The sequence below is a fragment of the Bacillus sp. FSL P2-0069 genome (assembly GCF_038593315.1).
Taxonomy (GTDB): Bacteria; Bacillota; Bacilli; order Bacillales; family Bacillaceae; genus Bacillus; species Bacillus safensis.
The window spans coordinates 170952-401637 of the sequence record NZ_CP151984.1 but is presented as its reverse complement, the minus strand read 5'-3'; the positions used below and the strand labels follow the sequence as shown (position 1 = coordinate 401637).

Genomic DNA, 230686 nt, shown 5'->3' with positions numbered 1-230686 from the left:
GCAATGCTTGATACAAGTACAAAATGGATTGACCCGTGCTGGCATGCAGCTCTTTGAACTGCGCAGGATCCACGATGTCTTCTTTGTCTGACACATTCCACAGATGGAGCATGCGCCCGGTCTTTAGTTCATCTGCTTCAAGTGCGGCAACGAGCCTGACGTAATCCCCCTTGATTCTCGGATTTATCTGGTACATCCCTTTGGACAGACGCAAAAATTCATGCCCTTTTCTCACAGAAATATATGGCTGTTTCTTTTGCTCAAATTGTGTGTAAAGCGATTGATACAGCCCTTTTTCATCCTCGAAAACGAGAACATGGTCAGCAAAAGGCTGAGTTGGACCGATATGCTCCTTAGCCCAAATGCGTTTGAAAAACCAGTCTGGGAGTGTTTGTTCATTTTCAGAAGCAAGATCCAGTGCCTGTTCAATGTCACGGAATGCTCCATCTTTTAGTGCTGCGCCTAACTGGGCACGCTGGATTTTCCCACTCTCCGTTTTTGGAAATTGGTCTTTTTTCACCGGAATGATGTGATCAGGCTCTATTCCGATTTTTCGAATGATGGCCTCTCTCATCTGTTGAATTATCGTGATTTGTTCCTCTATTGAATCCCTTTGTGAGACAAAAAAGACAGCAAGCGTGTCATTGCTTGATTCGGGATTATAAATGCCGTACGCAGCGGCAAAGGTGACTTCAACCCCGTCCACCTCTTCAACAACCGCTTCAATTTCGTAATTCAAATAGTTAGCGCCGTTGATAACAATGATGTCTTTTTCTCGACCTGTCAGAACGAGACGCCCTTCATGAATAAAACCTAAATCCCCTGTGTGAAACCAGCCGTTTTCCGCAAAAACTTCTTGGTTGGCTTCTTCATTTTGATAGTAGCCCATCATAATTGTTGGACTCTTCACTTGCAAGCGCCCAACCTGATCTTCTGGCAGCACCTCGTGATGCTCATCTACAATTCGAATCCATACAGAAGGAATCGGCGTGCCGACTTCTGTAAACGTCATTTTGTTCGGATGATCGTGCGTCACATATTCGATCTCACTTGTTAACGAGGTCTGATCAATCGTCAGCTGTCCATCCTGTTCACTGTTCCGCATAAATTTCTTTGACTGAACAATGGCTGAGGATGTTTCTGACATACCGTAAGCAGGTACCATCGCATGACGGCTTAATCCGTGCTGCCCCATGATATGCATGAAGCGCTGCGTGACTTTCGGAACAACCGCTTCGGCTGCATTCATGATATAAGTCAGAGTAGACAGGTCCCAGCACCCCTTACGAATGTCGTCCTCATATTCATTCATCATGGCAAAAGCAAAGTTTGGTGCCCATGTTCTTGTGACACCGTATGTTTCTACCCAATCCAGCCACACCATCGGCCGCTCGATAAATTGATCGATGGATGGACTAATCTGCTGGCAGCCAAGGTAGACGTCATGTACATGAAACATGACAATTCCACCAACATGATCAAGCGGCATCCAGTTAAGCGACACATCCTCATGTGTAAAGCCGTTTACCTGCTCAAAAGCAATAATTCTAGATAAAATGCTTTGATGATGATGACGGATACACTTTGGAACACCCGTACTTCCTGAAGACAGGAGCTGCAGCACAGGCTCATCCGGCTCCGGCTCATAATGCTGTTCATCTGGTTCATACGCCAGCAATGCTTCAATTGTTAAGATAGGCATGGCCTTTGCTTCAAATGTCTCGCGCAGCCCAGCAATGTCCTCAGCACTTGCTTCATTCGTAATAATGAAAGGTTCATTTTGCAGCTGAAACACGCCCTTCAGCTTATTCACACCTTGATTCATTTCATCATAAACAGGAGGCACAGAGACCGGGGTCGGAATGATCCCTCCGAGAATACAGCCCCAGAATACCGTGATAAAATCTTGATGATCTTTCAATTGAAGTAACACTTGATCACCGTTTGTCAGTCCTGCTGCCCTTAAACCGCACAGAACCCGTTCAGCGCTTGTTAGTAATTCAGGATAGGTTTGGGTCAACGTACGCCCGTCTTCTTTCATATAGGTCACCCCGCGGTCTGGTGACATAAAGGCTGATCGAATCAGCACCTCTGTCAGTGTGACAGGTGTGCCTGGTTTTTTGATCACATCTCCGCCATACACAAGTGCGGGCGGCTTCTCATGGACAGATGATGGTTTTGTTTCGCTCGCTTCACTTTTCGAAAGCGGTACATTCCCTTGGGTACGCTGTCGATCAGGAAACAGATCATCTAAGTGATAGGGCGTTCGTTTTTCTGGCTGACTTTCAATGAAAGCAGCCGCTTCCTCTACACCATCTATAGCTTTGGTGCGCTCTTCTATCTTTCTTAATTCCTCTTGATCTATGATTTCAATTGAAAGCAGTGCCTCTTTGTCGACTGCTCCACTTTCTGTCTTTGGCAAAGAAGGTAATAAGACGAGAGCGGCTGGCACTTCATGAGGATGAAGCGGACCTTTCATCAGATCCTCTCTTGTCAGCAAAGGGTCCTTCGCCTGTGCAAATAGCACAAGCGATAGACTGCCTTCTTGATTTTTCTTCGGAATGATTGCACATTCCTTAAGCGGAAAATGAAGCATCATGACTTGCTCTAATGCTTTGAGATCCATTCGTTTTCCGTTGATTCTGACGATATGATTTGCTGCATGTCCTTTTCGTCTACTCACTAACATCGTTTCTTCTCCTCCTACATCCAATCCAAAATCTGAATCTTGTTTTCTTCAGTCCAAACGCCGACATCCCCTGTCGGATAGAGGTATTCGCCAGTTTGATGTTTGAATGGGTGCGGAATTTTATGCGTCTCCATCCAATCGGCAAGCTCCCCGCAAAGTGCTTTGATGTCCTTTGCGCCGATAAAAATATCTCCAGGAAATCCTACCGGCATGAGCTGATGCGCTTCGCTCAGGACATATATTTCCGTTTCACAGGAAGGATCATGCACACCTGAATAGACCTCTTCTTGATCTGGGTACAGCACGCTGACTTGTGCATTTTTCGCCCAATCGGTGATCATCCGCTCTTTTTCTTCATTCGTGACGATCGTGAAGGAAGAGAGGGGTGTCTCCATTTGTTCTGTCATGGCTTCAAGTGTGTGGATCAGCTGCTGCATCAGCGATTGTATTTGCTTTTCTGTATATTGATTGAAGCGGTATGTGACCCGCAGCTCCAGCGTCTCTCCCGGAACTGCCACAAGGGTCAGGTCATAGTTCGTTTCTTCATGACTCGCAATGTCTAAAATGCGTACTCCGTATGGCTCGATAGATTCAATCGGATAGTTTTCAAACACGACAATACTGTTAAACAATGAATCTCCATTCGGGATGTGGGTCAGCTGCTGAATATTCGGCAGTACGGTATATTCGAATTCCCGCATCTGAAAAACTGTTTCCTGCGTATGTGCCAGCAGCTTGGAAATGCTCCACTCTGGCGTGATCGGCAAACGGAGCGGCAATGTGTTTATAAAGAGCCCTGTCATGCTTTCAACCTGTGGTAAATCCGCCGGCCGTCCTGATACTGTCACTCCGAACACGACATCCTCAGATCCTGAATGAAGATGCAAAAGCAGCCCCCATGCTGTCTGAATCAGGGTGCTCATTGTCACCTTCTGCGTGCCTGTCATCTCTTCGAGTTTCTGCTGCATCTCGGGCGTTAGTTTGATACTTAGCTGATCAACACCTGCTTCTTGATCCGAAGCATGCCCGCCGTCTCCTGGAAGCGGTGTAGCCTCCTCTACTCCTGACATATAACCTTTCCAGAACTCTAGCGCCTTCTCTTGATCCTGCTTTTGCAGCCACTCGATAAAATCTTTATATGGACGTACAGCAGGAAGATCCACCTCCCGTTCATCCACAAGAGAGCGATACAAAGAAAAGGATTCTTCAATAAAACTGAACAAGCTCCAGCCATCAATTAAAATATGATGAAAGCTAAAAACAAACGTGCATGTGTTTTCATCACGATGGAATAAAGCAATACGAATCAGCGGTTCATCCGTATTTTCTAGTTTGAAATCCTTTGACCGATCTGTTTGCAAATATTGCTGAATGGCTTCCTTCTGATCCGTTTCACTCAGGTGGCGCACATCGTGCTGAGTGAGCTGAATACTTCCTTCTAATTGAATCAACTGAACAGGCTCCTTTAGCCCTTCCCAAGCAAATGTTGTCCGCAAAATCGAATGACGCTCTACTAGCAGATTCCATGCCTTTTCATAGGCTGCGCCGTCCGTTAAGCCTTCGAGTGTCATATGCACTTGACCAAAATACGCCTGTGACGCTTGATCTAATAATGCATGAAACAGCATCCCTTGCTGCATTGGAGATAGTGGATACACATCCACTACACCATCTGGAAGCTCATCGATTTGCTTTTGCGTCAGCTGAACCATTGGAAAATCAGATGGCGTAAAGCCGCCTTTTGTCTCTACACAATGCGTCAGAATATCCTTCATTTTTTCTTTGAACCGTTCAGGTAACAGGCGCACCTCTTCATACTGAAGCAGTTCACGATGGATCATAAAATTCATCTGAAGCTGACCGTTCACAACATATCCGTACACATCGATCAAATGCTGTCTTTCTGCTTTTGGATCATGTACAAGTCCATTTCGTTCATCTGCTAAATAAAGATGTGCTTCACCGTATATTTGATCTAACTGTCCAAGATAATTAAAGCTCATCTGCGGCGCTGCCTTTTTGAGTAAACGAGATGCTGTCATGTATTGAAGCAAGCCATAGCCGATTCCCTTTTGCGGCACAGCTCTTAAGGTTTCTTTAACATCTTTGATTTGTCTCTCAATATCGGTTTGAATAAAAGGAATAAAAATAGGATAAGAGCTTGTAAACCATCCGACTGTTCGTGACAAATCCATCTGTTCAAATAAATCCTCGCGTCCGTGCCCTTCTAACGTTATGAGCAGCGGCTTTCCAACGGCTTGCGTGAGTCCGGATAAGAGTAAATCGTTTACCTCTGTTCGGTACGCTTGTGATGCCTGCCTTAGTAAAATATCTGTTTGATCCTTCGTCAATTGAATAGACAAAATCTCTGCATGTTCTTCTATATTGAAAAGTGCAGGTGTTTGAAAAGGAGAACCCTCTTCCTCTTGGCTCGTGAACTTTTGCCAAAAAGGAACCTGCTCTTGTAATTGATCGGTTTGTGCGTATTCATAAAGAGCATCTGCCCACTGCTGATAGGACGCAGTTTTCTTTGCAAGCGCGATTTCCTGCCCTGCCGCAAGCTGCTTCAGTCCATTTAATAGGTCTTCCTGTATGATGCGCCATGAGATTCCATCCATCACAAGATGATGGGCAGCGATAAAGAGTTCAGACGTACCATCACTTGTGTGAAAAAGAATGGCTTTGATTACTTCTCCCCGCTCTAATGACAACGTTTCTTGACAAGCGGCGGTCTCCATGCGGATTTGTTCCAGCGCTTCCTCATGAGAAACACTCGTCAAATCAAAAAAGGTGACACAAGGGGTGATGCCAGGCGCACGAATGGTTTGAATCCATGATCCATCTGCTGTTTTTGTATACATCGCTCTCAGCATATCGTGATGATCGACAATTTTTGAGAGAACCTGTGTCAGCTGCTTTAGCTGTATAGATTGCTTGAATTCCATATGCGCTGATAAATTCCAATAGTCTTGGTTTGTCATTGATTGCTCAAAGAACCATGATTGGATTGGAAGCAGACGAACATCTCCTGTGACAGGCGACTGATCATAGAACGCAGCAGCATCTGACCTTTTCATAGCAAGTGCCAGCTGTGAAATCGTCTGTTTTTCAAATACATCTCTCGGCTGAATGACATAGCCTTCCTGTGCTAAGCGCGCCACCATTTGTATGACAATAATCGAATCTCCGCCAAGCTCAAAGTAGTTATCATGTACGCCAATCGAAGGCGTACCGAGCAGCTGAGTCCACACTTTTTCCAGTACGCGTTCTTCCTCACTGAGTGCGCTGTCAGCCGGTTTCTCCACTTTTTCCTGTTTCCACTCTGGCGGCGGGAGACGTTTTTGGTCTACCTTGCCATTTGCCGTGAGCGGGAGTTCCTCCAGCTCTATTAATAGGCTTGGCACCATATAATCTGGCAGTATTTCTTTTAATTGATAACGAATGTCTTGCGTGGTCATGCTGCCCTTTTGGACAAAATAACCGATCAATCGCTTGTGACCACTCTCATGCTGATGTGGAATGACCGCACATTCTATGATGTCTTCAAAGCGCAGCATGGCGGCTTCAATTTCTCCGCATTCGACGCGGTGTCCGCGAATTTTTACTTGATGATCGATTCTTCCAAGGCAGTCGATGATGCCGTTTGGCAGCCAGCGGCCCATATCGCCTGTTTTATATAAACGCGCTCCTTCTTGGAAAGGATGCGGGATAAATGATTGCGATGTTTTTTCTTCATCTCCAAGGTATCCGAGTGCAAGCCCTGTACCGCCTACGTAGATCTCTCCAATGACACCTTGCGGAACCGGCTGCAGCTGGTCGTCTAGTACATAGGCCTGTGAATACGCAATTGGCTGACCGATAGGAACCGAAGTCTGCCCCTCATCCACTGCCCGAATGTGATGCACACAGGAGAACGTCGTATTCTCAGTTGGTCCATAGCCGTTTAATAGGCCTTCAGGCAGATACGGCAGCGCTTTACGGATATGAGCAGCTGACAAAGCATCACCACCGACCAATAATGCATCGAATCCAGATAAAGCTTCTGGATGTTCCTCTGTTAATCGGTTAAACAGCGGCACTGTCAGAAATCCTGTTGTGATCTTGTAAGATGTCAGCGTATCAGCCAGTGTATCCATTGATAAGATCGTATTTCGATCGGTCAGTATCAGCCTTCCGCCGTTGAGCAGGGCTCCCCATATTTCATACGTAAAGGCATCAAAGGAGAAGCTCGCGATTTGCAAAATACGCGTTTGTTCATCAAGGGTGACATAATCTGTTTCACATACAAGCCGGATGACCGCTTGATGCGGAATTAAAACCCCTTTTGGCTGACCGGTTGATCCTGATGTGTAATTGATATAAGCGAGTCCATCAGGTTTTAAAGCAGCAGACTTGAGTTCTGCCTCTGATAAAAACTCTTCATACCCCTGATCAAGACAAATGAGCTCGGTTTGACTGATCGAGACTTGTTTCAGCCATTCATTTTTTGTCAGTAACAGCTGAATACCTGTATCCCTCAGCATATAATCAATGCGTGCATCTGGATATTCAGGATCAATTGGGACGTAGGCCCCGCCTGATTTCACAATCGCCAGCACCCCAAAAATCATTTCAGGCGACCTGTCAATTAGAAGCCCTACTGGTTCATGCGGCTTCACTCCTCGCTGCTGCAGATAAGCAGCAAGCCGATCGACTTTCTCTTGTAACTCCTGATACGTCCACTGTTTTTCCCCAGATTCGAGGGCGATCGCATGAGGTGTCTTTTTCACCTGCGCTTCAAACCGTTCTGTGATGAGAAGCGGGCCTGCTGGTTGTTCTGTGCTGCCGCTCCATTCATAGAGCAGCTGATCCCTCTCTTTCTCTGGCAGGTAATCCATTTGTCTGATTGGCTGTGCTGGATTTTCACAAATACACGCAAGCAGCTGCTCGTAGTAACGAAGGAACCGTTCCATCGTGTCGTCAGAAAATAAGTCTGCATCATACTCCAGTTTTAATTGAAGACCCTCCGCTCCTTCAAAAACAAACAGGGATAGATCGAATTTGGCCGTATCATTATCTTCAATGGCTAAAACGGATGTCGCCTCACCCATCGGAGAAGCTTCAAGGGGCAGGTTTTGCAGAACAAACATGACCTGAAACAGCGGCTGCCTGCCAGCCTCACGTACAATATTCAGCTCATCTACCACCATCTCAAACGGCACATCCTGATGCGCATAGGCGCCCATTGTTGTTTCCTTCACTCGCTCTAATAGCTCTGTGAAAGCCGGATTGCCGCTATGATCAATCCGAAGTGCCAGTGTATTCACGAAAAATCCGATGAGCTGCTCCATCTCCGTCCGATTTCTCCCGGCAATGACGGATCCAATGACAAACTCATCCTGTGAAGACAATCGATGCAGCAAGGTAGAGAAAGCCGAAAGTAATGTCATATAAAGGGTGCTGTCTGTTTTCTGAGAAAGAGCAGCCAGCTGGTCAGACAGCGGCTTCGACAAGCGGTATTTTTTCGTTTTTCCCCTATAGGATTGAACGGCCGGACGCGTGTAGTCATACGGCAGCATCAACTCTTCCACAGGTACCGCAAATTGCTCCTTCCAATAGGAAAGCTGCTTCTGAAGCGTTTCTCCCGTCAAATACTCCTTCTGCCAAAGTGCGTAATCTGCATATTGAATCGGCAACGGTGAGAGATCAGGCTCCCTCCCTTCGATCATCGCTGTATACCACTCGGACAGCTCCTTTGCGGCAATGCCAATCGACCAGCCATCTGACACGATGTGGTGAATGGACATCAGCAGCAAATGATCTGTGTCTGACAGCCGAATTAGTTTCGCGCGAAAAAGTGCATCATGCTCTAAGCGGAAAGGTGTGCCCGCTTCTTTTTTCGCCCACTCAGCCGCTTTTTGTTCTTTTTCTTCCTGTGATGAAAGATCTGATATATCGACAACCTCAAGCGCTGGAAGAGTCATATGCTCATGTATGATCTGTACCGGTTCATCGCCGTTCATTGCAAAGGATGTTCTGAGTGATTCATGCCTTTGCACCATTTGCTGCAGGCTGCGCTGAAGCACCTTTACATCTAAAGGTCCATTCATCCGAAAGGAAATCGTATTATTGTATAATGGCAGATCAGGCTGTAATTGATAGAGAAACCACTGTCTTTGCTGAGCATAGGACATCGGAAGCTCCTGACCCTTTTCTATTTTCCGTATCGGAACCGCTTCATCGGCTTTGGCATGTGAATCAATCCAGTCGGCTAACTCTCCAAGTCTCGTATGCTCAAAAAGAACAGCGAGCGGCACGTCAAATCCCGTTTTTTGTCTAACAGCAGACAGCATTTGCGTTGCCTTGAGCGAATGACCTCCGAGTAAAAAGAAATGATCACCACAGCTGATGTTTGAGACATTAAGCAGTTCGGACCAAATATGTGCCAAAAATTTCTCCGTCTTAGTTTGAGGTGCTCTGTCCTCTGAACCCTGTCCACTTTCTTCTATTAATTCATTGAAATGCACTTCGTCCGGCATCCCATCCTCTGTTTCTTTCCAGTATTCTTCAGGATATAGATGGACGGAATATTCACCAGAGAGACGAGACTGTATACACGTATAAATGGATTGATACAGCCTTTCTTCAAAAGCCTTTGTTTGATCGGTTTTGAAAAAGACATATACGGCCTGCTCTGTTTGTATTTCCCCTTGTATCATCTCTTGAATTTCCTGCTTCGACCGATCCAGCCCGATATAAATGAGAGGAGCATCTGTCATCAAGCATGCCAGCATTGTTTGAATGCCCGCCCGTTTTGGAATCGGGAAATAACCTCTTTCTTTTAGCATGCCTTTGATCATTGAGCCTTCACTCATTCCGGTCTCATCCCACATGCTAAAGCTAAAGCAATATGGCTTTACAGTAGATGTCAGCCTCTGATAATGAGCAAATTGTTCAACGAACTCATTGGCCGCGCAATAAGCGCCAACGGTCATCCCGCCCTTTAACGTTCGAGCTGACGAGCTGGAAAGGAATAAGACATTGTGCCGTTTAGAGGCTGCTTCATGAAGCGAAATCGTGCCATATACCTTCGCTTCGTACATCGCATGTAATGAAACAGACGTCATGTCACGAAGCAGCTCTTCTTGAATGATGCCAGCGAAATGAATAACGCCATGCAGCCTTTTGCCTAAAGCCGTCTCCTGTTTTGAAATCAGGGTTTCAATGGCTTTTGCGTCAGTAATGTCTACTTTTTCATAAAGAACTGTGCCGCCGCGCTTTTCCGTTAGATTCTCAAGTGAAATCAATACGTCATGCTGCTCCGCAGATAAAGCCTCTCGCGCCTTTCTTCCAACCAGCACAAGATGCGCTTGATAGGATGTCAGCAGGTGCTCACTCAGCATTCGTCCAATGCCGCCAAGCCCGCCTGTCATCACATAAAGCCCGGAAGATTCAAATGGCGGTTTCTTCACCCTTTGTTCTTTTTCTAGATGAAGCGGTGTTAAAAGAGGAGTATAACGAACACCTTCGCGATAAGCAGCGATATGATGGCTTGTGTCATGTGTAAGCTCTGTCATGATCGATGATGCATGAGAACGGCCAGCATCGGGTTCTGTCAGAGAAAAATCAAGACACCGCACCTTGATAAATGGCCATTCATGCTGAACAGCTGTCATCAGTCCTGCTGTCGTTGCTTTCTCCACATCATGTGTTTGATCTTCCGGCAAGTTCATCGCATGAGCAGAGACAAGGGTGATCTCTACCGGCTCCTCATAGGCAGCGATCGCTTTTGTTACATATAAGGCACTCATGCTGCCAGTTTTCTGTGCTTCTTTTGCCAACGCTGCATGAAGTGTGTCTTCTTGAGTTGTGTAGTTCCAAAGGTGAATGATTTGTTTCACCGAAACGCCATACGAACGGAGTGTCTCAAAGAGTTGTTCGTAGTCAGACGGCCGATTCGGGTGGATGATGAAGTGTGTATGTGTGAGTTGTGTGAATGCTTGACCCGGTTCAACCGTAATATACGTTTGTTCATTGCTTGAAAGGGATTTTAATTGATCTGCCAGCCCTAATGTGTCTGCAAAGATCACCATGTTCCCTGCTGTTTGTTTTTCAGCTTCATGAAGCGGAGCAGGTGTCCACTCCTTTTGTAAACTCCAATCAGGCAAGGTGTGTTCATTTTCAAGTCTAATGTCCAGCTCCTTGATGATTTCATCAAATTCGCCTTCCTGCCATCGCCTCTTAAGCTGTGCCCTTTCTATTTTTCCAGAGCTTGTTTTCGGAAAGGCATGCTTCTGGACAGGAATCACGCGCGATGCAGACAGCCCCATTTTTGTCGCAATATGGGATTTAATATCCTGACTTGCCCTCATAATATAAGAAGGTTCATACAGCTTCGGTGTAAAAAAGAGAATCAGCTCGTCGGATGCAGATGCTTCCATCCGGGCGGAACAGGCCGCTACAAAGCTCGTTTCGACGCCGGGTACTTCCTCTGCAATGACTTCTATTTCATAGTTGTGATAATTTTTCCCGTTGATGATGATCATGTCTTTTTCTCTTCCGGTTAATGTCAGCCTTCCTTCGTGCAGAAAACCTAAATCCCCCGTGTGAAACCAGCCGTCTGTTTGAAAGACTTCTTGATTCGCTTCGTCATTCTTGTAATAGCCCTTCATTGTCGTCGGCCCTTTAATTTGCACACTGCCAATATGATCTTCGGGAAGAAGCTCATGCTGATGATTCACGATACGAATCGTGATACCCGGAATCGGTCTTCCCAGCTCTGTAAAGCTGACGGTTCCTGTCTCACGTGCCTCCGCTGGTCTTAGCTGCTCTGTGAGTGATGTTTCCTCAAAGGTTAGAACCCCGCTGCTTTCATCTCCCCGCTCTATCGCAAAAGAGAAGACAACGGCTGAAGAGATTTCAGACATGCCGAATGCCGGTCTAATGACATCTCCCTTTAAGCCGTGCGGAGCCAGCAAGTGTAAAAATCGGTGAATTGTCTTCGGTACGACCGCTTCTGCCCCATTGATCATACAAGTCATAGCAGAAAGATCCCAAGATCCTGACGAAATGTCTTTCTCATAATCATTGATCATCGCAAATGCGAAGTTAGGCGCCCATGTTTTCGTTGCACGGTAGCGGTCCATCCAGTCAAGCCAGCGCAGCGGCTGAGCGATAAAATCATCTGTTCTTGCCCGAACCTGCTCACAGCCCGTGTACACATTGACTAGGTGAAACATCACAATACCGCCAATATGATCTAAAGGCATCCAGTCTAACGACACATCCTCTTGTGTAAACCCATTGGCTGCCACTGTTCCTTTGACATTCGCCAGCACGCTTCGATGAGAATGTTCTACGCATTTGGGCATCCCTGTACTTCCAGACGTTAAGATAAAAAAGACTGAATCATCCGGTGACGCGGGATAAGTTTCTATATCTCTTTCTAAAGAAAGCATCGGCTCAACGGCTGCAACACGTAACTTGTCTGTATGCCACAATAAAGCTAAGCCTTGCACCTCATCAATCAGCGAGTCATCTGTTAAAATGAGCGGATGCTCCAGCAGGTGCCACGCATGATGAAGTTTCTTCACGGAGGCATTCATTTCCCGATAGGTCGGTGCAGCGGACACTAGTGTTGGAACAAATCCGCCTAACACACACGCCCAAAAGGCTGTTACCATCGCATGATTGGATGAAAACTGAAAGAACACAGGATCACCCGGTTCAAGTCCTAATGCCCTCAAACCTGTCAGAACCCGCTCAGCGTCCTCCTTTAACTGCGCGTAGGATTGCGTGAGTTCATTCTCACTATTGACGATATAAGTCAGACCATTTGTCGTTTTTGCCGCCTCTGTTAAGGCGTCCTGTAAGGTTTGGGCTCCTGCGTTAACATCTAGATCCCCTCCATAGGAAAGGGCGGGCGGCATGTCCGCTAAAGCAGGGGAAGCCGTTTGCGTCTGTATCGATTCAGCTGCGGCCTCCTGCTCCATGTGATTGTCGAGAAATAAATGAGAGAGGTGATATGGCCGCGGTCGAATGGTTTTTTCACGAGAAAAAACAGCGAAGCGTTCGATTTCGTTGGTTTGTAAAATGGTTCTCTGTACATCTTGTAAAATCGTATCCATTGTTTCATGTACATTTGGTTCGTTCATAATTGATGGTTTCATATGAGTTCCTTTCCTTTTTTGACAGGCAGGGCTGCCAATATGCACCCCTGCCTGCACTAAAGTTTACAAAACGGCTTCTCTATTTTTTTGATTAATTATCTTTTGGATCAGCTGGGCATTTTGGGCTGCACATTCTTTGTTTTTGAACATGTCAGCGTGCTCACCGTAGCCTTGATAATAGCGATAAGCACCGGTCGTCGCTTCTTCCCAATGATCCATCCAATCTGGAATCTCAATTTGCTCTTCTGATTGGATGAAATCAATATCTGCTTGTATCTTTCCTTGATTCACCCCCTTAACAAATGTTTCATAATAGGCCCTCGTTTTTTGAGCAAGCGCTTCTTGAACGAGCTCTCCTTGGGCAAGTTCACTTTGCTTTGATTGATGGACAATCGCTGCGATATCGTCATCGATGGATCGTCCTTCTAAATCACTTTCTCCAATTTTCTTATAGGAATCGATCATGATGACCTTTTCCACCGTCCGTCCTGCTTGTTCAAGCGATTGAACGAGCTCAAAGGCCAGATAGCAGCCGCCAGAGTAGCCCATCAAAGTCAGCGGTCCTTCAGGCTGAAGGTGCTGGATATGATGAACGTATTGCGTCATGCGGTGATCAGCTTCAATAAAGTCAAAGGCGATCAAACGAACGCTATCAAGCGTTTTGGCGGCTTCCTGATAGATAAAGCCGTAGCCAGGTAATGGCGGAAGAGCAAAGACTGTTGAAGTTTGAGATTCATTGAATACAAGATAGCCGGCAGCTTCATGATCCTGCTGTTGAATATAACGGCTGATGGCTTCAATTGTCGGCGTCTCAAACAGCAAGTGAATAGGCACCTGAACATCGAATTCCTTCGACACCTTTGATAAAAGCGACATCGCTTTTAAAGAATGTCCGCCAATCTCAAAGAAATGGTCATCTGTACTGATATCATCTCGTTCAAGCACTTCACGCCACATGACAAGCAGCTTTTGTTCTACCTCATTGGCCGGAAGCTTCACATGGCGGTTTCCTTGAGGCGCCTCTGGCTTTGGCAGCTGACGTTTATCAACTTTTCCATTTGGTGTCAGCGGCATTTTCTCAAGTCTGATCAGCTCATGAGGCTGCATGTATGCCGGAAGTTTCTCCTTCAGCCCTGACTTGATCACATCCACTTTGTCCTTCCACTCATCCTCACACGTCATATAGGCGAGCAGTCTTGTATGCTGCGACGAGCCATGCTGATCCGTTATAAGGGCAGCTTGCTTTACGCCTGGATGCATGAGAAGGTGGGCTTCAATTTCTGTCAGCTCAATTCGGTGTCCGCGAATTTTCACCTGATCGTCCACTCTGCCTGCATACTCAATCAGACCGTCTGCTCGAAAATAAGCCAAATCACCCGTACGATACAGCCTTTCTCCCGCAGCAAATGGATGTGTGATAAAGGCTTCTTTTGTCAGATCAGGACGGTTCAAATATCCCTTCGCAAGTCCTTTGCCGCTGAGACAAAGTTCTCCGACCATTCCAATCGGCTGAAGCTGTCCTTGCTGGCTCAATATATAAGCACCCGTTTGGTTAATCGGCTTTCCGATTGGAATAGAATAAGCTTCGATCGGCGGAGCTTCATCTACAGGATAATAGGTGGCGAAAACCGTTGATTCAGTTGGGCCGTAGACATTGATTAGTCTGCCTTTCCCCATGACATCAAAGGCTTTTCTCACATGCTGTACAGATGCACGTTCCCCTCCGAACAGCACCTTGCGCACACTGCGCATCCAATCAGTTTCTTCATCAATAAGAAGATTAAATAAAGCAGTTGGAACAAACATGACAGAAATGCTTTCTCTTTTAATCAGCTCCGTCAGTTCGTGCATATCTAAAATGGTGTCTTTTTTCGGCAGGACAAGCTTTGCTCCGTTTAAAAGCGCACCATATACATCAAAGGTAAAGCCATCAAATACGCTGTTGGATAGCGACAGCAGTGTATCTGTTTCTGAAATGGTTAAGTAGTTCGTATTTTTGACCACCCGGGCAATATTGGAATGGGTGGTCATGATGCCTTTTGGCTGACCTGTTGTGCCTGATGTATACATGATATATGCCGTATCGTGTAAACCTGCTTCCAGCGGCAGATTCTCTGAGCTCATTAGTGAAATCTCCTGATCATCTGCAAACAGATACGTGCCATCAAACGCGAGTCCCTTCGCCTGACCAATAAAGGATGAGTGAGTCAGAAGATGCGTTACTCCGCTGTCTTTAAGCATGTATTGAATGCGGCTTTCTGGATAATCAGGATCGATTGGCACATAGGCTGCGCCTGCTTTTAAAACAGCAAGCAGACTGACAATGAGATCAGGCGTTCGATCGGCTAAAATGGCGATGACCGTTTGATGTTCGGCTCCATTTTTTTGCAAATGCCTTGCCAATCGATTGGCCTGTTCATTCAGCTCGGCATATGTCATCGTCTGCTCTTCTGCTGATAGCGCCACTGCATTTGGCTGTTTGCGGACATTATGCTCAAACCATTTCGATAAATACAGCTGGTCATGCTCAAGCTCAGGTGCATTCCATTCCTCAAGAATCAGCTGTTTTTCCTGTTTTGTGACGAGTGGGAGTGTATGAACCGATTGATCGGGATGCTTGACCGCCTCATTGATCAATAGGCTGAGCTGTTCCTTTAACTTATGAACAAATTGAGGATCAAACGCTCTTTGGTTAAAGGCAAGCTTCAATAGTAATTCTTCTCCAGGCGATGCGAGCAGATTGAGATCATAGTTTGATTTTTCATAGACATTCATGTCCTCCACCGTGAACCCTAACCGTGCCTCTTGCTCGTCCTTCTTTGCGGCTGGAACATTTTCAAACACAACAATATGATCAATGAGCTGCTGCTGACCTGTCTTTGCTTGAATATCATAAATCGGAATATATTGGTGCGGCTCGGCTGCAAGAGACTGCTGCTGTGTTTCTGACAGGAGCGCACGAAATGTCATGTGATCTGTCAGCTGAATTCTTCTTGGGATGACATTGATGAACAACCCAACCATCCTGTCAACGCCAGCCAAATCTGCCGGACGTCCTGACACAACTGTTCCAAACAGCACATCATTTGACCGCTGATACCTGCTCAGCAGAACCGACCAGACTGATTGAAGCGCACTGCTTAACGTCGCATTTTGCTGCAGCGCTAACTCTGATAAAGCGGCCGTTTCTTCTTTGCTCATGGACCATTCAATTTCGCCTAATTCATGTTCATTCGTCTGTTTCCGCTGCTCTTTAAAGGTCGATTGTCCATCAAACCCCGCTAATGATTGCTGCCAATATTGAAGTGATGCTTGCTTATCTTGTTTTTCCAGCCACTTTATATATTCTTTATATGGTTTGACCGGCGCTAACTTGTAAGGGATGTCATGTAAAAGTGCATGATAAATCGCAAATAACTCCTGCACCACAAGTCCAAAGCACCAGCCATCCAGAAGGATATGATGATAGCTCCATATCCAGCGATAGCTGGCAGGGCCCGTTTGGAAAACAGACGCCCGCATGAGAGAATCCTTCGAGAGGTCAAATCCTCTCAGCTGATCCTGTTGTTTGAATTTATCTATACGTTCAAGCTGTTCGTCTTCAGAAAGATCTTGCAAGTCCACAACATCAAGTGTAAAAGGACGTTCTTTTAGTACAACTTGGACAGGGCGCTTTACTTTTTCGTGGAGAAACACGGTACGAAAAATATCGTACCGCTCCACGATGATATTCATGCTTTTCTCAAGTAAGTCATAACGCAGTGTGCCCTTAACGTTCATATCCATTTGCTCTACATAAAAGCCCTTTTCTTGATGATGGAGGGTATGAAACAGCATTCCTTCTTGCATCGGTGACAGATAATACATGTCTTGAACTTGATCCCTTTTAAATTGACTCATCTATTTCATCCTCCCTTCCTTTTTTATGATTCATCTCGTGTTGTTAAGTCAATTTCTCCTCAAGCATGTCAAAAATGTCGTCCATTTCATCCATTTCAAGGTCAGCCGCAGAGAAGTCACTTGGCGTAAATTCCCGTTCTTGCTGCGCTAAGCAATGAGTGATGATGGATTGAATTTTCCCCTTCAACAATGCCATGAACTGCTGTATCGTCTGTTCTTCATATTCACTTGCACAATAGGAACAAGATAAAATGAATCGATTTTGTTGAACAAGACCACTAAGGTTCAGCTTATAAACAGCTTCCGAATCAGGGCTTGCTTGTCGTCCCATATCATAAGTCGACGGCCCAAAGAGTTCTGTCGTCACTTCCTGATCAATCTGTCCAAGATAGTTCAAGCTGATTTCAGGATGTACGTGCTGCCCTGACGGTTCAGCGGCTGTCATGTATTTTAAGATCCCATAGCCGATTCCTTTATTTGGCACACGCCGCAGCATTTCTTTCGTTCCTTTAATAGCATCAGCTATGGTCTGATCCGGCTTCGCTTCAAGAACAACTGGATACATACTCGTAAACCAGCCAATTGTGCGAGAGACATCCAGCCCTGATAAAATATCCTCTCTACCATGACCTTCAAGCTGCACATGTACATGGGACTCACCTGTCCACTCTTGAACAGCAAGACCGAGAGCACATAAAAGAATATCGTTCATTTCCGTTGTGTACGGCAGATGAATATCGGTCAAAAGACGCTCAGTTTCTGTTTCTGTCAGCTGCATTTGAACTGATTTGGTTTCGGCAACTTTTCTTTTCGTCACTTCATGATCCACAGGTAATGCGGTTAATGGTTTGCTTTCAATTTCTGCCCAATACTCCTGCTGACTTTTTAAAGGCTGTGACTGTGCATAACGTTCAATGGCCTCTGCCCATTCTTTAAAGGAATGAGTTTTCAGCGGCAGGACAAGCTTTTGTCCCTGAACTGCCTGCTGATATAGAGACATAAAGTCCTCTAGTAAAATCCGGCATGAGACACCGTCAATGACTAAATGGTGTGTCACGATGAGTAAATGATCGCCATCTTCTGCATGGAAACAAATCACTTTCATTAACGGACCTGTTTCGAGGTTCAGCTGACGCTGATACTCATTGGCATATGTGGAAACAGCTTTTTTCACGTCGTGCTCTTTTGAGACATCATGAGAAATAATCTCCAGCGGTTCCGTGAGCTCCCGCTGGTTGTATTGCAGGATGCCGCCATGATCCTGCTTGTATACCATACGCAGTGCATCATGATGTGAAAGCAGTTTTTTCATGACTTGTTCTGTAATGGAAAGGTCAAATCCATTTGGTGCATGAAGCATCATCGAGAGATTCCAATGGTGCTGATCGCTGAATGCTCGTTCAAAGAACCAGCGTTGAATCGGTGTTAAAATGACTTCTCCTTCGACAGGTGATTGGTCGGCTGTGAGAAGATCGGCTTCCTCGATATATGGGCGCAGCTCCGCAATCGTTGGGTACTGGAATAGAAGTTTCATATCGAGTTTCCAGCCCGCTTGCGTGAGTCTGCTTGCCATTTGGATGCCTTTAATGGAATCTCCACCAAGGAAGAAGAAGTGATCGTGGATGCCGACTTGGCTGACGCCAAGGACATCTTCCCAAATGCCGCAAAGCAGGGTTTCCACTTCGTCTCTTGGTGCTTCGTATACCGTTTGATTCGCTTCGATATCAGGAGCTGGCAATGCTTTGAGATCGACCTTTCCATTGGCCGTCATTGGAAATTGGTCTAGTTTTATGATCCATGATGGCACCATGTATTCTGGTAACGTGCGTTTTAGGCTTTCTTTAAAGTTCTCTGTATCTGTATCGTTCTTCGTGATTACGTAAGCGGCAAGGGCGTCGTGATCACCCGCATCTTTGACCGTTGTCACGACGGCTTCTTTGACCGAATCCAGCGTCAGGAGCTGCGCTTCAATTTCTGACAGTTCAATCCGGAAGCCGCGGATATTGACCTGATGGTCTATTCTGCCGAGATAGATCAGCTCGCCGTCCTCTGTCCATTTCACTAAATCGCCTGTGCGGTACATGCGCTCGCCTGGATAAAATGGATCTGGGACAAATCGTTTGTCGGTTTCATTTGGAAGATTCCAGTAGCCTCTTGCCAGTCCTTTTCCTGCAATCACGAGCTCACCTGGTACGCCTGGCGGCGACAGGTCGTATAAAGAACCCATGATGTAAAAACGTGTATTGGCAATGGCTGTTCCTATCGGAATCGTGCCTTGTTCTGGATCGATCATTCCGCTTGTCGCTACGACTGTATTTTCAGTTGGACCGTAGTTATTCACTAGTTTGTATGGGACTGGCTTTACCTGTTTCAGCTTGTCTCCACCTGTCAGTAAGTAGCGCAGAGAATGGTTGTCCATTGACATAAACTGCTCGCATAACTGCGTTGGCAGGAAGGCAATGATGATCCCTTTTTCATTGAAATATGCGTTGAGCTTGATCATATCAAGACGAATCGCTTCGTCGATGATATGCAGTTCTGCGCCAGCGATCCACGTCGGGAACATCTCCCAAATGGAAGCGTCAAAGCCAAAGCCGGCATATTTCGCAGTTCGATCCTCGTGCGTCACTTGGAACGCATCATTGTGCCAGAACGCAAGATTCACAAGAGACTGGTGCTCGACCATGACACCCTTCGGCTGTCCCGTCGTCCCAGACGTGTAAATCATATAAGCGAGATCTGTTGGTTTGATATGAACCTGAATTTCGTGAGCTTCTCCTTCTACCGCATCTTCTATGAACAGCAATTGACCTGTAAAGGAAGATGGTGCAGTAAGTCCTTTTTGCATTAGAAGTACCTCTGCCCCGCAGTCTTCCAGCATGTAGGCAATACGCTGCGCTGGATAATCTGCATCAATCGGAACAAATGCCGCACCTGCCTTGAGGACACCAAGGACAGCGGCTGTCATATCAAGAGATGGGCGGGTGAGAATACCGACGCGGTCTCCTGGTTTTGTGCCGTTTGCGATAAGTCTTGAAGCGACTGTATTCGCCCGATGGTTCAGCTCATCATACGTCCAGCTCGTTCCGCAGAAGGTTGCCGCTTTTTGGTGCGGTGCTTCAAGCGCCTTAGCCTCAATCAGGGCATGAACGGTTTTATCTAACGGGACGTCTAGGTCTGGTCCTGACCATTCATTGATCATCTCTCGTTTTTCCTCTTCAGTTATGAGAGATAGCGCTGAAATTGGCTGATTCAGCTTAGCCAGCATATCGTCTATGATTTTTTCAATATACATGCTCCAGCGCTGAATGGTGCTCTTTTTAAACAGGGCCGCCGCATACTCAAAGCGCAAGCCCACTTGGTCATTTTCTTCAAATACACCAAGCGTTATATCAAATTTTGCATGAACGGTATCTTGCTGCTTTTGCGACAGCTTGAGTCCATTCAAATTCGGTAACGTCAGGTCACGGTCATCTGTTGTCAGCATGACACTAAACAATGGATTGCGGCTCGTGTCTTTCGGAAGATCTAACTGAGCCACCAATTCCTCAAACGGGAATTCTTGATGTTCATAGGCTGACAGGCTGCGATCTTTCATTTTTTCAAGCAGCTGCGCTGTCGTTTCTTCTGGCTGCACTTCGTTTCGAAGAGCCAGTGTATTGACAAACATGCCTGGAACCCGCTCGATTGAAGCATGCGTACGTCCTGCGGTCACTGCGCCTATGACGATATCTGTCTGCCCAGTTAACTTGGAAAGGAAAATAGCAAATGCCGTTTGCATCACCATGTTCAAGCTCACACCTTTTTCCGCCATGAGCGTTTTGATGGACTGCACCTTTTCAGCAGGCAACCATCTATCGACTCGCCCTCCTTCAAATGACTGAACTTGAGGACGCGGAAAATCAAGGGGCAGTGATAAGTCTTCCGGCGGCTGTGCATATTGCTCCAACCAATACTGCCGCTGTTTCTCAAGCAGCGCCTGCTGCTTTTCTTCCTGCTGCCATACCGCAAAATCCTTGTAATGCAGCTGAACTGGCGGTAACGTCTTTTTCTCATACAGCTCTGCGAGTTCTTGAATGAGCAGGCTGCGTGTGACACCATCTGCAATGATATGGTGCATATCCATCATGAATACATATTTCTCATCAGAAAGCTTCGCCACTTTTGCCCTCATTAATGGTGCTTGATGTAATGAGAATGGTGTAATGAATGAATCGATGACAGACTGCTCCTGATCGCCCTCTATTTCATCAACCTCTAATGTAAACGGCACTTGGCGATAGACTTTTTGAACGGGTACGCCGTCAATTTCTACAAAGGCTGTCCGGAGTGATTCATGTCTGTCGATCAAGGCTTGAAGCGCTGCTTCCAGCTGCTTCACATCAAGGCTACCTTCCATCATTAACACGGCTGGCATATGATAAGTGACTGCTTCTGGATGCAGCTGCTGCAGGACATACATCCGTTTTTGAGCAGAAGAAACGGGATAGAAATCTTGCTTTTCCGCTGGCTGAATGGATGTCACCACCGAAGAATCCGTTTCTTCCAAGTAGGCTGCCATCGCCCGTATGGTTGGTTTTTCAAAAAGGACTTTGAGCGGCACATGCTTGTTCAGCTTTGCTTGCACCTTCGAAATGAGCACCATGCCCTTGAGGGAATGACCTCCCAATTCAAAGAAATGGTCAAGAACGCCCATTTGTTCCACCCCAAGAACTTCTGACCAAATGTCACACAGCATCTGCTCAAGTTCCGTTTCTGGTGCCACATGCGCCGTACGGTTCATATGCACCTCATGCGGAAGCGGCAGAGACTTCGCATCCACCTTTCCGTTTTGGGTGAGTGGAATGTGATCGACTTTCACAAAGTACGTTGGAATCATATAATCCGGCAGTGTCTCCGCAAGATTTTCTCTAAACGTCAGTGTTCCAATGTGTTCAGGCGCTGTGTAATAGAGTGCAAGCTCCGGCAAACGGGACAGGTGCAGGACTTTTACATAGACTTCTTGAATAGATGCCAGAGCACGTGCGGCATGCTCAATTTCCTGTTTCTCAATGCGATAGCCGCGGATTTTCACTTGATCGTCGACTCGTCCAAGAAACTCAATATCTCCATTTGCATGCTGTCTGACTAAATCCCCTGTGCGATACATTCTCTCTTGAGGATCATATGGATTTTCAACAAAACGTTCTGCTGTTAATTCAGGCTGATTCAAATATCCTCTCGACACGCCTTCTCCAGATATATAAAGCTCTCCCGGCGCGCCATAAGGGACAAGCCGCTGCTGCTGATTGCATACGAGCGCTCTTGTGTGAGCAATTGGCTGTCCGATCAAAGATCGTTCCTTCAAAGCGTCCAGCTCTTGCGGTGTGATCAGCTTGGTCACTGTACCAATGGTTGTCTCAGTCGGACCATAATGGTTCATTACTGCCACGCATGGATGCTGCATCATAAATGTTTCAACATCCTCAGGGATCACCGGTTCTCCTCCAAGTACCACCAGGCGTAAAGCATTAAATGAATGTTCCTTAGAATCTGCCATCATATGAAATAAGGATGGTGTCATTTTGATATAAGTCAGCTCTTGTTCATCAATCAACCGCATCAGACGTACAGGCTCTGTATACACGTCTTCACGAGGAACATAGAGTGTCCCCCCTGCTTTTAAAACAGGGAAAATGCTTGTGTAACCAAGATCATATGCATAAGAAGAAAGCAGTGCCGTCCGATCACATTCCTGCAATGTCACCTCATTTATCAGCCAGCTGACATAGTGTGATAGATTACGATGCGTGAGCTGTACACCCTTCGGCTTCCCTGTTGTCCCAGATGTGTAAATGACATAAGCAAGCTGATCAACCGATACTTCCGGCAATTCTATTGGATGGCTTTGATGCACTGCTTGTTCAACCTGCACCACTTGAATCGACTTATGATTTTGATAGGAATCTGCTAGAGACTCATTTGTCACGATGACTTGTGCACCTGAATCCTCTAATGTGTAGCGGATTCGTTCAGCCGGAAAGGCCGGATCAATCGGGACAAACGCTCCTCCTGCTTTCATCACACCAAGCATGGAGACGATGACATAGACAGAGCGGTCAAGGATCAGTGCCACAGTTTGTTCCGTCTCGACGCCTCGTTTTTTAAGCTCACAGCTAAGTGCATATGACATATCCTCAAGCTCGCGGTAGGTGAGTTTTCTTTGATCATCCATGACGGCGATAGCATCCGGTGTTTCCTTCGCCTGACGTGAAAATTGGACATGGAATGGCTCATGACGATTCGTCTGTCCTTCGGTTTTTTTCTCCAGACGCTCTATTTGTTCATGCTGATCCAGTATATGGAGCAAGCCGATCTGTTCCTCTGGATGACGAACCGCCTCCCGAATAATCGCCAGAAGATGAGTTCCGAATCGGCGGACGGTCTCTTCTTTAAATAATGCCGCTGCATAGTCAAAGCTCAGCTTTAATGCTCCCTCGCGTTCAAATGCTTCTAAAGATAGATCAAATTTGACCGAGTGATGCTGAATGGCATAAGGCGAAATGTGCAGATCGCCGAGCTTTAGCGCCGGTACCTCCATGTTCTGCATGTTAAATGACACACTAAAAAGCGGGCTCCGAGTTGTATCACGGTCTAATGGAAGATGTGCAATTAACTCTTCGAGCGGATAGCTTTGATGTGCAAAAGCATCAACACTTGTTTCTTTTATTTCTTCAAGCAGCTGTAAAAATGTTTTGGTTTGTTCTGGTTTTCCGCGCATCGCAATGGTGTTGATAAACATCCCCGGCATGTCCTGAATATCAGGGTGTGTCCGTCCAGCAACAGGCGAACCCACAATGATATCTTCCTGCCCGCTATAGGAGGCAAGCAGCACCTGAAAGGCGGATAACAAGAACATATACATGGTCGTATCAGTTTTCTGAAGCAGTTCATGAATGCGCTGAGTCGTTGCTTGATCACAGCCAAACATGAATCGTTCTCCAGTAAAATCACGTTCTGCTGGACGAGGATAATCAGTTGGCAGCTCTAAAACCGGTAAATCTCCTTCAAATTGCTTCAGCCAATACGCTTCATGCTCCTTCTGTTTCTCCGTTTCTTCTTCACTTAGCTGCCAGACAGCGTAATCCTTATAATGAAGGGCTCGCTCAGCAAGAGCTTCCCCATCGTAGGCCTTCGCCAAATCTTGAATGAATGTCTTCATGGAGCTGCCATCTGTAATGAGATGATGTGCTTCCAAGACGAGAAGATGACGATGCTCACTGACTTTCAGCAGCTGAGCTCGCAAAAGGGGTGCTGCTGTTAAATCAAATGGCGATTGACGTTCAGTAAGAAATGCCTCCGCCTCTTCTTCCTTGATGTGATGAACAGGAAGGTCAAATTCAGTCCATTCATGCACCCTTTGGACAATGTCTTCCCCGTTCATATGAAAGCTCGTTCTTAAGATTTCATGTGTTTGGATTAACTGATTAAATGCTGATTTGAGCCGCTGATATTCGAGTGTTCCTTCAAGCGTTAAGACGATCGGAATATGATAATTCGTGCTGTCAGGTTCAAGTGTCTGCAAAATATATAAACGGCGCTGAGCTGGTGATACCGGATATTCGTCCGCCTGCTCTGCTGGCAAAATAGGATGTCCGGCTTCTTCTTGACCATCCTGATCGATGTAAGCCGCTAATGAACGAATCGTCGGCTTCTCGAAAATCACTTGAATCGGCACTTCCTTTTGAAGCACTTCTTGAACCTTTGCAGACATCATCATCGCTTTAAGCGAGTGCCCGCCAGCCATAAAGAAATGCTCGTCTACCCCAACCGTTTTCCCAAGAAGCTCCTCCCAAATGTCAGCGAGTGCCTTTTCTGTCTCAGTCTCAGGCAGAATGATTTTGATTTCCTCGCGATGCACTTCGTCAGGCTTAGGTAAAGCTTTTCGATCTACCTTCCCGTTCGATGTCAGTGCAAAGGTATCCAGCTTCATCACATGGTGCGGCACCATATAAGCTGGCAGTTTTTGATTGAATACATCTCGTACCTCTTCTTCTGTCAGTGATCCTGTGAAGTAAGCGATGATTTCCTTTTCATCTGAAGAAAGCTGCTGAACAAGTACAACTGCTTCATCTATCCCCGCTTCTTGGTGAAGCACTGATTCAATTTCACCAAGCTCTATACGGAAGCCACGAATTTTCACCTGATCATCGGCACGGCCGAGGAATTCAATCTGACCATCTGCACCATATCTAGCCAAGTCCCCCGTTCGATACATCCGTCCTGACGGCTTAAAAGGATCTGCCATGAATACTTGATCAGTCAAATCTGGACGTTTGATGTACCCTCTTGAAACACCATCTCCGCCCACATACAGCTCTCCTGGCGCTCCAATCGGCTGCAGTCTTTGATAGTCATCTAAAATATAAGTTGACGTATGATTGATCGGCTGACCAATTGGGATCGGACCCGTTTCATCTCCTCTTACTTCGTAAATGGTCGAGATGGTTGTATTTTCAGTTGGGCCATAGACATTCAGCAAGGTAATTGACGGATGCTGCTTTTTCACAAGCTCCGCACTTTTCACATTGATCACATCACCGCCGGTGAATAATGTTTTTAACCCTTTGAACATTTGCGGCCGCTGCTGAGCGAGCTGATTAAATAAACCAGTCGTTAAAAAGAGCGCTGTGATCTGATGTGTTTGGATAAATTGTTCAAACCGGTGAATATCCAATAAAGTATCACGGTCAACAGGATAAAGCGTCGCCCCATTCAGAAGCGTAGTGAAGATTTCAAGGGTAATCGCATCAAAGCTGACAGCTCCTGTATGCGCCATACGATCCGACGTGTTCAAGCCTATTTTTTCCTGAGAGCATGCTAACCTCACAATATGCTGATGCTCAATTTGAACTCCTTTTGGCCGTCCAGTTGATCCCGATGTGAACATGATATATGCCAAATGAGATGGAGACGTCTCGACTGATAACTCCGCTTGTGAGTGATGAGACAAGCCGGTCACACAAACAGCTTTGATGCTTTCATCAACTGGCGGCTGGCTGTCAGCATAGAGCAAAATGGATACACCGCTGTCTTCAAGCATCCAACGGATTCTCTCCTCAGGCTGAGCAGGATCAATCGGTACATAAGCAGCCCCTGCATGTAAAATGGCCAAAATAGAGATCACCGCATCTGCTGACCGGTTCATATATACCGCCACAGCATCCCCCGGCTGAACGCCTTTTTTAACAAGACTGCTGGCTAAACGACGGATTTCCTGTCCAAGCTCTTCGTATGTGAATGTTCGCTCGCCTTCGACTAATGCCGGATGGTCAGGCTGCGCCTTGATACGTTCATCGAGCAGCTCAGGAATGGACAGATGCTTCGGATAATCTCGCTCCGTCTGGTTCCATGCTTCAATTTGCTGCTTTTCTTCTTCTGTAATACATGTCACTTCATGAAGACGTACGTCAGGATTGTGAATGATTTGCTTCATGAGGTTGCTCAGATGTTTGGATATGTTTTCAATGACCTTTTCTTCAAAAGCCATCGCATTGTATTTGAATGTCAATGTCCACGTTTCACCAGGATAGACAAGGACATTGAGATCGAAATTCGTTTGTTCAAATCCGTCCTTTACATCAATGGCAAAACCGAGACGTGCAGACATGGTGTCACCAGACAGCTCTTGATCTAAAGGATAGTTTTCAAATCCAACCAAATGATCAAAGAGCTTTCCTCCAGCAGCTGTTTTCTGCTGAATGTCATAAAGCGGCATAAAATCATAGTTTTCCGCTTCCAATGCATGCTGCTGAACCGTTTGAAACAGCTGTTTAAAGGTCTGCTCCTGATCCAATGTCACCCGAACAGGTATCGTATTGATAAACAGCCCTGCCATCCGCTCAATCCCAGACACACTTGGAGGTCTGCCTGATACGACTGTTCCAAATGTGACATCATCTGCTGCATGATAGGTGCCTAAAAGAACGGACCAGACAGCCTGAAAAAGGTTCGGTGCTGTCACTTGGCATTGTCTTGCCGCATCTTGAATGGCTTGTACCGTTTGAGCGTCCCATGTAAACGTCCATTCCCGATGATCATATTGTCCGTTCGCTTCTTTTTGCTGCAGCAGCCCTTGGTGCTGAACAGCACCATCCAGCCGCTCCTTCCAATAGTCTTCCGCTTCTTGTTTGTTTTGTTTTCCAAGCCACTGGATATAGTCCGCATAAGGCTTACCTTGTGAGCGATCCGGTGTTCGGCCGTTCCGATAAGATTCATAGTAATGAAACAGTTTTTTCATCAACACACCCATGGACCAACCATCCATAATAATGTGATGGTTGCTCCAAATCAGGTGCCAGTTTTTTTCATTTAATTGAAAAACAGCGACTTTCAACAACAGATCATTCGTTAAGTGGAATCCTTGCTTTCTCACTTGCTTTTTATATTGATCCAATACCTTTTTCTGCTCTTGATGATTCAGATGAGATAGATCTTCTCTATACACATCTAAATGACGTTCAGCCAGTACAACCTGACGAGGCTTTTGTAATTGCTGATAAACAAAGGCTGTACGCAGAATGTCATATGTCCGTACGAGTTCATTGAGACTCTTTTCAAAAAGATCGAGATCAAAATCTCCGCTTATTCCAAGCTCAAGCTGTGTGAAATAAGAGGAGGAATTAGGGTCTAGCATGGCATGATACAGCATGCCCTCTTGCATTGGTGTTAAAGGATATACCTTTTGAATTTTCTGCTTGCTCATAAGTCCACCTCTTCATTTTTGCTTAAAATAGATCCATTAGCTTTTCAAGTTCGTCCATGGTGAGATCCTCATCCCCCACATCACTAGGTGTGATCTGACTCTCATCCTGTGATAGACAATGTGAGATCAGTGCCTTCACATTCTTTTCTAAGAGTTCCTTGAACTGTTCGATCGTACGTTCTTCGAATTCAAGGTGATGATAGGAAATCGTCACATGGAGCATTGCTTGTTCTACGAAACCAACAATATCCAGCGCATGAGGTTTCTCAGATTCAGGGCTCAGCGATTGTCCTGCATGCCATGGAGAACGCCTCAATTCACCGCCGCCGATCTGTTCATCAAACTGACCAAGATAGTTAAAGCTGATATCTGGTGTGACTTGAAAATCGATATCGTCCTTCATCTTGTCAGGCGTTAAGTATTTTAAAACGCCATAGCCGATGCCCTTGTTCGGAATGTGTCTGAGTTCCTCTTTTAAATACTTGATCTGATAAGAAAGATCGTCTGCATGCGACATATCCAATAACACAGGATACATACTAGTAAACCAGCCGATGGTCCGTGATATATTGACTGCAGGAAGGATGTCCTCTCTCCCGTGTCCTTCAAGATGAATAAAGTGCCTGTCTTCACCTGTCCACTCTTTCATGGACAACCCTAATGCCGTCAGCAAAATATCATTGATTTCTGTTTGATAGGCTTCATGTACATCCGTCAACAGACTGCGTGTTTCCTCTTCAGACAATGCAAAACGAATGGTCTGTGTATGAAGCATTCGTTGATCCTCCGTGACATGATCCTTTTGAAGTGGAGGAACGGAATGCGCAAGCACCTTTTTCCAATAATCTCTTTCCGATAGCAGCTCATCTGACACAGCGTATTCAGTCAGCTTTTGGGCATATTCTTGGAAGGAGTGTGTTTTTTCAGGAAGGGTAAGAGTTTCCCCGCGCTTCGACTGTTCATAAAGAGCCATGAAATCTTCAAGGAAAATGCGCCATGACACACCATCAATGACAAGATGGTGTACAGCCAGCAATAAATGATCCCCTTGATCCGTTCGGAAAATGGCAGGTCTCACTAAAGGCCCGTCTGCTAGCGGTATACTCGCCTGCACTTCATTTGCCAGCTTTTCTACCTGCCTGATTTGCTGCGACAGCTCTCCTTTTACTTCCACCACGTCAATTGCCACATTGTTTTCCTCGATTCCTCGATGACGCTGGATGACGCGCCCTTCTTCGAGCGGATACACCATTCGCAATGCATCATGATGAATCATGAGCTGCTCTAGTACTTGCTGAACGTTTTTCTCATTTAAACCATTTGGCGCATGAAGCATCATCGATTGGTTCCAATGGTGCTGATTCGTAAAGTTTCGTTCAAAGAACCAGCGTTGAATCGGTGTTAAAATGACTTCTCCTTCGACAGGTGATTGGTCAGCTGTCATTTGATCAGCTTCCTCGATATATGGGCGCAGCTCCGCAATCGTTGGGTACTGGAATAAAAGTTTCATATCGAGCTTCCAGCCCGCTTGCGTGAGTCTGCTTGCCATTTGGATGCCTTTAATGGAATCTCCGCCAAGGAAGAAGAAGTGATCGTGAATGCCGACTCGGCTGACGCCAAGGACATCTTCCCAAATGCCGCAAAGCAGTGTTTCCACTTCGTCTCTTGGTGCTTCGTATACCGTTTGATTCGCTTCGATATCAGGTGCTGGCAATGCTTTGAGATCGACTTTTCCATTGGCCGTCATTGGAAATTGGTCTAGTTTTATGATCCATGATGGCACCATGTATTCTGGTAACGTGCGTTTTAGGCTTTCTTTTAAGTTCTCTGTATCTGTATCGTTCTTCGTGATCACGTAAGCGGTAAGGGCGTCCTGATCACCCGCATCTTTGACCGTTGTCACGACGGCTTCTTTGACCGAATCCAGCGTCAGGAGCTGCGCTTCAATTTCTGACAGTTCAATCCGGAAGCCGCGGATATTGACCTGATGGTCTATTCTGCCGAGATAGATCAGCTCGCCATCCTCTGTCCATTTCACTAGATCGCCTGTGCGGTACATGCGCTCGCCTGGATAAAATGGATCTGGGACAAATCGTTTGTCGGTTTCTTCCGGAAGATTCCAGTAGCCTCTTGCCAGTCCTTTTCCTGCAATGACGAGCTCACCGGGTACGCCTGGCGGCGACAGGTCGTATAAAGAACCCATGATGTAAAAACGTGTATTGGCAATCGCTGTTCCAATCGGAATCGTGCCTTGTTCTGGATCGATGACTCCGCTTGTCGCTACGACTGTATTTTCAGTCGGACCGTAGTTATTCACTAGTTTGTATGGGACTGGCTTTACCTGTTTCAGCTTATCTCCGCCTGTTAGTAAATAACGCAGAGAATGGTTGTCCATTGACATAAACTGCTCGCATAGCTGGGTCGGCAAGAAGGCAATGGTGATGCCTTTTTCATTGAAATAAGCATTGAGCTTGATCATATCGAGGCGAATCGCTTCGTCGATAATGTGCAGCTCTGCGCCGGCGATCCACGTCGGGAACATCTCCCAAATGGAGGCGTCAAAGCCAAAGCCGGCATATTTCGCAGTTCGATCGTCTTTCGTCACTTGGAACGCATCATTGTGCCAGAATGCAAGATTCACAAGGGACTGGTGCTCAACCATGACACCCTTCGGCTGTCCCGTCGTCCCAGAGGTGTAAATCATATAAGCGAGATCCGTTGGTTTGATATGAACCTGAATCTCGTGAGCTTCTCCTTCTACCGCATCTTCTATGAACAACACATGACCTGTAAATGAAGATGGTGCAGTGAGTCCTTTTTGCATTAGAAGTACCTCTGCCCCGCAGTCTTCCAGCATATAGGCAATACGCTGCGCTGGATAGTCTGCATCAATTGGAACGAATGCCGCACCTGCCTTGAGAACGCCAAGGACAGCGGCTGTCATGTCAAGAGAAGGGCGGGTGAGAATGCCGACGCGGTCGCCTGGTTTTGTGCCGTTTGTGATGAGTCTTGAAGCGACTACATTCGCCCGATGGTTCAGCTCATCATACGTCCAGCTCGTTCCGCAGAAGACCGCTGCTTTTTGGTGCGGTGCTTCAAGCGCCTTAGCCTTAATCAGGGCATGAACGGTTTGATCTGACGGGACGTCTAGAACAGGACCTGACCATTCGTTCAACTGTTTTTGCTGCTGCTGTGGTGACAATAATCGCATTTGATCTAACGATTGATCTGGTGCTGACACCATTTGTTCCAGCAAATGAAGGAAATATTCTTTCCACTTTTCAATTGACGTCTTTTGAAAGATAGAACAATTAAAATCAAACACCAGCTCAATTTGATCTGCGGATTCGTTTCCAGTTAAGGTCAAATCAAATTTGGCGATCTTCTCTTCGAATGGCTGTGGAACAATGTGAAGCCCATCCATTGATAAATCACGAATATCCGCATTTTCCATTGAGAATACCACGTCAAAAATTGGATGGCGGCTTGTATCTCGAACCGTTTGCACCTGATCTACCAATTCTTCAAATGGGTACAGCTGATGCTCGTTTGCCTCTAACACAAGCTGATGAACATTTGACGCAAATTCAGCAGCTGTCTGATGTCCTGCTGGTCTTGTTCTAAGTGCCAGCGTGTTCACAAACATGCCGATCACAGATTGAATATCAGGATGGGTTCTGCCAACAACCGGAGAGCCAATGATGATATCCTCTTGTCTTGAAAGCTTGCTTAAAAGAATACTGTAGCTAGCAAGCAGGACTGTATAGGTCGTACTGTTGAGCGCTCTAACGAGTTCGTCCAATTTCGCTTTAAGCGAACCTTCGATTGTCAATGAGACACGATCTCCTGCGAATGTTTGCACTTTTGGCCTTGGTAAGTCTTCCGGCAGTGCCAGTACAGGCAGTTCCCCTTGTAATTGATCCAGCCAGAATGACTCTTCAGCTGCTTTTTGCGCAGCAGATGCCTCACTTTTTGACCAAACTGCATAATCCTTATATTGAACAGGTAATTCCTCTAGTTTGTCTCCTCGATACAGGGCTGATAGCTCCTCAATTAAAATGCCAACAGACGCACCATCTGAAATGATATGATGCATGTCAATCAGTAAATAATGGACATTTACGGAGACAGAAACCAGCCCTATTCTGAGTAAAGGCGCTTTTTCTACATCAAATGGCCTGATAAAGTCATTCATTAATTCCTGTATGTCCCGGCCATTCTGTTCAATTTTTTCAATGTCTACAGAGACATTTGTTTCAATCCGTTGAACAGGTTCATTCTGAACAAAATCAAAACTCGTTCGGAAAGCTTCATGACGTTGGACTAGCTGATCAATTGCCTTTTCAAATCGTTTTTCATCAAAGGCTCCTTCTAGCTTTAAGGCAGCCGGCATATGATAGCTTTGCTCCGCATCAGTCATTTTCTCCAAAACAAACAGTCTTTTCTGAGCAGATGTCACTGGATAATAGGACGCCTCTTTGGCAACTTCTACTCGCTTGATCTCCGTTTGATCCGCTTGATCAACCGCAAGGGCGAACGCTTCTAATGTTGGGGATTCAAATAAAGACTTCAATGTGAGCTCCACCTGCATCTCTTCATATAGCCTGTTCAGCATTTTCATGCCGCGCAGCGAATGACCTCCGCATTCAAAGAAATGATCATGCCTGCCGATTCGCGGCACTTCAAGAACTTCCTCCCAAATGTTCGCCAGCAGACGCTCTGTATCTGTTTGAGGAGAGGTGTATTCATTTGCCCCCTGCTCACTGAGATCAGGTGCTGGCAGCGCCCGCCTATCGACCTTGCCATTATTCGTCAAAGGAAGCTCGTCTAATTGCATGAAAAATGCCGGCATCATATATACAGGCAGTTCACGCCCTGCTTGCTCGCGCAAATCAGATAATGAAACAGATCCTTCTGCTGTGAAATACGCACATAAGGTGTCATTCGAAGCAGCAATGACGACAGCTTCCTTCACCTGAGGATGCTGCAGCAGCTGGTGTTCAATTTCACCAAGCTCGATACGCTGTCCGCGAATCTTCACTTGATGATCGATCCGTCCAATGAATTCAATATTTCCATTCGGCAGCCAGCGTGCAAGATCGCCCGTTTTATACATGGCCTCTCCAGGACGGAAAGGATTGTTGACAAACTTTTCGCTTGTTAGTTCTGGCTGCTTATAATATCCTTTCACCAGTCCATCACCAGCGACACATAGCTCTCCCGCCACACCCGGCGGCTGAACATGTCCAAACTCATCTACAATATAAACAGCCGTTTGACTCACTGGCTTTCCGATTGGGATGGATAACGCCTGCTTCTCAATATGATTCACAGGATAATATGTGGTGAAAATTGTGCTCTCAGAAGGTCCGTACATATGAACAAGCTTGTCTTTCCCAACTGTCTCAAGTGCAGTCACTACATGAGGCACAGAAGCACGTTCTCCGCCAAACAGCACTTTTCTTACGTTTTTCAGGCTGTCTTTTTTCATGTCGATGAGTAAGTGAAAAAGAGCTGTTGTGATCATTAAAATACTGACTTTTTCCTTCTCAATCGCACCAGAAAGCTCATTCATGTTTAAAATATGATCCTTTGGCAGAACAATGAGTTTCGCTCCGTTTAATAATGCACCAAACACATCAAACATAAAGGCATCAAATACATAGTTTGAGAGGCTCATCACCGTGTCTTCAGGATGAATGGTGAGATAATTCGATTGCTTCACCGTTCTCAAAATGTTCCGGTGTGTCACCATATTTCCTTTAGGCTTACCGGTTGTACCTGATGTATAGGTCAAATTCGCCAAGTCCTCAGGTAAAATATGAGCATCTATAGGGCTGTCTGACTGCTGAGCAATCGCTTGATCTTCTGTTTCTATGATGGTTCCCTCAAATGCAGTGAGCACTGAGCGATGGCGCAGCACTTGATGTGTCAGTAAGAATTGCGCACCGCTGTCTGTTAAAAAGTGCTTCACGCGCTCATCAGGGAAATCGGGGTCAATTGGTACATAGACACCGCCAGCCTTAAGCACAGCCAAAACAGAGAGCACCATTTCATGGGAACGTTCAAAGAATAAGGCCGCTTTCATCCCTTTTTCAAAACCATTTTCACGCAAATAATGAGCAAGCTGATTCACTCGGTCATTCAGCTCTTGATAAGAAAGAACCACATCTTCACATTGCAATGCAGGCTGATGACCATGCTGCTGCACCTGTTTTTCAAACTGCGTCACAATGGTTTCTTCTGCTGGATAAGGCGAAGGTAACGGATTCCACCTATTTAACTGAGCTTCTGCTTCTTGTTCAGACAGTAATCGATAGGATTGAATAGCTTCCTGCGGTGCTTGAACCATCTGCTCCAGCAGATAAACATAATGTTTCATCATCTGCTCTGCCGTACTTCGTTTAAATAGCGCCGTACTGAAATCAAGTACAAAGGATAAACCTTGATCGGACTCCATCGCTTGCAGTGTTAAATCAAATTTCGCAATATGAAAATTGGTTTCTTCAACCTCGACCAGCATGTCTCCAATATGCTGGGCTGCTCCATGATCTGGCGCGAGTGTAAAGACGGTGTCAAACAATGGATGACGGCTAAAATCTCTTGGCACATTCAGCTTTTCAAGCAGCCGTTCAAATGGATATTGCTGATGCTCAAATGCCTGCATTGTCTTTTTCTTTACTTGCTCAATCAGCTGAGACATGGTTCCATTCGGATCTACCTCAGACCGCAAAGCAAGTGTCTGGACAAACATACCGATCATGTCATTCAAATCTGTATGCACACGCCCTGCCGCCGGTGTGCCGACCACAAATTCCTTTTGACCTGTATATTTGGCAAGCAATGTATAGTAAGCAGAAAGCAAGACCGTATACAGTGTCGTGTGATGGTTTGCTGCAAGCTCCTGTAATTGATTCTTTAACGCTTCATCTATTTCTTTGATGACACGATCACCTGCGAAAGACTGGACAGCTGGACGCTGATAATCAGTCAGCAGCTGTAAAGCCGGAATATCACCCGAAAATTCTTGCAGCCAAAATGCCTCTTCTTTTTGAAAGCCTTGGTGCTGTTGCCAAACAGCATAATCTTGATATTGAAGCTTCAATGGTGCTTTAACCGATCCCTCGTAAGCATCTGACAGCTCACGCAGCATCAAATCGATCGAAAGACCATCTGAAATCAAATGATGCATATCGAAAAAGAGCAAATGCTCCTGATCATGCAATGACTGCAAACCAATTCGAAGAAGCGGTGCACACTCAAGATCAAAAGGTCTGACAAATTGCTGCATGTTTTCTTCCATCGTACCGCCTGTCAGCTGTTCTATTTGAAAGGACACTGATGAAACGATCCGCTGACGAGGAACACCTTTTATCGTATGAAAAGAAGTGCGCAGCATATCGTGACGTGAAATCAGCCTGTCAAAGGCTTCAGTCAGCTTCTCAAGCTGCAGAGTTCCTTTTAACCTCACAACAGCAGGCATATGATATGCAGTGCTTTGCTCCAATTGACTCACCATATAGACTCGCTGCTGTGGAGGTGACAATGGATAATGATCAGCAGCCGGCGCTTTTGGTATCACCGTTTCAGAAGACCTTTCTGCTTGCTCAATATAAGCAGCTAGAGCAGCAATTGTCTGCTGTTCAAATAAAACGGAGAGCGGCACCTCCACTTGAAAGTCTCGCTGAACCTGTGTAAGTACGGTCATTGCTTTGAGCGAATGCCCGCCTCGATCGAAGAAAGAATCATACACACCGATCTTCTCTTGATCTAGAATGTCTTCCCACAAATGAACAAGCTTCGTTTCTATATCGTTTCTAGGTGCCGTATAAACAGCATGTACCGCTCTATCACCTTTTAATGCAGCAAGTGCACGACGGTCGACTTTGCCGCTGACTGTGAGCGGAAAAGCATCGAGCTCTTTGAAATAAAGAGGCATCATGTACGCTGGAAGCTGATGTTTGATAGCCGTTTGCAGCATGTCAACAGACACACCTTCATGACGAGCTTGATAATAAGCACTTAACGCCTTTTCTCCATCCGCTTCGCCAACCACTAGCACGACAGCCTTATCAACTCCATCTACCTGCTCCATCACAGCTTCAATCTCGCCTGTTTCAATCCGGTAACCCCTTATTTTCACTTGATCGTCCATTCTGCCAAGATAATCAATCGTGCCATCCGGAAGCCATCTGACTAGATCCCCCGTTCGATACATCCGCTCATGCGGAGAAAACGGGTCTGCTGTGAATACCTTCTCCGTCAATTCAGGCTGATTCACATAGCCTCGCCCAACACCTATACCGGCAATGCACAGTTCTCCTGCTGCCCCATGCAGCTGCAATTGATCATGTTCATTTAAAATATAAATGCGATGATGACCAAGCGGTTTTCCAATCGACACATAGCGCTGTTCAGTTGATTCGCTCAACTCACTGAGATCTAGACGATGCACCGCCGCATCCACACACGTCTCAGTTGGACCATACACATTCCACAGAGTAAAATCAGGCTGACTCATACGAACTGCTTCGATGAGTGAACGTGCTGCTTTCGCAGGCAGCGCTTCTCCCCCAATCAACATGTGCGTCAATGACAGCCCGTCCAAATCCGCAGCAAGTAAAAGCTGCACATGCGCCGGTGTTCCATCTGCCGCTTCAATTTGATGTTTTCTATAATAAGCCGCTAGCTGCATGCCATTTCTCGTCGTTTCTCGCGGGATGATATGAAGCGTATGTCCAAATAAAAGGGCAGCAAAGATTTGTTTGACCGATGCATCGAAATGGAATGGGGCTAGAAGCGCCATTTGTAGCTCATTCGCCCCTTGATACATCTCATGATGCAAAGCATGGACCAAATGATGAAGCTGAAGATGCTCAATCATGACGCCCTTCGGCTTTCCAGTCGTACCCGATGTATAAATCATGTAGACTAAATCATCCGGCGCCGTCTGATCTACAAGCTCAGGCAGCCGTCCATCATCTAATAATATTTGCTGCAGCACGATCAATTTTTCCGAGAGGGCTGGGTACTCTTGAATGAACGATTCCTCTGTTAACACAATAGAAGCACCTGAATCCTCCACAATAAATTGAATGCGCTCCTCAGGTAATGCCGGATCAATTGGTACATATGCCCCACCAGCCTTTAGTATGCCGAAGACTGCTGCCATGGCATCTGTCTTCCGCTCCATCAAAACAGCAACAGGCACATCACGTGAGATACCTTTCATTTGTAAAAAACGTGCCAGCTTTTCTGCCTGTTGTTGCAGCTCTCCATAAGTAATTGTTCCATCTTCTGCTACAACGGCTGTCCGGTCTGCATATTTGTTGGCTGTCTCATCAAACAGGTGATGAACCGGTTTTGCTGCTGGCCTTTCAAACGATTCTCCTTCAGATAATTGCAGCAGCTCCTTTTGTTCACCTGCTGAAAGTAAAGGCAGTGTCCCAATCAGCTGATCAGGCTGAGAGACGGCCGCTTCTAGTAATATCAAGAATCGATCAAACATCTTACTCATTTCTTCTTCTGTGAATACATCTGTACGGTAATCCAAATCAATGGTCAATGTATCAGTATCCCAGCGGTCTTTCACATGTATTGAAATATCATTCATTCCGCTCCCGCTAAAAATCGGTTCAGTAATGAACGACAGATTCTCTTTTTTCTGCCACTGCATCACCTGATACTCTAAAGAAATATCAAAAAGGCGTCCTGTAAAGCCTTCTCTTTCCCGCAAATCATTCATGAGCAAATTGTAAGGGTACTTTTGGTGTCGCAAGATCTTCATTTGATCTGCCATGACCTTCTTTACGAAATCAAGAAACGATTGCGATCCTTGAACAGATGCACGCATTGGAATCGTGGATACAAACATCCCAATCATCTTTTTTTCTTTGGCATTCGTCCGGTTGCCCATAAAGGTTCCAAGAACGACATCCTCCATACCGCTAAAGCGATGTAAGTAAATATAGACAGTGGACATAAACATCGAAAGCATACTGACTTTCTGTTCTTCACAAAAAACACGAAGCTTCTCCTTTAAAGAATCTGGAACATCCCCTGAAAATCGCTCCGCATGCAAACTCATCTCGTATCCCTTATGCGGTTTTAAAGATGCGAAGTCTGGAATATGAGCAAATTGCTCATTCCAAAAAGCTTGGTCTTTTTGAAAACGTTTAGAAGATTCATAGGTCTGCTCACTCATGATGTGATCAACGAAGGAAATCTCCTCAACTGGCGAGATGTCTACTCCTTGCAGCATGTTATGATATAAATCAATAATGCGATTTCCCATTAGAATGATGGAAATACCATCCGCGACAATATGATGTGCTTTACAGAACAGCCAGCACTCTTGATCACTGATTTGAAACACCGTAAATTCAATCAAAGGGCTGTCAATCAATGGCATTGGCTCACGAATCTGCTCGTTTGCCCAAACCCTTACTTCCTCTTCACTCCAGCCCTTTTCCATGCGAATCGGCTGTTTTTCATAAGGTTTGATATATTGAACAGGCTCCTCCTCTTCATCTCGATACACGAGCCTCAGCCGAAGAGAGTCAGTTTGTCGAATGTACGCTTGAAGCACATCGACGACCAAAGAAGGATCGAGACCAGATGCTGATCTCAACCTGGCGAATCCACCCAAATTAGAAATACTTGTACCTGGATAAAATCTTTCCGTGTAGAATACTCGCTTTTGCGCATGTGTTAAGGGGTAATAAACTGTATTCATTCTCATCCTCCGCCTCTTCTATGTTTTCTCCACCAATTTCACCCTGCACCCTCTATATCAAAAGAACCAAGTCTATTTCATTAAAATAGACGGTTAAACCGAAAAGGAGCCCACCCCGAATAAAACGGAGGGACTCCCATTTTCATTCGGTAGCCTGCCGACCTTAGCAAAAAAAGAATCATTTACCTTAGGACATGGCTTTGCGTCTCTATGTTTCCATAGATTTGCCTTTTTCTTCTTTTCTTTTAGATATTTTCTATTTACGTCCACTTTATATGAAAATATTGTTTTTTTCACCGAAAAATGGGTGTAAAGATTCATGCGTTATACCGAAGGGATCCTGTGAGAATTGACGATATTTACCGAAAATAACTAATAATAGTTGCGTTCAACCGAAAATAATCGACTAAATACCGCAAAAATTTCATATTTTCCCTTAAATTTTGAAAATATGACCGAAAATGTAGGATAGAGGTCTCCTTGCGTTCCCCGCAAATTCTTAAATCTTAAGAACTATATTCCCTAAAAAAATGAATTTTTTTACTGTAAAAACAACAAAAAAAAGAGCTGTCATTTCAAATGACAACTCCTTGTTTCTTCATTATATTTACATCACCTTAGACAGACCAATCGTTTTTTCAATAATGAGCAGCGCAATGATAGAAATGATAATAAATATGACAGATATCGCATTGACACTTGGATCAAAGGTCTGCTCAATGTAATTAAAGGTCCTGACAGGAATTGTAATGGTTTGAGGAGAGGAAACGAACAAACTGATCGATATTTCCCCAAATGACGTCACAGCTGAAAACACCCCTCCTGCAATGATTCCCGGCTTAATCAAAGGTAATGTGACTCGAAAAAACGTGCGAATGGGTCCTGCGCCGAGATTCATTGAAGCCAGCTCAAGCCGCGGATCTAAATTCGAAACACTCACGCCTACCGTTCGAACCACATAGGGAAAACCAATGATGACGTGACCAATGACGAGCGCCCACAAAGACCCTGTAAAACCCATAGCCGTAAACAAGTAAAGCATTGCAATCCCTAACACCACCTGAGGAATCATGAGAGGTGACAGAATGAAAGCTTGGACAGCCTCCTTTCCCTTAAAGGAAAGCCTTGCTAAAGCATACGAAGCCATTGTCCCTAAAAGAACCGTGAGAGGCGTCACGATGAACAGCAGAATCACACTGATCCGAAGAGATTCCATCCATTCTGGATTTGACACGACCTCATGAAACCAGCGCACAGAGAACGAAGTCGGTGGAAATTCAGGAAAGGCATTTGGACTAAAAGCAGATAGGACGATCACAAGAACAGGTATGGTTAAAAAAAGATAAACCAATGACCCAGCAGTCCAAATCAGGATGGAAAGCAAGCGGTCACCTATTGACTTTTTACGCATGCATCCTCGCCTCCCAACGCTTCAATAAATAGCTTAATAGACTGACTACCACAAGCACACAAACCAATAATGTAAAGGACATAGCTGCAGCAAGAGGCAGATTATACACCTGCATGACCTGCTGATAAATTGACAGCGGCAGCAGCGGCTGCATCCGTCCGCCGACTAACAGCGGGGTGATATAACTTCCTGCTGCCAATGAGAAGACGATGATCGCGCCAGTCACCATGCCTGGAATGGTCAGTGGTAAGGTGACATGAAAAAAGGTTCGAATCCGGCCAGCTCCAAGACTCATAGAAGCCGGTCTTAAGTGACGATCCATATCGGTTAAGCTTGTTGCGATCGGCAGTACTGCAAATGGCAGCATGACTTGGACATAGGCAATAATGACCGCATTCATATTCCACAGCATCGAGAGCGGCTTCTCAATCACCTGTAAATCTAGTAACATGCCATTGATCAGACCATTTTGCGAAAGAAGAACAATCCATGCAAATGTCCGAATCACAACACTTGTCAAAAGCGGCGACACAAGTAGGATATAGAAAAATGCCCGCAAACGCGGATTAGGTGCTTTGACGAGCACGTATGCTGCGGGGTATGCCATCAATAAACAAATCACCGTTGTCTGCAAAGCCACCCACACAGTACTTCCAATCGCCTTTACATATGCATCTGTCGTGAACACATGCATATATTGAGAAAAGCTATACGTTTGTAATGTATTCATCATCGAATCGACATCGCGAAAACTGAGAACTAGCATCATCACCAGAGGAGCTAGTAAAAATACTACAAGAAACAAACAGGCTGGCAGCAGCATAAACCAATGAAATCGTTGATTCTTTTTCTTGATTCGCATCACGTATGCACCTTCGAATCTAAGAAAACGATATCTTCAGGCTGCCAATGGATATGGACGGTTTCTCCAACTTCAGGCAGCTCGGGAAATGCCGCATCAGAAGCATGGACAATGATTTCACCATTATCAAGCCCCACAACCAAACGTAATGAATGCCCAATATAACTCACATCTGACAGCACGCCTGATACATGGTTCGGCTTTACTTCCTCCCGCTCCGAAGAGATGCTGATTCTTTCAGGACGCAGCATAAGCAGTTGCTTTTCCCTCTTCTCTTGATGTGCCGCAGCCTGCAGCTGAAGAGGCTGACCGTTTGAATAGGTTACATGCGGAACTGTAAATGCCGCATCAGCTTCATTGTACACGGCCTCAAAGATGTTCACCTGTCCGATGAATTCAGCTACAAATCGATTGTTTGGCTGGCGGTACACCTCTAAAGGCGTCCCAATCTGCTGAATTCTTCCCTCTCCTAAAATTCCAACCCGATCAGAAAGGCTTAAGGCCTCCTCTTGATCATGTGTCACAAGAATGGTTGTTATCCCGACATTCCTTTGAATATTTCGCAGCTCTGTCTGCATGTTTTTTCTTAGTTTGGCATCTAGGTTGCTGAGCGGTTCATCAAGAAGGAGAACAGACGGCTGAATCGCCAGCGCTCTTGCAATCGCTACCCGCTGCTGCTGACCACCGCTTAATTGGTGGGGCATCCGTTTCGCAAATGCCTCTAATTGAACAAGAGACAAGCTTTCCATCACCTTCTCTTTAATTTCCGCCTTCTTTTTCTTTTGAACCTTTAGCCCGTACGCCACATTATCAAATACAGTCAGATGTGGAAAAAGTGCATAGCTTTGAAAGACCATACCTGTTTTTCTTTGGTAAGGCGGCAAAGCTGTCACATCCTGATCGCCAATATAGACGACGCCTTTTGTTGGTTCTAAAAAACCGCCAATGATGTTTAATAATGTTGATTTTCCGCAGCCGCTAGGACCAAGAAGGGAGAAAAACTCTCCCTCATTCACCGTAAGACTGACATCGTTGAGAGCAATCTGCTCACCGAAGTGCTGACTGATGTGTTCTAAATGAATTCCACTCATGCGATCACCTATTTTCCTCCGCCTAATACTTCGTTCCATCGGTTTGTCCAATTGCCAAGCTCAGAGGTCGCTGTTTCATAATCTACCCAAGTCAGCTTGCTGTAATAATTTTCTCCAACTTTCACTTTCCCCTTAATCTTGTCATCGTATTTCACATCAGAATTCGACATGCCATAATAAGATTTTTCCGAGAAAGCCTCCTGAGCTTCTTTTCCACTTAAGTAGTTTAATAGTTTGTACGCCGCTTCTTCATGCGGACTTCCCTTCGTTAAAGCCCAGCTCGCAACAGCTGCAACAGCACCTTCTTTCGGATATGAGAAACCAATATCCATGCCTTCTTCTTCAAGTGCAAATACTCGCCCGTCCCAATATGGAACAGCCGCAACATCCCCACGTTCTAACAAGGTTTGAATCGATCCTGGGTTATCTGGAAAAGCAGCAACATGACCTTTTAACTGCGCGAGACTTTTAAATGCTTTATCAATATCCTTAGGATTTGATTCTGTCCCGCCTTGCGCATGAACAAGTGCAGAGAAAAATTGCAAACCGGCTGAATAAGTCGGAGATGAAATGGCTACCTTCCCTTTCAGCTGACTGCTCCATAGGTCAGTCCAGCTGTTTGGTTCCTGCTTGACGAGGTCTTTTCTATAAGCAATACCAAGCTGCCCCATACTAAAGCCTGCTGCATATTGTTTTCCATTCACAGTAAGCTTCTTTTGGACAGAACGGTAAAGCTTTTTGACGTTCGGCGCTTGATCTTCATCAATAGGCGCAAGAACGTTTGCCGCGATACCTCTTTGAATCGTATCAGGCTGTAAGATTAGTAAGTCATATGGTGGATTTTTCCCATTTGACGCTTTTAATTTTGTAAACCATTCAGAATCCGCCCCAGAGACGGTTTGCACTTTAATTCCTGTATCTTTTTCAAACTTTTCGAGGATTGGTTTGATATTCTTTTCCCAATCGCCTCCATATACGCCAACAATCACAGTCTGCTGCTGTTTGCCTTGATCCTTTCCATTTCCACCACAAGCGGTCAGCAGTACAACGATTGATAGGATGCCTGCAAAAATAGCGATTAATCTTCTTTTCATGATTCATTTCCCCCTTTTTGTCCATTCATTTGACGAAGTGCTTGAGTAATATCTTCCTTTGTTAACGGCTCATTTCTATGACTGAAATGTTGATGAACTGCATGTTTATAGTGCGTACGTTCATTAGCCGGATAGGAACGAAGCTGAACGGCAAGCTCACTGCTGGCTTCGTCCGTCCATACTTTCTCATAAGCTGCTCTTTGTTCTCCGAAATCCCACACGTCAGTAGATGGAGAATGATTAACCTTTTCACGCACCCTGCTCGTCTGCTCCTCATCAATCTTCCATTCATTTTGGTCTAAATATACTTTCACACCATATTGCTGCAGCGCTCTTTCTTCACTTAATAGACCTGCTTCCACTTCCTGAAGGACTTTTTCTTTCTTCCTAGCAAATGGATTCCCCCAGCCGCCTCCACTTGGTGAAATCAATTGAACGATATCGCCTTTATCAAGTCGCAAGACATCTATTTTGGGCTGGTCTTGTTTCTCACCATTAGCTGTGATCAGCTTGACCTCACCAACCGATCCTGCTCGGCCGCCCATTAATCCCCAAGGCTGAAACTTCATCCGTTCCATTCCTCGTGCTGTCACCATCGATTCAGGCTTTATCATTTCAAATTCCAAACCAATCGCATGTCCGCCTCGATTTTCACCAGCTCCACCTGTATTCGGCAGAAGCTCATATCGGTGAACATGAATATCAATATGCTGTTCCAAACTCTCAATTGGGGTATTCTTCAAAAAGCCTGACGAATGATCAATACCGTCCACTCCATCAGTACCATTTTGAGCACCTCCGCCTCCGCCTAATGGTTCGACAACGGACATTTTCCTGCCACCCGTTTGATCATCAGGTACAGAGAGAACCACAATGGCAGATTGACCTGCACCTGCTGCCGGCACTGCTTCAGGCAGCAGCTTACCAATGGCGCCTAGCACGACATTGTACAGCCTCATCGTAATCGAATGCCGAATTCCGACAGAGGCAGGGTATTCTGGGTGCACCAGCGTTCCTTTAGGAGAGACCACGTCAATTGGATACGTTATTCCACCATTAATCGGTATAAAAGGATCCTTACTAATGATGTAATTAATCAACCCTTGATAAAGAAAGGAATGCTTCTGACCATTGGTGACAAGGTTAAAGGCTGTTTTTACTTGCGGATCACACTCAGAAAAATCGAGCGTCAGCCGTTTCCCTTTGATCGTTAGCTTGATTTTCAACCGAATAGGGACGTCTGAGATCATATCATCATCTAAATAATCAGCAAATTCACTCGTTCCATCCGGTATAGCTTCAATGACCTTTCCAGCACGATCCTCGGCTTGCTTCAGCAAGTCTATCATTCCTTGTTTCACTTCGTTTTTTCCGAATTTCTCAATCATTTCTTTTAACCGAATATCTGCTGTATTCACTGCAGCAATCATCGCATTGATATCACCATCATTTAGATGACTAGCGCGGCTGTTAGCTCTTAAAAAGGTACGTACGACCTGATTCTCTTTTCCGCCTTCATAAATTTTTACTGGCGGAATTCTTAATCCTTCTTGATGAACATCCGTTGCTGTCGGTGAAATACTCGAAGGCACAAGTCCACCCACATCACTGACATGAACAAAAGACCAAGCATAGCTTACGATTTCATCATCTACAAAAATCGGCTTAATGATATGGACATCTGGCAGGTGAGTCGCCAAACCATCTGTCGTATAAGGATCATTAGTGATGATAATGTCTCCTGGCTGCATCGGCCCGCTTTCTTCAATCGCCTTTTTTAGACTCAGCCCTAAAAAGATCGTCACACCCACTGTCTTCGGATAAACAAAGAAATCTCCAGAAGGCGTGGCTAATGCTGTCGCAAAGTCAGCAGATTCTTTGACGAAGGTCGTAAATGACGTTCGTTCAATGACATGTCCCATGCCTGATGCAATCGCATTAAAATAACTGCGCATCATCTCAAGCTTTGCTGGATCAGTTCTCATGTAAAGCTGCCTCCTTTGAAATCACTAAGTTACCTGATGGATCAATGCTGCCTGCCCAGTTTGGCAAAATTAATGTTGTTGTATCATCCTGCTCAATAACGGCTGGTCCATTAACAATAGAACCTACTGACAGAGTATCCCGGTTATAAACCGATGCTTCGTATTCTTTTTCCTCTATAAAGATTCGTCTATATTCATATGGTTTCAAAGACTGTCCGCTGCTTTCATGAACAGGTGAAAAAGGCAGAGGAGGCGTCTCGCCTATGACTCGAACGCGTAAATGAGTAAACTCGATGTTTGCCTGATCATCCCTATGACCATATTGTCGTTGATGCAGTTTGTGAAAGGCTTCAATGAGTTGGTGGATGTCTTGTTCTTGTTTTAGCCAATCAATCGATAATGGCAATTCAATCTCAAATGCCTGTCCTTGATAACGTGCGTCTGCTAATAATAGAATGGATGTCTGATTGATATGCTGAATGTCCTGCTGGCTGACCCAATCAGCCGCTTTTCGCGACAGCTTCTCATAATCTTGTTTTAGTTGGTTGATCGAATAGTCTTGTAAGCATATTTTCTTCGACAGCACCGCATCATGAATAAAGTCAGCGGTCAGAGCACCTAATGCACATAATGTACCCGGACTCGGAGGAACAACCACATTTTTCGCATGAATTTCTCTCGCAAGAAAATTCGCCACAACCGGCCCTGCTCCGCCAAACGCCAGCAAACTAAAATCTCTAGGGTCAAATCCTTGCTGCTCCATCACATTGCTTAATTCTGTGTACATATTGGCTACGGCTACTTGAATGAGCTGGTCAGCAGCCTCTTCAACCGTTTTGTTGAGCTGATCAGCAATTGGCTGAAAGGCCTTTTTCGCCGCAGACAACTGTAATTGTAAATGTCCTCCGGCAAAACGTTCTTGATTGAGATAACCGCATATAAGAAACGCATCAGTTAAAGCTGCTTTTTCTCCCTTTCCATACGAAGCTGGTCCCGGATTCGAGCCAACTGATTCTGGCCCCGCTTTTAGAAGTCCGCCCTGATCAATCCATGCTACCGAACCTCCCCCTGCTCCTATTGAATACATCGCAACAGATGGGAGAATAATTGGAAAGCCTGAAAGCTGATTCGATTGCGCCATTGTAGGCTGTCCATTTTGAATAATCGAGATATCTGCACTCGTCCCCCCGACATCAAAAGTGATCAGGTTGGGTTCACTAGCTGATGCTGCAATTCTCGCCGCACCGATGACACCAGCTGCCGGACCAGAAAAGAGAGTCTTAACAGGCGAGGTTGCCGCACTTTCTGCATCCATTAAACCACCATTTGATTGTGTAATGTATGGAGAAATTGGTACACCTTCTTCCTTCAAACGACTTTTCAGTGTTTGTAAATACTGTTTCACCTTTGGTTGAATGTACAAATTAACAACAGACATCACTGTACGCTCGTATTCCCTCATTTGAGGCCATAATTCAGATGAAGTAAGGACTTCTAACTGTGGATAATGATGATTGATATAGGCTTTTGCCTGTAATTCATGAACTGGGTTTTGATAACTATGTAAAAAAGAAATGACGATACCTGCTAGATTTTTAGATATAACATGCTGGACTGCATCATCTAACTGCTGCAGATGGAGAGGGTTTTTGATCGTACCATCGTGTATCAACCTTTCAGAGATTGGATATACATGCTTCCGAGGTATCAATGGTTCTGGCAAACGAGAATTGAAGTCATAAGGAATGGGTAGTCGTAAACGTTGAAGTGACAATATATCTTGAAATCCTTCTGTCAAAAAAAGGGCTAAATCTGCTCCTTTTCGCTGCAATAATGTATTAAGACCGATTGTCATTCCGTGAACGAGGTATTGGATGTTGGATAAATCAACACCTCTTTTTTTTAGAAGATTTAACCCATTGATAATACCTTGGGCTGGGTCATCAGTCACTGTGGGTGTCTTGAGTTCAGTCAGCTCCCCTGTTGCTTCATTTATCAATGATAAATCAGTAAATGTTCCGCCTATGTCTATTCCGAGCCGGTATGAGACATCCGCCATTTGTACTTCCCTCCTACAATGTAATTAGAATCATATTTTGATAAATTACGACATTTTTTGATATTTGACTCCATATTATTAAAGCAGATCGGTCTAGTCAATTTTATTTTTTTGAAATTTCTGTGTGTTAAATTCTTGAAATTAGCTCAAAAAGCAGTGATAAAGCCATTTTGGATGAGCATAATCGTTTTATGATCTACAAAATTAAAATTTTTATGAATTTCTACAAAAATGAAAAACAAGAAATCAAGTAAAATCTGTTTTTTGAATTTTAAAAGGCGTTTTTTCAAAACCAGGAGAAATTGGCAAGTAATTCTGCTATACTTCTGTTTACAAAATACGCAAACAAGAAAGAGAGCCAGCACCTATGAAACTTCTTAAAATGATTCTCTTGCTTTTATTGATTGTTATTGGTGTAGCAACAGGCTATATCCAGCTGGAGCAAGGGAAACAAGAGACAGCGAATTCATCTTATGACAAAACGATTCATTTTCCATCAGACCGCTATCCCGAAACAGCCAAGCACATAGAAGAAGCCATTGATGAAGGTCATTCATCCATTTGTACAATTGACCGTAAACATAGTGATGAGCAGAGGGATCGATCATTACATGGCGTTCCAACAAAGCGCGGGTATGATCGTGACGAATGGCCAATGGCAATGTGCAAAGAAGGAGGCACAGGAGCTTCTGTCAAATATGTACGCCCTTCTGATAATAGAGGCGCAGGCTCGTGGGTAAGTCATCAATTATCGGATGATCCTGACGGCACAAGAATTCAATTTATCATTGATTAGCAGCCTTTCCCTTTTCTATATTAAAAAAATTTTCACATGACTGCATGCAGGTATTTTAAACACTTTTTTCATGCCGATAATCCTTAAGGAGGGATATCCTACCTTATACCTAAAGGAGTTAAAAAGCATGAAGAAAAAGGGAAAACTGAGGCTTGGCGCCAAAATTTTGCTGATCTTTTTAAGTGTCCTCATCATCTTTTCCGCAGTTGTTGGTTATGTGGTGAATCGCGAGATGACAGAAAACATCAAGCAAATGGCAACTGAAAAAGCAAAAGGTGATTTAAAACTAGGCTACGCCTACCTGAATGAAAAAGTAGAAGGCTCGTGGCAGATTAAAGAGAACAAGCTATTCAAAGGAAATACGCAAATCAATGATCATGACACATTGGTTGACCAATTAGCCGAATATACCGGTGATACCATCACGATTTTTCAAGGAAATACCCGCGTTGCTACGAATGTCATGTTAAACGGGAAACGAGCTGTAGGTACAGAAGTCTCTCCTGAAGTGAAGACCACTGTTTTAGATAAAGGAGAAAACTATTACGGCACTGCAAATGTTGCCGGGAAAGACTATCAAACGGCTTATATGCCGATCAAAAATGAAGCAGGCGAAACAATTGGTATTTTTTATACTGGCGCCAATCAAAGCATGATTTCACAAATGCTTCAGTCATTCTATATACAATTTGTCATCGTCCTTTTGTTAAGTCTGATCGTTTCGGTCATCATTATTTCTATTTTCACTAAACGGATTCAGGCACGCCTCAAGCATATGGCTTCTGCCATTAAGAGTGCAGGCGAAGGTGATTTAACCATCAATGTGACGGATACTGCTGGTGATGAATTGTCTGATCTGGCTGGCCATTTCAATAAGATGCGTGAAAAACTAAATCAAACCATTCTAAATGTCATGAACACGTCTGAATTAGTGGCCACATCCTCTGAGCAGCTGTCAGCTAGCGCAGAAGAAACGAGTGCAGCATCAGAAAAAATCACATACACGATTCAAGAAGTGGCACAATCTTCAGAAGAACAGTCCACTCAAATGACAGCTAGTGAGCACAAAATGATTCAAGTATCAAACGAGCTGGCAAACATCACTGAAAATGCAGGACAAATGGCTTCAAGAAGTCACTCCGCACAAGAAGTGGCCCAAAAAGGTGTACACAATATCGGTGAAGTTCATTCACAAATGACGTCTATTGCCAAATCAATTGAAGAAAATGGTACAGCGATTCAAGCATTGGAAACACGTTCAGCTGAAATTGATCATATTTCCAAAGTCATTACAGATATCGCCAGCCAGACAAACCTGCTAGCTCTTAATGCAGCAATTGAAGCAGCACGGGCAGGTGAGCATGGAAAAGGATTTGCTGTTGTCGCAGACGAAGTGAGAAAGCTTGCAGAAGAATCTCAAGCATCATCAAACATGATTTCCCATCTCATTTCTGAAATACAAAAAGAGATGACTCATTCGACGAATGCCATCAAACGAGTAAGAGAGGAAGCGGCTCATGGGGCTGTACTTATCTCTCATACAGAGGAATCATTTCATGATATCCAGCAGTCGATGAGAGAAATGGCGAATGGCATTAAGCATTTATCAAGTGCATCACAAAAAATCGCAGCTTATACAAACGATGCGAAACAGTCTTTTGTGTCTATTACAGAAGGCGTGAAACGAACGAGTGAACATTCACAGCAAGTAGCCGGTTTAACAGAAGAACAATTTGCTGCAATGGAAGAAGTAACAGCTTCATCAGAAGCGCTTGCCCATTTAGCAGGAGATTTAAAAGCAATGGTCTCGCAATTTCACATCTAGATCCCACACCAAATAGCGCAAGACGGCGACAATCGTCTTGCTGCCTAACTTTCTCCTCAAGAATCACTCTTTAACCATTCACGTTCCAACGAAAATCCATAAATAAAGGAGTTTTTTATATGAATCACTTAAATCAAGCCTATTCCCTATCTATCTCCTACCACCAAATCACGGTATACACCGGAAGCGAAACACCACCTGTTATTGATTGGACAGATGAGGACATTCTTCAAGGATTTGCAACAGGAGATCAAGGAGTTTCCTTTGAAGGAATCAATAATGGAAAGGCGTCTATTATTGTGACATTAAATAGCGATGAGCCCCAAGTCTCGGTTGATAGAGCCATAACAGTTCCCTTTACGCTTACAAGTGACCAAGTTTATATCACAAGCGTCATGGCCCATGTGCTGTCTTTCTCCATTCCAAAAGGAAACTACCAGCTTACCTGCTACACCTCACAGCAGCCTGATCAAGACGTTTATTATGTAAATTTCCAAACAGTGTAGATTACGACTGATCGTATAGATCAAGCCACTGTTCCGCATAGTCTACCGATTCTCTCATGGGCAGTAAATATGAACTGGCAAGTCCAACTTGATTGTGCTGATGGATGCCTCCTGATTGCAGAAAATCACGGCCAATCTGTTCAAATAGTTCTTCTCTTGTGATGATATCTTGGTACTCTTTCCATACCCTCCACCCATTCTCTAAAATAGGGGCCCCTCTTGTCATGAGGTCCTGTTGAGGGATTCGGTATTCAGCTAGATGAAAAGCTGTCATGCTCTCAAATGATGCGCCAAGCAGCAGCACTTGAGCATGAAGATCATACATGCGGCCAAGAGGCGACTGCTCTCCTAATCCAAAGGAAAGTGCATGGTGTTGCAGAATTTCATGTTTTCTTTTCCCCCAGGCGGTGAATGAAAAATGGGGATGATTGCTTCTCGCCACGCCTGGGTATTTCCAAAATGTTTCCGCCACCTTTCCCATTGCTGCTGGTGTCGTGTAAGCTGGGTCAAATGCGGGCATTGTTTCTTTGATCGATTTCCACCATGAATAAGGAACAGGCGGATCGATCCAATCGGCGGGATCAGAAAGCTCTAACGTTTGTGCCGGCATAATCAGTGTCCCTTCTTCTGTTAAGGTTTCCATCAATGCTTGTATGACGGCTACAGCGCCTCCATTTACCCAGCCGATTGATGATAAAGATGAATGAACACATAAAATCATGCCCTTTTTCACACCAAGTTGAACCAAGTCTGCTTTGATTCTTTCCTTTGTCATCGGTTCAGCTTGATTTTCGATTAATTTTTGCATCGTTCCTTTTCCTCCTGCGTCTCTTCTATTACTGATGAATGAGACGTTTAACCGCAATAGACAGTTTGTAATTTGCGTAATTCGTCAGCTCCGTTAAAAACTGATCAAGTTCATCATGACTGGAGAAATGACCTTCAGCCATATAACAGCCTTCACCACTTATTTTGAACAAATTCTTGATTTCTTCCTTTTTATAAAGAAACGACAGAAGTGGTTCATGATGATGACTACGGGTATACAGCTGCAAAAAGGTTTGAATCGTCTTTTGTGTCTGCCAATCAATTGAAATGGTATATGCTTCAATCACGCCTTCTTCTTCTAGCTTTAACACCCGATTTGCAACAGCTTGGCCGGTTAAATGAACTTTTTCACCTAGAGCTTTCATCGTTAATCGGCTGTTCTTTGATAGTTCTTTTAAAATACTCATATCTGTTTGGTCTAGCATTGGCTCACCTCTTTCAAAAATCAAGCCCTTCCGATGAAAGACTTTCATGATCCTCTGTCACATAGAACTCTTTTAATATACTGTAAACTTAATGAGAAAAAAAGGAGGCCTTTTTATGAAAATTACACTCATTCGCAATGCTACTTTATACCTTCACTATGGTCATTCAACTTTTTTAATCGATCCCTTTTTAGCAGCAAAAGGAACATATCCACCGTTCCCTCATACAGCCAATCAACATTTGAACAATCCTATTGTGGAGCTTCCTGTAAATATAGATTTAGACAGTCTGTTACACCCAGATGCTGTCTTACTCACTCATTTACATGTGGACCACTTTGACGACGAGGCCAAAGGAAAATTAGCTCAAGATGGGCCAATTTATACTCAATCAGAGAAGGATCGAAAAGAAGTTGAAGAAGCTGGATTTCAGCATGTCACATGCATTGAAGATGAAATGGACATTTGCGGCGTTCATATTAAACGTACAGGCGGACAGCATGGGACGGGAGAAACGGCGAAGCGGATGGGTCAGGTGAGCGGTTTTGTTTTCTCTCACCCTGATGAACCTACCCTTTATATTGCAGGTGATACCGTTTGGTGTGATGAACCGAAAGAGGTTGTGAATACATGCAAGCCAGACGTCATTGTGGTCAATAGCGGGGCTGCTCAATTTTTAGAAGGCGATCCGATTACAATGACCAAGGAAGAGATTCTAGACGTTCACCGTTCTCAGCCAAAAGCTCAAATTGTCGCCTGTCATCTTGAAGCTGTGAATCATTGCTTGTTAACAAGAGCTGCTTTAGAGGCTTACATTCAAGAGCATCATGCAGATCAAGCCATTTCTGTCCCTCAAGATGGGGAAAGTCTCACCTTCTGATCAACAATAAAAAACCGGCACTTCGCTGCCGGTTTCATCATTATCATGGGCGATGGTGCTGTGGTTTTTTCAGCAATGGAACAAATCCGTTCTTTTTCAAATGAGTGTAATGCTCATCCATTCGTTTCGTGATGTGTGTGCCTTGTTCCTTTGTTAACACGCCGTACTGTACATATTTCTCAATGACTTCTTTTCGCTTAGAAAGAATTTGCTGCTCAAGGATTTCAATTTGTTTTTGTTGTTCTGCTGTTAATTTCACTTGATGTGTCACCGGGCGCTTTTCCATTTGAGGTGTTTCTCCATGAGCCGTTTCTATATGAAAACCAAATAACAGCATCATCGACAAGATGATCAAACTACTTATTTTTTTCATCATTGTTGTTCCCTCCTTTATTCGCCTTTATTTTGCGCTCACTTTCCTTTTTTATACATTATATCAACACGCAAATTGCTTATAATATTCTTACTTTTTCACTTTTCTTCTGAAAACGTTGTCCTTACAGAAAAAGCGTGCTATGTTTTGTTTTGTATAAAAAATAGAGGAGGATTCTTAAATGAGTCGTTTTTATCATAAAAAACCTATATGGATCATGCTTGTTGTATCTGCTTTCATCCTTATCATGTCTGCTTGCAGTCAATCAGGCTCATCTCAATCCGGGGACACAAAGTGGGATGAGATTAAAAAGAAAGGGAAAATCGTGGTTGCAACTTCAGGCACCCTTTATCCAACTTCTTATCATGATACTTCTAATGGCAAGGATCAATTAACTGGCTATGAAGTAGAAGTCGTCAAAGAAGCGTTTAAACGTCTTGATGTGAAAGTGGAATTTAAAGAAATGGGCTATGATGGGATGCTGAGCGCCATTAATTCTGGTCAAGTGGATGCTGCTGCAAATGATATCGACATCACAGATGACAGAAAAGACAAGTTTGCCTTTTCTACCCCTTATAAATATTCCTACGGAACGGCTATCGTACGGAAAGATGATTTATCTGGCATTAAAACTTTAAAAGATTTAAAAGGAAAGAAAGCAGCAGGGGCTGCCACAACGATTTACATGGATGTCGCTCGTAAGTACGGTGCAAAGGAAGTCATTTATGATAATGCGACAAACGAGCAATACTTAAAGGATGTTGCAAACGGCCGTACTGATGTCATTCTAAATGATTATTACTTGCAGACACTGGCTCTTGCTGCATTTCCTAAATTAAATATTACGATTCACCCTGACTTGAAGTACATGCCGAATGAACAAGGTTTTGTTATGAAGAAGGACAACAAAGAGCTTCAAAAAGAATTGAATCGTGTATTAGGCGACATGAAAAAAGACGGAACAATGAAAAAGATTTCTGAGAAATTCTTTAATCATGCAGACGTCTCTAAGAAAATTGATGCTGATGTCGAAGATGTCGACATTTCCAAATAAGGAGCCGCAATCGTGGGAGATATTCATTTAGAATATATATTTAATCCTGCACTGGCAAAGGCGTCATTTCCATTTGTTATGAAAGGCATCTGGCTGACGCTGCTCATTTCCTTTGCGAGCATGTTTTTTGGTACCATTCTTGGCTTTTTTATCGCTCTTGCCAGAATGGCGAATTCTTGGATTCTTCGGCTGCCTGCACGGCTGTATATCTCATTCATGCGAGGCGTGCCCATTCTTGTGATTTTGTTTATTCTCTATTTTGGGTTCCCCTATATCGGCATAGAGTTCACAGCGGTCACTGCCGCCATTATTGGGTTCAGCTTTAATAGTGCTGCCTATATTGCAGAAATTAACCGGGCAGCCCTCTCCTCTGTTCCAAGTGGACAGGTGGAAGCCGCTAAATCATTAGGTCTCAGCTATTGGCAAACGATGCGTGGTGTCATTTTGCCTCAATCCGTCCGCATCGCCCTGCCGCCATTGACCAATGTCATGCTCGATTTGATCAAAGCTTCCTCACTGGCAGCGATGATTACTGTACCAGAGCTCTTCCAGCAAGCAAAAATTGTAGGCGGACGAGAATTCGATTATATGACCATGTATATTTTGGTCGCACTCATTTACTGGGGCATTTGCAGTGTCGTCTCATTGCTTCAGGACTTTTTAGAAAAACGCTATGCGAAATATCTGTAGCAAAAAAAGAGCAGATCTCATGGATCTGCTCTTTTTCAGCGTGATAGAAAACCCTTTGCAGCCCTAGGAAGGGCGAGCACCGGAGCGCAGACCTGACACCGAATGCGAGGGTTTGTCTACACGATAATTAATGAATGAGCCATAACCATACATATAACCCGAGTAAAGTGAGAATCAAGGTTGGGATGGTCAGGATGATTCCGGCTTTCATGTACGCTCCCCAAGAGATATGGACGCCTTTTTTCTTTAAGACATGAAGCCACAGCAATGTCGCCAATGAGCCGATTGGGGTCATTTTCGGTCCAAGGTTGGAGCCGATGACATTGGCATAAATCAGTCCGTCTCTCATGACACCTGCTGTATCTGTATGTCCAATGGCAATCGCATCAATTAAAACGGTCGGCAGATTGTTCATCACAGAGGACAGCACTGCGGCAAGCACGCCCATAAACATCGTTCCTGCAAGCAAGCCATGTGAAGCCCCTTGCTGGATCCATGCCGCCAATATTTCTGTAAGACCGACATTTTTCAGTCCATATACGACGACATACATACCGATCGAGAAAAACACAATGGACCACGGCGCTTCTTTGATCACCCGCTTTGTCGCCACTTGCGGACTTCTTCTCGCCAGCCACAAGAAAGCAAGGGCAATTCCGCCTACGATGATGGACACTGGAATACCGATCAGCTCCCCTGCAAAATAACCCACAAGCAGACAGCCGAGCACATACCAAGACAAACGGAACATACGGATATCTCGAATAGCTGATGCCGGTTCCTTTGCCTGAGACAGATCGTAGGTTTTTGGAATAAGCTTTCGGTAAAACACATACAGAACCAGCATGCTCGCTCCAAGCGACACAAGGTTTGGCACGAACATATTCGCTGTATATTCTAGAAAACCAATATGAAAATAGTCGGCTGATACGATATTGACCAGGTTACTAATGACAAATGGCAAAGAAGTTGTATCTGCAATAAAGCCGCTTGCCATCACAAAAGGAAGCACCATGCGTTCATCCAGCTTCAACGCTCTCACCACAGATAAAACGATTGGGGTCAAAATCAGTGCCGCTCCATCGTTGGCAAAAAAAGCAGCCACAACAGCGCCTAGCAATGTTAAATAAATAAACATGCGGACACCATTGCCTCTTGCAGCTTTTGCCATATGCAGTGCAGCCCATTCAAAAAAGCCGATCTCATCTAAAATTAACGATATGATAATAATGCCAATAAAGGCAAATGTGGCGTTCCATACAATTTGCGTGACTTCCCACACATCGCCCAGATGAACGACGCCAAAGGCAAGTGCAAGAATGGCGCCTCCACACGCTGACCATCCTATGGTGACACGTCCTGGCTGCCAAATGACAAGGACGAGGGTCATGATGAAAATCAAAATGGCTAAGGTGACTGATCCCAAAGGTGGCCCCCCTTTCACTTTTCTCATAAAATCTTTATCTATCATACAACGAAATGCATCAGTTGTATGCCATTTTCGCATGTCACATGAAAATCCGCAGGTGATCCCGTGGACCTGCGGATTCCATCATCATTATTGATCTTTTTTCATCAGCATCAATTCAATAAATAACTCACATCTCTGGCTAAAATGACTTAAGTCGATCGAAGTCATGTCAAAAATTTGTTTCATTCGATAGTTTAATGTATTTTGATGAATAAACAACTGCTCCGCCGCTGGCTTTAGTTTGCAGTTATTCAATAAGTAGACTTCCAGCGTTTTTAAAAATGAAGTTTGACTCTCGCGGTCTTTTTCCTTCAAGCGTAACAAATCTGGATTGAAGTCGTTTTTCTTTTTTTGATGGCTGTAAATGGAATCTAAAAACCGGAAGACCCCTAAATTCTCATAATCATATGGAATCAGTTCTTGTCCTCCGACAATTTTTACTGCCTTGACGACCTCTATCGCTTCAAATCGGCTTGTACTCATTTTCATGACATCACGATACTCTCTTCCCATCCCGATATACAAAGGGGAAGGATGTGCATGCGTTTTTGATTGCAGATATGCGATGACATCAGCCGCAGTCGCTTTCGGTGAGTGCCGGTCTGACAGGCTGCCTAATATAACGACAATATCTGCTTGAACCGAATAGACGTGATTCACCTTATCCTCTAGCTGCAAATACGTTCGAATGACATCCTTCACATCTTCTGCCGTCTCACTTTTGTTATCGGCAGCGTGCACGACCATGACAGTAAATACGGCTGGCAGTGGAATGCTTAAGTTCTCAGCCTCCCATTTCAGCTCTTCTTCTGTATAAAAATGATCATCCATGACCTTTTTGAAAAACTCTTCAATCTTGCCTTCCTTTTTCTCAAGCTGTTTCTTATTCTTATAAATCACTTTTCCAACCTGAAAGGAAGCTTCGTGTAAAAATTGCAGCTCCTCCTGAGAGAGGGAGTCCTCAATGTCCTGCACCCAAATAAAGCCTACTACCTCTTGTTTATGATTGGCGCTCACAGCCACCCGCCGATTAAATCCGAGCTCGTCATGGCCGCTCACATAAAAAGGCTTTGACTCCTTGTGAAGCCGCTCAATTACCCCTGTTTTCTTTAACCAATCGACCACAGACCCCGGACATTCCTTGGAGAAAATCGTTTGCTGATTGACTGGGTCAAACTGCTGAATGCTGTAAGAATTATAAGCAAGGAGCTGACACTCTGTGCTTTCTAAAATGACTGGTTTTTTTAAATATCCGCTAATAAATGCAATTAATTTATCGACATCAAAAAATGTATGAAGCTTTTCTAATATCTCTTCCATCCCGATTGCTCCCTGATTAAGTGATACATTTATCATACTTCTTTCCAGTCAGATTTGTATAGAAACAAGTCGCAGGCAGGCAAAAAAAGCATGAACCCGTCAGTGCAGGTTCATGCTTTTTCCATATTAAAACATTTCACTAATCGTTTTTGCCTGCATGTGCAGAGCTAGGTAATCTGGACCGCCTGCTTTTGAATCCGTTCCTGACATTTTGAATCCGCCGAATGGGTGGTAACCAACGATGGCACCTGTGCAGTTACGGTTAAAGTAAAGGTTCCCTACATGGAACTCCTGCTTCGCACGGTTGATGTGATCACGATTATTCGTAATGACAGCACCTGTTAAACCGTATTCTGTGTTGTTGGCTACCTCAAGTGCCTCATCAAAGCTAGAGACTTTCGAGAAAGCCAAGACTGGTCCAAAGATTTCTTCTTGCATTAAACGGGAAGTTGGCTCAAGATCTGCAAAAATGGTCGGGTGGATAAAGTATCCTTCCGAATCATCACTCGTTCCGCCAGTGACTAAGCGGCCTTCCTGTTTGCCAACCTCGATATAATCCGTGATCTTGTCAAAGGACGCTTGATCAATGACAGGCCCCATATAAACATCCGCAGAAAGTGGATTGGCTGTTGTTTTCGTTTCTGTGATTTCCTTCACTCTCTCAACCACTTGGTCATACAGCTTCTCGTGAACGACAGCCCGAGAACCAGCTGAACATTTCTGACCTGAAAACCCGAAGGCTGATGTGAAAATGGCATTAGCCGCTAATTCAACATCTGCATCCTCATCAACAACCACTGTATCCTTACCGCCCATTTCAGCAATGACACGTTTTAAATGCTGCTGGCCTGGCTGCACTTTTGCCGCGCGTTCAAAGATACGTGTCCCTACTTCTCTTGATCCAGTGAATGTAATCAGGCTTGTTTTCGGATGATCTACTAAGTAATCCCCGACCTCTGCTCCGCTTCCTGGTACAAAGTTGACAACACCCTTTGGAAGACCGGCTTGCTCAAGCTCCTCCACAAAACGGGCTGCAATGACAGGCGTCGCACTCGCTGGTTTTAAAACAACTGTATTCCCAGTGACGATTGGGGCTACTGTTGTTCCTGCCATGATCGCAAACAAGAAGTTCCACGGCGGAATCACGAGCGTCACGCCAGTTGGTGTGTATACATATTGATTGCGTTCGCCTTCGCGGCTGTTCACTGGTTTGCCTTTCGCCAGCTCCAGCATTTGACGGGCATAATATTCTAGGAAGTCAATCGCTTCTGCTGTATCTGCATCCGCTTCATTCCAAGGCTTACCTGCTTCTTTGACAAGAAGGGCTGAATACTCATGCTTTTTACGGCGAATGCTTGCCGCAGCTCTGAATAATACGCCAGCTCTTTCTTCTGGAGATGTGTAGCGCCATGTTTCGAATGCTTTCGCTGCTGCTTGAACCGCTTGTTCTGCCTCTTCCTTCCCGGCCTTTGATACGGTTCCAACCACTTCATCCTTTTTCGCTGGATTGATCGAAACAATCTTGTCTTTCGTTTCGATTCTTTCTCCATTAATCACGAGCGGATAGGTTTGACCAAGTGATTCTGTTACTTTAGCTAATGCTTGTTCAAACGCTTTGCGGTTTTCTTCCTGGCTAAAATCCGTGAATGGTTCATGTTTGTAAGGTGTTGTCATTTTTGTCACGCTCCCGTTTCAAATTATTTTCTCGTCATCCCTTTTAGAGCAAAGGCAATGTTTGCCGGCCGTTCTGCAAGACGTCTCATGTAGTAGCCATACCACTCTCGTCCATACGGAGTATAGACCCTCATTTGATAGCCTTCTTTCACAAGTGCCTGCTGCGTTTCTGTTCTCATGCCGTACAGCATTTGAAATTCGAACTGACTTGTCTGTATATTGTGTTTTTTCACAATATTTTTCGTGAACTCAATCATTCGATCGTCATGTGTCGCAATGGCTGTATAGTTTCCTGAGAGCAATTGCTTTTCGATCAGCTTTTGATAATTCTGATCGACGTCTTTTTTGTTTGGATACGCCACTTCGGCAGATTCCTTATAGGCACCCTTTACAAGTCTTAAAAATGGCTGCAGCTTATTTAGGTCATCAAGATCCTTTTCTGTTCTGTACAAATACGCCTGCAAGACCGTACTGACATACTCATATTGAGATTTCATCTCTTTAAAAATGTCCAGCGTTTTTTGACAGCGCTGTTCATCCTCCATATCGATTGTCACCATGATACGGTGCTTCTCTGCCGTATCTAAAATACGTTTCATATTGCGATACACAAGGTCATCGTCAATATCCAGGCCAAGTGATGTCATTTTGAGTGACACGTGGGAATTGAGTCCCGCCTCTGCAATCCGCTGAATGGTTTGAATACACTCAGTCGTCCGTTCATTGGCAATCTCTGCCTTTGTGACAAACTCACCAAGGTGATCAACTGTCACAGCCATTCCTTGGTCATTTAATCGTTTGATGACAGGGATGGCACTCTCAAAGTCCTTCCCTCCGATGATTTTCTTAGATGCAACAGCACTTCCCCAATTACGAGCAATATGGTTCAAGAGACTGCTCTTTGACAAAAACAAGAAGAAATTTCTTGTGACCGACTCCATAAAGGGCACCTCCCACTCTTTGTAAGCTATGTCTTTATTGTAAAGCTCATAAGCTGTCCGCTACAATATTTGAAGATGACAAAAATTCTGACTTTTTTTGTGGTTTTATCACAATAAGAGATAAAAAAGAGCCTGCCGCGATCCGGCTGACTCTTCCCTGCTTACGCCCACACCTCATCAAGGGTAGACTGCAGCAGCTCATTTAATTCTTGCAACAGGCTGTCTTTCGGCTGATTGTAGCTTTTCACCAATTCATCAAATCGCGCGAGCTCTTTGTCGATAAATGGATGGACATAAGCGAGGCGGTTCTCTACATCCATTTCTTCGCCGTCCATTTTACGTTTGAGCAGCTCATGGATTTCCGCTAAAAGCGGACCTTCCTCCACTAGTTCCTCGAGCAGTTTATGAAAGTCCATCGGCGGAACCGTCCTGTATCGTTCAATCCACTGACAGGCAAGCAGCGGACGAAGCACATAGAAATACTTCTTGATTCGCACCTGCTCTCCTCGTAAATGCCGGCTTTCATTCCGCTCCGCCATATTGAGGTAATGATACATCAATGCGGCAGGATAAAACGCTCGATCCTTTAATTCTCTTAGCTGCTTTGCCAAAGAGAAGGATTCAGCATAGATGATGTCAGACGACAGCCATTCCATGATGGACGGATTCGATTTATTGAATAAGCGAAGTGCCTTTCTAAGCTCCCAGCCGCTGATATCAAGCACATCATCAATCGGCCGTTCAATGACATCACGATGTTCTTCCATTGCCCAATACCATTCTTTTCGAGGAACATATAAAAAACGAACATCGTAATCACTATCAGTCGAGGGGAATCCCCATGCTCTGCTGCCTGATTCGACCGCGAGGCAAATTTTCACGTCATACGTTTCTTCGATGATTTTCAGCTCTTCCTTGATTCTCTCTCTCATCATCCATCAACTCTTTCTATAGAAATCTGCATGACTTCTTCACGTTTTGGTAAAATACGAATAAGACATATATGAAAAAGGAGTTGGATCTCATGTCTATATCTCGCATCATGAAATGGATCACCGGAATTTTTGAAGCCTGTCTTGCCATCCCTGTCATCGGAGGACTATTTATTATTAGCAATGGCTATTCACCGCTCATGGTCATGCTTATTCTGCATATTATCACACTCGTCTTATCGAAGCGAGACCAAGGACCAATGATTGGCAGCATCATTGGGATTATCACATCCTGCCTCGCCTGGATTCCGATACTTGGATTCATCCTTCATATCATCACAGCTCTTGCCCTTATTATCACCGCGTTAGTACCTGATGAAAAAACGAGACAAAATACGAGTTATTAAAAAAGAGGCCCTCATAGAGCGGCCTCTTTGTTCTTTTATTTGAGCAAGTGCTTTTGTAAGAAGGAGAGCTTCTCTGTTTGAAAAGCCGGGATAAACTCGTGTCCAAAATAGCGGTATACCTTAAGGTCTTTATCTGTTTCTAAATGGTTGTATGCCGCAAACACAGTAGATGGCGGGGTAATTTTGTCAATCAGACCGATCGCCATCAATGTTGGCTGTTTGACCCATCCAGCTAAATTGATTAAGTCAAAATAGCTTAATGTCTCAAATGCCTTTTCTTCCGCTTCCGGGTCACTATTTCTCCGAAAGTACGAATTGATTTCTAAATAAGGCTGCTCCAATGCCGCATCCACTGCACGCTCAAAGTTTGATAAATAAGGGTAATCTGCCGCGACGACCTTCGGAATATCTGAAAGGGCTGCAGCTGCTACCGCTAATGCGCCTCCCTGGCTCCCGCCAATTACGCCGATCCGGTGTTTATCCACTTCAGGGAAGGACTGAATGACTTCGAGTGCACGAACCGCATCTAAATAAACACCGCGATAATAGTAGGTCTCTTTTGATAAAATGCCTTTTGTCATCCACCCCAAAGCGTGACCGCCTGGTGTCACTGTCTGATCTTCACTGCCGCCTTGACCGCGGACGAGCATACCAAATGTGGCATAGCCGTGGAGCGCCCAGTTGACGATGTCGTGAATGCCGCCGTCATAGCTGGCATTATAGCCATGAAAACGAACGAGCGCTGGATGCGGGCCAGTTTGATCAGGTACAGCATAAAAGCCTTCAATTTTAGAATGTCCAAAGCTTTGATACGTCAGGCGGTACACCTTGACGCCTTTCACTGGATAGTCATAAGGTTCAAGTATTGGCTTTGCCTCCACTTGGCGCAGTTCTTCGAGTGATTTCTTCCAAAAATCTGAGAAATCAGGACGTGCTGTTTTCTTTGGTTTATATTTTTTTAGCTCTTCAAGTGGCAAATCGAACAATTGCATATCCGAGTATCCCCCTTTGTTTTATTCATTATATGTATCATAACACCGATTTCTTGAGTAAGAAAGCCATTTAACAAAACCTTCTGACATTTCTATTGGCAAAGATGATGGAAACCTTTATGATAAAGAAACTGGCCTTGAAGACTAAAATAAACCATTACATACATTCTTGATTTTCACATGACATATAGCAAATAAAGGAGGAACTCGTATGAAAATCGCCCTTGTCCAAATGAACGTACAAATTGGAGAACCAGAAGTGAATTTTAAAAAAGCAGCAGCGTTTTTAGAAGAAGCGGTCCGCGAGCAGCCTGATTTGATCATTTTACCCGAAATGTGGAATACCGGCTACGCCCTTGAGCAAGCCGAGCAGCTTGCGGATGTAAACGGTGAACGCACAAAACAGCTCTTTTCCTCCTTTGCACGGAAGCATCAAGTGTATCTCATCGCAGGCAGTGTATTAAATAAGCGGACAGAAGATGAAAATATCACCAACACGATGTATGTCTTTAACCGCCAAGGGGAGCTTTTGTTAGATTATGATAAAATTCATTTATTCCGCTTAATGGATGAGCATAACTATTTAACCGCTGGTGATCAGCTTGGTTTATTTGACTATGGGGAAGATGTGACGATTGGTGCAATGATTTGCTATGACCTCCGTTTCCCGCAGCTTTCCAGAACACTTGTGAACAAAGGAGCGAAGGTGCTCGTCAATACGGCGCAATGGCCGTCAGCAAGAGTGGACCATTGGCGCAGCCTGCTCATCGCAAGAGCGATTGAAAACCAGTCATTTATGATTGCTGTTAACAGAACAGGCACAAGCAGAGACACGGCATTCCCTGGACACTCTATGGTGATTGATCCACTCGGCCGCATCCTGCTTGAAACAAACGATGACGAAGATATTTATTATGCGGAAATTGATCTTCAGCTAGTGGATGAAGTCAGACAGCAAATTCCGGTTATGACGGATCAGCGTCTCGACTTATATTAAAAAGCAGGGTGCTCCCCTGCTTTCAGCGTGTAGACAAACCCTCGCATTCGGTGTCAGGTCTGCGCTCCGGTGCTCACGAATGTCAAATTCGCTCCGCTCCGGTGCTCGCCCTTCCTAGACTTCAAAGGTTTTCTATCACGCTGAAAAGAAGATAAAGGGCTAAAATCAAGATCATTTTAGCCCTTTGTCACCAATCTTAAAGCAGGGTGCTCCCCTGCTTTTTGCGTTTAATTAAACGTTTGTTTAAGCCTTCCCTTCATTCTGATAAAGGTCCATGAAGGCTTGAGCGGCTTTCGTTAAATACCTTTCTTCCACATATGCAAACACAAGTGTGCGGGTTGGGCATGAATCAATGTGTAAATAAATGACCCCGTTCCTATCCTCTTGCGCCACCATTTTCGGCACAACGGTCACACCTAGTTCGTTTTTGACCAATGCCTGTGCTGTTTGAATATGACTTGTTTCAAAAGCCGCTTTTGGCTGGAAACCGTGATGACGGCACAGCTCCATGACCACTTGCCGAAAACCGTATCCCTCTTTCAGCATAATAAATGGGGTACCTTCAAGAAGCTGAAAGGGAACGATTTCGTGACCGGACTCTTTTTGCCCTGCTTGCTTGATAATCTCGTTCAATTCCTCTGATAACCATGGCTGAGCAGCTTGCGGAACTGCAAGAAGGAGCGGCTCTGTCAGCATTTGTTTCGTTTTCAATGATTCATGCTCGACAGGCATAGATAAAATAGCCAAATCCAGTTTTCCAGCCAATAGACGTTTTTCGAGCTCACGAGGAGACTCTTCTATCAGTTGAACGTGAACATGAGGATACGTTTGACAAAAAGTTTTTAATAAACCGGGCAAGACATAGCCCCCAGTCACTGCTGGCGCTCCAATGTTCAGCTCTTTCCCGATTTCATAAGCTGCCTCTCCTATTTCACGCAGCAAATCATCTCTTTCCTTCAAAATATTCTCAGCCCTTTTAATGAATCGTCTCCCTTGAGGTGTGGGCGTTACTTGTCCATACTTTCGAATAAATAGCGGTGTGTCTAATTCCTCTTCCAGCTTCTTCATTTGCTGGCTTAAAGAAGGCTGTGCAATATGAAGTTGATCCGCTGCTTTTGTAAAACTTTGCTGCCGGTACACTTCCATGACATATTCCATCATTCGTATATCCACTTTCATCACCTCATAGGTTTTAACTATCCATGTCATATCTTTTATGTCTTAGACAAATAACAGAAGGAATTCTACGATAAAGAGACCACAAAGGGGGAAAAGAAATGAATCCATATGCTAAAGCCGAGAACCAATTTTCACAAAATGCCGAGAACTATCGAGATTCACCTATATTTGCGGCCGGAGAAGAGCTGGAATGGATGAAAACAACTGCAAATGCGAAGGGACATGAGCATTTACTTGATATTGGCTGCGCGGCAGGACATACCGTTTTTTCCTTTTCAGACGTTATCTCTAAAGGGGTCGGCATTGATGTCACGCAAAAAATGATCGAGATTGCAGCAGCACTTGCGGAAGAACGCCGCCTGAACCACATTACTTTTGAGCAGGCAGCCGCAGAAGCATTGCCCTTCTCTGATGAATCATTTGATTTAGTGACGTGCCGATTTGCTGCTCACCACTTTCCAAACCTTCAGGCAGCCATGTCTGAAATCAGCCGAGTCTTAAAAAAAGGCGGCCAATTTCTGCTCGTCGATCATTATGCACCTGAAAACCCTGCACAGGATTCATTTATTAATCACTTAAATAGACTGAGAGACCCTTCTCATGTGCGGGAAAGCTCGTTATCAGAATGGAAAGAGCTTTTCGATGACAACCAATTGACTCAGAAAGAGATTCGTTACTGGGACCTGCATATTGATTATAAGGACTGGATTATACGTGGACGCACGCCAGAGAATATTCAAAAGGAGATCGTTTCCCACCTTCAAGCCGCAGACCCTGACACAAAGCAGCTGTTTCAGCTTCAATTCGATGCACAGCATCAGCCCATTTCCTTCTGTTTAAAAGCTGCAATGATTCAGGGAATCAAGAATTGACCTTATAGAAAAAGTCTACCATTGTCGGTAGACTTTTTTAATCTTCACTGTCTCACAGGTATTGCTTTTCATGTTCGTGACACGTCTCTCCTTACGACAAGGAGTGCTAGATCATGTTTGTATTATATGATAAATGAACGAAGATAGGTGAGGCATTTTAGATCCTCTGAATAAAAAAAGAACCTACCCTCTTTGGAATAAGTTCTTCACTGCACGCGTAACTTACGGCGCAATATCCTCTAATACTTTCTCGCGCGTTTCTATCATTTTAAAAGCAAGAATTGCTCCCACTACCGTCACACTTGCAAAAAGAATAAAAATAGTTGAAACACCGCTTACCTCTAAAATAAAACCTATCATAATAGGAGCGATCGCTGAGGCCAGCCTAAGCCACGCTGTAGCAAATGCCGTTCCAATCACCCTCATACGTGTCGGATAAATTTCAGGTGTATATAGATAAAGAAGTACTGTAATTGTCCCCATCATTCCGTAAGCAGCAGACCCTAAATAGATGACGCTTTCTGGTGAAGTCGCTCCGCTGATCCATAAAGCCGTTAATAAAACACCTGTTAATACAAATGCAATGGTTGCCCAGCGCTTTCGACCTACTTTATCAATTAAAAACGCACAAGCGAATACCCCTATGGTCTGTAAAATATTTGTGAGAGATGCTGCCCTTAATGAATCTCCGACTGGCAAATGGTAAACCGTATTATAAAGACTCGGTAACCAGTTATTTAAACCATTCGATACAAAGTAGGCAGAAAACCATAGTCCCCATACGACCAATGTTCTTTTACGGTAAAAAGTTGAAAATAGCTCTTTCCAGTCGCCTTTTTCAGTACTGCTGGATACTTGATTTGCGACAGGCATTCGTTTGTCAGTACTAGCTTCAATTTCTTCAATAATTCTTTCGGCTTCATCTAACCTGCCTTTCGAAATAAGCCACCTTGGCGATTCACGCAGCATGAAAAAGAATACAAAGACGATTAAACCTCCAATGCCTCCAATCAAGAACATCCATTTCCACCCAAAGCTAGGTACGACGAATGCGCCAATTTGTGCTGAAATCATTAATCCTAATGGAAAAATCATCTCATAAAGCATAAAAAAACGACCTCTTCCTTGGGCTCGGGACAACTCATTAATATATGAGGCTGCTACCGGCACCTCTCCTCCGACTCCAATCCCTTGTATAAAACGGAAAATAAAAAGGGCCATAAAATTACCTGAAAATACACATGCGATACTCATAATAGACATGAGGAACACCGTCCACTTTGCACTAAATACACGGCCGCGCCTTTCTGCTAACCATCCAAAGAAAATAGCACCAATCGCTTGTCCTATATAACCAGACCCAATAAGAAGACCAATCTGTGCAGGTGATAAATTCCACATGCCGATGAGAACCGGGAGAACAAACGCTAAAGATAGTGCATCAAAAGCATCAAAAAAGGTAGCAGATCCCATAATGATCCGAGGTTTTAAATGCCACCTCGAAAAAGGCACACTTTCCATCCTGGTCAATAGTTGTGAAGCTCTATCAACAACTTGCTCATCACGAGAATTTGAATTTCCGCTGAGTTCTAACGTCATGGTATCTCCTCCTTATTAGAGGAAATGATGCAAAAGTACATGCCGAAGAGCGCTGAAGAAATCGCTTACATTTTAAATCAAGCTGAAATTCTGCAGCGTTCATACGAGTTTTCAGCATCTATCACATCTTTTTTGGCGTTCCCGTGGTGCCCCGATCTATATAATACATAGGGAAAATATGCTCCATCGCCTCTAACTGTTCTCCTTCCAACAACTGTGTTAGTAAAGAAACAGCTTTTCTTCCCATTCCAACTAAATCAACATGAACAGAAGATAAAGAAGGGGTTAGAAAACTTGCAATGGGCACATCATCGGCACCAACGACAGACAAATCATGAGGTATTGACACATTTGCGTTTTCTGCCGCTTTCATGACCCCTATCGCCAAAAAATCTGAAGAGCAAACAACTCCAGTCATGTGCTGGTTTCCTTGGAGAAATTGAGAAACCACTTCTACTACTTTTCCCCCATCAAATTCATCTAACTCAAACACAAGCTCTTTGTTCATTGTTAATCCTAAACGTTTCAGTGTGCGCTCATACCCCTTGTAGTACCTCACGCTATGCATCGAACTCATTGGACCATTGACCAGCCCAATGGTTCGATGACCTTTATCAAATAAGGCCGTTACAGATTGACAAACACCTTCTTCATCATCTGGCCTGACACATGGAAATGGTGAATCCTCTAAGTAACTTCCGACAACGATAATGGGAATAGCCAAACTTTTTAGCCAATCCATGCTCAATTCTTCATTTCTTGGAGAAAATAAAATGGCACCATCTACAGCCTGCGTCTCAAGTAACCGCTGCTGCTGAACAGATGTAAATGACATCAGCATATTGAATTCGGTCTCATCTAATTCCTTCGCTATTCCATCTAAAATCGTTGAAAAAAATGGATTATTCAAAATATATGAACCGCGGGGAACCACTACAGCAATATTCCCAGTCTTTCTTTTCACGAGCCCTCTCGCTCCTAAATTAGGGCGGTAGCCTAACTCATCAATCACTTGTTTGATTCTTTCAGCCGTTTGAGCACCTACTCCTGGTTTACCACTTAATACTCGGGAAACAGAGGCTATAGACACTCCTGCTTTCAATGCTACATCTTTAATACTTACTGACACATTTCATACCTCCGGGAGTCTGTTGTTTTATACCTTATTATAACCTGACTCACCTTCATCATGAAATCAATGGTCTGTTATCTACTGACGTTTTCCTTAAGCAAACCAACACTTTGAAGGCCCTGGCGAATCTCTTCTTTTTCCTTTTGAGTTAAAGGTAATACCGGCTTTCTAGCAAGCGAACTGCTGATCAAGCCTCTCTGGAACATCGCTTCCTTCATTCGCAGATGAGAGGTAGATGAAGGTTCATCCATTTTATATACAGCATGCTTTAATTCAAAGATTCTATCGTACACTTTATTAGCTGCTGCAAGGTCTTGTTCTTCCACACATTTCACAAGTTCAGCGATTAAATCTGGTACAAAACAGCCGAAACCGACAAGCGCTCCATCAATCCCTTGAACTAATGTTGGCAATAAATATTCATCGTGACATGTGAGCAGCGATACATCTGGTGCATGCTTTTTCAGTGCGCGCACATCGACTTCATATTGTGCCATGTCTCTTTGACCAATTTTGAATGAGACAACATTTTCAATTTCCGACATTTCTAGTAATTGATTCGTTGTATATGAGGTTTTTGTCCACGTTGGATATTGATGAACGATGATTGAAATGTCAATCGCTTCTGCAACATCTTTAAAGAATTGGACAGGTGATTCAGGCTGCATACCGAATCTCAGCCATGAATGCGGCGGCATGAGAAGGATACCTTCTCCGCCAGCTTCTTGAACTGCTTTTGCATGCTGGATTGCTTCAATTGTCCCTTCAGCTGAAACCCCTGAAATGACAGGTACTTCCCCTTTTAATTCGTCGGCTGCAATACGCACAGCCTCAGCTCGTTCATGTGGCAGCAGGGTCATAATCTCGCCCGTATGTCCATTGACAACGATCCCGTTAATCCCTTCGTGCTCCGCCACCCAGCGAACAAACTTACGAAATGCAGGTTCATCAATTGAATAGTCATCTTTAAAAGGAATTAAGACAGCCGGGAATACACCGCTCCATTTTTCTTTATTCTTCATCAACAAATTCCTCCCCATTCGATTATAGTAAACGTTTACGGTAAGCGTTTACGTAAACAATCATAGAACGTTCTCACGGAAGATGTCAACATTATTTTTTAAATATTATAATAATTCAAAAAACTCTTATTAAAATTTATATACTATTTTACTTTTCCGAAAAAGAAAATGATCTAGATCAAAAACCTCATCCTCATGAACTGATCAAAGGAGGATCACCGCTTTTTCCAAACGGCCGCACACCAAAAAAAGGATAAATACATTTTGGTTGTCAAAGCATCATCCTATGTACGAAGGAAAAGAATTCAATAGAAAAAAGTCTACCCTAAACGGTAGACTTTTTTTATTTCGAATATAAATCCCAGCCAAGCTTGAGTGTGTCCACAATATAATTGGCGACTTCCTCAGCCTCTAAATGATCTGTTTCCACTCTTGAATTATGAAGAGAATAAATCTCCCGGCGCTCCTCAAACAGCTCTTTCATCTCATCAAGCGTCCGGTTGTGAAGAACAGGGCGGTTTTCAATTAAAATATCAAGCCGCTGCTTCCAATTCTCCCACGATAGATCAAGGAAAAGAACGGTACAATGCTTCAAGCAGGCGCGTTTGATTTCTTCCTGTTTGAATGCACCGCCTCCAAGGGAGACGATCTTGAGCTGTGTATGTTCACATAAATCGACGATATAATCCTTTTCAGCCTGCCTGAAGAATGCTTCTCCTTTTTGCTGAAACATCTCTGGAATCGTCATGTTGTACTTTTTCTCAATCTCCTGATCGACATCAATAAAATCTCTATATAGCTTTTTGGCAACCAGCTGCCCAATGGTTGTTTTCCCAACACCCATAAAGCCAATGAGGACAATATTCCGCTGTCTTACAGGAATTTCTCTATTGATTTTCATGGTCGTGACACGTCCTCCCTACGACAAGGAATGCTACATAATATTTCTATTATATGATAAATGGAGCGCGAAAAGATAGGCAATCTTAAAAATTGTCGTAGCCGAGCTGTTCAGAAAGCCTCTGTGCCTGTTCTTTCACTTTTTGCTGCAGCTTAGGAATGACTTCTTCAGTAAACCGATGGGTTGGACCAGATATGGATAAACAAGCCTTCACTTCCCCATGAATGTTAAAGACTGGTGCCGCTACTGCCGCAGATCCTACCTCCCGTTCATCGATACTGCAAGAAGTATACGTGTCAAGAATATGTTTACGTTCCTCTTGCCAGTCATCTCTCTTCACATGATCAGCCTCAGACGCTAATACTTTTTGTTGAAATTCTTCACTTTGAAATGCCAATAATACCTTTCCGCCTGCACCTGCGTACAATGGCAGCTTCTCACCAATCTTGACAAGATGGCGAATCGATTGCAGCCCTTCCGCTTGTTCGATACAAACCCTGCTTGTTGAATCCAGCACATACAGGTTGACGGTTTCCTTTGTTTCATCACGAAGTAAGTACATGAGTGGTTTAGCCAGTTCTCTCAATTTAATGGACTTTCCTGCAATGTATCCGAGGAGATAAAGCCTTTGACCCAATCGGTATTTCATTGTTTCTTGATTCTTCTCCACAAAATGATTCATTTCAAGCGCCTTGAGCAGTCTCGTTGTCGTAGACATTGCTAAATTCATCTCTTTTGAAATATCCGTTAGCGTCAGCTCTTGACGTTCTTCACTAAAACAATACAGAATATCCAAAGCACGCTGAACTGTACGCAGTCCTGATTCTTCTTTTGACTTTTTATCAGCCATGTTCATTTTCTCCTTTTCCCCTTTGATTTCTTATCGACATCAACGATCGATTTTGCTATAATCCATTTTAAACGTTCCACTAAAAGAAAACAAATTCCACCAGTCGGAATAAAATCACTTGAAGATATTTGATGGAGGAGATATTTGAATGTACCTGCTCGTTTTTACACTTCTTATCAGTCTATATATTGTTCATCAACTATTTCCTGCTCACATACTCTCCTATTTTGTTGGTCTGCTGGCCGCTGCTTCGCTCACCATTTCTTTTAAGAAAGCAAGCGGGCTTTATTTGAAAACAGGTGCTGTATTTCTCATCATTGGGTTGTTCTTATTCTTCTTATCCGGCCAGCCATTGCACACGTTTTTTCTTCACTTTCATTCCATGCTGGGCTTGCTTTCTCTCTTTTTCATGCTGCCTTTTATTCATTCTCTCATACATGTTGGACATTTCGATACACAATTAAATAAACTGCTCACACTGCATACAACGAGCTCAAACCAGCTTTATCGCAAGAGTTCATTTGTCACTCATATTCTCGGCATGTTTTTAAATATCGCGACGATTCCTTTACTATATACATCGCTCAAACCGTCGCTCGAATCTCTAAAAGAACAAGTGAAACAACATCTTTATACACGCAACCTCTTGAGGTCATATGCATTATGTTTAAGCTGGAGTCCTGTTGAAGTGCTGGTAAGCGTCACCATTGATGCAACCAAACTAAAATATTATCAAATTGCACCTATTACTTTTGGTTTAATGGTCGTCGTGCTGGCGATAGATTGGATGCTTTTTTCTCGTCAAAGCAAACGATTACCAAACATCATTCAGTCTTCAGAAACAAACACCAATCCTCATCGAATTAAGCGAAAAACCCTTCAGCTCGCTTTCATGCTGCTAGGTTTTATGACAGTCGTCTCACTTGTCGATGCATGGATTGGGAAAGGCTATTTATTCGCTGTAGTACTGACGATTATTCCATTTGCTCTATTATTCTCTTCTATTATCAAAAAAAGAAAACAATATATCGCTGTCTCTGTGCCTCATTGGAAAGAAAGAACCCGTCAGCTCTCCAACTATATGTGTCTATTTTTAAGTGCAGGCTTCTTTGTCGATATGCTCCTTGCGACAAACAGTATGCAGCCGATTCAAGCATTTATTGTCAGTATATCAGACCATGCCATTTGGGTTTATTGTGTCATTGGGTTGTATTTTCTGATCACCGCCCTTTGCGGTTTTCACCCGCTTGTCTCGCTTGCTTTGTTAGTCAGCATGATGGCACCAGTCATCCATGAACTGCCTGCTCTTCCGATCGCAATCATGCTGATCGTTGCTGGCACATCAACTGTTATGTTTAGCCCTTTTAATGTTTCTGTCTCCTTATTGGCTGATTTGATGAAGGTCAACCCTTACCGTATCACTCGCTGGAATATATGGTTTGCCAGCCTTTATATCAGCATGGGCATCGCATGTGCAGCGATCATCACCGTTATCTTTTATACATAAAAAAGAGAACTCACCCTTGAGTTCTCTTTTGCTTTCTCACTATGGTTTTAATTTGAATACGTTCAATTTTACCTACGATAAAGATGTACGACAATGCCCCGCCTAAAGCGACTAAACTGACGAATAAAATTCCTCCATTGTAAGAGCCTGTCGCCGACACGATGAATCCGATAATCAGCGGAGTGATGATCCCAGCTAAATTAGCAAAAAAGTTAAATACGCCGCCAGCCAGCCCAACCATTTCCCGCGGTGCCACCTCAGACAGCATCGTCCAAGAGATATTAGACAGTCCTTGCGCAAATGAAGCGATGGATAAAATGGTCAGCACAAGCGGGATATTTGTTGTAAAGTTTGCTAAAACAATGGTACTCGTCATCAGCAAGCCAACCACTACTGGCAGCTTTCTCGCTACATTCACTGATACGCCCTTTTTGAGCAGCCAATCAGACACATAACCTCCAAACAAGACCCCAAAGAATGCAGCAATGTAAGGAAGAGAAGCAGCAAAACCTACCTTGAGAAACGCCATATTTTTCGCCTCTGCCAAATAGGTCGGAAACCACGTTAAAAAGAAAAAAAGGGTAGACGCAACAGAGAATTGCCCAATATAAAGCCCGATCAATTTACGATATTTTAGAAGGGCGGCAAAGTCCGCCCATTTCAGCTTCTCCTGTGATGCGACTGTCAGCCCATCGCCTTGCCGGATTAATTCTAACTCATCTTCATTTATCTTCGGATGCTCTTTCGGTTCGTGATAATACTTGTACCAAAAGAAAGCAAATATGATACCGAGCGCACCTGCCGTAATAAAGACGGTTCTCCAATCGAAAGTCGTCATGATCCAAAATAGAAGAGGTGTCGCAAAGGCAAGACCCACATACTCTCCAGCAGTATAAACACCTGTTGCAAAAGCCCGTTCCCTCCTTGGAAACCATGTGGTAACAATACGGTTATTTGCAGGAAAAGCGGGAGATTCTGTAATCCCAATAAACAAACGGCAGCCGAATAAAAAGGCAAAGCTGTTCGCAAACGCCTGTAAGCCTGTGAAAATAGACCAAGTAACGAGTGATATCCCATACGTTACCTTTGAGCCAAATTTATCGAGAATAAAACCGCCTGGTATTTGCATCGCTGTATATGTCCAGCTAAATGCCGAAAAAATCAAGCCTAATAAGGCAGGATTTAATTGCAATGAAGATTGAATCGCAGGAGCAACAATGGATACACTGGCTCGATCAATATAATTAATAGCGGTAATAAAAAACAACAGAATCAATATGCCAAAACGGGCTTTCGTTGGTTTCACATATGCGGGCTGCAATTCATTCCCCTTCAGTTCTGAATGCACTTTCATAACCATCCTCCTTTGTTTCCGCAGCGTGCGGTTCGGTTGAGCGTATTAAATTACCCCTTTTTCTTCTAACTGCTTACACTCTTCTTCTGTTAAGCCAAGCATATTTGTTAAAATCTCATAATTATGTTCGCCTAAATCAGGTGCAATGTGACGGATACTTCCAGGTGTTTTTTCAAACTTCGGAATGATCCCAGGCACCTTCACTTTTCCAAGACGAGGGTGATGCACCTCGACGATATTCTCTCGTGCTTTAAATTGTGGATGCTCAAAAATATCTCGAATACTTAAGATTGGGCTCACAGGTACGCCATGTGTATCTAAAATTTCTAATACGTCATCCCTTGTTTTCGACGCGATCCATTGCGAAACGATCGCATCCATTTCTTTGTTATGCTTCAGCCTGGATGCATTGACCGCAAATTTTTCATTCTCTAGTAAATCTAATCGATTCATCGCCTCTGCCAATCGATTGAAGGTCGAATCTGTACTCGTCACAAGAACCAAATAATGACCATCCTTTGTCTCATAGGTACCGGCAGGGCTTGAATGTCCGCTCAGCCCCGGTGAACGCTCACGCACCTTCCCAAGCTTGTCATATTCTGCAACCAAAAACTCTAACATACGAAACACAGATTCATAGAGGGCCAAATCCACCATTTGCCCAGTTCCTTCTGGATGTGTATCCCTGTAATACATCGCTGTCACAGTAGCAAACGCCACATAGATGCCAGCAATATAATCAGTGAGAGAAAAGGAAGGGCTGACTGGATGCCGGTCTGGAAACCCTTGAATATATGTAAAGCCGCTAAACGCCGTCGCTGGTGTTCCAAATCCGGCTTTGTCCTTAAACGGGCCCGTTTGACCATAACCCGATACACGAATCATAATTAAACGAGGGTTGATTTCTTTTAACACATCGTACCCAACGCCCCATTTTTCCAGTGTTCCAGGGCGGAAATTTTCAATCAGCACATCGACCTGACCAGCAAGTTTTTTAAAAATGTCCTTTGCTTCGTCTTTGTGCAGATCCAGTGTAAGGGATTTCTTATTCCGTGAGAGACCTGACCATCTAAGTGGTTCCCCATCTGCAAAAGGGCCGACGTGCCGCAGCGTATCGCCTTTGCCAGGAATCTCGACCTTGATGACCTCTGCACCAAAATCCCCTAGAAGCACCGCGCCATAGGGTGCAGCAATCATCGTAGAGACGTCTAATATTTTTATTCCTTCGAGCGGTGTATTCATATTCATTGCTTGACTCCCTTTCATTCAAGTGATGAAGGGCTAAAATCATTCCTAATTTTAGCCCTTTTCATCTTTCTGATTGACCCGGAAAGCCCTGATGATCCAAAAGGAGGGCTTACCGGTGCAGGTTTTTAATCCTTCGGAAGCTGCCCTTGCGGTGTGTAGAGCCAAATGAGCCATAAAGGTTCATCTCCTGTATTGACATGCTGGTGCGGAACACCGTCTGGAATGAACATGAAATCATTTTGTTTAAAGGACTGTCTTTCTCCATCACAAATGACTTCGCCAGATCCTTTAATCACATAATCAAATTCCTCTGAACCCGGGTGATTGTGCACTGAACTTGCTTCCCCCGGTTCAAAAATGGTGAGACCCGCCATCATATGCTCTGATCCAACAGTATCTGGTGTAATGGTTTGAAATACCTTTCGAATCATTTGCTCCTCTGGACGATCTAAGCCTAACCATAATGGGTTCCCATCTTGAAACGGATTCAATACTTTAATTTTCATTGTTAATTCCTCCCTCGTTCTGTTTAATTCACGCTGACATGTGAGCGCTTTGAATTTGGTGAATAAATGTCATTAATATTCCAATGTCCATCCGTAGGAACAGGATCATTTTTCATTGCTACATCAATAACGCAAGGCTCCTGAGAAGCAATGGCTTCAGCTAAAGCTTCTTTGAATTCAGAAGCAGAGGTGATTTTAATCCCCTTCATCCCATAACCTCTCGCAACGGCAGCAAAATCCGGTGAATAGCTTTCTCCACCTTTTCTGAAAACAGTGCCGTACGTCGTTTCATAGTGCGCCATTTGCAAACCGGCTATTGTTCCAAATGCACTGTTATTCATCACAATCCACACAACAGGAATGTTCTCTTCAACTGCTGTTGCAAGAACGGATGGATTTTGACCGAAGCCGCCGTCTCCAACGAGTGACACAACAACACGGTCAGGCTGGGCAATCTTTGCCCCAAGTGCGGCAGGTGCTCCAAATCCCATCGTTGCAAAGCCGCCTGGCGTTAAAATGGTACCTGGCGTGAGCACAGGAAATTGCTGTCCGACCCCATTTTTGTTCCAGCCAACATCCGTTGTAATAAAGGCATCTGGCGGCAATACTTCCCGTACTTCCTGCAAAATACGCTGCGGCTTCATTGGGAAGGATTCATCTTGAACATTCGTCAGATTGCCCGCCTGAAACTCCTTACGATATGCCGCAATTTCCTTTTTCAATTCAGGTCGATCCAGCCCTTTTGGGAGTCTTTCTCTCGCCACTCGATTGAGTACAGTCAAGGCTTGCTTAAGATCGGCTACTGCTCCAATTTCAACAGGATAGTTACGTCCAATTTCATTCGGGTCAATGTCAATATGAATGAGCTTGGTTGATGGGAAGCGGAACGTATAATCTGATTCCCACGAGCTCGCATCAGCTTCAGCAAAACGGGTGCCTAAAGCCAATATATAATCTGCTTCTTTGCACTGATCATTGATAAATTTTGTCCCCCAAAACCCTGTCATTCCAAGAGTCATTGGATGATCATCCGGCATGGCTCCTTTCCCCATCAAAGAATGGGCGACAGGGATACTCAGATGGTCAGAAAATGCCTTTAATTCTTCAGCTGCATCAGCTAATATAATGCCTCCCCCTACATATAAGAGCGGTCTTTCTGTCTGCAGCAATCGATCCAATATCCGATTGGCCGTTTGATCATCAATAGAAGGTTTTTCAATGGTGTGTGTATGATGGTTGATTTGTTCAAACAAGGACACATCTAGGTCCTTTGAGAAAACATCCATTGGAACAGAAATAAGCACCGGGCCAGGACGGCCGCTTTCAGCTAACTGAAATGCTTTTGATAAAATCTCTGGAAATAATTCTGGAATATCGACTCGCCATGCTCTTTTCACAAACGGTCGGTAAATTTCGTATTGAGAGGCATCGGAATGAAGATTGATCTCTTGATGTGGGTGCTTTCCGTAATAATGACTTGGGACATCTCCTGCAATGACAACCATTGGAATGGAATCAAGTGCTGCATTCGCTACCCCTGTTGCCGCATTGGTGAGTCCGGGTCCTAGATGACTGAGAACAACAGCCGTCTGTTTCTTTGCCCGCGCATAACCATCAGCTGCATGTGCCGCTATCTGTTCATGCCTGACATTTACAAATTGAATCGAGCTTTTTTCAAGCGCTGATAAAAAAGCAATATTCGTATGACCGCAGAGACCGAAAATATGCTCGACTCCCCGATTTTCTAAGTACTGAATAACCTGTGTAGAAATATTCTTCTTCATGTTTCTCTCCTCTCACGGTGCAGCTATGAATCTGCTACTCACTTATTCTTTGAAAACACAATAGATAGAACATTGTTCAAATCCTGTATCGCCACTTGCCCGGGAGCTGAGCTTTCTTTCCCTACAGCAAAGGTCATGACAGATCCAAAAAGTCCGCCAATCATTCTTGTAAAAGCCCCGTATTCCCCCATTGCCATTGAAATAACGGGAATTGACAGCTGCTTTTTCGCATGGCTGGTCGCCGAGAGCAGTGTTAATGCATCGTCATAGGAATACGGCATCACTGCGATCTTTGCAATGTCGGCGCCGACTGATTCTGCATTGACGAATAGCTGCACGAGACGATCTACCTCAGGGGTACGCTGGAAATCGTGATACGACACAATCAAGGTGATCCCATTTCTTTTAGCCGCCTGACTGACTTGCTGTATATGTGTCACATCATGCATCAATTCATAATCAACGGCGTCCACAAGCTGAGTGGAACAAAGCTCGGCAAGCAGAGAAACCTTCTCAGATTCTGAGAGTGATATACTTTCGCCGCCCTCCTTTTCAGAGCGAATCGTGAATAAAAATGGGATACCCTTTGCCTTTTCTACCATTCCCTTAAGGGTTTCTATCACTTGTTCCTTGTCATGAAGGTGATGAAAAAAATCCGCCCGCCACTCTATCACATCAGGATTTTTCTCAGTTAACACCTCGACCTCATGAAATAATTCTTCCTTTGTTTGTCCGATGAGCGGCGTACAAATCATTGGCTGACCGCCTGCCTGCACACTTTTTACCTTTTGCTGAAATGCATTCACATCCAAACGCCCCTTTCACAGACCCTGTGGAAGCACGACCATTTTGGTTTCGGTCATCTCCTCAATGGCGAAACGCGGACCTTCTCTTCCAAGGCCACTTCGCTTAATCCCGCCATAAGGCCAATGATCCAGTCTAAAATTCGATGTCCCATTGATGACAACCCCGCCAGTTTCAAGCTCTTTTGCTGCGTGTAATGCCACATCCAGCTGATTCGTAAAGATCCCTGCCTGCAAACCATATCGGCTATCATTTGCTTCTTTAATTGCCTCCTCCAGCTCCTCATAAGGGAGAATGCTGACAACTGGGCCGAACACTTCCTCACAGACGACCTTGGCCTGTTTCGGAGGGTTTAGCAAAATAGCCGGTGTGATGCTCGCTCCATTTCTTTTCCCCCCGCATAAAAGGTGGGCACCCATGCTCTCTGCCTCTTGTATCCATGCCTCAACACGCTGCGCGGCCTGTACATCGACCATACAGCCGATATCACTCTCGCTGGACAGCGGATCTCCAACGACAAGCTGCTCTACTTTTTGTTTTAATACCTCAGTAAACGACGGCATCATTTCCTGATGGACATAAATTCTTTGAACAGAAATACAGCTTTGACCGGAATTACTAAAGCCTGTTTTGGCACACATGGATGCGGCTTGTTCAATATCTGCATCGTGATGAACAATCGTCGCGCCATTCCCTCCGAGTTCGAGCAGGACCTTTTTCAATCCCGCAGAGGTTGTAATGTGTTCGCCTCCGGCAGCCCCGCCGGTAAAAGAGATGAGATTCGTTCTTTCATCAGTGACTAACTGTTTCCCGGCCTCGACCCCGCCAATCACAAGCTGCAAACCAGCATGAGGAAATCCTGCTTCGAGAAGGAGTTTGACAAACGCTGTGGCAACAGCTGATGTTTGCGGTGCGGGCTTCAAAATGATGACATTCCCTCCCGCAAAGGCCGGACCGACTTTGTGACAAATTAAGTTGAGCGGTGCATTAAAAGGGGTAATCGCCAGCACAACTCCGACTGGTACTTTAAATGTCATGGCCATTGCTCCCTGTCCGCGTGATGATACATTGCCAGGAATGGTCTCACCTATTAATCGATTCGCTTCTTCCGCAGACTGCGCCAGCGTCTCAATTGATCGCGAAACTTCATCTCTTGTATTTTTAAGCGGTTTGCCTAATTCCAGCGAAATCAGTTTTTCAAAATGGTCTTTTTGTTCTTCAAGCAAGGTGGCTGCTTTTGTTAGAAGCTTTGAGCGTTCGATTGCCGATATTTCCGCTATTTGTTTTTTAGCCTGCTGCGCACTAGAAAGTGCCTGTTCTATGTCTTCTGATGAGGCGAGATAGGATGTTCCGATCCTTTCTCCTGAGTAAGGATTGATGATATCTGTTTTGACACGACCTGTATCCAGCCACTCGCCGTTTATATATGACAACGCTTTTAAACCACTCAAATTTTTTCTCCCTCCTTCAAGTGCCGCGTTCCATGTCCTGCATAACGAACCAATCTTTCTTCATTCGGACAAGGTCCTTTCACGAGGGCTCCCTTTGTGAGCTCCTCATATGCATGCGCCACGATGCCCATTCCTCTGGATAAGGAAAAAATGCCTTTTGCTGCTTCTGCTGGAATGTTTAATTCACATTGGATGGCAGCAGATACACCATCTATATTCATCGTGATTTTCTTCCCTTTCAGTTGTTCAAGCTCATGTCTAATCGCTTCGGCCAACCGTAAATATGTGCCGCTGATAAGACCTTGCTGGACATATGTGTGACTCAGCTCATATAGTCGTCTCACCCTCGGATCATCATCATGAAGCTGATGGCCGATTCCCGGGATTTTTTCCTTGCGATTTAACCATGTTTGACACACTTGCTTTGCCGCAGAATGTATATCCTTTTGATCATCGTAGACCGCTTTGGCCTCGTATAACATACGCATGGCCTTCTCTCCGGCTCCGCCATGAATGTCACCTAATAGATTCACCCCTGTTGCAACAGAGGAATTAAACGAAATGCCGCAAGTCACCGCCATTCTAGCTGCTGCAATAGATGGCGCTCTTGGTCCATGGTCCGCACCTGCGACAAGAACACTTTCAAAAAGAGCTGCTTTTGAATCATCCAATAATTCACCAACAAGCAGTAAATAGAGCATTTGTGGATACGACAATTCACCAATCAGTTCTTCAATCGGATACCCTCGTAGTTCAATTGAATTTTTTTGAATATGACTAATCTCAGTCTCCCACCATGCGCCTCCCTCTTTGTAAATTTCCAGTGCACTTCGATTTTTCATTGTGTGAATCATTCCTTTAGCTTCTTATTTGGAGGTGAATCACCCCTTTATTCCATTCAGTGGAATCTAATTTCACTTTTCGGAATGTGGTTTCATTGTAAGCGCATTCTTTTTGTTCGTCAATTATTTTTTCTGAAAATACTGTCAATAGAAGTGAAATTAAGTGAATCGAACTAATTATGTCTGCTTTTTTTGATCAAAAAAAGCGATATTTAGTTAAATGGACTTAAGTATATCGTTCTACTAATTTAATGAACTTTTGGTTATTTTGTCAAATCCACTTGAAATTCGACATAAAAAAACCTCTCCATCATCGGAGAGGTTTCTTTTTATTTCCACCAGTCATCAAACATGGAAGCGGGTACTTGGCGTTTATGCTCTGATTGAACATAACGCTTTTCAATCGCTTCTGCTGCTTGATCTGAGACTGATTTTCCTTCTAAGTAATCATCAATTTCATTGTACGTAATGCCGAGTTCTGTTTCATCCGTTTGCTGAGGTTTATCATCCAGCAGATCGGCTGTTGGTTTCTTTAAATACAGGCGTTCCGGTGCTTCTAGCGCTTCTAAAAGCGTCCGTCCTTGGCGTTTTGTCAAACCTGTGAGCGGGAGAACATCTGCACCGCCATCACCATACTTCGTGAAGAAGCCAGTTACTGCTTCAGCTGCATGATCTGTACCGATGACAAGCAATCCTTCCTCACCACCGACAGCATATTGCGCGATCATTCTCATGCGAGCTTTGACATTTCCTTTATTAAAGTCAGACAATGGGCCGCCCGTTTCCTTTTGATATTGATCACTGAATGCTGACACGGCAGGTGCAATATCATATTTCCACGACTTGTCTGGCTGAATAAATGATAGGGCGAGCTGTGCATCATCTTCATCCTGCTGCACACCATGCGGAAGGCGTACCGCAATAAAGACCGCATCCTCTTTTCCTTCTTGACGAAGCTCACTGACAGCAAGCTGTGCAAGACGTCCAGCAAGCGTTGAATCCTGCCCGCCGCTAATACCGAGAACAAATCCTTTTGCCCCGGTTTTTTTCAAGTACTCTTTTAGAAATCCAACCCGTTTTTCGATCTCCTGCTTTGGGTCAATTGAGGGCTGCACATGCAACTCTTGGCTGATCTTTTTCTGCAAACTCATACACTTTTCCTCCTAAGCATCCTCTACATGAAGAGAACAGGTTTTACTCCCAATTCATTGATTTAATAACGTTTTTTGAATCTTCATTATACCATGTTTTCATCAAGAACATTTTGTTAGACGTTCCCCTATTTCTTAGATAATCAAACATTCACAAGTGAAAAAGACCATGTCTTTTTTGACTGGTCCTTTTCTTTTTTAATCGATTTCTACCCGTATGGATGTACAGCTTGATCCATTACACTTCCCAATATCAGCAGGACATGCAGACACGGCCACAATGAGGTCCATTTCAGCCCGCAGGCGAATGTAGTCACCGGGCAGCGATTTTGGCAGCTCGACAGACAGCTTTCCTTTTTCATCAATGACTGTATTCATAAAGGCGTTAAAAGGATAGTACATATCCTCCTTTGGAATTCCAAAGGGCTCAAAGGCAGTCCGCAAATTGTCGTAGCATGTATGCATGACCTCTAAGTGCGTCCGGCCGTATAAAAGCTGATACATCTCTTGCCGGCAGGCGGGCATGTATAAATCATGGCATTCTACTGTATCTTCAATGATCGTAAACATCGGTTTATATAAATTAGAATAAAGCTTATCGCCTTTTTTCACTTTAGACGAGAACAAACTGTCCATCGTCGCACCTTGGTCAAATTTTTCATAAAAATCTTTTTCATGATAGGCCATCACATCTGCTACTTGCTGGCCTTCGACATCAACCACTCGCATACATTGGCCTTTTCCTAAACGAAAACCGAGTCTACCCTTTGGTAAAATGACGTGTTCTCCGTTCATCACATGCACTCCTTTCCATGATAGTATGCCCAAAATGTCCCCTTGATCATGTATAAAAAAAAGACGCGGTCACAAGCTAATGTCATTGAAATAGAAAGGTGTTGCACTTGCATTGAAAGAAGAACAATCTTTATCTTGGTGGCAGCTTTCTCTCATCGGAGTCGGCTGTACAATTGGCACTGGGTTCTTCCTTGGTTCCAGCATCGCCATTACAAAATCCGGTTATTCCGTCTGCATCTCTTTTTTGCTTGCTGCAGTCGGAACATATCTCGTCTTTAAACATTTAGCTGCGATGACAGCTGATAATCCTGATAAAGGGTCATTTTGTTCCTATGCTCGTAAAGCATACGGACGCTGGGCAGGGTTTAGCAATGGCTGGGTGTATTGGTTTGCAGAAATGCTGATTACAGGAAGTCAGTTAACCGCCATTTCTCTGTTTACCCGCCACTGGTTTCCTTCTGTTCCGCTTTGGGTGTTTTCTGCGATTTATTCCGCTCTTGCCCTGCTCGTGATTATCATTGGGCTTTCTTCTTTTCAAAAGACAGAAAATGTTCTTGCGGTACTGAAAACTGCGGCGATTTTTCTATTTATGATTCTTGCGGTGCTTGTATTATTCGGCATTTTGACAGAACATAAACCGACCCTTCATCTGCCTAACAAGGATCACGAATGGATGCCTCTTGGTCCGCTTGGTCTTTGGAATGGATTGATTTACGCATTTTATGCATTTGGGGGAATTGAAGTCATGGGGCTGATGGCGGTTCATTTAAAGGACCCGAAGGATGCGGCAAAAGCTGGACGTGTCATGCTGATCATTCTAGCAGTCATCTATATCGTCTCAATCGGACTTGCTCTCTTGCTTGTCCCAGTGACAGCCTTTAATGAGAACAGCAGTCCATTTATTACTTCATTAGAGCCGTTTCATTTATCGATCTTTCTTCATATCTTTAATGGCATTTTCATTATTGCTGGTTTTTCGACACTGGTTGCCTCTCTCTATGCGGTCACAACGCTGCTCGGCACAATGTCAGAGCATCAGGATGCACCTGCTTGTTTTAAACAAAAAGATCCATCGCATGTGAGATGGTCTTCGATTATCTTAACTGCTGCTGGCTTAATTGTCTCAATTTTGCTTGCACTCTTTTTGTCCAAACACATCTACGAGCATCTCACAACAGCAGCCGGTCTTACCCTGCTGTACACATGGATTTTTATTCTGTTCTCAAGTAAAAAGCTATCCAAGCCATCCACTCGCCAAACGTGCGAAATGATTCTTGCGCTGCTCTTAATTGGAGCCGCTGTATCAGGCACATTAACAGAGGCAAGCGGACGACCTGGCTTTTTTATCAGCCTTGGGATCATTGCAGTGATTGCCATCATGGTGCTATTTATGAGGAAAAAGTGGAAGCAGGATCAGACCGCATCATAATTTCATCATGTTTTTTAATGCAGTAAATGGACATTTGGCGGAGGCTGGTTTCTCCGCCTCTTCATCTGGGAGAAAGTATTGCTTCCATTCATGATTGGTCGGATCCCCGTACCATTTTAATGATGGATGAACACTGACCTCATCATATGCTTTGAGCCGCTTGCGAACGAGCTGGCTCATTTTTTGTCCAAACTTGGTCGATCCATTCATTTTCTCAAACACCCACCTAGGCTGAAATGCCATCAAGAGATAAGGGAAGTGGCGGCTTTTTCTGAGCTTATGAGCAGGTGTGGAACACAAAATAAAATACGCCTCACCATGGAAGCAATACTCCCACTCATGATGATGAGTATCTAATGGGATCTCCTCAGGCCACGGTTCTTCATCTTTATGATGCAGCCGCTTAAGCAGCGACCAAAACTGCTGCTCAAACTCTTCAAGCGAACTTTCCTGTAAGTCCTGCGGTGTTTCAAAAAAACAGATAAATGAAGCATATTGACCGGTTTCTTTCGCACAGCCTTGATATTCTCTCAGCAGCTGGGCTAATTCATCAACCGCTTCCTCTTTCCTAGGGTCACCGACAAACCCATAGCGTAAATGATCGAGAAAAAATCCCTGTCTTCCGGGTACACATGGGAATGTATCGGCTTCATCTCCTACCATCTTGCCAAATTGTGTGAAAGCATCCTGCTTCCATTCTTCTAGTGATCGTAGATTTTGATCAAGGCAACTTTTTGCATACAGCTGGGCCATTTCTTTACACCTCGTTTTAGCGTCTTCTCCATAGCCTATGAGGTGCAAATGGCTGTGGTGACTGTCCTTCCACGACTTTCCTAGCGCATGACAAAATGGGGTTTCTATTCAAATTGAGCAGGTATTTGTTTCTTTAATTCTATTATGTATGATCAGACTAGTGTAAGTTAATAGAGAGCCTTTCGCCATACCTACGATCGATTATTCATCAAAAAAACGGAATCCAGCACCCAATAAATAAGGGCTGCGCAGAAGCTAAACAGATAGACTTTATAGCTCATGAACACAACAAGCCCATAATCAATCCATAAAGCCAAAGCCGAACAAACCAGCCATGCCGCAATAAAATAAATCAGTAAGTCACGGCTTCGAAACCTCTTAGGATGCCGGTGTAAAACAAACTGAATCGGTGCAGCAAAAATGACATAAGCGGACAAAATGAACAGACTGGTCATCTCCACATAACTAAAGCCCACTTCAGGCGGCATGAATAAAAACGTATAAACGAATGTTGCTGTGATGACTGATAAAATCAACATACACACATAGTTGAATACTGGCAAAAACATACGCATAGCAGAAGCTCCTTCAAACCATTTAATATTCCACCATTATTCAAGAATGTGTTATGTCTGTCAATCCTTACAAAAAAACAGACTGAATATGTCAGTCTGTTTTTCTACCCAATCAACGCCATGATCCCCTGATACCCAAAATAGGCGCCGAAACCAAGTAAAGATAGACCTGCAAGAACAGATAAGCCATGTAAAACACGTTCACTTAAATAACGCCTAAACGAACTAGCAAGCAGCGCCATACTGAAATCCCAGATCAGCATGCCGATAAAAATAGCCATACTGTACATGAGCATTTGGGAAGCTCCATACTTTTCGATCGTATTGGCTAAGATGCTGCCATAGATGCCAAGCCAAAACAAAATACTGAGCGGATTAGAAAGAGAAATGAAAAATCCGGTCATAAACGATTTGCCAATTGATGTGTTTTCGCTGTCTTTTTTCGGACTCTCCTGCAAATTGATTTTACGCAGACTTTCAATGCCGGTATAGGTCAAAACGAAAAAGCCGAACAGCCACAAAAAGGTTTTTACAAGAGGTGCAGTCAAAAGCTGGGCGACACCAAAATAGATGAGAAGCATATAGACAATATCCGCAGCCATAGCCCCTACACCAAAAATCCACGCATGCCAAAATCCACTTTTAATCCCTCTGTCGATTTGGGCTGCATTGACTGGCCCAACAGGCGCTGAAAGTGACAACCCTAAAAAGATATAACCAAAAAACACCGCCACATAGACGTCCTCCTTTTGATGCTGACTTGTACATGTTATTCAAACTTTCTGCGTTTTAGTACAAGTCCTTTGTCATCATTTCAGGCGGATGCTTAGCGGTCTGCTTTCAGTGCCGACTGCTGCGCGTGTATTGTTTCTTTTTTCTTAGAACGATTCATTTGAATCGTAGCTGCAAACAGAAGAACAGCTAAGAAGGCAAATACAAAGACGGCACTTGCCGCTCCTGCCCATTCCAGACTAAATCCAATCAAAAAGGACAAGCAGGCTCCGCCTAAGCTTGCGGCTGCAATAAAATAACTCGTCGCCTCATCGATGGCATTTTCAATCATTAAGGCAGATGCTGTCAGTGCGATTGGGAACATGCCCGCTGCGCAAAGGCCGATGAAAAAGATGAGAATCAACTGCGCGGTGATGTGGGTTGTCAGAGCGAATATCACAAGCAGCAGAATCATCAGAGATGCGCTTAGCTTTAAAAAACGCAGCGGATGCAGCTGATCGGCTTTTCTCGCAATTACGGTTCTGCCAATGACGATCGCTGTCCAGAAAGTAGAGACCGCAAAGAGGCCCCAATTTTCTCCCCCTTTTTCCAGCATGATCGACGGCAAAAAATTCGCAAAGTTCGTTTCAATCCCTGCGTAGAAAAAGGCAAAGCAAATCATGATCACCACAATCATTCGATTATTTCGATCAACAAGCAAGGACGGTTTCCTCGTCCCTTCTGTGGAAGGAGCATTCATCTGTCCGTGAGGCAGTTTGTTCATAAAAACAAGCCAAAGCATAAGGAAAAATGTCAGCGCACCCACCTGAAATAAAAACACATACTGCCATGTCTGTTCTGTGACAGTCAGCAGAATCACTAGCGGGAATAACAGCGCACCTAATCCAAAAAAGACCTCCATGATACTGATTCGCTTTGCACTATTTGCCATCGAAATGACATATGCACCAGCTGTTGTCTCAAGACTGCCTGCGCCGCTCCCAAGAAAAAAACCTGCCAGCACAAGCGTTGTCCAGCCTGGCACCAATAGCCCCAGCAGAAGTGAGCCGATCATCAGCAAAAGACCCATGGTCAGCACAGCGCCATAGCCTTTTTTTCTCACTAGAATGGGGGATAACAGAACGCCTGTCAAAAAACCAATAAACTGAAAAAAAATTAAAGATGATAATTCCCCGGGGCCTTTATCGTAACTCGACAGCAAATAAGGCGTTAAGCTGCCAAAAAACACATGAATGGTCCCAATAAAAAAATAAAAGACACAGCCAAAATAAAATACCTTTTTCATCTTTTCACTTCCTCTAAAAAGGAGCGGAGTCATCACATCCTCCGCTCCACCTCTTTAATATGCCTGGGCAGAGACGACTGCCTCTTCCCTCTCAAAGCATGTATTGAGCGCAGCCTGCGCGCGATAACCATCTTCAAAATCAGCGACCTTCATATGAGATGGGTATGGATCAGTATTCACCCAATGCATCAGCTGATCGCGGAATGTATCGGACCATCCGTAAAATTCATTTGGCGGATCTGTCAGCAAAGTTTGCGGCATTTGATGACGCTCCACACACAATCCATCACTGATTTCATATTCGTTTTTCATGTTCGTATGGTATTTGAATACCTTGTCATGTCCAACGACTTCTACACTAAATCCACATTCCTCAGGCTGCGTGCTTTTGGATGTCACCAAATGAAAGAACACTTGATTCTCCATCTGCCCGAAAATTTCGGTATGATCATCCACCTGAACCTTTTTCTCTTCTTTTTCCTTTACATGTGTCAGCATCTTGGTGTTAAGTGATTCTTTCTTCATTTCACTGCCAAATAAGTACCACAGCATATCAATCAAATGAATGCCAAGATCCCCTAGTGCACCGCTCGTACGCAGACTTTCGCCGCTGTCTCTCCATGAAAATGTCTTTCTTCTGAGGGCACTGTTTTTCTTAAAATGAGTTCTAACAGTTAAAATGCGTCCTAATTCACCGTTAGCAATCAAGTTTTTCAATATATTCACAAAGGATAAATAACGATAGTTAAAGCCCATACTGGCTTGAACTTGGAACTGTTTGGCTGTCTCCACCATTTCCTTCGCTTCCTTCAGCGACACAGCCATCGGTTTTTCACATAAAATCGGCTGTCCTGCTCTTAGCGACTGAAGGGCATGGTCCTTGTGACAAAAATTAGGAGATGCAATAATCAATCCATCAGATGCATCTGCCAGTGTCTCGATACTTGAATACACACGTCCGCCGTACTGTTTAATGAATCCCTGTGCGACCGACTCATGCAAATCATAGACACCGGATAATTCTGCACCTTTGATCGTTGATAATGCTCTTGCATGTGCTTTTGCAATATTCCCTGCTCCAACAATTCCAATTTTCTTCATGAATGTGCCTCCTCATGTTTATACATCACTGTTTTCAGTGTTTCATAGATTCCTTTTGCATACCCATGATGACAAATTTGGTGATGGTGCCGTTTGGCTTCGGCTGTCGCATTTTGGACAAGGAAACCGTGTGTGACGGATTGAAGCATCCGCAAATCGTTCCCACTATCACCAAAGGCAAAGCCTTGATCTTTCGATAAATCATATTGGTTCAGCATAAAACGTACAATTTCATCCTTCCCTGTTCCGACTGGTAAAAAATCAACATCATAGCAATCCGCAGGATCTCCTGCAAGCGGGTTGCATTTGTTGATGTTGACCGCCACGCCTCGCTCTTTAGCCAGTGTTTGGATAAATGATAGATGATGAAGATCCGTCCGCTCATCCTGCTCCTGATAATAGAAATTCTTCTTATACCCTGAGCTGCCCAGCTGCGTTTGCGGCCTAAGGGAAATTCCCTTTTCTCGGATAGTTTTTAGGATGTCTTCGATTTTTTCATCTGAAAAGCCCTGCGCATCCAGCCGCTTCATCCACTCTGCATCTGGCTGTCCAAAATGAGCATCCGATGTATATACAATCTCAGTCCCTAAGTTCGACGCAATGAAATGCGGGAATTGATGAAAACCGCCCTTTTCCATTTTGCTCGTGACAGAATCGAGACTGCTTCCCGTCACCCAGCCCAGCAAGAGCTGTCCTGTTTCACTCTTTTCTGCTACAAAGGCTTCCAGCCGCTTGATATCCTCTCTCTGCTCCTCTGTCATTCCGTGAGAATAATACGTTTCATCAAAATCACAGAAGACGATCCACTGCGGATTCTTCGGCTGATTCAGCAGTTTTTTATTGAATGGAAGACTTGATAACATGTTGAACCCCCTCGATGACCTTCTCCTGATCTTGCAGCGGCATTCCTGGATAAAGCGGCAAGTGAAGTAATTGCTGTGCTGCTTTTTCCGTGTGTGGAAGTGTCGTTTGTCTATATTTTTGAGAAACAAGATTTGTTTGATGCTGATGCGATAGAACCGGGTAATAGACATCTGTCTCTATGCCCATTTCCAGCAATTTCGCTGCCAGTTCATCGCGGTCTCCCTTCAGCACTCTAATCGGGAATAGATGCCATACATGATCATCTGTCAGCGTCGGGAGCTTCATATATCCTTCATCCTCAACCGTTTGCAGCTGGTCAATGTATCGCTTGGCTAAGTAAAAACGTTTGAAATTTTGCAGTCCTAAATACTTCATTCGTTCGAGTCCAATCGCTGCCTGCAAATTATCAATTTTCGAATTAAAGCCGTAGTCACTGCGTTTGACATTTTTCTTTCCAGCTTCAAAGCCGTGATAGCTGATCTCCATGCATTTTTCCGCTAAGGCCTCATCATTTGTAGCGATGGCTCCTGCCTTTCCGCAGACCCCAAGGTTTTTGTATGGATTAAAGCTGAGAACAAGTCCATCTCCATAAGCGCCAAGGCCGCTGCTGCCAATCGCCTGACAGCCGTCTTCAATGATTTTCAGCCCATGCTGTTTCGCAATCGCCGAAATCTCCTTCATATCCGCTTGCTTTCCATATAAATGAACCGGTAGAATGCATACCGTTTTATCTGTGATATGCTTCTCTATTTCACTCGGTGAGAGGCAGTAGGTTTCAGGATCAATATCGGCATATACCGGAACAGCCCCAATGGCAAGCACTGCATTTTCTGTTGCAGCAAAGCTATTGGCCGGCAAAATCACCTCGTCTCCTGGATGGACGCCTGCTGATATGAGACTGATCATCAATGCATCTGTTCCACTTGACGTGGCAATGACATATTTTTTCCCTAAGTACTCAGCAATCGCCTTTTCAAATGTCGGAATATATGGCCCTGAAGTAAAACGGCCAGAGCTCAATACTTCCTTCAGCACCTGCATAATATCATCGATTTCATCTTCTGAAATCAGTTTGTCAACTGGCAGAAACGGTATCTTTTTTTCCTTATTTTGTTTATAATGGAAGAGAATTTTTTCCAAACCTGTGCGCTCTATATCTTGCTCAAGGAACGTCACCAGCTTTTCATTTGCTAGATGCTTTTCAACTGAATCGGCCTTAACTTGAACACCTTGATTGATCATATCCAGCAAAGGAAGATAATCCTTGCTTTTACCTGATATCTTCGTCAATATTTGCATTCCATTCCCTCCAATTAATCAATTCCTTTTGTTAATATTTAACTTGTTTCACATTGTAAATGATGTTATCGATTTCAGAACAATAACTTTGTGTAAAGGATTTGTTAATATGTGTACAATTTATGAAATTGCCAAACGCTGCGGGGTTTCAACCACCACCGTTTCCAGAGTGCTAAACCATCACCCATATGTGTCAGAAGAAAAGCGGCAGCTCATTTTACAGGTGATGAAAGAAATGGAATATACACCGAGTTCAGCAGCCCGCACACTAAGGTCACATCAGACAAAAACCATTGCTGTGTCTGTTCCAGCTGTGGACCATCCTTTTTTTGCACAATTGATTAAAGGCATTTCAAAGGAAGCACTGGATCAAGGATATAAAGCCATCGTGCTCCAGACGTTTTATCAAGAAGCATTAGAGCTTGAAGGGCTTCAATTATTAAAAAGAAAAGAAGTCGATGGGGTTATATTGGGTGCGTTAGAAAATACGTGGGAGAAAATTGAGCCATTTTTAACGAACGGCCCCATTGTCATGGCAAATGAATATCACCAAACAGCAAACATCCCGATTATTGGATACGATGAACGGGAAGCCGCCTATAAAGCGGTGGACTATTTGATTCGGTCGGGGCGAAAATCGATTGGGTTTTGCTTTGATACAGAAAGCAGTGAAGCGCAGAAACAAAGGAAACAGGGCTATCTTGATGCACTCTCTGCTCACGGTTTGCCGCTGCAAGATGATTGGCTCTTTGGAGAGGCTTTTACCATTGAAGACGGCTTTCGCTTAATGGAGGTCATCCATCACATGAAGGAAGCGCCTGATGCCATTTTCACCGGCAATGATCAAGTCGCAGCAGGACTCATTAAACAGGCTATTTCATACGGCTATCAAATCCCCGGGGATCTAGCGGTCATCGGCTATGACAACCAAGACATTTGTGAGGTGACAGCTCCAACGATCACCACAATTGACATACCGATCGTAGAGCTTGGCCAGCGATCTGTACAGCAAATGATCGCGCTCCTGCAAGACCAAAAACCATTACAGCGCGAACATATCCAGTTGCCTACCCGGCTCGTGACAAGAGAATCTACATAAAGAAAAAGACTGAGAGAGATCTCAGTCTTTTTTAATCTATCAACCTATACAAATTGAGCAAGAATGAATGTCCATATACATACAATACCTAGCAGAATGAAACTGTACTTCACGGTCTTTTTGAAGAGCTCAGATTCTTTCCCTGTTTCTCCAACAGCTGCTGTAGCGATAGCGATAGATTGTGGAGAAATTAATTTCGCCATCACACCACCGGTCGTATTCGCCCCAATTAACAAACCTGCTTGTGAGCCGATTTGAGAAGCAGTGACCGCTTGAAGGTTACCGAATAAGGCGTTGTTACTCACGACAGATCCCGTAATAAACACGCCGATCCAGCCAAGCACCGGACTGACAAGCGGGAACAAATCGCCTGTTTTGGCAAGAGCAAGTCCAATGGCTGAACTTAGTCCAGCAAAGTTTGCCAGGTTGGCAAAGCCCATGACAAAACAAATAGTAAGAACAGGAACCCAAAGCTCTTTCACCGCTGCTTTTAAGCAGACAGCGCCTTCTGTTAATGTAATATGTCTGCTAAACAGCCCTGTCAGCATGACCGCAATCAGAATGGCAGTACCCGTTGCACTGATGACATCAATTTTAAAGATCGCATCAATTGGTGTTTCCATTTGGGCAATTGGTGGTAATTTCACAATTTGCTGATGTAAAAAGGGCATTTTCACTAAAATGGTCGTCCAGTTAAGCGGTCCTCCTACAGCAAACAATGCTTTAAATGCCGGCAGACTCCATACCGTAATAACAGCAGTTAAAATATAGAACGGAGACCATGCTTTCAGTATTTCAACGCCGCGATACGTTTGTTTCTGTTCAATATCTGGCGCTCCTTCTTCACGATAAATGTGTTTTGGCTGCCATTTCCGAAGAAATAAAGCTAAAACTCCCATACTTGCCAAGGCAGAAATAATATTGGCAAGCTCAGGTCCCATCGTCACCATTGTGACAGCTTGCAAAATGGCATAGGTTCCACTCACAACCAGCAAGGCTGGCAGCGTTTCTTTGATTCCTTTGAATCCATCTACAATCAGAATGAGGAGGAACGGAATACAGAATGAAATAAACGGGATCGTATATACAAGGGTTTGAGATAACGCAAGCGGCGTCATATTGCCCATTTGCGCCCCTGTAATCACTGGAATGCCTACAGCACCAAATGCACCAGACGCAGCATTGGCAATTAAGCAGAGCATCGCAGCTTTCAGCGGTTTAAACCCAAGCTCTGTTAAGAGAGCGGCACTGATCGCAATCGGTACACCAAACCCAGCAGCTCCTTCTAAAAATGCATTAAAGCTAAAACCAATTAATAAGAGCTGAAGACGTTGATCTTGAGAAATTCCTGCAATACTAGATCGAATGACATCGAACTTACCAGATTTCACGGCAATTTTATAGAGCCATACCGCCATGATGACGATATATCCAATCGGCCACAGCCCATTAGATATACCGAGCAGCACAGCAGATAATGCTTTTTCAACTGGCATATGAAAGAAGAAAACAGCTGTTACAAAACTGACGATTAAGGTAAAACAAGCGGCTAAAACACCTTTTAGCTTAAAAACGGTTAATGCAAGAAGGAAAAACAAGATTGGGAGCATTGCCACCAATGCACTGACGAATTCATTACCAAACGGATCATATATTTGCTGCCACATAGTGATTCATCCTTTTCTGCTCAGATAGGTTGCTTTTGATTGATTAAAAATGAGGAGCCAAAATCTCTTTTAACACATTCACACTGTGTGCAAATTTTTCTTTCTCCGTGTCGTTCAGTGTGAGCTCCATTACTTCTGTTGCGCCATTTCGATTCACAAGGGCAGGTACACCAATGTAGACATCTTCTGCTCCGTACTCTCCATCTAAGTAAGTGCTGACAGTTAAAATGCTGTTTTCATTGTGCAGGATCGCTCTTGTAATGCGGGCTAAACTCATTGCTACACCGTAATAAGTGGCGCCTTTTTTCTCAATGATTTGGTAAGCGGCATGACGGACATTTTCCATGATTTCATCTAAGTCTTCTTGTTTGTATTGATCATTTCTCTTCATTAATTCTGTAATCGGCACACTTCCAATATTTGCATGACTCCAAACAGCAAGCTCTGTATCTCCATGCTCGCCAATGATGTACGCATGCACGTTGTGTGCCGCTGCGTCAAAGTACTCACTGAGCATGTATCTAAATCTTGCCGTATCAAGCGTCGTACCACTGCCAATCACTCGTTCTTTTGGAAGACCACTGAATTTCCAAGTCGCATATGTCAAAATATCGACTGGGTTTGTGGCCACTAAGAAAATACCGTCGAATCCACTTTTCATCACGTTTTCTACAATGCCTTTAAATATATTTAAATTTTTCTCAACAAGGTCAAGTCTTGTTTCACCTGGCTTTTGGTTTGCACCAGCACAGATACAGACGATATCTGCATCCTTACAATCCTCATAATCTCCATACCATGTATTCACAGGATGCGGCGCAAATGCTTTTCCGTGGTTTAAATCCATCACGTCACCCATTGCTTTGTCTTGATTCAAATCGATGACAACCAATTCATCTGTGATTGCTTGATTTATTAATGTAAAGGCATAACTGCTGCCGACGAAACCTGCTCCAATAAGGGCTACTTTGTTTACTTTTTCGTTTGTCATTTATCTCATCCTCCTGAGTAAAACTAGGCTGTTTTTCTTATGTGAAGTATTTCACATTCTTATTGTGCAACATTTCACAAACTTTTGCAAGGGGGCTGCTCAAAAAAAATATGTAGCGAATTTGTGAACACATTTATTGTGCTTTCAAAGCGCCCGCTCCATACATATTTCCACAAGAAAAAAGCTGCCAAACGCTCGTCGGCAGCTTCCTACATATTTAATAAGGTCCCCAGTTGATCATGACCCCGATACAAATAAATACAAGACCGATGACAAACCAAATGAGGGCAAGCGGCACCATAAAACGCAGCCACTTTACATAAGGAATACCACTTGCAGCAAGCACAGCCATCAACACACCGGAAGTCGGATTGATACAGTTGACCACCCCTTCACCAAGCATTACCGCTTCTACAGCGACCTGTCTTGTGATGCCCATTAAATCAGCGAGCGGCGCAAGAATTGGGATAAAGACAACGGCTTCTCCTGATCCTGATGAAATCAAAAAGTGAAGAAGCGCACTCGCAATATACATCCCGATCGCACCAGCGATGGGACTAAAGCCTGTCAGCATACTCGCCAAGCCATTGACCACTGTATCAAGCAGCTTCCCGTTTTCTAAAATGACCGAAATACAGCGTGCCATCCCAACAATAAGTGCGCCGTATACAAGGCTTTGGCACCCGATAATAAACGTTTTCGCAATATCATTGGCAGCTAATCCGCCGAGCAGTCCAGCGACGATAGCCATAAAAATGAACACACCCGCCATTTCCTTATCGGTCCAGCCAAGCTGAAGTGCGCCATATAAGAAACCTCCAAGTGACAATCCGCACACCGCTAAAATCAGCTTATGTCTGCCAGTAAATGCAGGCTTGTCCACAGATTCCGCATCGGCTCCGCCAAGCCCCTTAGCAGGAAACCATTGATCGCCAAGAATGCTTCCCTTTTCTTTATTCTTCAGACGTCTTGTATATAAATAGATGTACACAATACTAGAAATAAGAAAACAAAGATAAATAATGACACGCAGGCCGATGCCGGAAAAGATCGGCAGCTCTGCAATTGTTTGTGATAAACCTAATGGAGATGGAGATAAAATCGTTGCGTTAAACCCTGCATAACAGCCGATGTATATGACAGCGGCTCCTGCTACAGCATCCCATTTCAAGGATCGTGCCACAATGATGCCGATTGGAATAAACCCAATGACAGAATTCACGACAATTCCGGTCGTTCCAAGGACTGAAAATAATCCCCCAACAATACAAATAAACAATAATTGCTTCGTTTGAAACCGGCTGATGACATGGTGAATCATCCCGTTAATAGCACCTGTCTTCTCCAAAATGGCAATGGTTCCGCCCGTAAATAGAATCAGAAAAATAATAGAAGAGGACCCTACCATTCCTTCTTGTATCGCTGTGAAAAAGCCAACTGGACTCACTGGTGATTGATCAATACGGTGATAGCTGCCAGGAACGGCTGTTGTGATCTCCCCAGATGTCTTTCGGTCAAACTCACCCGCTGGTACAAAATACGTTGCTATTGTACAAATCAGTGCAATCATAAATAAGAGAACATACGCATCTGGCATTTGAAGTTTTCGTTTTTGTTTCTCTGGTGTTGATACTGTCGCTGTTTTCATGTGTCAAAACCCCTTTGTCCCGATCGGAATTTCACTTAATTTTCAGAATAATCAAATGATGTGTTATATTATAAACACTGTTGATATTTAAGAGCAATATTATTTCATTAAAATAATGTTTTGGCAGATTATCTGTCAGCAAGGAGGCTTCTCATGACAACTTTGACAAACGAAATGAAACAAACCGTGACAGACATCTTTGAACACTTGCATGCCCACCCAGAAATCAGCTGGGAAGAAACAGAAACGACCGCTTATATTGAAGATATATTGAAAAAATTGGGCTGCAAAACTCAAACATTTGACGACTGTACAGGGGTGATCGGTGAAATTGGAGAAGGCGCACCAGTGGTCGCTGTGAGAGCTGATATTGATGCACTTTGGCAGGAAGTAGATGGTGAGTTTAAAGCCAATCATTCATGTGGCCACGATGCACACATGACAATGGCTCTTGGCACCTTCATGGCATTAAAGGAAAAAGAACGACCGAACGGCACGATCCGTTTCATCTTTCAGCCTGCTGAGGAAAGAGGCGGCGGTGCGCTGAAAATGATTGAAAAAGGTGTGCTCGCAGATGTCGATTACTTATATGGCGTACATGTGCGCCCAATTCAAGAAACATTAAACGGACGCTGCGCGCCTGCTATTTTGCACGGATCAAGTAATCATTACGTCGGCACCATTATTGGCGAGGAAGCGCACGGTGCACGTCCACACCTTGGCATCAACGTAATAGAAGTGGCTTCTACCCTTGTGCAGAGACTCGCGCATATCCATGTCGATCCAAGAGTCGCGCATTCTGTCAAAATGACCAATCTACATGCTGGCGGGGGCAGCTCAAACATCATCCCAGGCAAAGCTTCTTTTACATTAGATGTAAGGGCGCAAACAAACGAAGTGATGGATGAACTAGAAAAAGAAATTGAAAGAGCCGTTCATTCTGTAGCGGATGCCTTTGGCGCTTCCATTACACTTTCAACAGACCATCGTCTGCCTGCCGCCACCTTAAATGAGGAAGCTGTCCAGATCATGTCTCATGCAATTGAACAGGTTTTAGGTAAAGAGCAGCTTGATCCCCCGATTGTCACAACAGGTGGAGAGGACTTTCACTTTTATGCAGCAAAGCTTCGGCATATCAAATCCACGATGCTCGGTTTAGGCTGTGATTTAAAGCCTGGTCTTCATCATCCGTATATGACCTTCGACCGCTCGGCAATCTTTACCGGCATTGAGATTTTGACCGAAGCTGTCTATCAAACACTCCAGCAGCATTCATCATAAATGAAAAAGCCACCCGCCTTCTCATTAAGCGGGTGGTCTGCTTTATATTATGCATTCAGATCTGCCATGGCGGGAACGTTGATTTCTTTTACGCAAGATACCCTTGATAAATGAATCACACATCTCGCAAGCTCCACAATATCCTGGACAGGGATTCTCGTTTCATCATATAGAGTGATGGCCTTTTCGGCTCCATCCTCATACGGAACCTCCGCCGCCAGCTCCCCTGGATTGATACAGGTGACGGATATTTTATCTTTCCTCACATGCTCTCTCAGTGCATTCACAATTCCACGCAGGCCAAATTTAGATGCAACAAACGAGACCTGCGGCAGGTTTGTATGGTCGAGTCCGGCCGTTGAGCCAATCACGATGATTTTCCCATTCTCTGATTTCCTTAGGTGCGGAAGCAGTGCCTGGATGTATGTAATGGTTGAGGTGACATTCACATTGATTAAATGTGCAATATCCTCTGGCTGATCGTGATCAAAGGAATAATCGTCTTCAAAGCCTCGTTTTTCCCATAAACCGACGTTATAGATGAGTACATCAATCGTCTTGTTCTCCAGTGCTTCGAGCATATAAGAGATATGCGTTTGGCTTGATAAGTCGATTTTCAGCCAAATTCTATGTACACCGTCATCTATGCTCAAACTGCTTGGTTCACTTCGCGATACAATCCAAACTGTATCTCCACTTGAAGGGAGACCCTTTACAAAAGCATCTCCTAATCCTTGACTTGCACCGAATATGATATAGTTTTTACTCATAGCTCCTCCTTCTAGGAAACACAAACTGTAAGCGTTTTATATCTATATCATACAGATTCTAAGAGACCGGCGCCCCTTTTATGCTTGTCTTCACTTATTGATTGGCGCGGCTACTGGATTTCCCTTAATTCGACTGGTAATGCACGTGCCTCTATAAAGCATTTGATCATTTCTGTAAAAAGTTCTTTCTTCTCAAAAGTAAATGTATGTCCAATACCGGGAACAACGACGCCTGTTGCCTTCGGATGTGAATTCGTTATTTTTTTTGCTGACCGTTTCATGATGCCTTTTTCTTTTTCTCCCACTGTAACAAGAATGCGTGCCTTCGCTTGCTGAAACGTGTCTGGGAGCTTGTAATGGAGGTTTTCTTGAAACATCGTAAGAAGGGTTTTCTTTTGCAGATGTTTCGATTCCGCTGCATAATGATGCAGTACATGTTGCGAGAGCCCCATCTTTTCAGCTTGGAGCTGGATAAACCAATCTTTCTTTAATAATGGATACGTCAGTGGCAAGAGGGGTCTCACCATGAAATGGAGCCATGGCAAAGGCATCACAAGGGCACTATTGATGACGGCTATGTCTACGATATCCGGCTCTCTTGATAACACATCAACGGCAATCTGCGCACCTAAAGAAAATCCAATCAGAATCACTTGACGGCCATTCGCATTTTCCTTGATCCATGAGATGACTTCACGGGTGCTTTCATTCATTGAAAATATCTGTTCTTTTGCTCTTGTCCCGTGTCCAATGAGATCAGGAGCAAAGCATTCATACGTGTCCTTCAATATTTCAACCTGCTCCTGCCACATCCAGCTGCTTACTCCTCCACCATGCAGAAAAATCATGATTGATTTATCCATCGTCCGACAACTCCATCCTTCTATATAAGAAAAAAGCAGCCGCTTTTTGAGCAGACTGCTTTTTCAACATGCTCCCTTCTATTATAAGGGAACCACTATATCATTGACTATTTTTTCAAATCCTCAATGGAGTTTACGTTCTTCATATATGTTGGAACAACTAGCCCCATTCGAAGACCTTTCATACTTGTACCAAGGTCATCATATTTTCCTTTAAACTTCGCTGCATACGTTTTATGCGTATTTGGCAGCCAAGCGGATAATGATGCATCCGCACTTCCGGTTGCAATTGCTGTCCACATCGGACCTGCTTCAACCTGAGTCAAAGTTACTTTAAACCCAAGTTCACGCAATACTTCTGCTGCAACATTGGTACTTGCAATCTCACTATCCCATGCAACGTAGGCAAGATTGACTTTTCCACCATTCGACTTTTTCACGCCTTTTGTCCATTTCGCTACTTGGTCTTTATGTTTTTTCACATATTTTAAGGCGGCATCCTTTGGTTTCACACCATCTTGGATATCAATCATGACTTCGCCCATGTCATCTTGAGACCATTTAAACTGACTAAGCATTTTGGCTGCTTCCGGCTGATCCTTCGCAAAGCCTTTACGTGAAATCGTATGAATTTCTTCCGCTTCACCGTAAGATTTTTTTGGATCATCTAAATATTTTAAATCATAGCGGGAAAACATCCAGTGTGGATTCCAGCCAGTGATGATGATTGGCTTTTTACGGTCGTAAGATTTTTTGAGCGTTGCCGTCATGGCTGCACTTGATGCAGACACAACCGTCCAATCCTCTAAGCCGTAATCCTTTTTCGCTTGATCTGTCAGTGCCATAATCCCTGAACCAGGATCGATTCCGATAATGGTTTTATTCACCTGCTGAGCAGCACTCGCATTTGAATCTGTCTGCGCACCGCAAGCGGCTAGTAAAAAGACAAGCAGGGCAGTCATCCCAATGTAGAGAGACTTTTTCCACATTAAGCATTCCCCCTGGATTTTTTCGTTTTAATGTTTTGGGTAATACGGTCAAGTGTAATCGCCACAATCACAATGGCAATACCTGCTTCAAAACCAATACCTGTTTTCAGCTGCGTTACCGCACTGTATACTTCTGAACCAAGTCCTGGTGCACCTACCATTGCCGCAATGACGACCATTGATAGAGCCAGCATGATACTTTGGTTAATACCAGCTAAGATGGTTTTTGTTGCAAGTGGAAGCTGAACTTTGAATAAACGCTGGAATGTCGTTGAACCAAATGCTTCGGTAGCTTCAATTAAATCAGCCGGTACTTGTTTAATACCGAGAATGGTCATACGAATCGTTGGCGGCATGGAGAAAATAACCGATGCCACAACCCCAGGAACAACCCCAATATTAAAGAAGAAGATCGCTGGTAATAGATAAACGAATGCAGGCATTGTCTGCATTAAATCTAAAATAGGTGTCACAATTTTACGCACAGTTTCCTTCTGTGATGCCCAAATACCGATCGGAACCCCGATCACAATGGAAATGACCACAGCGGTCAAAACGAGTGCAAGTGTTTGAAGCATTGGATGCCAGTAGCCTAAATAGTCGATCAGTAAAAATCCAATAAGTGTGAAAAGAGCAACTCCTCTTGTACTGATCCACCAAGCAATGCCGGCAAAGATAAGGGTTAAAATAATGGATGGAATGACGCCAAGTGCTGCCACAATCCCATTTACTGTTCCTGCTAATCCATTTGTGATGCCATCAAAGAAACCACCAAACGTTAATGTTAACCAGTCAACAAATTGATCGATATATTCCGCAAACGGAATTCTAGGTAAATCACTCATACTAAACATCTTATTCTACCTCCTGTGCAGAAGGCTCTTGTGCTTTAATTTCCTCTAGCTTGTTAGAAGACATGTTGATATACTCATCATTTCCTGATAATGCACCAATCAATGCACCTCTGACCACAATGCCCTTCATTCTGTTTTTCTCATCAACAACGGCAATCGGAATGTTCGCATCAGATACCGCATCAAAGATCTCTGTCAAATACGTAGATTCCAACACTGTCGTAAATTCTTTATCGAGAACCGTTTCAAGTGACGCTCCCGTTTCTGCTGCCTTTTTCGCTGCTTGGGCAGAAATGACACCTAATAAATGCTTTTTCTTATCTACTGCATAGATAGACGAAATCCCAAGATTTTTCATGAGCGTAAGCGCAACACGTGCCCCTTTATCGATCTGAACTGTTTCTGCACGTTTCATAATATGACCAGCGGTTAATACTTTAGAAAGGTCAACATCTTCAACGAAGCGTTCAACATATTCATTCGATGGGTTCATCAGAATTTCTTCTGGTGTTCCGATTTGAACGATATTTCCGTCCTTCATGAGTACAATGCGGTCACCAATACGAAGCGCCTCATCTAAATCATGGGTAATGAAAATGATCGTTTTTCCTACAGATGTATGAAGCTCAAGCAATTCATCCTGCATATCTTTACGAATTAATGGATCTAGTGCGCTGAATGCTTCATCCATTAATAAAATGTCAGGGTCATTTGCTAACGCACGTGCCAATCCAACACGCTGCTGCATACCACCACTTAATTGATTTGGATATTGCTCTTCAAAGCCTTCAAGTCCAACAAGCTTTAAAGATTCAAGCGCTTTTGGTCTGCGCTCTTCTTTATCGACACCTTGCAATTCAAGACCATACTCAGTGTTCTCAAGAATTGTACGGTGCGGGAACAATGCGAAGTTTTGGAAAACCATGCTGATCTTTTTCCGTCTGACTTCACGCAATTGATCCTTTGACATATTTGTTATCATATCCCCATCAATATATATTTCACCGGAGGTTGGTTCGATTAACCTGTTTAGCATCCGCACAAGTGTGGACTTTCCGCTCCCTGATAGCCCCATGATGACAAATATCTCGCCGTCATAAACATCAAAATTTGCTCGATTGACACCAACTGTTGCGCCGGTCTCTTTTAGGATCTCTCTTTTTGTTTTCCCTTTTTCAAGCATTTGAGATGCTTTTTTAGCATTTTTACCGAAAATTTTAGATACATTATTTATCTTGATTTTGATATTTCTCTCTTCAGAATTCATATTTTCCCTCCAAATTAGCATCTTTATAACCGTAACATAAGCGTTATGATGCGAACAATCTTTAGAATTCGCTTATTTCCCCACAATATGTATGAATTCCATATAGAGGTCTGGTCATTAGAGTTTATACGCCGTATTACTCGTAAATCCTATAGAATGCTTCATAAACTACATATTTTACGGGGTATTTCCTCTCATCAGACAATATTTTACTGGAAATTCCTGATTGTGCTAAAAAATAAGTCGAATCCTCTTCATAGCGGTTTTTTGAATCTTGGGCGAACCATTCCCCTTAACAGGATTTACCCGAAAATGGTCACATAAAAACCTTTTTCCTCAAATTTTATTTAAATTCATAAAAAAACTGCCTGCAACTTTAGTTACAGACAGCTTGTTTTTTTAGGACTCTAGGGCAGCCCGCTTAATATTATCTTGAAGCTCAAGCATACGTTTTGTCCCATCTTCGCGTAATCGCTTGTTCTCTTCTTCGATCTGTTTCGTCTCTTTCATCCCTTGTACAATTGTATTAAAGGAAGATTCGATCGTTTCAATGTCGATGCTTGGACGGCCAGATAATTTGGCAATCTCTACACTTTGACTTGAAATGTTTTCAGCATTTCGTTTCAGCATTTCATTTGTTCTTCTATCCAGCTCACTCATAGAATCAGCCACAAGCTTTTGTCTCTTCGCTGTAACAGCTTGAATGATCCCATTTTTGAAAATTGGAATCGTGATGATGAAGGCAGAGTTGATTTTACCGATTAATTTCGTATTCCCACGCTGAAGCAAACGGATTTGCGGTGCCGTTTGAAGCGCCACCATTCGTGCCATATCAAGGTCATACACACGCTCTTCAAGCGCTTGAATGCCATTACGAAGCGTATCAAGCTCCATTTGTGCCAGCTGGTTTCCACTAGCTGCTTTTTCTTCATATGAAGGAACCAATTGCTTTAATTCTTCGATTTTCATTTGACCGGCTACGACATACTTTTCCAGCTCCAAATAGTATTGAATGTTATGCTCATACATTTCTTCAAGCGTCACAGTCGATTTGGTCATTTCATCTTTATATTTACTAATTTCCACATTAATTTTTTCAATTTCTGCACCGAGCGTTTGATATTTACTAAAAATCTTTTCGATCATGCTGCCGCCGCGCTTAAAGATTTTTGACAACAAACCACCCTTCGGTTCGTCAAAATCATTTTTATCAAAGCGATCCATAATCTTCCCAAGCTGCGTCAGCATTGTTCCTGAGTCAGTAACGCTTGTTGAACGCATCATTGAAAGGATACGATCAGAGAACTTAGAGATTTCAACGGCCGGCTGTTTCCCGTATTCAAGCAGTTCCAGCTGATTTTTCGCATCGATCTGTCTCGCAATATTTTGCACTTCTGGTTCATTTCGAAGCTGAACGCGAATATCGTCTGCCTTCTCAATCGTGATTTCCTCTTTATCAATTGAAATGATGTCATTTCCGTTTGTATTTGTCATAAGCTTTGATCTCCTTATCGGTTTTTAATGGATTGAAATAACTTTCTAACGATGGACGGCTCTTTAAACTCCTGGTTCATGACCATCTCATCAAGCCAATGGGTATCAAATAATTGGTCATCGATATACCGTTCGATACACTGATATCCCGCCGGATGATATACGAAAAGATCCACACCCATTTCATTTAGGAAAATCAGGGCGGCCGCATCAGAACGAGTCAGCTCTCCATTATATTCCGTATGGTATAAAATCACTTTCGGTACGGTTTGTGCATAATCAAAGGTTTGAATCAGTTCAATGAGATCCTGGCTTAAATGCAGAACCTGCTTGAATAAATAAATACGGACATCTAATTCGGTTTCATTGCCTTCTTTTAACAGCTTCGGATGCTGACAGATTCGAAATATCGCCTCTGCTATCGCACGTTGCGTGCCCTCATATAGATGAGAAAACTGCCACACATTGCTTTTCATTAATAAGTCAGGATCAATCTCTCCATTAGAAGAAAGTGCATGCTGATAATGAAATTGATAATTCGAAGTCACTTCTTTCGTAAAAGGAAAATGGCGAATGGTCTTCGTCTCTTTCCCCTCCATTAACGTGTGAATGCGATCCCAGTATTCACGCTTGTCTCGTGTGACACCCATCATTTTCGCAAAAAGATTCGGAATCTGTATCGTGTCCCGGTCTGCTTTAAAATTCGGGCGGATAAAGGATCGTTCCTTTGCAATTAAAAACAGCTCATCATACGTGGTCTTCAGTGTAATAGAATGAGGAGTATGATCTCTGAATTGCCACGGCTTATACAGCATTGAATCTTCCGTGTGAAGCACCTCTTCAAGCTCTCTTGTCGAGCGGTACGCCACCGTTGATTTCCTCTCAGGCTTTTCAGTAGGGAACGGCTCAAGCTTTGAAGTCCCCGGGTACTGATCAATAAAAGTCAGCTTTTCTTCTGGATCTAATTCGCGGAACGAATCCTTGCCTTCTGGATGAAATAGCACAACATCACAGCCAATCAGCATGACGTAGTAAAGAAAATAAAGCTGACTTTTATTCGCCTCTCCATACCAAATGACAGCCGGCATTTTTTCTTCGATATTGACTTCCTTTAGCCATGGACCTAAATGGTTATTTGAAAACTTCACGACATCCAGCAGGACCCGGCGGAAATCAGGATGCTGAAATCCACCCTCGTGCAGCTGCTTGAAATGCTCAAATACCTTGATCAATGAAAGACGGATATGCCGGTTCATCACAGGGTTTGGATGGCGTACAATCAGCTGTTCACCATCTAAAAAAGCAACAAAGCGATTCACGGACAATCCCTTTTCTTCTTGGTTAATCAAATGAATACGCTGCAGCGCTTGAAAATGCTCCGGCTCAATATGACGATTGAGTGTTTCACTTAAAATATGCATGCCGTCTGTTTCGTATAATTCATGTAAATAAATAAAATAATCGGTTGCATCATGCGGAGTTCCAAGGACCCGGGCGGCGAGACGCGGCAAGGACAACGTATGCTCGTCCTTTATATAACCGTCTCTTTCAGGGAGCGGCTTTTTCAGCACGTTTTTCCAGGCTTCCTGCTCCGCCCGTGTATGGGTGACATTGATTTCTTTATAACTCACGCCGCTCCTTCCTTTCTCCTATATTTTCTCGAAAGCTACTACTATCATATCATTCAGCCTTCTACTTCTGCTATCGAATCGAAGGCTTTTTTGCGTTCATCATCTGATCGATGACAGAAGCGGTGATTTCATCCGCTGCGGCCATGCCAGATGCTGCTGTCGGCTCAAGTGATGGGTCAAAGCCGAGAACTTCTCCATGCCTTGGGGCAAAGCCCATATCTGATTGACGAATGAGCCCTGCATCTAACAGAGAATCACCCGCACCATAGACGTATTCAAGCTGCAGCCTGTCCTTTAGAAAAGCAACAGCATCCCACTTATTAAGCGGCTGTGGAATAAAATAAAGCTTCCGTCCCTGAAGAGAAACCTGCCAGCCTCTCTCCTCGCCCCACAGCTTCAATTCAGCAAGCGGAATGTGAGATAGATACTCCTCTTTCATAATTAAATAAAGAAATCTTCCCTCTGCTGTACGGGTACGCTTCACCCATGCCGCAACTGGAAGTTCCGAGATCGCCCTCAGCATCTCTCTGACTGGCATACACTCCCTAAGTCTCTCATCAACAATGGCCTGCCAATCCTCAAGCGGCTTGCCATGATGAAGAATACAGCCTCCATTTGTTGTCACGGCATACTCCGGTTTAAGCTCTTGCTCAAAGAAGGTGATTCGTTCATACTGTGCGGTTGTTCTTGTCGTCACTGGAATGAACCAGCCTGATTGATGAATCGTCTGCAAAGATTTTTTCGTTTTAACAGACATATAGGAAAGCGGCCGTTCGTCCAGCACCTCAACTAAATCATACTCTCCTTCATACGCATACTGGTCAAGCACTCGATGTGAGTAAATCAGCGTCCTGTCTAAATCACTGGCAAATGCAAATGTCTTCATGACGTTTGCTCCAGCGGACGAATTAACCCGCAGCACGTGTAAGACATATTGGCATATTCAATGACAGGAACACCTCTGTCCTCTGCCAAAAGCAAGATATGCTTCAGCTTCTCCTGAGATCCAGGCTGAATCAAGATTTTCCAAGGGATTCTTCTAAGCAGCACACGGGTCGTCTCACCAACTCCCGGCTTAATCAAATGGGTATTTTCAATTTGAAACTCCTGACCGATTGCTTCAATGGATGCCATTCCCCGCCAATCTGCCGGCGTCCCTTGCGAGAGTATGGTTTCTGCTTTCTCTTGTACATTTGGTCCGAGGCTTGAAAATGCTTCTTCAATTGTATCCACATATAGATTGGACACATCCTCATCAAGCAGCTCTTTATAATACTTTGCCCCATGGAAATCATCGGCATTGATCCAGCGGTTGTTTAATACCGTACGACTGACAAGCCCTGATACTGTCGAATTCAAGCAGGCACTTGGAATGAGAAAGTCCTCCCTCGTTCCGTATACATGTGTACAATAGCCGGGGTCTGCCAGCACAGCCAGCTCACTCGAGAGACGTACACCATACTTTTTTTCAAAATCAAGAACAGCTTTTTGGAGCTCTTTCGAAATCGCCCCTTTTCCAGTCCAACCATCGATAAAAGCAATTTCAAAACCTGGATGTTCTTTCAGCATATAATGCAGTGCATTCTCGTCTATTCCGCGGTCGCGAATAATAGAGATGCTGTAATGAGGCAGATCGACACCATACGTCTTTCGAATATATCGTTTGATCAGCACCCCGATCGGTGTCCCCGCACGCGCCAGACTGCAAAGCACGGTTTGGAAGCCTCGCTTCTTCACAATCTGTTCTGCTACAACAGCTACTGCTTCTGCTACCTTTTCCTTACTTTCTTCAAGAGATTGATAGAATAAAGTCATATAAGATGCCGTTGGTTTGTACTCAATTGGCAGCATTTCTGAATAATGCGCACCGCTCTGAATCGAACGCTCCCGCTCTTCTGTACTTTTCTCCATCTCAATAGAGGATAAATCTTTGAGTAAGAAGGTTACATCCTGCTCTGGATAGCTCCCCATCTTTGTATACACATTAGCCATTCACCTTCACCTCGTCTGATAAAGTCACAATATGCACATGCTTCACATGCCGCTCAGCAAATAAGTGAACAAGCGGAAGCAATGCCTCCTGAGAGACCTTTTTCTCAAAAAAGAGAAATACATCATCATATTCACCTTTTGGAATGTTGTACACGTAGTGCTGAATTCGGGCATCCTCTGGATTCATAAAGGTAAACCCATTTTGGACAGCGTATCCATCCTTTTCGACTGGGTGAATAGGGCTTCTCGTTGTTGAATGAAAGAGAACGCCTTCCCCCATGTGTGCAGACAGTCTCATCGGCACATACATCAGCTCACCTGTCCCTAAGCAGAGTGTTTGTTTTCCTTTGCGTTCCTGCCGCAGCCTCAATCCCGCTTCAGCAGCTGCTTGGTCGAGCGCTTCCGTATCTGCTGCGTTTAAACCAAAACGACCCGTTTCATGTATATATGGCGAATGACCAGCCGAATTTGCTGCATGAGAAAGTGAATAGGACACTTGCTTAAAGAAAGGTTGAAGAGAGTGAAAAGAGAGACTTGGCTGCTTCTCTTGCTCCGCAATCTCATACGAATAAGCTGGTTCATCGAGCGTTTTGCCTCGAAAAATCATCTGCCCTTTTAATAAAGACAATGATGTGATGTGAATTCCAAGCTCCTCTTCAAGCTGGCACATGGCTATCTCATGCTCCTCCGTCCGCCAGTCCAAAATGGAAAGAATGGTATAAGAATGCCTTGGGTACTTTGCATGAAGGTCACGAATGATGTTGATATTGGTACGGCCTGTTGTGACTTCATCATCTACTAACACGATGGGGCGGTCTGTGCGAAGGAATGCTTCGTCTGCATAACAAAGCTGATCTGTTGCATGCGAATGTTCTTCTTCAAATACCAATGACGGGTCAAGATCCAGCAGCTGTTCACGTGTCGTATGAATGTATGATGCGCCTTCTATCACATCATACACACCATGTCCAAGGGCTGTTGCCGTTTCCGCAAAGCCGATGACGACAGGCTCATTGCCTGCTGAAAGCTTTTCTTCTTTGAGTGTTTCATAGGCTGCCGTTAACACCGTGTGATCATCCGTCTTGAGTGCCTCTACAAGAAGATCTTGGTGCGGGGGCGTCTTTCCCGTTTGCTCTTTGGCATATGCCATCGCTAAAAGACCCGAGACAAGGAGCGGTTTTACTGGATGAACAGGAATATGCTTTCCAAGCACCTTACTCACGAATAAAAAGGCTCTTTTTTTGTTCACCCTTGCTGCCATCTCAAAAAGATGCTCTTTTTCAAGCTGGAGCGCACCTTCTTTGAGGTCAAGCTCAACCTCCATATGTTCCAAGATGTTCAGCGTATGCCGCTTCTGATTCTGTAAGTATGTCGATATAGCTTCTATTTTCATGAAACACCCCGTAAATGTCTGACTTAATTAAAATGTGCTCTGCCCACCTGTAATGCGGCTTTGTTTCATTCATCTTATTAGAGAAAGCACTCTTCATCACGCCAACTGTGCCGTCGGCATGTTCCAGAATGCTTAATGCATCCAAGTACTCTTCCTTTGTCACAACGTACATGCTTTGCACTGGCTTGAGATGTGTTGGATGGATCACTGTCTTTCCATGTATGCCGTTGGCTACATCGAGTCTTGTCTCTTTGAGTAAACCTTGTACGTCATCGAATTCAGATAAGGACAGCTCACCGCCCTTAGAAAGCGCACGGATAAATGGTTTTTGTTCCTTTCGTGCAGGACCAAAATGCTCCCATACAGCACCTGATACAACAAAGGAACGGCCAAAATAATTGATAATATCTGTGATCAAATCAGCAATCAATCTGATTTCATAGATGGTGGTGTCGCGATCACGGCGAATGCCATATAAGCCGCAAAGATCCGTTGCCCCAATACGAATATTCAAAATATATTCTTCATCATTCAGCATGATCTGCTTTAACTTAGACAGCACCGTATATCTCGTTTCTTTTTCTAATAAATCGGGTGTTTCCAAAATGGGCATACCGTACAGCGTGGTCTTCGTTTGTGCGGACGCCTGTTTCAAGCTGTCCAAATAATCCTTCGCATTATGAATAGAACACTTTGGAAATACAAAACCCGTCAATAAACGAAGAGATGGACCAAGCAAATCTGCCATTTTCAGCAGCTGCTTCGGCGAACGAACCCGAATAAATAAAAACGGCATTTGTTCAGCCATTTCAGGTGTATGCGTTAATTTGTCCGACAGTTTGGCGAGTTGTACCACTAGATTCTGTTCAGCCATTTCCACTTCTTGATCACCGATGGCATCCTCTAAACAAAATACAACAGAGCAAAGCGCTTCATATTTCTGCGACAGCAGCATGTCTGCTATATCCTGTCTAGTCGCAGGCATATACAAAGTAGCACCTAATGCATGCGCAAGTACGTGCCTTGGCGTCATCAAATGCATCGCCCCCGGCCGTTTGAAAAAAATATCGTGCTGCCTCGCCTCTGATAAAAACTGAAAATACCGCATGCTGTGCCACCTCCTGTTGTTGAGAGAAAATCGAACAAATGACTTGATGATTCAAAAAAGGATGGAGCCGCTAATCAACTCCATTCCTTTTTGATCGTCCTATTCTTCTTTTGAAGCCGCAGCTTCGTTTGTCACTTCTTGATGTTTCTTCTTATTGATTTTATGAACGATAAACGTTCCGATAAATGCTAGGATAATAATCGCAAAGAATACAAGATGCGGGATTTCAATGTGAGCAGCACTCAAGCCCATTTTGATCGCAATGATCCCGATGAGAATAAACGCAGTATTCTCGAGCTCTGGGATACGATCAATGAGAACAAGGAATAACTGCGCGACTGTACGCATCATGAGAATTCCAAGCATTCCGCCTAATAGTAGAATCCATACTTCCTCAGATACAGCGAATGCTGCAAGAATACTATCAACCGAGAAGGCAAGGTCCATAATTTCAACAGAAATAACAGTTGCCCAGAACACACCAAAGACTCGAATCAACCAGCCTTCTTTTTTCAGTTCCTTCGCTTCATCATCGCCGTCACCTAACCAGAAGTGCTTAATAACAAGCCATGCTAAGTAAGCAGCTCCGAGGACCTTAATCCACCAGAACTTAATAAGCAGCATCCCTACGCCAATGAATAGAAAACGGAAGAAATAAGCGCCAATTAATCCGTAGGTTAATGCCTTTTTACGCTGCTTTTCTGGTAGATGTTTCACCATCACAGCTAATACAAGTGCGTTATCTGCTGATAACAATCCTTCAAGCACGACAAGAGTCCCAATAAGCCCCCAAGAGACAGGGTCTGTTAATACCTCTGCCCACATATGCCAATCAAAAAACGAGGCATAAGTATCCAACATATGTTTCAAAATGTCCAACTGGTTTTCCTCCTATAAGTGTAGAAGCATCAGCAGGCTTTCGCCTGCTGCTATTCTTGATCGCTGTTTCTTTCTCACTTAGGAAAAGGCCCTCATATGAGCTTTTGACAGCATCTCTTGAACTGATTTGTTTCTCTTATTTACACTTCTAACCCATAATTTTGACAAAGAGCTGCAAGTCCGCCAGAGAATCCGCTTCCGATCGCGTTAAACTTCCAATCACTTCCGTGTCGGTACAATTCACATACCACAACAGCTGTTTCAATTGAGAAGTCTTCGCCTAAATCGAAGCGAATCAATTCTTCCCCGCCCTCTTCATTTACAACACGAACAAATGCATTAGAGACTTGTCCAAAATTCTGGCTGCGCGCCTCTGCATCATGGATCGTAACTGTAATTCCGATACGATCAATGTTAGCAGGAATTTTCGAGAAATCAACGAGAATTTGCTCGTCATCTCCATCTCCTTCACCCGTACGGTTATCACCTGTATGAGTGACACTGCCGCTCGGATGCTGAAGGTTATTATAGAACACAAAATCTGTATCTTGCTGACAACGATTGTTTGCATCTACCAAGAAAGCCGAAGCGTCCAAATCAAATTCGGCTCCGCCAGAATATTTATTCGTATCCCAGCCAAGACCGATCATCACTTTCGTCAGCCCTGGGTTGGTTTTGGTTAAATCGACACGTTGTCCTTTTGAAAGCTGAATCGCCATATTCGTATCTCTCCTGTCTTTGAAAATAGGAAACTATTGCGTTATCCGATATCTAAGCCAAAGTCCGTTGCAATGCGGGCAAGACCGCCTTGATAGCCTGATCCGACAGCTGAGAATTTCCATTCCCCGCCATGACGGTATAATTCACCTACAATAATGGCTGTCTCAATTGAGAAATCCTCTGCCAAATCGTAGCGAATGAGTTCTTCATTCGATGCTGCATTTAAAATACGTACATATGCGTTAGACACTTGTCCGAAATTTTGACTGCGCGCTTCTGCATCATGAATTGTAATGACAAATGAAATCTTTTCAACACTTGCCGGTACAGCTGCAAGGTCAACATTGACCTGCTCGTCATCTCCGTCCCCTTCACCAGTGCGGTTATCGCCTGTATGTACGACACTTCCACCTCCGCCAGTTGTTTGGTTGTAAAAGACAAAGTCAGATGGAGAGCTTGCTTTACCTGCCGCATCTAAAAGGAATACACTTGCGTCTAGATCAAAGTCATGTCCGCCGTCATACTTATTGACGTCCCAGCCAAGACCGACGACTACTTTTGTTAAACCTGGATTCGTTTTTGTTAAATCAATTTTTTGACCTTTCGCTAAAGAAATTCCCACTAGGAACCTCTCCCTTCTGTTTAAATATAGTTTCTCGTAATATCTGCAAGCTTCGCATCATTTGTACCATTTCCAAGCGCCGCAAACTTCCACTCATTCTCGTGACGATAAAGCTCTCCGACGATTAATGATGTTTTTCCTGCATAATCATCTTTTAAATTATATTTCACTAATTCTTGATTGTTTGAACGATCAACGATGCGAATGTAAGCATTTTGAATCATACCAAAGTGTTGGTTTCTTCTAAGGGCATCATAAATGTTCACGACAAACACCAATTTATTCACATTACCCGGCACCTTGCTCAAGTTGACGAGGACTTGTTCATCATCTCCGTCTCCTTCACCAGTCAGGTTGTCACCTGTATGTTCAACACTACCGCATTTGCTCTTTAGGTTGCCAAAATAAATCAAATCTTTATTTTCCGTAAACTTATCATTTTTCAGCATGAGCACTGAAGCATCACAATCAACATCAGCGCCGCCTCCGCCGCCAAACAGCTTTCCTAAAAATCCGCCGCCTTGTGATACAGGGTCCCAGCCAAGTCCAACAAGAATATTCGTCAGCCCTGTTTTCCCTTTTGTTAAATCAATACGTTGACCTTTTTCTAATGTAATCGCCAAATCAATCACTCCTCCAGCATAATAAAAATCTATTTATTAAGCGATGGACCCTATTAAAATCATCATACATGAAAATTCGACAAAATTCATGAAATGACATTGGAGCCTCTTACTCTTTTTTCTATTTACTAGTATATACGATCTATGTTCAAGATAGGTTTCAAACACTTTATATTTTTTTAACGAAAGATGCACATTGGAAATGGTTCATGTCGTTAATGAAGTGTTTCATGTGAAACATTGTCGAAAGTTCCCGATGAACAGCTCTTGCTGATAAGGAGTGTATTGATGTGGTTTCATATGTTGATATAGAAAAGATAAAAGCAAAGGATAAACCCTTTCGTTTCCTTCCACCTATGGATTTCTTTATACTTATATTCAGCATGTTGATGAAAGGATGTTGATGATGCCATCACTTCATATATTAGATCAAGTCGCCATTCCTAAAGGTCAGTCTGCTCAGGAGACATTGATTCATACAACGCAGCTGGCTCAGCTGGCTGAAACGCTTGGGTATGAGCGCTATTGGTTCGCTGAACACCACAGCACAAGAGGGCTCGCTAGTACAGCGCCTGAAATATTAATGGCTCATATTGCGGCTCATACAACGACCTTGCGTACCGGATCTGGCGGTATTTTACTTCCTCAGTACAGTCCTTTTAAAGTAGCAGAGGTCACGCGGCAGCTTGAAGCCCTTTATCCTGGACGGATTGAGATTGGTGTCGGCAAATCTCCAGGCGGGATCGAAAGGACGAGGCTCGCTTTGACAGACGGCGTGCCTAAAGATCTGTCTCAGTTTGACCGCCAGCTGAAGGATCTTCTTTTTTACTTATCAGACAGCCTGCCTTCTGGTCATCCGCATACAGGCGTGAAAGCTGCTCCGCTTGTTGATACTCATCCGCCGGTTTGGCTGCTTGGGCTGGGAGAAAATAGTGCCATGCAGGCGGCGGAGCTTGGAATCAACTATATTTTCGGCCACTTTATCCATCCTGCACGCGGCACACAAGCATTTGAGACGTATCGATCACACTTTTCTCCATCTGTCTTTTCTAGTCAGCCACAATCTATGTTTGCCGTCTTTGTCATCTGCGGTGAAACAGATGAAGAAGCAGACAGGATCGCCAGCAGTACAGATTTATGGCTGCTTCGTGTTGAAAAGGGACTGGACAGCCGCGTTCCTTCTATAGAAGAAGCAAGCGCCTATCACTACACCACACAGGAAAAGAAAAAAGTGCTGCAAAACCGCCAGCGGATGATTGTCGGCTCGAAGAAAACGGTGAAAGAACAATTACAGACCTTGATGGACCGCTATCAAACGGATGACATCATGATTCTGAACAATTCCTTTGATCCGATCGAAAAACAACGTTCCTTCAAGCGAATAGCAGAATTATTTTGAAGCCAGCTTTCCAGGCTTCTTTTTTACATTGTCATAAAAAATGGGAAATGTAACATCAAGATGTCAAAATCCTTCCTTCTGTCATCTGATCGCAAATGTGTCTTCTAATCGTTAGCGAACTGTAAACGCATAAGAGGTGTACCTTTTATATAGTAGAGGTACATATTCAATGAACGGTTTACAACGCTGAGAAAGAAGGAGATGACAGACATGAAAAAGAGACTCGATTGGGTTGATGCAGCTAAAGGAATTGGCATTCTGCTCGTGGTCATGGCGCATGTGCCCATTCCAGATTCGCTCAAGCAATTCATTTACTCTTTTCATATGCCGCTTTTCTTTTTACTATCAGGCATGATGTTTCGATCATCCTCATCCCCTGCTCTGTCATTTATTCAGAAAAAAGCCAAAAGTTTACTCTTGCCCTATCTCTATTTCTCCATCATTACGTATGTATTTTGGTTCTCCGTTACCCGTTTTTTCGCATTCAAGGGACAAACGGATATTGATCCTTTCGTTCCGTTTACAGGTATTTTCATATCCAATGCAGATGAAGCAAGACTCACACATAACCCAGCGATTTGGTTTTTAACGACGCTCTTTTTAGTGGAAATTTTATTTTTCTTTATGCATCGTCTTTCTAAAGGAAAAACCGCTGCCGTGATCTTGCTGACTGTTCTTTGCGGAGGTGCTGGATATGCCTCTACCTTGCTTTTAGATCAAAGTCTTCCTTGGAACGCCAATGTCGCCTTGACGGCTGTTGTGTTTTATTCGATTGGATTTTTAGCAAAGCAATGGTTTGTGGAATTAAAAACAGATCCAACCCTTCTTTTATGTACAGGTCTGCTTGTGCTGACGGCTTACATGCAAAGCTTTAATTCACGGATCGATATGCGCGTCAACGACTACGGTGATCTCTTTATTTTCTACGCATGTGCTCTGCTCGGTTCGGCTGCCGTGATTTATTTAAGCTTTAAATTGAAAACATCCCCTATTTTGACGTATCTAGGACGTAATTCTATTGTCATTCTTGTCTTGCAGTTTGCCGGTATCGATATCATGAAAGCATTTGTTTTTTATGGACTCGGTATCAATATTGCTGATACAGCACAGCTCTCTTGGACACTTTTTTATACGATTGGCACATTGCTGCTCATGGTGCCATGTATCTCCTTCCTGAGCAAATACCCGGTGCTGCTCGGCAAACCGGCCAAAGCCGCTCAACGCTACGAACAAAAAACATCCGCCGGATGAACAGGCGGATGTTTTTTGGATTAATCATTGATTTGAGAAGGATAAAGTGTCATTCCACCATCTACAAATAAGGTGGTGCCTGTGATATACGCCGCTTCCTTAGAAACGAGGAATGCAGCAGCGGCCCCAATCTCCTTCGGTTCACCAAAAGTTCTCATCGGAATTTTCTCAAGCTGCTTTTGTTTTTTCAATTCATCCTGTAAATCATCATTCGATTCGGTTGCCATGGTACCCGGCGCAATCGCGTTGATTCGAATACCTGCTTCGGCATAATCAAGAGCCAGCGTCTTCGTCATCATATTCATTCCGCCCTTTGAAGTGGAATAATGAACATTGAACGGGCGCGGAATTTCCTGATGGACACTGGAAATATTTAAAATAGATCCTTTGATGTCATGCTCCATCATATAGGCGAGCGCAGCCTTTGCGCCTAAAAATGCACCTGTTATGTTGACATCGATGACGTTTTGCCATTGCTCCAGCGTCATCTCATGCGGCAGCGCTTCTTCGCCGTTGAAGCCTGAATTATTGACGAATACATCTACTGTACCGAAATGCTCCAGTGCTGTATCCATGATGGCTTGGATGCCTTCCTCTTTGGAGACATCTGCGTGTACTTTCACCGCCCCACCTCCGTGCTTCTGAATGGCTTGTACGGTCTCTTCAGCTCCATCTTCATCGCCTTTATAGTTCACAACCACATTCATTTCCTCTTGTCCAAACCGCAATGCGATCGCTTGTCCAATTCCTTTTGAAGAACCTGTGACAATGGCTGTTTTCCCTTTTAAATCTTGATACATCTTCATTTCCTCCATTCACGTGCTTCATCTTGCTGATACACAATGGTTACCCATTTTGGAAAAAACAAAAACACAACCCTCTGCATTTGTACTCTAAGAGGGTTGTGCGTTTCATCAAGCTAAAAGGTGTTATAAACATTTTCACACGTTTCGGCGGTTGGCTGATAAAAGCAATGCGACTTATACCTTGCCACAAACGGCTGATTGTACCAAGTCGCCGGACAATCGCCAGGCGGTTTAAAATACCAAAGGCTGAATTTTGCCGGCCAAAAACGTTCTCCGTTAATATTTCTCCGCGCAAGTGTTTTTTCCGTTTCTCGTGCTCGCTGATAGAAGTAACCATGCGTGACCGCTTCAAATGCATGCTCCTGATAAATCATTTGTGGAATCGTACGCAGCCCTTTAAAGTCAGAGCAGTTGGCACGCAAACGATTGATGCCCACGTTTCCTACGAGCAGCATCCCTCGCCTCCCTTCACCTTCTGCCTCCGCTCTCAGCAGTCTGGCCATTAAATCAATATCAGAGCTTGTCGCTCTTACCACTGCCATACATCCACCTCCAGTTCGTTTCTCTTTTATTTTATGTAGCGTTTCTGTGTAGATGACTGCCATTTTGACATGAAAAAGCACGTTCAGTGTCGGCAGCCTGTCTAAATTTGCTGGACATGTGTCTCGCTGCCAACAACACTCAAACCAAGTGACCATATACATAACAGGAAGAAATATTCATTACTATATACTCATTTACAAGTCATAAAAATCCTTCTAATTGCGACATCATCTTCAAAAACAGTCATTTGAACCTATTCAATAATCCGACTCAAAACCTTAAAATATAAAATGTTGAGTTTCTACAGGAGATATCAAATAATAAATTACAAGTTTCTCCTCTCAACTTAGTGTCATTTTTACTACTTGAAGCCAATCAACCTCGGAAACGCACTGAGGTATTGACAGTACTTTCGCTTCATTCTACAGTAAAAAACATACAGTATTTTTCTTTTTGTGCAAAAAGAATGATATGAACTACAGCTTTTCAATGAAATTCACCATAAACCCGAGGAGGAAAACACGCCATGTTTAAAAAGAAATTATCCCTGTTTCTTCTGATCTTGTGTGTAACTGTTGTCGCTGCTGCTTGTAGTGGTGGAAAAGACAAAACAGCTGCGAAAGAAAACGATACCAAAAAATCTCTTGATGCAGCAGAGGTAAAGGTAGAAAGTGCTGAGTACACATTACCACCTCAATACGATACATCTGTACAGGATGATCAGTATGTACTAAAAGTGAATGTATCTGTAAAAAATATCAGCAAAGAGCCTCTCAATGTTGATAAAAGCAACTTCACGCTTTACCAAGATGACGCACAGGTATCTACGATCTCTCCAGATGACTACAACGAAGTATTATCTTCAAGCTCTTTAAATGCAGACAAAGTCACAAAAGGCGGTCTTTTCTTTGTTGTTGATAAAGAAAAAGACTATCAGCTTGTGTACACAGAGCCAGGCAGTGGTTCTAAAAAAGATGACAAAACACTAGAGTTCGATATTAAAGGTAAAGACTTAATGAAAAAAGCAGATACACTTCAAGCATCTGCAAAAGCTCTTTCTTCTTATATTGATGTGATGATTTTTGGTAAGAAAAACGACGATTTTGAAAAACTAACAGGTGATAACAAATCAACTGTTGTGAACGAATTTGATAAATCATTCAAGCAAGGCTATATCACTTCTTCTGGTATTTCTTCTAGCTCAGCGAAGGACGAAAACCTCGATAAGCTTTTAAAAGCAGTGAAAGAAACATTAGCTGAAAAATCAAAAGTATCAACAAAAACAAAAGCGATCAGTGGTGATAAAGCTGTCGTGACTGTGACTCTGACACCAATCGATGCAAGTCCGCTTGTCGATCGTTTGAAAGAGAAAGCAACTGAGTTCTACAGCAAAAACCGTTCAGCTTCTTATGATGAAGCGCAAAAATACTTACTATCGATTTACCCAGATGAGTTTAAAAAATTAGGACCATCATCTTCTGAAGAAACAGTAGAAGTCAACATGAAGAAAAATGATATCGACCAATGGAAACTTGATTTGAACGATTACAAAACAAGCTCATTAGTTGAGAAATTCATCAAGAACTAAAGGAAAACCCCCGATCCCGGGGGTTTTTTCTTAATTTATTTCGGTTGTTTCCTATATTTGATTCCGAAATACAGAGAAGAAAGCAAGAAAATCGCCAGCCACACCCACTGAATATCCACCATAAATATAGTAATGGCTGCTAATATAGTGAGATCGGGCTTTTTTCATATCGCGAATATTTTATAAAGATGAATTCCTCTTTTCAGCTTCATATTCTTTAATGATCTCAATTGGATCAACCGCATCTTCCTCTTGTACGTATTCCTCTACATAAGGAGTTGTTAATTTTTCAAACCTTTGCTCATCGTCTATTAAAGCAATATAGACATCATATCCCTCATAATCAGAAGGGAATAACGTTGCAGTAGAACTACCGGTTTCTAAAGCCTTGTCTATTGCATTTCTTAATTCTAATAAACCTACCCTGTTTCCCAAAATAAAGGCTTCAAAATGGTGTGTTTGCTGAGCATATATATTACATAGTCCTAACACATCATCGTCATCTGTTTGATAAGACCTACCCGAACTTCTTTATTTGGCAAAATTAGGATAATTATATCATTTCCTCTTCCATCATGCTATCGCGAGCCTCTTTTATATGAATCTCTGAATATAAAAAAACTTGCAGAACATATCTGCAAGTTTTTCTTTATTTCGCAAGCATCCATTTCTCTTTCATAAACAAGCTTCTGACGATGACAAACAGGATGACGACTGCCAAGGCTGAGGAGCCGAGTGTCAGGGCGATGGACATTGGATCGATGATACCAAACATCAATTGCTTACACAGCGCATGAATATTGAGGAATGGGATGGCAAAGTAATACGTATCTAGCTGCGTAGCACCCGCTCTCATGGTAAAGAACATTGGGAGCACACCTAGTGTAATGATCATGGACATGTACGACTGCGCTTCTTTGACTGAGCCCGACATCACACTGAGCAGCAATTCAATCATGGATACCATGAAGGAGAAGATGATAAGCGCCGCAAACATGACGCCGATAATGCTCCACATTTGATCACCAAAGTTCAGAGCTTGCTTCAGCTTTTCTGTAAAGAGCAAAGTGGATAGAAGCAGCATCCCGATCGCCACAATCCCACTTAAAATACCGAACATAGAGACAGCGAGCCATTTTCCGATGAGAATCTGGAGTCTGCTGGCCGGTGTCAGGAATAAGGCTTCAATTGATTTTCGGTCTTTTTCACCTGCTACAATATCAAGCGCTGCCGGCAAAGCTCCTGAGATCACGGAGGTCACCAAAATCATTGGAAGGAGAATCGACAACAGCATAGCGGTCACTCCATTTTCCCCTTCATCACCTGCTTCTACATCAACGGACTGCACTTCAAACGGATGTATAACGGACGTATCGATTTGATCCGCTGCTAAGCGCTTCTCGACCACCTGGTTTTGATACTGCTCCAGCAATGATTGCAGCATTTGAACGGTGATCACTGAATCATCATCTGTCGTATATCCATGAATTTTAATGGCGAATGGCTTTTGATGCTTGAGCATATCACCTGCTTCTTTCGGCATTTCCAGGTAAGCATTTGCCTCCCCATCCTTGACGGCTTGCTGCGGATCATCAAATGTTTCAAGGTTTAGGTTTTTGACCTCTTTGATCATTTGGTTCATTTCGGCTGGAAGCTGTTCATTGATGGCGACTGTATAGGCTTTATCCCCTGGATCTGCAATCATGCTTTCATAAAAGAACACCAGCCCAAGCATCGTCAAAAGAGGAATCAGCACGGTTAAGAGTAACGTTTTTCTGTCCCTTAGCGCATCTGTCATTTCTTTCAAAAAGACGGTTTTCCACATTATGAAATCCCCCTAGCGAGCTTCGACATAAAGATATAGTTCAAGTCTTCACTTTGTTCCTGTGCATATAATTCTGGAAGTGTCCCTTTGTACACAAGCTCTCCTTGATGAATCATCATCACACTGTCGCAAAGCTGGCTGACTTCTTCCATGATGTGGCTTGAAAAGAGGATCGTTTTATTTTGCTGCTTGAGCTGATGGATAAAATCTCTGAAAATATTACTCGACGTGATATCTAAGCCTGTTGTCGGCTCATCAAATAAGATAATGTCAGGATCATGAATTAACGTTCTGGCAATCGCCACCTTTTGTTTCATCCCTCTTGAGAATCCTTTCACCTTGCGATCCATATATTGTCTCATTCCAAAACGCTTTGCCAAATCCTCTATTCTTGCTTTGATTTCATGCTGATCTAAGCCATATAATTTGCCAAAGTATTCAAGGTTTTCTCTTGCCGTCAAACGGTCGTAAAGCCCCGTCTCTCCGCCAAACAAGACACCAATTCGTTTTTTCACTTCTGTTGCTTCTTTCACTGTATCAAAGCCTGCAACAGTGACTGTTCCGTGTGTAGGCTCTAATAATGTGGCTACGGCGCGCAATAATGTCGTTTTTCCTGCACCATTTTCTCCTAAGATGCCAACGACTTCCCCTTCCTTCACGGAGAACGTCATATGTTTCATCGCTTTCACGACTTTTTTCTTATCTTTAAACCAGCAGCTGCAATCGCCGAGAGTAATCATTTGGTTCGCCCCTTTCAACTTTCTAAGTCTATGATAGAAAAAATAATGCCTGCCTGATATAAAAATGTCGCGAAACGTCCTTTTTCTGTCTTGAAATGATCTATTTCAAAAAAACAAATGGTAAAATAGACAAATAATAAGAAGAGTCATAGGTGATTTTTATGATAAAAGTAGGCCTCGTCGATGATTACCGAGTAGATTTAGAAAAGCTGCACGCCATTGTAGGCAGGATGGAGGCTGTGGACATTGTCTTTGTCACGCAGTCAGCAGAGGATGCATATGAGAAGGTCAAAAAAGGAGACATTGATCTGTTGTTCGCTGACATTGAAATGCCTGGAATGTCCGGCTATGAACTAGCGGACCTCATTCACTCTCACGCACTGAATGTCGATGTGGTCTTTGTTACAGGAAACAGTGGATATGCGGTCCATGCGTTTGATTTGAATGTACATGATTATATTATGAAGCCCTACCAAGCTGATCGAATTGCGAAATGCTTAGAGCGTTATATGTCCACCAAGCAGGAGAAAAGCATTCATGGACGGCTTCTCATTAAACAGCAGTCAGATATTCATGTGCTGCAGAAAAAAGATGTCATTTTTGTTGAACGAACGGGCCGCTCAACAACTATCGTGACAACGACAGGAGATATTCAGACCTATCAGACATTAAACGAGTTAAAGGGCGATCTGGCTGAAAAGGATTTTATCCGCTCCCACCGATCGTTTATCATCAATATTCATTACATTAAGAATTTCTCGGCGTATGCTAAAAATTCGTATATCGTGTCTTTTGAAGGTACAGATAAAAAAGCCATGATGACCAAGCAGCAATTAGAATTCTTTAAGAAATACTATTTTTAAGGAGAACGAACGTGAACGCTTTCTATCTTGGATTTCGCATTTATGCCCTCATATGGTTAGGTCTTGCGTTTCATGCAGCTGCTGAAGCCTTTCTGCCGTTACCATCCATTGTGTTGTGGCTTCTTACCTTTTGCGCGATGTGTGTTTATACATTTTTCATGTACAAAAGATTTTTGCCTCATACGAGTGGTGATGTGATATTAGGCGCTTTTATACTCATCACCTGCGCAGGTCTTTTGCTGTTTGTAACGCAACCGAATGGGCTGACCTATCTTTTGGCGCTCATCATGATGGTGACAGTTGATATCCTCTCATTGAAGGTGATGCAGACAGAAAAACAGTTAAATGGACGGCTTCAAGAGCTCATAAAAGCAGAATCAAGAACCAACGAATTACTTCTTGAGATGCGCAGTAAACATCATGAAACAGCCAGACATTTAAATGCCTTTTCTTCGTCGAACGACGAGCGTGAGATCAAAGATTTGATTCAGCAATACGTCAAACATTTCCCATGGATGAAAGGCGAAAATGCTTATTTGGCCTCTACCCTACACTCCTTTTTGGAGCGGGCTGAGAAAGAGGACATTGCACTTTCACTAGACCTTCAAGCACCCTTTTCATCGCTTCCCTTTTCAAAGGCGGATCAGGTTAGTTTTACTGGCAACCTGCTTGATAATGCCCTAGATGCAGCGATTGAAGCGAAGCAAGCCGGAAAAGAGGGCAGCATCTCGGTCACGACCTCTATTCGGAGCGGATTATTTTTAATCCATTGTGAAAACAGCACAAAAGGTATGGAAAAACACGTGCTAGATCATTTATTCAAAACTTTTGGCCGTTCGACAAAAGGCGGCGATCATCAAGGCATGGGGACGTATATCATTCAACAGCTTGTTGAAAAGGCAGACGGTACACTTGATTTCACTTACCGTTCTCCAAATTTGCGGCTCGTCATCAAAATCCCTCTCACCATGTCATAAAAAAAAGGTGCATAGCTGCACCTTTTTTAGTGTTAAGAGAAGATTTTATCAATTTGATTGATTTCCTCTTCTGTTAATTGAACATCGTTTGTTTTTAGGTTTTGCAGCACTTGGTCTGCTCGTTTTGCCCCTGGAATAATAGCATCAATGCCATCCTGCGCTAAGAGCCAAGCGAGTGCGACGTGTGCTGTTTCTGCATTCTTTGATTGAGCAATGGCTTTTAGCTTGTCTACTTTTTCGAGATTTGAAAGGAATGCATCGCCTTGGAAAAGCGGGTCCTTTGCTCGAATATCATCAAATGTCGCATCCTTTGTAAATTTCCCGGTCAACAAGCCTGATGCCAATGGGAAATAAGGAATAAAGGAGATCCCATGCTCGACGCAGTATGGAAGAAGATCCTGCTCTGCCTGACGTTTCAGCAGAGAATACTCCGATTGAAGCACATCTAAGTAGCCATCTCGATTAAAGGCTTGAAGCTGTTCAAAATCAAGGTTTGATGCACCGATTGCCCTGATTTTTCCTTCATCCTTCAATTCCTTTAATGTACCTGCTACTTCTTCGAGCGGCGTACGCCCGTCCGGGAAATGCATATAGTACAAGTCAATATAATCAGTTTGCAGCCGTTTCAGGCTATTTTCGACCTGCCCTCTTAAGAAATCACGGCTGTTATCAAGTTCAATTTGGCCGTTTACTTCTTTATGAGCCCCTTTTGTCGCAAGGACAAGCTTTTCTCTACCGCCTCTTTTGGCAATGATCTCACCGATTAATTCCTCTGAACGGCCCAGCCCATAAATAAAAGCAGAATCTAGGAAATTGACACCTTGATCAAGAGCCGTCTCCACAAGCTCCCGTCCAGCATCCTCACTTAGATTCGGGAATAAATTATGCCCGCCTACTGCATTCGTACCAAGCCCTATCGGATTTACCTGCAAATCAGTTCGTCCAAGCGTTACCTTTTTCAAAAGCTCATCTCCCTTATCTACATAATCATCCTTATTTTCCCACGAATCATTTCCAACATTCAAGTATACCGCTCTCTAAAAATCAACCTGCAGGTGGACGCTGCGAAAATAGCAGATGCGTATGATGAAGATAGACTAAAACGAAAAGGAGATCTTCTCATGACCATTCAAATTGTCATCATTATGATTATTCTGCTTTTAAGAACAGGCAAGGAAAAAGAAATCCGCCCCATCAGGCTTCTCATAGGACCACTCATTTTATTAGGCACACTCTCTTATTCCTTTACCCAGCATATTGAAATTACAGCGATGAGCCTGCTTGCAATGATTGTCTTTGCACTCACAGGTTTTGCAATCGGGCTATGGAGAGGTAAACTATACAAAGTAACATATGATCAACAGTCGGGGCGTATCACCGCCGCCAGCTCACTCTACGGAACACTTTTTTTCATCGGAATCATCCTTATCCGGATGACAGTAGGTTCAATTGTACAGGATGGCGGTCATTCCCTGATTATTTTCGCAAATGGCCTGACATTCCTTCCAATCGGCAGTATGATCGGATTACGTTTTATTCTTTTAAAAAAATATATGAACATCAAGGCATCTGCTGCTATTAACTGACAGACAGGAGTTTTTGATATGAACCTTCAGCAGCCGCTCAAGCTTTTAGGTCAAATAAGGCGAAAATTTGTATTAGGCCTTGTATTGATCTATATGTATATTCAAATGTATGAGCCCCTTTCAATAGGCGAATTGGTGTTTCGAACCTTCGTCTATTTGGTATTTCTCCTTTGTCTTTTTCCAAAAAGCAAGCTGTCACCTAAAAAGCAATTTTCTATGCTCTTCTTAATGTGGATTCTGACACATCTCTTGTGGCTGGTGACAGGTCAGATTCAAGACAGTATTGGGCTGACCTTTTTTATGATTGGCTTTATCGCTTTTCGTTTTTCAGAGGCGCATCACCCCTATCTATTTGCCATCATCTTTTTCACTAGTGGGATCAGCTATTATGTAAACGATTTTTCTTGGAACATGGTGATCACTCTCCCGCTATTCCAGCTGCTTGTGTATACACTTGTTTTGATTTCTAGAATGCGGCGGCGTGAACAGGAATTAAAGGAAGAACACTTCGGAGAATTGCAATTGGTTCACAAGGAATTATCAGAAGCCCATGAACAATTGAAAAAGGCGCATATGGAGCTTGAAGAAGCGACCGTTCAATCTCTCCAATTTGCAGTGCTGGAGGAGCGAAGCAGAATTGCACGTGACCTGCATGACAGCATCGGACACCAATTAACCTCGATGATTGTCCAGCTGCAGTCTTTGCCCTACCGTTTAAAGCAGGAAGAACCAGAGCAGATGACGCAGACGTTTCAGGAGCTGATCAATATTTCTAAAAATTGTCTCACCGAGGTTCGTTCTGTGGTTCATCATATGGCGTCAGATGATGCAGGTCTCGGACTTGCCGGACTTCGCAGCCTCATCAAGCAAGGAGAGATATCGGGTGAGCTTGACATTCACTTTCATACAGAGCAGCTTACGTATAAAAAATGGCCGCTCTCCGTATCTGAACTGCTTTACCGCATTTTACAAGAAGCCATCACCAATACAATTCGCCATGCCAAGGCGACCGCGATGACCATTACGCTATATAACCACCAGCATGAGCTGATGATGAACATTGAAGACGATGGATATTTGACCAGCGAAAAAGATCTTTCATTTGGCTTTGGGCTGTCAGGCATGAAGGCACGGTGTGACGCAGCAGGCGGTTCCCTCAAGACGTCCATACGCGAGCCGCACGGCTTCTGTATTCATATTCAAATTCCTATCAAGGAGGACTCCAAGGCATGACAAACCCTATTAAGATTGGCATTATTGATGATCAGCCGCTGATCCGCCAAGGATTTCGTTATATTGCAAGCGCTCAAGAGGATATTAACGTCATATGGGAGGCGTCAGACGGTCAGGAGGCGGTTACGCTTTGCTCGACCAACACTCCAGACGTACTGCTGATGGATGTACAAATGCCTGGAATGGATGGCATCACAGCAACAGAGCACATTTTAAAAAAGCATCCAGATGTAAAAGTTGTGATTCTCACGACCTTTGATACGGAAGAATACGTCTTTGACGGAATTCGTGCAGGGGCAGTCGGTTATTTGCTAAAGGATACAATGCCTGAGGAATTAATTGAGGCCATCCGCACCGCCTTTGCTGGTGAATCTGTCTTTCGAACGGCAGCCTCTGAGCACATGATGGCACGAGCTCTTCAGCAGGCAAATGATACACATCACACTCATCTGCTTCACGAATCATTCACAGAACGTGAACGCGATGTATTACAGCAAATGGCCTATGGCTTAAAGAATGAAGACATTGCTGATCAATTATTTATCAGCAAAAGTACGGTAAAAACGCATGTGCATCGTATTTTACAAAAGCTCAATGCACAAGACCGTACACAGGCTGTCGTCTTCGCCATCCGGCACCGCCTCGTGAAATAAAAACTACCTTCACTTCAAGATTTTTATACAAAAAACATTTAAAACCTAAAATAAATCTATAAATCAATACTTATTAACTAGTATATTATGCTTATTTAATTCCTTATTTTATAGGTGATTGTGTTAAAAATGATCAAAAATAGGGACTAAAACCTATTCCTCATCATGAATGAATTTCGATAGAATGAATAGTGCAAATCGTCATTAGGATATTTTCCCCTTTAACACCCGAATATACCATTCTATCTGTTTCTTTTTTCTTAGTCAGATAGCGGGAATGAAATGACGAAAGAAAAGCAAAGGAGCATCAACTGTGAATCTTAAAAAAATAAGTGCACTCCTCATGATTTCATTCGTGATGATCATCTCTGCAGCCTGCCAGAGCTCAGCCAAATCAACCGACGCTGATCAAAAGTCAACGAAAACAGCAGAGGTAAAAGTTAATAGCTACGAATATACGTTACCAGAAGACTCAACAACTACCCTGAGAGACAATGAATTGGTACTAAAAGTCAATCTGACGATCACAAATAAAGGTGACAAAGCCCTTTCATTATATAACTCTGACTTCTCCCTTTATCAGGACGATGCCAAAGTATCTGATTTAAAATTCTACGGCAGCAAAGACCGTCTTGACCTTGGTTCATTGAACAAAGGCAAGTCACTTTCAGGAGCACTTTATTTCCTAGTAGACAAAGGGAAAAAATATCAGTTTGTCTATCAGGACAGCATCAAGAAAAACAGTGATTCCATCCAAATCGACCTAGATGGAAACAAAATACTCGATTCAGCAAAAAAGCTGGATAACCCAGCAAAAGCGTTATCCGCTTATACCGATATTATTGTTTTTGATAAAAAGAACGATGAATTCGCAGATTTAACGGGTGACAACCAATCGGATGTCGTCAATAAATACCATGAGATGTTTGTAAAAGACTTCAAAAGAAGTGCAGGAATATACGGAAATGAAGTGAGTGACCGAGATATTCTGTCGATGTACAAACGCATTCAAAACACCATGAAGGATAAAGCCAAAGTAGAAACAAGTGTGAAAACCATCTCTGATGACGAAGCAAAAGTTGTCGCTCAAGTAACAGGCATTGATGCTTCTAACTTAAAAGACAAGCTAGACAAGCAAAGAGACGAGTTTTACAACGGAAAAATCCGTTCAAAAGAAGAATTGTATAAAAAAAGCTTAAACATGTACGCATCTGAATTCGAAAAACTTCCTCCCGTTTCCAGCCCAGCTGAATATGAAGTGAAAATGAAACGTAATGGGGAGGGTCAATGGAAAATTGACCTCAATGATTATAATACAGAGCAGTACATGAGTGGTTTTATTAAAACGAGATAATCTAAAAAAGACGCTGGCCTCTGAAGGAGCCGCGTCTTTTTTTAGATTATACTGTCGCCTCTTGCTCTTCTTTCACCGCTTTTTCGATATCTTTAAAACGGCTCGATACAGTCGACGCACTAATACCATACTTTTTCGCTACTTGTGCTTGAGATAGCGGGGCATCGCTTGCAAGTGAATGAATGTAGTATTCGATTCCGGCAGCAAATGACGCTGCTTTACGGATCACAGGTGATTTCTGATCACAGTAGGCTTTCCAAACCGTTAAAGCACCATCTGTCAGGCTTTGGTCACCGTGCTCCTTCATTCCGTCTTCAATCAGCTTAGCTGTTTCCAGCTGGACGTCACTTGCCCAGTCCATACGATCTGCTGATAGACCTGCATCGCCTTCTGTTTGAGCAGGTGTCTCTGATTCTTCTACTTCTTGCTTCGCAAACATACACTTCAGCACATCAGGAAATGATTCTCTCATAAATGTGCTGCGCGCTCCTCCATTTGCTTCATATGCGTCAACAAGCTGGCGGACCTGAAGAAGAAGAGTATCTGTAAACTCTTTCGCAAACATCGTATATTGAATGAAAAACTCTGCCTTTTCTTCAAATTGAACAGGAAAACCAAGCACGAGACTTCCCTTTTCAGGCAGTACCGTTTGATCAGGTTTTACATCTACTTCAACCTTCTCCGCTGTTATCATATTCTCAAAGTAAAGAGACTCGTCCGTTTTTTCATTTAATAAAAGCAATGATGGCTCCATGTCTGTCCAAGACTGGACCACTTGTCTTGTTTTCGGACGGGTAATATCCTCTGCCTTCTTCGTCAGGAATTCTTGGAAAATGGTCTCTTTCTGATCAGTTAATGGACGGAAGAAGATGCCCCATACACTCAAATGGAAAACTGAGATTTGTTGCGTTTCTTTATCCATATCTGCAAGGAAAGAAAACTCATTAATGAATTGATTGATCGCTCTTTGATGCTTAGAAAAAGCATAATTCATTAAATCCTTTTGGACTTGTACAGCTTCCTTAAACACAAGCTCAGACGTTTGTTCTCCGCCTGATTTTTGACCACAGCAATGTTTATATTTTTTTCCGCTTCCGCAAGGGCAGAGCGCATTTCGTTTAATTTTTCCCAAAATAAAACCTCCGACATTCTAGTCTAACCTCACTATTTTAACAAACGATTGCACAGGAGGGTTTCATTTTCAAGAAAAAAGAAAAATCAGAATGATCAGTTAAATTATAAAAACACCTGAAGATCACGATAGATCATAGGATAGACAGACTTCCTCTGTTTATTTTCTCCAATCATACCAACAGATTTTCCTCAGCTCATTCCTTCGAATAACTGCTTTGCCTCAAAATAAAAGATTTGTACGAATTTCTTTGTATTGACTCTGCCCGTCGATCCTGCGGGAGAAGATGCCTTCTGCATTTCTTTCATTCTTTGGCTGACATCGGTAAAATCGAAAAACTTCGACGCGTAGTGCTCAAACTTAGGATTTGAGAAATCTGTTAATCCTAGTGAGGCAAAATGATTCAAGGAATGATGAATAGCTCGTCTAATCCGCTGCTCCGCCGCTTTCACTTCCCGCATCACCTCTACATCGGTTGCATCATGAGCCAGTTTTCTTTCTGCTGTTTTGATAAACAGCTGCTTTAGCGGCGGGAAATTGACCTCATGAGAATTGGCTGACTGTGTTTCATGTAAGTAGATGAGTATCTCCAGTAAATCTTTAGAGCCGCTCTCGCCGACAATTCCCAGCTCAGATAAGAGGAACTCCCCAGCTTCTTTCATCGTCCTTCTCTTCGCCTCAGCGCCCGCACCTTGAGAAATCACAGGCTCTAATGGCAGCACGTGGCGAAGAGAGGCTTGTATATCGTAAATCGATTTTTCCAGCTTGATACGCTCCATGACTTTTCGAATCACACTGACGATTTCAATGCGATTGACAGGCTTATGGATATAATATTCAATCCCTAGTTCATAGGCTTCTGCCATCATCTCTTTCGCCTCTACTTGGGAAATCATAATGACCTTGCCTTTGAATTCAGGGTGGATATGGCGGATGGTTTGAATGCCATCTCTAGCAGGCATTAAAAGATCAATCAAAAGGATGTCTACTTTCTTGAGGTTCAGTGAATGTGCCTCTAATCCAACTCCGTCACCCGCTTCATCTACGACCTCTCCCAAATCCTCATCCTCAATGATTTGACCTAAAATCGAGCGTATTGCACGATCATCATCTGCAATGAAGAATCGCATACACTCACCCTCTCTGTATTAAATTTTGTATAGGAAGGACAAGCAGAAATGCTGTACCTTTTGTTTCTTTTGGTTCGATTTGAATATGACCGCCAAGCTCTTGTACCAGCTCTCTCACATAGGATAAGCCAATCCCAGTAGACGGTGTTCCAAATGCATCAAATTTGGAGGTATACCCTGGATCAAACACAATCTCTCTCATTTTTTTAGGAATCCCTGGTCCATCATCTTCAATCCGAATCTCTATTTTATCATGACTTCCTTTCAATTCGAGTGAGATCATCCCGGTATCTTTTATTGCTTCGACTGCATTGGCCATTAAATTATTAATCAGCGATAAGAAAATAAACACATGATAATCATGCAGATGAATGCCCTTAATATCAGATGTAAAGGAGATGTTTTTCCCAAGAGATAGAGCATACTTCTCTTGAATGCGGATCACAATTTGAACGAGCTCTTCCGCCTTCATATAGTCTTGCATATTTTCCTTCGAAATCAGCTTTGAAAGCCCAGCATAAATACGCTGATTATCCTTTTTCACTTCATGAATTTCTCCTGCAAGCTTTAACAGCTCCTGACTCAATTTTTTCCCTGCTTCGTGTTCATGCAGCAGACGGTAAAGCCGGTATGATTCCTGTGTAATATGCTCTGTATGTTTTAACGTTTTCTTTAAATGCACCGTTTCTTCGTATAAATTCGAAATGACCATCATCATATGCTCATTTTGTTTCATGATCTGCTTTTCTCTTGATTGCGCCTCATACAGCTTCATCATATTAAAAAAACTGATCACCACAAAGCTGTGAGCAAACGCAATGAGGAACATATCGCTCAGCTTTGATAAGGTCATCGTTGTATCAAACACTAAAAATTGTACAAACAGCTCGACAAAATCAGCAACTAATTCGATCATCAAACCGATGATCCCAATGAAAATAGAGCGCTGTTTAAAGCGTCCCGTACGGACGGCAAAAAACAGGAAAGCATAAGTGAAATAGAAAAAGAAGCTTGGGAATTGCTGATAAAATGAAGAAGCTAGATCAGCATTCTGCTGAATCAAATCTAAGCCTACCCGAAAAAGCACAATAGCTGCGCCTGTTAAAAATCCCGGCAATAGCGGTCTAGATTTTCTTAAGAGTAATAAGCAAAAGAAAAACGCAGGTGCGCCAAAGCTGATGCGAAACGTCTCATTCACAGGATAAAACTTCAGCTCTCCTGCAAGCGGCACAATGACCATCATAAAAATTAAAATGAATGCGTCCTTTTTGACAAGCTGATTTAAACTCAAATGACTGACATCCCTTCCCCTGTTTGCATAGCCACAGTATACAAGGAGTCTCTTTTCTCCACAATGTACAAAAAAATAATTTTCACTTCTCCTTTTATCCTCAAAACCCTTTTTTATGACTATTCTCCGGGGCAGCAAGGTGACCTTTCAGCTATTCAGTGTTTTGAGCATTGACGACAATAATCGACAGACTGATTTTTATTTGTAAGTTTTTCTGTAGATTTACGTCAGATTGTGTAGTTTCCAAGATAAATTGAATGAACAATTTTAGTGAAACTATATGTAAGCGTTTTCTGAATTTTCACTAAAAACCCTTTTTGTTTTTCCGCCGACAATGCCTTCATTTGTACATATATTTAGGTGTAAAGGAGTGGTGCAAGCAGCGCATGACAAGTTCTTTGAAGATGTGTAACATGTTTTCGTGCCTATTTGATCGCATTTTTTGTCATCCGTCAATTCAATAGGGTACTTTTTGATTTTTGATTGGAGGAATCGTATGAAAACAGCAATTTCTAAAAATACACAACACGCATGCCAGTCTTCTGTTGATCAATGGGCAGAAGAAATACGTCCGTATTACACAAACGGGCAGAATGCTGGCTACATTCCAGCACTTGGAAAAGTGAATTCCTCTCAACTTGGTATCAGCGTGATAGGCCCAGATGGATCATCTGTACGATATGGTGATTGGGACGTTCCCTTTACCCTACAAAGTATCTCAAAAGTCATCAGCTTTATAGCTGCCTGTTTAGGAAGAGGCGTACCTTACGTCTTGGATCGGGTAGATGTAGAGCCAACTGGTGATGCATTTAATTCCATCTACCGTCTTGAGATGCACAAACCAGGGAAGCCCTTTAATCCAATGATTAATGCTGGAGCTATTACCGTATCCTCCATCCTTCCCGGAAAGACTTCTACAGAAAAGCTAGCATATATTTTCGATTTAATCGAAAACTTAATAGGTAAGCGTCCTTCTGTTAATGAAGAGGTTTATCAATCAGAATGGGCAACTGCACACCGAAATCGGGCACTTGCTTATTATTTAAAAGAAACCAATTATTTAGAATCGGATGTCGAGGACACGTTAGAAGTGTATTTAAAGCAATGTTCCATCGAGGTCACAACAGAGGACATCGCCTTGATTGGACTGATTATATCAAGTGATGGCTACCATCCCTTTAAACAAGTCCAAGTCATCCCAAAGGATATCGCCAGACTAACAAAGGCATTGATGCTGACATGCGGCATGTATAATGCGTCTGGGAATTTTGCTGCTTTCGTAGGCGTTCCAGCCAAAAGTGGCGTGTCTGGAGGCATTATGGCTTGCGTTCCGCCAAGCGCAAGAAGAGAGTTCCCGTTTCAGACAGGCTGTGGAATTGGCATTTACGGTCCCGCCATTGACGATTGCGGAAATAGTATTACCGGTGTCATGATGCTGAAAAAGCTCGCCAAAGAGTGGGATCTCAGTATTTTTTAAAAAGAACAGTGATGAATTCGAAGAGGTGATGTTATGAACGAAAAAGCTTTGCTATCTTATTTAACACATACAAATGATTTTATTTGGACTTATATTGTGATTGCTCTGTTACTTGGTGTTGGGGTGTACTTCACATATAGAACACGCTTCCTGCAAGTAAGAATGATCAAAGAAATGCTGCGTGTCCTGAAGGAAGGAAGAAAAGAAAAAGAGGGAATATCACCGTTCCAAGCATTTGCCATCAGTATGGCAGCACGTGTAGGGACAGGGAATATCACAGGGATTGCTATCGCTATTGCCATTGGCGGCCCTGGTGCCATCTTTTGGATGTGGATCGTAGCCATTATCGGTTCTGCTTCAAGTTTCGTTGAAAGTACACTAGCTCAAGTATATAAAGTAAAAGACAAAACAGGTTTCCGCGGTGGACCTGCTTATTACATGGAAAAAGGGTTAAACAAGCGCTGGATGGGGATTTTATTTGCGATCCTGATTACGATTTCTTTTGGAATCGTCTTTAATGCGGTTCAATCAAATACGATCACTGTCGCTTTTAAAAACTCCTTCGGTTTAGACCGTTTAACCGTCGGTATTGTGATGGCTGTCATTTTTGCAGCGATCATTTTCAAAGGCATCCAAGCGATCGCAAAGGCTTCTGAATACATTGTCGTTGTGCTTGCAGTAGCTTACATTGGAATTGCGTTCTTTGTTATTGTCACAAATATCACGGAACTTCCTGGTGTCATCAGCACGATTGTGAAACACGCCTTCGGGTTTGAACAGTTCGCTGGGGGTACGCTAGGCGGTGCTTTATTACAAGGGATTAAACGCGGTCTCTTCTCAAATGAAGCTGGTATGGGTAGTGCACCTAACGCAGCAGCAACGGCTGTCACAAGCCACCCTGTTAAACAAGGATTAATCCAAGCATTCGGCGTGTTAACAGATACGTTAATTATTTGTACAAGCACTGCCTTCCTTGTTCTGTTTTCTGATGCGTATAAAACAACAAACCTGCAAGGAATTGAATTAACACAGGCTTCTCTTAGTCAGCATATTGGACCATGGGCCTCTGGCTTCCTTGCCATCATGATTTTCCTATTCGCGTTTAGTACATTGATCGGTAACTATTACTATGGGGAAACGAACATTGAATTCCTTGGAGCGAACAAAATTTGGCTTAACATCTATCGAATTGCCGTTATTGGAATGGTTCTGTTCGGTGCGGTTGCCACTGTTCCTCTCGTTTGGGGTCTAGCCGATCTCTTCATGGGACTCATGGTCATCGTCAACCTCATCGCCATTACCATGCTGTCTAAGGTCGCCTTCGCAGCACTGAAGGACTACACGAGACAGAAAAAAGAAGGCAAAGATCCTGTTTTCTATAAAAATGCCGTTCCAAACAATGAGAAAATTGAATGCTGGGACGACGAACCTGCTGCATTGAAAAAGAATCAAATCGGATAAATCAAAAAAGCTCTGGTCAACTGATCAGAGCTTTTTTCTTTATGTCAAAAATTCAAGTATGAGTTTGTTGACAACCTCTGGTTTCTCATGATTGATCCAATGAGAGGCATCATCGACAAAGATCAGCTGGCCATTTGGACAGATCTTTATCGTTTCCTTCGCCAGCTTTCTGCTTAAAAATTTGTCCTCCATCCCCCAGATCATGCGAACAGGAACGAGAATTCGTTTGGAAATTGGCTTTTCAAAGCCGCCTTTTTTGATGGCTCGATACCAATTCAGCATTGAGGTCAAGGCGCCTGGCTGCGTCCAAGCGAGCTTGTAGCTTGAGACATCTTCCTTCGTGAACAAATGCGGTCTTGCCGTCAGCCCAATGGCTTCATCCAGCTTTTGAAAATGATTTTCTTGAAGTGCTGCCTCTGGAGCATTCGGAAGCTGAAAAAAAGCGATATAGGAGCTTTTCTTCCACTGCGGCGGATAAAAAGGAAGAACCTTCATCATCACCCGCGGATGCGGCATATTGACAATGATTAATTTCTCGACATATTGAGAACGGGTTGAAGCCAAATGCCAAGCAACAGCTCCGCCCCAGTCATGTCCGCCGACAATCGCCTTTTGGTTCCGGCTCAGCGTCTTGATCAAACCCACAATATCATCTCTCAGTTTATCTAATACGTAGGATTCGACTCCTTCTGGCTTGTCACTTAGATGGTAGCCTCTTTGATCAGGAACAACAACCCGATAGCCTGCCTCAGCCAAGGGGATGATTTGATTTTTCCAGCCGTACCAAAACTCAGGAAACCCGTGGAGCAGCACAAGCAGCGGGCCATTTTCCGGTCCAGCCATTGCTGTATGAAGTGTTACACCATTTGTTTGGATTGATTGAAACTCAATTTGTTCCATTCCTTTGCCACCCTTCTCCTGTCCTTTTATTCTTCCAACATAGCATATTTTCCATTTTTCAGAAAATAAAAACACTCACAAAAAAACCTTCACACTGGTGAAGGTACAGATTGTTGACAAAGGGCTAAAATGATCTTGAATTTAGCCCTTTGTCTTCTTTTCAGCGTGATAGAAAACCTTTGCAGTCTAGGAAGGGCAAGTACCGGAGCGAATTGGACATTCGTGAGCATCGGAGCGCAGACCTGACACCGAATGCGAGGGTTTGTCTACACGCTGAAACTTCACACTCGTGAAGGTCTTCGTCTATTTCATATAATTCAGAACCCAGATCAACCCATTTTTCCGGTCCTGTACTTGTCCGTGAAGTGCGCCAAAGAAGGTATCCTGTAATTCGACCAGTACATCTCCATCAGCTTCCAGCGCTTCATAGACAGCCTTTAGTTCTTCTTCATTGTCGAACTGCATGATCAATCTGAGATTCTCTGGCTTTGGCGTGCGTCCAAATGCATCTGAAAAATGAAGCAGTGATTCCCCAAGATGCAATTCAGCATGCAGGACACGGTCCTGGTGTTCATTTAAGATCTGAATATCCCCACCAAAAATCCCTTGATAATATTGAAGAGATTCTTTCACATCTTCTACAACAATATAAGGACTAACACTAATCATATCCCTCATCCTCCTCTTGTTCCGTCCATTATCTCTTTTATAGCTTATCCCAAATCGTATGAAAAAAGGCACAAATCGTCAACGGATTTGCACCTTTTTCTCATGAAGATTTCGCTAATTCACTGTGTTTGTTTGAATACGCTGCATACATGACGACACCGATTAACAGCCAAACCCCAAAGTAAAGCCATGTCCGGCCTGGTAAGTTGAGCATAAGGAACAAGCAGCAGCCCATTGATATAATCGGCAAAACCGGCACAAAAGGAACCCTGAAGCCCCTCTCAAGCTGCTGATGTGTCTTTCTCAAAATAAGCACAGATAAACTGACCATGGCAAACGTTAATAACGCACCGATATTCGCTAAGTTGGACAGATCCTTCAAATCAATAAAGCCTGAAATAACAGCTGTCATTCCGCCAATCATCCATATGCTAGCAACAGGCGTATCACTTTTGTTTGTTTTTGAAAACACTTTAGGCAAAAGTCCGTCTCGGCCCATCGCATAGGCAATTCGAGTTGCCGCATAATTATTGGCGAAAATCACAGCCATCAATCCAATGACCGCACCAACCGAAATAATACCAGCCACACTATTTTGATGTACACTTTGCAGAACATATGACATAGCCTCTGTGACATTCAGCTGTGTATAGTGCACCATGCCTGTCATGACCAAACAAACGACAATGTAAATGATCGTACAAATAAGTAATGACCCTATGATCCCAATTGGCAGGTTCCGCTGCGGATTTTTCACCTCTTCTGCTGAAGCAGAAATTGCATCAAACCCTAAAAAGGCAAAAAACACAGCAGCAGCACCGGCAATGACACCTTCTGCGCCAAACGGCATAAACGGCTGCCAATTGGATGGCTGTACATAAAAGCCGCCTACTACAATGAAAAGAACAATAATCCCGAGTTTCACAAACACCATGATATTATTAAATTTTTTACTTTCCTTCGTTCCTCTAGATAAGATCCACGCAATCAGTAAAGCAATGATAATCGCCGGCAGATTCATATATCCGCCTTGCTCCGGCCCCGCTAAAAATTGATGCGGAATCGAAATTCCAAATCCCTCGAGCAGGCTGTTGAAATAACTCGACCAGCCGCTGGCAACAGCTGAAGCAGTCAGCATATAGACGGATAATAAGGTCCATCCCATTAAATGGCCTACAAGCTCGCCCATGGTCGTATATGAATAAATGTATGCACTGCCGAATACAGGAAGCGCTGAAGCCATTTCTGCATAACAAAGTGCTGCCAAACTGCACACAATGGCTGCAATCGCAAAGGAGAAAATGACAGCTGGTCCTGCATCCTTAGCCGCTGTAATTCCAGTTAACACCATAACCCCTGTACCAATCACTGCCCCTATACCAAGAAGCGTGAGATCGAGCCCGCCCAGCGTTTTCTTTACCTTTTGCTGTCTGCTCTGTTCCAACAAATCGTGAATGTGTTTCTTACGAAGAATATGTCGCAAACCCTTTCCCTCCAAAACGTTAGAAAAACAAAAAATCATTCAAATTTCATTATAGCAGAATAGGTACTAAGCATTCACAACCAATTCACGTAAATCTTTCTTCATGATTTTACCAAGCTTGTTTTTTGGCAGCTCACTGATGAAATGAATGGATGGCACTTTGTAATCTGCCAAACGTTCCTGACAATAGTTCACCACATCTTCTTCGCAGAAATCGGCGGATTCGTCTTTTACGATATATGCACTTGGCACTTCACCATATAATTCATCCGGCACCCCGATGACAGCTGATTCAATCACACCTGGAATTTGTTCAATGACTTCTTCTACTTGATCAGGATAGATATTATCTCCACCGTATAAAATCACATCTTTGTATCTGCCTGTGATAAATAGAAACCCGTCTTTATCTAGATAGCCTGCATCTCCCATATGGAACCAGCCATCTTTGAGCACCTTCGCAGTAGCATCAGGCTGATGATAATAGCCTAAGAAATAAAATGGGCTTCTCATGACGACTTCGCCAATTTCTCCAGCTGGCAGTGTTTCATCAGTCTCAGGATGAACGATTTTCACTTCTACATCTGGATCCACTTTACCAGCAGAGCCCATTTTATCCTCGCCCATCGCAGGATGCCACGCACTGACAACCCATGCTTCCGTGCTTCCGTAGCCATGCATCATCTGAATGCCTGCTTCTTTGTAGTCCTTAATCAAACGGACCGGCACCTTCGTACCGCCAGAAATCGCAATTTCAAAGGATGAAAGGTCATACGAACCGCGTTTCATTTCTTCCAGCATGTACGTATAAGCTGATGGGAAAGCCATCATGAACGTTATTCTTTCTTTTTCGATCGTTTCTAAAATGCGCTTCGGTGTTGCATCATGTAAGAAAACTAGCGTATACCCCTCAATGGCAGCGGCGATCAGATGATTAATTGAACTCATATGATAGAGAGGGTGACTCGCCAAGTACCGTTTCCCTTTCAAGTCAAATCCTCGATTCCCGCGTCTTGTTAAAAATTGATAGATTCGTCCATGTCCGACCATACAGCCTTTTGGATTCCCCGTTGTCCCAGAGGTAAATAAGATCATCGCTAGATCCTCTTCTGTTACCTCTTCCGCAAGATCACTGCCAGCATTTGAAGCCAATATGTCTTCAAACAGCTGCGTTGTTTTCGCATTTACACCAGATTCCACCATGAGACAGTTGTCTAAAGACACATTCACCGCAGCAATCATGTCACGGAATTCTCGGTCAAAAAATAAAGCCTTTGGCTCTGCTTTTTTCAAAATACCTTCCAGCTCAAAAGAAGTAAGCTGCCAGCTAAGCGGAACTGCGACTGCACCTGCTTTAATGGCTGCCAGCATAATCGTTGAAAAGTGATGATGGTTTTGACAAATAAAGCAAACGCGGTCACCTTTTCGAATTCCTTTTTGATGTAAGTAATGAGCAAGCTGGTCGATGCGTTTTGCATATTCTTCAAATGTATAAGACACCCCTCCGCCAGTTACCGCCTCAATTTGTGAAGAGCGTTCCATTCTGTCGTTGAGTAATGCCTGTAAAGTATTCAATATCTTCATCTCCAAACGTTTGATTTCCAATAGCCAATTTCCAGCGAATTGGGTTGGCAGATTTTATCTCATTCACATTCTAAAATAAAAACAGCTGAAAGTAAAATCATTTCATTTTGGAATTGTTCTTTATATTAATTGATAATATAGGTAATTTTATAGCCGTCTTCCATTTTGGTTTAAATCATGTTGATTATTATGATAAGATAGACCTAGTAATTGATCGGAAATGCGAATGCAATAGGAAAAGAGGTATGGAGAATGCAACATTTCGAGCTAGAGGCAAGTTTGTTAGACCATGCACTGACAAAGTATTTAAAAGCGACGAAACAAATAGATGAAGAAAATATTCCGAAAAACGTCACGAATGTTAAAGGGTTTATTTTACGTATCATCTACCGCCATCAATCATGTACTGTGAAAAATATTCTGCAGGAAGTTTCATTATCTCCCTCTGCAACAACAACCGCTCTCAATCACTTAGAAGACGAAGGGCTGATCATCCGCTCTCGAAATAATAATGACCGCCGTACTGTGTGGATTGAACTCTCTGAATCGGGTGAACAAATTGCTAAACAAATGATCGACAATCGCCAGCTGCTTGTGAATCAATTGTTCAACCACCTTTCAGAGGAAGATAAAAAAACATTTTTTGAATTAATCGAAAAAATGATGGACGAGCACACATTAAAGGCTTAGGAATACTCCTAAGCTTTTAGATTTTTGACAAAGGGCTAAAAGCTCTTTGTCTTCTTTTTTCAGCGTGATAGAAAACCTTTGCAGCCCTAGGAAGGGCGAGTACCGGAGCGGAGCGAATTGAACATTCGTGAGCACCGGCACGCAGACCTGACACCGAATGCGAGGGTTTGTCTACACGCTGAGGCTTAGGAATACTCCTAAGCCTTCTTTTTTTATGGCTTTAAAACGACCTTTATACAATCATCCTGTTTGTCATTGAAGATGTGGTACGCATGAGCAGCTTCATCTAATGGCAATTTGTGAGTAATAATCGCTCTAGGATCAATTTCACCGCTTGTCACTTTTTGATAGAGCTTTGACATGTATCCTCTCGCCGGGGCTTGGCCCATTTTCAGGGTGACGTTTCTTGCGAAAAAAGCGCCTAATGGAAACATGTTGTACAGGCCGCCGTACACACCCGTCATCTGCACTGTTCCACATTTGCGAACGGCTTTTGTGGCAATTTGAATGGGTCCGATCGTTCCGCCTTGCAGCTTGAGTTTTTGCTCAATTTTTTCAAGCGGCGACTTCTTTCCGTCCATTCCCACACAATCAATCACAACATCGGCTCCGCCCTTGGTGAGCTCCTTTAACGTTTCTCCCATGTCGGGATCTTCTGTAAAATCAAAGACCTCCACGCCGCTCATTCGTTTTGCATGCCGCAGGCGGTAATCAATGTAATCGACGGCAATCACACGTTCTGCCCCTTTTTGCCAAGCAAATTGCTGCGCCATTAACCCAACAGGACCACAGCCTAGCACGATGACCGTATCGCCTTTTTTCACACCTGCGTGCTCTACGCTCCAATAGGCGGTTGGCAGGACATCTGATAAGAAGAGCAATTGTTCATCCTCCAGCTCACAATCCTCTGGAATCTTAAACGGGGTGTAGTTGCCAAAAGGTACGCGTAAATACTCTGCCTGTCCTCCGGGATAATTCCCATATTTCTCACTATAGCCAAAAAGCCCACCCGAATCGTAGTGCGGGTTTGAGTTGTCACATTGGCTTTCTAAGTGATGATCGCAATATTGGCATTTACCACATGCAACAGTAAATGGAATGACGACACGGTCTCCCTTTTTTACGGCTGTGACATCCGGGCCAACTTCCTCCACAACCCCCATTGGTTCATGCCCAATTACATAGCCGATTGGAAGCGGGAAATTCCCCTGATACAAATGTAAATCTGATCCACAAATTGCTGTTGATGTAATACGTATGATCACATCTTCCCGATCTTGAATCGACGGTGCATCTACTTTCTTCACTGCAATGCTATTTTTCCCTTGATAAGTAACAGCTCTCACATGCACTTCCTCCTTTAGCTCAAATCATCTTTACATAGCTTCACCTTGAATGAATGGTTCATTCATCAAATGAGCAATTTATGTGGAGGAGGCAAAAAACAAAAAAAGCCTGTCGATTGTTTCGACAGACTCATGATGTTGTGTAACGCGTTACACAGTTAATCTTTTTCGACAAAAAACAAATCATATTGAGTTGAAGTCTCCCGATCGAACATGAAGTTCCCTTCTTGAATAAAATAAGGACATATACTTGGGCTTGGAGATTCTTCAAACTGTTCATACACCTGCTCAATTTCTCCTGGAAGCAGCAAAACCAACATTTTATTTGAATGAGACACAAATTCATAAGAGTGAATCGTATCCGGCGGGATATAGGCAAAGTCACCCGGCATCAAGCAAATATCCTCTCCGTTCAAATGAAGGTTCATCTTCCCTTCAACACAATAGATTGCTTCTGTATGAACTTGATGATAATGCGGCGGGAAATATTTCTCCTTCGCTCCTTCAACCACAAAATGACTGAATCCGCCTCCTGTTGTTTCTACTGTTGCAATCAGCTCATGAATTTGGCCATCAATGATGTATTGCTTCCCTTCACCAGCCTCTAATACATAAGGCTGTACCTCGTGAGGAAGCTGACTATGAAATAAAACGGAGGGCCTCGTTGTATTAGACAGTTCTCTGATTCCATGCATCAGGATGATATCGCTTTCTTTTTCAGCCTGCTGAAAACTGGCTGCATCAAAAGCATGATGTGTCATAGACCATTCATTCTGAAAAAGCCTCTTTCCAATTTGCTGATAGACATCTGTCATTTTTCCGCCCAGCGTATATGAAATAAATCTTGTTTTATGACTATGCATTCTGTAGCCATGAATCGTTTTGGGCGGGATATGAATATAATCAAAGGCTGTGGCCATGTATTTTTTACCGTCCAGCATCACTTCAAGCTTTCCTTCCAGCACAAAAATAGTTTCAAATAAGTGCTCATGACAGTGCAGCGGGAAATAAGCTCCTTTCCCCCCTGTGATTAAGGCAAGCTCAAACAGCTGATTCGTTTGATTTGCTTCTGCCAGCATATGAACAAGCTGATTCTCCAGCCCATACAGCTTTCCGGAACCAGACACGGTATAAAAAGAGGTACCTTCGGATTGCTTCATCGATTGCGGTTGCTCCGACATCCCATCACTCCTCGTGACAAATTGACTATCTATATTATATAGACCAATTGATATAATAGATAGACAATATGCGAGAGATTTTACTCATCTCGCATAAATAAATGTCTAAGGTAACTTTTTACGTGTTCTAAAGGGGTCGTTTGTTTGAGTGCAGTGGTCATCGATAAACCCCCGATGACCATTGAGTGAAGGAGAGAAGCCAGCTCATCCGCTTTGTTTTCTTCATACCCGCTGTTCATTAGCTTTTCTTTTACAAGCTCCTGCCAGCGGATCATTTCTTGTTTGCATGCAGCATGAAGCTGCGCGTTTTCAGGCTTGGACTCTGCCGCCAGCAAGACAATTGGAATCCCTCTTTCACTTTCTTTCTCCATAAATCCTCGAATGATCTTTGTCATAAAACGATCGATGGCGATATATGGGTCATCCGAATAGGCAAAGCCTTCTTCAATTTGATTAATGACCTTTTGACTAATGTGTTCAACAGATGCAATAGCCAGCTCTTCTTTTCCATTTGGAAAGTAATAATAAAGAGAGCCTTTAGGTGTGCCGCTCTCTCTGATAATTTGATTCAATCCTGTCGCATGGTATCCCTGTTTACGTAAAAGAAGTGCTGCCGTTTGAATGATTTTGTCCTTCGTACTCACGTGTGACACTCTTTTCCCTCCATAGACCAAAGTCGCTTATCATGCGTTATCGATTTAATTGACTAGTTCCTTTCCAAATCGAGGATGTCTCCATTTCCGCCGCAAGCCTGAGCAGCCAGTCCTCTTTTCCTTTAGGTGCTGTCACCTGTACCCCTAAAGGCATGCCCGCGCTAGTCAGATGAACAGGAACACTCATTGATGGCTGACCTGTTAAGTTGGCAAGCTGTGTAAATGGGGTGTAGGTCAAGCTCTTGAGGAACATGTCATAAATAAGATCCTGCTGTGCTTGCATTGAAAGGGATGACACACGTAAAAGTGCGGCTGTTTCCTGATCTGAATGCATAAGCTCACCTACCTTTGGAGCTGAATAGGCAGTAGCTGGTGTCACATAGAGATCGTAGGTTTGATGAAATGATGCCATTTGTGCAGCAGCCCGATCCCACGCATCAAGACTTTCTGTATAAGCAGCAGCGGTCACATTCTTGCCAGCCTCCGCCAGCACCCATGCCACGATGTCCGTTTCCTCCGGCTTTACTGGACGCCCTAACGAACGAGCCAAGGAAGTGAATAACGCAGACATTTCTCCGCTGTTCATCACGTAATATTGCTGCATGAGATGAACCCCATCAATTTCTGGCTTGGCTTCTTCTACTTGATGACCCTGCTCACTCAACCATTTCACTGTTTGCTGAACCGCCCGCTTCGCCTCCTCACTGACCTTCGTGCCAACTGGAGATTCTACGCTGTAAGCAATTCGCATAGAAGATGTACGTTTCGCCAGATCCTCTTGGTAACTGCCATCGTATAACGGAGTTTGGAAAGCAGCTTCAGGTTGAATGACTTGAAGTAGATCAAGAAGGGCTGCACTGTCCCGTACTGTTTTTGTGAGTGTAAAGTCGATGGAAGCCCCTTGCCACTGCCTTCCTGCGCCTGGGCCTACCGGCGTTCTTCCCCGCGTAGGCTTAAGGCCGAACAAACCGGTAAAGGATGCTGGGATCCGGATGGAACCACCGCCATCACTTGCTCCGCCAGCAGGTACAATGCCGCTTGCAACAGCTGCTGCTGTCCCGCCGCTTGAGCCGCCCGGAGAATAGTCCGTATTCCAAGGATTTCTCGTTGGACCATGTAAAGCAGGCTCCGTCACATTTCTTAAACCGAATTCCGGTGTATTTGTATGTCCGATCATGAGAAAACCAGCCTGCTTCAACCGATCAACAAAGTGCGAATCCGAATTTGCTTTTACATCCTTTAACAGCAAAGCTCCTGCTGTCAGCGATTCATTTTTAATCCCTTGCGATATATTTTTCAGCACAAACGGAACACCAGCAAATGGCTGATACTCATGTAACTCCTTGATGTCTTTTAAAACTTGTTCTTGTCTCGTCCGTATCACAGCGTTTAGTTCTGGATTGACCTCATTCAATCTATCAAATGCAGCCTGCATAAGCTCCTCGGGCTTTACCTGCTTATTCTGCACAAGTGCTGCCAAGCCAGCCGCATCATACGTCATATACTCTTTTACGTTCATCAGCATGTCCTTCTTTCTCTTATCATGATGTCTCTATTGTCTACTAGAATTCTATGAATTTCAATTTCAGGTTACTTGTAAAAATAACTTTCTGAACAAGACGACAATTCTACTATCCCATCCCTCTGCTTTCTCCGATATAATAGAGAAAAAAAGACCGAGATCATCGGATGAGAGGAGCCACGCATTGAAAAGGAAATTACTTATCGTCATTGCGTTTCTTCTTGCGTTGACAACTGCTTTGCCCTTCCATTCGCAGGCAGCTGCACCGCCAAAAGAAACAGATGTCATCATCGTCTATAAAAATCAAAAAGGAAAACAAACAGCGATTGAGGAAAGTGAGAAAGTGAACGCACAGTACATACATCTTCCCGCTGTCGCTGTGACAGCAGATGAACAAGCGGTCACCTCACTCAAAAAAGACCCAAACATCGCTTACGTCTCAAAAAACGTAAAGGTTAAACTCGCGGCTTCTACTGTGAAGAAAACAGCCGCTGCTACTAATCAGGATGCATTGGTACAAAAATCTTACAATCTGCAAAAACTAAATATCAAGCAAGCAATAAAAGAAGGCGTCACTGGTAAAAATGTAAAAGTAGCCGTTTTAGATACTGGCATTTTCTCACACGAGGATTTAAAGGTATCCGGCGGTAAATCATTCGTGAACTACACATCCTCTTATAAAGATGATGAAGGACATGGCACACATGTCGCCGGCACGATTGGTGCGCTTAATAACGATTATGGAACAGTCGGCGTTGCTTCTGGTGTGAAGCTGTATGCTGTGAAAGTGTTAGATAAAAAGGGAGAAGGCGACCTGTATAGTCTGCTTCGAGGCATCGATTGGGCGATTACCAACAAGATGGACATTATTAATTTAAGTTTAGGCTTTGAAGACAATATCCCCATCTTGCGTTCAGCAGTAGATGAAGCCTATAAAAAAGGACTGCTCGTGGTTGCTGCAAGCGGAAATGATGGAAAAAAGAATCATATTAGCTACCCTGCCGCTTACAATAGTGTCATTGCCGTTTCTGCAACGACTGACAAAGACAAACTTGCGTCTATCTCGAATACAGGGAAAGGGATTGAATTTTCTGCCCCTGGCGAGAACGTCATCAGTACCTATTTGAAAAATGAATATTGGTATGCAACGGGGACATCACAAGCTGCACCGCATGTCACAGGAATGCTGGCACTGTTAAAGCAGCTTCATCCGAAGAAAACAAATGCACAGCTTCGCACTTTATTGCGCAGCTATACAGTGGATCTTGGTGCAAAAGGGAAGGATCCGCAATTCGGCTATGGCCGCGTGCAATATGTGACGCAATCCACCTTTTTAAAGGCTGCGGCAAGTGCTGTCAAAAAAGCCGAAACATCTAAAAAGCAGGCAGAGGTCAATCAAGCCAAAACGAGAATTGGCCGGCTCACTGCAAGCAAGCAAAAAACAGCACTCACAGAACGGGTGAAGAAAGTCCAAGCAACCATTGATATCCGCTCGGCACGTGCAAAGGTCAAAGCAGCCGAAAAAAACAAAACACAGAGCGCTATTAAAAGTGCTCAAACGGCCATCAAAAAACTAAACAAAGGCAAAGAAAAAACAAGCCTGCAAAACCGGCTTGACAAAGTCAAAAAACAAGTCGCTTATCAAAAGAAAGTGACAGATGCTAAACAAAAGGTCAAAAAAGCAGAAGCCAAACGAACAAAGAAAACAAAAGCAGCGGCTCAAAGCGCTGTCAAACAGCTAAAAGCCTCCAAAACAAAAACCAATTTACAAAAACGATTAAACCGTATTAAGGTTTAACAGAAAAAACGATTCCTTTCAGCGAGGAATCGTTTTTTTCTATTTCAACATTGGCTCAAACAAGCTGTGATGATAATTCCCTTCGGCATCTGCCCTCACTTGATCGAGAATGCTTTCTAACGAAGCCGTCACGCCTTCTAATGCCCGCCGTACTGCGCCGTTCTCAAAATCCGTTAAACTCTCCGGCAATTCATCTTCATCCAGCACAAAGACATCACCATTCGGAAGAACGAGAAGATCAATAATGAGGTCTTCAAACATGACCAGCTGCCCGTTGAACTGTGTATCTCCCACCATATTCAAATAAGATCCTAGTTCCTTTCCTTGATCATCTCTCCAGAAATATATGTTATAAGGACGATCCTTCCAATAATAGGCGGTCGTATAGCTCCCTTTTGGAATGGTCAGAAAACCAGCACCTGCCCTCATCGTAAATGGGTCTTCAATCTTGTGAAACAGCACAGCCTGCTGTCCCTGTGCATCTAACAGCTGACAGGTATGTTCCACAACTTTCTGATCGTATTTGATTTTTCTCTCGATGACTTCATCCCAACGATCCGCATGCAGCGAAAACAACATGTCACAACTCCCTCTAAACATCTCGTTTCTTTCCAGTATACACCGATTTTTTCTGAAGAAATAAAGGATTGCCTCATTTACTTATGGAAGCCCTATGAAGAGGTGAAAGAAATGAACGGAATCACGATTCTTGAAAACTTTACACAGCTTGGACAAATCATCCTCATGATTTGCGGCTATGTCCTTTATTGGCAGCTGGTGAAAACGAAGAAAGAACGAAAGCTGTCTCCTTATGAGCGCATGTTAAAATTCTTTGTCATGTTCGGTTTAATATCCTGGGGGGTATCATATTGGGCGCTGGCACTGTGGGCGTAAATTGAAAAAAGGAAGAGCTGCCCGTGCAGGACTTGCTCTTCCTTTTATTACGCGTGATTTGATGAACCTGCCGGCTGTTCTTTCTTGATCACATATTGATAGCTCTTGACATGTGTCCCATTTTGGTTCACAAATTCTTTATCAAGCGCACGCTCAAAGCCCATTCGTTCATATAAGCGAATGGCGGCCTGCATTTTATCAGATGTATGAAGATACAGGACATTTTCGCCCCATGATTGCGTCAGTTCAATACTTTTACGCAGCAATGACTCTGCAATGCCTTTTCCCCTCACATCGGGATCTACTCCTAAAAACCGGACGATGGCTGATGTAATGCCCATTTCGGGTTTATCATACGCTTGCTCTGATGAGCGGAACATTTGAAGCGTCCCTACGACTTTGCCGCCAAGCTCCGCCACAAGCATCAGCTCCATGTTCGGATTATCTACAGCTGCTGCAAGCGCGGCAGAATAATTTTGCCAGCCTTCCTCTGTAAATTGAGGTTCATACTGTGCATAGGATTTGATCAGCACGCGTGTGATAGCCTCATGATCTTCTTTGACTGCTTGACGAATGATCAGCTCTTGCTGCTTCATGTCAGCACCTCCTGCTCTCTATTAGTGGATATACGTATCATGCAATCACTGCATGCGATCACCTTACTCTTTTCTCTACTCATTCAATGTAAAGAGTCTCATTCGAAAGATCAATCATTTTGCACGAAATCATCTTTGAAAAATTTTCATTGAAAAGGAACGCTTGATTCATTATGCTGTGTTGAGGAAGTATACGAGGAGTGTTGTCATCATATGAGTTCTTTATCTTATCCCCAAGAATCGAAAAAAAATCGATTTCTCCTTGCCGCATTGCTCGGATCTTTAACCGCCCTTGCTCCGCTGGCAATGGATATGTATTTACCTGCTTTACCTAATATCGCCCGTGACTTTGAAGCAAGCACGGCGTTGTCTCAATTAAGTCTGATGGCTTGTCTCATTGGACTGGCGCTTGGCCAGCTGATTGCAGGCCCGATCAGCGATACGATCGGCAGAAGAAAACCGCTGATGATTGGCTTGACCATCTTTATTGCGGCATCCCTTCTTTGTACAGTGGTCACATCGATTTGGACGTTCATTCTTCTTAGATTGATTCAAGGACTTGCTGGATCAGCAGGCATTGTCATTGCACGAGCCATCGTACGAGATCATTATGAAGGATCAGAAATGACGAAATTCTTTGCATTGCTGATGTTAGTCAATGGGGTTGCTCCGGCAGCGGCACCTATCGTGGGCGGACAAATGTTACGGTTCACGACGTGGCAGGGTGTGTTTGTTCTTCTAGGAATCCTCGGAGCGCTAATGCTCCTAAGATCAATGTTTTCATTGAAAGAAAGCTTACCTGCGGAACGCAGACAGACTGGGGGCTTCAAACAGATCCTAGGTGCGATGAAAATTCTAGCGAGCGATCGTCTCTTTGTTGGATATGCCCTATCACAAGGTCTAGTCTTCGCAGCGATGTTTGCCTATATTTCTGGTTCACCGTTTGTGCTTCAAGATATTTTCAACCTTTCTCCACAAGGATTTAGTGCGGCCTTTGCGGTAAATAGTCTTGGGATCATCACGGCTGGACAAGTATTTGCCCGAGTTGCTGCGAAAATTGGTGAAGAGAAAGTCCTTCGCATTGGATTGCTGACAGCTGCATTAGGTGGAGTCACTTTATTTTTCATGATCTCAATTGATGCAGGATTGTACGGTATACTGATTCCGCTGTTTTTTGTTGTCTCAAGCGTTGGAATTGTCGGCACCTCTGCCCCGTCTCTTGCGATGCAGCATCACGGAGCGCATGCAGGAAGTGCAGCTGCACTGATCGGTGTGGCGCAAATGCTGCTAGGCGCCTGCATGACACCTCTTGTCGGACTAGCCGGAAGCCAAACAGCCTTTCCAATGGGTCTGATCATTATGCTTTGTGATCTAGGCGCACTTTGCTGTTATTTCTTCTTTGTGGCCCGAGCGAAAAAAAGACCCGCATAAGCGGGTTTTTTCATTTATTATGGCTTGCTCCAATTGATGGTGCGGAACACGTTGCTCTGGTTATTGTTGTGATATGCATCTAAATCAAAGCCTGATAGTCCAAAACCAATTGTCATGACAATTCCTCCGGCAACGGTGAAGATGATCCCCCATTTGATGCATTGCTTTTTTAAATCATTCAAGTTCATACTCTCACAACCTTCTTTTTAAACATTCCCATGAATGCCTTAGTGGTTTGAATAGTCATTTGCACAAATAGCTTTGTCAAATACGCCGTGGCTATGCCGCTTAATAATCCGACACCTAATAGAAGAATACCAACGCCAACCTGCGTCACCACCACATGCAAACCGTCCTGAAAAATAAATGGAGAACCAATGATGCTCCAAAAACCGCCGAGCAGACCAGTAAGCGTCAATGCACCTGTCACGAGTGGAATGCACCAAATCACCATATACACAGAAAGAATCAGCAGGAAGACTGTTGCTAGAATACTGCCCCATAACGGAAAGCCTAAAATGAGAATGGAGAGTCTTGTGGCTTTTTCTCCAAACGTCGGCACCTGAACGGTTTTTATACCTTGTTCCTTCATAATCCCTTCAGCGATCATAGCAGGCTGTCCGACTTGCTGAACCGCTTCCTCTTCACTGTAGCCATCTTCCTGATAATCCTCAATCATTTCATCGTAGTATTCGATAAACCGATCACTATCTTTGTCGCCTAGAAGATGCAGATGCTTCTTTAGGCTGCTCAAAAATTCTTTTTTATTCATTGCCCTGTCCTCCAGAAATAAAGTCGTAAATCGCCATCACCTGATCCCATTCCTCTAAAAACTGCGCCATATGCTCCCGCCCGCTTTCTGTCATACGGTAGTATTTTCTTAATCGACTGTTATGTTCCTGGGAATAGGTCTCCACATAATTGTTTTGCTCTAAACGTTTTAAAATCGGATATAATGTCGATTCTGAAATCTCAATACAATGGGACATATCTTTAATGATTTGATAACCATAGGAATCGCCTTTCTTTAATACCGCCAGTACACAAAATTCCAGTAATCCTTTTTTTAATTGTGCATTCATGTTTACAACTCCTAACTATTTATACTATACATTACATAGTATTGTGTGACAAGAGGTATGGAGAATAAAAAAAGACCCTTTTTAGGGTCTTTTCATTTTTATATATTCACAAATCCTTCTCCGAACACATCGCGTACGTCATGGACAACAACGAATGCGTCTCGATCTATTTTCTTAATAATTTTCTTAAGGCGCATGAGCTCCTGCTTTTGAATGACCGCGTAAAGAATTTCCTTCGATTCCTTTGAATAATGACCGCGTCCGTTTAAAATCGTTACGCCTCGATCTAAGGTGTGATTGATTTCTTCCGCAATATCATCTTTGCATGAAGAAATAATCGTCACTGCCTTTTTCGTGTTAAGTCCTTCTATCACGAAATCCATCACCTTTGTCGCCACGTACAGCATCACAATGGTAAACATTAATTTTTCCGCACCAATAATAAAATAGGAAGCAAATACAACGATCAGATCAAAGAACAAAATGGCATAGCTCACGTTCCAGTCTAAATACTTGTTGGCAATTCTTCCGAGAATGGCAGAACCCGCCGTTGTTCCACCTGCTCTGAGCACAAGACCAATCCCAATTCCGATGATAATTCCTGCAAAAATCGCTCCAATGATCAACTCATGTACATTCACGACCCATGTTGTGGTCAGGTGTAAAAATAGGGAGTTACTTGCAACGGCAACCACCGTATAAATCGTGGTCTTTTTGTCCAAGTATTTATATCCCACAAGTAATAAGATCGCATTCAACACAAGGTTCGTCAGCCACGGTGCTATTTCAAACAAATAATAAAAAATGATGGACAGCCCCGTGACACCGCCTTCACCAAATTCAAGCGGAATGACAAACATGTTCACTGCTGCGGCAAATAAAAAAGAACCAACTAGAATCATCGCTATATCTTTTACACATTTTTTCAATTTCTTCTTTCCTCCTTTTTTAAGCATATAAAAAACCCTCTTTCTGCACGAAAGAAGACAGTCGTTGGACAACATAAAAATCAAAAGACGGCGCCTTTTGACGAAGCTTTCTGAAATCAATCTTTCCATAATATATATCTCTTTTTAGAGGCTGTCAATGACTTGGTTTTCTATTATTTTGACTGCATTTTTATACATCAAAACCCGCATGTTTTCTGGGTTTTTCCGCCCTACGATGCTTTTTCCTCTCCTTGACAAAAACACTTTAGTCATTTAAACTACTGCCTCATATCATATCCATCATTTCCGATCTAAAAAGGAGGCTGTTTGATTCCAATGAATCCTATTCAAAGCCGTTTACAGGCTCACGCACCTTTGATTTTAGACGGTGCATTAGCAACAGAGCTTGAACGAAAGGGCTGTAACTTAAACGATCGTTTATGGTCAGCCAAAATACTTATTGAACAGCCACAATTGATTCAGCAAGTACACTTGGACTACTTCCAAGCAGGTGCTGACTGCGCAACAACCGCCAGCTACCAAACAACGATTGAAGGCTTTGCTGAAAAAGGCTATACAAAAGAAGAAGCGATTGAACTCATGAAACGCTCTGTCACTCTAGCGAAAGAGGCACGCGATCTTTTTTGGCAGGATGAAGCGCGTCGTGAAGGACGGACAAAACCATTTGTCGCTGGATCTGTGGGGCCATTCGGCGCTTATTTGTCTGATGGTTCAGAATATAAAGGAAATTACAGACTCTCAGAGCAGGCTCTCATTGATTTTCACAGACCAAGAATTCAGGCATTAGTAGAAGCGGGTGCAGATATTCTTGCATGCGAAACGATTCCTTGTCTGATTGAAGCAACTGCCATTGCAAAGCTGCTGCAAGATGAATTCAGCGGGACATCTGCTTGGATTACATTCAGTGCAAAGGATGGCCTGCACATTAGTGAAGGTGATTCCATACGAGATTGTGTACAGGCGCTTGAGCCTTATGAACAAATCGCTGCTGTCGGCGTGAACTGTACGCCGCCGCAATTTATTACTTCTCTCATTCAAGAAATGAAAAAGGGAACGAGCAAACCGATTGTGGTTTATCCAAACTCAGGTGAAATATATGATCCTGAAGAAAAGGTATGGAGCGGAGATACGTCACATCTTACTTTTGGGGAATATGCACATCAATGGTACAAAGACGGCGCGCATATCATCGGCGGCTGCTGCCGGACGACCCCAGAAGATATCAATGACATCTTAAAACGAACCACATCATAGCATCATGAATCATCACACATACTTCTAAGCAAAAGGGCGGGAAGACATGGAACAAGCAAAAGATCAGTCACAACAATATCAACGAAAAATGACGAGCCGGCACCTGTTCATGCTTTCTCTAGGCGGCGTCATTGGAACAGGGCTCTTTTTAAGCTCTGGGTATACCATCAATCAGGCCGGACCTGCGGGGACCATTCTTGCCTATCTTGTCGGGGCTTTAATTGTCTACCTCGTGATGCTTTGTTTAGGCGAGCTGTCTGTCGCAATGCCGGTCACAGGGGCTTTTCATACGTATGCAACAAAATATATTGGACCTGGTACAGGCTATACGGTCGCTTGGCTATACTGGCTGACATGGACAGTGGCACTCGGTTCGGAATTTACAGCGGCAGGACTATTAATGCAGCGCTGGTTTCCAGACACTTCGGTTTGGATGTGGAGTGGCGTTTTTGCTCTTCTCATCTTTTTACTGAATGCATTTACGGTCAAGTTTTTTGCAGAATCAGAGTTTTGGTTTTCCAGTATTAAAGTGATGGCTATTATTCTCTTTATTATTCTTGGCGGAGCTGCAATGTTTGGTTTGATCCCATTAAAGGGCGGTGAGGCCGCTCCGTTCTTTTCTAATTTCACTGGGGAAGGCGGACTTTTCCCAAACGGCTTTTTACCGATTTTAATGACGATGCTTGCGGTCAATTTTGCTTTTTCAGGTACAGAGTTGATTGGGATTGCTGCGGGTGAAAGCGTCAATCCTGACGAGACCATTCCAAGAGCAATTCGCACAACCGTCCTGCGTCTCGTCCTGTTTTTCGTTGGAACGATCGTTGTGTTGGCTGGCTTGATTCCAGTAGAAGAAGCCGGGGTGATCAAAAGCCCATTTGTCGTGGTATTTGATCGTATCGGGATTCCTTATGCCGCAGATTTCATGAATTTTGTCATCCTGACCGCGATCTTATCTGCCGCAAACTCAGGATTATACGCATCATCTCGTATGCTTTGGTCGCTTTCTGAGGAACGGACACTTCCTAAAAAACTGGCGAAGCTGACGTCAAAAGGCATTCCTTTGAATGCACTCATTTTAAGTATGATCGGTGGTATTCTTTCTTTGCTATCGAGCGTGATCGCACCAGAAACGGTATATCTTGTCCTAGTGTCAATCTCTGGACTGGCCGTTGTGGTTGTATGGATGGGGATTGCTGCCTCACAGTTTATGTTCCGGAGAAGATTTTTAGAGGAAGGCGGACAGCTTCATGATTTATCCTTTCGAACACCGCTCTATCCAGTAGTTCCGATTGCAGCCTTCCTCCTATGTCTTGCATCTGTCATTGGCATTGCCTTTGATCCAAATCAGCGGATTGCCCTCATCTGCGGCATTCCTTTCATTGCGCTCTGCTATGCTGCCTATTACGTGACAGCTTGGATTCAGAAAAAACGAGAAAAACCTGGTGTATAAACATCAGGTTAAAGCTCAAAGCTGAACGTTCAAGGATCAAAGCTCAAGATTAAAAGGTAAACGCTCGATCGAATCTGGAAATAACGGCTGATGAGTGTTTGTTTATCGACTCTTTCGGCTGCCGCCCAGCAGGTTTGCTAACAAAAAGAAAAGGATGTCACTTGATGACATCCTTTTTTTCTATGAGATTAGTAACGTGATGTATACGCCAAATGGTACACACTTGTGACATTTGAAGATAGTTTGATGTCGTTTGACGTGAACGTCACTGGAACGATATCGTAGTAATGTGTTGACCAGCCTGCATTATTGTATGATTGGTAGCCTGCACCTGCAGGAACTTGAAACGTCAGCGAAAACTGTCCATTCTCATCTGTTGTGCCTGTCGCTGTTTGAGCATATGATTTGATGGCTGCTTCAAAATAAAGCTTGATCGGCTGATTAGGCATGAGGTTTCCGCTTGCATCTTTTAGTGTCCCTTTAAACGTAGCTGGATAATAAGAACCCACGCGATATTTACTGCCATAACCGTAATTCACTATTCCACTATCGGCTGCTGTGACACTTGTTACTTCTACTGATGCTGGTACTGCACCTGTTTCTTCAGCATGTGCAAAGGTTGGGAATACGAGAAGTAATGATAGAACGAAAGCAAACATGATTTTTTTCATCGATAAATCCTCCTTTTTTTTCCTACTATTTTACTATCGACATTAATTGGTATTTTTCCAGTTAAAAACAAAAAAACTTCCCTTTTTTTAGAAAGGGAAGTCCTTTTTTTATTTTTTCACAACCACTTTTACCGATTTGCTCTCTCTTTTTCTCACATCTGATGCGGTCACATATAAAACCGTTTTGGCTTTTTGTGGTTTTATTTGGGCAGTAAATGCGCCCTTGCTATTGGTTTTGACTGTTTTGATGACTTTCTTTGATTTGTTTTTCACTTTAATGGTCAAACCTGCACCCGCAGTCCCTTTGACCGCTTTACTTTTGACGGTTACTTTGCTCACTTTCGGCTTAGCTGGTGCTTTGCCTTTTTTCACGACGGTTTTGAGCGTCGTTGCGGCCTTTCCTTTTGACATTTTAATGTGAAGGACCTTGTTTTTGTTCTGATGCTTAATCTTCACACTAAAGGTTCCTTTTTTGCCTGCTGTGCCTTTTCCAAGCAGCGTTTTGCCTCTATACACAGAAATAGCAGCACCGGCTTTTGCTTTACCTGTCACCTTTTGATGCTGATCCTCCACTTTGCTCACAGATGCATTCAATTCGACAGCACTTAATGCAGCAAATGCATTCAGTCTGCCGTGTCCTGTCATCCAATCGACACCTGGGATTTTCGGATCGACAATTGGCTCCTCGTTTTCATCATAGAAAACGTCGTCTTTTCCATCAATAGATTTAAATGAGATGTCATCTGCTGTACTTTGCAAAAGATTTCTCACTTGATTTGGCTTTAAGGATGGATTTTTAGAAAGCAGTAACCCTGCTGCTGCTGCCACATATGGTGTCGCCATTGATGTCCCGCTCAGGTATGAGACATTCCCATCAGGCATGAGGCTCGGAATATCTGACCCTGGTGCTGACATGCTCAGTCCTTTGCCATAGCTTGAGAACTCAGCGGCAATATCCATACGGTTGCTTGCGCCAACCGCCATTGCGTATTTTGATGTCGCAGGGTAGCCCATTTCTGGTACGCCATCATTTCCACTTGCCACGACGACTAGTACATTTCTTTGAGCAGCATAATTCATGGCATATTCAATCACTCTGCTGTAGTAGCCGCCAAGGCTCATGTTGATCACCTTTGCGCCTTTGTCCACTGCATGCTTGATCCCAAGTGCAATATGCTCTGTATCGCCAAAGCCATAGGCATCCAGCACCTTCACCGGAATGATGCCCGTATGTTGATTGAGACCTGCCATTGAGTAATGATTATCGGATTTTGCGGCAATGATGCCTACCACATGCGTACCGTGTCCATTGTCATCAATAGCATCTTTGTTTCGTCCAATGAGATTCGCACCTAAGTCTGTACGAACAGTCCCGTTTAAATCTGTCAAACGACTGTCTACACCTGTATCCACAACAGCAATTAATGTTTGCTTCATTTTGCTTGTGCCAATCAGTGTATTCATTTGTTCAAATTTGACGTCAGCGCCTTTTTTCCCGCTGTTTTGCGCACTGTTTTTCAGCGGCCACTGATAACCATACTGCGCGTCGTTGCTTAGCGCACGATACGTTTGAACAGGCTCTGCAAATTCAACATTCGGCATGCTGGAAAGCTTTCTTGCCGTGCTTTTGATGACCGCTTTGCCTGCTTTTAGTGTCTTTCCAGCTGATTCTTGCCCTGCTGGCACATCATAGACATACATTCCTTTGAATAAAGGACTAACTGACTGTGATGTCACACGGTTTTCTTGGATGCCGTAGCTTTTCATCTTCTTTTTCGCAGATTGAAGTGTTTGGCCATCCTTTAATTTAAAAATGATCTTATTCGTTTTAACCTTCTCTTCTTTTACAAGCTTTTGTTTCTCTAATACATAACCAACTGACTTTCCTTCAAGCTGATCGATGCCAATTTTTTGACTGACGGCTTCTAATTCCTTTTTTAAATATGCCGGACTTGCTTCTTTGAGCATATCAAAAAGGGAGCCGATCGCCTGTTGTTCTTTTTCTGTTACAATATGACCACTAAATGCACCATTTTTCTCTACGTCACTTAGCAGTGTTTTTAATGTGAGCAGATGGTTGTAAACCTTTTGCTGCTCTTTTTGATGTTTGATGAGCTTTGATTTGAGAAAAGGCTTTGTCTTTTGGAGCAGACGCGAAAGCTTCCGACCTTCTGCCGTTTCATTGAATCGTTTATCTTCGATTGTACGAATCGATTGAAGAATTTCACGCCCGTACTTTTTCTCAATAATGATGATTTCAGGCTCATCTTCTTCAGGAAAAACAGGTTCAGAAGGCGGAAGATTAGCTCCTTTATATCCGATTGTATATGCCGCATCCTCTTCCTCATCACGGCTGTCTTCCTCTGACCCTAAATAGAGCACTTTGACATAATAGGGACCTGACCATGCATGCGGGAAGTTGATCTCTGTCTCTCCGCTCGCTGTGTCCACGCGATATCTTGAATATGTGTCATCCTTCATCGCTCTGTCCTTGCTTGGATAGACCGATACGGACAGCACTTGTTTACTTTTCACAGAAATTTGCATGTGTGTATGTTTTGCCACCTCTTGTGCAGATGGCGTGATTTCATACCACGACTCTTCCTTTTCATTCTGTAATGTACCTGAGATGACTTCACCATTTTTTAACCCAATGGCTTCATTGACACTTGTTCCTTGAGTGGCAGCTGCTGCCTCGTATCCAGGTAATGCTGCCATACATAGAATGATGGCCATGAGTACGATCACACAGGATTTGACCTGCTTTTTGAACATGAAAAGACCCCCTTATCTTTTATGATACCTTGGAAGAATATCACAGAAATACATTTAGTAGAATCTGTTTTTTACATAATTAAACTCGTTTTAAGCTAGGATTTGAGATATTCAGTCAGCAAGACGGATAGCTTCATAAACTTTTTGCCATTTCAAACGGAAAATGATGCTATTTAACCATGCTGAAAAGTACATTACAATCAACTTGTAAGCGCTTAACAAACAAGAGAGAAGGGATCAGCTTGTTCCAAAAAGATCATGTTTTCACACAAGTAAACGGACGATCAAAGAATGAGATTTTACAATACATTTCCGAGAAAGCTGAAGACCTTCAGATTACAAACAATCAGGCGGGGCTATTAGCAGATTTGTTGACACGCGAAGACGAAGTCTCAACAGGACTTCAGCAAGGCTTTGCCATTCCACATACAAAAAGCTCCGCTGTACAAACGGCTTCACTTCTTTTTTTAGAACTTGAACAACCCATTGAATGGGGAAGCTTCGACGATTTGCCCACAAGCTATTTATTTACACTGCTCGTTCCACTAGAAGAAGCAAATGTCACACATCTGAAATTACTGTCAGGTATTGCGACCAGTCTAATGGAACCTACTTTTATCGAAAAGATTCAACCAGGTCAAACAGCTGATTACTATTACGACGTCATTGAACAACAATTGAAAGAGGGGATTACACAATGAAAATTGTCGGTGTCACTTCATGTCCAGCAGGGTTAGCTCATACTCCAATGGCAGCCAAAGCGTTAGAAAATGCAGGTAAACAGCTCGGACACGAGATCAAAATCGAACAGCAGGGGATTATGGGACAGGTGAACGGCATTACAGCAGAGGAAGCACAGCAGGCAGACCTCTGCATCATTGCCTCAAATCAGCATATCAACGATGCGGAACGCTTCTCAGGCATTCCCACTGTACGTGTCGAAATCGGACGTGCCCTAAAAAATGCCGAGCAAATTATCACTAAAGCTGTAGCACTTGTTGAAAAGAAAAAGTCTGAATCTCAATAAACATGAGCAATGCCATATAGAAAGGAGCAAAGAAAATGAAAGCAAAATTAAAAGTCATTGAAGGCCATCTCATGACCGGTATTTCTTATATTCTTCCTGTAATCATCGGTGCCTCACTTATCGTTGGTTTAGCAAAACTGGTCGGGTTAGGGTTTGGTGTTTCAGATTTAAACACCTATAAGGATGCTGGCGGCATACTGCACGGTGCCTATTTAATGGAGCAGGTCGGCTGGACAGGCATTGGCTTAATGAACGTTCTGCTCGCTGGATTTATCGCCTATTCCATTGCGGATAAATCAGGTCTTGCAGCCGGTTTTATCGGCGGTGCTCTCTCCAGCTCAACCAATGCTGGTTTTATTGGTGCCGTCATTGCAGGCTTCTTCGCAGGATATGTTGCTCTTTTTGTGAAAAGAAAAATTCAAATTCAAGGCTCTGCAGCTGGGCTCGTCCCTCTGCTCATCCTGCCGCTTATTACCGTTGGCTTAACCGGACTTCTTATGTCAGTTCTTCTGGGCGGCCCATTAGGCGCTTTGAACACAGCATTAATTGAATGGATCAAAGGTATGGTCGCTGATGGAACAAGCACACTCGCACTCGCTCTCATTTTAGGTGCGATGATTGGCTTCGATCTTGGCGGTCCGGTGAATAAATCAGCGTGGATGGCTGGTAACGCCCTCTTTCTATCAGGTGTCTACCTCCCTGCCATTCTCGTCAATATTGCGATTGTCATTCCACCGCTTGGATACGGGCTTGCGACATTGATTCGAAAACGCAACTTCTCCCCAACCTTTAGAGAAGCCGGGCGTGGCGGCCTTGTCATGGGCATTATCGGTATTACGGAAGGGGCAATCCCTTTTACCCTCGTCAATCCTTTGAAATTGATTCCGCTCAATGTTGTCGCATGTGCTGTTGGAAGCGGGGTCGCTGCATTATTAGGAGTTCATGACATCATGCCGCCAATTGGCGGGCTATACGGCTTCTTCTCAGTTGGAAACTGGTGGGCTTATTTAATCGGAGCTCTAACTGGCGCACTCGTCATCGGTATTGGCGCCAACCTACTTGTGAATTTCTCTGAGAAAAAAGAGCCAAAAACGCCGGAACATGATCAGAAGCAGAAAGAAGAAGACGATTTTGACCTTGTGCTAGAAGGATAATTTGAACGAAGAAAGGTGTCGTTGATCAATGACTGTCAATGTACATGTGATTCCACATACTCACTGGGACCGGGAATGGTATTTCACTACCTCCCGCTCCCGTATTTACTTAATGAAAAGCGTAATGGACATTTTAGACACCCTTGAAACAGATGAAAGGTTCCATTACTTCATGCTCGATGCCCAGGCTTCCTTATTAGATGATTATCTGAAATGGCGGCCAGAGGATGAAAATCGAATCAAAAAGCTTGTCACAGCGAAACGTCTCATCGTCGGCCCATGGTATACCCAAACCGACCAGCTCGTCATTTCAGGTGAATCGATTGTGCGGAACCTGCAATATGGGATTGAACGCTGTCAGCAGTTCGGCCACGTGATGAAAGTCGGCTATGTCCCTGACTCCTTCGGTCAATCCGCACAAATGCCTCAAATTTATCGCGGCTTCGGCATTGTCGATACAGCATTTTGGCGCGGCGTTTCTGACCATATGACGAACCATACTGAATTCAATTGGCGCGGTGCTGACGGCAGTGAAGTCTTTGCTGTGAATCTGCCATTCGGCTACTACTACGGTGGAAATATCCCTGAGAAGGATGAGGACTTACAAGCCTTTTTATCTGAAAAAATCGGTGCGCTGCAAGAAAAGGCCACCACAAAGAATGTCTATTTCCCGAATGGCTTTGACCAAGCACCGATCCGCAAAAACCTGCCTGATTTATTAGAAAAAGCCAATAAACTTGACGAACATCACTATGAAATCAGCAGTTTAGAAGATTATATTGCAGCCGTGAAAAAAGAGCGGACATCTTTTGAGACATTACACGGAGAGCTCATTCATGCGAAGCATATGCGGATTCATAAATCTATTTTTTCAACACGAGCGGATTTAAAAATCTTAAACAATCAAATTGAAAACTATCTCGTGAATGTGATGGAGCCCATCCTAACGATCAGCTATTCTCTCGGACACGACTATCCGCATGATACGGTTCGCGATATTTGGTACCTCATGTTTGAAAATGCAGCGCATGACAGCATTGGCGGCTGTAATAGCGACACAACGAATCAAGACGTCTTCTTCCGCTACAAACAGGCAAAGGAAATCGCTGAGAATCTTGTGGACTTGCACATGCGTCTCATCGCTATTCGACTGCAAACAGAGCAAGAAATCACATTTACGTTGTTCAATACCCTGCCTTCAAAGCGTTCTGAAGTCATTGAAGTCGAAACCTTTATCACGGAACGTCCATTTACGTTAAAGGATGCTAATGGAAGAACGCTTCAGTACACAGTGAAAAGCAAAACCGATGTCACAGATTATGTGCTGGCACAGCAAATTTCTCTTAACCCAAGTAAAGAAGTGTACATGCCAAAGCAAGTATGGAAAGCTGTGCTGCTGATCGAAGCCCTCGACTTCCCGTCAGTTGGTTATACACAGGTCAGCATGGTCTTCGATGAATCAAGCGAATCGGCATGGGAACAAACTGAAGGACACGTGATTGAAAATATGTATTACCGCATTGCGGCAAATGACAACGGATCACTGGACATCACAGATAAACAAACTGGCCGGACATTCTCTGAGCAAATGATCTTTGAAGACAACGGAGATGATGGGGATTCCTACAACTATTCACCCCCTCGTGAGGACCTGTATGTGTCATCCAAGGATCTTTCATCAGCAGACATCTCAGTGGCTAAAAGCGGCCTGCAGCAAGAGCTGACCATCAAGCTTCAGCTCACTGTCCCTTACGACCTAGAGGAGCGCTCTAAGCAATTGGCTGCGACTTCACTTCCGATCACAGCGAAGGTAGCATTAAACAAAGACGATGCTGTCATCCGTTTTCATGTAGATGTGGACAACCATGCGTTAGATCATCGCCTGCGCGTTCTTTTTGACACAGGTATCGCATCAAACGTATCACTGAGCGATCAACAGTTTGGTACAATCGAACGCCCAACAGAGCTGTCGCAAGAGCTAGAATGGTGGAACAATGAACATTGGGAAGAAAAACCGATCACCATTGAACCGATGCAATCCTTTGTCGCACTTCGTGATGAAGCATATGGTGCCGCTCTGTTGACCGACTGCGTGAGAGAATATCAGATCACAGGAGAAGGCTATACAACGATTGCATATACGCTCTTCCGCTGTTTCGGAAAAATGGGGAAAGAAAACCTTCTTTACCGTCCAGGACGCGCCTCTGGGGAAAAAATTGTTGATACACCTGACGCTCAGCTGCAAGGTGCACTGTCATTCTCATTTGGAATGCACTATAGCAAGGACGCAGTCAGCGAGGGACACTTGGCACAGCTTGCCAAACGGTACACCACCCCTGTTCAATGCTACGAGCGGGCAGACTTTTTAAACGGTCGTTTAATTTTCTCTTTCCGAGATGAAAAAGAAGACTTACAATCTACTTATAGCCTGCTTGACATCGAGACAGATGGAGCCATTCTAAGCGCTCTGAAAAAAGAAGAGCATGGAACAGGCATTGTCATTCGTCTCTTCAATCCATATTTAACGCGTCAAACAGCCGCTTCAATCAATAGTTCATCTCTACAACACGGAGAAACAGCGAATTTAGGAGAAACACCTGAAGGACATATACTCAAAGCACAACATGGATCATTACACATTGAACCGCTTACACCTTGTCAGGTACAAACCTACATTGTAAAGAAAAAATGAACATGTAGGGGCGGGATCCATTGGATTCCGCCCCTCTTTAATGGAGGGCATTGATCATGCGAATTGGAGGCATTGAAGCAGGCGGAACGAAATTTGTCTGCGGCTACGGAACAACAGACGGAACGATTGAACACATGACTTCCTTTGCAACAGGGAATCCAGATGAAACATGCCGGCAAGTGATCGATTACTTTACAAAGCATCGTGTCGATGCCATTGGAATTGGGGCATTCGGGCCTGTCGATGTGAAAGAGCAAAGCCCAAGCTACGGGACGATTTTAGACACACCAAAAACAGCCTGGCGCCAATTCCCTTTCCTCTCTACCATAAAACAAGCCCTCGGGCTCCCGATGAAGCTTGATACCGATGTAAACTGTGCAGCACTCGGAGAAGCCCGTTTTTCAACTGAAGCAGAAAAGCCTGCCTCCTTGGTCTATATTACTGTTGGGACTGGAATAGGCGGCGGTGCCTATATTGAACATCGCCTCATTCATGGTTTGCTGCATCCAGAAATGGGTCATATCACCGTTCAGCGGCATCCTCATGACACATACGGAGGCTGCTGTCCTATACATCATGATTGTTTAGAGGGACTGGCATCTGGACCTGCCATAGAAGGACGCTATCATACACTGGCACAAATGCTGCCAGAGGATCATCCAGCCTGGTCACTTCATGCTTACTATCTCGGGCAGATGACTGCTAACCTGCTGCTCACCCTTTCACCAGAACGCATCATTCTAGGTGGAGGCGTGATGAAACAGCCGGCTATGCTGCCGCTTATCCTTGATGAAACAGACAAACGGCTTCACGGCTATTTGCAGCTGCCAAAGCCTTTACATGAAATTATCACAAAACCATCCTTTGATGGATTATCTGGTTTAATGGGCGCCATTGCTCTTGGAACTGATGCCTTACAGGCGCAAGGAGCCGCGCAATGATGATGACGGCAGATCCTCGAACCTATCAGCTGATTCAGCGGCTATTTGAAACGAAGGGGTTCGTGAAGCTGGAGGAGCTCACTGCCTCTTTTCGCTTATCTGACCGCTCTATCCGCAATTTAATCAAGGAAGCAAATGAGTATTTAAAGGAAACTGGGGCCATGATTAAAACGATTCGCGGGAAGGGATATACTCTTTTAACGAGTGACCAAGACGCTTTCTTACTTTGGCTTCATCAGCAAAAGCTTCCTGCCCGCTCTCTTGTCCCCGTCATGCCAGAAGAGCGTGTACGATTTATGATGAGAAAGCTGCTGCTTCAATCAGATTACTTAAAAATTGACCAGCTGGCTGAAGAACTGTTTATCAGCCGCATGACGGTCAGCAGTGATTTAAAAAAAGGACGAGAGCTGTTAGCCCGTTACGGCATGACCCTTGTATCAAAGCCTGGATTTGGCTTAAAGATTGAAGGAGATGAGCTGCAAAAAAGAACGTGCTATGCAGACTTACTTCTTGAGGAAGAGCCTGCACTCTCTCATATCACCGAGCGGGAGCAGCTCCATTTTCCTGATATTTCTCTTGAAACCATTCGATCGATTGTGTTGACGAACCTGCATCAAGAATCATTGCTCATTAAAGACATTGCCTTAAAAAATTTAGTCATTCACTTAGCCATTGCGATTCAGCAAACACGAAAAAACCAGCGGATATCCGCTAGTACTGCCCGTACACAAAGATCACCCGTTTTGATGAGAATTGCACAAAAAATCATACAGCAGGTGAGTGACACTTTTTGCGTGACCTTATCAGAGGATGAAACAGATTACTTAGTCATGCATCTATTGGCGAATCAAACGTGGAAAGAAGCCGCCCAGCATCAGACGACAGTGGAAGTTCAGCAGGCGGTTACAGTCTTTCTACAGCACATTGAAAAAATAAGCGGTCATCGTTTTGCTGATGACAGCATCCTACAGCAAGACTTGATGCTTCATATGAAGCCGTTATTAAATCGCATCCAATATGGCGTATCATTACAAAATCCGCTTTTGCATGAGATCAAAACGTCCTATCCTTACCCGTTTGATTTGGCTGTCAGCGGGCTGAATGCATTACAGCTGGTACGGACGCCAAATGAAGATGAAGCGGCATATGTTGCCCTGCATATCGCTGCTTCATTTGAAAGAAGTCAGCTCGACACCTCGCAAAAAAAGAAAGCGATTATCGTGTGCGGGTCTGGACTAGGGACGGCCAGACTGCTTGAAATTAAATTGAAGGCAGCCTTTCAGCACGAGCTTGACATTGTTGAGCTCTATTCCTATCAGGATTATCTCATGAGCTCCTCTTTGCCGTGTGACGTCATCATCACAACCGTGCCTCTCACATCAAAGGGGAAACCAGTCATTCAGGTCAGCGCCTTTTTTGAACATCATGATATACAGCGTGTAAATGAAGTCATTCATTTATTAAATGGACACGGGGCACCCTCAAAAGAGCTGATGGCGTTTTTTCAAGAGCGATTGACTTTCATGAATGCTGATCTAAGCAGCAAGGATGAGGTATTAGATATATTATGCAGCCATTTAGAGGCGCATCAGCTAGTATCGTCTTCTTTTCGGCCCTCGGTGCTTGAGCGGGAGCAAATGTCGTCTACCTATCTTGGCAGCGGCATTGCAATGCCGCACCCGCTCATCACAAATGAAGGCACTTCCTCTGTAGCCATCGCACACTTAAAACAGCCGATTGACTGGCAGGGAGACCAAGTATCAATTGTCTTTTTATTAGCGATTCATAAGGATGACGCTGCCTGTATGAACCAATTCTTTGAACAGGCCGTCGATTTACTAGACAATCCAGACCGCATTCGCGCCCTCAAGCAAGCCAACACATTTGATGAGCTGATGGATGCGTTGTTTCAATAAGATCAAACAAAAGGCCGCCCAGTTCATGAGGCGGCCTTTTTATTTAGATATATATCATTAATCGTAGATGACATTTTTTCCTTCTTCACTTAATTTTTTTAAGGAGCTCAGCATATGATTGATTTCTTCATCGGAATGTCTTTCCCAAGAACCTAATTCTGCGACTATTTTCAACGGAGATTTCGATCGATAAGAACGTGTTGGGTTGCCGGGAAATCTTTTATCAGTCACATTTGGATCATTTTCAAACTCGCCTAACGGTTCTACAATATAAATTCTTTCTTTCGCATCAGACCTAGCTAATTCAGCACCCCATTTGGCCGCGTTTAGTGTTCCGGTGAAATAAATATGGTTCGATTTTTTATCCTGATAATTGGATAAATGCAGCGGTTCAAGCAGATCTCCAATCTTCAATTCCGCTTTTGTCCCATGAAAAAATGGCCCGGGATCTAACACCTTTTGCTTGTCATTCATACAGCCACACCCCTTATCGTTTTTGACTTGCGTATAACAGTATACGGCTAGATATGGGCGAGAAACAGTCTATAAATTTCATTAAATTCGGGGTATAATAATAGTAGAGAGTAAGATGTGAACAGACATAAGTACTGTAAATAAAAACGGAAATTTCGCATTCACACCAACAATGACGAAAACAAGAATACCTTCCACAGCTGACAGCGTCACAATCAATCCATGGTTCATTGGATATTCCTTCGCAATTAATTTCTGTCCTATATAATTCAAACCATAAAAAATCAAAAACAATGTGAAGAACATAAAAAAAATCGTCATCATATAAACAGCCCCTTTCTGATAATGGATTTTTATCCAATTTTTACAATATATCATCAGACTATCATGTTAGAACAACTCGAACAATATGATCTTTCCAATAAAATGAACGAAAAAAAGCCAGCCACCCGCATAAGGTGATTGGCTTTTTTATCGTTATTTCCCGATGTTGTCTCCATTTTGCTGAATCAAGGTTTCATACCAATAAGAGCTCTTTTTGCGAATTCTTTTGAGGTCTTTTAGGTCAAATTCGTCGCGATTGACGTAGATGAACCCGTAGCGCTTGGAGCATCCTTGGTGTGTGCTGATTAAGTCGATGGCTGACCACGGGCAGTATCCGAATACCTCGACGCCGTCTGTGATCGCCCATTTGATTTGCTCGATATGTTTTTCTAGATAATCAATTCGATAATCATCCTGAATTGATCCATCTTCTTCTAACTTGTCGAATGCACCCAATCCGTTTTCCGTGATAATAAGCGGCAGCTGATAGCGGTCATAAATCTCCCGCATTGTTGAACGGAAGCCGACAGGGTCAATCTCCCAGCCAAACGCATTTTTGCTTAAGAATGGGTTGTTGCCGCCTTTGTAGACGCCATCTTCACCTGATTTCAAATGCTGATCTCCGCCGCGTGCAAATTCGTCGTTGCCGTCTCCTTTACTCGCTTCAACTGTTTGTGAGGTGTAGTAGTTAAAGGCAATGAAGTCTGGCTTCGCGCTTTTCAAAATATCCATATCTCCCTCTTCGATGACAGGAAGAATGTCTTTTTCTTTCATGTACGCCCAAGCAAGGTTGTTATAACGCCCGAACACCGCCATATCAAGATAAAGCCAGTTGCGGATCGCATTGTAATTCGCCGCAGCAAGCACATCTTCAGGCTTTGGAGAAGCCGGATAAATGAGCGCAATGTTTGGCGCTGGACCAATTTTCGCTTCAGGCAGCATTTGATGACAAAGCGTCATGGCTTTTGCCTGTGCAACGAGCATATGATGATTCTGCTGATACAGTTCTTTTTTCGGATTTTCTAAATTTGGATCAAGTGTACCGAGCGCTGATCCATGTAAGATCATCATGTTTTGTTCATTAATGGTCAGCCAATAGTTTACCTTCTGACCATACTCCTTGAATAGCACCTCTGCATAGCGTTCAAACGCATCTACTGTCCCGCGGTTAGACCATCCGCCCTTTACTTGAAGCGCATGAGGCAGATCAAAATGATACATTGTCACGATTGGTTCAATGCCATAGCGGCGCAATTCATCGATGAGTGAATGATAGAATTCAATCCCCTTTTGATTGATCTCCCCATCTCCATCTGGAATGATCCGTGTCCACGCAATGGAAAAGCGATAAGCCTTCAAGCCCATTTCCGCAAACATCTTCACATCCTCTTTATAACGGTGATAGTGATCGCTTGCCACTTTAAAATCCGTTGTCCCTTCAGGATAACTTGCTCTCATGTCAATGACAGAAGGCCCCTTGCCATCCTCGTTCCACGCACCCTCTACCTGATAGGCGGAAGTAGATCCGCCCCAGAAAAAGTCTTTTGGAAATGATGCTAGTGTTGAATATCTCATGATTTCTTCCTCCTTTTGATTAAACTAGATGTAAAAATGATTGGCCTGGTGTGATTTGTTTCTCTTCCGTTTCAATGATATCGCTAAACTCACCTGAATTGGTAATAATAACGGGTGTTGTGACTGACAGGCCTGAAGCTTGGATGGCTTCTATGTCAAACTCAGCAAGCAGTTCGCCTTCTGTGATGGTTTGCCCCTGAACAACCTTCGGGGTAAAATGCTTTCCGCCTAATTGTACGGTATCCAGTCCGATGTGAATGAGTACCTCTGCTCCGCTTTCAGAGGTTAGACCATACGCATGTCCAGTTGGGAACACCGTTGTCACAACTCCTGATACTGGTGCAAACAGCTTTCCTTCTGATGGAATGATGGCTGCGCCCTTTCCTAATGCACCAGATGAGAATGCTTTATCCTGCACTTCCTCCAGCTTGATGACCTCGCCCTTTAAAGGACTTTTCACATGAGCTGCTTTGACCCCATGTTCGTTTTCAATTACCGGTGCAGAAGCGGCTGCCGGCGTTTCATCTTCATCTACTGGATCTTTAAATCCAATCAAATAGGTTAGGATGATCGAAAGGACGAACGAGACCGAGATTCCGATGATGAACCCTGTAAATCCTTGACCGTAGAAAATCGGCAGTGTCAGTAAACTTGGAAGGCCTGACGCAATTGCAATACTTTGTGAATAACCGATAATCGCACCGCCGACCCCAGCAGAGATAACGGCTGCAATAAATGGTTTTTTCAAACGAAGTGTGACCCCGTATACAGCTGGCTCTGTGATCCCAAACACAGCAGAAACTGCTGTTGATCCAGCCAGTGATTTCAGTTTTTTATTCTTTGTTTTCAGCATAACACCGATGGAAGCACCGGCTTGTGAAAATACAGCTGGCGCAGTGGCCGGCTTGATATGATCTTTCCCATGGACTGCGATATTATTTAAAATCACTGGCACAAGTCCCCAATGGATACCGAAGATGACAAGAATCTGCCAAGCCATCGCAATTAAAGCACCTGCAAGTGTAGGACTAAAGGAGAAGACTTTCAGCAAAACAGCTGCAATGCCATTTCCTGCATACACACCAAATGGTCCAAATACGATGAGTGTCAGCGGAACAACCGTGACAAGCAAAATCAGTGGAGTAATAAAGTTTTTGACACTTTCATGAATGACTTTATTAAAGAAACGTTCGATATATCCCATGACAAACACTGCCAAAATGATTGGGATGACCGTAGATGTATAAGACATTAAGACGACTGGAATCCCGAAGAATGTCACATCTCCGCCGCCTTTTGACAATTCTTGAATGGTTGGGTAAATCAGTGCACCTGCTATCGTCACAGCGACAAACGGATTCGCTTTAAACTTCCTAGCAGAAGTGAATGCGAGCAATAATGGCAGGAAGTAGAACAAGCTGTCAGATGCAGCAAATAAAATTTGATACGACGTATCTTCAGGAGATAACCATTTCGCATTGATACAGATGCCTAAGAGACCTTTTAAAATACCTGCACCCGCCATGACACCGAGAAGTGGTGTGAAAATCCCCGATACAATGTCGACGAATTTCCCGAAAAGGCTTGTGCTCTCTTCACCTGATTTTACAGATGAAGCAGCGGAATCCTCTAATAGATTCGTAAACTCTCCAATTTCTCGATATACCTCTGGTACGGTATTGCCAATGACCACTTGAAATTGGCCGCCGCTTTCCATAACGGTAACGACGCCATTTAATTTTTCAATGGCCGCTTTATCTGCTTTTGATCTGTCATTTAAGGTGAAACGAAGCCTTGTGGCGCAATGCACCAATGAATGAACGTTTTTCTCTGTGCCAATGTGTTTGATAATGTCTTCTGCTAACTGACGATAGCTCATGCAAAAACCCCCTTTTTTTCAAAAAAATACGTTTTTGGGCAAAATAAAAACCTAAACGGGCACCAAAAATAGTCGCAGCTTGCTGTTGCGCTTTTTCAGTGAACGTTTAGGTTTTGCCTGCCGAACAGTCACAATCCTCTAAGACGATCATTGTGAAACCGTATTCTTTTATGTTTATGAGCAAATAGTACCACTCACCTTTTCTCATGTCAACGCTTTCTTTTAAAATCTATCTTTATTTTTCTCGTTTGATCAGTCGATTCAAATGAATTGATAGATACAGCATCTCCTCTGATGTGAGATCCCGGTGATAGGTTTGATAGACATATTCTGCGATTTTCTTTGCGCAATCGTATGCTTTCGGATATTTCACTTTGATGAGCTGATATAAGTCCTGATCTTCGCTGACAAGGAGTGTTTCATTGATCAGACGCTGGACGAAAAAGCGCAAATGCGTGAGAAAACGATAGAAGTTGAGTGAGTCCTCATCAAATTCCATGTTGAGGTGATATTTCACAATGGTGAGAATGGCATTGACTTCCTTTGTGATATTGACCGTCGTATTCATATCCTCATTGAGCTCTGCGTTAATGATATGCATGGCAATAAAACCCGCTTCATCCTCAGGCAGTTCAATATGAAGACGCTCTTCAATCATCTCAAGACAGTCCTTTGCCACAAGAAATTCATCTTTGTATAAGCGTTTAATCTCCCAAATAAGCGAATTCTCAATCAGATGATTTTTCTTCAGCCGTTCGATGGCGTAATGAATATGGTCTGCCAGCGATACATGCAGACTTTCGTTTAATCTTCGGTTCAGCTTTGTATGTGCATATTGGATCATTTCCTCGGTCACCTTGACCACATCATACGGAACCTCTTGAAGCAGCATTTTCATCCGCTCGTGAACGGAATGATCCTCCAAGCGGAAGACTTTATCAATCAACGATTCGTCCACCGGGTCCCCGGGACGTCGCTGGAAAGCGATGCCTCTCCCCATGACAACGATTTCTTTTCCATGTTCATCTATGACACTAATGACATTATTGTTTAGAACCTTTTGAATCTGCATTTCCAAACACCTCCGTCTATGACCAACAACTTTACTCAAAATATGCTCTCATCTTAACACAATTGTCAAATCACTTGGTGCTTTTATCTGACTTTTGCAATAGATTTCACCATGATTCTACCCTTTCATAGATGGTCTGTTCCTTCAATTGCCTGCATACAATACTCCTGAGGAGGTGACCTTCTGTGAAATCTTTTTTCTGGTCTGCATCATTTTTATTCTTGCTCATGTTTACCCTCATCATTCTAGGCATCGTGTTCTGGCTGAGTGGACAAGGCTTAGGCCAGCTTTGGAGATATGTGCTCATTTCACTTGTCACAGCGGCCGTTTTGCGCGGCGTCACCACTTGGCTGAAACGGCATGTGATGCATCATTCAGCCAAATAAAAACGGCTGCCCGGAATGTTCAGGCAGCCGTTTCTTTATTCTTTGGTTGCTGCAGCTTCTTTCTGAGAAGCACGCAGCTCATCATTGATTTTTTTCGCATCCTCTAAAAACTCTGTTTCATATCCACTTTTGAGTGCCCACATATAAAATAGCAGAGCTACCACCGTAATCAGTGCCATGTCCCAGCCATAATGAATGATGTTATAACCGCCGAATTTATCACTGCCAAGACAGGAAATCGTCATCATCACAAGCAGGTACACAACCATCCAAGCACCCGCCTTAAAGTTGCGGCCGAAGCCTTTCCACTTCGCTTTTGCTTGATAGTAAAAATAGATAGGAAGACCAATGAGAATAATGAACAGCACCTGACCTGTTAACGGCCATCTTGCCCAATACAGCGTCAATGAGGCAAAGACAAAACCGAGAGGAGCAATGATGCTAAGTCCTTTTATTCGGAGCGGTCGATATAAATCTGTCCCTGTCTTTCTCAGCGTCATGACGGTCACTGGTCCAGTCAGATAAGAAATGAGTGTAGCGACCGAGATAATTTCAGCAAGTACACCCCAGCCTCTAAATAAAAACAGAAAGATAAACGATACGGCTAAGTTAAAAAACATTGCTGGACGAGGCACGCCGTAAATAGGGTGCAGACGGCCAAGCACACTTGGCATGTATTTGTTTTTTTCCATTCCATAAATCATACGAGACGTCGTTGCGGTATACGTAATTCCTGTACCAGAAGGCGACACAAACGCATCCGCATATAAAATCAGAACAAGCCAGTTAATACCAAGCGCAATGGCAAGGTCCGCAAATGGCGAGTTGAAATTCAAATAACCCCATCCATTCACGATCATAGATGGATCAACAGCACCGATAAAGGCGACTTGTAAAAGGACATAAATCACAGTCGCAATGAAAATCGATCCGACAATGGCAATTGGAATCGACCGGCCTGGATTTTTTGCCTCACCGGCCATGTTAATCGGGCTTTGGAAGCCATTGAAAGCAAACACAATCCCAGATGTCGCAACAGCTGTCAGCACACTCGCCCAGCCATTAGGGGCAATACTTGTTCCAGAAGTAAAATTCTCACTATGAAAACCTACGAATAAGAGCGCACCAATTGTTAATCCTGGAATGACAATTTTAAACACGGTAATGAATGTATTTGCTTTTGAAAATAACCCAACTGTCCAATAATTAAGCAGAAAGTAAATCACAAGCAGCACACTGGCAACCATAAGACCTTCTGTCGTCAATACCCCTTTTGTAACCAAATGAGATGTCCACTTTGCCCACTCCCAAGGCCATGAGCTCATGTACTGGACGGAAGCAACCGCCTCCACTGGTATCACCGAGACAATGGCGATCCAGTTCGCCCAAGCTGCAATAAACCCAATAAAAGATCCGTGTGAATATTGCGTATATTTCACCATTCCGCCTGCCTCTGGAAACATCGATCCGAGTTCACTATAAGACAAAGCGATAAATAAAATCACAACCATCCCAATCAACCAGGATAAAATAGCAGCAGGGCCGGCGATTTGAGCCGCACGCCAAGCACCGAAGAGCCATCCTGAACCAATGATTGAGCCAAGACCTACCATCATTAAAGCGAAAGTTCCCATCCTACGATGCAAATGATTCATGTTCATAACACCTTTCGATTAAAATACAGAGCATGTGTCAAGCAAGCGTCTTTCTTTCAAAGCAGCTCACTTTTCATTTTACTGGCAAATATTTCTTCTAATAAACATTTACCCTTGTTCATTTTTTCGCCTGTTATATTATCTCTCAATTCTTCATTTTCTGAAATAGTCGAACATGCTTATTTCAAAAGAAAGCGCTTTTTTACCTGTTCAATCTATTAGACTGAATAACTACCTTTACCCTTATTTTGAAAAAAACAAAACAAAAAAGATAGAGGAAATGACTTCCTCTCCCTTCTAACCCACGCCATGTAAAGAAAAAAAGGATAAAGGGGGGTTCCCTCTATCCTTGTGAAATCGCTTGTTCTTTTTCAATAACAGCTAGTCTTTCTTGAACTTCTTCTTCAGATAAATTGTGCTGTTTCACATACAGGTTCCGTTCGCTTGTGCGGCATTCATGACTGCAGCTGCGCATATACTTATGCTCACTCTCTTCAGTGGCAATCATCTTACGGTTACATGCAGGGTTCGCACAGTTCACATAACGCTCGCAAGGCTCACCAGTGAAGAAATCTTTTCCGACAACCACATGCTCTGTTTGATTCACTGGTACTGTTAAGCGATTATCAAACACATAGCATTGACCGTCCCATAGCTTCCCTTGTACTTCTGGGTCTTTTCCGTAAGTGACAATTCCGCCGTCAAGCTGAGAGACATCTTCAAAGCCTTCACGCTTTAACCAGCCTGAAAACTTCTCACAGCGTACGCCGCCTGTGCAATAAGTCAGGATTTTTTTGCCTTCAAGAATCTCTTTATTGTCACGAATCCACTCAGGTAATTCACGGAATGTCTCAATATCAGGACGAACTGCCCCTCTGAAGTGACCAACATCAAACTCGTAATCATTACGCGCATCAATCACAACAGTATCAGGTGATTGCATTTGCTCGTAAAATTCAACCGGGCTAAGATGTTTCCCCGTTAATTCCAACGGATTCACATCATCCTCAAGGCTGAGGTTCACTAGTTCATTCCGATGACGGACGTGCATTTTTTTAAACGCATGACCATCTGCTTCGTCAATTTTGATCGGCATAGACGCAAAGCGCGGATCTTCTTTTAACGCTTGCATGTACTTGTCCGTTTGCTCAATAGTTCCAGAAACCGTTCCGTTCAAGCCTTCTGCTGATACGAGGATACGGCCTAACAAACCAAGCTCCTTACAGAATGCTAAATGCTCTGCTGTAAACGTCTCTGGGTCCTCAATGGGGACATATTGATAGTAAAGTAAAACGCGATATTGTTTTTCCATCTATATAAACACCTCTTAAATTTAATCAAAACATACCATTCTTTATCATACAGGAAATACATACCTAAAGGCAATGTCGGCGGCTCAATTCCATAAAACGGAAGGGCCTTTCTTCTCATATATTTGACTATTTGACAGAACTTTCTGTAAAATGAGATGATTTATGAACAATATGATGTGTAAAGGAGCAATGATCCATGATCCAGCCAGAAGATATTGTCAGAAGCGGCCCTAACCAATTTATTTCTCAAAAGGGAATCTATCATGAACTTGAATCCCTTGTTTCTCCTTTTCAGTCACCTGCTGTAGTGACAGGATATGATTCATACCAAGCTTTTTCACAATACACAAAGCTGCCGTCCGAGTGGCCTTTCATTCAGCACAAAGGATACAGTTCACCTAATGCGGTCACACAGATCGCAGAAGAGCTTAACGGGTCAGATGTGATCATCGGCATCGGGGGCGGAACGATTTTAGATACCGCAAAATCAGTTGCAGACGTTCTTCAAATCGAAGTCATCATGGTGCCAACGATTCCCGGCACATGTGCTGCGTCTACACCTCTCAGCGTCATTTATGATGACAAAGGAAACTTCATGAGAGTTGATTATCATAAACGATCCAGCTACCTCACCTTAATTGATCATACTTTTTTGCTTTCCTCTCCTCTTTCCTATCTTCAAAGCGGAATTGGTGATACGCTGGCAAAATGGTATGAAGCAGAAGCGATTATTCGTAACACAAAAGGCGCCTTGCCGCTCATGGTACATGCAGCACTAAAGCAGGCGGTATATGTTCGAGACATTCTTCTTTCTCATAGTGAAGAAGCTGTCAACAGCTTAAAAACAGGTCAGCTTTCCCAAGCATTCGCGGATGTGACAGATACGATTATTACGTTAGCAGGAACAGTCGGCGGCTATGGGGGACGCTATGGAAGAATGGCAGGAGCCCATGCCGTTCATAATGGATTGACATTTATTGAAGAAACGCATCATGTGTTACATGGACAAAAAGTAGCTTATGGCATCCTCGTCCAGCTTGCCGCAGAAAACCGAATGTCCGAGGTTGAGGAATTACTTGAACTCTACCAAACACTCGGATTACCTAGAAATATGCGCGATCTTGGTATGACAACTCAACTGGAAGAAGCGGCACTTACGGTAGCAAACCATGCGGCACGTAAAGATGAAACCTTTTGTTTGATTGGAGACTATTCTAAAGAACAGATTGTTGACGCCATTCAAATCATTGAGACCTATCACCCCCAAAAATCTGTCTAAAGATGGAAATAAAAAAGCACAGGCATCGCACCTGTGCTTTTCCTTCGATTAAAAATCAAAGTTATCTGGATCTGGACCCGTGCGCTCATCTTCATTGAGCTGATCAATGACACCCATCTCACGTGCGGACAGCTCGAAATCAAAAACTTGTGTGTTTTCGATGATTCGGCTCTTCGTCACAGATTTTGGAATGGTGATAATGCCATGCTGCAAGTCCCAGCGAAGAATCACTTGCGCTACTGACTTATCATGTTTTTTCGCGATATCCTGGAGAACAGGATGGTTTAGAAGCTTCCCGCTGCCTAATGGCGACCACGCCTCTACATGAATTCCTTTCGATTTGCAGTAGTCTTGTAAAGGCTCCTGCGTCAGCTTTGGATGCAGCTCGATTTGATTCACCATTGGCACAACTTCTGCCTCTTCCAATAAATCCTCTAAATGATGCTGATGGAAATTACACACTCCGATCGCTCGAACGCGTCCATCCTTATATAGTTTCTCTAGCGCTTTCCATGTTTCTTTATATTTGCCTTCAACTGGCCAATGAATTAAATAAAGATCTAATACATCTAATCCCAGCTTGTTCATACTTGTTTCAAAGGCTTCGAGTGTTGATTCATAGCCTTGATCATTATTCCAGACCTTTGTCGTAATGAATAGATCATCGCGCGAGATACCTGATTGCTGAATGGCTTTGCCTACCCCTTCTTCATTTTGATAGGCGGCTGCTGTATCAATGCTGCGGTAGCCCGCTTCAAGAGCGTCTTTGACGGCATTTACAGCCTCATCCCCATCTTTTACCTGCCATACACCAAAGCCTAGCTTCGGCATTTTTACTCCGTTTGCTAATGTGACTGTATCTGTTAATCCACTCATCAAACAAACCTCCGCTTCCTTTTTACTTACCAAGCACTATACCCGAATTTTCGATTGATCATGCATGACATTCTGGCTGAGCTATTTGATATATTTTCCTATATCAACTTGATTGGTGTCAACGATTTGATATTCGCTGGTTTGATCTTTTGTTTTAGAAAAATCATATGTTTCTAAAAATGTTTGATCGTAAAAAGTCAGACCATATGTTTCCTTCTCATTCTCATACACTCTGATCCAATAAGACTCTTTTGAAGTTTTTTTAGTTTCATTCGTTTTCTTTAATTTCATACCCGAAAATTCCTTGAGTAACTTTTGAATATCCGCTTTCTTTTCCACCATAACACGCTCATTATCATGCTCAATTTGAATCGAAGTCACCTTGTTTTGATCAATTGAGGCCACATCATCAAAAGAGTATGTTTTTGCATTGATTAGAAAATAAATACCAATTCCTAATAAAATAATGACGACTAAACCAATCATCCACTTTTTCAACCTAACTCCTCCTTCTATTCACACCACACTTATAAAAACAGTGAAGTCCAATCATCCTCCTCAGAAAATACCTGAATTCCGTGCTGTTTAAGCAAGGCGGATGTCACTCCATCTCCAGCTTTTGTCCCCCCGTTAAAATCTCCGCGATAAATCATCCGGCTGCCGCAGGAGGGGCTGTACTCTTTTAACACAACCGCCGTCGCTTTCAAAGACTGAACCTGTTCCAGCGCGGCCTTCGCACCTTTTACATACATCTCCGTGACATCATTTCCATGTACATCAATCACGGAGGCGAGGCCCTGTAATACATCATGTCCGTCTCCGCCAATGATTTCCGCGGGAGGTCTTGGCGTGGAAAGGCCGCCAAGCAGCTCAGGACAAACTGTGACTGCCTTTCCCTCCTCAACAAGCTCCTCAATTCGCTGATCTAATCGATGGCTGCCATTATAACGAACCTTCAATCCAGCAAGACAAGCACTGACGACAATCATGTATGTTCCTCACTTTTTTTGCTGACTTTAAAATAAATACATACAGGCAAGAAACATATCGTATTCACCAAAAAGGGCAGAGCACAATACAAAGCAGCAGCCCAAATCGGTTCTCCAGCTCCTGCAATACCAAAAAAATAAACAAATAATAGCACGCTGACAAACAATCCCACAAATGGCATGATGAATACGTATTTTTTATAATTTTCTATCATTTCTTTCTCCAATGAGCTCCCTCCCTTTCATCATGGCTTCAAACAACATCAATATATGTTAATTTTACCATAAAAAACCGAAACCATCTCCTTTTTACGATGGTTTCGGTTTTTTATCTATATCTTTTCTTTCCAAGCTTTTAAGAAGCGTTCAATTACTTGTAATTCATCCTCATGAAACTGCTGAAGAAATTCTAAATAGGACGTGACTGCTTTTTCATGCAGCTCATCATGAAGCGCTGCCAATTGCTTGCCTTCCTCTGTCAAAGAATAATAGACAGATTTCTTATCACCCTGCCGGTGGCAATAGTCCACCATGCCTTTTTCAATTAGTTTTTTCACAGCCTTTGTAATAGCTGGCTTTGATAGTTTTAGTTGTTGAGATAGAAATGTATTGTTTGATTCGTTTGGATTGGCTTGAATCATCGATAAAATGTGAAGCTGTGTGAGTGTCCATTCTTGTTTGAGTGTATCAGTCGTGGTAATCAGTGGATCTGTTGGATCATTCCGTCTCTTTTCCCTATGCATAATCAGATCTTGAATCGCTTTTAATACAATCTGCTCTTTTGTTTCCATCTGAACCTCCACTCTTAACTGGTTAATAAAATGGTACTAATAATGAAGAAAGGAGTCAAAAGAAATGTGGTTGTTAGTAAAATAATAGGTCATCAGACCTTAAAATTGTATATGTACTTTTATACTAGATTCCCCTCATCCTGTCACATGCTATAATCATGGGGATGTCATCCAAATTATCATAATGAAAAGGTGAGCTAAATGAAACCTGAACAACTAATGGCCATTCGCCAATTAGAAGAAAAGATACATCTGTTTTCCTCTGCTGTGAACGGAACCTTCCTTGCATCGGACGATTTCGTTCTATCCAATACTCAAATATCGACTGACACGTTCAATTTGCTCTTACCGACATCAGCTCAAATTCAAGATCCGAAAAAGGTGAAAGCTGCCATTGAACACATGCGGTCACAGAAACTCATCTTCAGCACATGGGTCGATCACCGTTTACTCCATCCTGATTGGGCTGATTTATTAAAGGAATATCACCTTCAAGAGGTCGAACGCAATACCATCATGATGCTTGAGCATACAGGTGACATTGATCCAGTCACATCCTCATCACTTACAATCAAGGAAGTACTTGATGAGCAGACACTATTTGATTACACACATATCTTTATTGAACTATTCAAAGGATCGACTGAGGCCGCCGCCTTAGAAGATTATTTCCAGCGTTTTTCGATTAAAAAATTACACTCAAAAGCTCGCATGTTCGTGGGATATGAACACCATAAGCCGGTCACAACAGGCTTATTATTCGAGACAAACGACAGCTACGGTATTTATGATGTCATAACAAGGGCAGAACACCGCGGCAAAGGACTTGGCAGTGACATGTTTCATTACCTTTTGACCAAGACAGAGAATAAACAAAAATGTGTCATCTTACAAGCATCAGCAGACGGCAAAAATATTTATCAACGTGCCGGCTTCCAACCAATCGGTGAAATGGCCGTCTTTGAATAGAAAGGTACTTTTCTTGTGAATTTGAAATGAACATAAAAAAGCTGCCTAAAGATAGGCAGCTATTCAGCATGATGCTGACGATCCATATAAAGCGGCGGTCTCTTCAGCGAAATCACCGCACAGCTAAAGGCAATCAGTACAAACACAGCACCGAATTTAGCCAGATCAACAGATGAACCGGTCATCGTAAACATGACTCCGCCAACCGCTGATCCAATCGAAATGCCGATTTGCAAGGCAGATGTATTTAAGCTCTGCTGAATATCAGACGTGACAGGATCTGTTTGAATCAAATAACTCTGCAAAGCAGGCGTCAGTGCCCAGCTGAGCGCTCCCCAAAGGACAACCATGACCATAAAGAGCGCGAACACCCCCGCTGTATAAGGAAGGATAAACATGACGATCGCAAACGCCATAGTCACAAGCAAAATGGCTTTTCCTGAACCCAGTTTGTCACTGAGCCAGCCGCCAAACCCATTCCCGCCTATAGACGCAAGTCCGAAGATCAAATAACAAATACTAATCCAAAACGGGGTCATATGCAGAACTTCCATCAGAAATGGAGTGAAATAAGAATAAAGCATATAATGGCCTGCAAGCATAAACAAACTGATCAAGTGTGCACTAAAAATTTTCGGATGCCCTAAAGAACGAATCTGTTCTCTAAGAGGCGTCACTTTTTCAACAGGCATTTTTTCCAATAGAAAATAGATCAGCACCATCGATATGGCAGAAAGAATACTGATTCCTAAAAACATCACTCTCCAGCCAAAGCTCTCTGTAATAAAAATACCGATCGGTACACCGAGAACAAGTGAGGAGCTAATACCAATAAAAATCAGCCCTAATGCTTTCGCACGATGTGCTGGTTCCACCAATTTGGCAGTGATCGTCAAAGACAACACCACCACAAGCGCTGTACTCATCGCAATCAACACCCTAGATATCATGACAAGGGCAAAGGTCGAACTAAAATAAGTGAACACATTTCCTATTGTAAACACCAATAACGCGATTAAGTAAAGGCGCTTTCGTTCGATTTTGGCTGTCGCAGTCAGCAGCACGGGTGCTGAAATGGCATACACAATCGCAAATACCGTAATGAGCTGTCCGGCTGTTGCAAGAGACACATTCAAATCCTCTGCAAGACTTGGCAGAATGCCACCAACCACAAGCTCAACTAATCCAACCGCAAAAGTAGAAACGGCTAATAAATATACTCTCCAGTTCATGTCTAACATCCCTTCTGTATATCATCGCTTTCACTTTTGATACAGGGTGCAGACAAACAAAAAAACCCTGATTACAAAAAAGGAAAGCGCGCTTTTGTAATCAGGATTTATCGGATCCTGGTAGAAACCCTCAAACCATATTATTGAGGTTATACAAGTCTATTTTTTTCTTCACATATATTAGCACAGCCTTACATAACTCGCAAGCTGTAAAAATAGAAAAATACTGCCATTCCGTTACCTAAACAAAAGGCGCTGTAAAAGGAATCAGAACAGCTTGCTTTCTCCCCCATTTACAGGTAAACTGATGAAAAATCAACGAACAAGGATCAACGTAGATCTGGAATAGTAGCTTGAATCGATCTTTAACAGAGAGGGAACGGTGCTGAGAAGTTCCTACTGACATCTTCAAGTGAACCTGCCGATTTAGTTCTGTTTCATACAGCGGTTCATACCGTTATCATGATTGAGTGTAAAGCTGTGCTTTAAATTAGGGTGGTACCACCAGGAATGGTCCCTAACTTAAAGTACAGCTTTTTTGTTTTAAAAAAGGAGGAACCTGCAATGTCAAAAAAACAATTTGTTGAGAAAATTACAAGCATGGAAGACGACTTTGCCCAGTGGTATACAGATGTTGTCACAAAGGCGCGGCTCGTCGATTATTCAAGCGTAAGAGGCAGTATGATCATTCAGCCGTACGGCTTTAAAATCTGGGAGAATATTCGCGACGAACTTGACCGCCAGATTAAAGAAACGGGTCATGAGAATGTCTATATGCCTCTCTTTATCCCAGAGAGCCTGCTGCAGCAGGAAAAAGATCATATCGAAGGCTTTGCTCCTGAAGTGGCGTGGGTCACACATGGCGGTGAATCCGAATTACAAGAAAGGCTCTGCGTCAGACCAACCTCTGAAGTGCTGTTCGCTGAGCATTACAAAAACATTATTCATTCCTACCGCGATTTACCAAAGCTATATAACCAATGGGCCAATGTCGTCCGATGGGAAAAAACAACACGTCCCTTCCTTAGAACCCTTGAATTCCTATGGCAGGAGGGACACACGTGCCATGAGACTGAGCAAGAAGCAATTGAAGAAACAGAAAGAATGCTTCACACTTACGCTTCTCTTTGCGAAGATCTCCTTGCCATTCCTGTCATTAAAGGGAGAAAAACAGAGAAGGAAAAATTCGCCGGCGCTCGCTTCACCTATACGGTTGAAAGCTTGATGCATGACGGAAAAGCGCTTCAAACGGCCACTTCTCATTTCTTCGGGAACGGATTTGCCAAAGCATTTGGCATCGAATTCTTAAACCGTGAAGGAAAACTAGAGCATGTCCAGCAAACCTCTTGGGGTTTCACAACAAGAATTATCGGCGCTATGATCATGGTGCATGGCGATGACAGAGGGCTCGTCCTCCCGCCAAATATTGCGCCAACCCAAGTGCGTATCGTGCCAATCGCTTCTCATAAAGAAGGGGTACTGGATCATGCCTACGAATTGAAGGATCGCCTCGCCCGCATCGCACGTGCTGACATCGATGCAAGCGATAAACAGCCAGGCTGGAAATTCAACGAATGTGAAATGCAGGGTATTCCGCTACGTGTAGAAGTAGGACCAAAGGACATCGAAAAAGGACAAGTAATGCTCGCACGACGAGACACTGGTGAAAAGCAAGCTGTCACGTTAGATGCACTTGAACAAACCATCACAGCAACGCTTGAAGACATCCAGCGGACGATGTACGAAAAAGCGAAAGAACGATTACATGAAAAGACATCACACGCCCACACAATCGAAGATATCGAGCAAATTCTTGCGGCAGAAAACCGATTGATTAAAGCCATGTGGTGCGGTGATGAAGCCTGTGAAAACGACATTAAAGAAAGAACAGGTGCGACCTCACGCTGTATTCCATTCGAACAGGAAACCATTTCTGACACATGTGTCTGCTGCGGAAAACCTGCATCTGATATGGTGTTCTGGGCGAAAGCCTATTAAGAATATAAACAATAAGAAGCATCTCTCATGATGCTTCTTTTTTTGTTAAAAAGACCCAAACACCCATTGACCTCACCTGCACGATCCCCTATAATTCTTATTAATATAATCGGTTTTTAAGACTTTAACTGGAGTGGTGATATATGAAACGCTGGCCCTCATTCTTTGCCGAACGCTGCCCTAAATGTAGAACAGCATTAGAAGTCTCAAAGTCCAATGCCCTGCAAGGCAAAGTCGTGAAAACATGTCCCAACCTTCATTATCAAAAAGAGTATCACCCCGCACTAGAAACGTATATCGAGCACGATGACGTCAAATAAAAAAGACCAACATGTTTGCTCTGTTGGTCTTTTCTTTATAAAATATCCAGCCAAATTTTGACCGCTATCGCTGTAATCATTACAGCAAGTGCCCATTGCAAGTAGACGGCGTTGATTTTCTGACCGACCTTCGCACCAATCGGAGCTGCCACCAAACTTGCCGCCATCAGCACAATCGCAGGAAGAAGCATGACCTGACCCGTCAATACCTTTCCAGTCGATGCGCCTATCGCAGAAAGAAACGTAATCGCAAGTGACGATGCAATCGTCATCCGTACAGGAATTTTTAAAATAGACAGCATCACAGGCACTAAAATAAATGCGCCGCCTGCACCTAATACCCCGGAAACACTGCCAATCACAAAGGCAATAGCTGATGCCAGCCCTTTATGAAAAGTAACTTCTCCCTCTGCGTCTGCACGCTGTCCTTTTTTCGGAATCAACATGAGAATAACCGCCACAATGGCGAGTAATCCATAGATAAGGTTCATTCCTTTTTCCGGCATAAAATGTGATACATAACTGCCTAATAAGCTGCCCGCCAATATACTGCTTCCCATATATAAAATCAGCGAGCGATGTAAAAATCCGCTTTTCCGATAAGCGAGTACACCACCCAGCGTCGAAAAAAGCACTTGAATGGCGCCAATCCCTGATACCTCGTGTGCTGATAGTGCCATCACACCAAAAAGAGGCGGGATATAAAGCAGCATGGGATAGTTGATCACAGATCCCCCAATCCCCACCATTCCTGATAAGAAGGAACCAATACATCCGATGATAAAAAGTGTAATCAATAACGCAAAATCCACGCTGGTCTCCTCCTTTGCAAAAGGAAAAGGGGATCTTCAGCAGATACCCCTACATCCTTTAGGACCCTTTTCTCACCCAGAACTTCAGCACGTGACCTTCTTCTGTCTGCGCGATCAATTCATGTCCGCTTGACTTCGCCCATGCGGCCAAGTCAGCTTTAGCCCCTTTATCTGTTGCATGTATTTCTAAAACTTGACCTTTCGCCAAGTCGTTCATTTTTTTCTTCGTTCGAATAATCGGCATTGGGCATGCAAGCCCTGTTACGTCTAATAGTTGATCAGATGTCATTTGATCGTTCCTCTTTTCTTATTTTATTGGACATTACCGAATCGCACAACGGTTTGGACCAATTTCCATTTCCCGCTGCTCTTCATCGTCTGGAGTCAATTTCCCCATATTGGTATACCGGATGTCTTGATAGGCATTTGGCTGTGCAGGAAGATTCTTCGTGACCATTTGTCTAAATGCATCTTCGTCTTTAATGTTCAGTCCATGATTTTCTTCAAATAGAACGCCAAGTTCCTTCCAAACGCTTCCGTCTTCATTCACTTCTTCCATGATCATGAAATGCGCAGGTAAAACAATTAATTCTTTCGAAAGCGCCATATATCGGTCATAAAGTGTTTCTCTCAAATCACCTACCCAGTCCTCCGCCAGTCCAGCGAGATCAGGTCTTCCGATGGAATCAACGAACAAAATATCACCTGAAAGAAGAAATTGATTGTCTACGATAAAAGATGTTGAGCCGATCGTATGTCCCGGGGAATAAATGGGTTGAATGTCGATGGAAGCTGTTCCAATCGTTATCCGCTGTCCTTCTTCAAGATGTTTGTACTCAAAGGTTACCTCTTCTGCATCTTTTGGTGGCAGCCAGTAAGCAGCTCCTGTCTGATCAGCTAGTTTTTTCCCACCAGAAATATGGTCCGCATGAAGGTGAGTATCCAGCACATGCGCCACCGAAACATCATGCTTTTTCGCAAAATCGATATAGACCTCCGTCATTCGAGCAGCATCCACAACCGCAGCTTCTCCATTGGACATGATCATATAGGACAGACACCCTTTGCCCATCCGTACAAATTGATACAGCTCTCCACCGCCGCTTAAATCACCAATCTTCACTGGCTCGACATGCTCACTCCATGCCTTCATACCACCTTGTAAATAACTGACCGTTCTGCCCGCCTCTGACAGCATCTCCGCCACCATAATAGAGGAGCCCTCTTTGGCACACACAACGAGCACTTCTCGGTCTGTTGGTACTTTCTCGACCATATCCTCTACGCCATCAAGAAGCTCAAAGTAAGGCACATTGATATAATCAACGGCTTTTCCTTCAATCTTCCAGTCCTGTACATCTGATTCGTTTCGTACATCTAACAAAAAGATGGGCTCTTTGTTGATAATCTTTTTTGTTAACTGTTCTGCTGTCATTTCTTTTACAGACATCGTTTTATTCAGCTCCTATTTTTCAATCTCTCCTGTCCAGCTGTTCATGCCTGGCACTATATTCACTAATTGTTGAAATCCTTTTTCTTTTAACTTTTGCGCGGCTAATTCACTTCTTCTGCCTGAATGACAGATGAGGTAAATAAGCGTATCCTGGCTCAATTCTTCTGCACGGTGTTCGACTTCTCCAAGAGGGATGTGAACAGCTCCTGGAATATGCCCCGCCTCGTATTCATCCAGTTCTCGTACATCTAAAATAAACAAAGATTGATCTTCTTTTACCTTCTGTTGGAACGTATTCAAAGGCATTTCCGAAATCATTGACTCCCCTTCTTTCTCTTGCACTCCACCTTTACGTATCAAATGATGAAGCACCTGTCCTTCTACTTTTGTTCCTAAAAATTCGTGGCCGGCACTCTTTGACCATGCCGCTAGATCCGCTGCTGATCCTTTATCGGTAGCTTGCACCTCAAGCACGTCTCCTGGTAATAGCTCATTCATTTGTTTTTTTGTTTTCACAATCGGCATCGGACATGCCAATCCTTTTGCATCTAAAATGACAGTTGGTTGCTGCACGTGATGTCCTCCTTCATATAGGGGTGGGGGTATATTTTATACATACTTAATGCCAAGCATTCATGCCACCCTTGATATTCATAATTTGTGTAAATCCTTGCTTCTTCAATATTTTAGCTGCCTGCATACTTCTCATCCCGCTTTGGCATATCACATAGACCTCTTTGTCTTTCGCAAGCTGATTTGCTCGTTCTTTTAGCTGAGGTAATGGGATGTTGCGAAATCCTTTAATATGGTCTGTTTGAAATTCTACAGGAGACCGAACGTCAATCAGTTGTTGATGCTGTCTACGCAATTGAGGTTTCATATCGGCTGCATCAATTTGTTTTACACCCTTTACAGGAAGAAAACGGCTCACCAGCAAACCAATGACGATGATGATCAAAAGTGTTTGAATCATGTGTTAACACCTCACTAGATAAATAAATTCACATTCCCAATTTCAGCCTCAGCTAAATACGCCGCCACACCAGCATATTGAATATCATCTAATAATTCTTTCTCCTGCAATCCTAAAAGGTCCATCGTCATTGTACATGCCACGAGGTTAATCTCCTGTTCCTTCGCCATATCAATAAGCTGCGGCAAAGTCATGGCATTGTGCTTTTTGATCACGTGCTTAATCATCTTTGGGCCCATTCCAGCAAAATTCATCTTTGAAATGCCCATTCGATCAGCCCCGCGCGGCATCATCTTGCCAAACATTTTTTCTAAAAAACCTTTTTTCATTGGCACCATCTCATCCTTGCGCAAGGCATTCAGCCCCCAAAACGTATGAAAAATCGTCACCTCATGATCATAGGCCGCTGCACCATTGGCGATAATATAAGCCGCCATCGCTTTATCATAGTCTCCACTAAATAGCACAATCGTCGTGCGTTTTTTCTGTTCTTCCATTCTGCTCCTCCTTTTTCAATTACCCTTGGGGGTATATATAAAATAAAAAATATATACATATACCGGTAAGGGTATATTATAACAAGTAAAAAAATCCGTCAACCTCCAAAGGCTGATGAATTTCTTACCGGCTTTTCACCAATAGCTCAACCGCTTCTTTCACAAGACCCTCCGTATCCTTGCCTTGTTCAAGACTTTCACGGACACATTGTTCAAGATTTGTACTCACAATCACACCCATTGCACGATCAATGGCATTGCGTGATGCAGACAGCTGCGTCACCACCTCGCGGCAATCCTTTCCCTGCTCCATCATCGCAAGAACCCCTTTAATCTGCCCCTCAATCCGGCGAAGACGATTCTTCATCTGCTGATTATATTCCATTCGCAAGTACCCCTTTCTATTGAATTCCTATGAACAGATAGTATACCCTAAGAGGTATTTAGTCAAACGACTTGTCCTTCTCTTTTGTAGAGAACGTATGTGAAAATAATTGCACATTCCACCATTTATTGATAAAAAGAAAATAATCAACGAACGAGAAATCATTGAAAGAAAAGAGGGAAACTTATGACTTTACAGCATTATATTGGATCAAACAAAGAACTGCCGCTTGGGACCATTGGTCAAAATCCTACCTATAAACCACTCTCTGAACTCAATATCAAATTGTTTGATCAAAAACAAAAAAAGCACAAAACCTATCAAAAAGAAGATCCTTTGATAGAAGTATTCGAAACAGAAGAGGATTTCGAAGGCATTCACATTGATAATTTAGATCCTTTCTATGAAACGGTAAGAAACAAATTCACGCATCCTTTTGTTTATGAATTAGACATCATTCATTCTCTTCGTGCACTTTTTAAATTCATTGAAAAAGAGCTTTCAAAAGGAGAAACCATCGAAATCTATTCTTGTCTAAATGAACTCGAAACGAAAGAAAAGGATGATCGATTGGATGTAGAAATTGACCTAAGCAAAAAACGGTTTGGAAAACATATCTATTTTAAAGACATCAATGAACTGATTGATATGTTTGAGTTAGAAAACTTACAATATGTGTTGGTGAAGAAATAGACCTCCTGCGGTAAAAGTATAGAGAAAAGGAGACACTATCATGAACTTGACATGTGAATCTAAAAATTTTGATGATTATTTATGTGAACTAGCTGAAGTTGATTATTCTCATCCTCTTATTCGAGCAAAATCAAATGAACTTTTCAACCCTTTGCAGACAGAAATAGAAAAAGCAAAAGCAGCCTCTGAGTTTGTTCGAGATGAAATTCCCCATACATGGGATATCCAATCCAAACGAGTGACTTGTCATGCATCTGAGGTATTAACTTATAAAGAGGGAATTTGCTATGCAAAGTCCAACCTATTAGCTGCTCTATTGCGCTCACAAGGAATACCCACAGGTTTCTGTTACCAGCGGTTAATGTTGTTCGATACGCCAGATAAAGGATATTGTATTCACGCATTAAATGCTGTATTTTTTCATTCACTTAATAAATGGATTCGATTAGACTCTCGCGGCAACAAAACAGGAATTGATGCTCAATTCTCACTTGATCATGAAAGATTAGCTTTTCATACTCAACAAGAATTAGATGAAGTCGACTATCCTTTGATATATGTTAAACCACATCCAAAAACAATGAGCGTTTTAAAAGAACATACAGATGCTATTGAGATGTATAAACACCATTTACCAGAAACGTTATAGGCTTGGGGGGCAAATAGACTTCGACAAAGCCAAACGTGAAAATAAACCAGTGCTTATCAGCATCGGTTATGCCCACTTGTCGCTGACGGCATAGGATCTATTTTATATTTAATGGCCATAATAACTTCATCCAAATGAAACCTAGCCTTCAATTAAACGTTTCAACTTAAGCTCCGTATCAGTATCCTCAACTGGAGTATAGACACTGCATCTTAAATCAGTATCCCCATACACTTGTAATGAAGTGAGGTTAAACAACATTTTACCTGCCTTAGCATGACGAAATTCAATTAATACTTCAGGCGCATAGCTGATCTCATTTTCATTCCAAATTTTACGAAACTCAGGATATGCCTGCTCCATTTCTTCTATAAATTGCTCATACCAGTCATCAGCTACATACTGTCCATAATACGTTCTAAATATGGCAATATATCCTCTAACAAAATGCTCCCAATTCACGGCTAGACTTTTAAATTCCTTTCTTGCGAATAGTAAGCGTATGATATTCCTTTCTGACGGGATGATTTGTTCAAAGTCCAAAAATACATTAGCTGCTGCTTGATTCCACCCAACAATTTGACTTCTTCTATCAGATATAATCGTTGGGCAATAACGAAGCTCCTGCAACATTTTCACTAAAGCCGGACTGATTTCCTTCTCATTCTCAATGATAAAGGATTGTTTCACTCCTTCCTCTAACGCTAAAGCGTACAAATATCTCCTTTCATCGTTATTTAATTGTAATGCTCGAGAAATCGCATCTAATACCGAAGTAGATACTTTTATATCTCTGCCTTGCTCTAACCATGTATACCAAGTAAGACTCACACCGGCTAGTTGAGCCACTTCTTCTCTTCTTAGTCCTGGTGTTCTTCTGCGGGTTCCTACAGGTAAACCAACCATTTGAGGAGTGATTTTCGAACGTTGATTCTTTAGAAATTCTGATAAAGCTTGAAGTCTAGTTTCAGGTTTCATGAAGATCTCCCTTTAAAATATTATTAATTATACTAGGATAAACAACAACTTGTAATAGGATAACACAATGGCTAAAGTTAATAAAAACAAGGAGGGAATGATCATGAAAAGAGTTGTCATTACTGGAATGGGAGTTATTTCTCCACTGGGAAATGATGTGAATAGCTTTTGGAATCAACTAATAAAAGGACAATCGGGAATATCTCTCATTGATTCTTTTGATACAACTGATTATAAAACAAAAATAGCTGGAATCGTTCGTGATTTCGATGCAGATAAAATATTGGGAAGAAAAGAAGCAAAACGATTAGATCGTTTTAGTCAGTTTGCCTTAGCAGCAGCCGAACAAGCATTAGAAAATTCACAATTACAGTTAGATCAAGTTGATCTTGAACGTTTAGGCGTATATGTTGGTTCAGGAATCGGGGGAATCCAATCGCTTGTTGATCAAGTGAATGTATTAGATAAACGAGGCCCCTCAAGAGTAAGCCCCAGCCTTGTCCCCATGATGATTTAAAATGCGGCTGCGGCCCAAATCAGCATAAGATTAGGGGCACAAGGGCCATCATTGTCACCAGTCACAGCTTGTTCTATTGGGAACACCTCTATTGGTGAAGCTTTCAATGCGATCCGAAATGATGATGCAGATATTATATTTGCCGGTGGAGCAGAAGCTGCCATCTCACAAATATCTTTGGCCAGTTTTGGAAACGCACATGCACTATCTACTAGAAACCAAGAGCCAAGCCTAGCCAGCCGTCCATTCGATACAGATAGAGATGGTTTTGTGATGAGTGAAGGCGCAGGTATCTTAGTATTAGAATCATTAGAAAACGCGATTCTTAGAGATGCACCGATATTATGTGAAGTAGTGGGATACGGAGCTAGTTCAGATGCTCATCATATGGTAGCATCACACCCAGAAGGTAAGGGTGCCTACTTAGCCATGAAAAAAGCATTGAGAAGTGCAAACATATCAACAGATGAAATTGATGTTATTAGTGCTCATGCAACAAGTACACAAGTAGGTGATCGTTCAGAAGTTCTAGCGATTAAAAAATTATTTGGTGATCGTTCAGGTGAAATTCCAACAACGGCAAACAAGTCAATGACTGGGCACATGTTTGGTGCTGCCGGCGGAGTAGAAGCCATTGCTTTAGTGGAAAGTTTGAGACGAGGAATGATTCCGCCAACTATTAATGTAGAGAATCAAGATCCAGACTGCAACTTAGATGTTGTATTAGAAGCGAGAGAGCTTTCATTGAAATATGGGCTATCCAATTCTTTTGGTTTTGGAGGACATAATTCAGCCATCTTGTTAAAGCATTACGATTGATGTAGCTATCAAGGGTTTATAGCCCTTGATTTTTTTCATTTTGGGAATACCTCACAGACAAATGATGACGGGCAACAGCAATCTGATATATTAAATAGAGAAAAGAGAATACTAAAAAACATTTAGAAAGGAAGGTGATCCCATGCCAAACAACCAAACACCCAACCCGCTCATCCATGAAAAATCACCGTATCTCCTTCAGCACGCTCACAACCCAGTACACTGGTACCCGTGGGGGCAAGAAGCGTTCGATAAAGCCAAACGTGAAAATAAACCTGTGCTTGTCAGCATTGGCTACGCCACTTGCCATTGGTGCCACGTCATGGCACACGAAAGCTTTGAAGATCAACAAGTCGCTGACATCTTAAATGAGCATTTTATTTCAATCAAAGTCGATCGTGAGGAGCGTCCAGACATCGACTCTATGTATATGTCTGTTTGTCAGATGATGACGGGGCAAGGCGGCTGGCCGCTCAACGTGTTTGTCACGCCGGATCAAAAGCCTTTTTATGCGGGGACGTATTTTCCAAAAAGAAGTGCGTACGGGCGTCCTGGCTTCATCGAGGCACTCACACAATTGCTGGATGCGTACCATAACGACCGAGATCATATTGAATCATTGGCAGAGAAAGCGACAAATAATCTGCGGATTAAAGCAGCAGGGCAGACAGAAAATACGCTGTCTCAAGAGGCAATTCACAAAGCCTATTATCAGCTCATAAACAGCTTTGATACACTGTATGGCGGATTCGCCTCCGCCCCGAAATTTCCTGCACCTCATATGCTCTCATTTCTGATGCGCTATTACGAATGGACGGGGCAGGAGAATGCGCTATATGCGGTCACGAAAACGTTAGATGGGATGGCAAATGGCGGTATATACGACCATATTGGGTCGGGCTTTTCTCGTTATTCGACGGATGAAAAATGGCTGGTGCCTCATTTTGAAAAGATGCTGTATGATAACGCCTTGCTGCTGGAAGCTTACACAGAAGCGTATCAGCTCACCTCAAAACCTGAGTATGAAAAGCTTGTCCGACGTCTGATTCAATTTATTAAACAAGATATGATGAATCCAGGCGGCTCCTTTCATTCAGCGATAGACGCAGATTCCGAAGGGAAAGAAGGACAATATTACGTCTGGTCAAAGGATGAGATCATCACCCATTTAGGAGAGGAACTTGGCGCTTTATTTTGCGAAGTCTATCACATCACAGAAGAGGGGAATTTTGAAGGGGAAAACATCCCTCATACCATTTCCACCTCTTTTGAGGACATCAAAACCTCTTTTTCAATTGATGACCATACACTTCATTCCAAGCTGCAAGAAGCCCGACACATTTTACAATCAGTCAGACAGCAGCGACCTGCGCCGCTTGTAGATGACAAAGTGCTCACATCTTGGAATGCGCTGATGATCGCAGCCCTCGCCAAAGCAGGAAGGGTCTTTGATGCAGAGGAAGCGATTCTTATGGCGCAGCAGGCGATGTCTTTTCTAGAAACACATCTTGTTCAACATGAGCGGCTTATGGTCCGCTATAGAGAAGGTGACGTGAAGCATCTCGGCTTTATCGAGGATTATGCGCATATGCTAAAAGCGTATATGTCTTTATATGAAGCGACCTTTGAATTAGATTGGCTGGAAAAAGCCACAGCCATTGCGGAGAACATGTTTGAGCTGTTTTGGGACAAGGAAAAAGGGGGCTTTTTCTTCTCAGGATCAGACGCGGAAGCGCTCCTCGTTCGAGAAAAAGAAGTGTACGACGGTGCCATGCCTTCTGGTAACAGCACCGCACTCCACCAGCTTCTGAAGCTAAGCATAATGACTGGACGTCAAGACTGGCTGAAAACATTAGAACAGATGTTCAAAGCCTTTTATGTCGATGTCTCTTCCTACCCAAGCGGACACACAGCGTTTCTGCAAGGGCTCTTGAGTCAATATGCGGCAAAAAGAGAAATCATCATTCTTGGGAAAAACGGCGACCCTCAAAAAGAACAGCTTTTACAGGCGCTTCAAAAACGCTTCGTGCCATTTGATATCATATTGACTGCCGAAACAGGGAAAGAATTAGCGAAGCTCGCGCCCTTTACAAAAGATTACAAAACAATCGATAGCAAAACCACCGTGTATATTTGTGAAAACTACAGCTGCCGCCAGCCAATCACCAATATCGACGAAGTGATGGAACAATTATTCCACAATTGAGTTTGTCATGAGATGACTATCAGAAGACAAAATGAGGACAAACAGATAAAAAACATGTCAATTCGCTAACAAATCGTCTGTACGGTTTTATTTTTCCTAAAAAACGGTTAGAATGCGCACTAGACGTTCTCATACCGAAGGGAGAGAAAATGATGAAAAAGGTATCATACACACTCATCGCTTGTTTGTTATCTGTTGGACTTGCAGCCTGCTCGTCAAACGATGCCAAACAAGATAAGCAAAACGATGCAGCCAAAAACAAGGAAACAACACAGGCTGATCAAAAAGAACAGCAAAAGCAAATGGAAGAAATGCAAAAGAAATTAGACGCACAAAAAATCGATGATCAAAAGGTCGTTGCGACCGTCAACAAAGACAAAATCACAGGCAGTGAATACAATAGCGCCTTATCTACTATCCAAGGCCAGCTTCAGCAGTCCGGGCAAGACCCAACTTCTAAAGAAGGCGAGAAAGCAGTCAAGAAACAAACCATTGATGCGCTCGTAGGCCAAGAGCTCATCCTGCAAGATGCTGAGAAGAAGGGCTTCAAAGCCTCTGACAAAGAAGTAGATAAGCAGCTAAAGGAAGAAAAGAAACAGTTTAAAGACAACGCTCAATTCGAAGAAGCACTGAAAAAGAGCGGACTTACATTGGATCAGCTGAAAAGCGACATTGCCGACAGCATCAAATACAGCCAATATGTCGATAAAGAAATCAAATCAGCCTCCGTCTCTGAGAAAGACGTCAAAGCGTACTATGATCAATACGCAGACCAAATGAAAAAACAAAAGCAAAAAGCACCAGAATACAAAGAGGTTAAATCACAAATTAAAAAACAGCTAGAATCTCAAGAAAAGCAAAAAGAAGTCCAAAAAGAAATTGAAAAACTAAAGAAATCTGCGAAAATTAATGTTTCTCTATAACCGCTAAGAAAAAATCCGCCATTGTGCGGATTTTTTTGTTACTTCATGAACTATTTTTCCAAATTTATGACAAAAGCCTCATCATAAACGTCTCTTCCATCCGATATGATGAGAGTACAAAAGAAAGCGCTAACAATTCTTTTGTCTCTGAAAAGGTACAGGATCAAAAGCCATTCTCGTACTTTTGCTTCAGTCAATCGGACATCTACAAAAGGAGGATCATTATGTTCAAATGGTTTAAACCTGCTCCGCATATCGACAGGCTTGATGATGCCAAAACAGACGAGACGTATAAGCGGCTGCGGCTGCAAGTCTTTCTAGGCATCTTTATCGGGTATGCGGGCTACTATTTGCTGCGCAAAAATTTCGCTTTTGCTATTCCATATCTACAGGAAGAGGGGTTCACAAAAAGTGAATTAGGCTTTGTACTCGCAGCCGTATCCATTGCTTATGGCTTTAGTAAATTCATCATGGGGATGATCTCAGACCGCTGTAACCCCAGATACTTTTTAGCTGCCGGACTCTTTTTATCAGCTCTTATCAATATCCTATTTGTCTCATTTCCATGGGTCACATCCAGTGTATGGATCATGTTTTTATTCATGTTCTTAAACGGCTGGTTTCAAGGCATGGGGTGGCCGCCATGCGGACGTACGATGGCGCACTGGTTTTCGGTTAGTGAACGTGGTACGAAAATGTCCATTTGGAACGTCGCTCACAATATCGGCGGGGGGATTCTTGCACCGCTTATCACATTAGGGATTGTACTGTTTGCGACGTGGAAAAGCATCTTTTTCTTCCCTGCCATCATTGCCATTATCGTCTCCTTCGTGATCATTCTTCTTGTACGGGATACCCCGCAATCCACTGGTCTTCCGCCAATCGAGGAATATCGAAATGACTATCCGGCACAAAACTATGAGGATCAAGAAAAAGAATTAACAGTGAAAGAAATTTTATTTAAATATGTACTCAACAATAAATTCCTATGGTATATCGCCATTGCCAACGTCTTTGTGTACTTCGTCCGTTACGGTGTCGTGGACTGGGCGCCGACCTACTTAACAGAAGCAAAAGGCTTTTCACCAGAGCATTCACGCTGGTCTTATTTTCTTTATGAATATGCAGGCATTCCCGGTACATTATTGTGCGGCTGGATTAGTGACCGGTTCTTCAGAAGCCGCCGCGCACCAGCAGGCGTCATCTTTATGGCCGGGGTGTTAATTGCCGTTCTTGTTTACTGGCTAAATCCTGCAGGCAATCCAATGGTCGATAACATTGCCCTTATCAGCATCGGCTTTTTGATTTACGGACCTGTCATGCTCATTGGACTTCAAGCCATTGATCTCGCTCCGAAAAAAGCGGCTGGCACTGCAGCCGGACTGACAGGCTTCTTCGGCTACATTGGCGGCTCTGCCTTTGCCAATGCCATGATGGGTGTCGTCGTGGATCACTATGACTGGACAGGAGGCTTCATTTTACTGGTTGGTTCTTGTGTGCTTGCGATTGTTTTTCTCGCTATGACATGGAATACAGGAAAGCGCGTAGAGCAAGCTTAATGAAAATCACATAAAAGATTCATATCCGCCCAACATGCTCTTTACATCTATTTCTTATGATGGAGGCAGTTACCGTAAAAGGAGGATAAAATATGAAGAAAAGTAGATTACTTGCTTTCGTGTTGCTCTCTTTTGCTTTACTGTCTTTTGCGTGGGTGCCGGCCACCGTATCGGCACATGAAAACCTTTTATCTCCAGATCGCATCTTAACCGTTGCACACCGCGGAGCATCAGGGTATGCACCAGAGCATACCCTGGCTTCCTACAAGCTCGCCAAAAAAATGAATGCAGATTACCTCGAACTCGACCTTCAAATGACAAAGGATGGACATCTCATCGTGATGCATGATGAAACCGTTGACCGAACCACAAACGGAACAGGCTGGGTCAAAGACCTCACACTTGCCGAAATCAAACAGCTTGATGCTGGTACCTGGTTTAACGAAGCCAATCCCGACAGACAAAATGCCAACTATATCGGACAGAGAGTCCTTACATTAGATGAGGTGCTGCGCTATTTCGGAAAACGAGAGAATTATTATATTGAAACAAAAAAACCAGACCTTTATCCGCAAATGGAAGAAAAACTATTGGCCGCCTTAAAGAAACATCATCTTCTTGGGAAACACACAAGAAAAGGGCAGGTTATCATACAATCCTTTAGTCAGGACAGCCTGATAAAGCTGCAGAAATTAGCTCCACGCCTGCCAAAAGTACAGCTATTAGACAGAAACCAAATGACATCCATCACAGACGATCAGCTCGACTTTATCAAAACGTACGCCGTGGGTGTTGGACCGAATTTCAGAGCATTAACACCTGAAAACGTCCAGCAGGTCAGAAGCCACGGACTCCTCCTTCATCCATATACAGTCAACAGCGAAGCAGACATGATCCGTCTACTGCAATACGGCGTCACCGGCCTTTTCACCAACTATCCAGATGTCTTTAACCGTGTAAAAGCTTCACTCTAAATAAAAAAAGCCTTGCGGTCCATCACGCAAGGCTTTTGATTATTTCACCGTTTGATCAGAAGAAGCTGTTTCAATCGGCTTTCGTTTTCCAATTCCAAATACAAAAAAGCTAAGTGCCACTAAAATCAAGAATCCAATTGCTACAATAAGAGAAATACGCGTATCCTGATTAATGAGCATAAACACAAGAACCATCAATAAAAATCCGATTGTAAGATAGTTAGAAAACGGTGCTAGCGGCATCTTGAACGGGTGCTGATCAAGTGCTGCCCCCTTTGCCTTTCTGAAGCCAATATGACTAATCAAAATGACAAACCAAGGCACCATCCCAGGAAGGACGCTCGCACTATACACATAGACGAAAATGTTTGGCGGAGAAACATAATTCAGGACCACTCCTATCGCTAAACCAATCAGCACAGCGAATGTCCCAAAATACGGTACACCGTTCTTCGAAATTTTCGTAAAGAAAGCAGGCGCCTGCCCATTCACTCCTAATGTATAAAGCATACGTCCCGCACTGAAAATACCACTATTACAGCCGGACATCGCTGCTGTAATGACAACAAAGTTAATAATACCAGCTGCTGCTGTAATCCCGATCTTCGCAAACGTCGCCACAAATGGACTGCCAAGGGTATTCAACTGATCCCAAGGATACACAGTCACAATGACAAAGATCGCACCGATATAGAAAATCAAAATACGCCAGATGATACTTTTGATGGCATTTGTCAGCGTCTTTTGAGGATTTTGCGCCTCACCGGCTGTAATCCCAATCAGCTCGACACCTTGATAAGCAGCAATGACTAGAGACAACGCAAACAGGAATCCGCTAAACCCACCTGTAAAGAACCCGCCATGCGCCCAAAGGTTAGACAGCCCAATAGGAGTTCCGCCATTTCCAAATCCGAAGAAAATAATGCCTAAACCTGCAATAATCATCAAGATAATTGTCACAATTTTGATCATCGCAAACCAAAATTCAAATTCACCGAACGACTTAACCGAAATCAAGTTGGCTGCTCCTAAAATGATCATCGCAATTAACCCTGGAATCCACGCAGGCAGCTCTGGGAACCAATATTTCATATAAGCCCCAACCGCAATAATTTCAGACATTCCGACAATGACCCACTGGAACCAGTTACTCCAAGCCGTCATATACCCTGCAAGCGGATGAATATATTGATGCCCGAATGTAGCAAATGACCCTGTACTCGGCTCAAGATATAACATTTCTCCCATCGCACGCATAATAAAAAAGATAAAAATACCACACACTGCGTACGCTAGAAGAACCGATGGACCTGTCCACTGAATGGCCTTCGCTGACCCCATAAATAAGCCAACACCGATTGTGCCGCCAAGAGCGATCATTTGAATATGGCGGGCACTTAACCCTCTCTTTAATTCCTTTTGAGCCACTTTTCTTCCCCCTCATCAACAAAACAACATAAAAAATAAAAATCAGAATTTTCATTCTGATTGAGAAACATCAATCTTTCGATGTATATTATCATAATAAATCTACCCTTAAAAAACAATTGTTTTTTTGAGGAAAACACTATTAACAAAATATTCTGACATAAAATTAAGTTCAAATTTTTTTATATTGATATAATCAATAACCAGAAAAATCTTCAAAAAAAGACCGCTCACACGGTCTTCTAAGCTCAAACTGTAAATTTATAGGAACATCAGCAATTGCTTTCCTAAAACACTTTCCTCTGATAAATCACAGTAGAAAGTCCCCAAGACAGCAAGTAGAAGAGCATAATCAGCACAGCTGACCCCGTATATAAAACAGGGATCGATAAATTCATAATAAAATCAGTGATCCCACTAAATTGCTCTGCCAAATAGAGAACAACAGGCGGTCCCATAGCAGATAATACGATAAAGCCAATGATCACTGCCGTTGTGATATAACCAGGCTTTAAGATATAAAACAATGGAAACGTACACGCCGCGAACAATAAAAACAACCCGCTGCCAATCGCAATATCTGACAGCGAAAACAGCTTCCCAAAAACAAATAATGCAGCACTTGTCAGCACGATCGCAATACTCATATAGAAAATGGCGCCAAGATAACGTGATGCGATAATTTCTTTACGTGTATAGGGCAAGGAGTTTAATAGAATATTCGTTTCTGCCTTTTCATCATACGCATATGTGTTAAATGGAATGAAGACACTAGCGACTAGAAACGTCAATACTGGATGGACATCCATGAAAATAAAAAATAAGATAAACGGAATAAAAATAAGTAACTGCTTCTTTTGCAAAATCACATCACGCTTAATTAAATGAAACATGCGCAACACCGCCTTTCAAATAAAACATGATATCCTCAAGCGACGCCGGTTCAATCACAACAGCATCCCCAAAAATAAGTTTCACCTCATCAACACGATCGGTTAATGCTTCAAATCCGGCTGCTGTACGCTGGATATGGACAAAGGCCTTTTCTGTGTCTCGATCCAACAACTCCAGGCTCCCTTTCACAAGCGCATAACTTTCTGCCACTTCATGAATCGAATGTTGAAAGACCAATCTTCCATTTTGTATAAACGCAATATAATCCGCAATCCGGTCTAAATCAGTCGTCACATGCGTCGAGAAAAAGATCGTCTTATTTCCATCAATCATCAATTCTTGTAACGTGCTGAGCAGCTCTCTTCTAAAAACCGGATCTAAACCAGCAGTTGGTTCATCCATGATAATCAGCTCTGCATGATGTGACAGCGCAATCGCTAGTGAAGCCTTCATCTGCATCCCTTTTGAAAATGTTTTAATCGCTTTATTCAGCGGCAGACCAAACTGTTCAATATATTGATCAAAAAGCCGGTCATCCCAGCGTTTATAGGCTGGTGCCACAATCCGTTTGATGTCCTTTAAATTCAGCCCTGGAAAAAAAACATTGGCATCGTAAACAAATCCGATTCGTTCCTTAATTTCTTTTTCATGAGTATGATAATCCAATCCAAAGACCTTTATGTCACCTGAATCGGGTTTTAACAAATTCATGATCATTTTAATGGTGGTCGACTTACCCGCTCCATTCTCTCCAATAAACCCTGTGACAAAGCCTTTCTTGACCTGTAAATCAATATCCTGAACGGAAAAATCCTTGAATCGTTTCGATACTCCTTTGAATTCAATCACATGCTCCACTCATCTCACTCCTCATATAAGAACTTTAATAACTGCTGCAATTCATTAAAAGATAAGCCTAATTCTTTCCCGTTTGTGACTACTGCTCCAAGCTGTTCCTCGATCACCTTCAACTTCTTCTCTCTCATCACTTCTAGGTTTTGTTCCGCAACAAAAGATCCCTTGCCTACAATCGAATAAATAAATCCCGCCTTCTCTAACTCTTCATACGCTCGCTTTGTTGTAATCACGCTAATTTGTAGATCCTTCGCCAGTTTTCGAATAGACGGCAGCGCTGCACCTTCCGCAAGCTCACCCGTTAAAATCATCGATTTGATTTGATTCGTAATTTGCTCATAGATAGGCTCCTTAGAATGGTTTGAAATCGTAATTTGCATATAAAAACCTCTTTTTTCAGATAGTTGAAACAAAATATTGTATATACACTATATATACATTATATACACACTAAAAGAATATTCAAGCATTTTAAAAAGTGTTCTCCTCATTTTTTTAAAATAAAAAACCGCACAGCCCTTAAGCCATGCGGTTCTTTAACAAAATGCTTTATTTCCAATATACCCATTTTCCCATAAGCCACTCCACAGGACCTCTTCTCCATTTTTTCAAATAGAGATAGCTGATGAACAGCTGTGCTGTGTACAGTCCGACAGCAAGCAGCAGCCCAAACATTGACCCCAATTGTCCAAATAGACCAAGTCCATAAGAATAGAAAATCGTTGTACAAATAATCGACTGCGCCAAATAGTTTGAGAGAGACAAACGGCCAAGCCCTGCAAGCAGGCGTTTGAAACCTTGGGCTGCCTTCGAATAGTAGAAAACAATAAAGGCTTGAATATACCCAATCGTCAGCACATAGGCACCCAGCGTAATCACCAATTCACTCCAAGGAGCATCAATGAACGTCGCACATTTTAAAACGAACCCGATGATAATCATCCAAACCCAGCCTTTACGATAAGCCATTCCTCGATCTTCTTCTGTCAAATGACCCTTTTTCCCGATCGCCATGCCAAGCAGTGCAAACGGGCCAACCATGATCGTACCGAAAAGAAACCCTAATATCGGCATAAGCGTAATGGTCACGATCGCCAGAATCATGGTCACAATCATCATATCGTCTTCAACCGTAATCCGGCTGAGCAAAATATCCCCATAATCACCTTTTGCATACACATCGGTTAATAAATCATCAGTTCCATAAACAAATTTCATCATGTATGGCAAAACGACTAATGACAACGCACCTAACACACCCGACCAAATAAGCATTGTTTTAATCCGGCTGCTCAAAAACATCATCAAGAAAAACGTACAAGCTCCATAATAAAGAAGAATGTCACCGTTCCAAATAAAGATGTAATGCAGCATCCCAAGCACAATCAAACCAAAACCACGGCGAACGACAATGGCATTCGTATTTAATCCCTTGGCCTTCGTCGATTCAATCAGCTTGATAAAAGAATACCCAAACAAAAAGGAAAAGATCGGATAAAAAGACCCTTGGAACAAAATTTCCGTCACATATACACCGAATTCCTGTCCCCAAAAACTCGAATCAAACATTTTCTCAAAATCATAATCATATTGGAAATTAAGCATATTCACAATCAAAATACCTAATAAACTAAAACCACGTAAACTATCAATTAACTCAACCCTAGATCCCTTCAAGACGACAGCTCCTTCGGACAATATAAAGATAAAGCATATTTATCCTACCACACTTTTAAAAAAATGGTTTCCATCCCCATGAGAAAATTTGCGTTTTAAGGTAAATTTAATAAAAAAACCTAGAATCTATATTCTAGGTATCATACTAAATACTTATGACTTATGACTTTCTTCTTCCCGCAGCACACGCTTCAAATAAAACAAAATTCCCAAACCGAATAAAATCAACGCTATTTCCCAGTCTGCAGAAATCGGCAACCATTTCAGCATCATTAAAATCAGCAAAACCGTCCCAACACCTGCGAAAAAAATGACGTTTCTTTTTAATTCTTTGTTTGATTGAAACAACACTCTCTCCTCCACTGTTTATCCAATTGAATGTTTTTCTAACTTTTTCAATATTCTTTCCCAGCCGGTATCTCCCATTTTTCGATCTATTAACTGCCCCTCTTGATCAAAGAGGCAAAAGCTAGGTAATCCTTGAATCTTATACTTTGAAACAATCTCATAATCTTGATCCAATACAATAGGAGCGTTCATATTCTTTTCCTCTGCATACTCTGAAACAACATCTGCCGATTTTTCCTCTTCTGTATATGGAACATGGACACAGGTTAAATGAATACCCAGCTCATTCACACGTTGTAGGATATGATTGGTTAATTCTTCACAATGAGGACAATTGACTGACCAAAAATAAAGAAGCTGATGCTGTCCCTTAGGTACACTCCTTTGATCTGAAGGGTAAATCCAAGGAAGATTCTCAGGCCAGTTGAGTTTCTGCGTTCCCACTATACATCCCCCTTATCTTTTAGCTGAAAGGCGATGATTTTTCCTAATGCTTCCTCAGCAGCAAAAGGAGTGACGCTGCCTGTTGGATTTTCTTGTTCTTGTTTTAAGCACTCGTACATGTTTTTTTCAATTTTTGATGGATCAATCCAAGAGATACACCATGATGCCCAGAAACAAGTAGGTCCCTCATAACGTTTAGCCAGTGCCAGAAGAAATGGCAAGCTAGGTTGCCCAATCCTCATGAGTGACATGGCAGCGGCCATTCTTGTATCTTCTTCGTCACTTTCTAATAGCCGAGCTAGCGGTTCTGCTGCGTCCCCCGCATCTGCTCCAAATTCACCAAGTACAGCTGCTGCAATGTTCCGCAGAGAGCCTTTTTCTTTTAAAGCCTCAACAAGGACGGGCACTGCATCTTTTCCATATTTTCTTAAATCACCTATTGCTTGAACGATCGTTACTTCATTTGTATTGGCCAATTGTTGAACTGATTGAGACAGCTTATTTTCTGGTTTCATTTACAATCAACTCCTCTTTTTAATGAACCGCACGGTATCGATAACAAAGCACATAAAATCCAGCCCCAGCCACTAGGGATACAATTGTAGTCAACAAGCCATTAGTGATGAGATGAATACTAATCATGACCATCGCACTGATCACAGACGCAAATAGCAATGATCGATAATAGGCAGCCAAAGCAAAACTCATTTCTCGTCTCAGAGGCTGCATAAAGGCAAAGAGCCGTATGGCCAAAAACCATATATAAACTCCTCCACCAAATAAGGTCCAATACAATACATCCTGAATTTCAGCCAAATAAAGAGAAATCAAGTAGAACGCATACAGCCAAAAAGTTTGAAACACCTCTAACAGAATGATTTTTTGATATAAAACACCTGGAAAAAGGTAGAGCACTCCTGTTTGTGCGTGTCTTACAATCCCTGCATAATATGAACTAAAAAGAACGGATGCCGCAATGACGATCAAGAATAGATTCAGCCAATCTGAAAAATAAGTAAAGACGACATAGTAAGTACCAATTAACAGCATAGTAGATAGTACATGGAAAATCATATACTTTTTTATCAGCAATAATTCAATCCAAAGAAAAGCCCAAATGCCCGTTAATGCCGGAAGTCCCCACCATGTCCTGCTCTTTTTTTGAACGATTGGACTTGATTGAATATGTTTCCCCTCAAATTCCTCCCAAAATACTGCTTCCTTGACTAAAGACTCCTTCATCTCTAAACGATGACTAGCCTTGTACATCATCATGAAAGATAGAAACATCACTCCAATAAAAATGAAGACAGAAAGAATGGAGAACTCTTCGATCATACGTCCAGATTGAAACATCAAAGAATCAGCAAAGTTCATCAATGAGGGCTGTTTCATCATTAATTGATTTAAAACAAGCAGTGCATAGCTGAAAAACATCAATACAAAGCCGAGTAAGAGCAGTCGCTTATATATTCTAATGGTTCTAGCACAAGACACCGCAATCATCCAAGTTTCGACCAAACATAACAGCCCTGTCAGGATAAGTGATTTGCCAAGCAGAAACGGGTACTGCTGCGTCATAAAAAACAGAAGAAGGTCCGCAGTCAAAGCAGAGATAATGAGAAGAGCCCCTCGCCAGAAAATGTGATACATCCACACACTGATAACAACCGTCCATAGAGAAGCGCCATTTCCATATAACCAAATGATATCGTTCATCTGACTAGGCAGCCGATTTGTAAACAAGCCAAACCCCGTATAAAGAACAAACAAACAGATAATGATCCATCCAGCTGTACCCGTATTCCAATCACCCATACTTGAAACTGCACTTAGCTGAAAACCAATTGCCGCTATGAAAAGAAGTAAGATCAGAAAAGGCATTTTCTTTTCTTGATTTTTACTGATCAAGCGCCTTTGAGATTTCATCCATAAAAGGGAGAGTGTGTTATTCACTTGACCACTCCCCCAGAAGTTGAATGACTTCTGCCCTCCACTCAACCTGTTCTTCCTTTATTTGAGGAACATCCATACTCTTCATGATGGCACCGTCTCGAATCAATACCACCCTGCTGGCTGTATCGAGAACGAACTCCAGACTATGAGTCGACACAAAGACCGACCCACCTTGACTGCTTTTTTGTCTCAGCCAATTAGACAGCCACTGTTTAGACGGAATATCTAACCCGACAGTCGGTTCATCTAATATAAAAAGGGAGGCATCTTGAACAATGGCTCCTGCTAAGACGACACGCTGCTTTTGGCCTCTTGACAGCCTTCCGCACAGTTCATTCATCTTTTTTTCCATATTTACTTCTTTCAACGCTCCATATACCTTTTCCTTGATCTGTTTTAAGCCTTTATGATATCCACGTGCACGGAATTGAACATGTTCAGCAGCCGTTAGGTCTGGATACAAATAGGGGTGATCAGGAATAAGCGCGACTTGTTTTTGAACATGGGCATGACCAGGCGGGAAACCCTCTATGAGAATTTCCCCTCCATCTGGTTTATATAGACCCGTTAAACATCGAATCGTTGTCGTCTTCCCGGCACCATTAGGCCCAAGCAGTGCCACAACCTCACCTGCTTCGATGGAAAACGACAAATCCTCTATCCCATCACCATTGCTATATCGTTTGCTTACATTCTGAACCTCCATGAATGGCATCAAATCTCTCCCTTTGATTAGAGTGATGTATGCTGAGGCTTCTTGGTATGTATATATCTTTGAAGTTTAAATTGCCATAAGGGCATACAAACGAGCACTAAATTGTGAACAAAATGTGCCGCCAGTACACTAATAAATCCATAATTCACAAAAAGAAAACCAAGGAAGCACCCAAAAACAAAAAGATGCGTCCAGCGAATCCATCTTGGATCATATCCTGTCACCTGATGCATAATTGCCCACAGTAAAGATGATATTAAAATGGACAATATCATACTCCCACTTAACCAAAATATTAAAGAAATTATTAAGAGTCGGTAAATGACTTCTTCTCCAATTGAACTTTGCAGGCTCATATTAAGCCCTTGTCTTAAGGTAAAGCCGGATAAGAACATACTCCTATTTGATAATTCTGGTGATATACGTAATCGATTCATTCTCTCTAACAAATAAAAAACAAGTGATGTGATACCTAAACTAATTATTCCGGCGCTAAGACCGATAAATATCTGGACAATGCTTTGATCTAGAAATTTTAGTCCTAATTCATTCACAAGAGCACCTCCTGCCAATGAACATATAAATACTACAAATCCTGTCAATAATCCTGCAAACAAAGTAGATAGTATGCCAAGTAATTGAACAGTATGAACACTCATCCTAGCATCGTAAGCATTTACTATCGTTAGTTGTATATCCTCCTTTATTGTGAGAGATTGCACTAGTACAATAATCAAACCCAGTATAAGACTTAATGTGATTTGAATTTGGACATTCATTAAGACTAAAACTAATATAGCAATGATCATCGCAGCGGCAGACCCTAACATACCTGAGATGCCAAAAGTAGACTCAACTTGTTCATCTCTTATTACTTTGTTCATTTGATCTGTTAGAATCTCTGTATCTGTGCCGATATAAGTGATCACACCAGATTGCATTTCAACTGTTACCTTAAGTCGAATATCTTCCTTTTCAGCAAGATACCAATACGTTTTGATTTCACGAAAATCCTCTTCTTTTGAACCTGAACCAGTTGGTTTGGTCTTAGCCCATAATCCCTTTGAAGAATAAGTTAATTGTTCTTTTAATCCTTCTAATGATATTTGAGCACCTTTATGAGGTAATGAAGTTTGCCTTACATCGGCGTAAAAAAAAGTAACTTCGCGTTTTGCGTTTACTCCTATGACGAATGATTGATTTTGATGAACAAAGCGAACACGCCATGACTCTACCAAGCCCATTTCGTGAAGTATACGTCGATTTTTATTCAGTAAACCTAGATGATGTAGTTTATTCACGGTTTCATGGTCATACCAATAGACTGAATAAACATCCCATTCTTCTACATCCACGCCTACAAATTCTTTAATAAAGTCGATACTGACTTTTCTTGCCTCACTTTTATCTAAAAGATTTGATTCTATAGTTGATACTCTATACTTCATGAATAGGACAAGTCCTATCACTCCTAGAGCTGTCCACATAATGATAGTAAAACTATTCATGTACAGCTCCTGCTTTCATCTCATTTTCAAATGGAAGGTCTGGTTCTGAAAGTTCAACTTTCCCAATACATTTACAGTTTTTTGCTTCACATTTCAATTTCATTAGACGTGCTGGTGAGCCAATATCAGAAAATGAATCTGTTAGAATATGACCTAAAGAGATATCCTCTAATTGACAAGGTGTCACATACCCATCTGCCCTGATATACCAGGCCAGATAACCAGGCGTACAAAAATCAGTTGTAAAAGAACTTTCTTCGTGTTCCCAGTCTATTATATTCAGGTGTTGATCCCATTTATGACGTGCCTGCTGTAATTGACTTTGAACACGCTGTTCAAATGACTTCTCCAGTGCTTTAAAGTTCTTTGTAGCACGCCCAACGGATAAAGTCTTTCCAGCACGAAAAATGGCAGCATTTACTCTTGCACAATGATCTATAACCTCTGTAACTTGATCAACGTTTATTTCATTGATCGTCATTGCCACAATTACGGGGACATTCATTTCTGCTAAATGTTTGATCGTTTCCATACTCTCTTGAAAAGCACCTTTTCTTCCTCTTAATGAATCATGAGTTTCGCTCGTACCGTCAATACTAATTTGTACAGTTACATTGCCCAAATGACTAAGAAGTTCTACTTCTTCATTTCTCCAGTTTAGTCCATTACTAAACACATTTACATTCGTAAATAATGAGCTGGCAGCCATTACAATCTCTTTAAAACCTTTGATTAACTTTGCTTCACCCCCAGTTAAAGTAACATCAGCTACTCCCTGGGCTGCTAACTTTTGCATTACCTCGATCCATTGTGAACATGTTAACTCATTGGGATAAGGCTTCCCCGAACTGGCATAGCAGAATGAACAACCTAAGTTACAGGCATTGGTTAATTGCAGAGTACAGCTAATAGGTAAATAGGATTGTAGCGATCCAGAAAATTGAATTGGCTGATCCAATAACCCCTGTGTCCAAGCCTCTGTAAAAGGATGGGCACTCAACTCTTCACGCAACTGATCAGCCGTCAGCTCTTCTTTTTTAACGATCTCCCAAATTCGAGCAGTTTTACTTAAATCTTTATTCTTAGATAATAGAAATGCAAGTTGAGCGCCTCTCCCACTCAATCTAAAATAATACATCGATTTTCTATCTATCATGACGGCCCCATGAGGCTGTAAATGGATGCCTAATTCAGGTAACTCATATTCTGCAATTTGATTATTCGACATAAAAAACACCCCTTTTTATAGAATAAGGAGTTAGCAATGTATGCATAACTCCCTATGTTACTCATTAAAGAGCTCGCATTGCAGGATGTGGAAGTGCACAAACACGCGTCATTGGTATACTCTTCGAGGCCCAGCACCCCATACATCCAGCAGCCTTTACAATCGAAGTACCCCCTGGACGCTTAAGGCTTTTTTTACTCACAGATTCCCATTCTTTTTGGTTTCGTGTCATAAGTAAAACCTCCTCTTAAATTTTGCATAGTGTCAATAGACCCATCTCCTATGCACCCTGATATTACCATATGAAAAATGTCGAAGTAAGGGGAATTGTGTAAAATATTCTAAAATTATACTTAAAAGTAATTTTAATATAGATGGTAATTAAAAAAAGATTGGATTTGATTATCCAATCTTTTTTCGCATTTTCTATTTTAGTGATTTCTGAACTAACCTATTCCATCTACAAACCATATTCAAACTAATCGTTCACCCTATACCATCTCCTGACACGCCCAAGCATCCACCTCTACCTTTAAAGCAGGAGAAGCCAATGCCACCACATAAATCATTGTCATACAAGGCAGATGATCGCCTAAAAACTGCCCCATAATTTGTTTCCTGCTCTCAGCATCGAACTCTCCAACGAGATAAAATACTAGTTTCGTTAAATCTTCCACAGCCATATCTGCCGCTTCTATATTTCGTTTCACATTCTCTAACGCTAATTCGAGCTGCTCCAACGGGCTCTCGGGAATTGTTCCATCCACCTCCATCCCCACTTGACCTGATAAGGTTAACCACCGCTGTGGCCCTGTTGTCTCTATTTGATGGGTATATGGTGCAACTGGCGGGTGAATGGTCTCAGGATTACGTGATATTCTCATGAATAAAAACCTCTTTTCTGAAAATACAGTCAATTTTTATCATCATATCAAACTTTCAACCGTATTCAGATTTTTATACTCATAGTAAACTTTCAGAAACAATCGCAACAGCCTGCTATAACTCTTGTTTTCTAAAAGGAAACCATCCGATGAGAAAAAAGAAAACAATTAATACCGATACACCTAGAAAACTTGTAAGTGCCTGATCCGAATAAGTCCCCTTATGAATCATCTCTTCGGCTGCACTTGTCACGCCTTTAGGTGCAAACTTCCCTAATGTCTCTTCATAAAATGAAGGGACAGTAAACAGAATAAGGTTGATCAAAAGCGACACACCGCCAGCTGTGACAGAACGTTGAAAGAACGCCGAAGCACAAATGGTCGATACCACAATCAGCAATAAATTTGGATAATAAAGAAGTGTTCCTTTTAACACATTGACCCAATCCACATGCCCAAATTGAATGTCCACATAATAAACAGAGGCAAGCACCGCCACCACCAAACTAAACAAAGTCAAACAGGCATAGGCGCATATTTTCGAGACATAATAACTCGTTCGACTGATCGGTTTCACCATAATCATCGCAGTCACTCCAGAGGCACGCTCTCCAGCGATCGTCCCCATCACGATCATAATCAGGATAAACACACCTAGCGAATCAAATTTACTCAATGCACTCGCCAAAGCCTCTCCTGCACTTGGCTCTGGTATATAAAATGTAGACCCTTCAGGTAAATTAGCTGATTTCGATAGAAGATCTGGCAGCATTTTGAGCGTAATAGGCTGCGTAATCATTAAAATTGTAAAAATGATTGGCACAAACAACATTTTATAACTAGTGAATAACTCCCTAAATTCCTTTTTCAACATCATCATGCATTCACAACCTTCATGAAAATATCTTCAAGCGTCAGCTTAGATAGTCGATAATGGAGGAGAACACCGCCAGATTCAGTGATAAGACGAGGCAGCTCCTTCAATGCTATTTGTTGATCGTTCACTCGCACCTGATAAGCATCTCCTGTCTCAAAGCATTCCTCCACCCAATCCCGCTCTTTTAACAAAGCCAATAATTTCGTATCCTGTTGTTCTAATTGAAATTCAATCACTGGCTGGATATAGTCTTCTTTGATCTGTTTCATGGAAGAAGACATCTCAATTTTGCCACTGTTGATCATAATAATATGATCTGCCACACGTTCAATGTCATCTAAAATATGGGTTGACATAAAGATCAACATCTCTTGTTTCAGATGCTCAATTAATGTCAGTACGTCTTTTCTCCCCATGGGATCAAGTGCAGACACAGGTTCATCCAAGATGAGAACCTTCGGGCTGTTGATAAGCGCCTGCGCAATGGCAAGCCTCTGCTTCATGCCTCCGCTATAGCTGCCAATGGCACGATCCTTCGCCTCATACACCCGGCAAAGCTTCAACAGCTCCTCTGTTTTGGAACGAATGATTTTTTTCTCTAAGTGAAATAACCCGCCAACCCAATGCATCCACTCCTGCCCCGTCATATCCTGATAAAATGCAGGATGCTGCGGACAATACCCAATCACATGACTGATTTGGTCCATCTCCTTTGCGACATCCAAACCAGCCACCTTCACGACCCCAGAAGTAGGACGAGCAAGCCCCGTCAAAATCCGGATCGTCGTTGTCTTCCCCGCTCCATTGGCTCCTAAAAAACCAACACATCCAACCTCCCCAACAGAAAAAGAAACCTCTTTTAACACTTCATGCCGTCCATACGATTTCGTCAGCCCGTGACACTCCAACATATTCAAGCGAATCCCCCCTACTAAGATTGTTTACGACCAAAAATGAAATACGCAATAGGACCGGCACTCGCCACAAACACAATCACCAAAGCCCAAACCCACTTCACCTCTCCTCTGATCCTCGATGGATCTCTTTTCAGCAAATCAAACAAACCAATCACCATCAAAATCGCTTGCAGCAAAATAAGAGGTAATATCATCTTCATATCCATCCACGCCACTCCCTTTTCAAACGCCAATTTGTTTTGGTAACACTTCTTTTGACGACATGAAGAGAGGATTCGTTCAAACAGATTTTATTTTTATCGATCGAATGATCTATTAGATATAAAAAAGCCCAGTGAAGGTTATTTCACTGGGCTTGCTTGTTATTCTCATGATGTACCTCGCAAAATCTTTTCCATCTTCTTTCCTTTCGCTAACTCATCAATCAGCTTATCTAGATAACGAATGTTCTTCATGGTTTCTTCCTCAATGTCCTCTACCCGTACACCACAGATGACTCCTTTGATTAAACTGCGGGAAGGATGGAGCTCAGGAACCTCAGCAAAGAAGGTTTCAATGTCTATCTGTTTGTCTACCTGTTCCTGCAGCTCTTCTGGACTGTACCCTGTTAACCAACAAATAATCGTATCGACTTCAGCCTTCGTTCGTCCCTTTCTCTCTGCCTTTGCGATATAGAGAGGATAGACTTTTGCAAAGCTCATTGTGTAGATTGTAGGTTTGGTCATGTGTCTGCTCTCTTTCTTTGTTAAATATTAACCTGTCATGCTTTCTCAAGGGCATATGCTAAAGCAATAAAAAGGTATTTAAATGGAAATGTCGAATTAAAGCAGTACAAGTGTTGGTGCTCACTTAGCTTTATACAAGTTTGAAATACTTGCAAAATTCCTTGTTGCCACCCTTTTGATAAAAACGAATAGTATGGATAAATCGTGTTGTCAGAAGTATTTCTACTGAATAATACGTCCCTAGCCTTTCTACTAAAACAGAAAATAGCACTCTCGGTAAAAACGACTACCAAATAGCTCTTCTTATGTATATTTACAATCAAGATTCCAACTATAAAAATGGTAACATGTAATGGCTGGATATAACTATTCATTTGGAGATGGATTTGGTTAAATTGCTAGCATTTAATTACCTCTAAATATTAAAGATCCGTTTTTTTAATAATCGTATTTATAAGTTGGACATTGTTGATTTATTAAAAGTAAGTAAATTCTCAAGGAGGAAAAACCATGATAAACTTTGTAGAGAAATGTTTAAAAATGCCTCATTCGATTCAAGTTGGTTATTATGAAGTTGATAATGCAAAGATTTTTGTAGCTATTTATGAAAATGGTGATAAATATTTTGATTTTACTCAAGAAACATTTGTACGAGAAAATTTGAATAAGTTAACAAAAGAAAAATTTATTGAGTTACCTCGCGCAATTGTTAACGAATCAAAATTTAATATAGGGGATACGGTACTTACTGGCTCTGTATTAGATGATGGAAGACGTGTGATTAAAGATACAAGTTTATTCAGTGCTTTAGATCGCACGCGTAAAGGAGAAACAAGAATTGAAGGATTCCCACCAATTATAGGGTCTAAATCTTTAGCTAATTTATTGATGGAAATTAACCCTAATTATTTAGAACAAATAATGCCTTTTGAAGTAGCACAATTTAATGGAACAACTGGAAAATGGTATAACGCACACACTATTACGATAATCTGTGATTTATACATGGAAGCTGAAAAACAAGACTTAATTTCAACTAATCAAAAGCATGTATTAGAAAAAGCTAAGATTCTTTTACGTGCCTTAGCTAAAGTTGGAATTACAGCCTTAATTGATGAGGCTACAAATTATCAAGAAGTCCGTGGTAAAGATGAATTACAAATTCTATTAGAACAGTTCATTGCAGAAGAATTACGGCCTTATTCAAGAGAATTCCGAAGTGAGTATTTTGAACAAATTTTCCGTCTTTATAATTTGCCTTATGATCCCACAACATCCAAAAGACCCTTGTATTTTTCAAAGTTCACTCGGAAGTATGTGTACGACTTGCTTCCTCCAAATGTTTGGGATGAAATTGATAAACAAAACCCTCTATTACAAACAGATAAATACTACAGTAAGCGAAAACATCACATCCATCGATATTTATCTGAAGAAAAAGGTATTCGATTTTTAAGAGAACACCTTGAAAGTCTCATCCCTGTTATGAAACTATCCTCAGACATGGAAGATTTCAAAGAAAAATTCGAACTAGTGTTTAACGATAAAATTAAAAAGATAAAACAAATGCAAGAACAATACCAATTGACACTAGACGATATTCAAATCTGATAAAAGCTTGTTTAAATTCTTTTCAAACGAGTAAACTTCCCCATGAATAAACGTTTTGAATTCTAACCATGGCTTATAAACTGAACCAATTTCTGTTCCTCAACCTTCTATTTGATATAAAAACACCCCTTTAGATTATATTAATCTAAAGGGGCAAAATGGTGCAACTTTATTAAAACCGGTATAACTTTATTTTAAACAGGACATTTTTTATAAACACTATAGTTTTATTCCAAAGCTATCAAAAATCCGATTTTATTGAAACCTACTCCACCGTCACACTCTTCGCAAGGTTACGTGGTTTATCCACATCACACCCGCGGTGAAGGGCTGCATAGTAAGCGATTAGCTGTAATGGGACAACAGATGCAAGTGGTGCAAGTGCTGGGTGTACAGCTGGAAGGACGAAACGGTCGCCTTCGTCTTCTAGGCCTTTTAGTGAGATGACACATGGGTTTGCTCCGCGTGCAACAACTTCTTTGACGTTACCGCGAATACTGAGGTTCACGTGCTCTTGTGTTGCAAGGGCAATGACCGGTGTGCCTTCTTCAATTAAAGCAATTGTGCCGTGTTTGAGTTCTCCGCCAGCAAAGCCTTCTGCTTGGATGTAAGAGATCTCTTTTAGTTTTAGTGAACCTTCAAGGCACACATAGTAGTCAAGTCCTCTTCCGATAAAGAATGCGTTACGTGTCACTGTGAAGAAGTCACGAGCGATTTGTTCCATTTCATCCTTTTGATCCACAAGGGCTTCCATTGCGTTTGCTACAATCCCAAGCTCTTTCACAAGATCAAAGTCAAGAGATTGACCATTTAATTCAGCTGCAACAGATGCAAGGATTGCAAGTACAGCGATTTGTGCTGTGTAGGCTTTTGTTGAAGCCACTGCGATTTCTGGTCCTGCATGAAGAAGCAATGTGAAGTCCGCTTCACGAGAAAGCGTAGATCCTGGTACGTTTGTGATCGTTAATGCTTTATGACCAAGCTCTTTGACTTGAACAAGTACAGCACGGCTGTCCGCAGTCTCTCCAGATTGCGAAAGGAAGATGAACAACGGCTTTTTCGATAGAAGCGGCATGTTGTAAGAGAATTCACTTGCTACATGGACTTCTACAGGTACTTTTGCCCAGTCTTCAATGTATTGTTTACCGACAAGTCCAGCATGGTAGCTCGTTCCGCAAGCCACAATGTAAATGCGGTCTGCTTCTGCTACTGCGCTTGCGATATCGCCAGTGACTGAAAGTTTGCCGTTTTCGTCTTGATATTCTTGGATGATTTTGCGCATAACAAGCGGCTGTTCATCCGTTTCTTTTAACATGTAGTGAGGATATGTGCCTTTCTCAATGTCGCTTGCATCAAGCTCAGCGATATAAGAAGGGCGTGTCATGATATCACCGTCAAGGTTTTTAATAATAACCTCTTCTTTTGTGACAATGACCATTTCTTTATCCATTAATTCCGCATATTCGTTTGTTACTTGAAGCATCGCCATTGCGTCAGAAGCCACAACGTTGAAATCTTCGCCGAAACCAACCAATAATGGGCTTTTGTTTTTCGCCACATAGATTGTTTCTTTGTTTTCGTTATCGAAAAGGGCAATCGCGTAAGAGCCTTTTAGTTGAAGAAGCGTTTGACGGAAAGCTTCCTCTGTATCAAGACCTCTGTTTACAAATTGTTCGATGACTTGAACAACAACCTCTGTATCTGTGTCGCTTTTTAGTGTGACGTCTTGTAAATATTCGCGTGTCAATTGTACATAGTTCTCGATGACACCGTTATGAACAAGCGTAAAACGGCCAGAAACACTTTGATGCGGATGCGCATTTAGATGGCTTGGTACACCGTGAGTTGCCCAGCGTGTATGTCCGATTCCTGCTGAAGATGCCACGTTTGCATCCACGACTTCACGAAGCTCAGCGATACGTCCTTTTTCTTTGAACACATGCACGCCATCTTCGTTTGCCACAGCGATACCTGCTGAATCATACCCGCGGTACTCAAGCTTCTCTAAACCTTTTAGTAAGATTTCCTTCGCATCATTCTGACCAATATAACCTACGATTCCACACATAAATTTTCTTCCTCCCGATCATGTGAAAGGGACAAAGAAAGCCTACTAAAATAGAAGGGACATTTCTTCGTCCCTCTCTACATGTTTAATTTGGGAGATCATGTGTATTCCCTTTGTACAAAGAGTCACCTCTTTGCTTTAAAGAAACACTTACGGCTGTGATCTCTTTTTTTGATCAGCCGGGAGGCATCCGCCGAAAATTCGATAACCTCCATCCTCGTCAACTAAGCATCTTTCGTCCGATCGCTTAGTTCGGGCGCTATAATTATAAGAGAGTTTCTGAACATCTACCCTGCCTTTCCTGATAGAATAAAAATCCAGTAACACAAGGATGATTGTACTATAAGGTCTGACCTCCGTCAATCACAATGTGCGGGTGATCCCCTTCATTTGAGAAAGTGAGACCTCCATACACTATATGCGATGAGGCTTGTCTCGTTCTACCTTTGATGTGCTCTCCTATGTATGAAGGCAGCGGCAAATTGCCCTCGCTTATAAGATTCGTACAAATCCATCCATTTATGTCGTTTATTCAAAAAAAAGCAAACCGCAGTTTTGCGATTTGCTTTCATCTATTACTCAATACCCATTTCTTCTTTCACAACAGCTGTAATTCGAGCCACATATTCATTACACAGCTCTTTTGTTTTCGCCTCTGCCATGACACGTACGAGCGGCTCTGTTCCAGATGGACGAACAAGAATACGGCCGTCACCATTCATCTCTTTTTCGACCTCTTGGATCACCGCTTTTACTTTTTCATTTTCTTCTACTTTATATTTATCAGACACTTTCACATTCACTAAAAGCTGCGGGAACTTTTCCATTTCCGCTGCAAGCTCTGATAATGTTTTTCCTGTCGCTTTGAGCGTATTCACAAGCATGATCGCAGAAAGCATGCCATCACCTGTCGTATTATAATCAAGGAAAATCAAATGACCTGACTGCTCACCGCCGACATTATAGCCGTCTTTTTTCATCGCTTCGACCACATAGCGGTCCCCAACAGCTGTTTGAATGCTCTTAATGCCTTGCTTCTCAAGCGCTTTATAGAAACCAAGGTTACTCATGACCGTTGACACGACGGTGTCATCCTTTAACCGGCCTTCATCCTTCAAATAACGTGCACATATGTACATAATTTGATCGCCGTCTACGATATCACCTTTTTCATCGACTGCAATTAAACGGTCACCGTCACCATCAAACGCAAGACCAATATCTGCACCCTTCTCCTTCACAAAAGCAGAAAGTGCCTCTGGATGAGTGGAACCTACACCATCATTGATATTCAATCCGTTTGGAGATGTTCCCATTGTGGACACATCAGCATCTAAATCTGCAAATAAATGTGTCGCTAGAGAAGAGGTTGCACCGTGTGCACAGTCAAGCGCCACGTGAATACCTGTAAAATCCTCGTCCGCTGTCTGCTTTAAGAATTGCAGGTATTTCTGACCGCCTTCAAAGTAGTCGTTCACCGTTCCAAGATCGGCTCCAACTGGGCGTGGTAATTGATCGACTGGCTGATCCATCAGCTGCTCAATTTCGTTTTCCTGTTCATCTGACAGCTTAAAGCCGTCACCGCCGAAGAATTTAATGCCGTTGTCTTGAACTGGATTGTGTGAAGCAGAAATCATGACACCCGCTTCAGCATCCATTGCCTTCGTTAAATAAGACACACCAGGTGTTGAGATCACACCTAGACGCATCACTTCGGCTCCAATTGAAAGTAAGCCTGCAACAAGCGCTCCTTCTAACATATGACCAGATACACGTGTGTCTCGACCAACGAGTACCTTTGGACGTTCTTTATCCTTCGTGAGCACATAGCCGCCAAATCTCCCAACTTTAAATGCGAGCTCTGGCGTTAATTCGCTATTCGCTACACCCCTTACACCATCAGTTCCAAAGTACTTGCCCATGTTTCAATCGCTCCTTTTTTACCATTCAAGAGGACGCTTCGTCCTCTTTTTTATCTTCTTTGACCCGCTGTCTTTGACTCGATTCTTTCTTTGCTTTATCTTGCGTGGATTCTTCTTTACTCTTCTCACCCTGATCATCGTCATCAGTTGATGGATCTTGTTGATCTTTTTGATTCTTCCGATCATTCGTCGAAGCCGGCTGATCCTCTGTATCAGTAGAAGTGAGTTTCACTTTGACCTTTGATCTCGATAATGTCCAAGTCACATTTTGAGGACCATTCACTTGAACTTTGACCTCATGGGTTCCTTCGTTCAAGTCCCCTGCATTGATATAGGCTTCAACATCTGATGCCTTTAGTTTATCAATCGCACTCTTTGATCCCTTTGCTGTTAACGTGAGCCGTCCAGAAGAGGGGCTCACAAAATCAGAAGTGAGATCCTTGCTCAAACCCACGACAGAAATCGGTACATTATCGATCTTTTTTTCTTCAGCTGTTGCAACCTTCACTTTGATCTTAACAGTTTCGGGTGATACCTTTTTCACACCATCTGGCAGGGGAATATCGGCATCAATCTCCGTATCATCTTTGATCTTGCTTAAGTCCAGCTTGACGCCATCAATAAAATCAAGGGCATCCAGCACCTTTTGAGAGCCGTACACTGTGACCTCACTCGGGCTTGTCTCAATGCTTGAGATGCTGATCCCTTCTGGCAAGCTGCCCGTCCGCTCAATTTTAAAAGGAACCTTTTTGCTTGGACTAGAGATTGGGACCGTAATATCCACCACGGACGGACTTACTTCAACTGGCAGCTCATTCCCGCTGCTATCATACACAGTGAGCTTCGCCTCTTTTTCAATTTGCTGATCGACATCCTCTAAGTTCACAAAAGCTTTAATGACAGAAATTTTGTCGATGACGTCCTTTGATCCAGTAACTGTGACCTTTTTCGGATTCACAATGGGCTGTTCAGGTGAATAGCCGTCTTTGATTTTATTTTGATTATAAAACTCGGTTTCAACAGGAAATTCAGCTGTCGTTTTTTCTTGTATCGTCACAGTCGTCACAGATGGATTAATCGATAGTGTGAGTCCCTTCGATACATCTCTTGCCTTCAGCTCCACTTTATGTGTACCTGTCGATAAGTTCTGCATGTCTGCGTAAATTTCAAAATTCTTTGTTTGTCTTGCTGTTTTCACAGCACTAGTTGATCCTTTAATCGTGACATTGACTGTCTGCGGCACACCAGTGACGACGTACTTCTCGTCATCATAATACGCTTTAACAGGAATGTCGGTTAAAGTTGCTTCATCTGTCGTCGATGTTGGGAAAAAGGATTCACCGATTTTTTTCGGCGTGGGCGCTTGCGCTGAATTGACTGCACCATACAGCAATAAAGCGAAGACCAATGCAAGAAGCTTAACGGCCCAGCGATTATTCAAAATCTTATCCATTTTTCTTGCCCCTCCAATACCATTTGGTCGAGGAAGCATCTTTGCTGTTCTTACTAAATTCAGCAATCAGCATTTCTTCAAGCGCTTCTTCTGTCAATTCTCGGTGGAGATCACCATTCCTTGCGACAGAAATACCGCCAGTTTCCTCAGAAACGATGACAGTTAAGCTGTCTGTCACTTCACTTATCCCAACTGCCGCCCTATGACGCGTCCCAAGCTCCTTAGAGATAAAAGGGCTTTCTGACAGCGGTAAATAGCAAGCTGCAGCTGCAATCTCATCCCGCTTCATAATGACAGCACCGTCATGAAGCGGTGTATTCGGAATGAAAATATTAATGAGCAGCTCTGAACTCACCTTTGCATTCAAAGGAATTCCTGTCTCTATGTAATCATTCATTCCGGTATCGCGCTCAATTGTCAGCAGCGCGCCGATTCTGCGTTTCGCCATATAGTTAATTGCTTTTGTAATTGCCTCGATCGTTTTCTGCTGCTGTTCCTCTACAGGTGTCCCGCTTCTTGAGAAGAAACGGCCGCGCCCAAGCTGCTCAAGCGCTCTCCTTAGCTCTGGCTGAAAAATAATAATGATCGCAAGGAATCCCCACGTAATCGCTTGATCCATCAGCCATTGAAGTGTGTTAAGACCGAGATACGCACTTCCCATCCTGACGAGAACAATGACCACAATTCCCTTTAAAAGCTGAACCGCTTTTGTTCCGCGGATGACCATCATTAATTTATATATCACATACCAAACAACGAGAATATCAACAGCATTACCGAGGTACTGCAAAAAAGGAATATCCCCTAAAGCCATTTCCTCGTCCTCCAGAATTTTCAGTTATTCTTCGTTTGATGCATTTTTTAATAAAAAAAGAGCCTATGTATCAATACATAGCGTGGCTATTATACCACATTTTGTTTCAGCAAGGAAAATAGTTGCCATATCTGGCTGACTTGCTAGTATGCTTGAATCTCAGCAATGTATAGAAAAAGAGCAGCCCCCCTTAGAGACTGCTCTTAAACCGCTTGAGTTACTTTTGCTCCTCTGGACCAATGACCCGCATCACGTTTTGTGCTGTTGATTTCATTTTGTACCAGATCCAATCAAACACTTCATTAATTTCATTAATTTGACCAGTGACTTGTCCGGCAGAAGCAGTCAGCTGTTCCCCATTGACGACGGTGACATTTCCATCAACCTTGCCTTCTACAATCAGCTTGCCATTTTTGACAGTGATGTCACCTTTTACGGTTTCCCCTTTAGGTACGGTCACTGTATCATTTTCAACGACGAGATTCGGCTGCTTTGACACACTGAAATTATGATCGGTATTCCAGCTTGTAAACAGACTGCCTCCCATCAAAATGAGAAAGAGGGCAGCGGCTACCATCAGCGGGTGAGCTTTGATCCATCTTTGAACCGACACACGCTTTTTCTCCTTTGGAAGACCTGCCATCACCTTTGCAGTGAAATCAGATGGTGCTTCTATATGAGATGTACTCTGCACTAGCGCGATGGATTTCTCAATTTGTTGAAAATGAGTACGGCATTCCTCACACGATTGCAGATGGCTTTTTAATTCTTTTTCGTCTTGGGGCTCAATGTCCCCGTCTAAATACTGATGCATAAGCTGGACGATTTTATCCTGACAGCTCATCAAAATCACCTCACTCAAAGGTCTCTCAACTGTTTCCGGAGAGCCTCTCTACCCCTGTGTATTCTCGTTTTCACCGTACCAACTGGTATATTGAGAATCTCACTAATTTCTTTTAACGAGAGTTCATCAATATACTTTAATACGATGACCGAACGATATTTGTCGGGTAACCTTAGAATTTTTTGCTGAATGGTACTCGATAATTCAAGAGATACCACCTCATCCTCTGGCAAAATGCCATCAGCAGCAATTTGAGAATACATATTTAATCCTTCTGTTCCTGCCACCTCTGCATCTAAATAATAATCCGGCTTTTTTTTGCGAATACGGTCGATGGTCAGGTTGGTTGCAATGCGGTACAGCCACGTGGAAAACTTACGATTCACATCAAAGCTTTCGATATTCACATAGGCTCGAATAAACGCCTCCTGCGCAATATCCTCCGCTTCGTGTGCATTCCCAAGCATACGGTAGCACAGCTGATAAATTTTGTCTTTATACAGGTCTACGATGTCTGCAAATGCGTTCTGGTCGCCTTTTTTCACTTGCTTAATTCTCTTTTTAATCATTGTGTCCATAGTATATTCAACCTCTGCCTTCACCGGTCTTTATGTATACGAACCTCTTTCCAAAAGGTTTCATTCTCCTCTAAAAAATAGTGTAACAAATTTTTGACAGTGTGTTACGCTTATCAACCGGTAAAAACCTTAACATATCCTTAAATTTTCCCAAAACAAAAAAGAACGGGAACAAGTCCCGCTCTACCTACAATAGCTTTTCACCCATTAATGAACCAATTAACGCAACTGCCGCTTCAGCGGTTTTGTTTTTCTCATCTAAAACCGGATTTACTTCAACAAATTCAGCAGACGTTAAAATACCCGCCTCCTCTAAAAGCTCCATTGCGAGATGACTCTCCCGGTAACTAATGCCGCCTGCTACCGGAGTACCTACACCAGGGCATTCCGCTGGATCTAATCCATCTAAATCAAGCGACAGATGGACACCATCGGTTCTCTCCTTTAGATACGCAATCGCTTCCTCCATCACCCTTGTCATCCCTAAACGATCAATTTCATGCATCGTATACACTTTAATGCCTTTCTCTCGAATCAATGCCCGCTCTCCTTCATCTAAAGATCGAGCACCAATTATAACGACATTTTCAGGCTTCAATTTAGGCGAATAACCGCCAATGTTCGTTAAATCTGCATGTCCAAAACCGAGACTGACAGCAAGCGGCATGCCATGAATATTTCCAGAAGGAGAGGTTTCCTCCGTATTCAAATCCCCGTGTGCATCATACCAAATGACACCTAAGTTTTCATAATGCTTGGCTACCCCAGCAAGTGTGCCTATCGCAATGCTGTGATCACCGCCTAAAATGAGCGGAAACGAACCAGATTGCACAATACTGTCAACCTTCTCAGCAAGCAGCTGATTTGCACCAGCATTCTCCGTCAAATTCTTCAGCTTTTCACTTGTATATAAACCTTTCTCATCATCTCTTTGTTCAACTGGAATATCTCCAAGATCCTCTACATCAAATGAGAGCGTTTCCAATTTTTCTTTTACGCCTGCACAACGAATCGCACTCGGGCCCATATCGACGCCCCTTCTCGTTTGACCCAAGTCCATTGGAACTCCAATAATCGTGACCTTCTTTTGCTCTCCCATATGTACATCCCCTTTCCGTTCATGCTTATATTTTACTTTCTTGATGCCTTCTGACTCAACTCGACAACATTTTGAATAGTTATACAGTCCCTCTGCCAACATAAAAAAAGACACCTTTTTCAAAAAGGTGTCTTAACTGGGCTAGCTGGATTCGAACCAACGCATGACGGAGTCAAAGTCCGTTGCCTTACCGCTTGGCTATAGCCCAAAAATGGTGGAGGGGGACGGATTCGAACCGCCGAACCCGGAGGGAGCGGATTTACAGTCCGCCGCGTTTAGCCACTTCGCTACCCCTCCACATATGGAATTGATAAAGAAAAAACAGTGCCGGCAAGAGGACTTGAACCCCCAACCTACTGATTACAAGTCAGTTGCTCTACCAGTTGAGCTACACCGGCATATGGTGGAGGATGACGGGCTCGAACCGCCGACCCTCTGCTTGTAAGGCAGATGCTCTCCCAGCTGAGCTAATCCTCCACATCATGGTGACCCGTACGGGATTCGAACCCGTGTTACCGCCGTGAAAGGGCGGTGTCTTAACCGCTTGACCAACGGGCCAGTTTGTCAAGTTTGTTGTTTCCGTGAAGCTGACAAAAGTTATTATATACAGGTTGTCCCCCTTTTGTAAAGGGGATTTTTATTTTTTTTATTTTCTAACTATTTACTCCCTATTCGTTCAACAATTTGACTGAAATATAATTTCAATATTCAAATATAATATTGAAATTTCATATCATACTCAATATACTGAAAATGAAGAAATAAGGAGGTATGTCACATGCAGCCATCTCAACTGCGTTCTTTGACAACAGAATCAAGAAACCCCAACACAATGGGAATTTCTCAAGCAGATCCGCTTGAAATACTCCAGATGATCAATGAAGAAGATATGAAGGTCGCTCAAGCAGTCAACCTTGTACTTCCACATGTCAAAACAGCAAGTGACTTTGCTTATGAATCCATCTCAAATGGAGGCAGACTCATTTATTTAGGCGCCGGAACAAGCGGCAGAATTGGCGTAATGGATGCTGTCGAATGTCCCCCAACCTATAGCGTCTCACCTGATGTCATTGTTGGCATCATGGCAGGCGGAGACTCAGCTTTTTCTCAAGCTGCCGAAGATGTGGAAGACAGTGAAGAAGCCGGCAAACAGGATTTAGTACACATCCACCTGACATCAAAAGATACAGTCGTCGGTATTGCCGCAAGCGGCAGGACACCTTATATCATCGGCGCTTTAAACTATGCAAAGTCGATTGGAGCTAAAACAGTAGCACTCAGCTGCAATGAACAAGCAGAAATTAGCGAGCTTGCAGATTGCGCCATTGAGGTCATTGTAGGACCAGAAGCCATCACTGGGTCAACAAGAATGAAAGCAGCATCCGCTCATAAAATGATTTTAAATATGCTTTCCACGTCTGTCATGATTAGACAAGGCAAAGTATATGAAAACCTGATGGTTGATGTAAAAGTCAGCAATCATAAATTAAAAGAACGCGCCATCACCATCATTCAACATGTGACAAACGCTTCCTACGAACAAGCCGTGAAGACTCTTGAAGCAGCAGACTTAGAAGTCAAAACGGCCATCGTCATGCTCCAAACAAACACAGACAAGAAAACAGCCAAAGATTTACTCAACAAAACGAATGGCCACATCGACAAAGCGATCTCACGTTATCAATCCTAAAGGAGGCAGAGCTCATGTCAGCAGGTGGACTTACCCTACTACACACAATCAAATCAAAGCTTCCCCAATCTGAAAAAATCATTGCAGACTATATCCTTGCCCATCCTGACAAAGTCATTAAAAGTACAGTACACGAAATCAGTCAGGCAGCCGGCGCAAGCAGCTCTGCAGTCATCCGCCTTTGTAAATCTCTCGGGCTGGATGGCTATCACGATTTAAAAATGCGGATCGCTGGAGACTTGATGCATGACGATAAACAAGGCTACAGAGATATCGAACAAGATGAACCGCTTCAATCCATTATTCAAAAAACAGCAGGAAACTCAATTCAATCGATCAAGGACACCGCTTCTATTTTAAATCTAGAAGCTTTAGAAAAGGCTGTTCAATTACTGCTGCATGCAAATCAAATTCATTTTATCGGAGTTGGTGCATCTGGCATCGTCGCAGCTGATGCCCAGCAGAAATTTCTCAGAATTAACTATGCAGCGACAGCCTTCACTGACATGCACATTGCATCTACGGTCATTGCAAATGCGGGAGAGAATGACATTGTGTTTGGTATCTCCTTTTCAGGAGAAACGTTAGACATCATTCAAGCCCTTCAGCTTGCAAAAGACAACCAAGTGAAAACCATTGCTTTAACACATCCAGGTCATACAAGCGTTTCTGCTTTATGTGATGTTCACCTATCGACGTCCGGTTCCAATGAAGCACCTTTTCGCAGTGCTGCCACTTCCTCTAGAATGGCACAGCTCTACTTAATTGATGTCTTGTTCCTCAGTTTAGCTTCTCGTCAATATGAAGAGACAGCCCAATATATTGACAAGACAAGGCATGCCATCCGCTCCATGAAACGAAAATCAAAGGGGGATTCAACATGAGTCATCAAAAGAAATATCAGCAGTTGGCGAAAGACATTCTTTCACTCTGTGGTGGTTCTGAAAATATCTCTTCCCATACACATTGTATGACAAGGCTCCGAATTACACCGATGGACAATGAAAAAGTTCACGTCACAGCAATCAAAGAACTCGATGGCGTCATTGGCGTCGTCGAAGCAGAAACGCTTCAAATCATTTTAGGCACTGGCGTTGTCAACCAAGTATCAAGTGCGTTTGAAGAGCTGCTAAATGCCTCTGGCTCTTATGATTTAAACAACGAAGCACAAAAAAACAAGCAAGCCATTTCACAAAAGAACCGCACACCGTTCAAGCTGTTCTTACGTCGGATTGCCAGCATTTTCATTCCAATTATTCCGGCACTAGTTGCCTCAGGTCTGATTACCGGAATAACAAAAGCAATCGTGCAAGCAGGCTGGCTTGACGAAAAATCTCAAGCTGCGATTATTTTAACGGTTATCGGTTCTGGACTTTTCGCTTATCTCGGGATATTAGTCGGAACAAATGCCGCAAAGGAATTTGGAGGCTCTCCTGCATTAGGCGCATTAGCTGGTATCCTCATTATTAACCCAGCCTCCGCAGACATTATGTTATTTGGCACAAATATTCTACCAGGCAGAGGCGGACTCATCGGTGTTCTTCTAGCCGCCATCTTTATGGCACTTGTGGAAACCCGAATTAGACGCTTCGTCCCGCAATCACTTGATATCATCGTCACACCAACCATCACACTGCTCATTACAGGTATTTTCACGTACGTTGTCTTCATGCCAGTCGGCGGATTTATATCTGATGCCATCACCTCAGGACTGACTTATCTATTGAATATGGGCGGAATTTTCGCAGGATTTGTTCTTGGTGCTACCTTCCTCCCACTTGTTGTAACAGGACTTCACCAAGGGCTGACACCGATTCATATGGAACTCATCAATTCAATTGGAGATGACCCGCTTCTGCCAATTCTCGCTATGGGCGGTGCAGGACAGGTCGGCGCTGCATTCGCCATTTATATGAAAACAAAAAAGAAAAAGCTCAAAAGAGCCATCGCTGGCGGACTTCCTTCAGGGATGCTGGGCATTGGCGAACCACTCATTTTCGGTGTCACACTCCCGCTGGGACGACCATTTCTCACCGCTTGTCTTGGTGCAGGAATCGGCGGCGCATTTCAAGCCTACTTCCAAATTGCGACGAAAGCCATCGGGGTATCCGGTCTTCCATTAACCTTTATTGTTCACACACATCAAATGCTTCTTTACTTAATTGGACTATTTATCGCATATGTTGCTGGATTTTTCTTCACATACTTATTTGGATTTCATGATGATATGGCTGTTGAATTCGAGGATCACAATCAATAAGGAGGTTTAGACCTTGAAGAAATGTTTTCTTTTGATCACATGTCTGCTCATGCTCCTTGGGTTACCAGTACAAACATTTGCAACTAGCTCCCATCCTGTATCGTCTTTGTCTAAAACAGCACCTGAAGAATATCCCGTTTTAAAAAAAGCAAAACGACCGGAACAAGTAGGTGTTTCTTCCAGGCAGCTGAGGAAGGTTGATCAAATGATTCAAAATGACATCAAAGCAGGATTTCCAGGAGCCGCTCTCATCATTATCAAGGACGGAAAGATCGTCCATCAAAAAGCCTATGGCTACCGGCAAAAATACGATGGCACAACAGAGCTCAAATCGTATAAAAAAATGAAAAAGGATACACTATTCGATCTGGCATCCAATACAAAAATGTATGCGACCAACTATGCGCTGCAAAAGCTTGTCTACGAGAAAAAACTTGATGTCAACGAAAAAATACAGACCATCCTTCCAGATTTTCAGGATGAACCTGATGCAAAAGTAACCGGTAAAGACCAGCTCAGGGTAAAAGATCTTCTCACCCATTCTGCGGGTCTCCCTTCCAGTGTTTTATTTTATAGCAAAGAATCAGCTGGCTCTTTTTATTCTCAAGACAGAAAAACAACGATGAAATGGCTGCCAAAGGTACCGCTGCAATACAAGCCAGGTACTCAGCACATTTATAGTGACATTGATTACATGCTGCTAGGCATGATCATCGAAAAGAAAACAGGCATGCCTCTTGATCAATATGTCGAGTCAACGATTTATCGGCCGCTAGGTCTCAAACATACAATGTTCAATCCACTGCAAAAAGGGTTCAAGCCGAAGCATTTTGCAGCAACTGAACGTTTAGGCAATTCACGAGACGGTGTCATCGATTTTGAAAACATCCGACGGTACACCCTGCTAGGTGAAGTACACGACGAGAAAGCATATTACTCAATGGCAGGTATCTCCGGCCACGCTGGACTTTTCTCGAATACCTCAGATATGGCCGTGCTGCTTCAGCTGATGCTTAATAAAGGAGGCTATGGAAAAACAACCATCTTTGATCAGGCTTCTATCGATCTCTTTACAGCCTCATCTGATACGAACCCAACTTACGGGCTAGGCTGGCGAAAAAACGGTCATACTGACATGGAATGGATGTTTGGAAAATATGCAAGTAACGAAGCCTATGGGCATACTGGCTGGACCGGCACCATGACGTTGATTGATCCTAAACACAATTTAGGTGTCGTGTTGCTGACGAATAAGAAACATTCACCCGTTGTTTCACCAGAAACAAATCCTAATCAATTTGAAGGTGACCTGTTCCCAACTGGTACTTATGGAAGCATCATGACCGCAATCTACGAATCTTTTCAGTAAAAGGAGGAATTAGATGTTGAAAGCTCTCTTCCCCGCTGCACTGGTTTTAGCCCTGCTAACCTCTTCCATTCCAACGGAAAAGGTTAGCTCTGCCTCTCTGCCAACCGCTAAACAAATGGTTCAAGACATGTCACTGGATGAAAAGATAGGTCAAATGCTCATGCCGGACTTTCGCAACTGGCAAAAAAAAGATGAATCCGCACCTACAGGCTTCACAAAGATGAATAACGAAGTATCTCATCTTGTAGAAAAATATCATCTAGGCGGTGTCATCTTATTTGCCGAGAATGTCGTTGATACAAAACAAACCGTGAAACTAACCCATGAATTTCAAAAAGCATCACCAAACATTCCTTTACTCATCTCCATTGATCAAGAAGGCGGAATCGTCACAAGGTTACAAAAGGGAACACATTTCCCAGGAAATATGTCGATTGGTGCCTCTAGAAGCAAAAAAAATGCATATGACACAGGAAAAATCATCGGAAAAGAATTAAACGCCTTAGGCATCAATACAAACTTCTCTCCTGTGCTTGATGTGAATAATAACCCAAACAACCCCGTCATTGGTGTCCGTTCCTTTAGCTCTGATCCTGCTCTTGTCTCTAGACTTGGCCTTCAAACCATGAAAGGACTTCAAAAGGAAAAGACCATTTCCACACTAAAACATTTCCCGGGACATGGTGATACAGCCGTCGATAGTCACTACGGCTTGCCGCTCGTAGAGCATGACCTAGATCGTTTAAAAAAGGTTGAGCTGTATCCGTTCCAACAAGCGATCAATGCTGGTGCAGATATGGTCATGACCGCTCATGTGCAATTTCCTGCCATTGATGACACAACGTATCGAAGCAAAAAAGATGGCGAGGACATCATGGTTCCAGCAACCTTATCAAAAAAAGTCATCACACACTTATTAAAAGAAGAGATGGGCTTTCAAGGTGTTGTTGTGACAGACGCTCTAAATATGAAAGCGATTGCAGATAATTTCGGACAGGAAGAAGCCGTCGTGATGGCCATTAAAGCAGGCGTCGACATCGCTCTCATGCCAGCACCAGTCACCTCATTAAAAACAGAGAAAAACCTAGAGAATGTATTCAATGCTGTCAAACAAGCGATTTTAAAGAAAGAGATTCCGATGTCGCAGATCAACGAATCTGTCGAAAAAATTCTTCAATTGAAAATCAAACGCGGCATTATTTCCTCCAAAAAACCAATCAATCTTGAGAAAAAAGTCAAAAAAGCCACTCAAGTCGTTGGGAAAAAGTCGCACCTTAAAGCAGAACAAAAAATGGCACGTGAAGGGATCACCCTGCTTAAAAACAACAAAAAAACCTTACCTTTCAAGCCTAAAAAGAATGACAAAATCGTGGTCATGGCACCTTACGAAGATCAGACAAAAGCAATGTCTGTCACAGTCGAATCTCTCATGAAACAAAAAAAGATCAAGCCTGTAAGCATCCAGTCATATGCTTTTGCGGATAAAACGTTCACCAAAGATACAGCCAAACTGATTCAAGAAGCTGACTATGTCATCACTGGCTCTTACGTTGTCCAAAATGATCCAGCAGTGAATGATGGCGTAATTGATGACAATGTCCAGGATCCGAAAAAATGGGCAACCGCCTTTCCTCGTGCTGTCATGAAAGAAGCAGCAGCACAAAACAAAAAAATGGTCATCATGAGTCTTAGAAATCCTTATGATGCGGCAAATTTTGAAGAAGCCGATGCCTTACTAGCTGTGTACGGTTTTAAAGGCTACTCAAACGGACAATTCAATCAGCCAAATATTCCTGCTGGACTAGAAGTGATATTTGGAGCTGCATCACCTAAAGGGAAACTGCCAGTTGATATCCCATCTGTCACTCATCCAAATCAAACCCTTTACCCATTCGGCTATGGCCTCAACTTGAAAGGGAAACAGATCAAATAGGAGGGATTCTCTTGAAGAAAACAGTCAGTTTCATACTCGCAAGCTTTCTCATGATGAGCACATTGACCGCTGCCTCTCCCGCAGAAGAACGAATAGTCACAAAAGGGAAAAAAGCATCAGTCAAAACAGGGATCGAAACACTACTCTCAAGCAATCTTTCATGGCTAAAAGGAAAAAGAGTTGGTCTCATTACAAACCCGACTGGCATCGATGCAAATATGAAAAGCAGTGTCGATCTCCTATTTGAACATCCAAATATCAAGCTCACTGCTTTATATGGACCTGAACACGGCGTACGCGGCGATGCACAAGCAGGAGAAGGCGTCGAATCCTATACCGACGAAAAAACAGGGCTTCCTGTTTACTCTCTTTATGGAAAAACAAGAAAACCAACTCCTGAAATGCTGAAAAATGTAGATGTCCTGCTGTTTGATATTCAAGACGTTGGTACTCGTTATTACACCTATATTTACACGATGGCCTATGCGATGGAAGCCGCTAAAGAAAACAACATTCCCTTTGTTGTCCTAGACCGCCCAAATCCCATTGGCGGACTAAAAGTAGAAGGACCTGTTTTAGAGCCTGAACACGCCTCATTTGTAGGGCTCTATCCCATCCCATTAAGACATGGAATGACTGCTGGTGAGCTTGCAAAACTGTTTAACAAAGAGTTTCATATCAATGCTGATGTAACAGTCATCAAAATGAAAAATTGGAAGCGGTCCATGACATTCGATGATACAAAGCTGCCGTTCGTCCTTCCTTCTCCTAACATGCCAACAGTGGATAGTACCTTTGTATATCCTGCCACAGGATTAATTGAAGGCACAAATGTCTCTGAAGGCAGAGGAACGACAAAACCATTCGAGCTCATTGGTGCACCATATATCAATAGCAGCGAGCTGGCAGATCATTTAAATAAGCTAAAACTAAAAGGCGTTCAATTTAGACCTGTGTCATTCACCCCCACATTTTCTAAACATGCCGGTACACTATCTCATGGTGTGCAGTTATACGTCACAGACCGCTCATCCTTCGAAGCGGTGAAAACGGGGTTATCCATTATCAAAGCAATACATGATTTATACCCTAATGACTTTGAGTTCCTTCAAACAGGCAGCTTTGATAAACTCATCGGGAATGGCTGGATGAAAGAAGAAATCAATAAAGGAACTTCCGTCAAACATATGATGAAACGCTATCATCACGACCTCAAAACATTCGAAAAGAAACGAAAAAAATATCTCATCTATTAAGATCACAAAAAAACTTCCATCTATCAAAGGATGGAGGTTTTTTCATGAGAAAGATTTGGTCACAGCAGGTGCTTTCAGCTCAAAACGATTGAGTAAGAAACCAAACAAGGCAGCAAGCACTTGCTGAAACAGCATGCCAATCACCACAGGAACAGCGACAGCAGGCGGGAAAAAGCTAATGGCAAGCACAGCCCCCGCACTAATGTTTCTCATACCGCCCGTATACACGATGGCCACAATCTCTCCTTGAGTACATTTCATCGTCTTTCCAATCAACCATGCAAACGCATATCCGCTCATCGCAATGAGAAACACAGTCGCTGCCTTGCTAAAAAATGCGGCATCCAGTTCACGCAAGTATGGCGCAACAACAGAACTGTTAATCGACACCACTACAAACAAGCCTATTTTTGAAAAAGGTGACAGTGTCTGACTAATCATTTTTGTCACAGCAGGCTTTGCATATTGACGAACGAGCATCCCTAAAATAGATGGAAGCACCACCATCCCAAACAGCCCTTTCATGATCGCGACCATGTCCATATGAACCTGTGTACCGGCCAAAAGTGACAAACTGGCTGGCACTATCAATGGCGAAAGCAATGTATCAATTAAAATAATGGATAACGTTAACCCAACATTCCCCTTATACATTGCCGCCCATATTAAACTAGAAACTCCTGTGGGAATCACCATTGCAAGTGTCAAACCGGTGATCGTCATAGCATCACCCGCAAATATGAGATGTCCCGCTGACCAAGCATAAAGAGGCATCAACACGTGCAAAATCATAAACGATAAAATCAAAGGCAATGGGTGCATCACTGTATGCTTTAAAGCCGAAAAAGTAGAAGACAAACTCCCTGCAAAGGTCATAACAGCAAATACCCATGGCACTAAAAACGTAAAATCCTTTAAATAGGCCGCCAATAAAACACCGAGTAACACACTAAAAGGTGTAATGAGCGGCATCATCCGGCCGAGTACTTGATTCAAACGCACAAGCATGCCGGCCACCTCCATCCCTTCACTTTCTTGCCTTTTCTATTGTAACAGACAGAAAGGCCTTTTTAAGAACCACTCACCTGTTTCATAAGCTTTTGACTTGATGTATCCATTCCAACTACGTCCACCTGGACGCCATTTGCTTGATACCTTTCCTTTATACGTTCTATCGCTGATACACCTGATTCATCCCATATACGTGCTTCAGACAAATCAATCACAACAGATTGGAGTTCTTTCCCCTGATGGAAAGCTTGGATCAAGTCAGTGACAGAAGCAAAGAAGATTTGTCCTTTAACTCGATATTCCCAAGTACCTGTCTGGCTTTCTTTAGACGTAATATGAAGCTTCGATATCTTTGCGACAAAGAATACCGCACTAAGCAGTACACCTGCAAAAACGCCTTTTGATAAATCATGAGTCAACACCACCGTCACGACCGTGACAACCATCACAATAGAATCTGTTTTCGGATTCTTTTTTAGCTGCTGAAAAGAACTCCAATCAAATGTGCCAATGGAAACCATGAACATCACAGCCACTAGAGCAGCCATCGGAATTTGAACCACAACATCACCTAGTACAAAAATCAGCACCATTAAAAAAGCACCCGCTACAAAGGTAGAAAGCCGGCCTCGTCCACCTGCCTTCGTATTAATCACAGATTGACCAATCATCGCGCAGCCAGCCATACCACCAAAGAATCCTGCAACCACATTAGCAATCCCTTGACCTCTCGCTTCCTTGTTCTTATTACTAGACGTCTCTGTCATATCATCGACAATCTGTGCGGTTAAAAGAGACTCAAGTAAACCAACCATCGCAAGTGCTAAAGAATAAGGAAAAATGATAGCAAGTGTTTCCCAACTAAACGGAACTTGAGGAATCAGAAAAACAGGCAAAGAACTTGGAAGCTCTCCCATATCTCCAACAGTTCTAACATCAATATGTCCAAATACAGCAAATAATGTCATTACAATAATGGCAATGAGTGGGGAAGGTATCACCTTTATCACCTTAGGCAATAAATAAATGATCAGCAGGGCACCACCTGTCATCATATACATGGCTAATGATTCCCCAACGAAATGTGGAAGCTGAGCCATGAAGATCATAGTAGCCAACGCATTGACAAAGCCAACCATGACGGACCTCGGAATAAATTTCATCAAACGAGATACTCGGCACAATCCGAACACAATTTGAATCAAACCCGTCAAAATCGTAGCTGCAAACAAATATTGCAACCCATGATCAGCAACCAAGTGAACCATGACGAGAGCCATAGCCCCTGTTGCAGCCGAAATCATGCCTGGGCGTCCACCAACAAACGAAATCACAATCGCAATACAAAACGATGCATACAACCCGACTTTCGGATCAACGCCCGCAATAATCGAAAACGCAATGGCTTCAGGAATTAAAGCCAGCGCGACTAATATACCCGCAAGAACGTCCTGACGTACATGTCCAAACCATTCTTGCTTTACAAATAAATCTTTCAAACCATCTACTCCTTTTTATATACATTCCGTACATGGAAAAAGAAGATCAACTATACCTGGAGATGAAGAAAGGAAAAACAAACGATACTTCACTTTCGGGGGAAAAGAGGAACGTACAGAGTCTTTTGATATAGAGGATATCACTTTAGTAAGAATAAAAGAAAGAGACTGAAGAATCAAGAACAAAAAGAAGGAGATAAGTAAAAAAGCGATGCAACAATGCTGTGCAAGCCGTTTTATTCGCTTTCCTAAAGTCATCAGTCTATTGATCATCGAGCAGTTCAATATATATGTAAACAAACAAAAAAAGCCTTCTCATCATCGAGAAACCTTGTCATATCAACATATAGAGGAAAGCTTCCAAGCGGGCTCGAACCGCTGACCTCTTCCTTACCATGGAAGTGCTCTACCTACTGAGCTATGGAAGCATGGCTCCGCAGGTAGGACTCGAACCTACGACCGATCGGTTAACAGCCGATAGCTCTACCACTGAGCTACTGCGGAATGATAAAGTAACTTCTTCCATTGGA

At 43.1% G+C, this 230686-nt stretch carries 187 protein-coding genes, 7 tRNA genes, 2 pseudogenes and 2 riboswitches (1 of these 198 running past the window's edge); of the genes and pseudogenes, 56 read left to right on the top strand and 140 right to left on the bottom strand.

Annotated elements, in window-relative coordinates:
• The 11 genes from NSQ34_RS01960 to NSQ34_RS01910 form a co-directional block, all read right to left on the bottom strand.
• A protein-coding gene (locus tag NSQ34_RS01960; protein ID WP_111927541.1) for a non-ribosomal peptide synthetase crosses the window boundary here: on the bottom strand, window positions 1–2689 show its start. Its footprint begins 5507 nt before the window's first position; 2689 of the gene's 8196 nt are visible here — the first part of the coding sequence; the start codon lies at window positions 2687–2689; its stop codon lies off the left edge, out of view.
• Window positions 2690–2703: 14 nt separating this feature from the next.
• Window positions 2704–12837 carry an amino acid adenylation domain-containing protein gene (locus tag NSQ34_RS01955; protein WP_342501023.1) on the bottom strand — a complete coding sequence of 3378 codons (10134 nt, stop codon included), beginning with the start codon at window positions 12835–12837 and terminating at the stop codon, window positions 2704–2706.
• A 63-nt stretch (window positions 12838–12900) separates the two neighbouring features.
• On the bottom strand, window positions 12901–16737 hold the full coding sequence (locus NSQ34_RS01950) for a non-ribosomal peptide synthetase (RefSeq protein ID WP_111927543.1): 3837 nt from the start codon (window positions 16735–16737) through the stop codon (window positions 12901–12903).
• A gap of 43 nt (window positions 16738–16780) precedes the next feature.
• Window positions 16781–27481, bottom strand: a complete 10701-nt coding sequence (locus NSQ34_RS01945; protein WP_342501022.1) for an amino acid adenylation domain-containing protein — start codon at window positions 27479–27481, stop codon at window positions 16781–16783.
• A gap of 22 nt (window positions 27482–27503) precedes the next feature.
• A complete protein-coding gene (locus tag NSQ34_RS01940; RefSeq protein ID WP_342501021.1) occupies window positions 27504–38216 on the bottom strand; it encodes an amino acid adenylation domain-containing protein in 10713 nt (3570 codons plus the stop codon).
• A 145-nt stretch (window positions 38217–38361) separates the two neighbouring features.
• Window positions 38362–38455, bottom strand: a riboswitch (cyclic di-GMP riboswitch).
• A 368-nt stretch (window positions 38456–38823) separates the two neighbouring features.
• Complete coding sequence (locus tag NSQ34_RS01935; protein ID WP_024424298.1) at window positions 38824–39627, bottom strand: ABC transporter permease; 804 nt, start codon at window positions 39625–39627, stop codon at window positions 38824–38826.
• A complete protein-coding gene (locus NSQ34_RS01930; protein WP_025092818.1) occupies window positions 39620–40489 on the bottom strand; it encodes an ABC transporter permease in 870 nt (289 codons plus the stop codon). The genes NSQ34_RS01935 and NSQ34_RS01930 overlap by 8 nt, the downstream gene beginning before the upstream one ends.
• A complete protein-coding gene (locus NSQ34_RS01925; RefSeq protein WP_073203739.1) occupies window positions 40489–41580 on the bottom strand; it encodes an ABC transporter ATP-binding protein in 1092 nt (363 codons plus the stop codon). Before NSQ34_RS01925 ends, NSQ34_RS01930 begins: the two co-directional genes overlap by 1 nt.
• Before the next feature lie 8 nt (window positions 41581–41588).
• A complete protein-coding gene (locus NSQ34_RS01920; RefSeq protein WP_024427273.1) occupies window positions 41589–42674 on the bottom strand; it encodes an ABC transporter substrate-binding protein in 1086 nt (361 codons plus the stop codon).
• Entirely contained in the window at window positions 42671–44659 is a 1989-nt protein-coding gene (locus tag NSQ34_RS01915) for a hydantoinase B/oxoprolinase family protein (RefSeq protein WP_264316033.1), read from the bottom strand. Before NSQ34_RS01915 ends, NSQ34_RS01920 begins: the two co-directional genes overlap by 4 nt.
• Window positions 44649–46718 carry a hydantoinase/oxoprolinase family protein gene (locus NSQ34_RS01910; RefSeq protein ID WP_254001558.1) on the bottom strand — a complete coding sequence of 690 codons (2070 nt, stop codon included), beginning with the start codon at window positions 46716–46718 and terminating at the stop codon, window positions 44649–44651. Before NSQ34_RS01910 ends, NSQ34_RS01915 begins: the two co-directional genes overlap by 11 nt.
• A gap of 367 nt (window positions 46719–47085) precedes the next feature.
• Between NSQ34_RS01910 and NSQ34_RS01905 the strand changes: the two genes are divergently transcribed.
• The 3 genes from NSQ34_RS01905 (at window position 47086) to NSQ34_RS01895 (ending at window position 49845) form a co-directional block, all read left to right on the top strand.
• Window positions 47086–47514, top strand: coding sequence for a NucA/NucB deoxyribonuclease domain-containing protein (locus tag NSQ34_RS01905; protein ID WP_024424305.1), 429 nt, complete (start codon window positions 47086–47088; stop codon window positions 47512–47514).
• 127 nt (window positions 47515–47641) lie between these two features.
• The gene (locus tag NSQ34_RS01900) at window positions 47642–49339 is read left to right on the top strand and encodes a methyl-accepting chemotaxis protein (protein WP_151863131.1); all 1698 of its coding nucleotides are present in this window, start codon (window positions 47642–47644) and stop codon (window positions 49337–49339) included.
• A gap of 119 nt (window positions 49340–49458) precedes the next feature.
• On the top strand, window positions 49459–49845 hold the full coding sequence (locus tag NSQ34_RS01895; RefSeq protein ID WP_041106618.1) for a competence protein ComJ: 387 nt from the start codon (window positions 49459–49461) through the stop codon (window positions 49843–49845).
• 1 nt (window position 49846) lies between these two features.
• On the opposite strand, the gene NSQ34_RS01890 is transcribed toward NSQ34_RS01895, so the two are convergent.
• Both NSQ34_RS01890 and NSQ34_RS01885 read right to left on the bottom strand, forming a co-directional pair.
• The gene (locus NSQ34_RS01890) at window positions 49847–50653 is read right to left on the bottom strand and encodes an AAC(3) family N-acetyltransferase (RefSeq protein WP_254001557.1); all 807 of its coding nucleotides are present in this window, start codon (window positions 50651–50653) and stop codon (window positions 49847–49849) included.
• 28 nt (window positions 50654–50681) lie between these two features.
• Window positions 50682–51098 (bottom strand): Lrp/AsnC family transcriptional regulator, encoded by a 417-nt coding sequence (locus tag NSQ34_RS01885; RefSeq protein ID WP_176967337.1) that lies wholly within the window; start codon window positions 51096–51098, stop codon window positions 50682–50684.
• A gap of 115 nt (window positions 51099–51213) precedes the next feature.
• Here NSQ34_RS01885 and NSQ34_RS01880 point away from each other — a divergent pair, with 115 nt between their 5' ends.
• Complete coding sequence (locus tag NSQ34_RS01880) at window positions 51214–51978, top strand: MBL fold metallo-hydrolase (RefSeq protein WP_176967338.1); 765 nt, start codon at window positions 51214–51216, stop codon at window positions 51976–51978.
• Between the two features lie 43 nt (window positions 51979–52021).
• On the opposite strand, the gene NSQ34_RS01875 is transcribed toward NSQ34_RS01880, so the two are convergent.
• A complete protein-coding gene (locus NSQ34_RS01875; protein ID WP_024424311.1) occupies window positions 52022–52351 on the bottom strand; it encodes a YckD family protein in 330 nt (109 codons plus the stop codon).
• 181 nt (window positions 52352–52532) lie between these two features.
• Here NSQ34_RS01875 and NSQ34_RS01870 point away from each other — a divergent pair, with 181 nt between their 5' ends.
• The gene (locus NSQ34_RS01870; RefSeq protein WP_041116601.1) at window positions 52533–53405 is read left to right on the top strand and encodes a transporter substrate-binding domain-containing protein; all 873 of its coding nucleotides are present in this window, start codon (window positions 52533–52535) and stop codon (window positions 53403–53405) included.
• A gap of 12 nt (window positions 53406–53417) precedes the next feature.
• On the top strand, window positions 53418–54095 hold the full coding sequence (locus tag NSQ34_RS01865; RefSeq protein ID WP_176967339.1) for an amino acid ABC transporter permease: 678 nt from the start codon (window positions 53418–53420) through the stop codon (window positions 54093–54095).
• Between the two features lie 127 nt (window positions 54096–54222).
• On the opposite strand, the gene NSQ34_RS01860 is transcribed toward NSQ34_RS01865, so the two are convergent.
• The 5 genes from NSQ34_RS01860 to NSQ34_RS01840 all read right to left on the bottom strand — a co-directional run bounded on the left by NSQ34_RS01860 (window position 54223) and on the right by NSQ34_RS01840 (window position 60433).
• The gene (locus NSQ34_RS01860) at window positions 54223–55521 is read right to left on the bottom strand and encodes an arsenic transporter (protein WP_034283290.1); all 1299 of its coding nucleotides are present in this window, start codon (window positions 55519–55521) and stop codon (window positions 54223–54225) included.
• A gap of 132 nt (window positions 55522–55653) precedes the next feature.
• Window positions 55654–56886 (bottom strand): helix-turn-helix domain-containing protein, encoded by a 1233-nt coding sequence (locus tag NSQ34_RS01855; protein ID WP_176967340.1) that lies wholly within the window; start codon window positions 56884–56886, stop codon window positions 55654–55656.
• 126 nt (window positions 56887–57012) lie between these two features.
• Window positions 57013–58560 (bottom strand): L-glutamate gamma-semialdehyde dehydrogenase, encoded by a 1548-nt coding sequence (gene pruA / locus NSQ34_RS01850; protein ID WP_024424316.1) that lies wholly within the window; start codon window positions 58558–58560, stop codon window positions 57013–57015.
• A gap of 23 nt (window positions 58561–58583) precedes the next feature.
• Entirely contained in the window at window positions 58584–59501 is a 918-nt protein-coding gene (locus NSQ34_RS01845; RefSeq protein WP_176967341.1) for a proline dehydrogenase, read from the bottom strand.
• Between the two features lie 161 nt (window positions 59502–59662).
• Entirely contained in the window at window positions 59663–60433 is a 771-nt protein-coding gene (locus NSQ34_RS01840; RefSeq protein ID WP_176967342.1) for a nucleotidyltransferase domain-containing protein, read from the bottom strand.
• Window positions 60434–60525: 92 nt separating this feature from the next.
• Here NSQ34_RS01840 and NSQ34_RS01835 point away from each other — a divergent pair, with 92 nt between their 5' ends.
• Window positions 60526–60840, top strand: a complete 315-nt coding sequence (locus NSQ34_RS01835) for a hypothetical protein (RefSeq protein ID WP_024424319.1) — start codon at window positions 60526–60528, stop codon at window positions 60838–60840.
• Between the two features lie 35 nt (window positions 60841–60875).
• Here NSQ34_RS01835 and NSQ34_RS01830 read toward each other — a convergent pair whose 3' ends face one another.
• The gene (locus NSQ34_RS01830; protein ID WP_176967343.1) at window positions 60876–61832 is read right to left on the bottom strand and encodes an acetylxylan esterase; all 957 of its coding nucleotides are present in this window, start codon (window positions 61830–61832) and stop codon (window positions 60876–60878) included.
• Window positions 61833–62043: 211 nt separating this feature from the next.
• Between NSQ34_RS01830 and NSQ34_RS01825 the strand changes: the two genes are divergently transcribed.
• Window positions 62044–62829, top strand: a complete 786-nt coding sequence (locus NSQ34_RS01825; protein ID WP_176967344.1) for a carbon-nitrogen family hydrolase — start codon at window positions 62044–62046, stop codon at window positions 62827–62829.
• Between the two features lie 243 nt (window positions 62830–63072).
• Here NSQ34_RS01825 and NSQ34_RS01820 read toward each other — a convergent pair whose 3' ends face one another.
• Window positions 63073–63990 carry a LysR substrate-binding domain-containing protein gene (locus NSQ34_RS01820; protein WP_176967345.1) on the bottom strand — a complete coding sequence of 306 codons (918 nt, stop codon included), beginning with the start codon at window positions 63988–63990 and terminating at the stop codon, window positions 63073–63075.
• A 116-nt stretch (window positions 63991–64106) separates the two neighbouring features.
• Between NSQ34_RS01820 and NSQ34_RS01815 the strand changes: the two genes are divergently transcribed.
• Window positions 64107–64880: a class I SAM-dependent methyltransferase gene (locus NSQ34_RS01815; protein WP_176967346.1), complete on the top strand. Its 774-nt coding sequence runs from the start codon at window positions 64107–64109 to the stop codon at window positions 64878–64880.
• 222 nt (window positions 64881–65102) lie between these two features.
• Here NSQ34_RS01815 and NSQ34_RS01810 read toward each other — a convergent pair whose 3' ends face one another.
• From NSQ34_RS01810 to NSQ34_RS01790, 5 genes are all read right to left on the bottom strand, one after another.
• The gene (locus NSQ34_RS01810) at window positions 65103–66479 is read right to left on the bottom strand and encodes an MFS transporter (RefSeq protein ID WP_041116585.1); all 1377 of its coding nucleotides are present in this window, start codon (window positions 66477–66479) and stop codon (window positions 65103–65105) included.
• Between the two features lie 121 nt (window positions 66480–66600).
• Entirely contained in the window at window positions 66601–67608 is a 1008-nt protein-coding gene (locus NSQ34_RS01805; RefSeq protein ID WP_041116583.1) for a LacI family DNA-binding transcriptional regulator, read from the bottom strand.
• 77 nt (window positions 67609–67685) lie between these two features.
• Window positions 67686–68633 (bottom strand): dihydrodipicolinate synthase family protein, encoded by a 948-nt coding sequence (locus tag NSQ34_RS01800; protein WP_176967347.1) that lies wholly within the window; start codon window positions 68631–68633, stop codon window positions 67686–67688.
• Window positions 68634–68976: 343 nt separating this feature from the next.
• A complete protein-coding gene (locus NSQ34_RS01795; protein WP_003214270.1) occupies window positions 68977–69534 on the bottom strand; it encodes a shikimate kinase in 558 nt (185 codons plus the stop codon).
• Window positions 69535–69619: 85 nt separating this feature from the next.
• Window positions 69620–70384 (bottom strand): IclR family transcriptional regulator, encoded by a 765-nt coding sequence (locus NSQ34_RS01790; RefSeq protein ID WP_176967348.1) that lies wholly within the window; start codon window positions 70382–70384, stop codon window positions 69620–69622.
• Window positions 70385–70532: 148 nt separating this feature from the next.
• Between NSQ34_RS01790 and NSQ34_RS01785 the strand changes: the two genes are divergently transcribed.
• A complete protein-coding gene (locus NSQ34_RS01785) occupies window positions 70533–71891 on the top strand; it encodes a hypothetical protein (RefSeq protein ID WP_176967349.1) in 1359 nt (452 codons plus the stop codon).
• Between the two features lie 10 nt (window positions 71892–71901).
• Here the strand turns inward: NSQ34_RS01785 and NSQ34_RS01780 are convergent, their stop codons facing one another.
• The 9 genes from NSQ34_RS01780 to NSQ34_RS01740 all read right to left on the bottom strand — a co-directional run bounded on the left by NSQ34_RS01780 (window position 71902) and on the right by NSQ34_RS01740 (window position 81826).
• The gene (locus NSQ34_RS01780) at window positions 71902–73245 is read right to left on the bottom strand and encodes an MFS transporter (RefSeq protein ID WP_081123955.1); all 1344 of its coding nucleotides are present in this window, start codon (window positions 73243–73245) and stop codon (window positions 71902–71904) included.
• A 45-nt stretch (window positions 73246–73290) separates the two neighbouring features.
• On the bottom strand, window positions 73291–74493 hold the full coding sequence (locus tag NSQ34_RS01775; protein ID WP_080701232.1) for a CoA transferase: 1203 nt from the start codon (window positions 74491–74493) through the stop codon (window positions 73291–73293).
• A gap of 125 nt (window positions 74494–74618) precedes the next feature.
• Window positions 74619–74999, bottom strand: coding sequence for a cupin domain-containing protein (locus NSQ34_RS01770; RefSeq protein ID WP_041116575.1), 381 nt, complete (start codon window positions 74997–74999; stop codon window positions 74619–74621).
• A gap of 23 nt (window positions 75000–75022) precedes the next feature.
• Window positions 75023–76783: a thiamine pyrophosphate-binding protein gene (locus NSQ34_RS01765; RefSeq protein WP_101677024.1), complete on the bottom strand. Its 1761-nt coding sequence runs from the start codon at window positions 76781–76783 to the stop codon at window positions 75023–75025.
• A 38-nt stretch (window positions 76784–76821) separates the two neighbouring features.
• Window positions 76822–77595, bottom strand: coding sequence for a type I 3-dehydroquinate dehydratase (gene aroD / locus NSQ34_RS01760; RefSeq protein WP_034283254.1), 774 nt, complete (start codon window positions 77593–77595; stop codon window positions 76822–76824).
• Window positions 77596–77604: 9 nt separating this feature from the next.
• Window positions 77605–79038 carry an aldehyde dehydrogenase family protein gene (locus tag NSQ34_RS01755; protein ID WP_268456367.1) on the bottom strand — a complete coding sequence of 478 codons (1434 nt, stop codon included), beginning with the start codon at window positions 79036–79038 and terminating at the stop codon, window positions 77605–77607.
• On the bottom strand, window positions 79035–79892 hold the full coding sequence (locus NSQ34_RS01750) for a citryl-CoA lyase (protein WP_098677410.1): 858 nt from the start codon (window positions 79890–79892) through the stop codon (window positions 79035–79037). Before NSQ34_RS01750 ends, NSQ34_RS01755 begins: the two co-directional genes overlap by 4 nt.
• Before the next feature lie 317 nt (window positions 79893–80209).
• A complete protein-coding gene (gene nadE, locus NSQ34_RS01745) occupies window positions 80210–81031 on the bottom strand; it encodes an ammonia-dependent NAD(+) synthetase (RefSeq protein ID WP_061110406.1) in 822 nt (273 codons plus the stop codon).
• A 198-nt stretch (window positions 81032–81229) separates the two neighbouring features.
• Entirely contained in the window at window positions 81230–81826 is a 597-nt protein-coding gene (locus NSQ34_RS01740) for an urea carboxylase-associated family protein (RefSeq protein ID WP_034283248.1), read from the bottom strand.
• Between the two features lie 112 nt (window positions 81827–81938).
• Between NSQ34_RS01740 and NSQ34_RS01735 the strand changes: the two genes are divergently transcribed.
• Entirely contained in the window at window positions 81939–83255 is a 1317-nt protein-coding gene (locus tag NSQ34_RS01735) for an amino acid permease (RefSeq protein WP_034283246.1), read from the top strand.
• On the opposite strand, the gene NSQ34_RS01730 is transcribed toward NSQ34_RS01735, so the two are convergent.
• From NSQ34_RS01730 to NSQ34_RS01700, 7 genes are all read right to left on the bottom strand, one after another.
• On the bottom strand, window positions 83250–84008 hold the full coding sequence (locus NSQ34_RS01730) for a YqcI/YcgG family protein (protein WP_098677409.1): 759 nt from the start codon (window positions 84006–84008) through the stop codon (window positions 83250–83252). The two genes, NSQ34_RS01735 and NSQ34_RS01730, sit on opposite strands and share 6 nt — an antisense overlap.
• A gap of 191 nt (window positions 84009–84199) precedes the next feature.
• Window positions 84200–84583, bottom strand: coding sequence for a UPF0715 family protein (locus NSQ34_RS01725; protein ID WP_034283242.1), 384 nt, complete (start codon window positions 84581–84583; stop codon window positions 84200–84202).
• Window positions 84584–84687: 104 nt separating this feature from the next.
• The gene (locus NSQ34_RS01720) at window positions 84688–85317 is read right to left on the bottom strand and encodes a LysE family translocator (protein ID WP_024424337.1); all 630 of its coding nucleotides are present in this window, start codon (window positions 85315–85317) and stop codon (window positions 84688–84690) included.
• A gap of 92 nt (window positions 85318–85409) precedes the next feature.
• Complete coding sequence (locus tag NSQ34_RS01715) at window positions 85410–86600, bottom strand: MFS transporter (RefSeq protein ID WP_254001553.1); 1191 nt, start codon at window positions 86598–86600, stop codon at window positions 85410–85412.
• 54 nt (window positions 86601–86654) lie between these two features.
• Entirely contained in the window at window positions 86655–87701 is a 1047-nt protein-coding gene (locus NSQ34_RS01710) for a Gfo/Idh/MocA family oxidoreductase (RefSeq protein WP_024424339.1), read from the bottom strand.
• Window positions 87698–88564, bottom strand: a complete 867-nt coding sequence (locus tag NSQ34_RS01705; RefSeq protein ID WP_211043915.1) for an HAD-IIB family hydrolase — start codon at window positions 88562–88564, stop codon at window positions 87698–87700. The genes NSQ34_RS01710 and NSQ34_RS01705 overlap by 4 nt, the downstream gene beginning before the upstream one ends.
• Window positions 88539–89864: a DegT/DnrJ/EryC1/StrS family aminotransferase gene (locus tag NSQ34_RS01700; RefSeq protein WP_254001552.1), complete on the bottom strand. Its 1326-nt coding sequence runs from the start codon at window positions 89862–89864 to the stop codon at window positions 88539–88541. Before NSQ34_RS01700 ends, NSQ34_RS01705 begins: the two co-directional genes overlap by 26 nt.
• 109 nt (window positions 89865–89973) lie before the next feature.
• Between NSQ34_RS01700 and NSQ34_RS01695 the strand changes: the two genes are divergently transcribed.
• A complete protein-coding gene (locus NSQ34_RS01695; RefSeq protein WP_024424341.1) occupies window positions 89974–90963 on the top strand; it encodes a LacI family DNA-binding transcriptional regulator in 990 nt (329 codons plus the stop codon).
• A 44-nt stretch (window positions 90964–91007) separates the two neighbouring features.
• On the opposite strand, the gene NSQ34_RS01690 is transcribed toward NSQ34_RS01695, so the two are convergent.
• The 3 genes from NSQ34_RS01690 to NSQ34_RS01680 all read right to left on the bottom strand — a co-directional run bounded on the left by NSQ34_RS01690 (window position 91008) and on the right by NSQ34_RS01680 (window position 95269).
• Entirely contained in the window at window positions 91008–92630 is a 1623-nt protein-coding gene (locus tag NSQ34_RS01690; protein WP_098677404.1) for an L-lactate permease, read from the bottom strand.
• Between the two features lie 43 nt (window positions 92631–92673).
• Window positions 92674–93621, bottom strand: coding sequence for an L-lactate dehydrogenase (locus NSQ34_RS01685; protein ID WP_070326655.1), 948 nt, complete (start codon window positions 93619–93621; stop codon window positions 92674–92676).
• Between the two features lie 217 nt (window positions 93622–93838).
• A complete protein-coding gene (locus NSQ34_RS01680; RefSeq protein ID WP_268456361.1) occupies window positions 93839–95269 on the bottom strand; it encodes a YfcC family protein in 1431 nt (476 codons plus the stop codon).
• Window positions 95270–95422: 153 nt separating this feature from the next.
• On the opposite strand from NSQ34_RS01680, the gene NSQ34_RS01675 reads away from it, so the two are divergent.
• Window positions 95423–96550: a M20 peptidase aminoacylase family protein gene (locus tag NSQ34_RS01675; protein ID WP_268456359.1), complete on the top strand. Its 1128-nt coding sequence runs from the start codon at window positions 95423–95425 to the stop codon at window positions 96548–96550.
• A gap of 47 nt (window positions 96551–96597) precedes the next feature.
• Here NSQ34_RS01675 and NSQ34_RS01670 read toward each other — a convergent pair whose 3' ends face one another.
• The 15 genes from NSQ34_RS01670 to NSQ34_RS01600 form a co-directional block, all read right to left on the bottom strand.
• Window positions 96598–97320: an SDR family oxidoreductase gene (locus tag NSQ34_RS01670; protein WP_268456357.1), complete on the bottom strand. Its 723-nt coding sequence runs from the start codon at window positions 97318–97320 to the stop codon at window positions 96598–96600.
• A 110-nt stretch (window positions 97321–97430) separates the two neighbouring features.
• Window positions 97431–98183 (bottom strand): alpha/beta hydrolase, encoded by a 753-nt coding sequence (locus NSQ34_RS01665; RefSeq protein ID WP_268456356.1) that lies wholly within the window; start codon window positions 98181–98183, stop codon window positions 97431–97433.
• A 107-nt stretch (window positions 98184–98290) separates the two neighbouring features.
• Window positions 98291–99172, bottom strand: coding sequence for a glycine betaine ABC transporter substrate-binding protein (locus NSQ34_RS01660; protein ID WP_024427235.1), 882 nt, complete (start codon window positions 99170–99172; stop codon window positions 98291–98293).
• Window positions 99172–100017: a glycine/proline betaine ABC transporter permease subunit OpuAB gene (gene opuAB / locus NSQ34_RS01655; RefSeq protein ID WP_024424348.1), complete on the bottom strand. Its 846-nt coding sequence runs from the start codon at window positions 100015–100017 to the stop codon at window positions 99172–99174. Before opuAB ends, NSQ34_RS01660 begins: the two co-directional genes overlap by 1 nt.
• A gap of 10 nt (window positions 100018–100027) precedes the next feature.
• Window positions 100028–101293: a glycine/proline betaine ABC transporter ATP-binding protein OpuAA gene (gene opuAA / locus NSQ34_RS01650; RefSeq protein WP_024424349.1), complete on the bottom strand. Its 1266-nt coding sequence runs from the start codon at window positions 101291–101293 to the stop codon at window positions 100028–100030.
• A 399-nt stretch (window positions 101294–101692) separates the two neighbouring features.
• Window positions 101693–102787 carry a toxic anion resistance protein gene (locus NSQ34_RS01645; RefSeq protein ID WP_024427234.1) on the bottom strand — a complete coding sequence of 365 codons (1095 nt, stop codon included), beginning with the start codon at window positions 102785–102787 and terminating at the stop codon, window positions 101693–101695.
• Between the two features lie 14 nt (window positions 102788–102801).
• Entirely contained in the window at window positions 102802–104418 is a 1617-nt protein-coding gene (locus tag NSQ34_RS01640; RefSeq protein WP_268456354.1) for a YceG family protein, read from the bottom strand.
• Between the two features lie 70 nt (window positions 104419–104488).
• Window positions 104489–105304 (bottom strand): HAD family hydrolase, encoded by an 816-nt coding sequence (locus NSQ34_RS01635; protein WP_268456352.1) that lies wholly within the window; start codon window positions 105302–105304, stop codon window positions 104489–104491.
• Window positions 105301–106410, bottom strand: coding sequence for a cysteine protease StiP family protein (locus NSQ34_RS01630; protein WP_024424352.1), 1110 nt, complete (start codon window positions 106408–106410; stop codon window positions 105301–105303). Before NSQ34_RS01630 ends, NSQ34_RS01635 begins: the two co-directional genes overlap by 4 nt.
• A complete protein-coding gene (locus tag NSQ34_RS01625) occupies window positions 106403–107734 on the bottom strand; it encodes a phosphoribosyltransferase family protein (protein ID WP_254001729.1) in 1332 nt (443 codons plus the stop codon). The genes NSQ34_RS01630 and NSQ34_RS01625 overlap by 8 nt, the downstream gene beginning before the upstream one ends.
• Entirely contained in the window at window positions 107724–108911 is a 1188-nt protein-coding gene (locus NSQ34_RS01620) for an HpcH/HpaI aldolase/citrate lyase family protein (RefSeq protein ID WP_254001550.1), read from the bottom strand. The genes NSQ34_RS01625 and NSQ34_RS01620 overlap by 11 nt, the downstream gene beginning before the upstream one ends.
• A gap of 99 nt (window positions 108912–109010) precedes the next feature.
• Window positions 109011–109790, bottom strand: coding sequence for a TerC family protein (locus NSQ34_RS01615; protein ID WP_024424355.1), 780 nt, complete (start codon window positions 109788–109790; stop codon window positions 109011–109013).
• Window positions 109791–109930: 140 nt separating this feature from the next.
• Complete coding sequence (locus tag NSQ34_RS01610; protein ID WP_007498343.1) at window positions 109931–110509, bottom strand: TerD family protein; 579 nt, start codon at window positions 110507–110509, stop codon at window positions 109931–109933.
• 41 nt (window positions 110510–110550) lie between these two features.
• Window positions 110551–111132: a TerD family protein gene (locus tag NSQ34_RS01605; RefSeq protein WP_024424356.1), complete on the bottom strand. Its 582-nt coding sequence runs from the start codon at window positions 111130–111132 to the stop codon at window positions 110551–110553.
• 20 nt (window positions 111133–111152) lie between these two features.
• A complete protein-coding gene (locus NSQ34_RS01600; RefSeq protein ID WP_024427228.1) occupies window positions 111153–111755 on the bottom strand; it encodes a TerD family protein in 603 nt (200 codons plus the stop codon).
• A 406-nt stretch (window positions 111756–112161) separates the two neighbouring features.
• Here NSQ34_RS01600 and NSQ34_RS01595 point away from each other — a divergent pair, with 406 nt between their 5' ends.
• Together NSQ34_RS01595 and NSQ34_RS01590 are read left to right on the top strand one after the other, a co-directional pair.
• Window positions 112162–113154, top strand: coding sequence for an LLM class flavin-dependent oxidoreductase (locus tag NSQ34_RS01595; protein WP_024427227.1), 993 nt, complete (start codon window positions 112162–112164; stop codon window positions 113152–113154).
• A gap of 210 nt (window positions 113155–113364) precedes the next feature.
• Window positions 113365–114405, top strand: a complete 1041-nt coding sequence (locus NSQ34_RS01590; protein WP_254001549.1) for an acyltransferase family protein — start codon at window positions 113365–113367, stop codon at window positions 114403–114405.
• Window positions 114406–114425: 20 nt separating this feature from the next.
• On the opposite strand, the gene NSQ34_RS01585 is transcribed toward NSQ34_RS01590, so the two are convergent.
• Window positions 114426–115205, bottom strand: a complete 780-nt coding sequence (locus NSQ34_RS01585; protein WP_024427225.1) for a glucose 1-dehydrogenase — start codon at window positions 115203–115205, stop codon at window positions 114426–114428.
• A gap of 119 nt (window positions 115206–115324) precedes the next feature.
• Entirely contained in the window at window positions 115325–115753 is a 429-nt protein-coding gene (locus tag NSQ34_RS01580) for a cell wall hydrolase (RefSeq protein WP_024424361.1), read from the bottom strand.
• A 527-nt stretch (window positions 115754–116280) separates the two neighbouring features.
• On the opposite strand from NSQ34_RS01580, the gene NSQ34_RS01575 reads away from it, so the two are divergent.
• Window positions 116281–117342: a DUF4352 domain-containing protein gene (locus NSQ34_RS01575; protein ID WP_034283205.1), complete on the top strand. Its 1062-nt coding sequence runs from the start codon at window positions 116281–116283 to the stop codon at window positions 117340–117342.
• 180 nt (window positions 117343–117522) lie between these two features.
• Here the strand turns inward: NSQ34_RS01575 and NSQ34_RS01570 are convergent, their stop codons facing one another.
• The 3 genes from NSQ34_RS01570 to NSQ34_RS01560 form a co-directional block, all read right to left on the bottom strand.
• On the bottom strand, window positions 117523–117834 hold the full coding sequence (locus NSQ34_RS01570; RefSeq protein WP_098677394.1) for a hypothetical protein: 312 nt from the start codon (window positions 117832–117834) through the stop codon (window positions 117523–117525).
• A 157-nt stretch (window positions 117835–117991) separates the two neighbouring features.
• Entirely contained in the window at window positions 117992–119167 is a 1176-nt protein-coding gene (locus NSQ34_RS01565; RefSeq protein WP_098677393.1) for an ABC transporter permease, read from the bottom strand.
• Entirely contained in the window at window positions 119167–119907 is a 741-nt protein-coding gene (locus tag NSQ34_RS01560) for an ATP-binding cassette domain-containing protein (protein ID WP_098677392.1), read from the bottom strand. The genes NSQ34_RS01565 and NSQ34_RS01560 overlap by 1 nt, the downstream gene beginning before the upstream one ends.
• 161 nt (window positions 119908–120068) lie before the next feature.
• On the opposite strand from NSQ34_RS01560, the gene NSQ34_RS01555 reads away from it, so the two are divergent.
• Both NSQ34_RS01555 and NSQ34_RS01550 read left to right on the top strand, forming a co-directional pair.
• Complete coding sequence (locus tag NSQ34_RS01555) at window positions 120069–120770, top strand: LytTR family DNA-binding domain-containing protein (protein ID WP_025092773.1); 702 nt, start codon at window positions 120069–120071, stop codon at window positions 120768–120770.
• An 11-nt stretch (window positions 120771–120781) separates the two neighbouring features.
• Window positions 120782–121747, top strand: a complete 966-nt coding sequence (locus NSQ34_RS01550; protein WP_176967354.1) for a GHKL domain-containing protein — start codon at window positions 120782–120784, stop codon at window positions 121745–121747.
• A gap of 32 nt (window positions 121748–121779) precedes the next feature.
• On the opposite strand, the gene NSQ34_RS01545 is transcribed toward NSQ34_RS01550, so the two are convergent.
• Window positions 121780–122709 carry an aldo/keto reductase gene (locus NSQ34_RS01545; RefSeq protein ID WP_034283198.1) on the bottom strand — a complete coding sequence of 310 codons (930 nt, stop codon included), beginning with the start codon at window positions 122707–122709 and terminating at the stop codon, window positions 121780–121782.
• Window positions 122710–122868: 159 nt separating this feature from the next.
• Between NSQ34_RS01545 and NSQ34_RS01540 the strand changes: the two genes are divergently transcribed.
• From NSQ34_RS01540 to NSQ34_RS01525, 4 genes are all read left to right on the top strand, one after another.
• Complete coding sequence (locus tag NSQ34_RS01540; RefSeq protein ID WP_231293948.1) at window positions 122869–123333, top strand: DUF1453 domain-containing protein; 465 nt, start codon at window positions 122869–122871, stop codon at window positions 123331–123333.
• Window positions 123334–123351: 18 nt separating this feature from the next.
• A complete protein-coding gene (locus tag NSQ34_RS01535; protein WP_176967355.1) occupies window positions 123352–124566 on the top strand; it encodes a sensor histidine kinase in 1215 nt (404 codons plus the stop codon).
• On the top strand, window positions 124563–125219 hold the full coding sequence (locus tag NSQ34_RS01530) for a response regulator transcription factor (RefSeq protein ID WP_176967356.1): 657 nt from the start codon (window positions 124563–124565) through the stop codon (window positions 125217–125219). Before NSQ34_RS01535 ends, NSQ34_RS01530 begins: the two co-directional genes overlap by 4 nt.
• A 313-nt stretch (window positions 125220–125532) precedes the next feature.
• Window positions 125533–126573, top strand: a complete 1041-nt coding sequence (locus NSQ34_RS01525) for a DUF4352 domain-containing protein (protein WP_034283192.1) — start codon at window positions 125533–125535, stop codon at window positions 126571–126573.
• A gap of 46 nt (window positions 126574–126619) precedes the next feature.
• On the opposite strand, the gene NSQ34_RS01520 is transcribed toward NSQ34_RS01525, so the two are convergent.
• The 3 genes from NSQ34_RS01520 to NSQ34_RS01510 all read right to left on the bottom strand — a co-directional run bounded on the left by NSQ34_RS01520 (window position 126620) and on the right by NSQ34_RS01510 (window position 130126).
• Window positions 126620–127705, bottom strand: coding sequence for an SEC-C metal-binding domain-containing protein (locus NSQ34_RS01520; protein WP_034283189.1), 1086 nt, complete (start codon window positions 127703–127705; stop codon window positions 126620–126622).
• Window positions 127706–127896: 191 nt separating this feature from the next.
• Entirely contained in the window at window positions 127897–128835 is a 939-nt protein-coding gene (locus tag NSQ34_RS01515) for a response regulator (RefSeq protein ID WP_176967357.1), read from the bottom strand.
• A 4-nt stretch (window positions 128836–128839) separates the two neighbouring features.
• Complete coding sequence (locus NSQ34_RS01510; RefSeq protein ID WP_034283184.1) at window positions 128840–130126, bottom strand: sensor histidine kinase; 1287 nt, start codon at window positions 130124–130126, stop codon at window positions 128840–128842.
• 496 nt (window positions 130127–130622) lie between these two features.
• Between NSQ34_RS01510 and NSQ34_RS01505 the strand changes: the two genes are divergently transcribed.
• Complete coding sequence (locus NSQ34_RS01505) at window positions 130623–131603, top strand: glutaminase (protein ID WP_024427212.1); 981 nt, start codon at window positions 130623–130625, stop codon at window positions 131601–131603.
• Between the two features lie 33 nt (window positions 131604–131636).
• A complete protein-coding gene (locus NSQ34_RS01500; RefSeq protein ID WP_024427211.1) occupies window positions 131637–133064 on the top strand; it encodes an alanine/glycine:cation symporter family protein in 1428 nt (475 codons plus the stop codon).
• 39 nt (window positions 133065–133103) lie between these two features.
• Here the strand turns inward: NSQ34_RS01500 and NSQ34_RS01495 are convergent, their stop codons facing one another.
• The 4 genes from NSQ34_RS01495 to NSQ34_RS01480 all read right to left on the bottom strand — a co-directional run bounded on the left by NSQ34_RS01495 (window position 133104) and on the right by NSQ34_RS01480 (window position 137691).
• A complete protein-coding gene (locus tag NSQ34_RS01495; protein ID WP_267542866.1) occupies window positions 133104–133964 on the bottom strand; it encodes an alpha/beta hydrolase in 861 nt (286 codons plus the stop codon).
• Window positions 133965–134267: 303 nt separating this feature from the next.
• Window positions 134268–134633, bottom strand: coding sequence for a VOC family protein (locus NSQ34_RS01490; protein WP_252050039.1), 366 nt, complete (start codon window positions 134631–134633; stop codon window positions 134268–134270).
• Window positions 134634–134733: 100 nt separating this feature from the next.
• Complete coding sequence (locus tag NSQ34_RS01485) at window positions 134734–136116, bottom strand: amino acid permease (protein WP_034283178.1); 1383 nt, start codon at window positions 136114–136116, stop codon at window positions 134734–134736.
• Between the two features lie 66 nt (window positions 136117–136182).
• Window positions 136183–137691: an AMP-binding protein gene (locus tag NSQ34_RS01480; protein ID WP_342501019.1), complete on the bottom strand. Its 1509-nt coding sequence runs from the start codon at window positions 137689–137691 to the stop codon at window positions 136183–136185.
• Between the two features lie 261 nt (window positions 137692–137952).
• Here NSQ34_RS01480 and NSQ34_RS01475 point away from each other — a divergent pair, with 261 nt between their 5' ends.
• Entirely contained in the window at window positions 137953–138390 is a 438-nt protein-coding gene (locus tag NSQ34_RS01475) for a MarR family transcriptional regulator (protein ID WP_012008812.1), read from the top strand.
• Window positions 138391–138602: 212 nt separating this feature from the next.
• Here NSQ34_RS01475 and NSQ34_RS01470 read toward each other — a convergent pair whose 3' ends face one another.
• The 4 genes from NSQ34_RS01470 to NSQ34_RS01455 form a co-directional block, all read right to left on the bottom strand.
• Window positions 138603–139736: a zinc-dependent alcohol dehydrogenase gene (locus NSQ34_RS01470; protein ID WP_098677766.1), complete on the bottom strand. Its 1134-nt coding sequence runs from the start codon at window positions 139734–139736 to the stop codon at window positions 138603–138605.
• 158 nt (window positions 139737–139894) lie between these two features.
• Window positions 139895–140917 (bottom strand): quercetin 2,3-dioxygenase, encoded by a 1023-nt coding sequence (locus NSQ34_RS01465; protein ID WP_034283168.1) that lies wholly within the window; start codon window positions 140915–140917, stop codon window positions 139895–139897.
• An 80-nt stretch (window positions 140918–140997) separates the two neighbouring features.
• On the bottom strand, window positions 140998–141570 hold the full coding sequence (locus tag NSQ34_RS01460) for a TetR/AcrR family transcriptional regulator (protein ID WP_240491084.1): 573 nt from the start codon (window positions 141568–141570) through the stop codon (window positions 140998–141000).
• 37 nt (window positions 141571–141607) lie between these two features.
• Window positions 141608–143089, bottom strand: coding sequence for an amidase (locus NSQ34_RS01455; RefSeq protein WP_070326736.1), 1482 nt, complete (start codon window positions 143087–143089; stop codon window positions 141608–141610).
• Window positions 143090–143276: 187 nt separating this feature from the next.
• Here NSQ34_RS01455 and NSQ34_RS01450 point away from each other — a divergent pair, with 187 nt between their 5' ends.
• Window positions 143277–144890, top strand: a complete 1614-nt coding sequence (locus NSQ34_RS01450; protein WP_254001546.1) for a S8 family serine peptidase — start codon at window positions 143277–143279, stop codon at window positions 144888–144890.
• Between the two features lie 39 nt (window positions 144891–144929).
• Here the strand turns inward: NSQ34_RS01450 and NSQ34_RS01445 are convergent, their stop codons facing one another.
• Window positions 144930–145469: a DUF402 domain-containing protein gene (locus tag NSQ34_RS01445; RefSeq protein ID WP_217008865.1), complete on the bottom strand. Its 540-nt coding sequence runs from the start codon at window positions 145467–145469 to the stop codon at window positions 144930–144932.
• A 111-nt stretch (window positions 145470–145580) separates the two neighbouring features.
• Here NSQ34_RS01445 and NSQ34_RS01440 point away from each other — a divergent pair, with 111 nt between their 5' ends.
• Entirely contained in the window at window positions 145581–145784 is a 204-nt protein-coding gene (locus tag NSQ34_RS01440) for a hypothetical protein (protein ID WP_217008864.1), read from the top strand.
• 47 nt (window positions 145785–145831) lie between these two features.
• Here the strand turns inward: NSQ34_RS01440 and NSQ34_RS01435 are convergent, their stop codons facing one another.
• The gene (locus tag NSQ34_RS01435; RefSeq protein ID WP_034283161.1) at window positions 145832–146380 is read right to left on the bottom strand and encodes a GNAT family N-acetyltransferase; all 549 of its coding nucleotides are present in this window, start codon (window positions 146378–146380) and stop codon (window positions 145832–145834) included.
• A 213-nt stretch (window positions 146381–146593) separates the two neighbouring features.
• On the opposite strand from NSQ34_RS01435, the gene NSQ34_RS01430 reads away from it, so the two are divergent.
• Window positions 146594–147811 (top strand): multidrug effflux MFS transporter, encoded by a 1218-nt coding sequence (locus NSQ34_RS01430; protein WP_041116512.1) that lies wholly within the window; start codon window positions 146594–146596, stop codon window positions 147809–147811.
• A 17-nt stretch (window positions 147812–147828) separates the two neighbouring features.
• Here NSQ34_RS01430 and NSQ34_RS01425 read toward each other — a convergent pair whose 3' ends face one another.
• From NSQ34_RS01425 to NSQ34_RS01410, 4 genes are all read right to left on the bottom strand, one after another.
• Entirely contained in the window at window positions 147829–147999 is a 171-nt protein-coding gene (locus tag NSQ34_RS01425) for a hypothetical protein (protein WP_167753092.1), read from the bottom strand.
• Window positions 147996–148583 (bottom strand): DUF1700 domain-containing protein, encoded by a 588-nt coding sequence (locus NSQ34_RS01420; RefSeq protein ID WP_061110436.1) that lies wholly within the window; start codon window positions 148581–148583, stop codon window positions 147996–147998. The genes NSQ34_RS01425 and NSQ34_RS01420 overlap by 4 nt, the downstream gene beginning before the upstream one ends.
• On the bottom strand, window positions 148576–148893 hold the full coding sequence (locus NSQ34_RS01415; RefSeq protein WP_024424392.1) for a PadR family transcriptional regulator: 318 nt from the start codon (window positions 148891–148893) through the stop codon (window positions 148576–148578). The genes NSQ34_RS01420 and NSQ34_RS01415 overlap by 8 nt, the downstream gene beginning before the upstream one ends.
• Window positions 148894–148991: 98 nt before the next feature.
• Window positions 148992–149822: a YitT family protein gene (locus tag NSQ34_RS01410; protein ID WP_024424393.1), complete on the bottom strand. Its 831-nt coding sequence runs from the start codon at window positions 149820–149822 to the stop codon at window positions 148992–148994.
• Window positions 149823–150158: 336 nt separating this feature from the next.
• On the opposite strand from NSQ34_RS01410, the gene mmuM reads away from it, so the two are divergent.
• Both mmuM and mmuP read left to right on the top strand, forming a co-directional pair.
• Entirely contained in the window at window positions 150159–151097 is a 939-nt protein-coding gene (gene mmuM / locus NSQ34_RS01405; protein ID WP_342501018.1) for a homocysteine S-methyltransferase, read from the top strand.
• Between the two features lie 46 nt (window positions 151098–151143).
• Window positions 151144–152547 carry an S-methylmethionine permease gene (gene mmuP / locus NSQ34_RS01400; RefSeq protein WP_176967361.1) on the top strand — a complete coding sequence of 468 codons (1404 nt, stop codon included), beginning with the start codon at window positions 151144–151146 and terminating at the stop codon, window positions 152545–152547.
• A gap of 188 nt (window positions 152548–152735) precedes the next feature.
• On the opposite strand, the gene NSQ34_RS01395 is transcribed toward mmuP, so the two are convergent.
• Together NSQ34_RS01395 and NSQ34_RS01390 are read right to left on the bottom strand one after the other, a co-directional pair.
• Entirely contained in the window at window positions 152736–153218 is a 483-nt protein-coding gene (locus NSQ34_RS01395; protein WP_024424397.1) for an Ig-like domain-containing protein, read from the bottom strand.
• A 108-nt stretch (window positions 153219–153326) separates the two neighbouring features.
• A complete protein-coding gene (locus tag NSQ34_RS01390; RefSeq protein ID WP_342501017.1) occupies window positions 153327–155993 on the bottom strand; it encodes a S8 family serine peptidase in 2667 nt (888 codons plus the stop codon).
• Window positions 155994–156172: 179 nt separating this feature from the next.
• On the opposite strand from NSQ34_RS01390, the gene NSQ34_RS01385 reads away from it, so the two are divergent.
• Genes NSQ34_RS01385 through NSQ34_RS01360 form a run of 6 tightly spaced genes read left to right on the top strand, consistent with a single transcriptional unit; the run spans window position 156173 to window position 163723 of the window.
• Window positions 156173–156694 (top strand): PTS sugar transporter subunit IIA, encoded by a 522-nt coding sequence (locus NSQ34_RS01385; protein ID WP_342501016.1) that lies wholly within the window; start codon window positions 156173–156175, stop codon window positions 156692–156694.
• Window positions 156691–157020: a fructose PTS transporter subunit IIB gene (locus NSQ34_RS01380; protein ID WP_024424400.1), complete on the top strand. Its 330-nt coding sequence runs from the start codon at window positions 156691–156693 to the stop codon at window positions 157018–157020. The genes NSQ34_RS01385 and NSQ34_RS01380 overlap by 4 nt, the downstream gene beginning before the upstream one ends.
• Window positions 157021–157055: 35 nt before the next feature.
• The gene (locus NSQ34_RS01375) at window positions 157056–158174 is read left to right on the top strand and encodes a PTS fructose transporter subunit IIC (protein ID WP_342501015.1); all 1119 of its coding nucleotides are present in this window, start codon (window positions 157056–157058) and stop codon (window positions 158172–158174) included.
• Between the two features lie 28 nt (window positions 158175–158202).
• Entirely contained in the window at window positions 158203–160866 is a 2664-nt protein-coding gene (gene mngB / locus NSQ34_RS01370; RefSeq protein WP_342501014.1) for a mannosylglycerate hydrolase, read from the top strand.
• A gap of 56 nt (window positions 160867–160922) precedes the next feature.
• Window positions 160923–161807 carry an ROK family protein gene (locus tag NSQ34_RS01365; protein ID WP_041106175.1) on the top strand — a complete coding sequence of 295 codons (885 nt, stop codon included), beginning with the start codon at window positions 160923–160925 and terminating at the stop codon, window positions 161805–161807.
• Complete coding sequence (locus NSQ34_RS01360; RefSeq protein ID WP_101676998.1) at window positions 161804–163723, top strand: PTS sugar transporter subunit IIA; 1920 nt, start codon at window positions 161804–161806, stop codon at window positions 163721–163723. Before NSQ34_RS01365 ends, NSQ34_RS01360 begins: the two co-directional genes overlap by 4 nt.
• Window positions 163724–163780: 57 nt before the next feature.
• On the opposite strand, the gene arr is transcribed toward NSQ34_RS01360, so the two are convergent.
• From arr to NSQ34_RS01335, 5 genes are all read right to left on the bottom strand, one after another.
• On the bottom strand, window positions 163781–164197 hold the full coding sequence (arr, locus tag NSQ34_RS01355) for an NAD(+)--rifampin ADP-ribosyltransferase (protein WP_024424404.1): 417 nt from the start codon (window positions 164195–164197) through the stop codon (window positions 163781–163783).
• An 81-nt stretch (window positions 164198–164278) separates the two neighbouring features.
• Window positions 164279–164521 carry a hypothetical protein gene (locus tag NSQ34_RS01350; RefSeq protein WP_342501013.1) on the bottom strand — a complete coding sequence of 81 codons (243 nt, stop codon included), beginning with the start codon at window positions 164519–164521 and terminating at the stop codon, window positions 164279–164281.
• A gap of 153 nt (window positions 164522–164674) precedes the next feature.
• Window positions 164675–166096 carry a glycoside hydrolase family 1 protein gene (locus NSQ34_RS01345; RefSeq protein ID WP_024424407.1) on the bottom strand — a complete coding sequence of 474 codons (1422 nt, stop codon included), beginning with the start codon at window positions 166094–166096 and terminating at the stop codon, window positions 164675–164677.
• A gap of 19 nt (window positions 166097–166115) precedes the next feature.
• Window positions 166116–167975, bottom strand: a complete 1860-nt coding sequence (locus NSQ34_RS01340; RefSeq protein ID WP_342501012.1) for a beta-glucoside-specific PTS transporter subunit IIABC — start codon at window positions 167973–167975, stop codon at window positions 166116–166118.
• 235 nt (window positions 167976–168210) lie between these two features.
• Entirely contained in the window at window positions 168211–169047 is an 837-nt protein-coding gene (locus NSQ34_RS01335; RefSeq protein WP_024424409.1) for a PRD domain-containing protein, read from the bottom strand.
• Window positions 169048–169232: 185 nt separating this feature from the next.
• Between NSQ34_RS01335 and NSQ34_RS01330 the strand changes: the two genes are divergently transcribed.
• On the top strand, window positions 169233–169433 hold the full coding sequence (locus tag NSQ34_RS01330) for a hypothetical protein (protein ID WP_144496773.1): 201 nt from the start codon (window positions 169233–169235) through the stop codon (window positions 169431–169433).
• Between the two features lie 35 nt (window positions 169434–169468).
• On the opposite strand, the gene NSQ34_RS01325 is transcribed toward NSQ34_RS01330, so the two are convergent.
• A complete protein-coding gene (locus NSQ34_RS01325; RefSeq protein ID WP_340899471.1) occupies window positions 169469–171088 on the bottom strand; it encodes an APC family permease in 1620 nt (539 codons plus the stop codon).
• A gap of 343 nt (window positions 171089–171431) precedes the next feature.
• Window positions 171432–172400: a rhodanese-related sulfurtransferase gene (locus NSQ34_RS01320; RefSeq protein WP_039176148.1), complete on the bottom strand. Its 969-nt coding sequence runs from the start codon at window positions 172398–172400 to the stop codon at window positions 171432–171434.
• 197 nt (window positions 172401–172597) lie between these two features.
• On the opposite strand from NSQ34_RS01320, the gene NSQ34_RS01315 reads away from it, so the two are divergent.
• Window positions 172598–173680, top strand: coding sequence for an iron-containing alcohol dehydrogenase family protein (locus NSQ34_RS01315; protein ID WP_098677750.1), 1083 nt, complete (start codon window positions 172598–172600; stop codon window positions 173678–173680).
• Between the two features lie 48 nt (window positions 173681–173728).
• Here NSQ34_RS01315 and NSQ34_RS01310 read toward each other — a convergent pair whose 3' ends face one another.
• The 5 genes from NSQ34_RS01310 to NSQ34_RS01290 all read right to left on the bottom strand — a co-directional run bounded on the left by NSQ34_RS01310 (window position 173729) and on the right by NSQ34_RS01290 (window position 176336).
• Window positions 173729–174556, bottom strand: a complete 828-nt coding sequence (locus tag NSQ34_RS01310) for an aldo/keto reductase (RefSeq protein ID WP_098677699.1) — start codon at window positions 174554–174556, stop codon at window positions 173729–173731.
• 81 nt (window positions 174557–174637) lie between these two features.
• A complete protein-coding gene (locus tag NSQ34_RS01305; protein ID WP_046313670.1) occupies window positions 174638–175054 on the bottom strand; it encodes a DUF5301 domain-containing protein in 417 nt (138 codons plus the stop codon).
• A 29-nt stretch (window positions 175055–175083) separates the two neighbouring features.
• Window positions 175084–175545 carry a DUF523 domain-containing protein gene (locus tag NSQ34_RS01300; RefSeq protein WP_081123919.1) on the bottom strand — a complete coding sequence of 154 codons (462 nt, stop codon included), beginning with the start codon at window positions 175543–175545 and terminating at the stop codon, window positions 175084–175086.
• Window positions 175542–175772: a hypothetical protein gene (locus NSQ34_RS01295; RefSeq protein WP_041115244.1), complete on the bottom strand. Its 231-nt coding sequence runs from the start codon at window positions 175770–175772 to the stop codon at window positions 175542–175544. Before NSQ34_RS01295 ends, NSQ34_RS01300 begins: the two co-directional genes overlap by 4 nt.
• A 105-nt stretch (window positions 175773–175877) precedes the next feature.
• Window positions 175878–176336, bottom strand: a complete 459-nt coding sequence (locus NSQ34_RS01290; protein WP_034283105.1) for a MarR family transcriptional regulator — start codon at window positions 176334–176336, stop codon at window positions 175878–175880.
• 201 nt (window positions 176337–176537) lie between these two features.
• On the opposite strand from NSQ34_RS01290, the gene NSQ34_RS01285 reads away from it, so the two are divergent.
• Window positions 176538–177305 carry a GNAT family N-acetyltransferase gene (locus NSQ34_RS01285; RefSeq protein WP_176967365.1) on the top strand — a complete coding sequence of 256 codons (768 nt, stop codon included), beginning with the start codon at window positions 176538–176540 and terminating at the stop codon, window positions 177303–177305.
• A 59-nt stretch (window positions 177306–177364) separates the two neighbouring features.
• Here NSQ34_RS01285 and NSQ34_RS01280 read toward each other — a convergent pair whose 3' ends face one another.
• Complete coding sequence (locus tag NSQ34_RS01280; RefSeq protein ID WP_041115248.1) at window positions 177365–178537, bottom strand: MFS transporter; 1173 nt, start codon at window positions 178535–178537, stop codon at window positions 177365–177367.
• Window positions 178538–178614: 77 nt separating this feature from the next.
• Window positions 178615–178714, bottom strand: a riboswitch (purine riboswitch).
• A gap of 387 nt (window positions 178715–179101) precedes the next feature.
• Between NSQ34_RS01280 and proS the strand changes: the two genes are divergently transcribed.
• Complete coding sequence (gene proS, locus NSQ34_RS01275) at window positions 179102–180535, top strand: proline--tRNA ligase (protein ID WP_176967366.1); 1434 nt, start codon at window positions 179102–179104, stop codon at window positions 180533–180535.
• A gap of 143 nt (window positions 180536–180678) precedes the next feature.
• Entirely contained in the window at window positions 180679–180855 is a 177-nt protein-coding gene (locus NSQ34_RS01270; protein ID WP_164512187.1) for a hypothetical protein, read from the top strand.
• Between the two features lie 35 nt (window positions 180856–180890).
• On the opposite strand, the gene NSQ34_RS01265 is transcribed toward NSQ34_RS01270, so the two are convergent.
• From NSQ34_RS01265 to NSQ34_RS01235, 7 genes are all read right to left on the bottom strand, one after another.
• Window positions 180891–181667 (bottom strand): sulfite exporter TauE/SafE family protein, encoded by a 777-nt coding sequence (locus NSQ34_RS01265; RefSeq protein WP_061110448.1) that lies wholly within the window; start codon window positions 181665–181667, stop codon window positions 180891–180893.
• A gap of 58 nt (window positions 181668–181725) precedes the next feature.
• A complete protein-coding gene (locus NSQ34_RS01260; protein WP_342501011.1) occupies window positions 181726–181956 on the bottom strand; it encodes a sulfurtransferase TusA family protein in 231 nt (76 codons plus the stop codon).
• 33 nt (window positions 181957–181989) lie between these two features.
• Window positions 181990–183117 (bottom strand): MBL fold metallo-hydrolase, encoded by a 1128-nt coding sequence (locus NSQ34_RS01255; RefSeq protein ID WP_342501010.1) that lies wholly within the window; start codon window positions 183115–183117, stop codon window positions 181990–181992.
• 15 nt (window positions 183118–183132) lie between these two features.
• Complete coding sequence (locus NSQ34_RS01250; protein ID WP_106025747.1) at window positions 183133–183693, bottom strand: sulfurtransferase TusA family protein; 561 nt, start codon at window positions 183691–183693, stop codon at window positions 183133–183135.
• Window positions 183694–183739: 46 nt separating this feature from the next.
• The gene (locus tag NSQ34_RS01245) at window positions 183740–184093 is read right to left on the bottom strand and encodes a rhodanese-like domain-containing protein (protein WP_059374504.1); all 354 of its coding nucleotides are present in this window, start codon (window positions 184091–184093) and stop codon (window positions 183740–183742) included.
• A 14-nt stretch (window positions 184094–184107) separates the two neighbouring features.
• A complete protein-coding gene (locus NSQ34_RS01240) occupies window positions 184108–184590 on the bottom strand; it encodes a DsrE/DsrF/DrsH-like family protein (protein WP_041088802.1) in 483 nt (160 codons plus the stop codon).
• A 124-nt stretch (window positions 184591–184714) separates the two neighbouring features.
• Entirely contained in the window at window positions 184715–184975 is a 261-nt protein-coding gene (locus NSQ34_RS01235) for a metal-sensitive transcriptional regulator (protein ID WP_003217059.1), read from the bottom strand.
• Window positions 184976–185161: 186 nt separating this feature from the next.
• On the opposite strand from NSQ34_RS01235, the gene NSQ34_RS01230 reads away from it, so the two are divergent.
• Together NSQ34_RS01230 and NSQ34_RS01225 are read left to right on the top strand one after the other, a co-directional pair.
• On the top strand, window positions 185162–185668 hold the full coding sequence (locus NSQ34_RS01230; protein ID WP_339208773.1) for a hypothetical protein: 507 nt from the start codon (window positions 185162–185164) through the stop codon (window positions 185666–185668).
• 40 nt (window positions 185669–185708) lie between these two features.
• On the top strand, window positions 185709–186317 hold the full coding sequence (locus tag NSQ34_RS01225) for a transglutaminase family protein (protein WP_059374500.1): 609 nt from the start codon (window positions 185709–185711) through the stop codon (window positions 186315–186317).
• A gap of 141 nt (window positions 186318–186458) precedes the next feature.
• On the opposite strand, the gene NSQ34_RS01220 is transcribed toward NSQ34_RS01225, so the two are convergent.
• Window positions 186459–187295 (bottom strand): helix-turn-helix transcriptional regulator, encoded by an 837-nt coding sequence (locus tag NSQ34_RS01220; RefSeq protein WP_059374499.1) that lies wholly within the window; start codon window positions 187293–187295, stop codon window positions 186459–186461.
• Window positions 187296–187398: 103 nt separating this feature from the next.
• Between NSQ34_RS01220 and fabF the strand changes: the two are divergent.
• The 6 genes and pseudogenes from fabF to NSQ34_RS01190 all read left to right on the top strand — a co-directional run bounded on the left by fabF (window position 187399) and on the right by NSQ34_RS01190 (window position 194293).
• A pseudogene (gene fabF / locus NSQ34_RS01215) lies at window positions 187399–188631 on the top strand (beta-ketoacyl-ACP synthase II).
• A gap of 142 nt (window positions 188632–188773) precedes the next feature.
• Window positions 188774–189265: pseudogene (locus NSQ34_RS01210) on the top strand (thioredoxin domain-containing protein); the annotation flags it as partial.
• 147 nt (window positions 189266–189412) lie between these two features.
• A complete protein-coding gene (locus NSQ34_RS01205) occupies window positions 189413–190837 on the top strand; it encodes a thioredoxin domain-containing protein (RefSeq protein ID WP_342501078.1) in 1425 nt (474 codons plus the stop codon).
• A 152-nt stretch (window positions 190838–190989) separates the two neighbouring features.
• Window positions 190990–191760, top strand: a complete 771-nt coding sequence (locus tag NSQ34_RS01200; RefSeq protein WP_039176104.1) for a SurA N-terminal domain-containing protein — start codon at window positions 190990–190992, stop codon at window positions 191758–191760.
• A gap of 224 nt (window positions 191761–191984) precedes the next feature.
• Window positions 191985–193319, top strand: a complete 1335-nt coding sequence (glpT, locus tag NSQ34_RS01195) for a glycerol-3-phosphate transporter (RefSeq protein WP_024424430.1) — start codon at window positions 191985–191987, stop codon at window positions 193317–193319.
• A gap of 92 nt (window positions 193320–193411) precedes the next feature.
• Window positions 193412–194293, top strand: coding sequence for a glycerophosphodiester phosphodiesterase (locus tag NSQ34_RS01190; protein WP_081123908.1), 882 nt, complete (start codon window positions 193412–193414; stop codon window positions 194291–194293).
• 39 nt (window positions 194294–194332) lie between these two features.
• Here NSQ34_RS01190 and NSQ34_RS01185 read toward each other — a convergent pair whose 3' ends face one another.
• The 18 genes from NSQ34_RS01185 to NSQ34_RS01100 form a co-directional block, all read right to left on the bottom strand.
• Window positions 194333–195721, bottom strand: coding sequence for an amino acid permease (locus NSQ34_RS01185; protein WP_041115338.1), 1389 nt, complete (start codon window positions 195719–195721; stop codon window positions 194333–194335).
• 287 nt (window positions 195722–196008) lie between these two features.
• Entirely contained in the window at window positions 196009–196614 is a 606-nt protein-coding gene (locus NSQ34_RS01180; protein WP_144472700.1) for an ABC-2 transporter permease, read from the bottom strand.
• Window positions 196598–197473, bottom strand: a complete 876-nt coding sequence (locus NSQ34_RS01175) for an ABC transporter ATP-binding protein (RefSeq protein WP_342467324.1) — start codon at window positions 197471–197473, stop codon at window positions 196598–196600. Before NSQ34_RS01175 ends, NSQ34_RS01180 begins: the two co-directional genes overlap by 17 nt.
• A 5-nt stretch (window positions 197474–197478) precedes the next feature.
• Window positions 197479–197850 carry a GntR family transcriptional regulator gene (locus tag NSQ34_RS01170; RefSeq protein WP_268480609.1) on the bottom strand — a complete coding sequence of 124 codons (372 nt, stop codon included), beginning with the start codon at window positions 197848–197850 and terminating at the stop codon, window positions 197479–197481.
• Between the two features lie 169 nt (window positions 197851–198019).
• A complete protein-coding gene (locus NSQ34_RS01165) occupies window positions 198020–199147 on the bottom strand; it encodes a DUF418 domain-containing protein (RefSeq protein ID WP_120208514.1) in 1128 nt (375 codons plus the stop codon).
• 153 nt (window positions 199148–199300) lie between these two features.
• A complete protein-coding gene (locus NSQ34_RS01160; RefSeq protein ID WP_268480607.1) occupies window positions 199301–199498 on the bottom strand; it encodes a hypothetical protein in 198 nt (65 codons plus the stop codon).
• 15 nt (window positions 199499–199513) lie between these two features.
• The gene (locus tag NSQ34_RS01155) at window positions 199514–199939 is read right to left on the bottom strand and encodes a TlpA disulfide reductase family protein (RefSeq protein ID WP_061110466.1); all 426 of its coding nucleotides are present in this window, start codon (window positions 199937–199939) and stop codon (window positions 199514–199516) included.
• Window positions 199939–200454: a HEAT repeat domain-containing protein gene (locus NSQ34_RS01150; RefSeq protein ID WP_061110467.1), complete on the bottom strand. Its 516-nt coding sequence runs from the start codon at window positions 200452–200454 to the stop codon at window positions 199939–199941. Before NSQ34_RS01150 ends, NSQ34_RS01155 begins: the two co-directional genes overlap by 1 nt.
• A gap of 19 nt (window positions 200455–200473) precedes the next feature.
• The gene (gene skfF / locus NSQ34_RS01145) at window positions 200474–201895 is read right to left on the bottom strand and encodes a sporulation killing factor system integral membrane protein (RefSeq protein ID WP_176967372.1); all 1422 of its coding nucleotides are present in this window, start codon (window positions 201893–201895) and stop codon (window positions 200474–200476) included.
• Entirely contained in the window at window positions 201888–202610 is a 723-nt protein-coding gene (locus NSQ34_RS01140) for an ABC transporter ATP-binding protein (protein ID WP_061110469.1), read from the bottom strand. The genes skfF and NSQ34_RS01140 overlap by 8 nt, the downstream gene beginning before the upstream one ends.
• Window positions 202611–202627: 17 nt before the next feature.
• Window positions 202628–204118 carry a CPBP family intramembrane glutamic endopeptidase gene (locus NSQ34_RS01135; protein WP_061110470.1) on the bottom strand — a complete coding sequence of 497 codons (1491 nt, stop codon included), beginning with the start codon at window positions 204116–204118 and terminating at the stop codon, window positions 202628–202630.
• Window positions 204111–205346 carry a sporulation killing factor system radical SAM maturase gene (skfB, locus tag NSQ34_RS01130; protein ID WP_061110471.1) on the bottom strand — a complete coding sequence of 412 codons (1236 nt, stop codon included), beginning with the start codon at window positions 205344–205346 and terminating at the stop codon, window positions 204111–204113. Before skfB ends, NSQ34_RS01135 begins: the two co-directional genes overlap by 8 nt.
• A gap of 64 nt (window positions 205347–205410) precedes the next feature.
• A complete protein-coding gene (skfA, locus tag NSQ34_RS01125; protein ID WP_061110472.1) occupies window positions 205411–205578 on the bottom strand; it encodes a sporulation killing factor in 168 nt (55 codons plus the stop codon).
• A gap of 259 nt (window positions 205579–205837) precedes the next feature.
• Entirely contained in the window at window positions 205838–206230 is a 393-nt protein-coding gene (locus NSQ34_RS01120; protein WP_061110473.1) for a RidA family protein, read from the bottom strand.
• 115 nt (window positions 206231–206345) lie between these two features.
• Window positions 206346–207110 (bottom strand): ABC transporter permease subunit, encoded by a 765-nt coding sequence (locus NSQ34_RS01115; protein ID WP_342501009.1) that lies wholly within the window; start codon window positions 207108–207110, stop codon window positions 206346–206348.
• The gene (locus NSQ34_RS01110; RefSeq protein WP_034284237.1) at window positions 207107–208024 is read right to left on the bottom strand and encodes an ABC transporter ATP-binding protein; all 918 of its coding nucleotides are present in this window, start codon (window positions 208022–208024) and stop codon (window positions 207107–207109) included. Before NSQ34_RS01110 ends, NSQ34_RS01115 begins: the two co-directional genes overlap by 4 nt.
• A 14-nt stretch (window positions 208025–208038) precedes the next feature.
• Window positions 208039–208230: a PLD nuclease N-terminal domain-containing protein gene (locus tag NSQ34_RS01105; RefSeq protein WP_003217265.1), complete on the bottom strand. Its 192-nt coding sequence runs from the start codon at window positions 208228–208230 to the stop codon at window positions 208039–208041.
• A 162-nt stretch (window positions 208231–208392) separates the two neighbouring features.
• Window positions 208393–208749 carry a DUF2200 domain-containing protein gene (locus NSQ34_RS01100; protein ID WP_061110474.1) on the bottom strand — a complete coding sequence of 119 codons (357 nt, stop codon included), beginning with the start codon at window positions 208747–208749 and terminating at the stop codon, window positions 208393–208395.
• A gap of 510 nt (window positions 208750–209259) precedes the next feature.
• Between NSQ34_RS01100 and NSQ34_RS01095 the strand changes: the two genes are divergently transcribed.
• On the top strand, window positions 209260–210360 hold the full coding sequence (locus NSQ34_RS01095) for a P63C domain-containing protein (protein WP_061110475.1): 1101 nt from the start codon (window positions 209260–209262) through the stop codon (window positions 210358–210360).
• A 265-nt stretch (window positions 210361–210625) separates the two neighbouring features.
• Here the strand turns inward: NSQ34_RS01095 and glmS are convergent, their stop codons facing one another.
• From glmS to NSQ34_RS01035, 12 genes are all read right to left on the bottom strand, one after another.
• On the bottom strand, window positions 210626–212428 hold the full coding sequence (gene glmS, locus NSQ34_RS01090) for a glutamine--fructose-6-phosphate transaminase (isomerizing) (protein ID WP_061110476.1): 1803 nt from the start codon (window positions 212426–212428) through the stop codon (window positions 210626–210628).
• Window positions 212429–213003: 575 nt separating this feature from the next.
• The gene (glmM, locus tag NSQ34_RS01085; protein ID WP_034284242.1) at window positions 213004–214350 is read right to left on the bottom strand and encodes a phosphoglucosamine mutase; all 1347 of its coding nucleotides are present in this window, start codon (window positions 214348–214350) and stop codon (window positions 213004–213006) included.
• Between the two features lie 25 nt (window positions 214351–214375).
• Complete coding sequence (locus NSQ34_RS01080) at window positions 214376–215803, bottom strand: YbbR-like domain-containing protein (RefSeq protein WP_176967373.1); 1428 nt, start codon at window positions 215801–215803, stop codon at window positions 214376–214378.
• Complete coding sequence (cdaA, locus tag NSQ34_RS01075) at window positions 215796–216617, bottom strand: diadenylate cyclase CdaA (RefSeq protein ID WP_008344027.1); 822 nt, start codon at window positions 216615–216617, stop codon at window positions 215796–215798. Before cdaA ends, NSQ34_RS01080 begins: the two co-directional genes overlap by 8 nt.
• A gap of 217 nt (window positions 216618–216834) precedes the next feature.
• A complete protein-coding gene (gene rsiW / locus NSQ34_RS01070) occupies window positions 216835–217461 on the bottom strand; it encodes an anti-sigma-W factor RsiW (protein WP_034284245.1) in 627 nt (208 codons plus the stop codon).
• A 14-nt stretch (window positions 217462–217475) separates the two neighbouring features.
• Window positions 217476–218039 (bottom strand): RNA polymerase sigma factor SigW, encoded by a 564-nt coding sequence (gene sigW, locus NSQ34_RS01065; RefSeq protein WP_024424449.1) that lies wholly within the window; start codon window positions 218037–218039, stop codon window positions 217476–217478.
• A 187-nt stretch (window positions 218040–218226) separates the two neighbouring features.
• A complete protein-coding gene (gene rocF, locus NSQ34_RS01060; RefSeq protein WP_024424450.1) occupies window positions 218227–219138 on the bottom strand; it encodes an arginase in 912 nt (303 codons plus the stop codon).
• Window positions 219139–219274: 136 nt separating this feature from the next.
• A tRNA-Gln gene (locus NSQ34_RS01055) sits at window positions 219275–219346 on the bottom strand.
• Between the two features lie 4 nt (window positions 219347–219350).
• A tRNA-Tyr gene (locus NSQ34_RS01050) sits at window positions 219351–219435 on the bottom strand.
• A gap of 28 nt (window positions 219436–219463) precedes the next feature.
• Window positions 219464–219536, bottom strand: a tRNA-Thr gene (locus tag NSQ34_RS01045).
• A 3-nt stretch (window positions 219537–219539) separates the two neighbouring features.
• Window positions 219540–219615 (bottom strand) — tRNA-Val (locus NSQ34_RS01040).
• 6 nt (window positions 219616–219621) lie between these two features.
• A tRNA-Glu gene (locus tag NSQ34_RS01035) sits at window positions 219622–219696 on the bottom strand.
• Window positions 219697–219916: 220 nt separating this feature from the next.
• Here NSQ34_RS01035 and murQ point away from each other — a divergent pair.
• Genes murQ through NSQ34_RS01005 form a run of 6 tightly spaced genes read left to right on the top strand, consistent with a single transcriptional unit; the run spans window position 219917 to window position 227646 of the window.
• Entirely contained in the window at window positions 219917–220828 is a 912-nt protein-coding gene (gene murQ / locus NSQ34_RS01030; protein WP_041115366.1) for an N-acetylmuramic acid 6-phosphate etherase, read from the top strand.
• 14 nt (window positions 220829–220842) lie between these two features.
• The gene (locus tag NSQ34_RS01025) at window positions 220843–221712 is read left to right on the top strand and encodes a MurR/RpiR family transcriptional regulator (RefSeq protein WP_098677725.1); all 870 of its coding nucleotides are present in this window, start codon (window positions 220843–220845) and stop codon (window positions 221710–221712) included.
• Window positions 221709–223088: a PTS transporter subunit EIIC gene (locus tag NSQ34_RS01020; RefSeq protein ID WP_024424453.1), complete on the top strand. Its 1380-nt coding sequence runs from the start codon at window positions 221709–221711 to the stop codon at window positions 223086–223088. The genes NSQ34_RS01025 and NSQ34_RS01020 overlap by 4 nt, the downstream gene beginning before the upstream one ends.
• Window positions 223089–223101: 13 nt before the next feature.
• A complete protein-coding gene (gene pbp4b / locus NSQ34_RS01015; protein WP_176967374.1) occupies window positions 223102–224457 on the top strand; it encodes a penicillin binding protein PBP4B in 1356 nt (451 codons plus the stop codon).
• A gap of 13 nt (window positions 224458–224470) precedes the next feature.
• Window positions 224471–226390 (top strand): glycoside hydrolase family 3 protein, encoded by a 1920-nt coding sequence (locus tag NSQ34_RS01010; protein WP_065215427.1) that lies wholly within the window; start codon window positions 224471–224473, stop codon window positions 226388–226390.
• Between the two features lie 11 nt (window positions 226391–226401).
• Window positions 226402–227646 (top strand): DUF1343 domain-containing protein, encoded by a 1245-nt coding sequence (locus NSQ34_RS01005; protein ID WP_098677726.1) that lies wholly within the window; start codon window positions 226402–226404, stop codon window positions 227644–227646.
• 42 nt (window positions 227647–227688) lie between these two features.
• Here the strand turns inward: NSQ34_RS01005 and NSQ34_RS01000 are convergent, their stop codons facing one another.
• From NSQ34_RS01000 to NSQ34_RS00985, 4 genes are all read right to left on the bottom strand, one after another.
• Window positions 227689–228654, bottom strand: coding sequence for a bile acid:sodium symporter family protein (locus tag NSQ34_RS01000; protein WP_034283929.1), 966 nt, complete (start codon window positions 228652–228654; stop codon window positions 227689–227691).
• A gap of 62 nt (window positions 228655–228716) precedes the next feature.
• Entirely contained in the window at window positions 228717–230156 is a 1440-nt protein-coding gene (locus NSQ34_RS00995; protein ID WP_342501008.1) for a SulP family inorganic anion transporter, read from the bottom strand.
• Window positions 230157–230511: 355 nt separating this feature from the next.
• Window positions 230512–230584: transfer RNA gene (locus NSQ34_RS00990), tRNA-Thr, on the bottom strand.
• Between the two features lies 1 nt (window position 230585).
• Window positions 230586–230660 (bottom strand) — tRNA-Asn (locus NSQ34_RS00985).
• Window positions 230661–230686 lie beyond the last annotated feature (26 nt).

Excerpts from the sequence above, each read along its gene's own strand:
- NSQ34_RS01465 (WP_034283168.1), bottom strand. The coding sequence starts at position 140,917 with ATGTCGGAGCAACCGCAATCGATGAAGCAATCCGAAGGTACCTCTTTT.
- NSQ34_RS01890 (WP_254001557.1), bottom strand. The coding sequence starts at position 50,653 with ATGCAAAAATTAATCGAAAATCAAGCTGAACCGATGACAAAGGAAAGA.
- NSQ34_RS01430 (WP_041116512.1), top strand. The coding sequence starts at position 146,594 with ATGAGTTCTTTATCTTATCCCCAAGAATCGAAAAAAAATCGATTTCTC.
- NSQ34_RS01300 (WP_081123919.1), bottom strand. The coding sequence starts at position 175,545 with ATGATTGTCGTCAGTGCTTGTCTTGCTGGATTGAAGGTTCGTTATAAT.
- NSQ34_RS01385 (WP_342501016.1), top strand. The coding sequence starts at position 156,173 with ATGCTGAAAAGTACATTACAATCAACTTGTAAGCGCTTAACAAACAAG.
- NSQ34_RS01505 (WP_024427212.1), top strand. The coding sequence starts at position 130,623 with ATGAAAACAGCAATTTCTAAAAATACACAACACGCATGCCAGTCTTCT.
- NSQ34_RS01940 (WP_342501021.1), bottom strand. The coding sequence starts at position 38,216 with ATGAATACAGTTTATTACCCCTTAACACATGCGCAAAAGCGAGTATTC.
- opuAB (WP_024424348.1), bottom strand. The coding sequence starts at position 100,017 with ATGAGTGATTTACCTAGAATTCCGTTTGCGGAATATATCGATCAATTT.
- skfB (WP_061110471.1), bottom strand. The coding sequence starts at position 205,346 with ATGTCGAATAATCAAATTGCAGAATATGAGTTACCTGAATTAGGCATC.
- NSQ34_RS01530 (WP_176967356.1), top strand. The coding sequence starts at position 124,563 with ATGACAAACCCTATTAAGATTGGCATTATTGATGATCAGCCGCTGATC.
- opuAA (WP_024424349.1), bottom strand. The coding sequence starts at position 101,293 with ATGAATTCTGAAGAGAGAAATATCAAAATCAAGATAAATAATGTATCT.
- NSQ34_RS01565 (WP_098677393.1), bottom strand. The coding sequence starts at position 119,167 with ATGTGGAAAACCGTCTTTTTGAAAGAAATGACAGATGCGCTAAGGGAC.
- NSQ34_RS01905 (WP_024424305.1), top strand. The coding sequence starts at position 47,086 with ATGAAACTTCTTAAAATGATTCTCTTGCTTTTATTGATTGTTATTGGT.
- NSQ34_RS01425 (WP_167753092.1), bottom strand. The coding sequence starts at position 147,999 with ATGAACTTGAATGATTTAAAAAAGCAATGCATCAAATGGGGGATCATC.
- NSQ34_RS01360 (WP_101676998.1), top strand. The coding sequence starts at position 161,804 with ATGATGATGACGGCAGATCCTCGAACCTATCAGCTGATTCAGCGGCTA.
- NSQ34_RS01335 (WP_024424409.1), bottom strand. The coding sequence starts at position 169,047 with ATGCAGATTCAAAAGGTTCTAAACAATAATGTCATTAGTGTCATAGAT.
- NSQ34_RS01310 (WP_098677699.1), bottom strand. The coding sequence starts at position 174,556 with ATGAGTGGATTAACAGATACAGTCACATTAGCAAACGGAGTAAAAATG.
- NSQ34_RS01190 (WP_081123908.1), top strand. The coding sequence starts at position 193,412 with ATGAAGAAAAGTAGATTACTTGCTTTCGTGTTGCTCTCTTTTGCTTTA.
- NSQ34_RS01235 (WP_003217059.1), bottom strand. The coding sequence starts at position 184,975 with ATGGAATATAATCAGCAGATGAAGAATCGTCTTCGCCGGATTGAGGGG.
- NSQ34_RS01515 (WP_176967357.1), bottom strand. The coding sequence starts at position 128,835 with ATGCGATTCTTCATTGCAGATGATGATCGTGCAATACGCTCGATTTTA.
- NSQ34_RS01325 (WP_340899471.1), bottom strand. The coding sequence starts at position 171,088 with ATGAATCATTTGCATCGTAGGATGGGAACTTTCGCTTTAATGATGGTA.
- NSQ34_RS01230 (WP_339208773.1), top strand. The coding sequence starts at position 185,162 with ATGACTTTACAGCATTATATTGGATCAAACAAAGAACTGCCGCTTGGG.
- NSQ34_RS01240 (WP_041088802.1), bottom strand. The coding sequence starts at position 184,590 with ATGGAAGAACAGAAAAAACGCACGACGATTGTGCTATTTAGTGGAGAC.
- NSQ34_RS01730 (WP_098677409.1), bottom strand. The coding sequence starts at position 84,008 with ATGGCCCAGCTGTATGCAAAAAGTTGCCTTGATCAAAATCTACGATCA.
- NSQ34_RS01585 (WP_024427225.1), bottom strand. The coding sequence starts at position 115,205 with ATGTATCAAGATTTAAAAGGGAAAACAGCCATTGTCACAGGTTCTTCA.
- NSQ34_RS01870 (WP_041116601.1), top strand. The coding sequence starts at position 52,533 with ATGAGTCGTTTTTATCATAAAAAACCTATATGGATCATGCTTGTTGTA.
- arr (WP_024424404.1), bottom strand. The coding sequence starts at position 164,197 with ATGAATGACAAGCAAAAGGTGTTAGATCCCGGGCCATTTTTTCATGGG.
- NSQ34_RS01260 (WP_342501011.1), bottom strand. The coding sequence starts at position 181,956 with ATGACATCTGATCAACTATTAGACGTAACAGGGCTTGCATGCCCAATG.
- NSQ34_RS01220 (WP_059374499.1), bottom strand. The coding sequence starts at position 187,295 with ATGAAACCTGAAACTAGACTTCAAGCTTTATCAGAATTTCTAAAGAAT.
- NSQ34_RS01780 (WP_081123955.1), bottom strand. The coding sequence starts at position 73,245 with ATGAAAGTGCATTCAGAACTGAAGGGGAATGAATTGCAGCCCGCATAT.
- glmS (WP_061110476.1), bottom strand. The coding sequence starts at position 212,428 with ATGTGTGGAATCGTAGGTTATATTGGTCAGAATGATGCGAAGGAAATC.
- NSQ34_RS01925 (WP_073203739.1), bottom strand. The coding sequence starts at position 41,580 with ATGAGTGGAATTCATTTAGAACACATCAGTCAGCACTTCGGTGAGCAG.
- NSQ34_RS01100 (WP_061110474.1), bottom strand. The coding sequence starts at position 208,749 with ATGACCAAACCTACAATCTACACAATGAGCTTTGCAAAAGTCTATCCT.
- NSQ34_RS01255 (WP_342501010.1), bottom strand. The coding sequence starts at position 183,117 with ATGTCTGTAAAAGAAATGACAGCAGAACAGTTAACAAAAAAGATTATC.
- NSQ34_RS01775 (WP_080701232.1), bottom strand. The coding sequence starts at position 74,493 with ATGAATATGAATACACCGCTCGAAGGAATAAAAATATTAGACGTCTCT.
- NSQ34_RS01440 (WP_217008864.1), top strand. The coding sequence starts at position 145,581 with ATGAACGGAATCACGATTCTTGAAAACTTTACACAGCTTGGACAAATC.
- NSQ34_RS01140 (WP_061110469.1), bottom strand. The coding sequence starts at position 202,610 with ATGCCATTCATGGAGGTTCAGAATGTAAGCAAACGATATAGCAATGGT.
- NSQ34_RS01025 (WP_098677725.1), top strand. The coding sequence starts at position 220,843 with ATGTCAGCAGGTGGACTTACCCTACTACACACAATCAAATCAAAGCTT.
- mngB (WP_342501014.1), top strand. The coding sequence starts at position 158,203 with ATGACTGTCAATGTACATGTGATTCCACATACTCACTGGGACCGGGAA.
- NSQ34_RS01105 (WP_003217265.1), bottom strand. The coding sequence starts at position 208,230 with ATGGATATGAAGATGATATTACCTCTTATTTTGCTGCAAGCGATTTTG.
- NSQ34_RS01955 (WP_342501023.1), bottom strand. The coding sequence starts at position 12,837 with ATGAAACCATCAATTATGAACGAACCAAATGTACATGAAACAATGGAT.
- NSQ34_RS01340 (WP_342501012.1), bottom strand. The coding sequence starts at position 167,975 with ATGAGCTATCGTCAGTTAGCAGAAGACATTATCAAACACATTGGCACA.
- NSQ34_RS01350 (WP_342501013.1), bottom strand. The coding sequence starts at position 164,521 with ATGATGACGATTTTTTTTATGTTCTTCACATTGTTTTTGATTTTTTAT.
- NSQ34_RS01535 (WP_176967355.1), top strand. The coding sequence starts at position 123,352 with ATGAACCTTCAGCAGCCGCTCAAGCTTTTAGGTCAAATAAGGCGAAAA.
- NSQ34_RS01690 (WP_098677404.1), bottom strand. The coding sequence starts at position 92,630 with ATGTGGCAGCAAATATATGATCCGTTTGGTAATGAATTCGTCAGTGCA.
- NSQ34_RS01285 (WP_176967365.1), top strand. The coding sequence starts at position 176,538 with ATGAAACCTGAACAACTAATGGCCATTCGCCAATTAGAAGAAAAGATA.
- NSQ34_RS01895 (WP_041106618.1), top strand. The coding sequence starts at position 49,459 with ATGAATCACTTAAATCAAGCCTATTCCCTATCTATCTCCTACCACCAA.
- NSQ34_RS01915 (WP_264316033.1), bottom strand. The coding sequence starts at position 44,659 with ATGAGAACTGATCCAGCAAAGCTTGAGATGATGCGCAGTTATTTTAAT.
- NSQ34_RS01080 (WP_176967373.1), bottom strand. The coding sequence starts at position 215,803 with ATGGATAAGATTTTGAATAATCGCTGGGCCGTTAAGCTTCTTGCATTG.
- NSQ34_RS01815 (WP_176967346.1), top strand. The coding sequence starts at position 64,107 with ATGAATCCATATGCTAAAGCCGAGAACCAATTTTCACAAAATGCCGAG.
- NSQ34_RS01270 (WP_164512187.1), top strand. The coding sequence starts at position 180,679 with ATGAAACGCTGGCCCTCATTCTTTGCCGAACGCTGCCCTAAATGTAGA.
- NSQ34_RS01785 (WP_176967349.1), top strand. The coding sequence starts at position 70,533 with ATGTACCTGCTCGTTTTTACACTTCTTATCAGTCTATATATTGTTCAT.
- NSQ34_RS01120 (WP_061110473.1), bottom strand. The coding sequence starts at position 206,230 with ATGAGAATATCACGTAATCCTGAGACCATTCACCCGCCAGTTGCACCA.
- NSQ34_RS01170 (WP_268480609.1), bottom strand. The coding sequence starts at position 197,850 with ATGCAAATTACGATTTCAAACCATTCTAAGGAGCCTATCTATGAGCAA.
- rsiW (WP_034284245.1), bottom strand. The coding sequence starts at position 217,461 with ATGAGCTGTCAGGATAAAATCGTCCAGCTTATGCATCAGTATTTAGAC.
- NSQ34_RS01500 (WP_024427211.1), top strand. The coding sequence starts at position 131,637 with ATGAACGAAAAAGCTTTGCTATCTTATTTAACACATACAAATGATTTT.
- NSQ34_RS01420 (WP_061110436.1), bottom strand. The coding sequence starts at position 148,583 with ATGAATAAAAAAGAATTTTTGAGCAGCCTAAAGAAGCATCTGCATCTT.
- NSQ34_RS01580 (WP_024424361.1), bottom strand. The coding sequence starts at position 115,753 with ATGGCAGTGGTAAGAGCGACAAGCTCTGATATTGATTTAATGGCCAGA.
- NSQ34_RS01840 (WP_176967342.1), bottom strand. The coding sequence starts at position 60,433 with ATGAGAGAGAGAATCAAGGAAGAGCTGAAAATCATCGAAGAAACGTAT.
- NSQ34_RS01945 (WP_342501022.1), bottom strand. The coding sequence starts at position 27,481 with ATGAGCAAGCAGAAAATTCAAAAGGTATATCCTTTAACACCAATGCAA.
- NSQ34_RS01900 (WP_151863131.1), top strand. The coding sequence starts at position 47,642 with ATGAAGAAAAAGGGAAAACTGAGGCTTGGCGCCAAAATTTTGCTGATC.
- NSQ34_RS01455 (WP_070326736.1), bottom strand. The coding sequence starts at position 143,089 with ATGAACGTAAAAGAGTATATGACGTATGATGCGGCTGGCTTGGCAGCA.
- NSQ34_RS01680 (WP_268456361.1), bottom strand. The coding sequence starts at position 95,269 with ATGAAAACAGCGACAGTATCAACACCAGAGAAACAAAAACGAAAACTT.
- NSQ34_RS01845 (WP_176967341.1), bottom strand. The coding sequence starts at position 59,501 with ATGGAGTCGGTCACAAGAAATTTCTTCTTGTTTTTGTCAAAGAGCAGT.
- NSQ34_RS01910 (WP_254001558.1), bottom strand. The coding sequence starts at position 46,718 with ATGGCGGATGTCTCATACCGGCTCGGAATAGACATAGGCGGAACATTT.
- NSQ34_RS01245 (WP_059374504.1), bottom strand. The coding sequence starts at position 184,093 with ATGATTCAAACACTTTTGATCATCATCGTCATTGGTTTGCTGGTGAGC.
- rocF (WP_024424450.1), bottom strand. The coding sequence starts at position 219,138 with ATGGGAGAGCAAAAGAAGGTCACGATTATTGGAGTTCCAATGGACTTG.
- NSQ34_RS01665 (WP_268456356.1), bottom strand. The coding sequence starts at position 98,183 with ATGGATAAATCAATCATGATTTTTCTGCATGGTGGAGGAGTAAGCAGC.
- NSQ34_RS01135 (WP_061110470.1), bottom strand. The coding sequence starts at position 204,118 with ATGAATAGTTTTACTATCATTATGTGGACAGCTCTAGGAGTGATAGGA.
- NSQ34_RS01670 (WP_268456357.1), bottom strand. The coding sequence starts at position 97,320 with ATGAGTAAAAACTATATCATATTCGGTGCAAGTCAAGGATTAGGAGAT.
- NSQ34_RS01415 (WP_024424392.1), bottom strand. The coding sequence starts at position 148,893 with ATGAATGCACAATTAAAAAAAGGATTACTGGAATTTTGTGTACTGGCG.
- NSQ34_RS01875 (WP_024424311.1), bottom strand. The coding sequence starts at position 52,351 with ATGAAAAAAATAAGTAGTTTGATCATCTTGTCGATGATGCTGTTATTT.
- NSQ34_RS01495 (WP_267542866.1), bottom strand. The coding sequence starts at position 133,964 with ATGGAACAAATTGAGTTTCAATCAATCCAAACAAATGGTGTAACACTT.
- NSQ34_RS01800 (WP_176967347.1), bottom strand. The coding sequence starts at position 68,633 with ATGAAGAATAAAGAAAAATGGAGCGGTGTATTCCCGGCTGTCTTAATT.
- NSQ34_RS01630 (WP_024424352.1), bottom strand. The coding sequence starts at position 106,410 with ATGGCTAATGTGTATACAAAGATGGGGAGCTATCCAGAGCAGGATGTA.
- NSQ34_RS01345 (WP_024424407.1), bottom strand. The coding sequence starts at position 166,096 with ATGAGATATTCAACACTAGCATCATTTCCAAAAGACTTTTTCTGGGGC.
- NSQ34_RS01820 (WP_176967345.1), bottom strand. The coding sequence starts at position 63,990 with ATGATGGAATATGTCATGGAAGTGTACCGGCAGCAAAGTTTTACAAAA.
- NSQ34_RS01540 (WP_231293948.1), top strand. The coding sequence starts at position 122,869 with ATGACCATTCAAATTGTCATCATTATGATTATTCTGCTTTTAAGAACA.
- NSQ34_RS01560 (WP_098677392.1), bottom strand. The coding sequence starts at position 119,907 with ATGATTACTCTCGGCGATTGCAGCTGCTGGTTTAAAGATAAGAAAAAA.
- NSQ34_RS01010 (WP_065215427.1), top strand. The coding sequence starts at position 224,471 with ATGTTGAAAGCTCTCTTCCCCGCTGCACTGGTTTTAGCCCTGCTAACC.
- skfA (WP_061110472.1), bottom strand. The coding sequence starts at position 205,578 with ATGACACGAAACCAAAAAGAATGGGAATCTGTGAGTAAAAAAAGCCTT.
- pruA (WP_024424316.1), bottom strand. The coding sequence starts at position 58,560 with ATGACAACACCTTACAAACATGAACCATTCACGGATTTTAGCCAGGAA.
- NSQ34_RS01115 (WP_342501009.1), bottom strand. The coding sequence starts at position 207,110 with ATGATGATGTTGAAAAAGGAATTTAGGGAGTTATTCACTAGTTATAAA.
- proS (WP_176967366.1), top strand. The coding sequence starts at position 179,102 with ATGTCAAAAAAACAATTTGTTGAGAAAATTACAAGCATGGAAGACGAC.
- NSQ34_RS01765 (WP_101677024.1), bottom strand. The coding sequence starts at position 76,783 with ATGAAGAAGAATATTTCTACACAGGTTATTCAGTACTTAGAAAATCGG.
- NSQ34_RS01435 (WP_034283161.1), bottom strand. The coding sequence starts at position 146,380 with ATGAAGCAGCAAGAGCTGATCATTCGTCAAGCAGTCAAAGAAGATCAT.
- NSQ34_RS01490 (WP_252050039.1), bottom strand. The coding sequence starts at position 134,633 with ATGATTAGTGTTAGTCCTTATATTGTTGTAGAAGATGTGAAAGAATCT.
- NSQ34_RS01320 (WP_039176148.1), bottom strand. The coding sequence starts at position 172,400 with ATGGAAAAACAATATCGCGTTTTACTTTACTATCAATATGTCCCCATT.
- sigW (WP_024424449.1), bottom strand. The coding sequence starts at position 218,039 with ATGGACACAATGATTAAAAAGAGAATTAAGCAAGTGAAAAAAGGCGAC.
- NSQ34_RS01555 (WP_025092773.1), top strand. The coding sequence starts at position 120,069 with ATGATAAAAGTAGGCCTCGTCGATGATTACCGAGTAGATTTAGAAAAG.
- NSQ34_RS01635 (WP_268456352.1), bottom strand. The coding sequence starts at position 105,304 with ATGAAGACATTTGCATTTGCCAGTGATTTAGACAGGACGCTGATTTAC.
- NSQ34_RS01095 (WP_061110475.1), top strand. The coding sequence starts at position 209,260 with ATGATAAACTTTGTAGAGAAATGTTTAAAAATGCCTCATTCGATTCAA.
- NSQ34_RS01725 (WP_034283242.1), bottom strand. The coding sequence starts at position 84,583 with ATGCGTATGTTTTTGCCAGTATTCAACTATGTGTGTATGTTGATTTTA.
- NSQ34_RS01750 (WP_098677410.1), bottom strand. The coding sequence starts at position 79,892 with ATGATTCACACAATGAAAAATCGAAGTGCACTGGAAATTTACAAAGAG.
- NSQ34_RS01315 (WP_098677750.1), top strand. The coding sequence starts at position 172,598 with ATGATCCAGCCAGAAGATATTGTCAGAAGCGGCCCTAACCAATTTATT.
- NSQ34_RS01395 (WP_024424397.1), bottom strand. The coding sequence starts at position 153,218 with ATGAAAAAAATCATGTTTGCTTTCGTTCTATCATTACTTCTCGTATTC.
- NSQ34_RS01675 (WP_268456359.1), top strand. The coding sequence starts at position 95,423 with ATGACAACTTTGACAAACGAAATGAAACAAACCGTGACAGACATCTTT.
- NSQ34_RS01620 (WP_254001550.1), bottom strand. The coding sequence starts at position 108,911 with ATGCGGTATTTTCAGTTTTTATCAGAGGCGAGGCAGCACGATATTTTT.
- NSQ34_RS01920 (WP_024427273.1), bottom strand. The coding sequence starts at position 42,674 with ATGAAAAGAAGATTAATCGCTATTTTTGCAGGCATCCTATCAATCGTT.
- glpT (WP_024424430.1), top strand. The coding sequence starts at position 191,985 with ATGTTCAAATGGTTTAAACCTGCTCCGCATATCGACAGGCTTGATGAT.
- NSQ34_RS01645 (WP_024427234.1), bottom strand. The coding sequence starts at position 102,787 with ATGACAAATACAAACGGAAATGACATCATTTCAATTGATAAAGAGGAA.
- NSQ34_RS01810 (WP_041116585.1), bottom strand. The coding sequence starts at position 66,479 with ATGACGTTAGAACTCAGCGGAAATTCAAATTCTCGTGATGAGCAAGTT.
- mmuP (WP_176967361.1), top strand. The coding sequence starts at position 151,144 with ATGGAACAAGCAAAAGATCAGTCACAACAATATCAACGAAAAATGACG.
- NSQ34_RS01880 (WP_176967338.1), top strand. The coding sequence starts at position 51,214 with ATGAAAATTACACTCATTCGCAATGCTACTTTATACCTTCACTATGGT.
- NSQ34_RS01205 (WP_342501078.1), top strand. The coding sequence starts at position 189,413 with ATGCTCTCATTTCTGATGCGCTATTACGAATGGACGGGGCAGGAGAAT.
- NSQ34_RS01000 (WP_034283929.1), bottom strand. The coding sequence starts at position 228,654 with ATGCTTGTGCGTTTGAATCAAGTACTCGGCCGGATGATGCCGCTCATT.
- NSQ34_RS01150 (WP_061110467.1), bottom strand. The coding sequence starts at position 200,454 with ATGAAACCAGAAAATAAGCTGTCTCAATCAGTTCAACAATTGGCCAAT.
- NSQ34_RS01795 (WP_003214270.1), bottom strand. The coding sequence starts at position 69,534 with ATGAAAATCAATAGAGAAATTCCTGTAAGACAGCGGAATATTGTCCTC.
- mmuM (WP_342501018.1), top strand. The coding sequence starts at position 150,159 with ATGAATCCTATTCAAAGCCGTTTACAGGCTCACGCACCTTTGATTTTA.
- NSQ34_RS01020 (WP_024424453.1), top strand. The coding sequence starts at position 221,709 with ATGAGTCATCAAAAGAAATATCAGCAGTTGGCGAAAGACATTCTTTCA.
- NSQ34_RS01685 (WP_070326655.1), bottom strand. The coding sequence starts at position 93,621 with ATGACAAACGAAAAAGTAAACAAAGTAGCCCTTATTGGAGCAGGTTTC.
- NSQ34_RS01790 (WP_176967348.1), bottom strand. The coding sequence starts at position 70,384 with ATGGCTGATAAAAAGTCAAAAGAAGAATCAGGACTGCGTACAGTTCAG.
- NSQ34_RS01595 (WP_024427227.1), top strand. The coding sequence starts at position 112,162 with ATGCCATCACTTCATATATTAGATCAAGTCGCCATTCCTAAAGGTCAG.
- NSQ34_RS01710 (WP_024424339.1), bottom strand. The coding sequence starts at position 87,701 with ATGAAGAAAATTGGAATTGTTGGAGCAGGGAATATTGCAAAAGCACAT.
- cdaA (WP_008344027.1), bottom strand. The coding sequence starts at position 216,617 with ATGGCTTTAGGGGATATTCCTTTTTTGCAGTACCTCGGTAATGCTGTT.
- NSQ34_RS01930 (WP_025092818.1), bottom strand. The coding sequence starts at position 40,489 with ATGCGAATCAAGAAAAAGAATCAACGATTTCATTGGTTTATGCTGCTG.
- NSQ34_RS01575 (WP_034283205.1), top strand. The coding sequence starts at position 116,281 with ATGTTTAAAAAGAAATTATCCCTGTTTCTTCTGATCTTGTGTGTAACT.
- glmM (WP_034284242.1), bottom strand. The coding sequence starts at position 214,350 with ATGGGCAAGTACTTTGGAACTGATGGTGTAAGGGGTGTAGCGAATAGC.
- NSQ34_RS01770 (WP_041116575.1), bottom strand. The coding sequence starts at position 74,999 with ATGAAAATTAAAGTATTGAATCCGTTTCAAGATGGGAACCCATTATGG.
- NSQ34_RS01885 (WP_176967337.1), bottom strand. The coding sequence starts at position 51,098 with ATGCTAGACCAAACAGATATGAGTATTTTAAAAGAACTATCAAAGAAC.
- NSQ34_RS01200 (WP_039176104.1), top strand. The coding sequence starts at position 190,990 with ATGAAAAAGGTATCATACACACTCATCGCTTGTTTGTTATCTGTTGGA.
- NSQ34_RS01700 (WP_254001552.1), bottom strand. The coding sequence starts at position 89,864 with ATGCAAATATTGACGAAGATATCAGGTAAAAGCAAGGATTATCTTCCT.
- NSQ34_RS01280 (WP_041115248.1), bottom strand. The coding sequence starts at position 178,537 with ATGAACTGGAGAGTATATTTATTAGCCGTTTCTACTTTTGCGGTTGGA.
- NSQ34_RS01830 (WP_176967343.1), bottom strand. The coding sequence starts at position 61,832 with ATGCAATTGTTCGATTTGCCACTTGAAGAGCTAAAAAAATATAAACCA.
- NSQ34_RS01590 (WP_254001549.1), top strand. The coding sequence starts at position 113,365 with ATGAAAAAGAGACTCGATTGGGTTGATGCAGCTAAAGGAATTGGCATT.
- NSQ34_RS01290 (WP_034283105.1), bottom strand. The coding sequence starts at position 176,336 with ATGGAAACAAAAGAGCAGATTGTATTAAAAGCGATTCAAGATCTGATT.
- NSQ34_RS01375 (WP_342501015.1), top strand. The coding sequence starts at position 157,056 with ATGAAAGCAAAATTAAAAGTCATTGAAGGCCATCTCATGACCGGTATT.
- NSQ34_RS01180 (WP_144472700.1), bottom strand. The coding sequence starts at position 196,614 with ATGTTTCATTTAATTAAGCGTGATGTGATTTTGCAAAAGAAGCAGTTA.
- NSQ34_RS01610 (WP_007498343.1), bottom strand. The coding sequence starts at position 110,509 with ATGGCGATTCAGCTTTCAAAAGGACAACGTGTCGATTTAACCAAAACC.
- NSQ34_RS01660 (WP_024427235.1), bottom strand. The coding sequence starts at position 99,172 with ATGTGGAAAAAGTCTCTCTACATTGGGATGACTGCCCTGCTTGTCTTT.
- NSQ34_RS01835 (WP_024424319.1), top strand. The coding sequence starts at position 60,526 with ATGTCTATATCTCGCATCATGAAATGGATCACCGGAATTTTTGAAGCC.
- NSQ34_RS01625 (WP_254001729.1), bottom strand. The coding sequence starts at position 107,734 with ATGGAGGTTGAGCTTGACCTCAAAGAAGGTGCGCTCCAGCTTGAAAAA.
- NSQ34_RS01740 (WP_034283248.1), bottom strand. The coding sequence starts at position 81,826 with ATGAACGGAGAACACGTCATTTTACCAAAGGGTAGACTCGGTTTTCGT.
- NSQ34_RS01715 (WP_254001553.1), bottom strand. The coding sequence starts at position 86,600 with ATGAAAAAGGTATTTTATTTTGGCTGTGTCTTTTATTTTTTTATTGGG.
- NSQ34_RS01825 (WP_176967344.1), top strand. The coding sequence starts at position 62,044 with ATGAAAATCGCCCTTGTCCAAATGAACGTACAAATTGGAGAACCAGAA.
- NSQ34_RS01380 (WP_024424400.1), top strand. The coding sequence starts at position 156,691 with ATGAAAATTGTCGGTGTCACTTCATGTCCAGCAGGGTTAGCTCATACT.
- NSQ34_RS01695 (WP_024424341.1), top strand. The coding sequence starts at position 89,974 with ATGTGTACAATTTATGAAATTGCCAAACGCTGCGGGGTTTCAACCACC.
- nadE (WP_061110406.1), bottom strand. The coding sequence starts at position 81,031 with ATGAGTTTGCAGAAAAAGATCAGCCAAGAGTTGCATGTGCAGCCCTCA.
- NSQ34_RS01935 (WP_024424298.1), bottom strand. The coding sequence starts at position 39,627 with ATGCGTAAAAAGTCAATAGGTGACCGCTTGCTTTCCATCCTGATTTGG.
- NSQ34_RS01365 (WP_041106175.1), top strand. The coding sequence starts at position 160,923 with ATGCGAATTGGAGGCATTGAAGCAGGCGGAACGAAATTTGTCTGCGGC.
- NSQ34_RS01445 (WP_217008865.1), bottom strand. The coding sequence starts at position 145,469 with ATGTTGTTTTCGCTGCATGCGGATCGTTGGGATGAAGTCATCGAGAGA.
- NSQ34_RS01950 (WP_111927543.1), bottom strand. The coding sequence starts at position 16,737 with ATGAGTCAATTTAAAAGGGATCAAGTTCAAGACATGTATTATCTGTCA.
- NSQ34_RS01705 (WP_211043915.1), bottom strand. The coding sequence starts at position 88,564 with ATGTTATCAAGTCTTCCATTCAATAAAAAACTGCTGAATCAGCCGAAG.
- NSQ34_RS01225 (WP_059374500.1), top strand. The coding sequence starts at position 185,709 with ATGAACTTGACATGTGAATCTAAAAATTTTGATGATTATTTATGTGAA.
- NSQ34_RS01475 (WP_012008812.1), top strand. The coding sequence starts at position 137,953 with ATGCAACATTTCGAGCTAGAGGCAAGTTTGTTAGACCATGCACTGACA.
- NSQ34_RS01855 (WP_176967340.1), bottom strand. The coding sequence starts at position 56,886 with ATGGAAGAGATATTAGAAAAGCTTCATACATTTTTTGATGTCGATAAA.
- murQ (WP_041115366.1), top strand. The coding sequence starts at position 219,917 with ATGCAGCCATCTCAACTGCGTTCTTTGACAACAGAATCAAGAAACCCC.
- NSQ34_RS01390 (WP_342501017.1), bottom strand. The coding sequence starts at position 155,993 with ATGTTCAAAAAGCAGGTCAAATCCTGTGTGATCGTACTCATGGCCATC.